The organism is Sulfitobacter profundi (genome assembly GCF_042661425.1).
Classification (GTDB): Bacteria; Pseudomonadota; Alphaproteobacteria; order Rhodobacterales; family Rhodobacteraceae; genus Sulfitobacter; species Sulfitobacter profundi.
The window spans coordinates 2,174,524-2,403,232 of sequence record NZ_JBHSWA010000001.1; the positions used below are offsets into that span (position 1 = coordinate 2,174,524).

The following is a 228,709-nucleotide window of genomic DNA, read 5'->3' on the forward strand; positions in this document are numbered from 1 at the left end:
ACCGGTCTTTTTCCAATCGGCCATGAACTGCTCCAGACCTTTGTCGGTCAGCGGGTGGGAGGCCAGTTTCTTGATCACTTCTGGCGGCGCGGTCATCACGTCGGCACCGATGCGCGCGGCGTCGAGCACGTGATTCACGCTGCGGATGGAGGCCGCGAGGATCTGCGTCTCGAACCCGTAGTTGTCATAGATGGTGCGGATGTCTTGGATCAGGTCCATGCCATCGAGGTTGATGTCGTCCAAACGGCCAATGAAGGGCGAGATGAAGGTCGCGCCAGCTTTAGCAGCAATCAGCGCTTGGTTCGCCGAGAAGCAGAGCGTCACGTTGATCATGTGACCTTCGCCCGACAGAACCTTACAGGCTTTCAGCCCGTCCCATGTCAGCGGCAGCTTGATGGTGATGTTGTCGGCGATCTCGGCCAGTTTGCGGCCTTCGGCGATCATCGCGTCGGCTTCCAGCGCCACCACTTCAGCGGAAACGGGGCCGTCGACGAGGTCACAAATCTCTTTGGTGACCTCAAGGATGTTGCGGCCTGATTTCAGGATCAGGGAGGGGTTGGTTGTCACGCCGTCGACCATGCCAAGGTCATTGAGTTCGGCAATGGCGTCGATCTCGGCTGTATCTACGAAGAATTTCATGGGCTTTCCTTCCGGGTTGGAATGTGATCGCTAACAGGTCTATTGCTTGCCTTGGCTTTACCGCATGATCTGCGATGCTTAAAGCCTCAATTCCCCCTAGCGACGCGGAGCATGCGGCAGACATGGCTGAATTCTACCATCATGGCGAGTTGCTCTCGGTGATGACCACCCAGCCTTTGGGCCGCGCGCTGGACTATCGTGCGCCCGAGGGCGGCTGCCATGCGGGGGCGTTTGTCGAGGTGCCATTGGGCCCGCGCAAGGTGATGGGCGTGGTCTGGGGGCCGGGGGCCGGGGATTACGACATCAACAAGGTGCGCCATGTGATCCGTGTGCTGGACGCCCCGCCGATGCGCGATGAGATGCGCGAGTTTTTGCTGCGGTCCGCCGCCTATACGCTGACCCCACTGCCCGCGATGCTGCGGCTGGCCACCCGTGCGCCGGGTTTGGGCGATCCGCCGTCGATGCGCAAGATTTACCGCGCGGGCGAGGGCCTGCCGACCCGCATGACCGACGCGCGCCAGCGCGTGATGGCGGTGTTGGAGGAATACGGCGATCTGGCCTTCACGCTAAAGGAGTTGTCGGAGATTGCCGGGGTCACCTCTTCGGTGGTCAAAGGTTTGGTCGATCAAGGTGCCGTGCGCGAAGAGGAAAGCCCCCGCGATCTGCCGTTTCGGCGGCTGGATCCATCGTTGCCCGGCAAGGCACTGACCGAGGATCAGGCGACAGCGGCGGCGGTTTTGCGCGAAGGGATCAAGGCAGAGACCTATGGCACGACCCTGCTGCGCGGGGTCACCGGATCGGGCAAGACTGAGGTCTATCTCGAAGCCGTCGCCGCCGCCGTGCAATCCGGGCGGCAGGCGCTGGTCCTCCTGCCGGAAATCGCGCTGACCGAACAGTTTCTCGACCGGGTCGAGGAGCGCTTTGGCGCGAAGCCTGCCGAATGGCATTCCGGTGTCACCATGACCGAACGCCGCCGCATTTGGCGCATGGTGGGGCAGGGCAATGCGCAATTGGTGATCGGTGCGCGGTCAGCGCTGTTCCTGCCGTTCCAGAACCTCGGGCTGATCGTCGTGGATGAAGAGCATGACACGTCTTACAAACAAGAGGATGGGGTGCTTTATAACGCCCGCGACATGGCGGTGCTGCGCGCGTCAATCTGCGGGGCGCAGGTGGTGCTGGCCAGTGCGACGCCCAGTCTTGAGACTTGGGCCAATGCAGAGGCGGGCAAGTATCGGCGGCTGGAACTGACCTCGCGCTTTGGTCCGGCGGTGATGCCGAAGATGGGCGCGATTGACATGCGGCAGGCGGGTTTGCCGGGGGATAAATGGATCTCGGGCGAGATGAAGCGCGAGGTCGATGCGCGGCTGGAGCGCGGCGAACAGGCGATGCTGTTCATCAACCGTCGCGGCTATGCGCCGATTACGCTGTGTCGTGCCTGTGGCGAGCAGATTGGCTGTGATCAATGTGACGCGCGGATGGTGGAGCATCGGTTTCTGAAGCGATTGGTTTGCCATCAGTGTGGTGAGACCAAGCCGATGCCAGAAGCCTGTCCTTCGTGCAAAGTGGAGGGCAAGCTTGCGCCCATCGGGCCGGGGGTTGAACGGCTGGGGGAAGAGGCCACGGCTCTTTGGCCCGAGGCGCGGATCGCGACATTGAGTTCGGACATGTACGGCTCGGCGCGGGCGCTCAAGGCCGAGATTGCGGGGATCGCCGAAGGAACGGCAGACATCATCATCGGGACGCAGTTGGTGGCCAAAGGGCACAACTTTCCCAAGCTGACGTTGGTAGGGGTGATTGATGCGGACTTAGGCCTCACCGGGTCGGACCTGCGCGCGGCGGAGCGGACGTTTCAGCTGATGCGGCAGGTGGCGGGCCGGGCCGGACGGGCCGAAGCGCCGGGGGCGGCGCTTTTGCAGACCTATCAGCCCGAGCATCCGGTGATCCGGGCGATTCTAGCGGGCGAGGAGGAGAAGTTCTGGGCCGCCGAGGCAGGCGAGCGGCGGCAGGCCGGGGTGCCGCCTTACGGCCGTATGGCAGGGATCATCCTCAGCGGCAGCGATGCGGCGGCGGTGTTTGATCTGGGCAACCATCTGGCGCGGCATGACGGGCCGCTCAGGGCGGTGGGGGCGCAGGTTTTGGCCCCGCGCCCGCGCCGATCGCACGGGTGCGCGGGCGGCATCGGGTGCGGTTGTTGGTCAAGGCAGATAAGGGCGTGGCGCTGCAGGAGGCGCTGAGCAAGTGGGTTGGTGCGCTGCGGCTGAAGGGGGATTTGCGGCTGGCCGTGGATATCGATCCTCAAAGTTTTTATTGAGGCTTTAGCCATCGCAGGATGAGAGCCGGCGCCTGCCTGCGGGTTGGCGACCGGACAGTGCCATTGCCACTTAATTGTTCCGGGCCGTGGTGCGCGTTGGCCGCGGAGTAAGGTACCGCCACAGAGCTTTGGGTCGCGACCTACCGAGTTATACGCAACAGCCCGGAAACAAGGCTGTAAGGCCGCCGGGCAGCGCCAGACCGTCCCATGGTCTGGCGCTTTTGCAATCGGAGTGGCGGCTTGCGTATGTGTCACATGCGTTGCAGCCATAAAGTGCCCAGCTGAGAAATTATATGCGCCAGCCCCCGGTCTGGCACTGCCCGGCTCAGCGTTTGCCTTTTCTCTCGCCATTCCCAGAACCCCGGCGTAATAAATCCGCATGACCCGTTTCATCACCCTCGAAGAGGCCAAGGGCCTGCCGTTCTGGCGCCGCCCCGTGGCTCTGCTGTTCCTCATGGCGCTGGCCATGCCCATCGCCTTCAACACATGGTCGGCGCTGCTGAATAACTTCGTCATCGAGGTGGCAGACTTCGACGGGTCCGACATCGGCCTGCTGCACACGGTGCGCGAAATTCCCGGCTTTCTGGCCATCGGGGTCATCGCGATCTTGCTCTTTGTCCGCGAACAGGTGCTGGGGCTGATCTCGCTCGCGCTGCTCGGCGCGGCGACGGCCATCACGGCTTATTTCCCCTCAATGGGCGGTATCCTGACGATCACCATGCTCAGCTCGATCGGGTTCCATTACTACGAGACGGTGAATCAATCGCTGCAACTTCAATGGCTTAAGATCGAAGACGCGCCGCGCATGATCGGCTGGCTTATGGCGGCTGGATCGCTGGCGACGCTGGTGGCCTATCTGGCGATCATGGCGCTGTGGGAAACGCTGAACCTCAGCTACAGCATCGTCTACATGATCGGCGGCGGCGTCACCGTTGCCGTGGCCATCATCGCCATGCTGGCCTATCCACAGTTCGAAGCGCCCACGGTGCAGAACAAAAAGATGATCCTGCGCAAGCGCTACTGGCTCTATTACGCGCTGCAATTCATGTCAGGCGCGCGGCGGCAGATTTTCGTGGTCTTCGCGGGCTTTATGATGGTCGAACGCTTCGGTTTTGAAGTGCATGAGATCACCATGCTCTATCTCATTAACCTCGTGGCCAATATGATCTTTGCTCCGCTGATGGGGCGCGCGGTTGGCCATTTTGGCGAACGCCGGACGCTCACGGTCGAATATGTCGGGCTGATCCTTGTCTTTCTCGCTTACGGCGGTGTCTATTACCTCGGCTGGGGCGTGGTGATCGCGGCGACGCTTTATGTGCTGGATCACATGTTCTTTGCCCTCGCACTGGCGCTAAAGACCTATTTTCAAAATTACGTCAAGCATCGACCCATTCTTGCTGTTTAATCCCATAAACTACCGAAAAATTTATAATTTCTACGAATCCGGATTTTATTTGCAAAATTTTTGGGTTACCCTCATTTTGCTTTAAGAAAGTGAACAGTTTATTGTAGCTAGGGTGATGTTTTTGAAGCTCCATAGCCTTATCAGGACCGATGGTAATTTGGCAGGCGAACGCCTGCCGTACCTTAGTGGTGAGGGCTTGGACGCTTATTCAATGATGTGGAGCGCTGCAAGGCGGGCTCAGTTTACACCGAACACGCGCTCCACTGCACTGAACTGCCTTATCCCAATGCGACTTTGGTCGGTGATATCTGGAGTAAACGTCGAGCGGGAGATGGTCTTTGGTAGCTGCCTTTCACATGAGCAGGTGGAAGACATGTTGTATTACATTGGTCTTAAGCGAAAAGATTTGGCAACGTTGACCATAGCTCGACCAGCGGACCTGAACCGGTTTCTCAGCGCATGCGAGCCTGTCAGTGCAGGAACTGAAAACCTGCGCCGGATCTACATCAATAACTACCTGATGTGGTTGGGATCCTACGGAAATCTTGTGCTCCAAAAACCGGGCAAGCTACTGACAATCTGATGGAGCAGCGGCGGGAGCGTCTCTCCCCGGGCCGAAGCACCACTGGCCGTCGCCAGAATGTCTATGCTCTTGGTTCAATCTCGCAACAGGTGGTTGGCAACTTGCGGAAAACTATTGGATCACGGATGCAACAAGCCACTCCTGATGAAGTGAGTCAGTTTGCCGTCTTCTTCTCTTCTCTGCACCGCAATGATCTCTGGCCTAAGAACAAAGATCGAGCGCTACGGAATGAGTTACTGATTAAGCTTTTATTGCAAACTGGCGGTCGCGTGTCCGAATTGTTAGCTATCAAGGACACTGATTTGGTCACCGGCAAGCAGATGGTTCAGTTCGCGCGCCGCCACAACGATCCGGATGACCCTCGTAAGAACAACCCAACGCTAAAAACCTATGATCGTCAGTTACGTCTCTCCCGTGAGACTTGGGAATTGCTTATGGAGTGGCTTGATGTTCAGGACGAACTGACCGCTCACAATCCGCAGGCATTCCTCTTCGTAAACCTTACGCGAGATCCAAGATATGCCGGGCAGCCCATGTCCCGGATGGCCGTTGATCAGATGATCCGTGAGGTATGCGTGGCAGCCGGTATTAAACCATTTGGGGCCCACCAATTACGCCACCTTTATGTCCGCGAACTAGCTAAATTGGCGCGCGAGCAGGGTTGGACGAACGAGGAGTGGCGCAAGGCGGCAACCTATCTACTAGGCTGGTCACTGACATCTAAGATGCCTGCATTGTACCTTGGCGAAGCTGCAAATCAAGAAGCTGATCTGCAAATGAAACAGCTATGGACCGAGCGTGGCCTTGAAGTGGAGTGAGAGGAAAAAGTATGGATATTAAGCTGAAAAGTACGCTAGCGCCAGTTGGAAGAACTATCCGGCGCGCTGCAAGCGGGGAGCAGTACAACCAGAAAGCGGATGTTTGGGGGCCATTTATTTCCGGCGGCCGTACAATACGGTTTGATTTTCGAGACCTCACTGATTCCTGCGATCCGTTCTTCGTTGACACTATCAAACAAGTGCTCTCAGAACGCATGGAAGAAGTAGCAACAGCGACTGCGGCGAATAACTTGGCCGGAGTGAAAAAGGCAGTCACAATGTTAATCCGTAGCGGTCAGATCTCGGATCCGATTAAGATTCTGACAACAGATCACTTAAATTTTTTGACCATGTCACTTGAGGCGACTTTGAGCAGAAAATTATTCGCGTTCTTTAAGCGGTGTAAAAATCTTTTCACCAAAGATGCTTATGATCATCTACTCGATGGCGGGGTATCTTATCAGGAAATAGATACGCAGGACGTTGTTATGACCCTGGACCCCACCAGAGGTCCATATCTTGATGCTGAAATACTTGCGGTCGATAACGCATTGTTAGCTGCCTTCGAGGCCGACGAAATTGACCGGCATCGATACCTGCTGATCATGACGTTCAGGCTGTATGGTGTTCGCCCGGTGACCTGCTCGGAAATTACGCTAGGAGATATAGATCTATCGGACGCCCACAGCGTCCGGGTGCGTTTCAGAGTGAACAAGCAGACCAATGCTGAAACATCTCACTCACCTTTTCGACCTGCTCCGATGCTTTATGGCTCCCTTCTACGTGAAGAAGTGGCCAGCCTTTCGAAAGATTTTACAATTTCTGGTTGGCAAGAGCTACCACTATTCCCTTATGAGCATGAGACTTGGAATGGCCGTCGCCACCACACTGGAGGGCAGAACTTCAACGGCTTCGCATCAAGTTCTACCGTAGGAGAGCGCTATCAACTAACTATGAGGCAACTCAATATCATCTCCCCGCGAACAGGTGAAAAGATGGTCATCAGTGCGCGTCGTGATAGGCATACGGTGGCTACGCAATTGGCCCTCCAAGGATGCAGCGCGGAAGTTATTGCTGCGTGGATGCTGCATGCAGATACTGCATCGTGTGAGGTCTACGTGGAACTCGCTACAAAGCATTATCAAATCATGGATAGCTTGCTTGATGGAAAATTCACGCATTTCGCTGGCCGTTTCTTTGGCAAATTAATTTCAGCAAACCACCTCGATCAGTTTGAAGACTCCGGAATTATAGTAGATGCAGAAGGAAGCGGAAATGAAGTAGGTGGATGTGCTACAGGCGGGTGTTCCGCCATCGAAACGCTGTCGGCGCCTTACGCGTGCTTCACTTGCCCAAGCTTTCGTTTGTCGCGTTCAGCTGATTTAAACCCTTTGCTGAACTCGCTGCTGATAAAAAGAAAGTCAGCTTCAAACGATGGTCAGACGGAGTATCTGACATCACTTGATCGTCACATCGCCGCCACACATGCGGCTAAGATGGCGTTAGAGGCATATGATGAATAAGGTTGCAGAGTTTCGATCAAGGCAACAAAAAGCGGTCGCGGAGTTTGTCTGTCGAGCCCGTAGTAGCCCTATCTTGGCGGAAGCCCAGGTCAATTTCGATGCTGATAGATGGAATTTGTCAGCAGTAATAAAAAACACTTAATGCGCAATCCCTTTCCCTCTCTTTTAAGGATTATGGGTCTCCAGCAGGCTCTAATTCTCAGCTGCTTCCGGGCGACTTTTGCTTAGTTGCAAAGGCTTTAGTTGTTGATAAAATTGAGGAAAACTGGCCAAAGAAGCTTCATTACAATACGACCCAAATGGTGGTTTCTTCGATCCAAAAGCTTGAAAACGAAATGCGTAACGATGGCGGGTCAAGTATCCTAGACTGCACCGAGAGCCACCTGGACAATGTTATTGATAATTATGGCAAAGGTCGGTCCCCCAAAACACAGGCGTATGAATTGCGTCGAATTATTCGCCGATTAGCAGAGATGCAAATTCTGCATGAACTGGCCTCATGGGACCACCCTCTGACATCTCGGAGGACGCATATAGCAACTCGCATTAACCGGCGCAGAAGTCGCGAAAACCTAACTAGTGATGAGGCATTTGCGATCGCTGAGCTGTTCCATGTTGCGGAGGAACCAGGTGATGTTTTCTACAGCAGCATTCTCGCTTTGATGTGCTGCGCACCATGTCGAATCTCAGAACTTGGTTCCCTGCCAGTTGATATTGAAGTGGTTCAAGGGCCGACTACGGGAGGCGACGATGGTGTGCAGTTCAAGTACGGGCTTCGCTGGTGGCCCGTGAAAGGCGGTAAACCCCAAGTAAAATTTATCCCCAAAGAAATGGTGCCGGTCGCTCAGCAAGCGATCCGACAGATTAAAGAACTAACTAAAGATGCTCGCGAAGTTGCTGCTCAAGCAATTTCTAGCGATCAGATTGTATTACCCGACCACCTAGAGCATGTTCGCGAGAAAGGCATAGTTACCTCAACTGAAGTTGCAAGAATTCTTGGAGTGTCCAAACTCACAAAAGACATGCTTCAGCGGCTCGAAAGCGTAGCCTATGCGACGTACAGTTTTGAAAGCTTGGAACGCTACTGGAGAGAAAGTCTGCCAAACGCCTGGCCAATTGTCTCTAATCTCACAAAGGCCGATTATAGCGAATGTTTAACTACTCACTTCGTGAACCAATTCAACCGTCTGCATACGCGGAAATGCCTCGTTCAAAGCTTTTTGCCTGCCTCCCTTGGACGGCGGTTGACCCCAAACAACAAAGGTGAATTGAACATTTTCGAGCGTAACGGGGTTTACCTTCCAGATGGATCCGTGCCCCAAATCACCACCCATCAAATCAGACATTACTTAAATACCATCGCTCAACGTGCGAACGTGCCGCAGGCTCATATCGCTAGATGGTCGGGACGCAAGTTGGTCATGCAAAACGAGGATTATGATCATACTGATCTTGAAGGGGTGGTTCAGTCGATATTATCGAAGGGGTACAGCGTCAACACCGACATTAATGCCCCGGAAATTGTGGACGACACTCAAGACACCGGTCCCTACCGTGAAGCATTAGTGCGTCAGTCGATCCATTCTACGCCCTTTGGATTCTGTACCAGTAATCTGCGGATGGAACCATGCGATCGAGTTGGAGCATGTAGCACTTGCACCAAGCTCGTTTGCATTGCAGGTCATGAAACCCACGTGCCAGCGATCCGCGCTGACGTCGAACGCCGGAAAATTGCTGTTGAAAACATCCGTGAGCGTGAAGTTGCTGGTCACAGGGTGAACCCAGCAATGAAAGAGGCAATGCTGGCCCAGCTTTCGCACGCAGAAAACCTGCTTGGAGCTGTCGAAGACCCTGCAAACGTGGGGTCATTTATAGCAAATGCTGGCGCTCCCGCTCTCGTTGAATTTAGTCATCAACGGCGTGTTTTTGAAAGCCGTAAACCGTTGGAGGTAATCGGGTGACTAAGCATTTAAGCTCAAGGGATATAGACAACATTTCGAGCGTAATTGAACGAATGCGTGGGAGCATTACGTGGGAGGCGCTCACGGCGAAGCTGAAGGATGAACTCGATATATCGCACTCAAAGTTTAGCTTGATGCGCAATCCCAAGATCAAAGCCGCATACGATAATCGGAAGGCCGAGCTTCGCTCCAGTAAGACGAATAAAGCCATGGCCCAAAAAGCTGCGAAAAGCAAACTTCCGCCTGATCCAGCCACATATATCGCGGACCTTGAAAGGCGCTTGCAACAGCAAACTGAACTTCTCGCTACAGTTTTAGATAACGCGGCTCGCCTTGGAGTTCCGATTGAAAACATGCAGCGGCCACCAAGGCCGGTAAGCTACAGCCCCACCAATAGCAGGTAAGTCATGGCTCAGTCAAAAAAACAGAGATGCCTTGCGGCGGTTACTGATCTGATCCGTGTTGTTGAAGCTTCCGGAAGACAGCTTCCCAATGACGGCACGGCCCTCAAATTAGGCGAAATCCTCGCTGCCTCCGGTGTTAGTCGAACACAACTCCACCGCCATCCTGAAATTAAAGTGGCGCTGATGGAATATGCTACAGCACAAGGTTTCTCTTATTCTCGCCAAGGCCGGGTTGTGGAGGAGGACGACGGTGCGCCCGTGGACAACAGCCAGATGGTATCAATCGCTAGACTCCATGGTGTTCAAAGGCAACTTGCGGCAGCTGAGCGGAAGAATGCGGAATTGAGAGCCGAAAACGCTAGGCTTCGTGCGCAGATGATGCGCGGTGACGAGGTGGCTGAGCTGATCGCATCTGGCGGTAGAATTGTGCCTGGCCTCGCATGAGCGTAAAGTTGGATCCGGTTGCTGATCGGGTGCAAAATAGCTCGATATTTTTCGCGCAATATCTGGCGCGGGAGCGTGCCTTTACAAATATTGGGCCTCAGCGGGCGGCTGCGCTCGTAGAGGCTTTCGGGTCACGCCTTTCGGAGGCTATCTTGGCTCAGGACGATGGCATTATCGAAATCATCGGTGAAGAGCATGCAATCAATGCCGCCGCCGTACTTGAAACTCGCCTGCCAGAAAGTGATTTTCTTACCTGGCTGGAAAGCATCAAGGCAGACATCCCAGCCTATAAAGCAATTCGTTTAGCAAGAGCGTGGGGCCGGGAGGGCGTCGATGCGGTCAAGCGGAACCCCTATTTGCTAATGGCAGTAGCTGACTGGCGGACGGCTGACGAGATCGGCAAAGCCCTTGGTGTCGACGCGAAAGACGCTCGGCGTGAGGTGGGCGCTGTGGAAGCTACGTTGGCGGGGAAAGCTTGTCTTGGTGCCGGTTCAACCTTGATGGCATCCAAAGGAGCTCTTGAGGGCGCTGAGGAGCTTCTGGGGCACAAGGTGAGCTCAGATCTCGTTGCCGCGTCTGTGCGCGCCGGAGCGGCTGTGAGGCTCGCGGGAGAGTTGCAGCCACCGGGTGCTGCATACATGGAGGCTGACTGCGCTCTAAGGCTCGCCAAGCTGGCTCCTGACTCACCCGTTTCTGGGATCAGCGAACCAGCAGCGCTCGATGAATTGATTGCAGACTATAATGAAGCGCAGCCGTTCCTGCTGACCGAAGGACAGGAGGAAGCAGTCCGTATGAGTCATAGACATCGCCTGTTGATCCTTGCTGGTTTTGCTGGGTCCGGCAAGACTACTGTCCTCAGAGCTGTCTGTGAGACTCAGGAGGCGATTGGTAAAGCGCCGTTGATCGTGACACTCTCTGGGCGCGCGGCACAACGTGCAAGTGAGGCCACCGGTCGTCGAGCTATCACTGTTGCGCGCTTCTTGATTGAGCAGGAGAAGTCAGGCTTACCACTCGATCAGGATTGCGTTCTGATCGCTGATGAAGCGTCGATGTTGGGTCTTGTTGAGGTTTGGCGTATCCTGAGACGGCTTGGTGATGCCAGCTTGATCTTGTGCGGTGATCCGGCTCAGCTTCCACCGGTCAGTCCAGGCGTCGTTTTTCACACGCTTGCTATCGATCATGAAGTTTGCCGAGTCGTCTTAGATAGGGTCCATCGCCAAGATGAGCGAACTGGCATCCCTGCGTTGGCCGAAGATTTGCGAAACGGAGTGATTGCCAAAGTCCCAGCATTTAAGCGAGCGCAATCCGGCGTGACATTCACTGGGTGCGAGCAAAAAGATCTTTGTGATGAAATCTTGCGGATCGGTGCTGTCCTGAAAGAGCACGGGACTAGTCGTGATAATGTCCAGATTATCGCGCCAACAAATCGCGAGATCGGTCAGATCAACATCTTCTTTCACCACCGTGCCTTGCGGAAAAACCCGCGTGTATGGCCCGGCACAGGGCATATCGCAGAGGGCGAACCAGTTATCTGGACGCAGAACGACACTCGGCGCGGGCTGACAAACGGGGCGTTAGGCCGCGTTCTCGAGATCGAAGGTCACTGGATCAAGGTTGTTTTAGATGGATGCGTACATGAACTGACAGGAGACGATGGGCAATATCTGCAACTTGCTTACGCAATCAGTGTTCATAAGGCGCAAGGTAGCCAGTGGTCCCGGGTCATTATCCCCGTGTTCCCAAGTCGGATAGTTGATCGGTCTCTGGTCTACACCGCGCTGACGAGGGCACAAGAACAGGTGGTTTTCATCGGATCGTTTGATGCGATTGTGAAGGCGGTGAAGCGTTCACCTGCTGTGGAGGCACGTCAGGTTGGCCTCGGTACGTGGTTAAATCTGGCGCGTGAAACTAGGGATTGAACCCATTTCTCCACAATAGTAGCGGTGCCTCAAGAGTCGGTGTAACTGCTGCCGGTAGCGCGGGCTGAGCGGAGCCTTCGCATAGCGAAGCGAAGCCCGTGCGGGTCGGTTGGCGGAACCGACTTTTGTCAGGGAATGACCGTAACCAAAGGCGGTCTATTAGATGCTTCCGCGCTGCGTGCGCTTTTCTCAAAGGTGTTCGACGCCAACCCATTTGTCGTATGCTCGGGTTAGTTGCGGACCTTATCATGGCACTGAATGTCGTTTGTGGCAGTAAGCTCAGGCAATTGTGAATCCCGGCCATAAGAGAGTGTCCGATCTTCTGTGTAATTGCGATCTGGTCCATGCTTCCTGAGAGGAGCAAGGACGATGACCATATCCAAGGAACTGCTGGACGAACTACTGAAGGGCTGCGAGCGGCCTGAAGACCTGCTTGGCGATGCCGGGCTAATGAAAGAGCTCAAGATCAAACTGATGGAGCGGATGCTCGGTGCTGAGCTGACGGCACATCTGGGCTATGAAGAGGGCAAGGATGCCCCGCCTGATCAGGCCAATCGTCGCAACGGCTCATCTGCCAAGAGGTTGAAGGGGCAAGACGGTGAACTGCCTATCGCTGTGCCGCGGGACCGGGACGGCAGCTTCGAGCCTGAACTGGTGAAGAAGGGACAGACCCGCATTGATGGGATGGATGACAAGATTATCGGGCTTTACGCTGCCGGTCTGACGGTCCGCGACATCCGTGCTCATCTTGAGGACGTCTACGGCCTTCAGGTGTCACCAGATCTGATCAGTCGCGTCACTGACGCCGTGCTGGACGAGGTTCGGGAATGGCAGTCCCGGGCGCTGGACCGGATGTATCCCATCGTCATTTTTGACGCTCTACGGGTCAAGATCCGCGACGCCGATAGCCGCATGGTCAAGAACAAAGCCGTCTACGTGGCCCTTGGTGTCAGCAGGGATGGCGTGCGCGAGGTTCTTGGTCTTTGGATCGCTGACAACGAGGGCGCCAAATTCTGGCTCTCGGTGATGACAGAGCTGAAGAACCGTGGGCTGCAAGACATCCTGATTGCGGTCGTAGACGGTCTCAAGGGCTTTCCTGATGCCATCACCGCAGCCTTTCCGGACACGGTCGTGCAAACGTGCATTGTCCATCTCGTGCGCCACTCGTTGAACTTCTGTGCCTGGAAAGATCGCAAGGAGGTGGCCGCTGATCTGCGGCGGATTTACAGCGCCCCCACAGCCGATCAAGCTGGCTTGGAGTTGGATGCCTTCGAGGAAAAATGGGCCGGGAAATATGCCTCTATCGCACCGGCTTGGCGCAGAGCTTGGCAGGAAGTAATCCCGTTCTTTGCTTTTGATCCCGCCATCCGGAAGATCATCTACACCACCAACGCAATTGAAAGCTTGAACCGTGTAATCCGCAAATCGATCAAGACGCGAGGATCGTTCTCGACCGAGGACGCAGCCACGAAGCTGATCTACTTGGCGATCCGCAACTTTGAGAAAGGCGGCCGGAATGTTCGAGAATGGTTTGCGGCCCGCAATCATTTCGCAATAATGTTCGAGGATCGCTTCAATGCGTGACTGTATCTAAAACCCGCATGGGCCAGGCCAGATACACAAAGTTTATGACACTCCCGGCCATAATCATAGGTACGAAGTTTTAAGGAACTCTCCAAGTCTGCCGGGCCGGGTCTTGCTTAGTTTTCTAAGCATAGTGATAGGATTTTTTCAGCATAGACCTGAGACGCCTGTATCACCGACGTCTTCGTTACCAAGAAGACCCACATCAACAACCCTACTAATGCAGACCCACAGAGTAATGCACCAAGGACGAACTCTGTTGTCCCAACTTCGAGATCATACAGAAAATATGCACTGCCAAGTGTAACCGCAGAGGTCACAAGAATGCCCAGTGGTTTCAGCCCCAATAGATTGCGGGTGAAGCCATACGATATGTTCTCGTTCAACAAGAGACTGGCCTCCGACTGAGGTCGAGTATGCTCAAGCAACCAACGCACTGCAAGCAAGCGGTCTTCTTCTGCGACCTTCGCATCGTTGCTTTCATCGGCAAGGCTTGGCAAGCCTATTTTGCTATGGGTCTCAATGTAAGTTCTGCACTTCGTTTTCATGGTCTTAGGCAACCTATCGTCAGCAAGGGAAAGCAGCGATGCCGTATGCAGACGTCCAATCTTTTTCCCCAGCTTGCGCTCAACATTCCGACCGGACTTTCGCGCCAATCGCGACAACGCGAATAGGATTCCACATGTCACCACAAGGGCCGCGATAGCGCCCAACTGGGTCCAGACTGCCGGAAACCAAACAAACACGAACAGAAGTGCGGGCAATACTGTCAGAAGGGCAGGATTTAGACGCGCATTTCTATCATATCGATCCATACCCAACATCTTATTCATCTGTCCGACCTTTACCTTCACCACTATGCATTTGCACCACCATCCAGATCAGAAGATAAGCCTACGGCTTCCGTTACCAACTGGCGGTACCCAGTTGGGGTTCTGATGATCATGAGAACAGGAAACAGCTGTCCAATCGCAAGTTTGGCCGCTGTACTAAAATCAGTCGTAGACGGGCCAGTGGAGGCGAGATGGTTGTGCCACGTACCCAACGCGTAGAGCGTGTTGCCTGATGATTTCGATAATTGCTCAAGCTGATCACTTAACCCCTCAATACCCAGCACAAATTCCGCTGCTGAGAATTTACTATCGGGGGAGCCGCAATGGTATCGACGACTTGAAAGACGTTACCAATAGCCGAGAAGCGCCCTACCAAGACGCCGCCTGTTTCGGAGCCCGGTTTGCGCTTAATTTCAGCGTCAATCTCAGTCGTAACCCGACGCGCAAGCCGTGTATAAACCGCGTTATTCGCGGACCCCTTCACGACTGTGTAGGGTTCAACACTGTGGCTTTCCCATCTCTGCGAAATTCCGTCAGCATGAAGACGACCAATGTTGAATTGCCCAATTTCATTCACAGATTTTCCGGATAGTACGTTGCCGGTCAGCGTCGCGAGCGGTGCAGTCAACGTAGAAAGGCGTGCGTCTGATGCAATCATTGAGAGGCTCGAGCATCCTTGCCCAATGACGATTTCGTCTGCGCTTTGCCCCATTACTTTAGATCTGAGCGCGTCGTCGCGGCGCATGTGATGATAAAACTCCGTCATCAGGTCGCTGCTGTTGGGGTTGCAGCCCTGACCCGAGACGGAAAAATAACCTATATCACTATCACCCATAAGGCATGCCTCCATCACGCGTGGCGCTTTGCCTTTCGACCAACCTGTAAAACTCAAAGTCTCGCGCAACACTGAAGACGCGGTAGTATTCAGAAGTGCTTTGGACTTTTCAAGCTTCAGCTTTCTGCGCAACTTTTCGGTGCGCAGAACGGTGTTAGCATCAATCCGAAATCCAACCGTCTCCTGAGCGAGTTTGCTGGCGTCGTGCGCGAACTCCCCTGCCTTTGAAGAGTAAAACATCGAATCCAGATCTACGGAGTATGGTAAACAGGAATGCCGCGCATAATTGTGCGGATCCATGATGTCGTTGTCTATCACGGTCATCGGGGCGCGACCCGACCGTGCAAGATGCATCGCAATCTTTGAACCTAAGCTACCACAGCCAAGCATCGACCATGATAACCATGAATCGCTGGGATCTCCATGCGATGTTCTTCGCAAAACATCTGTCGAGATCGAGTCTCTATGACCTGCCAGGCGGACAACAGCATCTGATGTAGGCTTCAGATCATCGACAGATTGAAGCTCGATCACATACGGGCTGATCTCTAAAGGCGAGGTTTGGCCGACGAGATTGAACGGGCGTCGAGCGATCAATATCACTGTAACCGGCAAGGCCGTTTTGATGACATACCCATCAAGCAGTGCGCGCAGCCGCTTCATCCTTGCAGCTAATATTTTGCCGCAGCCATAAAGCTGAGCGCGTTCGTACAACTCTTGGACGCTTCTAACTGTCTCGGGAAGATATTGGTCACTGACAACAGCCGTACCATCTGGATTTTTACCAGGCCAAACACTCAATCCAAGGCTGAACCCTGTCCATTCCTCGTCTTTCTCAGTCCTTGGCCCAAGAGAGGCGAGAGTCTCTTCAACCATCTTGACTTGTTCATCGCCTTTGAAACTGATCCGATAATAGGGGTCAGTTTGACCAAACTGCGCGAGAACCCACGTACGATGCCAAGCCGCACCAGATGTGCGTTTAACCAAGCCTCTAATTTTTGAAGCATCCCCGACGATAAGGTCGTTCAGGTGATCGCGCCGAACGAATTCCCAGCCATGGTCTGGGTCATTCAGCTCCAGCATTGCTGCGCGATCAAGCCAATCCAGCAGTTGCTGGAGAAGGGCAAGAATGCCGCCACCAGATTGAATGAGCTCGCGTGGAGAGCCGAACACAAGACACGGTTCGGGGGGCGCACCACTCGCATTCGGCTGCAAATGTGGGTGGGATCGATCAAAATCATCGCGGAGGCTCGGGCGGGGGGCGTATAATGGGTACGATACAGGAAACGAGAATTTGACCGCTTCGACACGCCGAACGCCAGAAGGGCTTTCACCTCGGAATCGAGAAGGAAGCTCCAACCTAATTTGCAAGGTCACGTCCACAGAACTTTCAACGTCAGCCCTAGACGCAATATCTATTCCTACGACCTGGGGGTGTTTGTCTAGCGAACGAACCGCACGCGCGATGGCAACAGGTAGCGCCAGAAGATCTTCAGTGTTCACCATTGCGAGGGCTCATGCCTCATGCGATCCAGAACCATGAGCATGTGCCTCAACACCAAGCGCAGACGATGAGGAAATTGCGGCAGCCATTTTTAAGGTAACTACCTTAGGGCCATATTTGGTAATTTCCATCTTGAATGGCTTGTCGCCCTTTTCGTCCTGCAAACACCGGAACTCGCCGTTGATAGCCGCAGAGCCTAGGATGTTCTCGTATTCATACTTTGCACGGATACAGGGTGGATCATTTTCATCATCCACAACAGTCTTACTACTTGCTAGAATTATCGCTCCGCCGTTGGCTTGTGAAAGAGCAGACCGTGCATCATTAGAAACGACTGCGTCTTTCCCCTTCTTGGACCAACTGTCGTAAGACAACGACCGCCACGAGCAATGATGCGGCGCGACTAAAACATCATATGCAAGAACCTCTGGAGTGTCTGAATAGTCAGCCCAGATTTTCTCCCAAATAGCGACTTCGGCGTCACCGCCAAACAAGTATTGGGCAGAGTTGTCTTTGTCGCCGGTCGCAAGCGTAAACTGTGTAATGACGCTGGAGTTGTTCTTACTGAGGATCTCTTCTTCATTTTCATCGTCAGTGACCGGGAGCGGGCCAAGTAGAACGACTTTAAAACTGTCATCCACTTCGCCACAAATGACAGAGAATGTCTCTCCTGTTCTAATCAAAATATCGGTCAAATCATCCGTTTTGCCGTTTGCGTCCTCGCTCAAGATCAAGATTCTGCTCCCGTCTACAATGACTTCACCTCGACGAAACATTTCCACGCGGCGGCGAGCTTCTGTTGCCCAGGCTTTCGCATCAGCGCAAAGCTTGTTGGCACTGCTTGCGCGCTTAAAAACAATGGGGGAAGACCACATCTCACGAATGACAATCTTGTCGTCTTCAGCAGACCAATCGTCGATGTTGCCAAGGTGAAAGTAGTTCGCTAGGCCGGAGCAATGATCCATGTCTGGATGTGTTAACATGAACGCATCTATGAAAAGCCGTCCGTCGCTGTCGCGGTCGAGAGTGTCTCGGAGTTGCGCCCCTACATCCGGCGCATCTCCATTTTCGTCATCAGCGGATGTACTGATATTAATATCAATAAGGATGAAGCGACCGCTGTTAGTCTTGATCAGGTTCATATCGCCATTGGCGACCTTAAAATGAAAAGTCTCTACAGTCATTAAAGTAGCTCCTAAGTTCCGATAAAAACCTGAGTTAATTGCCCCTTAGTCGAATCGGACAATTTCGAATGCCACCCTTAGTTTAGTATATTTTTAACTTCTGCTCAACAACATGTAGTGTTGCGCAATATCACAATGGCGCTCCGAAGTTCATAATGTACCCGGGAGGTGCCGGCGCTTTGGGAAGAGTCGTTTGACTTTGCAGATAATCCTTAGTTTCGAGAAGGTCTCACCGTTTTGCGCGCTGAGTATGCGCTTAGCCGTCATTCTCAATTCTCGGGAGAAACCAAGTTAGCAGCCCCGCCAGAGGGAGCACTGAACAAAGTCGATATAGCGTTTCAACGCCATAGTTGTCGGCTAAACCACCAAGAAGTGCCGCAGCAACACCTGCTAATCCGAAGTTCAGTCCATAAAACAGGCCGCCAATGAGGCCAATTCGGTTCGGGAGTAGGTCCATCGCATAAATTAAGATAGAGGCAAACGCACTGGCCATTATAATGTTAATCATGATGGTCAGTGCGCCTGTCCAAAACAAATCAACGTAAGGCAAAATTAGCGTCAGAGGCAAAGGGCCCAAGATTGAAATCCAGATGATACGGTGTCGTCCGATGCGGTCTCCGAGGATCCCGCCGATCAAGACCCCGGCTGCCGCCGCGAAAAGAAAAACGAACAGCATCATTTGCGAAGCAGGGATGGACAAGTCGAACTTCTCGATCAGATAGAAAGTGTAGAAAGATCGAAAACTTTCACCGTAGAGGTTCTTGGTAAACATTAGGCTAGTGAGGACAAAAAGGCCGATCCCGATGGTCCTTCGTGTTGGTTGCGGACGCAGGCTGTCGCGCTGACGATTTGCTCTCATCGTCGCAAAGGTTATACTTATTTGGCTTTGTTTGCCCCCAATCCATGTCAATAGTCCCATTGCAACTAAGGCCGAAACCGCGAACCAAGCAAGGCTCGTCTGCCCCCAAGGAACGATAATTAGGGCGGCGAAAACTGGGCCGAGCGCGCCGCCGGTTTGGCCTCCCACCTGGAAGATGCCCTGCGCGAACCCTTGGCGATTTCCTGCGGCATAGCGGGCGGTCCGCGTTGCTTCAGGGTGGAAGATTGAGGATCCTACTCCAATCAGCGCGACCGACATTAGGATGGTTAAGTAGCTTTGCGCAAATGCGAGGCTAACTAGACCGACTAAAGTAAACATCATACCTGCGACCGGCGAATATGGAGCGGGGCGCCGGTCAGTCGCCATGCCGACCACTGGCTGTAGTAACGCGCCAGCTAGCTGGAAGGTAAGTGTGATCATACCGATCTGAGTGAAATCCAGTCCATATGCGGCCTTCAAGATCGGGTAGACGGCTGGGATCAACGACTGCATTAAATCGTTCAGCAGATGGGTAAGGCCGAGAGCTGCCAGCACAGCCAAATATGTTCCGGAACGATGTGCTGTAGTGGCCATAGAGATATAACTTTCAAATTTTTACTTCAGAAAATCGCGGATTAAAGAGTTCGGCGCAGGATGCCTCGTCCAGCGGTTGCCAGCAAGGTCATAGCGTCGCACTAGTATTCTGCACCTAACATAAGATACCCGATGGAAGCAGGGTGGTGGACACCACGCTACCGTCCCTGAGCGAAGTTGTCAGAAGTCGGCTAGGAGCCCTTACTGACCGCGCCGAGCTTGAAGCTTGTCGAAGTAGCAACATCGCAAGTTGTGCAGAGGACGGCCTAGAGCGGCCATCCAGCTTATGATCGCAATGCTGCGGTGCGGCCCGTAATTGCGGACATTCTATGCAGCCACAAAATCAGATGAAATGAGAATTCACACAATGCGGACAAAGGTTGCATGCGCGACGTTGCCCGTAAGCCCCGCAGGTCGCATCAACGCAGGCGTTGCGTGGGTTGCTGAGCGAAGAGGCCACCTACAATGCGCTGGACGCACAGTTGAAGGAGAACTTGAGCTTAGTGAAGGCCGCCGAAGAGAGGGCAGAGACAGAGACAGAGGAGCAGGAGGTCGAGATGGATCGGGAGATGACGCATGGGTTGTAATGACTGATTGCGTACGCTTACAAATATTTGATTGATAGCTCATCCTCAATGCCCAACTCTGAAAGGGCCAATTTAATGCGATCAAACTTATTCGTACTATCAATATTTCCTTCAACATAATAGCGATCGCTGATCTGCAATGCTTGCCGAAGAACTTTGCTATCATCAGTCAGCTGGATTCGCTCGCCAAGACTTGTTCCGTAAAACGCGTCTGGCTGTAGATCAATAAGCTGTCTAAACACTTCAACGTACAATTTGGCCACTTGGGACAAGACAAGTTTACTTCCAAAGAAGACGGCGTATTCTAGTTTCTTAAATTTTGGTTCTTCCGCGTCAAATATGTTGACCTCTTCCAAAACACCGTCAGAAATCATGTCCACAACTGGCTCGGGCCAAATCTCTAAAAATCTGGTTGAAATAGCCTTTGCGCGCTCCTCAACTTTCGAAACGCCCCAGTTTGCACAGTCCTTTAGATCACGGTTTAGCCATAAGCGGCTAAATCTATACCCTTCTTCACCCCCATCAATGTTCATTTCCCTTTTTGCCTCAAAGCTTTTGTTTCCAAGCTTGCCATTATTACCTGACAGGGTAAGGTTCCCAACGGTGTTGAGGTACTTTTCCGCAAGAGCTGAATACTCTTCAGAGTCTAGTGAACGTTTCCAAATAGCATCAGGGTTTTGAGGAAAAATGTGCTCAATTGTGATATCAGATGAGCTGACGTCTACGTGTTCTTTGTTCTTGTGGTTTTCAATCTTATCAAAAAAGTAAGCTCTGGTTTTTGCCTTTGTGTTATACATATCTTTGTCTTTAAAGGATGATATAACCTCAGCATCGCGAGGAAAGCGTTGGCTTCCTGTCTTCTGCATTATGGCCCGTTCTATTGAGCTCAAGTATTCCTCTGGATTGACACGTTCATAAAGTGTCATAAATATTTTATTTAGAGCATTTGTTGGTAGGCCCATCACAAAACGGCGCCAGACAAATGCTTGTGTTATTTCCAAAACAGCAATGAAAGTAGGTTTGTCAATTATCCCTTCGACAAAATCTTGATACACTTTCATAAGAAACGGGTATGCAACGTTAATCTCTAGCGCATTGATGTGCATCAGGCTGCTCTTAATGTCGTCATCCAACTCCTTTGATGGATTAAGTAGCTTATTGTAGACTTCTGAGAGCGTTCGTAACTCTTCGAGGGCAGATTTGAGGTCCCCTGAATTTGGTTCTGGGAAACGATCCTTAAATTTATCATAAACTGCCGACTTATTCGGGATGACTTTGGTCTTCATCGTCAGATAATCGCGAATGAAGTCCGACACCTTGCTTTCATTTGTTGTTTGGTTTTTTGCATTTGTCTCAATTGGCTCCCAGTACGACCGAAAGAGCTTCTCTTGAGCTACACGCGGCAAGCCCATTAGGATATAGTTTCGGATCAAATCGGCCTGAGAAAGTTCCAGACCCGTAGAGTTCAAGCTTTCAAAAATTCGTTGTGGGTTATCCTTTTGTCTATCCAAAGCAATATCCACGAATATTAGCTTTGCCATTCCACGCAGAATTACATCGAGGTTCTCTGCGGAAATAAGTCCCTGAAAAAGACGAAAATTCTCCACTAGCCTTGAGAAACCGGGGACTTTTGTCGATTCATCGGGATCTAATATTTGCGCGAGAGCAAGCTTGTTGTTGTCAGTTGGCTTTAGTTTTAACTTCTCCGTCTCGCTAGAGAACTCATTGATCAAGTAGGTCTTAAATATTCTTTGAGCGAGCGCGTCATTGCCATCCGCCAAGGCGAAACGATAGATTGCAACATAGAGAAGAGTTAGTGTTGTAAGGCGCTGTTGTCCGTCAATCACGGTAAGTTCTGTTAAGCCTGAAGCAGCATAAACATCATCGTGTACATAAACTATACTCCCAATGAAGTGAGCTCCTTGGTCGTCGTTGCGTCCAACCTCTAAGATGTCCCGAAATAGCTGCTGGCATTGAACTTTTGTCCAGTCATAATTCCTCTGATAGACTGGTATGGCAAAGGTTGTTTCGTTGGAAGCCATGAACTTATCAACACGGGTTTCATTTGCTTTCACTGGTATTCACCTTTGTTGCTTAGCTTGCGATGATTAAATATCTTCAACATACGCACCAGACTATACAGCACAACTAGCAGCGGACAAACGCCAGCGCCACACCTGGCTAGTGTTCTGCACCTGACGCAAGTTTCCCAGTCTGCCTCTGGTGCGCTTGGTCGTTTGAACGAATGTCCAAGCGTCGGCTATGCGCAGAGAGCCGACGTTGCATTTCCTTTTCCTCGGGGGTTGACCTTTGAGGAGGGCGTAGTCGACCCGAAGCCGCGCATAGATGGCTAAGGCGTATTGAGCGAAAGAAAGTTGAATATTACACGTTCTGATGGCGATCGAGGAAGATCCATGTTGTTGTTAGGTAAGTAAGCACAACCTTTAACAAGAAATAAGACAGTCACAGCCTTGCTCCGGCATTCGTGGACTGGGTAATCTTCTTAAGATGAATGAATTGATTGAGGCGCAAATAGATGATTATCCGCAGTGCATTGCAGTGTGAAACCTGTGAGGCTATTTTCACTGTTCGCATTGGCATGGGTCAAGGTATCCGGCAAGAACACACCGTGAACTGTCGTAAATGTCAGGAGCCAATGTCGTTCGGCATGACAGTTAATTATTCAGAGTTGTCGACAAACGTTTTCACCATTGATGGGTGCTCCGTGGTCGAAGTCCCGGCCCACGGGACTGGTCCTGTAGTCAACGTGGATGCCAATTTTGTGGTTCCGGAGGGCATGACCGACCAAGATGTGTCCTTTCACAGGCTCACACAGATGCGGGAAATGATCAAAGCCGCTGAGGGGTTCGGGCCACTACCTACTCAGAAGTTTGATCCATACGCTCCCCGTCGTCCAACTGCGGATCATTTGTCAGAATGGAAGAATCTCAAGAAAGCCGTATCACTCGCGTCCAACGGAAGGACGAAACTTGCAAACAAAAAGGTGGCCGAAGGCACTGCCGAGTATTATGCAGACGATCCACTTTCAGGGCCGACCGATTGGTTCTTCCGGTTTACCTACAAGTTCATGGGGCGAAAGCACGGTGTCCACTTGAAATCGATGATGGACGAATTTCGTTCCATCGCCGCGACACACGATTGCAGCGACCTTCTGAATCACTATGCCGAGTCGATGGTAAAAGATAGATTCACTCTTTACCGTGAGGTCTACACCGATTTCTTCTCCAAACACGCTCAGTTTGCCCAGGTGTCATTCCAGGCTGGTCTGGGCATAGCTCCTTCTGATGACATGGTAGCGACATCAGTTCAGTTTGATCAGGTGAAATCGTTCTACGGTGACGCCTATGAAGTGTTCGCGGGCAGTGTGGACTTCCTTGCTATGCTGAACAACGTCAAACATGGTCGTGCTTTCGACGAGTTCGAAACGCTTACGATGGACAAGTATCAAAAGCTTGATAACTCAAGTAAGTTCAATCCTTTTGGGATGAACGCCGTGTTTATGGCTCTATGTTCAGAGAAGGATAACCAGCTGCGGAACGCATCTCACCATAAAGGGATCAGGATAGACGCAGATGGCAAAACCTTGAGATATCGAGCGGGCAAAGGTGGGACCGGACCCGAACAAGAATTGACCTATGCCAGCTACCTATATCGGTCGGTCACGCTGTTTCTTCAGATATCAGTTCTGGTCGCAGTTGAGTTGACTATATGCTCGGCTAACAAGATCGAACTGCCGCTCGATTGAGTGCAGTACTGATAGCATAAGAATAAAAGTTCCGGTCAGGGAAGAACGTCTGCTTCGGGCTGACTGCCGTCATTTGATGTTTTCGCTCGGGACACTTGTCTCCTGACCGCAGGCCTGCTTTTACACGGCTATGTTATGTTAGGAGCAGAGCACTGGGCGATTTCTGAGGCGTGCTCAAAGGTTGTATCAGGGCATTATAACAGTTCCCGCCAAAGATGGGCTGAAGGACAGTCTGATTGGTAACTAAACTTGAAAGTCTGGAGAGCGGCAATCTTGCCACCTACCATTCTGGAGGTCTCCCGGGAAATACGAAGCCAACCCGAAAGCCGAAGGGCCGACAGAATTTCGTGAGCGTCTCTAATGTTGGGTTCCCCTTACCACTCTCAAGCTCGATGACCTGCTTCCGCGTTAGACCAAAATGGTAAGCGAAGTCTGCTTGGGTCATGCCGATTGCGTTGCGCATCTCTTTGAAAGCAGCCGGGAGCATTAGCTCTCCTTCGCAGGCCCTCCGATGAAGCTCTTTGCGGCGGGCACGTATGACGTCCTTTGAGATCGTTCTCTTAGGCGGCATCTAACTATCTCCAATGTGTCTTCTATGGGTCCACTATAGCGACGTGAGGGCACATGATGTATCTTCATAGCGCCCTTTCGACGTGCGGCAGGACAGCCAAAAAGAAGGATTGCACGTCATCAAATCGACCTTCAGGTTTCGCAGCATCAAAATCAGTTTCCAGCTAAGACGGGCGGACAGTCGTACGGATCAGGACGATCTATGTTTTCGATGAAGCTCGTCACCGAACCATGCCCTGCCCCATGGACACCGGGAAATAGGATCATAAACTCACCACTTGCGACGGTACCTTTGGGTCTGGGGCGGCTCTGCGTCGCGAGATCGACTATCAGAAGAAATTCTCCGGCGCAGATAAATACGAGGTCCCGGATGTTTTCTGGGTTGTTTAAGACATTCCATGTCAGCACGCTATCTCGGCTTCGAGATATTGGCGGACGAGGATGATTGTCGGCAGTCCGCCCGCAATCATCACCTTGATTGCCGGTTGACCTGCAAAAAGCGGAGCGCCGTTCGGGTGTTGGATCCAATCATAGCACCATGGATCTGCGAAGATCGTACGAAGGGCTGCATGGATCCCCATCAGTGCGCCCGCTCGGAGTATCTGGTCCTCAGTTAGCGCCACGCAGTGTCCAGCCCGGATCCTACACCACATTTTATAGGTGACGCTGAGAAGCTCGAAGGACTGCTGCTCTGTGAGCTCCCAGCGAGCAAAAAGATTAGGAATGGCGCGCAGAATTGTCTGTTGTTCATCAGATCTCATATAATTTGCCTCCCTCACCTCAGGTCCTCAAGACCCTCCCAAAGGCCTAGCACCGCCCTCTCTCGACTGGCATGGCCGCCGAAGTTCGTATTCGACCGCCTGCAACCAAGCCAATCAAAGTTCGTTACAGAAATTGGCGTTCACTTCCCCGTGATACTGCAATACCCGCCGACCGGTCCTCCGTCGCCGTCGTTTTCCTCGTCCCTCCAAGTCTCTTGCAATGGCGTGCTAGCGTAAATGTAGAAGGGATCTTCGGTGACGTGACCCCATTCCCTCAAAAGATATGCAAAGAACGGTAGAGTATTTGGCTCTTCTGGCTCCAAAATGTTCGCTAGCCCGCGTCGAGCTCGGCTCGTCAAATGAACCGTCCGGCCGGAGCGGGCGGGGTTTTTCGACGACCCAGGGACGATAAGCCCCTTCTGCAAGGCTATAGCTCCCTGTCGTCTTGACAACCTGCCAAACCAGATAAGGTGAAAAGGTAGAAGGACGCTTGGGCGCGTGCTTTGCCGCGTCAGAAAAATAACTGGTTCGCTCACGAATCACTCCCATTTTGGGAGCATCTTGTGACTGAGCTAAGGGTGTTTGTCGAGAAGTTTTGGAGCAAACAAGTTGGCAGGCGCAGTTCACACAGATGCATATCGGTTGCTACGGCAAGAACTGACCAGATTGCGTATGGCGGCAGGAATGTCGCAAGCCCGACTTGCGGAAGTTCTTGGCAAACCAGCATCTTATGTCGCGAAGTATGAACTTGGCGAGCGGCGGCTTGATGCAGTCGAGCTTTGCGTTATCCTGAGAATAATCAGCGCTGATCCTAGACTATTCTTTGCGAAACTATTTGAAGCATCACCAGATAGACTGTGAGATCATAAAAGCTCTTGTTGCTATCGGACCCCAACGACCGGTCAGTCATCTTTTAAGAGATTTTTCGGGCGCCGATTTCGCAAAGAGCAGCATTAATAAACGCTGATCTTGGGACCAGAATGACCGCTTTCAAGCCTCTGACAAAATGCCGTCGCAGGTGCCCGAACTTACACTTTGCGCCCTGACTGAAGACTGCCGCTAACGGCCCTAAGCTGCCGTTGACATTGCGCATTTTGAGTGTCCGGTTTCGTCATAGGGTCTGGTTGCTGAAACCGAAAGTGAATACTCTTGGTAATCAGATTGAGTGTTGTTTTCGTGAAGGCAAGGTTTGTTGGTCAGGCAACCCGATTTCTCGACCGTGACGATAAAACGCAATTAGGAAGGAAAGAGACTTTGGCTAATATGTTTGACTGGAACGCACTTGATCAAAAGGTATGTGCAACAATCGCAGAATATGAGGAACTTGATAGAACGAAGTCTCTCTCTGTGGTGGCGATTTCAGAAACTATGGAAATCGACATAGATGAAGCCGTCGACGCGATCACCGATGGCGGTAACGATCGAGGTGTTGATGCCCTTTTCATTGATGATCGCGATGGCAAAAATGATATTCATATCTTCCAGACGAAGTGTGTCGGAGATTTCTCTAAGTCAAAGAATAATTTTCCAAGCTCTGAAATTGATAAGTTAGCGTCTTTTCTTGTTGATCTCACTGGACACGACAACGATGCACTTGCTAGCACGAACAGCCTGCTGAAGGCGAAAATCTCGGATGCTTTAGAAGTTTTGAAAGAAGCAAACGCAACGATTACAGTCCACTTTGTTGGCAACACAGCACCTCTTATCGACACTGAATTGAAGAGGGTTCGGACCGCGTTCTCAAGATATAAAGCAATCGAATTCAGAATGCATGATCTGGATGCGCTGTCTGATTTCTTTCTTGAAAAAGAGTCCCGGCTTTAGTGCGGGAAATCACGGCGATCGACACAAATTTTTTCGATCGAACGGATCAGAATTTGCGAGGTGTGGTTTGCTCAGTTGCAGCGTTGGACATTGTAGACGCCATCAAATCGGAAGACGACCCAGAACAGGTTGAGGCAGGCATCTTCGATCAAAATGTTCGCATCTATTTAAAGCGACGAAATCGTATTAACCGAAGGATAATTGAATCTGCATTATCTGACGATAATCACATGTTTTGGTATCAAAACAATGGTATTACTATGACCTGTGATAAAGTGGAAATCGGTCCATCACGGAGGGCGCCCAAAATCAAGCTAACCAACGTTCAGATTGTGAACGGTGGGCAGACTTCAAACTGCCTGTTTGAAGCTGCAAAGGAGGATCGGAGCAAAATCGAAGATGTGATCCTGCTTGTTCGAGTTATTGAAACTTCATCCGAAGAAGTAAAAATGTCCATCGCCGAAACGACAAACAGCCAGACGCCGATAAACGTTCGTGACTTACGTTCCAATGATCGGCAACAGAGGCAACTGGAGGAGGTGTTCGCTGATCTCGGCTACTACTATGAAAGGAAAGCTGGGCAGCACGCTGACAAACCATCTTCCAAACGCGTCGATGCATTGACGGCGGGGCAAGCATACCTTGCCTATGGCATTGGCCTTCCAGAAACAGCCAAAAAGGATCGAGGACGGGTTTTTGGAGACCTTTATGACACTGTTTTTGCTGAAGACCTCACAGCAATTAAACTTCTCACGTCATTTAAGCTGGCTCAGGTCCTTAGCGAAAAAAAGAAAGAGGTTCGAAAGAAGATCAGAGACGGTTTGACGCTTGCAATCGGTGAAATGTCATTGATTGACGGATCGTTTCACACATTGTTTGCAATTAGACAAATCTGCAATCGGGATGAAATTGACATGTGGGACTTTGATCTTGCTGATGCAAAGGTCAGCGAAGCTATTGATGTGGTTTCAAAGCTCTATAATAATGCTCAATTGGCGGACGACAACTTTTCATCAAACCGATACTTTAAGGACGCAAGGACCAAGGATGAGGTCACCAAGGCAGTTGGTTGATTATCCACTCACCAGCCATTCGCGTCTAGTGCCGCAAAAGACAACTTCCCAAAAGCAGACTTTTCGCGCCATTTTCTCGGGAGATGGTCATGTCGAGCGCAAGAGCGTATTCCAAATCCTAAATGGAATTAACTGAATCTGGACTTATGGCGAATTTCCGCCTTTTCTGATTGGTCAGCACACAAAACAAATGCCTTTGCGAGGGTGCCTTTAGAGAAAATAGATCCTATATACTCATATGAGAACAAAGAAGCAGTTGAATGCGTGTATATCCGACCGTCATGAGAAACTATCGGGTAATTAAGTCGACGAGTGTGCTTTCGAACAAATTCAATATTAAAAGAGGCTGTGAAAGAAGATATTTCGTCTTCAACCGCGCTCAGGTCGGCAATATTGCAGGACCATTCATTGCCTATGTCTGGTCGGCTGGAGGGCTCCCAATACTCGTAGATACTCCATATTCTCGGTCCAAATACCGATATACATTGAAGTATTCCCTGCATGCTCGAAATGTTCGCTGGATTTAAGAACGTATTAAATTTGAGTGGAACATCATTGCTTGATAACAAAGCTGCGAAGTTTGTGACTGCCTCAAAATTCCGCCTGTCGCCTCGGACCGAGGCGTGAACGGTCGAATTAGCGCCGTCAATGGGAAGTCCGACCAAGTCAACAAATTTCGATATCCACGACAATGAACGTTCTTTTCTGTGGAACCCGACCGCGTTTGTGTCCAGATGAACGAATGCTCCTCCTGACTTCGCAATACTCGCTAATTGTTCGACAAAACTATAGCTTGATGGATCGCCTCCACCAAATGTGATGTAGTCGACGCCATAGTTCAAAAGCTCTTCCGTCACTTTCACGCAAACTGAAGGTTCGGGTGCTGCTCCACCAAAGGAAATATAGCACCAAGGGCATTTAAGAGAGCAGCGATGCTCAAAATTGAAAACGGCCCTCACTCGCGCGTCTCTTGCGCAATAGGATGCTCACGTTTTTTACTTTCCATCCAGCTATCGAGAGTAATCGAGTTCCCCCAAAGTGTCTCAAAATGTTTGTTGAGCATCTCAAAGTGGCTAATACCCTCAGTTGGCAACATGGACCTAAACTTCATGCAGAAAAACAGGTTTGAAATCCTTCCTCCATCCATCGCCACATGATACGGGTCAAAATATGCGACTTCATGGGACAAGAAGACTGTACAACTCATTCCAGTGCTAGCGAAACGAACTTGAAAGTCTGGATGCGACTCTGCGGTCCTAATGATGTCCTCGAGGGGCAACTTGCTATCCGCTCCCTCATTTCCGTTATTCAATTTGTTTTTGAAGGCTTTTTCGGAAGAATTCGGGTCAAGAAGAATGATTTTAACAGGTATACCTTTTTCAAGACGCTTCTGAACATACTTCCAGTGACGATTGACACCCCGAGACAAGTAGGATGCACCAGAGTTAGCGGCCAACTTAATGATTTGCGCTTCTTCAATTGTGTCCTGAGTGTCAGAATTTCTGCGACTTTTGTCCACCCGGCGTTGCATGTTGTATGTGTCTTCTAGCCCATATGACATTAGCGAATCGGCGATGCGATCTGAGAGGCGAGAGTGCGCCAGTAGAGCTACTCTGTTGCTGGAGGTGCCGACGACACGAACCACTAAATAGATTGCTATCGCGACGGCCATGACGATTAAGTAAGTTTCCCCCTCGACCTTCTCGTAACTCAGAAGGTAGTTCGCTCCGAAGCTAGCTAGCCCGAATAAAATGACATCTAGTAGCAACATGAGCTGAAATAGTGGACGTCTGCGCATTTTTCTTATCCTCTCAGATGTGGATGCGCACTCACTGAATCGTGGCAACTCGTCTACCTCAAATCACGAGATGGTCTCAATCTCAAGTTGCGTTGATATTAAATTTGGCCCTGACCCCAACTGGGACACACTTCCATTTCAGTTCAGCGTCAATAAATTGATATGCGCTCACCCAGTCGTTCGTACGGTACAATCTGATCCATCTCGGTCAGCGGGTTCTACGCAAAGCTGCCGTTGGTGCGGGACGCAGCGAATTTCCGCTCCCCGCCGATTGTGTTGAAAAACTATTTGCCGCAACTGCAAATTTCTAAAATGTGGGAAGCTGTTCTCTAATGAGCCAGTAGTGCCCCGGGGGTGACGCTAAAATTTCCATAGTTTGGAATTTTGTTTTGCCGAATTCGACTTCAGCGCGCTGTAGGGGGGGTCAACACAATCCGCCCATTCTCCCGGGGGTCTTCGCAATCGCGGCGGAAGCTGAGCGGCCGCAGCGAAAGGCAGGAAGGTCCCGCATAGCTGACCCTCGGACTGTCGTACGAGCAGCTGGGGCGCACATTGGCTGACAGGATATCTTATGTCTGGTGCAGAACACTGGCTTGTTTAGGGAGGGGGAAATCGGATCGCTGGGTATGCCCTCCGGTAGAAAGGTTCGTCAGCAAATGTTGCGGTTTTGACTGAATAGCAGCTTAGCAAACGGCAATCTAGTGCATTGCCGTTTTCTGAGTTGACGTTTATGGGAGGCAATAAAGCGGAATAACAAAAGGAAAACGTGAAAAACTACTGCCAAAGTCACGTTTATGATATACATAATCTGAAGATAGCCGATCCCGCAGATATTGCACCCACGGCGGCGGTGGCCTTTACCATCAACCACATCGCGGCGGTATTCCTGCCAGTCGGGCTCGGCCTGCTTTGGCTCGTCTCGCCTGCGGCGGTATTCTTCCTTGCCGCAGGGATGGCGGCAGTGTCGCTGATGCTGTCACTGTTGATCCCGCGCCACCCGGCACCGGGGCATGAGACGATCTTTCAAACTGCTGTGCCGCAGGCCGCCGAATAGGCCGCGAAACCCAGCATGGCTTGACCCGACACGCGCGCGGCCCTAGGCGAAGCACAACCGCACCGCAGCAAAGGACCGCGCAATGCCCACTTTCACCGCCCTCACTACCCTCACGGGCCGCGACCCCGCCTATGCCTTGGGCGAGGCGATGGAGCGGCTGATCCCCGAGCCCACCGGCGTTGGCGTGTTTGAGGTCGAAGACGGCTCGGGCCTGTGGGAAGTCGGCGGTTATTTCGAAGAAGCACCTGACACGGCCGCTCTGGCCGTTCTGGCCGCCGCAATGAGCGCCAAGGATTTCACCATCTCGGAGTTGCCCGAAACCGACTGGGTCGCCCATGTGCGCCGCGAGTTGGCCCCCGTCGAGGCGGGTCGCTTTTTCGTCTACGGCAGCCATGACGCTGACAAGGTGCCCGAAGGCTGCCAGCCGCTGCTGATCGAGGCCGCCATGGCCTTTGGCACCGGGCACCACGGCACGACGCTGGGCTGTCTGCGCGCGCTGGACCGTCTGGCGAGCGAGGGGTTCCACGGCAAAAACGTGGTCGACATCGGCTGCGGCACCGCCGTGCTGGCCATGGCCGCCGCGCGCATCTGGCCCGAGCCGGTATTGGCCAGTGACATCGATGAGGTCGCGGTCGAAGTGGCGCAGGCGAATGTCGATGCCAACAACCTGTCGGGCCGTGTGGCCTGTGTCGAGGCCGCAGGCTTTGATCATCCCCAATTGGCCGAAGCTGCCCCCTTTGATCTGGTCTTTGCCAATATCCTCAAAGGGCCGCTGGTCGCCTTGGCCCCGGATATGGCCGGGGCGCTGCAACCCGCGGGCTATGCGATTCTCTCGGGCCTTCTGAACGAGCAGGCCGATGAGGTGATCGAGATTTATGCACGATCTGGCATCAATCTGGTGCACCGTGAGAGCATTGGTGACTGGACGACACTAACGTTGCAAACTAACGCATAATTCGCGCCTCATTTTCGTTGCATTTGGCCCTTTTGCCGCTTTGTTGCCACAATTTGCCTATATTCAAATTGGCAGCAAACGGTGGGGGCCGGATTGCTACGGAGGCTGTGATGGCTGAAGGACACGCTCAATTCGCGAAACGGATCGAACTTCTGGGGCGCAAGCATCGGAAGATGGAACGGGGATATGTCACCCGCGTCGGGCGCGACGGGTTGATCTCCGTCTTGCCGAAACGTGCCCGTCGGGGTTTCCCGATGATGGGGTTTTTCCTGATCGTTCTGGTATTTTTCGGCTTCAAAGCCTTCACCCTCGCCGCGATTGGCCCGGTGACCTATAACGAACGCCTGTCGCGGCTCGCCAATGGTTCAAACCTAGAGCAGATCGGCGCCAAGATGATGGCCATCGACCCGCTGACCAAGGCAGTGGCCGGGCTGACTGGCCCGATCATGCGGTGATCTTAAGCCACTGACTTTTGACATGAAAAAGCCGCAGCGGATGCCTTCCGCTGCGGCTTTTTCTTTGGGTAGGTATTGATGCGGGCAGGCGCAGGCTTAGCGCACGAAGTGGTTCTGTGCGACGAGGTCAATGTCACCCCGGATCAAGCCGATGTCCTGCAATTCAAGGTCGGTCAGGTCCGACAGCGCCTTGCGGGTGGCGCGGCTGTCTTGCCAATCTTCGACCGCCGCGAAGAACGCGCCGAAAAAGCCAAGGATACGTGTGACGGCCGGGGTGGAGCCGTAAGCGGTGCGGGTGGTGTCGAAAGCTGCCATGGGGCCGTCCTTTGTTTGATCGTCGGTTGTGTCTGCAGGGGCCGAGGAAAGCGCGCCGTGCAAAACGTGATTTTCGGCAATTATGCCTGAAAAGCGCCCCGCGCAATCCCTCAAAAACGACAGTGAGACTTGCGTTTTTTGCATAGGTCGAAATGACGGCTAACCCACTATCTTTACGGGAAAATTCCGGGCATCCGGATGTCGGTTTTGCAGCATGGAAAGGCGCAATCCGACACCGCGGTTCAAAAGCGACAGGATGCTTGTCGTAAAGCGCCCGCCGAGCATCAGGGCTTTGCGATGTTCGCGTTTCGTGCTAGTGCACCAAAAAAGCAACAATTTTAACGAGGGCAGAGATGATACGGGTGATCGGCATAGATCCGGGGCTGCGCAATCTGGGCTGGGGCGTGATCGACGTGTCGGGCAGCCGAATCGCCCATGTGGCCAATGGCATCTGTCATTCCGAAGGCGACGACCTTGGCGCGCGGCTTTTGTCCTTGCACGGGCAGCTGACGCGCGTGCTGACCATGTGGCAGCCACAGGCGGCGGCGGTTGAACAGACTTTCGTGAACAAAGACGGGGCCGGGACCCTGAAGCTGGGTCAGGCGCGGGGCATCGCGATGCTGGTGCCCGCGCAGTTTGGTTTGACGGTGGGCGAATATGCCCCCAACAAGGTCAAGAAAACCGTGGTCGGCGTGGGCCACGCGGATAAGGGACAGGTGGCGCATATGGTGAAGATGCAGATGCCGGGGATCGAGATTGCAGGCCCGGATGCCGCCGATGCGCTGGCCATCGCGATCTGTCACGCGCATCACGGCGGGGCCAGCACCCTTGCGCAGGCGGTGGCGAGGGCGAGCGCATGATCGGCAAACTCTCGGGCCGCATTGACTACCGTGCCGCCGACCATGTGCTGATCGACGTGCGCGGCGTGGGGTACCTCGTCTATGTCTCTGACCGGACCATGGCCGCGCTGCCCGGTGTGGGCGAAGTCGTGGCGCTTTATACCGATCTGGTGGTGCGCGAAGACCTGATGCAACTCTTTGGCTTTCAAACGCTGGTGGAAAAGGAATGGCACCGGTTGCTGACCTCGGTTCAGGGGTCGGGGCAAAGGCGTCGCTGGCAATCCTCGGAACGCTCGGCCCGGATGGCGTGAGCCGCGCAATCGCGCTTGGCGATTGGAACGCGGTAAAGGCCGCCAAGGGCATTGGCCCCAAAATCGCACAGCGCGTGGTGCTTGATCTCAAGGACAAGGCCCCCGGCGTGATGGCGATGACCGGCACCGTGGCCGACGCTCTGGGAGAGGCGCAGGCCGCCGCCGATGAGACCGTGATCGAAGCCGCGACCCCACGCCCCGCGCCGAAAGCCGCCGCGCCCAATGCTTCGGCCCAGTCCGAGGCGCTTTCGGCGCTTGGCAACCTTGGTTACGGCCCCGGTGATGCGGCGGGCGCCGTGGCGCAGGCGGCGGGCGAGATGCCAGAGGCGGACACGCCGACGCTGATCCGCGCGGCGCTCAAGCTGTTGGCGCCCAAGGGGTGACGCCCCCTCTGGCAGAACCCTCCGCCCTGCGCCATAACGAGGCCCTATGACCGACATTGACCCCACCGTGCGGCCCGAGCCGATGCCCGAAGACTTTGACCGCGCTTTGCGGCCACAGATGCTGGCGGAATTTGTCGGCCAAGCCGAGGCGCGCGCGAACCTTGCCGTCTTCATCCAATCCGCCCGCCAGCGCGGCGAGGCGATGGATCACACGTTGTTTCACGGGCCTCCGGGCCTAGGCAAAACCACACTGGCGCAGATCATGGCGCGGGAGTTGGGTGTGGGCTTTCGCATGACCTCTGGCCCGGTACTGGCCAAGGCGGGCGATTTGGCGGCGATCCTGACCAACCTCGAAGCGCGTGACGTGTTGTTTATCGACGAAATCCACCGGCTGAACCCCGCAGTGGAAGAAGTGCTGTATCCCGCGCTGGAGGATTTCGAGCTTGATCTGGTGATCGGCGAAGGGCCAGCCGCGCGGACCGTGCGGATCGAGTTACAGCCCTTCACGCTGGTCGGAGCCACCACCCGCATGGGCCTGCTGACGACGCCTTTGCGCGACCGTTTCGGCATCCCGACCCGGCTGCAATTCTACACCGAAGACGAGCTTTACATCATCGTCGATCGCAACGCTCGCAAACTGGGTGCGCCCGCCGACGAAGGCGGTGCCCGCGAGATCGCGAAACGCGCCCGCGGCACGCCGCGCATCGCGGGCCGCCTGCTGCGCCGGGTGGTGGATTTCGCGGTGGTTGAGGGCGATGGCCGCGTGACCCGCGATTTGGCCGACATGGCTCTGACGCGGCTTGGGGTCGATCATCTGGGCCTTGATGGCGCTGACCGCCGCTACCTCAAACTGATCGCAGAGAATTATCAGGGCGGCCCGGTGGGGATCGAAACCCTCTCCGCCGCGCTGTCGGAAAGCCGCGATGCGCTGGAGGAGGTGATCGAGCCGTTCCTGTTGCAGCAAGGGCTGATCCAGCGTACCCCGCGCGGCAGAATGTTGGCGGCCAAGGCTTGGCACCATCTCGGCATGGTCGCGCCCAAAGGGCAGAGCGACCTTTTCGGCTGACGCCCCCGGAGCGAAGGTAAAACAGATGACAATGACCGCAGAGCAAATCGAGACCCTTTTCACTCGCCGCGATGGGCAGTTCGCCTTTGCCCGCTGGGGCCGCCCCATTGCGCCGGTGGCCTTTGGGATCGAAGAGGCGGCGCTGCCAGTGGTGAAAGGCGCGCTTGAGGCTGTTGCCAAGCTCGCCGGACACGACATGGTCGAGACCGATCCCGAACTGGGCAGCAATCTGATGATGTTCTTCTTCGCCGATTGGGCAGAGCTTTTGGACGTGCCGGGGATGGACGGGCTGGTGCCCGATCTGGCCCAACAGGTCGAACGCTTGCAGGCCGCTGGGGCCAATCAGTACCGTTTCTTCCGCTTTGAAGAAAACGGCGCGATCAAGGCGGCCTTTGTCTTCCTGCGCATGGACGACAGCTTGCGCGAGATGTCGGCGCAAGTCTTGGCGCTGAGCCAAGCGGTGCAGGTCATCCTGCTCTGGTCCGAGGACGCCTTTGCCGAGCAGTCGCCGCTGGCGCTGGCCGATGAGGCGCTGGTGCTGCGCCCCGAAGTGGCCGACGTGATCCGCGCCGCCTATGATCCGGTGATGCCGCCCGCCGCCAATGACGCAAGCCATGCGCTGCGCCTCGCCGCGCGGGTGCCGTCATGAGCCATACCTTTCCGGTCCGCATTTTCTACGAAGACACCGACATGGCGGGCGTGGTCTATTACGCCAACTACCTGCGCTATATCGAACGGGCGCGCTCGGATATCGTCGAACAGATTGGCCTTGATCAACGCGCCATGCGCGATGAAGGGCTGGTCTTTGTCGTAACGCGGGTAGAGGCGGATTATCTGGGTGCCGCACGCTTTGGCGACCGGTTGGAGGTGCAGACGACCCATCAGGCCGAAGGGCCGGTCCGGTGGGTGTTCGACCAAGACGTTTTGCGCGATGGCAAGGTCATCTTTCGCGCCAAAGTCACCGCCGTTTGCATGACCACAGCGGGTAAACCCACCCGTTTGCCAGCGAAACTCCGCCTGTCGGACGGCGATCCTGCGGCGTGATACCATAATTCTGGCAATCTCGGTTGCAGTCCGTTAGCTTTGCTCCAAATTGAGGCCAGAAAAATACGGCCCGAGAGGCAGAATGCCCCAAAGGGGCGGCAGTAAAAGAGCATAGTTAAATGGAAGCAGAGACGCTGGCATTGGCACAGGGGATGGATTTTTCCCTGTGGGGTCTGTTCGCGAAGGCGACGGTCACGGTCAAACTTGTAATGATCATGCTGATCGGGGCCTCTTTCTGGTCTTGGTCGATCATCGTTCAAAAGACCATCCAGTACCGCAAAGCCCGTGCCGAGGCCGCGCAGTTCGATCAGGCGTTCTGGTCGGGCGAGCCGCTCGACGGGCTCTTTGACACCATCGGCGCTGACCCGGATGGACCCTCGGAAAAGATCTTCGCCGCTGGCATGTCGGAATGGCGCCGGTCGCACCGTGAAGATGGCGCGCTGATCCCCGGTGCCACTGCCCGGATCGACCGCTCCATGGACGTGGCCATCGCCAAAGAGGCAGAGCGTCTGCAAAAGGGGCTGCCGGTGCTGGCGACCGTCGGGTCCACCGCCCCCTTCGTCGGCCTGTTCGGGACGGTTTTCGGCATCATGAACTCGTTCATCGAGATTGCGGCCCAGCAGAACACCAACCTCGCCGTCGTCGCCCCCGGTATTGCCGAGGCGCTTTTGGCGACCGGCATCGGTCTCCTCGCCGCGATCCCGGCGGTTGTGTTCTACAACAAGCTGAGCGCCGACAGTGACCGCATCCTTGGCAACTACGAGGCTTTCTCGGACGAATTCGCCACCATCCTCAGCCGCCAGTTGGACAGCTAAGCCATGGGCGCAGGTGTCATGAAAAAACAAGGCGGCAAGGGGCGGCGTCGCGGACGCGCGCAACCGATGGCCGAGATCAACGTCACGCCTTTCGTCGATGTGATGCTGGTGCTCTTGATCATCTTCATGGTCGCGGCTCCGCTGCTGACTGTGGGCGTGCCGGTGGAATTGCCCAAGACCGCCGCCACGGCCCTGCCATCCGAGCAGGAAGAGCCGCTGACCGTTACGCTCACCGCCGAGGGGGCCGTGCAAATCCAAACCACCGACACACCCCGCGACCAACTGATTACCAAGCTGCGGGCGATTGCCTCTGAACGGGCCAGCGACCGGGTGTTTTTGCGCGCGGATGGCAAAGTGTCTTATGCGCAGGTCATGGAAGTCATGGGCGCGCTCAACGCAGGCGGCTTTTCCAACATCGGTCTGGTGACCGACATCGGCGGCCCGGCGTTGGACGGCAGCGACACGTCGGGTGGCTGAGCGGTGCATACCGGGCATTACATATCAGGTGCCGGGCATCTGGGTCTTATCGGCTGGCTGTTGTTTGGAAGCATCTTCACCTCCGAGCCTGACCCCGTTGAGATGACCGAGGTCTCGGTGATCTCGGCCGCCGAATATGACGCGCTGGTCGCGGCCCAGCAGCCGCCCGCGTCGGCCACCGAAGTGGCCCAGCCCGCGCCGCCTGAGGTAAGCGAACAGACCCCCGAGGTGACGGCGGAGCCGGACACGCAGATCGAACAGCCAGAGCCGGTGCAGACCGAAACCCCGCCCGAAGACCTCCCCCGAGGTGACGGAGCTGGAGTTGCCGCCGCAGACCCAAGTGGATGACACGCCGCCCGAAATGAACGAGCCGGTGGGCGATACCGCCGTGCTGGTGCCCGAAATCGCGCCCGAAGCCCGCCCGCGCGAAGCGCCCCGCGTGGCCCCCGAACCGGTAGAGCAGCCTGACCCCGAACTGCGCCCCGATCTGGACGAGCAGCCCGCCGTCGCGCCGGATGCCGAAGCCGAGGCGGAAACCGTCGTGGAAGAGCCGCAAGAGGCCCGCACGCCTGAGGACAGCACAACCGAGATCGTCACCGAAGCCGACAAGGCGCCGGCGGCGTCTGCGCGTCCGCCGGGCCGCCGCCCGACACCGCCGCCGCCTGTCGAGGTGGCCGAGGCACCGGAAGAACCCGCCGAGACGCCAGCGCCCGCCCCGACGCCCGAACCAACGCCCGAGCCTGAGCCAACCCCGGAGCCCGTTGAGGAACCCACGACCTCCAGCTCGACCGAAGATGCCATCGCGGATGCGCTGAGCGAAGTCTTGGGCCAGCCAGAGACAACCGGGCCCGTGCCAAGCGGCCCGCCGCTGTCATCCGGTGAGCGCGAGTCTCTGCGCGTCGCGGTATCGGCCTGCTGGAACATCGGCGCGCTGTCGACCGAAGCGGCGCGTACCACGGTCGTGGTCGGCATGCAGATGAACACCGACGGCACGCCCGTGGCCAGTTCGATCCGCCTGCTGAGTTCCAGCGGTGGCAGCGACACCGCCGCACGTCAGGCCTTTGAAGCCGCGAAACGCGCGGTCATTCGTTGCGGCAGCAGCGGTTACAAACTGCCGCAGGAAAAATACAGCCAATGGCAAGACATCGAGATGACATTCGACCCAATGAGGAGCCGATAACATGCTGACTAGACTTCTGGGACTACTGGCGCTCTGCGCCACGGCGGCCACGTTCACCCTGGCCCCCAATGCGTCGCAGGCCCAACCGCTGCGCATCGTGATCGACGACCCGACGATTGAGCCTTTGCCCTTTGCCGTGCCCAGCTTTCAGCCTGAAAGCGGTGAGGCCGGGCAACTGGCCGTCGATCTGGCGCGCGTCGTCTCAGAAGACCTGACCGGCACGGGCCTTTTCCGCGAAATCCCGGCCAGCGCCTATATCTCGACCGTCAGCGACTTTAACGCGCCGGTGGAATATGCCGACTGGAAAGCGATCAACGCGCAGGCGCTGATCACCGGGGCGGTCAATGTCACCGGCAACAGCGTGAATGTGAAGTTCCGCGTCTACGATGTCTTCTCGGGCGAGGAATTGCTCGACAGCAGTGGGCAGGGCGGTCTGCAATTCAGCGGCACCGTCGATGGCTGGCGCCGCATGGCGCATAAGGTGGCCGATGCGGTTTACAGCCGGATCACCGGCGAGGGCGGCTATTTCGACAGCCGTGTTGTCTTTGTTTCCGAAACCGGGCCGAAGGACGACCGCCAGAAGCGTTTGGCGGTAATGGACTACGACGGGGCCAACCTGAAGTACCTGACCGATTCCGGCTCCATCGTGCTTGCCCCGCGATTCTCTCCCAGCGGTGACCGGGTGCTCTACACCAGCTACGAAAGCGGTTTCCCGCGCATCTATGTGCTGGACATCGGCACCGTCCAACGCCGCGCGCTGCAAAGCGCCGAAGGCTCCATGGCCTTTGCGCCACGCTTCTCGCCCAGTGGTCAAACGGTTGTCTATTCGCTGAGCCAAGGCGGCAATACCGATATCTTCTCGATGGATATCAACAGCGGCCAATCGGTGCGCCTGACCAATACCCCCGCCATTGAGACGGCACCCAGCTTCTCTCCCGATGGCAGCAGAATCGTCTTTGAGAGCGACCGTTCCGGCAGTCCGCAGCTTTACGTCATGCCCGCCACAGGCGGAGAGGCGACGCGGATTTCCTTTGGCGAAGGGCGTTATGGCACGCCCGTTTGGTCGCCGCGCGGGGATTTGGTGGCTTTCACCAAGCAGAACAAGGGCCGTTTCCACATCGGCGTGATGCGGCTTGATGGCTCCGAAGAGCGCCTGCTGACCGCCTCTTTCCTTGATGAAGGTCCGACTTGGGCGCCCAATGGCCGGGTGATCATGTTCGCCCGCGAAACCCAAGGGGCGGGCGGGTCGTCCTCGCTCTATTCGGTCGATATTTCGGGGCGCAACCTCAAGCCGGTGCGCACGCCCGAAGGCGGCTCTGACCCCTCTTGGTCACCGCTGCAGCAGTAACGTTTTCCAGACCTCCCATGCGGGCGCGGGCAATTCCAATGATCTCGCGCCTGTGTTAACACCAGCAACAACAACGCCACCACAGAGAAGGCAGACCCCCATGAAACGCATTTTGACCAGCACGCTTTTGATTTCCGCATTGGCCGTGTCGGCCTGTACAAACCCCGACCGTTTTGGTGCCGATGGCATGGGCGGTGCCGGGGCCAATGCAGGCGCAGGGGTCAACGCCGGCGTGGTGCCGGGCAGCGCGAACGACCCCACCTCCACCGCCTATTTCCAACAGGCTGTCGGCGACCGGGTGCTGTTCCTCGTGGACCAATCCACGCTGACCGACCAAGGCCGTGCCACGCTCGACGGGCAGGTGGCTTGGCTGCAGACCAATACAGATTATCAAGCCGTGATCGAAGGTCACGCGGATGAGCAGGGCACCCGTGAATACAACATCGCGCTTGGCGGTCGTCGTGCCAATGCCGTGCGCGAGTATATGATTTCCCGCGGTGTTGCGGCTTCGCGTCTCAAGACCATCAGCTACGGCAAAGAGCGCCCGATCGAGATCTGCTCGGAAGAGGCCTGCTATGCCAAAAACCGCCGCGCCGTGACCGTTCTGGCCGGTGGCGCACTGACCAGCTAATTGCGGCGACAGTCCAAGCAATGACCAATCCAAGGAGGCCGATGTGCTGAAGCGATATATCTTCGTGGCGGTGATGGGGCTGATGACCGCCCCCGCCGCGCTTATGGCGCAGGACAACGATCAGACGCTGGCGGACATCCGCCAGCAGTTGACCGTGCTCAGTGTCGAGGTGCAAAAGCTGCGCCGCGAACTTTCGACCACGGGCGGCGGCTCGGTTGAGACCGGCGGCAGCTCTGTGCTTGAGCGTGTCGGCACCATGGAAAGCGAATTGCAACGCCTCACCTCCAAGACCGAAGAGATGGAGAACCGGATAAACCGGATCGTTGCCGATGGCACCAACCGGATTGGGGATCTGGAATACCGTCTGGTTGAGCTTGAAGGCGGCGATCTGGGCACGCTTGGAGAGACCTCGACCCTCGGCGGAGGGGAGGCCCCAACCGTGGTCGCACCCGCCCCCGAGGCCGACCGCGAGGTGGTCGAGATGACCCCCGGCAGCGGTGGGGCGGCACCTTCAAACGGCATCATCACCCCCATCAACGAAGCAGAGCTGGCGGTCAGCGAGAAGACCGATTTCGAGCGGGCGCAGGGGGCGCTCGCAAACGGTGACTTTCGCAGCGCCGCCGATCTCTTTGCGACCTTCAGTCAGACCTATCCCGGTGGTCCGCTAGCCGCCGAAGCCGAGATGCGCCGCGGCGAAGCGCTGACCGGTTTGGGCGACAACCGCGAAGCGGCTCGTGCCTATCTCGCGGCCTTCAGCACCGATCCCGAAGGGCCGGTGGCACCGCAGTCGCTGTTTGAGTTGGGTCGCGCGCTTGGCGTGTTGGAGCAAACACAAGAGGCCTGCGTGACCCTCGCGGAGGTTGCCGTGCGTTTCCCGGGCGCCCCGCAGGTGAGCCAAGCCGAAGCGCAGCGCCAGACGCTGGGTTGTTCCTAACCGCTGATGACTGCGCCTGCCGCGACGGCTGATGCAGCGCTGGCCAAGGGGCTGCTGGCGGGGCTGGGCGGTGCGCTGCCCCCCGCCTTGGCGTTGCAGTCTCGGGCGGGGGCGATTCCATGGCTCTGCTATCGTTGCTGTATGGGCTTTCGGCGGCGGCGGGCACACATCTTGAAACCGTGACTGTCGACCATGGTCTGCGCCCCGAAGCCGCCGGAGAGGCCGCCTTCGTCGCGCGACGTGCCAGCGCTCTGGGCCTGTCGCATGAAACACTGCGTTGGCGGGGGTGGGACGGGCAAGGCAACCTGCAAAACGCGGCGCGTGAGGCGCGGTATCGGCTGATGGCCGATTGGGCAGAGCGGCGCGGGCTGCCCTGCGTGGCGCTTGGCCATACGGCAGATGATCAGGCCGAAACGGTGCTGATGCGATTGGCCCGCCGGTCGGGGGTGGACGGCCTGTCGGCCATGGTACCGCGCAGCAACCGGCACGGCATCACATGGCTGCGCCCGCTGCTTTTTGCCCGGCGTGAGGCATTGCGAGGGCATCTGAGGCGCGCGGCCGTTGAGTGGGTCGACGACCCCAGCAACGATGACCCGCGTTTCGCCCGCATTCAAACCCGTCAAAGTCTTGCCGCCCTCGCGCCGCTTGGCATCGACGTAGAGGCCTTGGCCGAGGTGGCGCGCAACATGGCCACCGCCCGGGAGGCGCTGAAAAGCCAGACCGACAGAACGGCAGGCGATATTCTGCGCATGGAGGCGGGCGCACAGGTGATGCAGGCCGAGGGCTTTTTTGCCGCGCCCGAAGAGATCCGCCGCCGCTTGATGATTCATGCGCTTGGGCAGGTCAACGGCGGCACCTACCCCCGCGCCGCGGCCCCGTGGCGGCCCTGATCGCGGGGTTGGCCGAGGGGCAGGCGGCCACGCTGGGGGCTGTCAGGCGCTGCTTCGGCGCGGTGGAATCTGGGTCTTTCGGGAATATAACGCGGTGCGCGACCTGCGGGTGCCTGCGGATCAGCTTTGGGACCGGCGCTGGCGTGCGACGCCCCCAGAGGGGCTGCCGCAGGGCGCTGAATTGCGGGCCTTGGGGGCCGAGGGCCTCGCCCAATGCCCCGATTGGCGCAGCCTCGGGCGGCCCCGTGCTATGCTGCTGTCGACCCCGGCGATCTGGCAGGGCGCGCGCCTGCTTGCAGCGCCCCTTGCCGGACTGGACGAGAAATGGCATGTCCAGCGCGAAAGCGGCGTGGAATGCAACGAAACCGCGCCATTATCGCATTGAACATGAGCGCATCATGTCTATCTTAGTGTGGTGGTTGCCCGAACGGGCGCCCCTTGGGTCGCGGGACTTGCCCGCGGCCATGTGAATTTAGGAGAATTCCCTTGGGAAATGTTCGTAACCTCGCCTTCTGGGTTGTCCTGATGTTGCTGGTACTGGCGCTGTTCAACCTGTTCAGCGGGTCCAGCGGGTCGCTGCAAAACAATGAGGTCAGCTATTCCGAATTCGTCACCTCCGTACAGGATGGTGATGTCCGTAATGTGACATTGGATGGCGAGCAGGTTCGGTTCCGCAAGGCGGATGGCGCCGACTACCTGACGATCAAACCCGGCGATGCCGAGTTGACCCAGCTTTTGATCTCCAACGATATTCCGGTCAAAGCGCGTCCGCAGCAACAGTCTGGTTTCCAGACTTTCCTGATGTCGCTTCTGCCCATCGCGCTGCTGATCGGTGTGTGGATCTACTTCATGAACCGCATGCAGGGCGGCGGCAAAGGCGGGGCGATGGGCTTTGGCAAATCCAAGGCCAAGATGCTGACCGAAAAGCAGGGCCGCGTGACCTTTGACGACGTGGCGGGCATCGATGAGGCCAAGGAAGAGCTTGAGGAAATCGTCGAATTCCTGCGCAACCCGCAGAAATTCTCGCGCCTTGGCGGCAAGATCCCCAAAGGCGCGTTGCTGGTGGGCCCTCCGGGCACCGGTAAGACGCTGCTGGCCCGCGCCATCGCGGGTGAGGCGGGCGTGCCCTTCTTCACTATCTCCGGCTCCGACTTTGTCGAGATGTTCGTCGGTGTCGGTGCATCCCGTGTGCGCGACATGTTCGAACAGGCCAAGAAAAACGCCCCCTGTATCGTCTTCATCGACGAGATTGACGCCGTCGGTCGTCACAGGGGTGCAGGCTATGGCGGCGGCAATGACGAGCGTGAGCAGACCTTGAACCAGCTTCTGGTCGAGATGGACGGTTTTGAGAGCAACGAAGGTGTCATCATCCTCGCCGCGACCAACCGCCGTGACGTGCTTGACCCGGCGCTGCTGCGTCCGGGCCGTTTTGACCGTCAGGTCACGGTGCCCAACCCCGACATCAAAGGTCGCGAAAAGATCCTCTCGGTTCACGCGCGCAAGACCCCGCTGGGGCCGGATGTTGACCTGCGCATTATCGCGCGCGGCACGCCGGGCTTTTCGGGCGCGGACTTGGCGAACCTCGTGAACGAGGCAGCACTTATGGCTGCCCGTGTCGGTCGCCGTTTCGTCACCATGGTCGATTTCGAACAGGCCAAGGACAAGGTGATGATGGGCCCAGAGCGCCGCTCGATGGTGATGACCGCCGAGCAGAAGGAAATGACCGCTTACCACGAAGCTGGTCACGCGCTGGTCGGCATGACGCTGCCCAAATGCGACCCGGTCTACAAAGCCACGATCATCCCGCGCGGCGGCGCGCTTGGCATGGTGATGAGCCTGCCTGAGATCGACCGGCTGAACATGTTCAAGGACGAATGCCACCAGCGTTTGGCCATGGCCATGGCCGGCAAGGCGGCGGAAATCCACAAGTACGGCCCCGATTCCGTGTCCAACGGCCCGGCGGGCGACATCCAGCAGGCCTCTGCGCTGGCGCGCGCGATGGTGCTGCAATGGGGCATGTCCGATAAGGTCGGCAACATCGACTATTCCGAAGCCGCGCAGGGCTATCAGGGCAATACCGCTGGGTTCTCCGTCTCGGCCAACACCAAGGAGTTGGTTGAAAAAGAGGTGCAGCAGTTCATCCAAGACGGCTATGACCACGCGATGAAGATCATCTCAGAGAAAGAGGTGGAGTTCGAGCGTCTGGCCCAAGGTCTGCTGGAATATGAGACCCTCACCGGCGATGAGATCAAACGTGTCATGGATGGTCTGCCGCCAGCCGAAGACTCCGACGACGACAACTCCGACGCGGGCAGCGCACCCAGCGTCACCGCGATCCCCAAGGCGAAGGGCAAGAAAACCCCGCCGAAGGATGGCGGAATGGAGCCTGAACCTTCGGTGTGATCCGGCCTGCGACCCTATGAAAGACCCCGCTTCGGCGGGGTTTTTTCGTTTTGGGCTGACCCTTGGGCAATGGGCGGAAATTCCCCTATCGCTTCACAGCCGCTACCGCGTTAGACAGGGGTGGAATTCCTAACCTGCCGGGGTATTATGCGCCGCATCCTCTCTGCCCTTGCCGTTCTCTTTGCGCTTACCGGCGGTCCGGCTTGGGCCGATCCGCAGACCTACACCGTGGCATTGGGCGGGCGTCAGTTGGGCACGTTGCAGTTCAACGGCCAAAGCCGGAACGCCGCGTTCTTGCTGTCTCTCAACAACGCCCCTTTCGGCATCAAGAACGGCAGCTTCAACGCGGTCACCCAGTCTAACGGGAACACGGCCAGCTATCTGGGTGCGAACCGGGGGAGCGAGACGCGCGATATCGCGATTGACCGGACGGCGGGGCGGGTCACTTCGGTTGAAATTACGCCGTCTTCGGAAATGACGGAAATGTCGGATGCCAAAGCGGTGCCGCCCGGCGTCCTTTTCCCGCCTGAGCTTTTTGCCGCCCTTGCCACTGGCAATAGCTGCCCCTCTCCGCTGGCGCTCTACGATGGCCGCCGCGTGGTCCAAGTCGCGACCCAAGAGGTCCGTGAGGAAGGCCCTGCCGTGCATTGCGATATGTCTTACCGCGTTGTCATGGGGCCGGGCTATTTCTCTCCCTTTTATCTAAAATCCTTCGGGATGGCGCTTGTCTATACCGCGGGCACCCTCACCAAGGCCTCATTGAGCGGTGGCGGATTTAAGGTGCATTTGATCCGACAGTGAGCCTAGGGTTCAGCAGTCACCCAAACCACCCCGAAGGACCGCATGATGCCCGAGCTACGCAAGACAGACCATGTCGCCGAAATCACTTGGCTGGGTATGGTCCCTCAGGATCGCGAAAACATCCGCTCGGTCGCGATGGATCAGGCGCGTGCGACCTATGCAGGCTTCGAGGGGGATTTCCACGCCGGGCTGACCCGTCCGGCCTGCGTCCGCGTGCGCAACCTGCATCCTAAGGGCACGGAAATTCGCAATACCCGCCAGTTGTCTATCCTCTCGGCCGAAGAGATGGCGCAGATTGCCGCCGCCATGGACCTGCCTGAGCTTGACCCGACCCTGCTGGGCGCGTCGATTATCCTCAAAGGCATCCCGGACTTTACGCTCGTCCCGCCCGGATCGCGGCTGCAAAACGCACATGGCGCCACCTTGGTGGTGGATATCGAAAATGGCCCCTGCAATCTGCCCGCGCGTGAGATTGAGGTTGACGCCCCCGGCCATGGCAAGGGCTTCAAACCCGCCGCGCAGGGCAAACGCGGCGTGACCGCTTGGGTCGAGCGGGAAGGGCCGCTGGCCGTGGGCGACAGGTTGACGCTTTTCGTGCCGAACCAGCCCGTCTGGCCGCACCTCGGCTGACCGCGCGCCGTTTCGCGATGCTTGAGTGTCGGAAACACGGCCCCCGTCGGGGTCTTGTCGCGCTATGGCTAAGGAATAAAAATCGCCACCAACGGCAACAGGGGAATCTCATGGCTTTCAAAACCGACATTCAAATCGCCCGCGAAGCGGCGAAACGCCCTATCCAAGAGATCGGCGAAAAGCTGGGCATCTCCAGCGACGACCTGCTGCCCTATGGCCATGACAAGGCAAAGGTAAGCCAGACGTTCATCGATTCCGTCCAAGACCGGCCGAACGGCAAGTTGATCCTCGTCACCGCGATCAACCCCACGCCAGCGGGAGAGGGCAAGACCACCACCACTGTTGGGCTTGGTGATGGATTGAACCGGATCGGCAAGAAGGCAGCGGTCTGCATCCGCGAAGCCTCCCTCGGGCCGAACTTTGGGATGAAGGGCGGGGCGGCAGGCGGCGGCTATGCCCAGATCGTGCCGATGGAAGAGATGAACCTGCATTTCACCGGCGACTTTCATGCCATCACCAGCGCTCATAACCTGCTGGCGGCGATGATCGACAACCACATCTACTGGGGCAACGAGCTTGAGATCGACACCCGCCGCGTCGTTTGGCGGCGCGTGGTCGACATGAACGACCGCGCCCTGCGCCAGATCACCGCATCCTTGGGCGGCGTGCCCAACGGTTTCCCGCGCGAGACGGGGTTCGACATCACCGTCGCCTCCGAGGTCATGGCGATCCTCTGCCTTTCCAAGAACCTCAGCGATCTGCAAGAGCGCCTTGGCGCGATGATCGTGGCCTACCGCCGCGACCGCAGCCCGGTCTATGCCCGCGACCTCAAGGCGGATGGGGCCATGACGGTGCTCTTGAAAGATGCGATGCAGCCCAACCTCGTCCAAACGCTGGAGAACAACCCGGCCTTCGTGCATGGCGGCCCATTTGCCAATATCGCGCACGGCTGCAACTCGGTCATCGCCACGACCACAGCGCTGAAACTGGCGGATTACGTGGTGACAGAGGCGGGCTTTGGTGCCGATCTCGGGGCCGAAAAATTCATGAACATCAAGTGCCGCAAGGCGGGGCTCGCGCCATCGGTGGTCGTGGTTGTGGCCACGGTGCGGGCGATGAAGATGAACGGCGGCGTGGCGAAAGCGGACCTTGGGGCGGAAAATGTAGAGGCGGTGCAAAAAGGCTGCGCCAACCTCGGCCGCCATATCGAGAACGTAAAATCCTTTGGCGTGCCCGTGGTCGTGGCGATCAACCATTTCGTCACCGACACCGACGCCGAAGTCGCCACGGTCAAGGACTATGTCGCGGCCCAAGGGGCGGAGGCGATCCTGTCGCGCCATTGGGAGTTGGGTTCCGAAGGCTCTGCCGATCTTGCCACCCGCGTGGCCGAGATTGCCGATGGTGATCACGCGAACTTTGCCCCGCTCTATGCCGACGAGATGCCGCTTTTCGAAAAGATCGAGACCATCGCCAAACGCATCTACCGCGCCGACGAGGTGCTGGCCGATCAAAAGGTGCGCAATCAGTTAAAAGACTGGGAGGCACAGGGCTATGGCGATCTGCCGGTCTGTATGGCCAAGACCCAGTACAGCTTCTCGACCGATCCCGACCTGCGCGGCGCGCCCACAGGCTTCAGCGTGCCAATCCGCGAGGTGCGGCTTTCGGCGGGGGCGGGGTTCGTCGTCGTGATCTGCGGAGAGATCATGACCATGCCGGGCCTGCCTCGGGTGCCTTCTGCGGAGGCAATTAAGCTCAACGCCGATGGCGATGTGGAGGGATTGTTCTAAGGCGGGTTGCAATGCCCCGCCGTCGCGGTGATGTAGGGCGTGTTCAACGTGCAGCGAGCGAAAGTGAGACGGATATGACAGCGACAATCATCGACGGCAAAGCCTTTGCAGCAACGGTGCGTGACAAGGTGGCGGGCCATGTCGCCCGGCTGACGACGGATCACGGCATCACGCCGGGCCTTGCCGTGGTGCTGGTGGGGGAAGACCCGGCAAGCCAAGTCTACGTCCGCTCCAAGGGCAAAATGACCCGCGAGGTCGGCATGAAATCGGTCGAACACAAGCTGCCCGCGACTGTGGATCAGGACGACCTGCTCAAGCTGATCGACGCGCTGAACAACGACCCCGAGATACACGGCATTCTCGTACAACTTCCGCTTCCGGATCATCTTGATGAAGCCCGCGTGGTCAACGCCGTCTCGCCCGCCAAGGACGTGGACGGTTTCCACATCTCCAACGTCGGGCTGCTGGGCACGGGGCAGAAAAGCATGGTGCCCTGCACCCCGCTTGGCTGCCTGATGATGCTCCGGGACCACCATGGCGATCTGTCGGGGATGAACGCGGTGGTTGTCGGCCGCTCAAACATCGTGGGCAAACCGATGGCGCAGTTGCTCTTGGGGGATAGCTGCACCGTGACCATCGCGCACAGCCGCACCCGCGACTTGCCAGAAGTGGTGCGCCGCGCCGATATCGTCGTCGCCGCCGTTGGCCGCCCCGAGATGGTGCCGGGCGATTGGATCAAAGAGGGCGCCACGGTGATCGACGTGGGCATCAACCGGATTGAGACTGGCGAAAAGACCAAACTGGTCGGCGACGTGGATTTCGACAGTGCCAGCCAACGCGCCGGGGCCATCACACCCGTGCCGGGTGGCGTTGGGCCGATGACCATCGCCTGCCTGTTGGCCAATACGGTCACCGCCTGCTGCCGCGCCAACGGGTTGGAAGAACCTGAAGGGCTGACCGCCTAAGAGGCAGACACAGGCACGATGGTGCCCTGCAGGATGGCGATGAGCTTGGCCGCGCCATCCGTCTCCGCATGCACCTCTGCGGTTACGACACAAAGCCGCCGGCCCGGTTTTACCACCCGGCCCGTGGCAATCAGCCGGTCCCCACGGGCGGGGGCCAGCAGGTTGATCTTGATCTCAGACGTGACAACATCAACCTCCTGCGGCAGCATGCTCAACGCTGCATAACCGGCGGCGGAATCGCCGATGGAAAATGTCAGCCCCGCATGGCCAAAACCCTGCTGCTGCATCGCGCCGGGCAGGACCGGTGCCGTGACCCGGACCAAACCGGGCTGCACGTCGATAATCTCCGCCCCCAAGGTTTGCATCATGGTCTGCTTGGCAAAGCTCTCCCGCACCCGGCGTTCAATCTGGTCCATCATCGCGCCTTTCCGGGCATGGGGATCGCCACTGGTTGCGCGCCTGTCAGCACCGCGCAGGCTTCCGGCCCCATCAAATCACAAAGCACCCGCGACTGGCTGCGCAGCCCGCCGGTATAGGTGCCATATGCAGGCAGGATCAGCCGCTTGCTGTCAAACAGAAAGGCCGGACGCGAGATGCTGCGGCCCCGCGCACGGATCGATGCCTTAGGATGATAATGCCCCGACACCTCGCCCCGGACCTCGCTCGCGGCGATATGCCGAAAGGTCAGCGGGCCGAGCGCTATCTCTCCCAAATGCGTGCCGCCCAAGCCTACGGGGCCGGGATCATGATTGCCCTCAATCCAATCCCACCGCCGTCCGGCTTGCAGGCCCAGTATCCACAACCGCTCTTCCTCTGGCAGCGCTCGCGCCGCGCCAAGGTCGTCGAAACTATCGCCAAGGCAGATCACATGCCGCGCCTGCGTAAAGGACAGATCCGCCGCCAGTCGTTTCAACGTATCGCGGGTCTCATAAGGCGGCAGGGCCGACCCGCCGCGCCGCGCGATCCGCTCAGACTTGCCCAGATGCAGGTCGCTTACGCATAGCAAATCCCGGTCGCGCCACAAAAGCGCGCCAGAGCCAAGCGCGGTCAGCGCCGCGCCGGCGAATGAAAAATCAAGGCTGTTCATCCTTTGTTCATCTGAGATCGCCGCCGATTTGGCAAGGGGATAAACGCGATTGTCAGAAGACCGGAAACGGCAGCGCAGCGGTATTTAAGAAAGGATGAAAGGTAGAAAACGCGCCTCGCAGCCGGGCGTTAACCTGACCGGAGACGCGCCTTCATCCTTTGCGGTCATCGGCTCCGCAGCCTGTACCGCGGGATCAAGATGCGCCGCGTGGGTTAAAGAACTCTTAATATCTTCATCCTTTTTCAAATACCTTGCAGAACCTTTCCGCCTGCGGCACCTCGGTGTTCAACGCCCATCTCGCCAAGGCGGCTGATCCGAGGGCGGCGGAGTGAGCTGCGCGAGGCCGGAGGCTTCCATCAGTCTTTCGGCCTCTTCCGCCAGCATGCGTTCCTGTCCGGCGCCTTCGACAGGCACACGGCCCATTTCCAGAAACAGCGGTGCGGCGAGCGGGCTTACGCGAGTCAGTTTGCGGTGCGTGATGCGCCCGGCGATGCGGCCCAGCATCTCTTCGATCCTGCCAAAATCCACCAGACCGCTCAAGGCTTCCTCACGGGTGATGTCGAGCATCAGATGGTCCGGTTCATAGCGTTGTAATGTGTCGTAGAGGATGTCGCTGGAGAAGGTCGTCTGTCGCCCGGATTTGCGTGCTTGGGGGCTGTTGCGTTCGATCAGCCCGGCGATGGTCGCCGCGGCCCGGAAGGTACGTTTCATCACGGCATTGCCCGCAAGCCAACTGTCGAGACCCTCGTGCAGCACGCTGGGGTCGAGCAGCGGCGCGGGGTCGTCGACGGGGGAGAGGCCCCAGATGAGCGTGGCATAGTCTGTTGCTACAAAGCCCAAGGGGCGCAGGCCAAGGTCTTCCATGCGTTTGGTCAGCAGGAGGCCTAGCGTTTGCTGACCGTTGCGGCCGGCAAAACCGTAGAAGACCGTTTGTTCGGCAAAGTCATGGGGGAAGCTTTCGACCAGCAGCGTGCCGGGTTGTGGTAATTGGCTGACCTCACGTTGCAAGGTCAGCCATTCGGCGGTGTGGCGCGGCAATTCGGGCCAACTGTCTTGCGTGAACATCTGTTGCACGCGGGCCGAAAGCTGGGTGGAGGTGGCGAATTTCGTGCCGCCGAAGGTGGCCACCTTGGGCTTTTTGCGGCGTTGCGGCTGACTTCGACAACGGTTTCGCGCAGGCCTTCGTAGCGCACGATTTGGCCGCCGATCAGAAAGGTGTCGCCTTTGGTGAGCGTTGCGGCAAAGCCTTCTTCGATCTCGCCCAGCGGTTTGCCGCCGCGGTTGCGTTTCATGCGAACCTTCAGCTTATCGGTATCTTGAATCGTGCCGATGTTCATGCGGATGCGTTGGGCGGCGCGCGGGTCACGCAGTTGCCACTGGCCATCGGAGCGTTGCAGCAGACGTTGCCAGCGGTCGTAGGCGCGCAGGGCATAGCCGCCGGTGGCACAGAAATCGAGGCAGGCGTCGAAGTCGGCGCGGGACAGGGCGGCGTAGGCCCCGGCGGAGCGGACCTGCGCGAAGAGGTCGTCAGCGTCAAAGGGCCTGCGCAGGCGGCGATGAGAATATGTTGGCACAGCACATCGCGCGGGCCGGGGCCGCGCGGGTGGCCGTCGAGCGCGCCTTCGAGGACAGCCTCTAGCGCGGCCACGCATTCGACCACTTCAAAGCGGTTGGCAGGCACCAAAAGTGCCTTGGAGGGCGCGTTGTAGCGGTGGTTGGCGCGGCCGATGCGTTGGACCAGCCGCTTTACGTTTTTGGGGGCGCCGATCTGGATGATGAGGTCGACGTCGCCCCAGTCGATGCCAAGATCAAGCGTGCCGGTGCAGACGATGGCGCGCAGATCGCCGCGCACCATGGCGGCTTCGACCTTTTCGCGTTGGGCGCGATCCAAGCTCCCGTGGTGGATCGCGATCGGCAGGGCGTCTTCATTGGCGAGCCAGAGTTTGTGAAAGAAAAGCTCGGCCTGCGCGCGGGTGTTGTGGAAGATCAGCGTGGTCTTGTGTTGGCGCACTTGCTCAAGCACCGCTGGAATTGAATAGGCAGCACCGCCCCCGGCCCAAGGCGGGGCTTCCTCGGTGTGTAGCATCTGGATGTCGGGGGCGGGGCCCGGATCGGCCAGCAGCACTTCGCAAGGGTCCGGGTGGCGGGCCATGAGATGGGCGATGGCCGAAGGGTCTTCGACCGTGGCCGAGAGGCCCACCCGTTTGAGGCCGGGGCAGAGGGCTTGAAGACGGGTCAGTGCCAGCATCAACTGGTCGCCGCGTTTGCTTTCGGCGAGGGCGTGGATTTCATCGATCACCACGCGTTTGAGACCGCGAAAGGTGCGGGCGGCGTCCTCGTAGGAAGTCAGCAGAGCGAGGCTTTCGGGGGTGGTCAGCAGGATATGCGGCGGGTCGGCGCGCTGGCGGCGGCGGCGCGATTGCGGGGTGTCGCCGGTGCGATCCTCGATGCGGATGGGCAGGCGCATCTCGTCCACCGGGCGGGTCAGGTTGCGTTTGATATCCGCAGCCAGCGCTTTGAGGGGGAGATGTAGAGCGTGTGCATCCCCTCGTGCTCTTGCTCGGCCAGATCAACGAGGGTGGGCAGAAAACCGGCCAGCGTTTTACCGCCGCCTGTGGGGGCGATGAGCAGCAGGGCGGGGGCCGCGGCACGGTCCAGCATTTCCTGCTGGTGCGGGTGCAGGGACCAGCCGTTCTGGGCGAACCAATCGGCGAATTTGGGGGTAGGGCGCGCATGAATGCCAATGTAGTATCGGCAGGCCGTGGGGCCAGCGGCCAGGGCTATTTAACGATCACCTCATCGCGGACGAACATATTGGCCCATGCACGGTCCACCAGATCGGGGTTCATCTGATAGGGGATGCCTTCGAAATCGCAAATGGCGATCATCTGGTCGATCAGGAAGTTCGGCTGATAGTTCGCATAGACGTTGTCGATGGTCGGGTATTTCACCTTGAGTAGATGGATCAGCGTCGCTTCATCCAGTGGCATGCCGCGTTTGCGGGCGACCATGGCAAAGATCTTGAGGAAGTTCTCTTGGTCCGGCCCGTCGATTTTGATCTTGAAGAAAATACGCCGTAGGGCCGCTTGATCAAAAATCTCATTCGGGTGGAAGTTGGTTGAGAAAATCACCAGCGTGTCGAAGGGCACCTCGAATTTCTCACCCGATTGCAGGGCGAGGATGTCTTTGCTTTCCTCAAGCGGCACGATCCAGCGGTTGATGATGCTTTGCGGTGGCTCTTGCTGACGGCCAAGGTCATCGACGATAAAGATGCCGCCGGTGGCTTTGAGTTGCAGAGGGGCCTGATAGGTTCGGGCCGTGGGGTTGTAGACCAGATCGAGCATGTCGAGCGTCAGCTCACCGCCGGTGATGACCGTCGGGCGTTCGCAGCAGACATAGCGAGCGTCATAGCGGGTGATGCGGCGCAGGGAGGTCGGGTCTTGGACCTCTGCCTCGGCGGAGGAATGCACGATCGGGTCATAGACGGTGATGACCTGGCCCGCGTATTCAATGGCGCGGGGGACATAGACCTTATCACCAAGCGCGTCGCGGATCCCGTTAGAAATGCTAGATTTTCCGTTTCCCGGCGGGCCGTACATCAGGATCGACCGCCCGGCAGAGACGGCAGGGCCAAGGTGGTCCAGCAGGCTGTCGGGCAGCACCAGATGGCCCATGGCTCCGGTGAGCTGATCGCGGGTGATCTGCAGGTTGCGCACGGATTGGCGTTTGACCTGCTCGCGGTAAACCTCAAGCGGGACGGGCATGGCACCGAAATATTCCGATTGCGCCAGCGCATCCAAGGCGCGCGCTTTGCCAGCGTCGGTCAGTTGATAGCCCATTTCATTGCCGCTGGTGGCGCTGAGCGTGCCTGTCGCCTCTAGCAGGCGCTGTCCGCGGGCTTGGTCGACCATTTCTTGCGTGACTTGGGTCGGCAGGCAGAGCGCTTGGGCCAGATCGCTGACCATTTCGACGTTCTTGCGAAAGATCGTTTTCAGGAGGATGTCGCGCATCATCACGATGGGCAGTTTCATATCCTCCAACCGCTTGGGGGCGGCGGGGCAAGCACTGTGCTGGTCGGGGCGTTCATCAATGGCTTCCTTGGCAAAGCATGCGGCGGTGCGGCTTGTCGGTCAGACTGCAGGATAAATCTTGAATATGGCGTGAATGTGGACGCTTATTCCGCAATAAAAGAAAGTTGCGGCGGGCAGGGCGCGTTCAGACCCCGTAGCGCGCCCCTAGAATGAGATAGAGCCCCAGCGTGGTGCCAAGGGCGAGGCCCATGGGAAATTTCTTGGTTTCCTGCCAGCTTTGCCAATCGGGCGCGAGGCGGCGTAGGGGTGTATTTCACCCCGCGGTGCGTGGCAGCGGCGGCCAGAAGGGTGGCCATGAAAAGCATCATCAGCAGGCGCAGATCACCGATGGCGATAAAGGGCGCGGCAGCGGCGGCGAATTTGGCATCTCCGGCGCCCATGACGCCAGCGGCGTTCAGCACGATGCCAATGACCAAGACGATCACGAGGCTCAGCAAGCGCCAGAGATAGGTTTCAAACGGCAGCAGAAACAGACCCAACACCACGAAGATCGCGATGAGTACCAAGACCGCCTGATTGGTAATGCGCATCTGCTTCATGTCGGTAAAAGCGACATAGAGGCAGATCGGCAGGACGAAGGGCAGAAACCACAGGGCCGCCGTGGCAGAGATCGCCATGGCTCAGCCGTTTTCCAACGCGCGCAAAGACCGGACGGCGGCTTCGAAGTGCTGGGGATGGGTGTCGATCGCTTCGCGCAGCAGGCCCTTGCCGGTCTCCACATCGCCGCGTTTGATCGCCGACAGGGCCATCGTGTGCAAAAGCTGGGCGCGTTCGGACTGCTCCATCGGCATGACGGGCAGGGTGTAATCGCGCTGTGCGGCGCGGGCCATGATGAGGTTGTTCTTGGCGGTGAAAAGCGTGTTGTCCTGACGGATCGCCTCGCCAAAAAGCCTCTCGGCTTCGGGGTAATCACCGCGGGTTAGTTTGGAGTAGCCCCAGTTGTTCATCACGGCGGCAGGGGTCGTGGTCAGGCCAACGGCGATTTCATAGAAACTGTCGGCGCGGCTCCACTGTTCTTTGCTGTCGGCAACCATGGCTTCGAGCCGGTAGCGGGCGAATGTCTCATGGGTGGGGGATGCTGTTGAGGACCGTCTCAGCCCGCGCCCAGTTGCCCGAGCGGATCAGCGCATCGGCCAATTGCACACTGTCTTCGGGCGTGGCGCCCTTCATCTTGGTGACCTTGTCCCATGCGCCCACAGCTTCGGTGGAGCGTTTGGCCCGCACGAGCGATGCGGCAAGCCCGCGCTGGTGGTCGATCCGGTCGGGGCTTTCCTTGACGGAACGCGCAAAGTAACTCACCGCCTCATTGGGGTCGGCCACGGTAAGCATCACGTCGGAGAGGTTGGTTTCATCCACCACATTGACGTCCTTGAAGGCCCGCTCAACGGTGGCGTTCGCATCTTTTTCACCGCAGCCAGCAAGGGCGGTGACGCCTGCCATGCAGACGGCCAGAATGATTGGATGGCGCATTTTGCGTCCTTTTACTGCTCTGCCGGGTCATGGTGTCGGACGGATCAGGTAATCCCCGCTGCCGCGCCGCACCAATTTGTAATTATCTTCATTGACTTCTGTTATAACAGATTTTTCCGTTTTTGCGAGCGCCAAGCGCAGATTGTCCCGGATTGCGTCACTTTCGCCATTATCGAGGGCATAGGCTTTGCGGAAAATCTGCTCGGCCTCGGCGGTCTGGCCGCTTTCCATCAGCACAACGCCAAGGTTGTTCCAGACTTCTGGCTCGGCAGCGTCCTTCTCAACCGCGCGGCGCAGCAGGGTTTCGGCCTGACCCAAACGCCCCAGCCCGAGGTTGGCACTGCCCAAAGCCGAGAGGACTTCCCCCGTCAGCCCGTGATCCAGCGCGGCGCGGTTGAAGGATTTGATGGCCAGTTCATACTGTCCCGCCGCGATAAGCCTGTGGCCCACTTCGATGCCGTCGACAGCTTCTGCGCGCGGGTTCACGCCGGGCGCATAGAGGCTTTCGGGCTTCTGATCCCCGCGCAACGCGGAAAAGCCGCCTGTTGAACAGGCGGCCAGAGCAAGGGCTAAGATCGGCCCGATGAAAACGGCGCGGGCGAGGCTGCGCCGAATTTTCTCCGTCATTAATTCCCCATCTGACCCAATTTCGAGATGCCATGCGCCGAGGGGCCGACCAGAATGATCAACAGCGGCGGTACGGTAAGGCCCATAGTGGCAAGGGTCATCTTGGTTGGCAACTTGTTTGCCGCTTCCTCGGCCCGCATCACACGTTTGTCGCGCATCTCTTCGGCATAGACGCGCAGGGCGTCTGCGATGGAGGTGCCAAAGGCCGCCGATTGGATCAGCACGGTCACGAAGGAGGAGACATCCTGCACGCCGCAACGCTCGCCCATGTCGTGGAGCACCGACACCTTGTCCTTGCCGGCCTTCATCTCATAGGCGACCATCTCGAACTCTTCAGACAGGGCCCGGTAGGAGGCGCGCAGTTCACGGGCGACGCGGACGATACATTGATCTAGCGATTGCCCCGCCTCGACGCAGACCAGCATCATATCCAGCGCGTCGGGAAAACCGCGGGTAATCTCTTCTTTGCGGGAATCGACACGGCGTTTGACCCAGTATTTGGGCAGGTAATACCCAATCGCACCGGGGCCGATGGCCCACATCATGGTCTGCTGCGTGGTCATCCCTTCGCCGCCGCCCAAGACATTGGTGTAGATCAGGCCGCCCACCAGCCCGAGCATCCCAAGGGCAAACTGCGCGAAGTAGTAGAGCCGCACCGCATCGCGCGACCGATAACCCGCCTGACGCAGCATCAATTGTTTGGCGCTGAGTTCGGCCACGTCTTCGGGCTCAAGAAACTTGGCGAACTTTTGCAACTGCGCGTTCTGGTCGGACTGGCGCAGCTTCTCGCGCGCGCTATCGCCCGTGGGGGCCGTGCTGGTGCGTTTGAGCTTGGTCAGCGGGTCTTCGGGCTGGCGCAGCATCAGCACAAGCGTGATCGCCACCAAGGTGACGCCCAAAGTACCGACGATGATGATCAGGCCCATCGGCCCCAAGGCTTGGTTGATCTGATCGTTAAGCTGATTGAGAAATTCCATCATCGGCCTCTCAGACTTTGATATTGGTAAGGATGCGCATCACGAACAGGTTCAGCACAAGGAAGATGCCCACAAGGAAACAGGCAGGAATGAAGTAGGGGTGATCGCGCACTTCGTCGTAGTAATGCGGATCGCCAAGGTTGATCACCACCAGCGCGGCCAGCGGGAAGCCCGAGAGGAACTTGCCCGACCATTTCGCCTCGGCCGTGATCGCTTTGACACGGCGGAACAGACGGAAGCGGGCGCGGATCACCTTGGCCAGACCGGCGAGGATCTCGGCCAAGTTGCCGCCCGATTGCTGTTGAATGGTCACCGCCACGGCCAGAAAGCGCAAATCCTGCATGTCGAGCCGTTCGGCCATATCCTTGAGCGCCTCGCCCAGATCACGGCCATAGGCGGCTTCATCCGCGATCACCCCGAATTCGGAGGCGAGCGGGTCTTGGATTTCCTTCGACACGATCGAGATCGCGTTGGAGAACGGGTGGCCCACCCGCAGGCTGCGGACCATCAGCTCAACCGCATCGGGAAGCTGCTCTTCGATCATCGCCATGCGTTTGCCCGCTTTATGGGACACCCAAAAGAACACCGCGCCGACGCCCATGCCGACGGACATCATGGCCCGCACCGGCACCGATGTATCGGTGCCGATGGTCAGCCCCAGAAAGGCCAAGACGGCCAAACCGGCCATAATCATCAAAAGTTGCTGCGGCGTGAAGGCAATCGCGGCCTTCTGCGCACGTTCTGACAGCAGGGAATAGAGCGGGATCGACTTGGCGTTCATATGCTGCTGCATTTCCTTGCGCAGCTTGTCGAGCACCTCTTCGCGGCGGGCCCCTTTCTCGAGCATTTCCAACCGTCGGTTCACGCGGCTGTTAAGGCTGATGGATTTGCCGAATGCGACAAGGTACAGCCCTTCGACCAGCACCAAGACGCCAATAAAGATCAGACCATAGATGATTGGTTCGGCACTCATTGCATCAATCCTTACTGGGCCGCCACGGGTTCATAGATGGAGGCGGGCAGGTCATAGCCCCACATGCGGAACCGCTCGGAGAAGTGGCTGCGCACGCCGGTGGCGGTGAAATGGCCGATGATCTTGTTCTCGGGCGTCAGGCCCACGCGCTGGAACCGGAAAATCTCTTGCATCGAGATCACCTCGCCTTCCATGCCCGTGATCTCGGTGATCGAGGTCATACGGCGCGAGCCGTCTTGCAAGCGGCTGGCCTGCACGATCAGGTTCACAGCCGAGGAAATCTGGCTGCGCATGGCTTTGAGCGGCATTTCGATCCCGGCCATGGCGATCATGTTTTCCAAACGGCTGACGCCATCGCGGGCCGAGTTGGCGTGGATCGTGGTCATGGAACCGTCGTGGCCGGTGTTCATCGCCTGTAGCATGTCGATCACCTCCTCGCCGCGCGTCTCGCCAACGATGATCCGGTCTGGACGCATCCGAAGGGCGTTTTTCAGACAGTCGCGGGGAGAGACTTCGCCCTTGCCTTCGACGTTGGGCGGGCGGCTTTCCATCCGGCCCACATGGGTCTGCTGGAGTTGGAGTTCGGCGGTGTCTTCGATGGTCAGGATGCGTTCGTCGTTGGCAATGAACGACGACAGCGCGTTGAGCGTGGTGGTTTTACCCGAACCCGTACCGCCCGAAACGATGATGTTCAGGCGTGTCGCCACGGCGGCCTGCAAATAGGCGGCCATCTCTTCCGAGAAGGCCCCGAAATTCACCAGATCGTCGATGCCCAGCTTGTCTTTCTTGAACTTACGAATGGATACCAAGGAGCCGTCTACCGCGACGGGGGGCACCATGGCGTTGAAACGCGAGCCGTCTTTCAGACGCGCATCGACGTAGGGGTTGCTTTCATCCACGCGCCGACCCACTGCCGAGACGATCTTGTCGATGATCCGCAGCAGGTGCTTTTCATCCTTGAACGTCACGTCGGTCAACTGCAGCTTGCCGTCCCGCTCGACGAAAATCTGCTGCGGGCCGTTCACCAGAATATCGTTGACGCTGTCGTCTTTCAGCAGCGTCTCAAGGGGGCCAAGGCCGGTCACCTCGTCATAAAGCTCGGAGTTCAGCGTCATGCGGTCTTCGCGGTTGAGCACGATGCTCTTTTCCGAGAGAACCTCGACGGCGATATCGTTGATCTCCTGCCGCAAATCGGCCTCGGAGGCATGTTCCAGCGCGGCGAGGTTGAGGTTGTCCAACAGGGCGCGGTGCAGTTCGAGCTTGATCTCACTCATCCGCTGCTTGCGCTTGACCTCGCGGTCCTCGGGCGAAGCGGCGGCGGGTTTGACGGCCCGGCGCATCGAAACCGGTCTAACCGCCTCGGCAGGGGCGGGGGTGGGGGCCGCAGGGGCGGGCTCGACCTTTTTGACAGGCTTGGCCTCTCGGACCGGAGCAGCGGCTTTCGGGGTTGCGGAGGCTGGTTTTTTGTATTTGGAGAACATCGGTACGCTCTTTCGCTAGGGGCTTAGGCCGCTTTGGCCTGCTCGCCTTTGAGATCGTGGATGGAGCTTGCCAGCTTGGCGATTTCGCGCCGCAGGGGCTTTTCGGAGCCGAGTTGGCCAGCGGCAGCCCATGGTCATTGGCCTGCGTCACCGCTTTGCCGCCATCGGGCAGCTGTACGTCAATTGAGATGCTGAGCGATTCGGCCATCCGCTTGACCCGGCTCTTGGCGCTGAGATCGGTGAATTTGGGTGCGCGGTTCATTACGTAGCGCAGCTTTTCAAAGGGCAGTTCCTCGGATTGCAGCGCCCGTTTGAAACGCAGGGCGTTCTGGGCCGAGCGCATGTCGAGTTCCAGCATCGCAAAGTAGACATGCGCGCTGGTCAGCACGGTCTCGGACCACTGCACCAGCGTCGAAGGCATGTCGACGATGACATAGTCGAACTGGTTGCGGGCCATATTGAGGATGCGATCAATGTCTTCGTTGGTGACGATATCGAGCGGCAGCATCTCAGCCGGGGCGGTCAGCACATGCAGCTTGTCCTCGAAGGTTTGCAACGCTTGGCCAAAGATTTCCTCGTCCATGGTTTCCGTGTCGGACATCATCTCATAGACGGCTTCGCGCCGTTGCAGATCAAGGAAGGTCGCGACAGAGCCGTATTGCAGGTCGAAATCCAGCAGGCAGACCGAGGGCGGATTTTTCTTGTCCGCATTGGCCAGCTCCCACGCAAGGTTCACGGCAAGGGTCGTGGCCCCGGTGCCACCAGCCAGCCCATGCACCACGATCAGGGCGCCATCCCTTTGCGCGCCGGCCTTCAGTTGCGGGGCGCTGGCCTCGGCTGCGGGGGCAGGGGCCGCGTTCTCTCCGGCGCGGACGCGGGCGATGGCCTGGGCCAACTCGCCTTCGGGCAGCGGATAGGGAACGAATTCATCCGCACCCTGACGCAGCAGCGAATGCAGCGCGGCGGGAGTCATGTCTTCGGCGATCAGAATCACCCGGATGTCGCGGGCCTTGGCCTGCGTGATGATCTCAGTCATCAAAACGAGGTTGTCTTCGTCGGTCTCATCCATGGCGAGGGCGACAAATTCCATCGCCTCAGCCTCGGGCTGGCCAAAGAACGCCAGCGCTTCGGCGAATCCCAGATCGCCCCAGCTTTCGCCCAGAGTGGCCTCCATGTCTTCGATCAAGAGGTCGAAGTTCTGTACATCGCGGCTGATTGTGCAGGCAACGATCGGCGCTGCTTCGGGGTGGGGCATAGTGCTGCTCATGACCTTTTGTCCTTTACATCAACGGTTTGGCCGGAGGGCGGCGATATTCTGTCGCCGCGATCGCTCTGACCTCTGCCTCATGCGCGGCCCTTGAGCCGGGCACATTTATCCTTCTGTGTCGAATATCACCCCCAACTGGGGCGAGATTGGGGCCAAAAAGCCTCTATTGTTGGGTATCTTGAAACGATCTGCCCATTCACGCCCGATTGACCATGGGCGGGCTGGGACGAAAAACCCCCGCGGCCCGAAGGTGCGGGGGGATATTCTCTTGTCGAAAGAGGGGCTTGCCCTACTCTCCGCCACCACCTGCGACGGTGGCACTGGCGCTCAGTTGCGAGGGGGCACGGCGCTGGCCACATACTCGCGGTAGATGATCTGCGCATATTTGCCATCCAGCAGCATCGGGTGGCCGTGCACAAAGCCGCTGACCTCGGTCACGGTGCGGCGATTGCGGCGCTCGCGGCCTTGGGTCACGATCAGAGGCTGCGTTTCACCAAAGGAAACAACGGCTTCCAACCGGCTGGGGTTGATTCCCAAAGTCGAGAGATAGCGCACTACGGCCTGCGCGCGGCGCAGCCCCAAAGCGCGGTTATAGGCCTGCGAGCCGACCAGATCGGTGTGGCCGTAAACGCGGAAGCGATCTCGGGGAACTGGCGAATCCATCCAGCCTGTTGGCGCAGGATCGCCTGCGCATTGGCGTCCAACCGGTCGGAGTTAAAGGCGAAAGTCACGGTAGAGCGGACCTCGCTGGCAAAGCGGTTCGCCAGATCAAAGGTTACACGCTTTTCGCCTGTCATGACCTGACGGTTGTGCAGCGTGGCATTGCCGAACTGACCGGTGTCCACGATCGACCCTGCCTCGCGGTAGAACTGCGTATAGACCGGATCATTGCTGGGGGAGCAGGCGGCGAGCCCGGCGAGGGCCGCGGTGCCAGCGATCAACGTGATATGTCTGCGTGTCATCGGATCAATCCAGTACATAACCGTAGGAGCCGCGGAAGTCCTGTTTGGCGACCTCGCCCGCAGCGCCTCGGCTCGGGGTGCGGGTGCCGTCCGCCGTGCGCCCGTGCAAGAACAGGTCTTTCTCGGACGGTGGTTTGATGCGGTCCGTGGGCAGCACCAGCGCCTCGCCACGGGTTGGCGTGACCAAATGCGCAGTGACGATGATGACCAGTTCCGTCTGGCTGCGCTGATAATCCGCTGACCGGAACAGCGCGCCCAGCACCGGCACATCGCCGATCCACGGCAGTTGCCGCGTGCTGTCGGTGAAGTCGTCGGTCAGAAGGCCCGCGATGGCAAAGCTCTCACCGTCGCGCATCTCGACCGTGGTCGAGGTTTCGCGGCGGGTGAAGGCGGAAATCTCAATGCCGTTGCCCAATGAGATGCTGTTAGTCGCGTCGATGGCCGAAACGGCGGCGTTCATTTCAAGGTTGATGATATCCTTGTCCACGACGCGCGGGATAAAGGCGAGCTCTACGCCGAAGGGTTTGAATTCCACCGAAACGGTATCACTGGTCTGGGCCACGGGGATGGGATATTCGCCCCCGGCGAGGAACTTGGCCTCTTGCCCCGAAAGCGCCACGAGGTTCGGCTCGGCCAGGAACCGCACGACGCCCTTTTCTTCCAGTGCTTCCAACAGGATGCCCACTTGGGTCGAGCCTGCGTTGAAGCCGAAAAGCACCGCGCCCGCGTTCTGGTTCGCCGATGGGATCGACCCGCCGAGCGAGGTCGCGACCCCGCCCGAAGTATTCGTGCCGCCTGTGCCCGCACTGAAGTTGGACCCGCCATTGATGGCCAGCGAAGAGCCGAGCGATTTCGACACGTTGCGCTGCATCTCTGCAAAGCGGACTTTCATCATGACCTGCTGAATCCCGCCGACGCTCATCAGATTGCTGACCCGCTCGGGTGCATAGCGTTCGGCCAGATCGAGCGCGCGTTGCAGCCGCTGGGTCGACGAAACGATGCCCGAGAGCACGATGCCGTCATTGGCGGTGCGCACTTCGATCTTCTCACCCGGTAGGATTTGGCGCAGACGTTCTTTGAATTCAGACACATCCGCTGCGACGCGGACATCGACATTGGTGATCAACTGCCCCCGGCGTCGAGCAGCGTCAGCGTGGTCAGACCCGGAGATTTGCCCAGCACATAGATCGTGCGGTCAGACAAAGATGAGATATCCGCGATGCCGGGGTTGGCAATGCTAAGCTCCGCGAAGGGGATGTCGCTTTCCACCACCACAGCGCGGTTCATCGGAACGTCGAGGCTGGAATTGGTGCCGCGTTTCACGACGCGCAGCGTGTCGGCGCCAGCTGAACTGGGCAGGGTCAATGCCATCGGCATCACGCCCAGTGTCAGCCCCAACAGGGCCGCTTTTAGAAATCTATCGATTTTCATGTGACCTGCCTTTTTGATCACGCCTCGGGATGGGTCTTTTCGCCCTCGTTTGGCAGCACTCTGCGGCAATTCAAATTTTATTGCAAGAATCAAGCTCTTCGCGGGCGCTGTGCATGTGGGCTATTCGCAACATAACAGAGAATGGAAAAGACGCCGCAGGGGGACTGCGGCGTCTTTTTTAGCTTAGCAAGAGGTTGTTATCGGATCAGTTTGTGCAGGGGATCGGCAGTTCGACCACTTCGGCCCCGCGGCGGGTGCGGATCGTGCAAACCTTTTCTTTGGCAACCTCTGCGATGGTTTCCTGCGCTTCGATGCCCAGAAGCGAGCGTTGGTCGACTTCGATAGCCTCGGCCACGGTGTCGTCATTCGTACCGACCAGAGCAAGGGACAGACGGCCGGTTGATTGCGCTTGGGCAAGGGCGGCGACCTGTTGGGGGTTCACGGCCACGGTCACGGTCTTGGCGATTGAGGCTTCGCCCATCACCAGCGCATCTGCGCTTTGGTCGATGGCGATCAGCTGCACGGCCGATTCGATCAGTTTGGTTACATCGCCGTTGCTGGATTGGTTGCCCACGTTCACGCGGCCTGTCCAATAGACATCCACCCGGTCGCCGGGACGCAGGAAGCCCGACACGCCGCTGGAAACGTCGACTTTGAGGGCAAAGGCGCGCATGCCACGTGCCAGACGCGAGGTCAGACCGGAATCTTCGCCCGGCTCGGTCACCTTCACGGCCATGATCGCTTCATCTTTCTCAATGTTGCGCAGCACGATGCGTTGATCTTTGGTGTTTTCCGGAAACAGCACGGTTTCCTCAAAGAATGTGCCCTCGGGGATGGCATTCTCGGGCCATTTGACGGCGCGCACATCTTCGCGGGTGAGGGGCTGACCGTATTTCAGGGGCTTGTCGGCCACCCAAACGGTTTTGGTTGGCACCACTTGCGCCAGCGCAGCTTGGGCCTGCGCATTCGCGGTTTGATACTGTGAAATCCGGTCTTTCGCCAGATAAACGGCCCCGCCGGCAAGCGCTATGCCTACCAAAAGAACCAATCCGAATACGGCTCGCATGTCATCACCTCTTTGCTATGGAAGCGAGTCTCGGCCCGCTTTGATCACCTCGGCAGATTAGCCGCCGAATATGGCGAGATTTGGTCGCCACGGCGGCGATGCGATGACGCTTGCCGTGGTGCGTCTTTGCGGCGCCGTTGTCTTAAGCGGTCAGCTGGACCCGGATGTATTCGACAAGCCCGTCAAGGCTGTCGGAGAATATGCCCAGCACCAAGATTGCTAGGCCCACCAGTCCGGCGGTCAGGACAACCCAATCAACGCTGACAGCGCCGTTTTGGTCACAGAAGAATTTCTTGAATTGGCTGCGCATGCGTATCTCCGCTTGCTGAGCGTTAGGTATGCAAAAGGACCGCCTCCCAGGTTGGGAGGCGGTCCCAATTGTTCGTAGAGCCGGCTAGCTCTGATCCGCTTAGTTGGCCGCTGGTGTGCGATCAGAGGTGGTTTCAAAGGCAGTGATATCTGCAGCGATATTGCCCGACATTGTCTCTACGTTGTCACCGATTGTGTTGAAAGCAACCACGGCCAGGCCAACGATCGCTGCGGTCAGAACGACCCAGTCAACTGTCACGGCACCGTCTTCGTCTTTGCGGAAGTTTTTGATAAAGTTCATCATGTCATGTCCCTCCAAGGATCACTGAGTAAAAGGTCTTAACCTCGCCGTCCGGTTTGCCTCGTTCTCTCATTGAGGCTGTCCGACTTGGTATGACCCTATATAGCCGTCTGATTGGGGCGCGAATTTGGCAGCAACTGCGCCTTTTTCAGACCGTTCGCTTTTTTCTTGCAAAAACTTCCTAACTCTCTGTTTAAATGGAGTTTAATTCTTCTACCTGACCTTCTTGCTCCGCTTTCCCGTCGCCTGAAAGGGCAATTGCGGCGAAATCGCCATGATCCCCGCCTCAAACGCTGGTCCGATTCCACGATTCGTGAGATATTGCCGAACAAAGGCGCGTCAGACGCAAGGTAGAGCAGGCATGTATCGTATATTGGCATTCTCGCTGGCCACGGCCCTTATGGCCCCTGCCGTTGCGGCAGAGGGCCCGAAATCCTTTCCTGAGTTTTCCGCCAAACGGGTCGGCCCGCCCAAGACGGGGGCCAAACGCATCACCGTGCAAATTGACCCGGCCGCACGCGCAGCCGCTGCGGCAAAGGTCGACACAGGCCCCGCAGTGGCCGCCACGCCAAGCGGCGCGATTGCGCCTTTGAGTGCGGGGCAGTTTGATTGGTTCTGGGATAAGGTCTCTCCCGCGGCGGACCGCGGCGGGGCGGGGCGGTTGGCGCCTGCGATGGCGGCGCTTTCAACGGGCAAGGTGCCCGCGCCGCGCCTGCAGCACCTGCAAGATATCGCACGCAGCAATGGGGTGGACATCCTGCGCGCCACGGTCGGCACGAATGTCTCTCCGGCGCTGGTATTGGCGGTGATCAGCGTGGAATCGGCGGGACGTACCGATGCGGTAAGCCGGGCCGGGGCGGCTGGACTGATGCAATTGATGCCCGATACCGCTGCCCGCTTTGGCGTGGGCGACAGTATGGTCGCGGCCGAGAATATCTCAGGCGGGGTCAAATACCTTAATTGGCTGATGGGGGAGTTCGACCGCGATCCGATTCTCGTACTGGCGGGCTATAACGCGGGGAGGGGTCGGTGCGCAAACATGCGGGCGTGCCGCCTTTTGCTGAGACGCGCGACTACGTGCCCAAGGTGCTGGCCGCTTTTCAAGTCGCGCAGGGGCTTTGCCTGACACCGCCGGAACTGATCAGCGATGGCTGCGTCTTTGCCGCGATGAACTGATCGCGAAAGCCGTGCCCCCGGCGGATGCCGCCGAGGGGTGCCGCCGGGGTGGTTGTTAAACGATGGTCGCTTGGGTCGCGGCGCGCAGCTCGTCCTCGGTCACGCCATCGGCGCATTCGACGATCTTCAGACCGCCTTCGACCACGTCGAGCACGCCAAGGTTGGTGATGATCCGGTCGACCACGCCCTTGCCGGTCAGCGGCAGGGTGCATTCCTTCAGCACCTTTGACTCGCCCGCTTTGTTCTGGTGGTCCATCACCACGATGACCCGTTTGACGCCGGCGACAAGGTCCATCGCGCCGCCCATGCCTTTGACCAGTTTGCCGGGGATCATCCAGTTCGCCAGATCGCCGTTCTCGGCCACTTCCATGGCACCGAGGATCGCCGCCGCGATCTTGCCGCCGCGGATCATGCCAAAGGACATGGCGCTGTCGAAATAGGCGGTGCGGCTGAGCTCGGTGATGGTCTGTTTCCCAGCGTTGATAAGGTCGGGGTCTTCTTCGCCCTCAAAAGGGAAAGGGCCCATGCCCAGCATGCCATTTTCCGACTGCAGGGTGATGTCCTTGTCGCCAACGTAGTTCGCCACCAGCGTCGGAATCCCGATGCCGAGGTTCACATACATGCCGTCTTCGAGTTCCTCTGCGGCCCGCGCCGCCATCTGATCTCTATCCCAAGGCATTATGCTTCCTCCCGCTTGCGTGTCGTGACCTTTTCGATGCGCTTTTCGTGATCGCCTTGGATGATGCGATGCACGTAGATGCCCGGCAGGTGGATTTTATCGGGGTCGAGGCTGCCACGCGGGACGATCTCTTCGACCTCGACGATGCAGACCTTACCGCACATGGCGGCAGGCGGGTTAAAGTTGCGCGCGGTCTTGCGGAACATCAGGTTGCCAGTGTCGTCGGCTTTCCAAGCCTTCACGATCGACAGATCGGCAAAGATGCCCTCTTCGAGGATGTAATCCTCACCCCGGAATTGTTTGACCTCTTTGCCCTCGGCGATCTGGGTGCCGACACCGGTCTTGGTGTAAAAGCCCGGGATGCCCGCGCCACCGGCGCGCATGCGCTCGGCCAAGGTGCCTTGGGGGTTGAACTCCAACTCCAACTCACCGGAGAGGTACTGGCGCATGAACTCGGCGTTCTCGCCCACGTAGGAGGAGATCATCTTTTTCACCTGCCGCGATTGCAGCAAAATGCCGATGCCGAAATCATCGACGCCCGCGTTGTTAGACGCAAAGGTGAGGTCTTTGGCCCCGTTTTCCTTGATCGCCTGCAACAGCAATTCCGGAATGCCGCAGAGGCCAAAGCCCCCGCGGCGATCAGCATGCCGTCCGATAGAACGCCTTCCAGCGCTTCGGCGGCGGATCCATAGATTTTGTTCACGGGCGACCTCCCTCTGGTTTCGTTGCGCCATATGTGACCCTGCGTTGTCGCAGTGTCAATTACGTGGTGCTACGCAGGGAGGCCGCCCAGAAGGGTCAGATGATACGCACTTGCGTGCCGACGGGGCACATGCCGAAAAGCTCTTCGATCTTCTCGTTATAGAGACCAATACAACCGTCCGAGGACCGTCGCCCGATCTTGCGCGTGTCATGGGTGCCGTGGATGATATAGGCGGGCCAGCTGAGATACATCGCATGGGTGCCAAGCGGGTTATCGGGGCCGGGCGGCATGTATTTGTAGTGCGGGAAGCGTTCCATCATCGACGCGGTCGGGGTCCAATCCGGGCCCTCTTTCTTGCGCACGATCTCGGTGTAGCCGCGCTTTGTGAGCTCTTCGGTGGCGGGCACGGAAGTAGGGTAAACCTTATAGGTCTGGCCGTCGGCGCTCCAATAATGCAGGGCGCGGCTGATGGTATCGGCCACGATAGCGCCTTTGCCGAGGCTGTCGAAATGGTCTTGCCAGCGCTGCGTGGCAAAGCTCGACGCGTTGCGTGAAACAGGGGCTTCGTTGGAAAATTCGCGGGCCGCTTGGCCGAATTCCTGCGCGCGCAGGATCTGCGGGGTGAGCAACGCGGCACCGCTTGCGGCGATCACGCCACGTCGGCTGAATTTAATGCCTGACATCTATCTGCCTTTCATATTGGTCTTGCCGGCTCCCTGATCGGAAAATCGAAGGGAGATGGCAAATCACATATTCATGATGTTGGATGTAAACGCCGCCCACAGGCGGAACCGCGCCGATCCCCGGCGCGGCCGCTGTGGTCTGGCGGCGTAATTACGCGCTGTCGGCCTTTTTCGCCGCCGGCTTCTTCGCGGCGGGTTTCTTGGCCGGAGCCTTTTTGGCGGGCGCTTTCTTGGCTGCCGCCTTCTTTGCCGCGGGTTTTTTGGCCGCGGCTTTCTTCGCCGGTGCCTTCTTGGTCGCCGCCTTGCGTTTGGCGGGGGACTTGGCGAGCTTCTCTTCGATCAACTCGACCGCGCGTTCCATGGTCAGGTCTGGCGGTTCGATCTCTTTCGGGATCGTCGCGTTGACCTTTTCCCACTTCACGTAAGGCCCGTATTTGCCTTCCATGACATTGACCGCGCCGCCCATATCCGGGTGCTCGCCCATCTCGCGGATCGGTTTTGCGGCCTTGCCACGGCCACCACGGCTGGCAACCTTCTCGGCCAAAAGCTGCACCGCGCGGTTCATGCCGACGGTCCAAACCTCATCGATGCCCTCAAGGTTGGCATTGGTGCCGCCCCGGTCCGAGGTGCTTTCGGCATGTTTGATGTAAGGCCCGTAGCGGCCAATGTTGGCCCAGACCATCACGCCGTCCTCGGGGTGGGGGCCGATCTCCCGCGGGAGGGAGAGCAGCATCACGCCCTGTTCCAAAGTCAAATCCTCGGGCACCCAATCCTTGGGGATCGACTGGCGCGGCGGTTTTTTGTTTTCTTCGGTCACCGGCCCGCGCTGGACGTAAGGCCCGAAACGGCCCTTGAAAACGCGGATTTCGTCGCCCTGATCCTCACCCAAAAGCTTGCCATCAGGCGGAATGGCCGAGGCTTCGGCCTCCGGATCGGGCGGGCCAAAGGGGCGTGTGTAACGGCATTCGGGGTAGTTCGAGCAGCCGATAAAGGCGCCGCCCGAACGGGCCGTGCGCATCGACAGGCGGCCAATTTCGCAATTGGGGCAAAGCCGGGGGTCGCCACCGTCTTCGGTCGGCGGGAAAAGATGGGGCTCGAGCACCTCATTGATCTTTTCCAAGACCTCGGTGATGCGCAACTCGGATGTTTCTGCAATCGCCGCCGAGAAATCACGCCAGAAGCGACGCAGCACTTCCTTATAGGCGGCATCGCCCGCGCTGACCTTATCAAGCTGGTCTTCGAGATCGGCGGTGAAATCATAGCCGATGTAGCGGCGGAAGTAGTTTTCGAGAAATGCGGTGACCAGCCGGCCCTTATCCTCGGGGATCAGACGGTTGCCGTCCTTGCGAACATATTCGCGGTCCTGAATCGTGGTGACGATGCTGGCATAGGTCGAGGGGCGGCCGATGCCGAGCTCTTCCATGCGTTTAACCAGCGTGGCTTCGGTATAGCGCGGCGGCGGCTGGGTGAAATGCTGCTCCGGGGTGACGGCGCGTTTGTCCATCGCGTCGCCTTGGCTGATCTGCGGCAGACGCTTGTCGTCCTCGTCGACCACATCATCACGGCCTTCTTCATAGACCCGCAAGAACCCGTCGAACAGCACGACCTGACCATTGGCGCGCAGGCCAACCTGACCGTCATCGCTGCCGACCTCAACCGTGGTGCGCTCCAGCCGGGCGCTTTCCATCTGGCAGGCCAGCGTGCGTTTCCAAATCAGGTCATAAAGCTTCGCCTGATCGGCATCGAGCTTCAGTGTCTTCGCGTCTTTGGTCATATCCGTGGGGCGGATACATTCGTGCGCTTCCTGAGCGTTTTTCGCTTTGTTTTTATAGATGCGCGGCTCTTTCGGCACGTAATCCGCGCCGAAACGGTCAGCGATCGCATCACGCGCCATGCTCACCGCTTCGGGCGCCATGTCGATGCCGTCGGTCCGCATGTAGGTGATGTGCCCGGCCTCATAGAGGCGCTGCGCGGTCGACATGGTCTGGCGCGCGCCCATGGAGAATTTGCGGCTGGCTTCCTGCTGCAAGGTCGAGGTCATAAATGGTGCCGAGGGGTTGCGGCTGGCCGGTTTCGCCTCGACGTTCATCACTTTCAGCGCGCGGCTGGTGATCGCCTGCACGGCCATCTCGGCCTGCGTGGCGTCGGCCAGATCGAAGCGATCCAGCTTTTTGCCCGCAAGAGAAACGAGGCGCGTTTCGAATTCTTGGCCGCGCGGCGTGGCGAGCAGGGCCTTCACCGACCAGTATTCACGGGCGCGGAAGGCTTCGATCTCCATCTCGCGCTCAACGATCAGGCGCAGGGTGACCGATTGCACACGTCCGGCGGACTTCGCACCGGGCAGTTTGCGCCAAAGCACGGGAGAGAGGTTGAACCCCACCAGATAGTCCAGCGCCCGGCGCGCGAGATAGGCCTCGACCAGCGGCATATCGACCTGACGCGGGTTCTGCATCGCCTCGGTCACGGCCTTTTTAGTGATCTGGTTAAACACGACGCGGCTAACGGGCGTGTCTTTCTTGATCGACTTGCGCTTGGTCAGCGCCTCTTGCAGGTGCCAGCTGATCGCCTCGCCTTCGCGGTCGGGGTCAGTCGCGAGGATCAGTGCGTTGTCTTTGGCCAGCGCGTCGGCGATGGCTTTGACGTGTTTCTTGCTGTCAGAGGCGACTTCCCATTTCATGTCGAAATCGGCGTCGGTGTCGACCGATCCGTCCTTTGGCGGCAAGTCCCGGACGTGGCCGTAAGAGGCGAGAACGGTGTAATCGTCGCCCAGATATTTGTTGATCGTTTTGGCCTTGGCTGGGGATTCGACAACGACGACGGGCATAAATACAGGCACCTTAGATCAAAAATGAGGGCGGCTTTGCGCTGTCTCATGTGGGATGGCGGGGGTGTTTGTCAATGCGGCTGCTGCGGATGAGGGGTTTGGCGCGCAGCGGTTTGGCAGGGCAGATGGGCCGTATTGCCGCTATTAGCGGGCGGCTTTCGGCAGCGCCTTGGTCGGGGGCGTTGCTCGCGGAGGTGCCACGGCGCAACTCTGCTCAGGCCGGGACGAAATGTGCGACGCCGTCAGGCGGAACGGCTTAGCAACCCGCCCGGCTGACGCTGAATTTCCCCCTCCATCTCAAGATCAAGCAGGGCAGGGGCCACGTCACTGCTGGGCACTTGCAGATCGCGGATCAACTGATCCTCTGCGACCGGGGCGGGGCCGAGGCGGGCGAGGATTTGCGCATGGAGCTTTGCGACGGGGCCGCGGTTTGGCGGAGGCGTTTTTGCCCGAAGTGGGGGCGGCGCGGGCTTGCGTCGGGGCGTTTCGGGCCCCGGTGTGGCCAACTCCGGCAAAACCTCCAACACGTCAACGGCGGAGCGGACCAGCACTGCGCCATCGCGGATCAGCATGTTGCAGCCCGCCGCGCGCGCGTCCATCGGGTGGCCGGGCACCGCCAGCACGTCGCGCCCCTGATCCAATGCATCGCGTGCGGTGATCAAACTGCCCGAGCGGGCCGCCGCCTCAACCACCACGGTTGCCCGGCTCAGACCAGAGATGATGCGGTTGCGGCGTGGGAAATGCCGCGCCATCGGTTGCAGCCCCATGGGTTGCTCTGACAGGCGCAGCCCCTGCGCCGCGATCTGTTCCGCCAGTTCTGCATTCTCGCTTGGGTATATAATGTCGACCCCGCCCGCCTGCACGGCGATGGTGCCATGGGCAAGCGCGGCGGAATGGGCAGCGGCGTCGATGCCCCGCGCAAGGCCGGAGACGACGACAAATCCAGCCTCCCCAAGCTCTGCCGCGAGGGTGCGTGCCATGCGAAGCCCAAGCGAGGAGGCATTCCGCGCACCGACCAATGAAATCATAGGCCGGGTGAGAAGGGATGGGTCACCAATCACCCACAAAAAGGGCGGGGCATCGTCGAGATCATTCAATAGGTCGGGGTAGGGCGCCTGTCCCTGAACCAGCAGCCGCGCCCCGGCGGTGCGGGCGGCATTGAGTTCGGCCTGAACAACCCCTTCGGGGCAAATGAGATAGTTCGAAATGCCTGCGGCCTGCGCCACTTCGGGCAAGGCGTTCAGCGCATTGATCGCAGAGCCATGTTCATCCAGCAGACGCCGGTAGGTGGAAATGCCCACCCTGCGTGAGCGCAACAGACGAAGCCGGGCAAACTGTTCATCTTCCTGGGTGGGTGGGAGTGGGGGTGAGTGGAAGAAGGATGTAGGTCCTTGTCAGTCATCCCGAAGCTCCGTCCGTTGCAGAATCAGGTATAGGATTTAGTGCTTAACAACCTATGAATTTTCTCCAACCCATTCGATTCAACTCAGACGTGTCGTCAGGTCGCGGCCCCGCCCACGGTCAGCCCGCCGATCATCAGGGTCGGCTGGCCCACGCCCACCGGCACCCATTGGCCCTGCTTGCCGCAGTTGCCCATTCCGGGGTCCAGCGTCGGGTCATTGCCAATGGCGCGGATCTGCTGCAGCGCCGTGGCCCCGTCGCCGATCAGCGTGGCCCCTTTGACCGGCGCGCCGATCTTGCCGTTTTGCACGCGGTAGGCCTCGGTGCAGGAAAATACGAACTTGCCGTTGGTGATATCGACCTGACCGCCGCCAAATCCGATGGCATAAATCCCATCTTTGAGGTCGGCCACGATGTCCTCCGGTGCCGCATCGCCGCCTAGCATATAGGTGTTGGTCATGCGCGGCATCGGGATATGGGCATAGGATTGCCGCCGTCCGTTCCCGGTTGAGGCTCCGCCCATCAGCCGCCCGTTCTGACGGTCCTGCATATAGCCCACCAGCACGCCATCCTCGATCAACACATTGCGCGCCGAGGGGTGCCCTCGTCATCGACCGAGATCGAGCCGCGCCGGTCGGGGATCGTGCCATCGTCCAGCACGGTCACGCCCTTTGCCGCGATCTGTTGGCCCATCAGCCCGGCAAAGGCGCTGGAGCCCTTGCGGTTAAAATCGCCCTCAAGCCCGTGTCCGATGGCTTCGTGCAGCAGGATGCCGGGCCAGCCGGGGCCAAGCACCACGTCCATCACGCCCGCCGGAGCAGGGACGGCCTCTAGGTTCACGCAGGCGATGCGCAGGGCTTCGCGGACCTTGGCCTGCCAGTCGTCGGGCGCGAGCATGCCATCAAGCCCAATCCGCCCGCCGCCGCCGACACCGCCACTTTCGCGGCGACCGTCTTGCTCCACGATGACCGAGACATTGACCCGTGTCATCGGGCGCACGTCGCGCACTGAATGCCCCTCAGGGCGGAGGATCTCGACCTCCTGAATGCTGGCCGCGATTGTCGCACTCACCTGCACCACGCGGGAATCGAGGCCGCGGGCATAGGCGTCGATCTCGCGCAGGGTATCGACTTTGACCGGAAAGGCATGGCCCGCGATCGGGTCTTCGTCCGTATAAAACCGCTTGTTGCTGGCCTGCGGGGCATCGGCCCACGTGCCGCCGCCATCGCCCACCGCCAGCCGCGCCGTCTCCGCCGCGCGGCGCAGGGACGCCTCGCTGAGTTCGGTGGAATGGGCGTAGCCTGCCACCTCACCGCGCACGGCGCGCAGGCCAAAGCCCTCGGCGGCATCGTAGCTGGCGGTTTTGAGGCGTCCGTCGTCGAACACCAGCGCCTCTGAGCGGCGGCGTTCGAGGAACAATTCCCCGTCATCGGCACCGGCCACGGCCTCGCGCAGCACGCTCAGAGCGGTTTCTCGGTCCAGATCGGCCTCGAAGGGGGTGAATTGCGCGCGGCTCATTGGGGGTATCCTTGCTTGCTGTCACAAAACTGTCTCGCGCGGCTCTATGACGCAAGCATGTGACTTTATCTTGTAGGCAGAATATGATTGTAAGCATCCAGGATTACAACGGCACCGGGTCGCAGCAGCGGTTTGGGGTGCCTTATCGGCTTCTTAATGGTCACAAGATCAGGACGACATATGAAACATCTACTCCCCCTTTCCGGTCTTTTGACCAGCCTTGCCGCCCTGCCTGCATTGGCACAGGACAGCCTGCGCATTGACGGGCTTGATGTCATCGGCAGACCTGTTGACGGCGAGACAGGCTTTCAACCCGCTGTGACGCGGGTGGCGCAGGATATTCACGATCTGGATTACCTGATTCTCGTGATCATCACGCTGATCACCATTTTCGTGACCGGTCTGATCATCTGGGTCATGATCCGTTACAACAAAAAGCGGAACCCGAACCCCTCGTCCTTCACGCACCACACCCCGATCGAGATCGCTTGGACGATCCTGCCGATTCTGGTCCTTGTGCTGATCGGTGCCTATTCGCTGCCGATCCTGTTCCGCCAGCAGGAAATCCCCGAAGCTGACATCACCATCAAGGCCATCGGCAACCAGTGGTACTGGACCTATGAATATGTCGACGAAGAGATTGCCTTTGACAGCTACATGATCGGTGCTCCGGCCACGCTGGGTGACGGCGACGAAGATGTGACCCCCTTCGTGTTGAACGACGCGATGGTCGCCAAGCTCGAAGACGAAGGCTATGCCCGCGAAGACTTCCTGCTGGCCACCGACACATCGGTGGTGATCCCCGTGGGCAAGACCATCGTCGTGCAGGTCACGGCAAGCGACGTGATCCACTCTTGGACCATTCCCGCTTTCGGCGTGAAACAGGACGGCGTGCCGGGCCGTTTGGCGGAACTGTGGTTCACCGCCGAACAGGAAGGCGTCTACTTCGGTCAGTGTTCCGAGCTTTGCGGTCAGGCCCACGCCTATATGCCGATCACCGTCAAAGTCGTCTCGGAAGAGGCCTATGCGGAATGGCTTGGCAACGCCAAGGCGGAATATGCTGGCATCGAGCAGCCGCTGACCGTCGCCTCTAAGTAAGCCAGTGCCACGGGGCAGGGCGCAGGCCCGTGCCCCGTGTTTACCCTTGGAAGGTTCGGGATGACTGACATCACCAATACGCCAACACGTGAATACGACGCGCAGCTGGGGGATTACTTCGCCCTGCTGAAACCGCGCGTCATGTCGCTTGTCGTCTTCACGGCCTTCGTGGGGCTGTTGGCCGCACCGGTCTCGGTCAATCCCGTCATCGGCTTTTGCGCGATCTTGTTCATTGCCATCGGCGGCGGCGCCTCGGGCGCGCTCAACATGTGGTGGGATGCCGATATCGACGCGGTGATGCGCCGCACGCGCGGGCGTCCGATCCCGTCGGGCCGGGTCCAACCCGGAGAGGCGCTGACCCTCGGTGTGGCGCTGTCGGGTCTGTCGGTGATGATGCTGGGTCTGGCGACCAACCTTCTGGCGGGGGATGCTGCTCTTTACCATCCTGTTCTACGCCGTGTTCTACACCATGTGGCTCAAGCGCTTGACGCCGCAGAACATTGTCATCGGCGGTGCCGCCGGGGCCTTCCCGCCGGTGATCGGCTGGGTCGCCGCCACGGGCAGCTTCTCGGTCGAGGCATGGTTGATGTTCGCACTGATCTTCATGTGGACCCCGCCGCATTTCTGGGCGCTGGCGCTCTTCATGCGCTCTGACTACGACGATGCCAAAGTGCCCATGCTGACCGTGACCCACGGCCGTCCGGCGACGCGGCTGCACATCTTCGTCTACACGGTTCTGCTGGCCGCGTTGGCCATTGGCACAGCCTTCACCGCCATCGGTGGCATCTTCTACTTCGCCGTGGCGCTGATCTTGAACGCCGCCTTCCTGCTGGGCGCTTACCGCATCTGGAAGCGGGACGAGGTTATGGCTGAGGGGGACGATTATGCCGAAGAGCGCAAGTTCTTCCGCCTGTCGCTGGCCTATCTCTTTTTGCACTTCGGGGCGATTCTGGGCGAAGCGGCCCTGCGCACCTTTGGATTGGGGGCTGGTAATGGGCATCCGACCAGAACACGAGCTTCACGAACGCCGCCGGGGCCGCAACATCGGCGTGGGCCTGATGCTGGGTGCCTTCGTGGTGCTGATCATGGCGCTGACCTACGTCAAGATCACGCAAACGGATTTTGAACTGCCGGCCAATCAGCGTGAGGTGACCCAGTAATGGCGCTTTCCGGTCCTCAAAAAACAGTAATGCAAACCGTGAGTGTCGTGGTGCTGATGGGCGGTTTGGCTTGGGCATCTGTCCCTTTCTACGATTGGTTCTGCCGCGTGACAGGCTTCGGCGGGACGCCGGGGCAGGTATCGGAAGGCAGCGCGGATGTGCTCGACCAGACCGTCAAGGTCCGCTTTGACGGCTCGCTCAACGATGGCATGCCGTGGGAGTTCAAACCCGTGGTGCGTGAAATGGAAGTGCGGATCGGCGAGACCGGACTGGCCTTCTACGAAGCCTATAACCCCACCGACCACGCCGTCGCGGGGCAGGCCAGCTACAACGTGACCCCCTATACCGCCGGGCCGTTTTTCGAAAAGATCGACTGCTTTTGCTTTACCGAACAGGTGCTGGCACCGGGCGAGCGCGTGCAGATGCCGGTAAGCTTCTTCGTCGATCCGGAAATGGTCGAAGACCGCGATGGGAAGTTTGTACATACCATCACTCTGTCCTATACATTCTACGAAATTGACCTGCCCGAGGGCTATGCCGCCCTCGATCAGGACAGCGCCACAACAACGAATTAACGACCTGATTAAACAAAGGTGAGGGACCCGCAACCATGGCCCATGCAAAAAACCACGACTACCATATTCTCCCCCTCGACCTGGCCGCTTTTGGGGTCGGTAGGCGGATTTGCCATGCTGGCGGGCGCCGTCCTGTGGATGCACGGAATGACGCCCTTCGTCTTCTTGGGCGGGCTGGTCGCCACACTTTACGTCATGTTCGCATGGTGGTCCGAAGTGGTCTCTGAAAGCGAAGTGGGCGATCACACCGGTGTGGTGCGGATCGGCCTGCGCTATGGCTTCATCCTGTTCATCATGTCCGAAGTCATGTTCTTCGTCGCGTGGTTCTGGTCCTTCTTCAAACAGGCCCTTTACCCGATGTATGAGTATGTCGGCTCAGAGTACGTCCAGCCCGAAATCCACGCGGTTGACGCCTTTCACCTGCCGCTGATCAACACGCTGGTGCTGCTGCTGTCGGGCTGTGCCGTGACATGGGCCCACCACGCGCTGGCGCATGAGAACAACCGCAAGGACCTGATCTCGGGCCTGACCATCGCCGTGATCCTCGGCGTGCTCTTCACCGCGTTGCAGGCTTACGAATACTACGAACTGCTGGTCCATGACGATTGGACCTTCGGCGGCGATATGTATTTCTCCAGCTTCTTCATGGCGACCGGCTTCCACGGCTTCCACGTTGTGATCGGCACGATCTTCCTCTTCGTCTGCCTGCTGCGCGCCATGCGCGGCCACTTCACCCCCGAACGCCACGTCGGCTTCGAGGCGGCGGCGTGGTACTGGCACTTCGTTGACGTGGTCTGGCTGTTCCTCTTCTTTGCCGTCTACATGTGGGGCCAGCCCTAAACATAAGGCGGGGTTGCATCCGCGCCCCACACCCGTAAAACCCAAACGCGCGAAGCCCTCTTCGCGCGTTTGTCGTTTCAGCCAGAGAGATCGAATGCGGCGCAGCCTGTTCTTCATCATCGTCGGCCTTGGCGGGGCAGCCATCCTCGTCGCACTCGGGGTCTGGCAGGTGCAGCGGCTGGCATGGAAAGAGGCGATCATCGCCGATATCAACGCCCGGATCACCGCCGCTCCGGTGGCCTTGCCCCGCGATCCTGACCCACAAGCCGACGCCTATCTGCCCGTCACGGTCAGCGGAGAGATCGGGGCCGAGGCGCTGCATGTGCTGGTCAGCCAGAAGCAGAAAGGCGCAGGCTACCGTGTCATCGCGCCCATGACCTTGGAGGATAGCCGCCGCATCCTCGTCGACCTCGGCTTTACCGCCACAGCGAACAAAGACGCCATCGCCCCCGCGGGCAGCGCCACCCTGACCGGCAACTTGCAATGGCCCCAAGAGGTCGACAGTTTCACGCCCGAAGCCGACACCGAAAGCAACATCTGGTTCGCCCGGGATGTGGAGGTCATGGCTGACACGCTCAACACCGAGCCGCTCCTCGTCGTGGTCCGCGACGGCAGCGGGCCGGACCCCAAGATCACGCCGCTGCCCGTGGATACCGCCCGTATCCCCAACGATCACTTGCAATATGCGATCACCTGGTTTTCCCTCGCCGCCATCTGGCTGGCGATGACCGTTCTTTTCCTGCGCCGCCGCCGCGCCCTGCAACGCCGAAAGTCGACTGACCCTATGCGCTATATCTCTACCCGTGGCACCGCCCCTGTCCTGTCCTTCGAAGAGGCGATGCTGACCGGCCTTGCCCGTGACGGCGGGCTCTATGTGCCCGAAACCATCCCGACGCTTACGCCTGAGCAAATCAACGCCATGCAGGGCCAAAGCTACGAAGAGGTCGCCTTTACGGTTATGCGCCCCTTCATCGGCGACACGTTTACCGATGACGAATTTCGCGCGATCATCGCCCGCGCCTACAAAGGTTTCGGCCACACCGCCCGCGCACCCATGGTGCAACTGGCCCCGAACCACTTCCTGCTAGAACTCTTCCACGGGCCGACATTGGCGTTCAAAGACTTCGCCATGCAGTTGATCGGGCAGATGTTTCAGGCCGCTCTGGGTCGCAAGGGCGAGCGGGTGACCATCGTCGGCGCGACCTCCGGCGACACCGGCTCGGCTGCGATCGAAGCCTTTAAGGGGCTCGATAACGTCGACGTCTTCATCCTCTACCCGCACGGCCGGGTGTCTGACGTGCAGCGCCGCCAGATGACCACGCCAGCGGAGTCCAACGTCCACGCGCTGGCCATCGATGGCGATTTCGACGACTGCCAAGCGCGCCTGAAAGACATGTTCAACGATTTCGACTTCCGCGATTCCGTGCGGTTGGCAGGGGTGAACTCGATCAACTGGGGCAGGGTGCTGGCGCAGGTGGTTTACTACTTCACAGCCGCTACCAGCCTCGGCGCACCGGGCCGCGAAATCAGCTTCACCGTGCCCACCGGCAACTTCGGTGACATCTTTGCTGGCTACATCGCCAAACGCATGGGCCTGCCCATTGCCGATCTGGTCGTCGCCACCAACCAAAACGACATCCTGCACCGCTGTCTCTCAGGCCAAGGCTACCACAAAGGCGGCGTAACCCCCTCGATCAGCCCCTCGATGGACATCCAAGTCTCGTCCAATTTCGAACGCGCCCTTTTTGATGCATACGACCGCGACGCCGGGGCCGTGGCGCAACTGATGGACGAATTGGGGCAGGGCGGTTTCGATGTCTCCCAAGGCGCCATGCAGGCGCTGCAAGACACCTACCGCTCGGGCCGCGCCTCGGAAGAAGAAACCAGTGCCACCATCACCGACCGCCGCCGCACCACGGGTGAGCTTCTCTGCCCACATTCCGCCGTTGGCGTGAAAGTCGCAGATGAGCTGCGCGATCCGGCCACCCCGATGGTCACGCTGGCCACCGCGCATCCGGCCAAATTCCCCGACGCGGTGGAAGCCGCCACCGGCATTCGCCCGCCCCTGCCGCCGCGCATGGCGGACCTTTTCGACCGGGAAGAACGTTTCACCCGGCTGCCCAATGACCTCGACGCGCTGAAAGCGCATATCAAAGGAAACCTCCCCGCGTGAGCCTCCAACAGACCACATTGCCCAACGGCTTCCGGATCGTCACCGAACATATGGAGGGGCTCGCCTCCTCCGCCATCGGCGTCTGGGTGAACGCAGGCGCACGGCACGAAACGCCTCAACAAAACGGCATCGCGCATTTCCTTGAGCACATGGCCTTCAAGGGCACCGCCACCCGTTCGTCGCTGCAAATCGCCGAAGCGATCGAAGACGTGGGCGGCTATATCAACGCCTATACCTCGCGCGAAGTCACCGCCTATTACGCCCGCGTGCTGGAAAACGACGTGGCGCTCGGCCTCGACGTGATCGCCGACATCCTGCGCAACCCGGTGCTGGACCCTTCTGAGGTTGAAGTCGAACGCGGCGTGATCCTGCAAGAGATCGGCCAAGCCCTCGACACGCCCGACGATGTGATCTTCGACTGGCTCCAAGAGCAGGCCTATCCAGATCAACCCATCGGCCGCACCATCCTCGGCCCGTCCGAACGTGTCTCGGCCTTCTCGCGCGACGATCTGCAACGCTTCATCGCGGACCACTACGGCCCCGAGCAGATGATCCTCTCGGCTGCCGGTGCCGTGGACCACGACAAGATCGTAAAACTGGCCGAAAGCCTCTTTGGCGACATGCCCTCGAAAAAGCTCTACCAGATCGACAGCGCCCGTTTCGGCGGGGGCGAGTTCCGGCAGGTCAAGCAGCTTGAGCAGGCCCATTTCGCCCTCGGCTTTGAAAGCCCCGGCTACCGCTCGGATGACATCTACATCGCCCAAATCTACGCCTCTGCCTTGGGCGGCGGCATGTCTTCGCGCCTGTTTCAAGAGATCCGCGAAAACCGCGGCCTCTGCTACACGATCTTTGCCCAAGCAGGCGCCTATGCCGACACCGGGATGACCACGATTTACGCCGGCACCAGCGCCGAGCAATTGCCCGAACTGGCAAACATCACCATTGACGAGATGAAGCGCGCGGCCTCTGACATGTCCCCCGCCGAAGTCGCCCGCGCCCGCGCCCAGATGAAAGCCGGGCTGCTGATGGGGCTGGAAAGCCCCTCGAACCGCGCCGAACGTCTGGCCCGCCTCATCCAAATCTGGGACCGCGTTCCGCCCCTCGAAGAGACCGTGGCCCAGATCGACGCCGTCACCACCGGCGATGTGCGCGATTTCGCCGAGCGCATGGCGACCCAAGCTCCGGCGGCGTTGGCCCTCTACGGCCCGGTCGACAGCGCACCAACGCTCGACGAGCTTCACAGCAGACGCGCCGCCTGATGCTGCTGGGGCGACGCAAACTGCGGATCGAAACGGAACGGCTGACCCTGCGTCCGCCGATCCATGCCGATTTCCGCGCCTGGTCCGCCCTGCGCCGCGCCAGCAACGACTACCTGCGCCCGTGGGAGCCGACATGGGCCGAGGATCACCTCACCCGCAAGGCTTTCACCAACCGCGTCTACTGGGCGCAGCGCTCGGTGTCTTCGGGCAACGCCATGCCACTCTTCCTGATCCGCCGCAGCGATCAAAACCTCGTCGGCGCCATCACGCTCGACAACATCCGCCGCGGCCCCGCGCAATCCGGCACGCTCGGCTATTGGACGGGCGAACCCTTCGCCCGCCAAGGCTACATGCGCGAGGCGATAGAGGCGACGGTGCATCAGGCCTTCACCCGGCTTGACTTGTCTCGCATCGAAGCCGCCTGCCTGCCGGAAAACCAAGCCTCCCGCGGGTTGCTAGAGAAGGCTGGCTTCAAATATGAGGGCGTCGCGCAAAGCTATTTGCAAATCGATGGCCGCTGGCGGACCCATGTGCTCTATGCCTCCCTCCGTAAAGATCGGCGCGGCCGCACGGATGTCGGCTAGGTCTCCGGGCGCTGTCCGAAACGTCCCCCTGGTCCCGCAGGGTTCACACAGGGGGAACACTCCCCCATCCCCATCAAGCATCCGCACCGACTGTTCATACGCTTTGCCCTTGCATCCTCCTGCGCTGCGCAGGATCTAAGGACCATGACACTGAACCCCGCCGACACAGCCTTCACCGATACCCTGCGCGCACAACTGCCCGACGACGTGCTGCGCAAGCCCGAACAGCGCTACCTCGAAGAACCCCGAGGCCGCTACGCCGGGCAGGGCGGTGTGCTGGCCCTGCCGCGCAGCACCGAAGAGGTCGCCACCCTGATCCGCGCGGCCCATGCCGCCCGCGTGCCGGTGGTGCCCTATGGCGGCGGTACCGGCCTTGTCGGCGGGCAGATCAGCAGCGATGGCCCTGCACCGCTGATCCTCTCTCTTGAGCGCATGAACCGCATCCGTGCCGTGCTGCCCGAAGAGAACGTACTGGTCGCCGAAGCGGGCGTCATCCTCGCCGATGTCCAAGCCGCCGCCGAAGAGGCAAACCGCCTCTTCCCCTGTCCCTCGCCGCCGAAGGGACGGCGCGCATCGGCGGCACACTCTCGACCAACGCAGGCGGCACCGGCGTGCTGCGCTACGGCAATGCCCGCGACCTTTGCCTCGGTCTCGAAGCCGTCCTGCCCGACGGCCAGATTTGGCACGGCCTCACGCGCCTACGCAAAAACAACACCGGCTACGATCTGCGCAACCTGTTGATCGGCGCCGAAGGCACGCTCGGCGTGATCACCGCCGCCGCCCTCAAACTCTACGCGCGCCCGGCCCGCAGTGGCACCGCGTTGATGGTCGTCGAAAGCCCAGCGGCGGCGCTGACGCTTCTCTCCCTCGCGCGGGACCACTTGGGCGAAATGATCAGCGCTTTCGAACTGATGCACCGCAGAGGTTTCGATTTCCTTTACGAAACCCTGCCCAACATCCGCCAACCCTTCGCCGAAACCCCGCAATGGAGCGTCTTGATCGACATCGGCACCCCCGGAGAGATCGATACCCACGCCGCGCTAGAGACACTCTTCGCCGCCGCCCTCGACGCAGGTCTCGTCTCGGACGGTCTCATCGCCCAAAACGCCCAGCAGGCCCAAGATTTCTGGACGATCCGCGAAACCATCCCAGAGGCCAACCGCCTGATCGGCTCGGTCTCCAGCCACGACATCTCGGTGCCCCTCGGCGCAATCCCCGAATTCATCACCCGCGCCACCAAAGCACTGAACGCCCTCGGCGATTTCCGCATCAACTGCTTCGGCCATGTCGGAGACGGCAACCTGCATTACAACGTCTTCCCCGCAAAGGGCAAAACCCGCGCCGATTACGAAGATCAACGCGATGATGTGAAAGGTCTGGTCCACGATCTCGTCCATGAACTCGGCGGGTCATTCAGCGCGGAACATGGCGTGGGCCGCGTCAAGGTCGATGACCTCGAACGCTACGGCGACCCCGCCAAGCTCGCCGCCATGCGGGCGATCAAAACGGCCCTCGACCCCAAGGGCATCATGAACCCCGGTGCCGTCCTACGCGGTTAAAGCCCGTCGAAAGCGCAAAGCGCATGGACCTCTTTGCCAAGCGCTTCCAAACGCTTGCGCCCGCCCAATTCGGGCAGATCAATGATAAAGGCGCAAGAGACGATCTCACCCCCAAACGCTCAATCAGTTTGATCCCGGCCTCCGCCGTACCACCCGTGGCCAGCAGATCGTCCACAACCAAAACCTTCTCGCCCGGCTTGATCGCATCGTCATGCAGCTCAACAATGGCCTCGCCATATTCAAGCTTATATTCTTGACTGATCACCGTGCCGGGCAGCTTGCCCTTCTTGCGGATCGGCACAAAACCCACGCTCAATTGATGCGCAATCGCCCCGCCAAGGATGAAACCGCGCGCTTCCAACCCGACCACCTTGTCGATGTTGATCCCCGCATAGGGATGCAGCATCTGGTCGATCGCCATGCGAAACCCGCGCGGATCGGCAAAAAGCGTTGTCACGTCACGAAACATGATTCCCTCATGGGGGAAATCTACGATCGTGCGAATATAATCCTGAACCTGTTTCATGCCGCCCTTCCGCGTGTTTGACCGGACCCGTCTTAGCGCAACGCGCCGCCCGGGCGAACCCCCATCTGCGCCCGCCGCACAACATCCAGAAAGGGGCGCCAACCCCCTCCCTTCATCCTTTCTTAAATACCGTCCGCACTCAGCCAAGCAGGGCCGCTGCCCGCGGTCAAAGCATCCGCCCCGCCACCGCATCCAGCTTGGCCAGCAACTCCGGATCGCGCGCATCCGGCTGGGTCAGGATCGCAAACTCCAGCGCCCGGTCACAGCCATGCGGGCAGGGCGCGCGCTCGGCACCCAAAAGCGCGGGCAGCCGCGAAACCATGGCGCGGCCCTTGTCAGCATTACCCATCAGCGTGGCGATGATCTGCGTCACATCCACCTCGCCATGGTCGGGGTGCCAACTGTCGTAATCAGTGATCATCGCCACGCTCGCATAGCAAAGCTCGGCCTCGCGGGCGAGCTTTGCCTCGGGCATATTGGTCATGCCGATCACATCCGCGCCCCAGCTTTCGCGGTACATTTTCGATTCCGCCAATGTCGAGAACTGCGGCCCCTCCATTGCCAGATAGGTGCCGCCACGGTGCACGTTAATGCCCGCGTCCCGCGCGGCGGTCTCGCAGGCGTCGCTTAACCGCGGGCAGGTGGGATGGGCGACAGAGACATGGGCCACGCAGCCGGGGCCGAAAAAGCTTTTCTCGCGGGCCATGGTGCGGTCGATGAACTGATCGACGACCACGAAATCCCCCGGTGCCATCTCCTCGCGGAACGACCCGCAGGCGGAAACGCTGATCACATCCGTACAGCCCAATCGCTTGAGCGCGTCGATATTCGCGCGGTAGGGGACAGAGGTCGGCGTATGCACATGCCCCCGGCCATGGCGCGGCAGAAAGACCATGGCGACCCCGTTCAGCGTTCCGGTCAGCACCTGATCCGACGGCGCGCCCCAAGGAGTCTCAACCGTGACCCAATCGGCATCCTGAAGCCCGTCGATGTCGTAAATGCCGGAGCCGCCGATCACGGCGATTTTCGTATCTGTCATGGAGGGAGCCTGTGCCTTGGATGGTTGCCGGTAAGGCCCAAAGAACCTCATAGAATGCCACGGGGATCAAGTGTTTTTGCCACGAGACGCGACACGTCTGCGTCAGGGGGGCGGTCCTGCGCCGCTTACTCGGTCCTCCAAAGTGTTTCTGCATTGCAGCAAACTCTGCCCGAGGGGAGGCAATACGCTTTTCTTCGCGGCGAAATTCCTCTAGATGCAGCCAAAAGCGCCCCGCATCCGCGGTCAGGGCGCTATATCCGTTTTCCGAAAGTCAAAGGACGCCCCCATGCGCGCCACGCTGCACAATTTTGCCAAGAACCTTGATGTGACCGATCTGCGTTGGATGCCGGATGACGGTTTCTCCATCGGGCGGCTGCGCATCGAATTGCTGTCGGGGCTGACCGTGGCGCTGGCCTTGGTGCCCGAAGCGGTGGCTTTTGCTTTTGTTGCCGGGGTACACCCTCTGGTCGGACTTTATGCTGCCTTCCTCGTTGGTCTCATCACCGCGCTGATCGGTGGTCGGCCGGGTATGATCTCGGGCGCCACAGGCGCGCTGGCGGTGGTCATGGTGGCCTTGGTGGCGCAGCATGGGGTTGAATACCTCTTTGCCACCGTGGTGCTGATGGGGCTTTTGCAGATCTTCGCAGGGGTCATGCAGTGGGGCAAGTTCATCCGGCTGGTGCCGCATCCGGTGATGCTGGGCTTCGTCAACGGTCTGGCGATCGTGATTTTCCTTGCCCAGATGAGCCAGTTCAAAGTGCCCGGCACCATGGTCGATACCGGCCACGGCATGGGCGGTGGCGAATGGCTTTCGGGCCAGCCGCTCTACCTGATGCTGGCGCTGGTGGCGGCAACCATGGCGATCATCTGGATCACCCCGCGCATCACCAAACTGATCCCCGCGCCGCTTGCGGGCATCGGGGTGATTGCCGCTCTGGTGATCGGTTTCGGCCTCGACGTGCCGCGGGTGGGCGATCTGGCTTCGATCCAAGGCGGCCTGCCGAGCCTGCATATCCCCATGGTGCCGCTCACTTGGGAAACCTTTGAGATCATCTTGCCCTATGCCGTGATCCTCGCCGCCATTGGCCTGATCGAAAGCTTGCTGACACTGAACCTTGTGGGTGATCTTACCGGCAAGCGCGGCGGCGCCAGCCAAGAGTGCATCGCCCAAGGTGTGGCCAACACGGTCACCGGTTTCTTCGGTGGCATGGGCGGCTGCGCGATGATCGGTCAGTCGATGATCAACGTGAAATCCGGTGGTCGCACCCGTGTTGCCGGGATCGCGGCGGCAGTGTTCTTGCTGCTTTTCATCCTCGTCGGTTCCTCGGTGATTGAACTTATCCCGCTTGCCGCCCTCGTTGGCGTGATGTTCATGGTGGTGATCGGCACCTTCGCTTGGAACTCGCTCACCATCCTGCGGAAAGTGCCGCTGATCGATGCCTTCGTCATCATTCTGGTGACGGTGGTGACCGTGATGGAAGACCTCGCCGTGGCGGTGGTCGTCGGCGTGATCGTCTCGGCGCTGGCCTATGCGTGGAACAACGCGCGCCGTATCCATGCGACCACGCGGGGGTCGGTGACCGAAGAGGGCGCCAAGGTCTATGAGATCCACGGCCCGCTGTTCTTCGGCTCGTCCGATGGCTTTGCCGAGCTGTTCGACGTGGAGAACGACCCCGAGGTGGTGATCGTCGATTTCGCCGACAGCCGGGTGGTGGATCAATCCGCGCTACAGGCGATCGAGGCGATAGCCGCGAAATACGAGGCGGCGGGCAAGCGTCTGCAGTTGCGTCACCTGAGCCGCGATTGTCACCGGTTGCTGACCAAGGCGGGGCATCTGATGGTCGATAGCGATGACGACCCTGATTATGAACTGGCGGTTGATTACGACGTGCGCACCGGGGTTCTGGGCGGGCACTGAATAGAAAACCCGGCATCATGAGGTGCCGGGTTTTTCTAGCCTTACACGCTAGTCCAAATTCACTTGGATAAGATTGCCACCCCGGCCCGTGATCAAGCCACAAGTGCCGGTCCATCGCCTGCTCGCCCGTCACGCCAAAGCCATGCCGTCAATCATGGCGCATCTTTGGTGCGACCGGGTAGGCGATTTGGTGAGGCTTCGGCGGACTCCGCGAACGCACATCATGGCTGAGCCATAAAGGGCCAAAGGCGACGTTAGATCGCCCACCCGCGGGCAAGCGATGACGCTCGCATTGTTGGGCTGACCAGCGGCGACTGACGCCACCGGCCCCTCAGCCTTCAATCATCCGGCCGCTTCAGTTCGAACACATCCCGCACCACCGTGTAATCACGGTAGCCCAATCGCGACAGCGGCTGGAACCGGGTCACATCGAACCGCCCGTCCACCACACAATCATCGCGCATATGCACGCCCACGACCTCACCGAAAACCGCGAAGTTCGCCTCTCCCGGCAGTTGCACGATCTGCGTCAGCTTGCATTCGAGGCTGGCTGGCGCATTTGCAACCCGCGCACAGGCGATCTGCTCACATTCGGCCTTGTCGATCCCGGCGCGGGCGAATTCGTCCTCGCCATGGGGCAGGGTGGCCGAGGTCACGTTCATCACGTCGCGCGCTGCGTATTCCACCACATTCACGCAGAACACCCCGGTCTCGCGGATATTGGCCACGGAATCCTTGGTGCCATCCACATCATCCTTGGCGCTGGTCGAGGCAAACATCACCTGCGGTGGCACATAGGCCACGGCGTTGAAGAAAGAATAGGGTGCGAGGTTGTCGCGGCCCTGACCGTCACGGCTGGAGATCCAGCCGATGGGGCGGGGGCTGACGATGGCGTTGAACGGATTATGCGGCAGACCATGGCCGTCTTCGGGACGATAGAACATGAACACTCCTTGATGGTTTGCACCCATGGCTAGCCTCATGCTACGTCCAGCGCCACCCGCAATTGCTCCTGAAAGCCTCCGGCCTTGCATCAGACGCCCTACAAGATGACCCCGGAGGTGCCCGCCGACCATTGGGAGGTCGAAGCGCTCTATGACACCTGTTTTGCGCCGGGGCGCGAAGCGCTGTCGTCTTACCGGCTACGCGACGGCGTGCCGCCTGTGGCGGGGCTGAGCCATGTGGCGCGCGACAGTGCAGGCATTCTGGCGGGCGCGATCCGCTATTGGCCCGTGCGCATCGGCGCGGCGAACGCACTGTTGCTTGGCCCGGTGGCTGTGCACCCGACAAGGCAAGGCGAAGGGCTGGGCGCGGGGCTGATCGAAACCTCACTAGAGCAAGCGGCCCCGCTGGGGTGGGAACGTGTGATGCTGGTGGGCGACGCGCCTTATTACAACCGCTTCGGCTTTACCCTGCTGCAAGACGTAGAGATGCCCCCGCCCACGAACCCCGCGCGCATCTTGGGCCGCGCCTTGGCCGAGGGGGCTTGGGCCGGGGTCACCGGCAAGGTTCGCCGCTGGCACGATTGATTTTACCCCAGACCCGACCCACATTGAGCCTAAGCTCAAAGAGGGACGCCCATGCAGATCGAAAGCAACCTGCCCAGCACTATTGATGTCGACGCCCGGCTGGATGAAATCGCCCGCCGCTATAAACAGGCGGGCGGCGTGGGCATTCATGTGCTGAACCTCATCGGCGGCAGCGCGGATGGGTTGATCGACCGATTGCCGGGTGCAGTGCGCCGCAATCTCGAAGGGGCGACGATGAAGGCGCTCGGCCATGCCATGCAGGCCGCCCATTCCAGCCGCAGCTATGTGAAGGACCAGCAGGGCTGGCTGAACCAAGCGGTCTCAACCGCCATGGGGGCCGCTGGCGGGGCCGGGGGCTGCCCACTGCATTGGCCGAACTGCCCGTGACCACAACGCTGCTTTTGCGTGTCATCCAAGGCGTGGCGGCAGAACATGGGTTTGATCCGGCGGCTGAGAATGTGCAGTTCGACTGCGTCCATGTCTTCACCGCTGCAGGGCCGTTGGCCGATGACGATAGTGCCGATCTGGGGTTTCTGACGGTCCGCATGGCGCTGACGGGCCGCGCGATGAACGCGGTGATCGCCCGCGTGGCCCCACGGCTGGCATTGGTGATGGGGCAAAAGCTAGCCGCGCAGGCGGTGCCGGTGCTGGGCGCTGTGGCCGGGGCGGCGACAAACTATGCCTATACCAGCTATTACCAAGACATGGCCCATGTGCATTTCGGCCTGCGCAGACTGGCGATAGAGGCGGATATCCCGCAAGAGGATCTGGTTGCCCGACTGCGACAGAAAATGGGTCGGACGCCGCCCAAGATCTGATCAGCGCCCGATACTGCCCGGCGCTACGGTGGTGGCCTTGATGATGGCGTAGCACCCCATCCCCTCGCGCAGATCAAGATCGCGCACTGCCCGCGCCGTGACGCGGGCAAGCAGGCGGTCACCGCCCGCGTCCAGCGCAATGGCAGCGCCCGGCCCGTCACCGGGGTGCACGGCATCCACCCGCACGGGCAGAATGTTAACCGAAGACAGCCCCTCGGGCCGCTGGCGCGACAAGATCACATCCTGCGCCAAGACCCGCAGCCGCACCCGCGTGCCTATCGGCGCTTGCACCCCCGGCAATTCCAGCTGCCCCGCTCGCACGGCGAGGGTCGAAAGCCCGTCTTCTGCATGGGCGATGACGTCAGCCTCCAGCACCGCACCCGCTTCGCGCACGCCCAGCAGGGGCACGGCGGCGGGGTCGGCCATGACATCAAACAGCGCGCCCTGCGCCTTTAGCCGCCCGTTTTGCAACAAGACCAGCCGATCGGCGAGCCGGGCAATCTCATCCACCGCGTGGCTGACGTAGAGGATCGGCAGGCCCAATCCCCCGTCGCGCAGGCGTTCGAGATAGGGCAAAATCTCTTGCTTGCGCGGGCCATCAAGGCTCGCCAACGGTTCGTCCATCAGCAGCAGGCGCGGATGGCAAAGCAGGGCGCGACCAAGGGCAACACGCTGCTTTTCTCCGCCCGACAGGGTCGCCGGGGCACGGACGAGCAAGGGTTCAAGCCCCAAAAGCGCCACGACATCCTCAAAGCCCGCACCTTGGCTGCCACGCGGGGCATAGCGCGCGCCGAAGGTCAGGTTCTTGCGCACATCAAGATGCGGAAAAAGCCGCGCATCCTGAAAGACATAGCCCAGCCTGCGGCGATGTGGCGGCACCCAGATGCCGCGCTGCGTATCCAAGAGCACCTCACCCTCCAACACCACGCGGCCGACATCAGGGCGCAGCAATCCGGCAAGCGCGTTGATCACGGTCGTCTTGCCCGCACCCGAGCGGCCAAAAAGCGCGGTGATGCCCCCTTCGGTGGTGAAAGACAGGTCTAGATCGAAGCCGTCGAACCGATGGCGCAGCGTGACCTCCAGCATCAGCGCGCCCCGGCGATGCGTCTGGCGACCCGCCGGGCCAAAGCTTCGGAAAGCAGCACGGCGGCCAGCGCCACCAGCCCGGCCAGCGCCGCCATGGTCAGCGCGCGGCTCTCACCGCCCGGCACCTGCAATGCCGTCCAAATCGCGCTCGGCAGGGTTTGGGTCTGGCCGGGGATATTGGCAACGAAGGTGATCGTGGCACCGAATTCGCCCATCGCCTTGGCAAAGCCCATCACCGCCCCGGCAAGGATGCCGGGAAAGATCAGTGGAAGGGTGACGCGGCAGAACACGCTGATGCGCGGCGCGCCAAGCGTGGCGGCGGCGGCCTCGATCCGTGGGTCAACGGCTTCGATCGCCAGCCGCATGGCGCGGACCATCAGCGGAAAGCTCATGATCAGAGCAGCCAGCACTGCGCCGGTCCAATGGAAGGCAAGGCCGATGCCGAAACTCTCCAACAGACGACCCATGGGGGCGTTGCGGCCAAAGCTCAACAGCAGCAGATAGCCCGTCACCACTGGCGGCAGAACCAGTGGCAGATGGACCAACGCGCTCAACACGCCCTTGCCGCGAAACTCCTTCCGGGCGAGGATCCACGCAACCCAAAGCGCCAGCGGCAGAGAGCAGAGCATCGCCACAGTCGCCACCCGCAGCGACAACAAGAGCGCGGCCCAAGCGGCAGCGTCAAGATCCATGATCGGCCCGAAGGAAACCATGATCCTCAAGGATCGTCTGCGCCTTTTGCGTGATCAGGAAATCGACCAGCGCGGTGCCTTCCGGCGTCAGGGCAGCGGCGGGATAGGTGATGGGGGCATGGGTATCGGCAGGCACCTCATAGACGATCTGCACGTCCTCCTCGGCATGGGCGTCACTGGCATAGACCACGCCAAAAGGCGTATCACCGCGCGCGACCAAAGCCAGTGCGGCGCGGACATTGTCGGTCTCGGCCAATTGGCTTTGCAGGCTCTCCCATAGACCCTCATGGGTCAGCCATTCGCGGGCATAGCTGCCTGCGGGCACCGCATCGCGTTGGCCCATGGCGAGCCGCCCCATGCGGCCCAGCCGGGCGGGCAGGTCGGCAGGCTGGGACAGCGCGGCGGTGCCACGGGGGCGATCAGCACCAAGTGGTTGCGGGCGACGATCTGGGCCTTCTCGGTGGCGCTAACCCCTTGATCTGACATCCAATCCATCCAATCGGTGTTCGCGAGAAGGACGACATCGGCAGGCGCTCCGGCAGCGACCTGCCGCGCCATCGTGCCCGACCCGCCGTAGGCCAAGGCCAATGGCGCGGGGAACGCTTCTGCGATCTCCTCCAGCGCGCCGCGTAGGCTGGCGGCGGCGAAGACGGTCAGCGGTGCCTCGGCCCGAAGGGGAGGGCAAGGCCGCAGAGCAGGGTCAGAAGGGCGCAAAATCTTATCATTTTGGTAGTATCTTTGATGCATTGAAGGGGGCAAGTGCATATGGCCAGACAAGGATTGCCGCGCTAGGGTGAAGGCGAAAACAACCAGCCAGAGGGCGCGGCTGCGACGGATGACGACACAGGCACCGATATCGCTGAACGGCGGACAAAAGGACGATCTGCGCATTCAATTTTCAGCACTTTGCTGGCGTCGTAAACGTGGCAAGTTGCAGATCTTGCTGATTACCTCGCGCGGCAGCAAGCGTTGGATCATTCCCAAGGGCTGGCCGATGGACGGTAAAACCCCCGCCGCTTCGGCTCTGGTCGAGGCATGGGAGGAAGGCGGCGTCGTGGGGCAGGTGCGCGGGCAATGTCTGGGCGTTTATAGCTATGCCAAAACCGGGGAGGATGGGGCAGTGCCCTGTTTGGCGATGCTTTACCCGGTGAAGGTCAAGACATTGGCGAAACAGTTCCCCGAGAAGGGACAGCGCAAGCGGCTGTGGTGCTCGCGCCGGAAAGCTGCGCGGCTGGTGGATGCGCCCGATCTGGCGCGGTTGATCCGCGATTTCGATCCGCGCAGCGGCGGTCTGGCGGGCTGATTGCGCGACAATGGCACGTGCGGGCCGATCCCGCCTGTCTTGACCTCGTTCCTGCGGCAGCCCATTTAGAGCAGAGAGTTCAAGGACCGGGTGAATGATCCGTTATGCGTTGAAATGCGAGGCCGGACATGGCTTCGACAGTTGGTTCCAATCGGCGGCAGCCTTTGACAGCCTCGCCCGCGGCGGCCATCTGAGCTGTGCCGTCTGTGGGTCGGCCGAGGTGCGTAAATCGCTGATGGCCCCGCGGGTCACCTCGGGCGAGTGCGCCCCCGAAGCGGTCGAGAAACCGCAGCCCGCCGAGAAACCCGCGCCGGTCCTGTCCAATCCGGCGAGCGATGTGGAAAAAGCGCTGACCGCGCTGCGCAACAAGGTCGAGGCGACCTCGGACTATGTCGGCAAGAATTTCGTTCGGGAAGCGCGCGACATGCACGCGGGGCGCACGCCCGAACGCGCGATCTATGGCGAAGCGCGGCTGGATCAGGCCCGCGCCTTGATCGAAGAAGGCGTCCCGCTGATGCCCCTGCCGTTCAAACCCAAACGCCAACTTTCCTGAAGGCGCATTCTCGCAAAGGCGCATTCTGGTAAAGGCCGATTCTGATAAAGGACCCTCCATGACCATTATGATCACAGGCGCGAGCCGCGGCATCGGCGCGACGCTGGCCGCACAGTATAAAGATGCAGGCGAAGAGGTGATCGGCACCGCCCGCGGCGCGGGGCGGAGGCCGTGTTGGATGTGATCGACCCGACAAGCCACGCCGCTTTTGCCGCAAGCCTCGCGGACCGTCCGCTGGACTTGCTGATCTGCAATGCAGGCGTCTATCTGGATAAGGGCGATGATCTGGATGCGGGCTTCGGGCCTGATCTCTGGGCGCAGAGTTTCGCGACCAATGTGACCGGGGTTTTTCTGACGGTGCAATCGCTCCTGCCGAACCTGCGTGCGGCAAAGAGCGCGAAAATTGCGATTATCGCCTCGCAGATGGGGTCGCAGACGCGGGCACCGGGGGCAGCTATATCTACCGCGCCTCCAAGGCGGCGGCGATCAATCTGGGGCGCAATTTGGCGGTGGACCTGAAGCCAGAGGGCATCGCGGTGGGGATTTACCACCCCGGCTGGGTGCGCACTGATATGGGTGGTGATCAGGGCGAAATCAGCGTGGCGGAGTCTGCCCAAGGTCTTGCCCAGCGGATCGCTGCGCTTGATCTGGCGCGGACGGGCGCGTTTGAGACATGGGATGGCCGGGCGCATCCGTTCTAGGGCACTCGACATAACGTCATGTTAAATAGGCTTGCCCTTGCCGTGCCGTGGGCTTAGACCGCGCTGGACTGTTGCGCGGGGGACAATATGCCTGTTCTGGTTATGAAATTCGGTGGGACTTCGGTCGCCACTTTGGACCGTATCCGCCGCGCGGCAAAGCGCGTCGGCGTTGAGGTGGCCAAAGGCTATGACGTGATCGTCATCGTTTCGGCCATGTCGGGCGAGACGAACAAGCTGGTGGGCTTTGTCAACGAGACTTCGCCGCTTTATGACGCGCGCGAATATGATGCGATCGTGTCGAGTGGCGAGAATGTCACCGCCGGGCTGATGGCGCTGACCTTGCAGGAAATGGACGTGCCCGCGCGGTCTTGGCAGGGTTGGCAGGTGCCGGTGCGTACCACCGATGCCCATTCCGCCGCGCGGATTGAGGAAATTCCAACAGACAACATCACCGCCAAATTCGGCGAAGGCATGAAGGTTGCCGTGGTCGCAGGCTTTCAGGGCATCAGCCCGCAGGGCCGGATCACCACGCTGGGCCGGGGTGGGTCTGACACGACCGCCGTGGCCTTTGCCGCTGCTTTTGATGCTGAGCGCTGCGATATCTATACCGACGTGGACGGCGTTTACACGACCGACCCGCGGGTCGAATCCAAGGCACGCAAACTTGACAAGATTTCCTTTGAAGAGATGCTGGAACTGGCCTCTCTCGGGGCGAAGGTTTTGCAAACCCGGTCGGTCGAGCTGGCGATGCGCTACAAGGTTAAACTGCGCGTGCTGAGCAGTTTCGAAGAACAATCTGACGATGCCGGGACGCTCGTCTGCGATGAGGAGGAAATCATGGAAAGCAATGTGGTGGCCGGGGTCGCGTTTTCCCGTGATGAGGCAAAGATGACCTTGGTGTCCGTGGCGGACCGCCCCGGCATCGCGGCGACGATCTTTACCGCGCTCAGCGAAGGTGGCGTGAACGTCGACATGATCGTCCAAAACATCGCCGAAGAAGGCCGCACCGATATGACGTGGTCTTGCCCCGTCGATCAGGTGATCCGCGCCGAAAAGGCCATGGAGAAAGCCCATGAAGAGGGCATCATCAACTATCAAGAGTTGATCGCCGACAAGGGTGTGGCCAAGGTTTCCGTGGTGGGCATCGGCATGCGCAGCCACACCGGCGTGGCCGCTAAGATGTTCAAAGTCCTCTCGGATGAGGGGATCAACATCAAGGTTATCACCACCTCTGAGATCAAGATCAGCGTGTTGATTGACCGCAAGTATATGGAGCTGGCCGTGCAGGCGCTTCATGATGCTTTCGAGCTTGATAAAGCCGCTTAAGCATCTGCGATCAAATGGGTTTTACGCGATGTCGCGCCTCGCGTAAAACTGCAGCATCCCGCCGATATGCTGGCAGAGGATGCAGGGTATGTCGCGAATAGCATTTCTATCCTTGCGCGAGTGCGCTAAACCCTGCTCCAGAGGGACAGGGACCAGATCATATGGCCGAACGGGTTGAAACAGAAAGCCGCAAGCTGCTGGGGCGGCTGCGTGATGCGATGGCCAGTGATGTGGCGGGGCAAGCGCGGCTCGATAAGATCACCCAGTTGATCGCCAACTCCATGGGCTGCGAAGTCTGCTCGATCTATCTGTTTCGCGACGAAGACACGCTTGAGCTTTGTGCCACCGAAGGTCTGAACGAGGCGGCGGTGCATGAAACCCGTATGAAACTGGGTGAAGGTCTGGTGGGGCGCGTGGCTAAGCGCCGCACGGTGATCAATACGCCCGATGCGCCGCAGGCTGCCGGTTTCCGTTTCATGCCAGAGACGGGGGAGGAGATTTATTCTTCGTTCCTTGGCGTGCCGATTCAACGCCTGGGCGAGACGCTGGGCGTCTTGGTGGTGCAGTCGAAACAGGCACGCGAATTCTCGGCAGATGAGGTCTACGCGCTTGAGGTCGTGGCCATGGTGCTGGCCGAAATGGCCGAGCTTGGTGCCTTTGTCGGCGAGGGCGCGGCGATGTCGGCGCGCCACAGCCAGCCGGTTCTGCTGCGCGGCACCGTGGGGCAAGAGGGCGTGGCCGAGGGCCATGTCTGGCTGCATGAGCCGCGGGTGGTGGTATCCAACCCCATCGCCGATGACCCGGAGCGCGAGACGGAGCGTTTGACCGAAGCGGTCGAGCAATTGCGCGTCAGCGTTGACCAATTGTTAAGCCTTACCGCCGACAAAGAGCAGCAACAGGTGCTTGAAGCCTACCGCATGTTCGCCAATTCCAAAGGCTGGATGCGGCGCATGGTGGAGGATATTCAAAGCGGGCTGAGCGCCGAGGCTGCGGTCGAGAAAGAACAATCCATGGCCCGCGCCCGTCTGGGGCAGGTCAATGACGCTTATCTGCGGGAGCGACTTTCGGATCTGGATGATCTGTCGAACCGTTTGCTGCGTCATCTGACGGGGCAGGGAAGTGATACCGGGGCCGAGATGCCCGTCGATCCGATCCTTGTGGCGCGCAACATCGGCCCGGCGGAATTGCTGGACTATGGGCGGACGCTGCGCGGCATCGTGTTGGAGGGCGGCTCTGTCGGGTCACACGCGGCTATTGTGGCGCGGGCGCTGGCGATTCCGCTGATCGTTCACGCGAGCCGCATCACCAATGATGCGCTGAATGGCGATCACATCATGGTTGATGGGGAACAGGGCGTGGTGCATTTGCGGCCCGACGATACCGTGGCCACGGCCTTTCGTGACAAGATCGCGATGCAGGCGGCGGCGCAGGAGCGCTATGCCTCGATCCGCGATAAACCGGCTGAGACGAAATGCGGGCGGATCATCAGCCTGCAGATGAACGCGGGGTTGATGGCCGATCTGCCCTCGCTCGAAGGGTCGGGGGCCGAGGGCGTGGGGCTGTTCCGCACCGAATTGCAGTTTCTGGTGCGCAACCAGATGCCCCGCCGGACCGAGCTTGCGGCGCTTTACGCGCGCGTGCTTGATGCCGCGCATGGCCGCCGGGTGGTGTTTCGCACGCTCGACATCGGCTCGGACAAGGTGCTGCCCTATATGAAGCCTCATGATGAGCCGAACCCGGCTTTGGGCTGGCGCGCGATCCGGGTGGGCCTGGACAAACCCGGTGTCATGCGCATGCAGTTGCAAGCCCTGATCCGCGCCGCTGCGGGCCGCCCGCTGGCGGTGATGTTTCCCTTTATCGCCCAGTTCGAGGAATTCCGCGCCGCCCGCGCCGAGGTCGACAAGGCAATGGAGCGCGAGCGTATCTTGGGCCATGTGTTGCCCGAAAAGCTGGAAGTCGGCGCCATGCTTGAGACGCCCAGCCTCGCCTTTGCGCCAAAGAAGTTCTTTGAAGAGGTTGAGTTCCTGTCGATCGGGGGCAACGATCTGAAACAGTTCTTTTTCGCCGCTGACCGTGAGAACGAGCGGGTGCGGCGGCGGTATGACACGCTGAACGTCTCTTTCCTGACCTTCCTTGAGGGCATTGTGGAGCGCTGTGCGCAAACCGATACGGCACTGTCTTTCTGCGGTGAGGATGCGGGCCGCCCGGTCGAGGCGTTGTGTTTCGCGGCTATCGGGCTCAAGACCCTGTCGATGCGCCCGGCCTCAATCGGGCCGGTCAAAAGCCTGCTGCGGCGCTGCAACCTTGATGACGTGCGCGAGGTTATCCACGCGGCGCGCGAGCGGGGTGAGATGTCGGTAAGAGGCGCGGTGATGGACTACGTGCGTCAGCAGCACCAGCATTGAGGCCCGCAGCTATTTGCCGTGATAGTCGCGAAACCAGGCGACGAAACGCGCGATGCCTTCGTGAATATCGGTTTGCGGGCGATAGCCGGTAAGCCGGTGTAGCAGCGTTGCATCGGCCCATGTGGCGGGGGCGTCGCCCATCTGCATGCCCATATAGTTGCGCACCGCCCGCTTGCCGAGCGCGGCTTCGATCGCTTCGACGAAATCAAGCAAGCGGACCTTTTCGGAATTGCTGATATTCACCACCCGGTAGGGCGCTGCAGGAGAGAGCGAATCCCATTCCGGCGGCGGCGCTGCGCTGCCCGGTTGGGGCGGAACGCAGTCCATCAGCAGACGGATGCCGCGCACCAGATCATCGACACAGGTGAAATCGCGGTACATCTCTCCGTGATTGTAGATATCGATCGGGCGCCCGTCGAGGATCGCATCGACGAATTTGCTCAAGGCTAGGTCGGGGCGCCCCCAAGGCCCGTAAACGGTGAAAAAGCGAAACATCGTCGTCGGCAGGTTCCACAGATGGGCATAGGCATGGGCCATCCCCTCATTCGCCTTTTTCGTGGCGGCGTAGATCGACAGGGGCCGGTCGGTGGCCCCGGTTTCGCCAAAGGGCATATCGGTATTGGCCCCGTAGATCGAAGAGGATGAGGCCATGAGCAGATGTTTGACCTCCAGCCGTCGCGCGGCTTCCATTACGTTAAAAGTGCCGGTGATATTGGCTTCGAGAAAGGCGCGGGGGTGGTCGATGCTGTGGCGCACGCCCGCTTGCGCCGCGAGGTGGACGATCATGTCTGGCTGAAAGTCATCGGCCAGCGCATCGAAGGTCTCGCGGTCTTCCAGCAGCGCCTCTTTGGTCGTGAAATGCTCATGCTGAAGCAGCATCGCGTGGCGGCGTTGTTTCAAGGCGACGTCGTAGTAATCGGTCATCCCGTCATAGCCCTGCACCCGCGCGCCCTCGGCCAGCAGCAGGCGGGCAAGGTGAAAGCCGATGAAGCCGCCCGTGCCGGTGACCAGTATCCTCTGCGTGCTGTCCATTCTGGCATCCTCGCGCATGCGGCATGCCGCGCCCATTGAGCCTGCGGCTTGAGTTGCCTTTTCCATGTCCTGATCAAGGTTGGGATGTGAATGCTGAAAATTTGGTTAAATTTGGCATAGAAACGGCAAAGCACTTGCTGGCGGGGCGTCAATCAAGCCCCGGCAAGGCAAAACGGTTCGCGGGCTGCGCGATCAGAGGGCGAAGGGATGCGCGAGGATTTACATCAATGCCCGCGCTGAAACGTGATCTGACCGTCCATAATGGCGGTGATCGCATCTACGTCGGTAATCGTCTCGGCGGGCCATCGGGTCAGATCATGGCTCAGAACGGCAATGTCGGCGTCCATGCCTTCTTTCAGCCGTCCGCGTGTATCTTCGGCAAACTCCGCCCAAGCGTTGTCGAGGGTATAGCTTGCGAGGGTATCTTGGAGGGTCTGGGTCTGATCCGGCCAATCGCCGCCGAGGTCCAGCGGCGCGGTGGCCGCCTTGAGCGTGGACATCACATCGACTGGGATGACCGGCCAATCGGTTGAGAAGATCACCCGGGCCCCGGTGTCACGAATGGTTTGCCACGCATAGGCCCCTTCGATCTGCTCGGGGCGGATATAGTCCCCGACGCCAGAGGGCGGAAAGACATGGCCCCGGGGCGCGTGGCCGGGCTGGAGGGAGGCGACGATGCCCAGATCGGCGAGCCGGGGAATGTCATCGGGGTGGATCACTTCGATATGCTCGATCCGGTGGCGGCTGTCGCGTTTTCCATTCGCCTTTTGGGCGGCCTCATAGGCGTCGATCGTTCGGCGCACGGCGGCGTCTCCGATGGCATGAACGGCGATCTGAAACCCCAGACGATCCGCTTCGACACAGGCGGCGACGAAATGCTCTTGGGTGAAAACCTCATCGCCGCAATTGCCATTTCTGCCCATCTCCCCGGATAGGGCTGCAGCATCAGTGCGGTCCCGCTTTCGATCACCCCGTCGATGAACATTTTGACGTGACTACAGCGGACCTTATCCCCTTCAAAGTCATCGCGCAGGGCAGGGGCTTCGCGGGTCAGACGCGCGACAGTGTCCGTGCCTTTGAGGTGAAAGGGCACATGGCAGCGGCAGAGCAGGCGGCCCTCGGCCTCCAACTCAGACAGAAGCTCAAGCTGATAGCGGTTGCCATCCATCAGATGCAGACCGGTGATGCCCTGCGCGGCGCAATGGGCCAGCCCGCGTGCGATAACGTCCTTGTCCATCGCGCGCTGCGCAGGTGTGGCGGGCGGCTCGGGGTCGCGTCCGGCGGTAAGGCCCAACATATCGCGGCCGCCATAGCGGGTGAGCGATAGGATCGGGCTATAGGCGCCGGGCTCAAGCAACCCCCATTGGCGAGCCCATCTTCCCCCATCACGATTTCAGAGCCTGCGTCGACCTTGCCGCCTTGCAAGAGCCCTGCCGCCTTCAGCGCGGCGGTGTTGGCCCAGACCGTGTGATGGTCGGGGGCGAACATGGCGAGCGGGCGGTCGGGCAGGATGGCATCAAGGTCATGCCGGGTGAGGGTCTTGCCGGTGCCCAAAATGCCGTAGTCTGCCATGACGCAGAACAGCATTTTATCGTCTGGGTTTGCCTCGGCATAGGGCAGGATCGCGCGGCGCATCTCCTCCAGCCCGGTGAGGCCATAGAGGTTGAGATATTCCAGTTCGACGGACCCGCCAAAGAGATGCACATGGCTGTCGATAAAGCCCGGCAGCACCGTGCCGCCCTGCGCATCGATCACCTTGGTGTCTGGGCCGATCAGCACCGTGATCTGAGCATCCGATCCGACCGCCGAGATCTTATTACCGGTGATGGCCAAAGCGCTGGCTTGGGGCTGATCCGGGTCAAAAGTGATCAGCGCCCCGTTGTGGATGACAATATCTGCCGGCATGGTCTTAGGGTCCTTATTGCGATGCGCGCCCCGACCGATGGCCGGGACGCAATGTGTTTATCGAACAAAGCGCGCGTTATTTCTGAAGGTCGGTCCAGATCGCGGTGTAGAGCTTTTGCGCCTCGGGCGGGCAGACCTTGGCGACATAGGCGGCGCTTTTCAGGTCTTCGGGCACGACCACTTCGGGGGCGGACTTCATGTCTTCTGGCATGAACGCATCGGAGCCTTTGATGCCGTTGGCATAGCGGGCGAACTCGGACAGCATCGCGGCGTTCTCCGGGTCCATGATGAAGTTGAGGAAGGTCTTGGCTTCTTCGACGTTCTGGGCGTCCGCCAAAATCGCAGCATTGTCCATCCAGACCGGATAGCCCTCTTGCGGGTAGCCGAAGGCGATGTCGGGGTTTTGGTTGCGGGCTCGGAAGGATGCGCCGTTCCAGTTCACCCCGGCGGCGAGGTCACCTTTGGCGTATTTCTCGATATTGCCGTAGTCCATCGACAACCAATTCGGCTTGGCCTCGCGCAGGATGTCGCGGACTTTTTTCAGCATTTCCTTGTCGGCTGTGCATTGCTCACCGCCCGCAAAGTGGATCGCCATGCCCATCACGTCATTCATCTCGGGCACCACATTGATCTTGCCCTTCAGCTCTTCTGGCGGGTCAAAGATCACGGCGGCGGTATTGATGTCGCCATCATAGACCGCGGTGTTCACCGTCACCCCGACGGTCCCCCACTGCCATGGCACGGTGTAATTGCGGCCCGGATCGAATTCCACATCGACCCACTGCGGGTCCATGTTCTTGAAGTTCTCCATCTCGTTGGGCTTGCTTTCCATCAGCAGCCCTTCGCCCACGAAAATCGGGACATAGGTGCCCGAGGGCACGACGATGTCAAAGCCATGACCGCCTGCTTTGATCTTGGCCAGCGCCGTATCGTTGCTGTCATAGTCCGTGATGGTGACCTTGATGCCGGTCTCTTTCTCGAACTTTTCGATCATGTCGGGGCTGGTGTAGTTGCCCCAGTTGTAGATGTTCAACTCGCCTTCGGCCATGGCAGGCCCCGCGAGGATGAGCGTGAGTGCCGTCAGTGTCTTTTTCATGTCTTGCTCCCGTTGGTTAATTATTTTTTGACTTTGCTGAGCAGGGTATAGGCGATCACCATCGTCACCGAGATCATCAACAGAACAGTTGAAATCGCATTGATCTCAGGTGTCACCACCCGCCGTAGTTGGCCCAGCATATAGGTCGGCAGGGTGTCCTGCCCGGCGGATTTCACAAATTCGGTAATGACCACGTCATCAAGGCTGATGACAAAGGCCAGCATCGCCCCGGCGAGGATGCCCGGCCAAAGCTGGGGCAGGGTCACATGGCGGAAAACCTGAACCGGCGTGCCATAGAGATCCGCCCCCGCCTGTTCGAGGGTCAGGTCCATGCCCTGCAGCCGCGCTCTGATCGGCAGATAGGCGAAGGGAATGCAGAATGCGGAATGCGCGATGATCAGATACATCAGCCCAGTATAGCCCGTCACGACCTTGATCGAGGCAAAGAAGATCAGCAGCGCCACTGCCGTGACAATCTCGGGCACCATGAGCGGTTGGTGGATCAGCGCAAAGACCGTGGTCTGCCCCCGAAACTTGCCTGTGCGGGTGGTGCCGAGGGCTGCAAGCACCGCGACACTGGTTGAGATGGCCGCGGCAGAGACCGCGATGATAAGGCTGCGCACCGTGGCCTCTTGGACCATTTCGTTGTCCCAAGCCGAGACGTACCAGCGCCACGAAAATCCCTCCCAGATCGCGATGGAGGTGCCTGCGTTGAAGGAATAGACCACCAGCAGGATGATCGGCATGTAGAGCATGAAAAAACATGCCATCGCGATGCTGGAAAAGCCCGTAAGCTTGCGAATGTCGAACCCGCGATTAGCCATGCTGCACCTCCTCATTTCCTGCGGCGCGGACATAGGCCAGCAGTGCCACCATCACGATAGCCAGCAGGGTGATCGACAGCGCCGCGCCCAAGGGCCAGTTGCGGCCCTGTCCGAATTGCAATTCGATCAGATTGCCGATCATTAATTGATTGCCACCGCCCATGACGCGCGGCGTGACATAAGCCCCAAGCGAGGGCACCAGCACAAGGATCGACCCCGCGATCACCCCCGGTTTCACCAGCGGCAAGATCACCCGGCGCAGCACGTGAAAGCGGGTGGCGTAAAGGTCATAGCCTGCTTCGACGAGCCGGAAATCCAACCGCTCAAGCGAGGCATAGATCGGCAGAACCATCAGCGGCAGATAGACATAGACCATGCCCAAAATGATCGAAAACTCGGTGAAAAGCATCTGGATCGGCTCATCAATGATACCAAGCGCGATGAGGATTGAGTTCACGGTGCCCTCGTTGCGGATCAATTCCAGAATGGCGAAGGTGCGGATCAGCAGGTTCGTCCAAAAGGGGATGATGATCAGCAACATCCAGAATTCGCGCTGCTTTTTCGGCCGTGTGGCGATGAAGTAAGCTGTGGGGAAACCAAAGAACAAACAGGCGAGCGTTGTCAGGATCGACAATTTGAGCGACCGCCAGAAGATGCTGAGATGGGCATCCGACCAGCCCAATGTGTCGTCGAAAATATCGCGCTGCATCAGCACGCCAAACCACGCATCGGTCGAGAAATCCCAGACTACCCCGCCATAGTCGCCGGGGGTGAGGAAGGAATAGAACAACGTGATCAGCAGCGGCCCGCTGGCGGCAAAGATCAGGATGATCAGCGCGGGCGTCAGCAGCAGCCAGCGGTTTCGGGCGGCGCGTTTTGCAACGGTGTTTGAAAGCTCTGCCATGGGTCAGTCCCTCAGAACCTGAGCGGCACCGGCGGGGAAGGACACCCCAACCCGATCGCCCGTCACATAGGAATGCGTGACCGTGGGGCCATTTTGCTGGCGCAGTACAAATTCGCTGCCATCGTCGAGGCCGACGTGAAAATGCGTATCGGTCCCGAAATAGACCACCTCGCGCAGGCTCCCGGCCAAGAGGCCATCGGCTTCGGAGGTCAATTCCGCATGTTCCGGTCGCAGGGCCAGCGTGACCCGGCCCGTGGCGGCTTCATTCGCATGGGCCTGCACAAGCTTGCCTGAAGGCAGACGCAACTGAGCGCTCTCCCCCTCGCGGCCAATGATTTCAGCCGGTAAGAAGTTGGTATCGCCGATGAAATCCGCCACGAACCGGTCTGCAGGACGGTCGTAAATCTCGCGTGGGCGTCCGACCTGACGCACCGCGCCGTTGGACATGACCGCGATGCGATCCGACATGGTCAGCGCCTCTTCTTGGTCGTGGGTCACGAAGATAAAGGTGATGCCGGTTTCGGTCTGAAGCCGTTTTAGCTCCAGTTGCATTTTCTTGCGCAGTTTGAAGTCCAAGGCGCTCAGCGGTTCGTCCAGCAGCAGGATCTTGGGCCGTGGCGCCAGAGCGCGGGCGAGGGCGACGCGCTGCTGTTGCCCGCCGGAGATCTGGCTGGTCTGCCGATCCGCCATCTGGGTCATCTGCACCAGTTCCATCATTTCTTCGACGGTCGAGTTGATCGCAGATTTGGGCGTGCCGAGCATTTGCAAGCCAAAGCCGATGTTTTCGGCCACGGTCATATGAGGAAACAGGGCGTAGTTTTGAAAGACGGTATTGATGGGGCGTTTGTAGGGGGCAGCGCGAGCAGGCTTTCGCCGAACATGTCCAGCCTGCCGGATGTGGGATGCTCAAACCCCGCGATCAGTCGCAGCAAGGTCGTCTTGCCACAGCCCGAAGGACCCAGCAGCGTGAAGAATTCGTTGTCCTGAATTTCGAGGTCGATACTCGCGAGCGCTTCGACCGGCGGGTTGCCGGGATACACTTTGCGCAGCGCCTGTGCGGTGATTGCCTTGGTCATCTTTCCCCCTGATCGCCCAATTCGGTTCCTAGTTTTGAGCAAAGCTTGCCCTGCATGATTGCGCCAATAGTAATTGGTGAATATACCCCTTGTGGGGTAGTGTTCTTGAGATTTTGATCAGATTTTGGAGTATCTTTGGGCGATAGGCTGACAAATTTGGCGATTGAGCAATTGCGCGATGCGCTTCGGGCCGTCGGCAGCCCGGCTTTTTTCGAGGCCTATAAGACCTTTTTCAGCACCCGCATCGCCTTCGGCACCTTCTTGATGTTGCGCTTTGATGCGGACCAACCGCCCTTACTGCTGGATCACTGGATCGAGCCGGGCAAATTGATCGGGCGGCCTCTCGAAGACTATATGGAGAGCAGCTATGCCTTTGACCCCTTCTATCTGTATCGCAGCCTGCCGAAGGAGGGCGGGCTGTTTCGTTTGGCCGACATCGCGCCGGACCGTTTCTTTTCCAGCGAATATTATCTGCAATATTACCGGGGCACCGGGCTTTGTGACGAGGTTGGACTGCTCATCCCACTACAGGATGGCGGCGTTGCGCATCTGTCGCTGAGCAGGCGGGATGGGCAGGGGCCTTTTCGGCGCAGTGAGCTTCGCAGCATGGAAAGCTATGCGCCCTTGTTGCTGGAGCTTCTGGCGCAGCATTGCATTGCCGTGGCCCCGGCCCCCGTCGACCAGCCCGGAACGGCCCGCCCCCGCTGTCCGATGCCATCAGAAGCCATGCTGCGGATCGCCTGAGCATCGGTCTAACCCTGCGGGAGGCGCAGATCGCGGGGTTGGTGCTGCAGGGCCATTCGAATGCCTCCGCTGCGAAACTGCTCGATATCGCGACGGAAACCTGCAAGGTCCATCGTCGGAACCTTTACCGCAAGCTCGTCATCTCAACACAGCGCGAACTCTTCGGCGTGTTCAAGCATCTGTTGTAGTTGGTCTTCGACCCGATGGCTCTGGGCGGGGCATTCGAAATGCGTGGGTTGAGCGGCGATGGTGGTACTTTGACATATCAGAATTCAAAGCGCGGATGCGCAACCAGTGACCCCGCAGGGCGGGCGTTCCACGTCTGCTAGGCCGATTGTCCAACCCTCACCTGTCCGCCAACGCCCCGAGCGGGGGTAGGGCGAGACACGCGAGGGCTGGGTTGATAGCTCAGACCCTGCCTTCCATCACTGTTGCGGAGGCGCGGGCATGGCTGCACGCAGGGCGTCTTCATCGACCCCCAAAGCCTCTGCGACCTTGGCCAGATCGGCGCCACGCCCGCCTGCGTCTTCCATGGCCTGTCGCAGGGTTTCGGCATCCACGTTGAGGGTCTCGGCAACCGCGTCAAAGTCTGGGCCTCCGCCCGGCCCGCCGGGACCACCGCCAGCATTCGCAGACCCGATGCCGTTTGCAGCATTGGTCGCGAAGTTGTCCTGCGCGACCACGCCTGCCAGACAGGCAGGCAGGTTCGGAAAGGTGTTGCCCGCGTGATAGTGATACTCGGCCTCTCCGTCCGTTTCGGTCAGGCCGACATGGCCGCCGCAGTCATCCAGATCATCGGGAAGGGAACCGTCGTGGTTCAGCGGGCCAAACATCGCGAACCCGTCAAAGCCATAGCCAAACTGTGCCGTCTGATCCTGAGCGACGTTCACACATTCCGCATCGACGCCTTCGGAATCATAGATCGCGTTCACATCCGTAGCGGTCGCATGCCAGTGGTACCAGCCGCCCGGGTCGACATGGCCGCCGCAGGTATCAAGCGCGGGCATATGCCCGGTTTCCAGCACCGAAGGGGCGTCGGCGAAGATCGGGACGCCGTCCAACCCGATGCCGACCTTTGCAACAGTGCCAAGGCTGGTCGGCTCATCCGCCATCACCGGGTTCGTCGGAATGAGGACCGTCATCTCGACATCGGGATCGACCGAACCTTGGATGCACTCATGCGCCTCGGTCGGCCCTTCGATGCGAATGTCGAAAGAATAGACCTCTCCGTCTGCGTTGAAGAAGGTGTAGCCCTGCGCGTCCAGCATCCGCAGGAAATCGCCGTCAATCCGGTAGAGCCCCGCTTCATCGCCGTCCCAGTGCCAAATGCCGCCCTTGTCCTCCAAGGTCGCCGGACAGAACGGACCGATCTCAAGGTCGTCGGGCAGATATTTCACCACATAGCGCGCGCATTGTGCAGTCTCTCCGGTCTCGAGCGTGCAATCCACGATCTCGGCGGGGCTGACCAGCGCGGCATCCGCCACCGAATGCGCGTCGGGGTGCGCAAACGCAGCTGCCGGTGTGAAAACTGCGCAGATTGCGCAGGAACGTAGAAATCTCATCGCTGGGTCTCCTGACTCGTTACTTGTGAGTGTTGTCGGACGCCAAGCCGGGCACCTTGCCGCCGAGGCGGTCTCGGAGGCGGCGATTGAGCGTGGCGTGCGCGGCGGCATCCTCCGCGCCCAGAGTCTCAGCGATCAGCGTGTCGATATCGCGCCAAGCGGCATGGACATCTGCCAGCAACGCGCGCCCGCGCGGTGTCAGTTCCACGATATTGCTGCGCACTTCGGTCGGATCGACTTTGCGGGTGATGATGTCTGCCGCGATCAGCCGCCCGGTCATGGTGCTCATGCTGGCGGGGGTGATGGCGAACTCACGGGCGAGGGTGATTTGCGAAACGGCGCCCATTCGGGCAAGTGCGTCGATCACGCGGGCCTGACGGGGCGATATGCCGATTTCGGAAAGCCGGTGGCGCAGCTTTTCCTCCACCAGAGTGGCTGCATGAAGCAGATAGTGTAATTTGACGGGGTCGAACTGCATACTAACAGTTAGTAGGCTAATTAACGGCGAAAGGCAAGATCGGGCATGGCCGAGCCGAAGATAGGAGCAGCTGACGTGAATGCCGCGCATGGGGAGTTTGGCCCACGGGTCGAGGGGAACCGACATTTTTCATCGGAACGGCAATATTTTTGCGACGGAATATTCTTCGTCCGCCGTTTGAGAAGAAGCACATGTATCGCAGGGACCTTTCCAACACCCAATTTCGCACCGCTCGCCACTGTTTAAATCGCTCAGCCACGCCTTCGTTCGAGGCCGGGTTGTTCTGACATGGGGGGCGGTTTGGCAAGGCCATGAAACTTTCCCCCACAGCGCCTTTCAGGAGCCTGAAGACTTTGAAAAGATTAATCTACGCCGTCGTCTCCATCGTCATCATTGCAGGCGCATATGGCATCGCATTCGGCGTGCCCGATGAGGTTGCGCAGCTTTGGGGCGGCAGTGTCACCCAGACGGATGATGCGCCTCAGAACGCGCGGCCCGGGCGGCGCGGCGGGCAAGGACGGGCGACAACCGTTGTGCTGACGCCGCTGGAGGCGCGCGCATATACGCTCGTCCTGCGCACGGTGGGCAGCGCGGTGTCCCTTCGCCAGACGGAAGTGACCGCAACCGATGCGGGCGAGGTGGTCGAAACCGCGCTTGCCGCCAATACGATGGTGGAAAAGGGCGATGTCTTGCTGAAACTGGACGACCGCACCGAACGGCTGGCGCTAGAAATCGCCGAGGCCAACCGCGATCAGGCGCAGGACACCGTTACCCGCTATGAGGGGCTGCGCAGCAACGGCAGTTCCGTGGTCACCGACGTAAGCCTTTCCGAAGCGCGGGTCGCCTTGCGCTTGGCCGAAGCCAATGTGGGGCTGGCCCAAGTGGCGTTGGATGACCGCACGATCAAAGCGCCGATCTCTGGCCGTTTGGGGCTGAGCGATATTAGTCTGGGCGATCGCTTGTCGAGCGGGGAGGCCATCGTGACCATCGACGACACCACCCGCCTGCTTGCCACATTCGAAGTGCCAGAACGCTCCATCGGTCTTTTGGCCGAGGGCAAACCGGTTCTCGTCTCCACGCCCACCTATGCGGGGCGCATTTTCGAGGGGACGATCACCGCTTTTGACAGCCGTCTCGACAGCGTGACCCGCAGTGCGACGGTAGAGGCCGAGATCGAGAACCCCGAGGGGCTGCTGCTTGCCGGTATGACCTTTGCCATCCGCATGACCGAAGAGACCGACCCGCTGCCCGTCGTGCCCGCAACCGCCATCACATGGGACCGCAGCGGCGCGGGCATCTGGGTCGCCGATGAGGGCAGCACCGCCCGCGTTCCTGTCACCATCCGCTACCGCGAGGGCGACCGGGTCTGGGTCGAGACCGAAGCCCCCTGGGCGCGCAGATCGTGGCCGAGGGCGCGGCGAAGCTGCGCGAAGGCGCGCAGGTTACCGCGGCTGGCGCGCGCGGGGGACCAGACGCATGAGTTTCGAGAAAAGAGCGCACAAGGCCGGTCTTGCGGATATTTTCGTGGCGCGGCCCATCTTCGGGATCGTGCTGAACCTGCTGATCATCATCGCCGGACTGGCGGCCTATACCAGTGTCGACATCCGCGAGATGCCGGATGTGGACCAGCCCGTGCTTTCTGTCAGAACCGACTACGAAGGTGCGGTGCCAAGCACGGTAGACACCGAAGTGACACAAATCCTCGAAGACGCGCTCAGCGCGCTTGATGGCATGTCCTATATCGAATCCACGTCAAGCATGGGGTCGAGCCGCATCACCATCGATCTCTCGGACGGCACCGACGTCAACGTTGCTGCCAATGAGGCGCGCGAGATCGTATCGGGCGCCTTGCGGTCCTTGCCCGACGATATCGAAGACCCCAGCGTCAGCAAAAGCGACAGCAATGCGGATGCGATCATTCGCCTTGCGCTGCTTGGCGATGCCAGCCTCGACACGCTGACCCAACTGGCGGAAGGGGCTGTCTATGAACGGCTTTCCCTGATCGATGGCATTGCCGAGGTGACCCTGCGCGGTGACCGTGCCAATGAGTTCCGCGTGGCGGTGAGCATGCCGTCTTTGCTGAGCCGGGGGTTGACCATCTTTGATGTCTCCACAGCACTCGCGCAGCTGCGCGACGACACCGCACTGGGCTCGCTTTCCAGCGAAACGCAGACCCTCTCGCTCAGGGTGGGCAGCAAGGATGTCACCGTCGAGACCATCAACCAATTGCCGATCAATGACACGACCCAAGTCGCGGATATCGCCTTTGTGCAACTGGCGCCCGAAGACGCGAACGTCTATACCCGCGTGAATGGTGAGACGGCCATCGGCCTTGATATCACCCGGCAATCGGTTGGCAACACGCTGGAAATTTCGCGCGATGTGGGCACCGCAGTCGAGGAATTGCAGGCGCAACTTCCCGAAAGCGTGCAACTGTTGGTCACCTCGAACGACGGTATCTTCATCGAAGGGTCGATCAACGAGGTCGTCAAATCCATCCTCATGGCGACCGGCATCGTGGTGGTCGTGATCTTTCTGTTCCTGCGCTCCCCACGGGCCACGCTGATCCCCGCGGTTACGATCCCCGTGGCTTTGATCGGGACGCTTGCCGCGATCTGGCTTACGGGGTTTTCGGTCAACACGATCAGCCTTCTGGCGCTGGTATTGGCGACGGGGATGGTTGTCGATGATGCCATCGTCGTGGTCGAGAATATCGTGCGCAAGCGCAAGTCCGGCATGGGGGCTTTCGCCGCCGCGGCTTCGGGCGCGAACGAGGTATTCTTCGCCGTGATCTCCACCACCGCCACGCTTGCCGCCGTTTTCATTCCGATTTCCTTCCTGCCGGGGCAGGCGGGGGCGTCTTTTCTGAATTCGGCTTCGTGCTGGCCTTTGCCGTTACCCTGTCGTCGATCACGGCGCTCACCCTTGCGCCCGTCCTGTCGGCTCTCTTGGACCCGGGCAAAACCTTGGGCGACGCAGAAGCCGCCACGCCGGGCGCATTGGCGCGCGGCTTTGACCGGATGATGGATTTCGCCATCCGCACGCCGCTGCTGGTTCTGTCGATCGCCATAGGCTTTGCCATGATCGCAATGGGGGCCGCGTTGACCCTGCCGTCCACCGTCACGCCAGAGGAAGACCGTGGCTTCTTTCTCGTACAGGCGCGCGGGGCATCGGACACGACGATCGATTACCTCGATACGCAGGTCGCGCTGGTCGAAGACATCCTCGCCCCGTATCGAGAGAGCGGGCAGATCGAGACCGTGCAAAGCATTATTGGCGTCGGCGGCGGCACCAGTGCGTTCATCGTCGTCCGCCTGCCGGATTGGGCCGAGCGCGACTTTACCCAGCAGGAGTTGATCGCGCAGATCAGTGGTCAGTTGTCCGCGGTCCCCGGCGTGCAGGTGAGCGCACGGTCGACCAACAGCCTTAACATTCGTGGCGCGGGTGGCGGGCTGAGTTTCGCGGTGACCGGCACCAATCTGGCTGAAATGACCGAAGCCGCCGACAGGCTCACGGCGGCGATGGCCCAGGATGCGACCTTTCTGAACCCGCAACTGTCCAACAACAGCGTGACCGCGCAATTGGAAGTCACGGTAGACGACAGCGCCGCTGGCGATGTGGGGCTCAACAGTTCCGATGTCTCCTCCCTCGTGCGCGCCATGGTTCAGGGCGATGTGGCAGTCAGCGTCTTTTCGGATGATGTCGAAGTGGATGTGAACGTCGTCCCCGGTGGCCCGCCGATTGACGATCCGTCTGACATCGCCTCCATGTCCATCCGCCTCGACAGTGGCGCCTATGTACCGCTGTCCGCGGTTGCCTCGCTCGAGACGGTGGTAAGCGACGCGCAGATCGAGCGTTTGGGCGGAGCGCTGTCCGTCGCAATGCAGGCGAACCTTGGCGAAGGTGTCGATCTGTCCACCGCGATGGACCGGGTGCTGACACTTTCCGAAGAGGTTTTGCCCGATGGGATGGGCATCACCTTCACCGGAGAGGCCGCGACACTCGACGGCTCCCAAAGCGGTATCTACATGGTTTTCGGCGTCGCGCTGATCGTGGTGCTTCTGGTGCTGGCCGCCCAGTTCGAGAGCTTTGCCAGTGCGGTGGTGATCATGATGACAGTGCCCTTCGGGATGGCTGCCGCATTGCTGGCGATATCGATGACGGGCGGATCGCTGAACTACTACAGCCAGATCGGCCTTGTGATGCTGATCGGGGTCATGGCCAAGAACGGTATTCTGATCGTCGAATTTGCCAATCAGCTGCGCGAAGCAGGCGAAGACATCGACAGCGCCATCCGAAGCGCGCTGCGCCTGCGCATCCGGCCCGTGATGATGACGATGGTGTCGACTGTTTTCGGAGGCCTGCCGCTGATCGTGACCTCTGGCGCGGGCGCGGAGGCCCGGATCGCCGTGGGCTGGGTGATCGTCGGCGGTTTGGGCTTTGCCACCGTGTTCACCTTGTTTCTCACGCCGATTTTCTACCGCTGGATCACGGTCTGGGGTGCAACCCCGGAGGGTCTGCGCATAGATTGAAAGCCGAGGTGGAGGCGACCGCAAGCGTGTAGCGCGACGGCCTTTGCGTATCGGATGCTCTCCCCTGCGCAAAGGCTGGGAGCGGCTACAAGGTCCACGGCTCTTGCATAGCTGACGGCGAAAAACTGCCCCACGCCAGCGACGGGAATCTCTCTGGCAGACGTTAAATATGACGTAAGCAAAGAGGAGAGACCCAATGCAAAACCGGATGAAAAAATGCGCGACTGTCGTGCTATTGGCAGCCACCACAGTGGCTTTCGTGCCGATGACGGCAATGGCCGACAGAGCGGAGGCTCAACACAGCCGTGTTGATCGCGGCGCCAAGGTGAAGGTGGTGAAACAGCAGCGCCATCGGCATGCGGTTGGCCAGCGTCTCCGCAAGCAGGATGTCGTCGTCGTCAAGAACTGGCGCGCCCGCGGCCTTCGCGCCCGGGCCGGAATGAAGTCTATGTCGTCGATGGCAATGATATTTACCTTGCGGCCGCAGCGACGTTGTTGGTCAAGGCCCTCGTAAACTGAGATGCGCCCTCCGGGCAGGGGTTGATCCGCGATTGAGGGCCGGTGTTAGGCTGGAACGCGGGTCAAACCTTTCCCGGCGCGGCGGCCTGCAAGAACCGCCGGAAGGATGGCACCAGAACGGTTGCTCAGGTCCCGCCCACCGTCGACGGACCTGAGCTTTGCCGCGCTTGATGCATGCAAACGGATGGGTTAGCGTTTTTCGAGAGGCACCAACACGCCGGTTTCTAGGGGGCATGGGATCGTGAAAGCACTGAGCCGAATCTCGACAAGGTCCACGCCCATCGAAGTGCTACGCGACGATATTCTGCAAATCTGCGGTGCGTTCGAGGTGGAACCCGCGCGCCGCGATGGGCCGTCTCATGGTCGGGCACGCAAGCGGGGGATGGGTGGCTTTGACGCCGCACTGGTCTCGCTCGACGCTCAGGAAGCAGCCCGGACCCAGACCTGCATTCGGCGCGATCCGGGCGAATATTTCTTTATGCTGGTACAGGATGTCGGCGAATGCGTGGTGCATCAAAGCGGCGCATCCACCCTCTTGCGGCCCGGTGACATGTTCATCGTCGACGCGACGCGCCCATCGAAATTTGTTTATGACGGGCAGTTGGCGCATCAAATTTCAGTGCATCTTCCGCGGGATGAGATGATCGGCAGGTTCGGCGCTATCTGTGATGGCGGTGTGGCGATTGACCGCAATGATCCGCTGTGGCTGGCGCTGCGGGCAGTGCTCTACAAGATGTTGCACTGCCCGCCCGAGGCAGGGTTACAGTTAAGCGAGGCGTTCTATGGGCTGATGGGGGCCTATTTCCACGAGCGGCGCAGCCAGACCTTGGATGCACGCGGGCAGGTCATGGAGCGCGCTCTGCAACTCATGACCCGCCACTACCGCGACCCTCAGTTCGGGCCGAGCGCTTTGGCGCTGCATTTGGGCGTATCGCTGCGCAGCCTGCAACGCTATTTCGAACCCTTGGGCGAAACGCCGGGTCAACGTCTGCTGCACCTGCGTTTGACCCAAGCGCACGCCGAACTCTCTCGCCGCGGGGGCAAAGAGGTCTCTGTCACCGACTGCGCCTATGGCTGCGGCTTTAACGATCTGTCGCATTTCTACCGTGCGTTCCGGCAGCGTTACGGCATGACCCCCGGTGCCGTTGTCGCAGAAGTCCGCAACGGTGGCGCGATCGTCCAATAGCGCTGTCGCGTTATCCCAAGATGCCCATCCGATCCGCGCCTAACCTCTTACCCGAGGAGGCGTTTCGGCACGGTGCCGGAACGGGATGACGGAGGACATCATGAAAGACACCATCGATAGCATCGGCCTGATCGCGGGCGGTACGCGGGTTGAAACGGGCGCGCGTTTCCCCGTGGCCAATCCCGGCACGGGCGGCCAAGCAGGCACGGCGCCGGATGCCGGTCAGGCAGAATTGGACCGGGCGGTTGCTGCGGCGAAGGCGGCTTTCCCAAGCTGGTCCGGCACTTCTGACGAAGAGCGCGCCGCCGCCTGCAATGCCGTGGCTGACACGCTCGAGGCGCATGCTGAGGAATTGGCGCAGTTGATTACTGCAGAACAGGGTAAACCCTTGGGTGGCATCGGTTCGCAATGGGAGTTGGGCGGCGCGGTCGCTTGGGCGCGCTATACCGCGAGCCTGTCGCTGCCGATGGAAGTGCTGCAAGACACACCCGAAGGCCGGGTCGAGATGTACCGCAAGCCGCTGGGCGTGGTGGGGTCGATCACCCCTTGGAACTTCCCCGTGCTGATCGCGGTCTGGCACATTTTGCCCGCGCTGCGCAGTGGCAATACGGTGGTCAGCAAACCGTCCCCGATGACACCGCTCGCGTCACTGCGCATGATTGAGTTGATGAACGAAATACTGCCAGCAGGCGTGGTTAATTCAGTGAGCGCCGCCGATGGTGCATTTAACATGGGCGCGGCCATGTCCGCGCATGAGGATATCGCCAAGATCGTCTTCACCGGCTCTTGCGGCACCGGCCAGAAGGTCATGCAATCCAGCGCCGAGACGATGAAGCGTCTGACCCTTGAGATGGGCGGCAATGACGCGGGCATCGTCCTGCCCGATGCCGATCCACAGGCGATTGCCGAAGGGCTTTTCTGGGGGCGTTCATCAACAACGGTCAGACCTGCGCCGCGATGAAGCGGCTCTATGTTCACGACGATATCCACGACGCAGTCTGCGACGCGTTGGTCGCCTATGCACGTAACATCAAAGTGGGCGAAGGCACGCAGGAGGACAGCGTTCTTGGTCCCGTACAGAACCGGATGCAATTCGACAAACTCTCGCGTTTGGTGGCGCAGGCCAAAGAGCGCGGGCAGGTGCTGCTTGGCGGAGAGCCGGGCGAGGGGCTGTTCTATCCGCCGACGATCATAGCCGGGATGAGCGCCGACGATCCGCTGGTCTACGAAGAGCAATTCGGCCCCGCGCTGCCGATCATTCGCTATAGTGATCTGGACGATGCGCTGGCGCAGGCCAATGCGCTGGACGTGGGCCTTGGTGGGTCTGTCTGGTCGTCAGACAAGGCGGCGGCCAAGGAGGTGGCGAAACGGATGGAATGCGGCTCGGTCTGGATCAACAGCCATGGCATGATCCAACCCAACGCGCCCTTCGGGGGCGTCAAGAAGTCAGGCTTCGGCGTCGAGTTCGGCGAAGAAGGGCTGAAAGAATACACCGACATTCAGGTAATTTTCGCCTGACGCTGGGAGGCGAGAGCGATCATTCGGTGTCTGCCATGGCGGACACCATAAAGACAAAAATGAAGGGAGACAGCATGTTACGTAAAATTCTACTTGGCGGGGCCGCGGCCTTTGCCCTGACCAGCGGGGCGTCATTCGCGCACCCGCTTGATGGTTTTTCCGGTGAGGAATACCAAAAGATCAATGAAATCCTGCGCGCAGGCGATCTGGCCGGGGATGACACGCTCTATCCGCTGATCGAGTTGATCGAGCCGCCCAAGGCTGATGTGCTGGCATGGAGCGAGGGCGACACGCTCGACCGCCGCGCGATGGTGCATATGTCCAACGCCGACAACAGCGGTTTTGTTGAAACCATCGTAAACCTGACCACTGGAGAGATCGAAAGCAGCGCCCCCACCGAAGGCCAGCCGATGATCCTTTTCAACGAGTTCGCCAATGCTATGACCGCCGCACTAGAGCATCCCGACATGATCGCGGGGCTGGAGAAACGCGGGCTGACGCCGGATCAGGTGTTCTGCCTGCCGCTCACTGCGGGCAACTTCTTCTCTGACGAAGACGACGGCACGCGCTTGATGAAAGTGCCTTGCTATGTTTCGCCCGAAGGGTCGAATTTCTATGCCAAGCCGATTGAGAACATCTATGCTGTGGTCGATCTGCAAAGTGGCAAGGCGCTGCGTGTGATCGACGAAGGCAACGTAGCGATCCCCGAGGACGGCTGGGGCTACACCGGCGAGGAGATTGAGGCCCGGACCCCACAACGCGCCGCGACCAATCCCGCCGTGCTGACCCAAGAGGGCGGGCCGAACTTCACCTATGCCAATGGCGCGCTGGAATGGGATATGTGGCGCATGCGCCTGCGGGTCGACAAACGCCCCGGTCCGGTGCTGTCGAACATCGACGTGAAGGATGGCGAGGAGTGGCGCACGCTGCTCTATCAAGCGCATCTGTCCGAAGTTTTTGTGCCCTATATGGACCCAAGCGCTGGGCTCTATTGGCGGACCTATATGGACAGTGGGGAGTACGGCTTTGGCCTGTTCCTGACCCCGCTGGTGGCCGGGATCGACTGCCCCTCTTACGCGACCTTCCTGCCAGCAATGATCGCGGGTGACGATGGCCAGCCGCTGGAGATCCCCGACGCGGTCTGCATCTTTGAGCGCAACATCGGTGATCCGGCTTGGCGACACTTTGAGGTTTTTGCCCAAGGCCCCGACCAATACACCCCCGCCGAAGGTCGGCCCGAGACGGAACTGGTCGTGCGTACGGCGTCAGAGGTTGGCAATTACGACTATCTGATCGACTACCGTTTCAAGCAGAACGGCCAGATGGAGATCAAGATCGGTGCCACGGGTCTCGATGGTGTGAAGGGTGCCGATGCGACGTCGATGGATGATCCTTCGGCAGCGCGAGAAACGGAGTATGGCACGCTGATCGCGCCCAATCTGGTAGCGGCGAACCATGACCACTACTTTAACTTCCGGCTCGACTTCGACATCGACCAACCCAGCAACCGCTTCATGACGATGGACATCGTCCCCGCCGAAGTGGCCGAAGACAGCCCGCGCAGGTCATTGTGGAAGGTCGAGCATAACATGCCCAAATCCGAGGCCGAAGCGACCTATCAAGTGTCGTCCTTCAAGCCGCGCTACTTCATGCTGCAAAACCCCGACCGCAAAGGGCCGTTGGGCCATAAGCCGGGCTATATGATCCACCACGGCAGCGTGGCTTACGGGCCTTTCGACTTTGAGAACGACCCCCCGATGATCCGCAACGCCTATATCGAGAATTCGGTTTGGAACACGGTGCATGATCCTGAGGAACGATATGCGGGCGGTAAGTTTGCTTTGCAAAGCGACGGCTCAGACACGCTGGCGCAATGGGTCAAAGAAGACGCGCCATTACAGGATCAGGACATCGTGACGTGGTTCACGGCAGGCTTCCACCATGTGCCCCGCACCGAGGATTGGCCTGTGATGTCGACCGAATGGAAGACCGTGCATATCATGCCGCATAACTTCTTCCCGATGAACCCGGCGATCACGATCCGCGATCCTGAATAAGGACGCTTGAGAAAAGAGGAGGCGAGAGGCACAAGGTCGCTCGCCTTTCTCAGCCGCAAGGTGAAGTTATTCCCTGCGCAGAAACAGCTCTACTAGAGCGCTGGCATCCAAGTCATGGCCAATACGGCGGGCAGCGCCGAAGAGCCGCCGCTAGACCCTACCGCGCAAAACCCAACGTGGTATATCAACCTACCCTCGCATCGGGCACGGGGGTCAGCAGGGTCAGTCGATCTGGGTTCATTTCGGCGATCACGATGGTGCCATCGTCCTGCACAGCCAATCCGTGACCATAGGTTGAAAAAGTACGGCAGCGGCCAATCAGCTCACCATTCGGGGCATATGCCGACAGGCGCGGGGTTTGGTCAGTGACCAGCAAGACGCCTTGGGATGTCAACGCCAGCGCCATTGGTTTGTGCAGGCCTTTGATCTGACCCAGCCAGATGCCTTCGGGGTCAAATAACTGAACGCGGTTGTTTTCGCGGTCCACCACGCAGAGCCTGCCTTGGCTGTCGAACAACAGGCAGTGCGGGGTCGAAAACGCGCCCGCTTCGGTCCCGGGATGTCCAAAGGTTTTGAGGTGGCGCAGCGCCGGGTCAAAGATATGAACGGCGCTGTTGCCATATCCGTCAGCGACATAATAGCGTCCGTCCGGACCTTGGGTGCAATCGCAGGGATGATTGAAGGGCCGCCCCAAGCCGGGATGCTCTGCGCAGTCCATACGGGCGGTTTCTTGTAAGGTGTCATCAAGCAGCACGACCTTGTGGCCATCCATGTCCGTGGCGGCGACTTGGCTGGCGGAGGTCGCGCGCAGGCCATGGCCGCAAACGAACTGCGGCAGATTAGCGGTTTCGCCCAACATTGTGCCGTCCAGCCCGAGCATGACCAATTCAGGCGCTTGCCGTCTGAGGACCACGATTCTGTCGCCTATGACCGCGACATCGGAAATACCCGATAGCATGGGATCGCTGACATGGGTCACACGGTAGCGCTGGGCGCCCAAGGCCACATAGGCAGAGGGGCGCTTGGCCGTTTCGCTCACAGCGCGCCCTGCAATGTTTCGGCCATATTGATCAACATCGCATCCCGTCCCGCAGACGCGGTCAGCATCAGCCCCGCGCCGGGGTGGCTGGTGATCGGCATGCTGACCGAACAGCCGTCTATTACATTCGCAAAGCTGGTGTTGCGCAGCGCCAGCAGATTGATGCGGTCATAGGTGGCATCCTCGCGCAGATCATCCAGCTTTGGCGGCATGATGGCCACGCTCGGCAGGGCGACCGGCGTGTCGCCAAACAGATGCGCCGCCCGTGCGATCAATGCTTCCCGCGCGGCTATCGTGCGGGCAAACTCGATCCCGGTGACACCATCCGCCCGCGCCATACGTGATGCCACACGCGGATCAAGCTCTGCGCGGGCGTCGTCGAAATGCGCCCCGTGATGGGCGCGGGATTCCACTGCCGAGAACTGCCAGACGGGCAGGGCGCGGTAGTCATCGAAGAAGTCGAGCGTTTGTCGACGTAGGCTCACGCCAGATGCCTGAAGCGCTTCGAGGGCGGCTTCGAAGGCTTGGGCAACCTCGGGGTCCAATTCGTCCATGCCGAAATTTTCCGGCACGATGACGTCACGCGGCGTGGCAGACGCGGCGAGCGGTTGGTCGCGTAGCACGTTCAAAACCGGGCGCAGCAGGCCGACTTCTCGGGTCAGCACGCCGACACTATCAAGCGAATGGGAAAGCGGCACCGCCCCCGCGCGGGAGATCGTCTGTGCCGTGGCCTTGAACCCGAAGAGCCCGCAAAAGGCCGCCGGGATACGCGCAGAGCCGCCAGTGTCTGTCCCAAGCGCGATGTCTGCCACGCCGCGCGCCACGGCAGAGGCACCGCCCGAGGTCGAGCCGCCCGCGATACAGCCTTCTCTCAAGGGGGTGAGGGGGTGCCGTAATGTGGGTTCAGGCCGAGGCCGGAATAGGCAAATTCGGTCATATTGGCGTGGCCGATCAGCCCGGCGCCTGCGCTGCGCAGCCGCGCGACCGCCGCGGCATCCTTGGTGGCGGGCGACGTGCCTTTGCGGACCAGCGACCCCGCGTGGGTGACTTGGCCCCGCACGTCGAACAGGTCTTTGACCGCTACGTTCAGCCCCGACAGTGGCCCTTCGCCTTCGACCGGATCATCGAAGGTCCGGGTGAAATCGGGCGCGGGAGCGCGGGCGCGGGCCGCGTCGAGGAGGGATTGAGGGGTGTGTGTCATCAAATCAGCCTTTAAATCGTTTGTTCCACAAGCCACGTCGCGATGCCGGGGAATGCCGTCAGCAGGATCACGGCCAGCACCAAGATCATGAAATAGGGGATGATCATGCGGGTAATCTCAAAGATCGATTTACCAGTCAGGCTCTGGATCACAAACAGATTGAACCCCAGCGGCGGCGTGATCTGCGCCATTTCGACGACGATGATCAGATAGATCCCAAACCACACCGGATCGATCCCCACGGCAGCCACGGCGGGCATCACAACCGAAGTCGTCAGCACAACGATGGAGATCCCGTCGAGGAAACAACCAAGGAGCACGAAGAACACGGTCAGCACGGCGATCAAACCCGCAGCGCTCAGCCCGCTGGCGGAAATGAGTTCGGCCAGTTGCCCGGGCAAGCCAGAGAAGCTCATCGCGGAGGTGAGAAAGGCCGCGCCAAGCAGGATCAGCCCGATCATCGCAGAGGTGCGGGTGGCCCCCAGAAGCGAGGCGACGAAGGTCTCGGCGTTCAGCGACCGGCCAAAAGCCGCGATGATCAGCGCCCCGGCCACACCGATGGCGGCGGCCTCGGTTGCGGTGGCCACACCGGCATAGATCGAGCCGATGACCCCGATGATCAAGCCCACCACCGGCAGCAACATGCGCAGGCGGCGCAGGCGCTCACCCAAGGGCATGCGGGGTTCGGGGTCTGGCACGCCATCGGGGTTCATCTTTGCCCAGATCGCGATATAGCCCGAAAACAGCGCCATGAGCATCAGCCCCGGCACCACGCCCGCTATGAACAAGCGGTTCACGGACACTTGGGCCGCGACGCCATAGACGATCATCACGATCGACGGCGGGATCAACAGGCCAAGCGTGCCCGATCCAGCCAAGGAACCGATGGCAAGCCGGTCGGCATAGCCGCGCGATTTCAGCTCTGGCAGAGAAATGCGGCCAACGGTGGCGGTGGTGGCAGCCGAAGACCCCGACACCGCCGCAAAGATACCGCAGCCCACGACGTTGACATGCGCCAAGCCGCCGGGCAGCCGCCCGACCCATGGGGCCAGACCAGAAAACAGGTCTTCGGCCAGACGTGTGCGGTAAAGAATTTCGCCCATCCAGATGAACAGTGGCAGCGCCGTCAAAGTCCAGCTGGCGGAATGGGCCCACATGGTGGTGCCGAGGATCGCATCGACCGGCGTAGAGGTGAACATCAAGAAGATCACGACGCCCGAGGCCATCAGCGCCACGCCAACCCAGATGCCCAAGCCCAAAAGCACAAGCAAGGTCACGACCAGAACGGCCGATTGCAGAAAAATATCCATGATTATTCGCCCCGACCTTGTTCGTTTGTATCGTCGCTCTCGACTGGCAGCCCGAGGATCAGGCGCAGGGTGCGCTCGGCAAAGGCCAGTGCAAACAGCACCGACCCCAGCACCATCGCGGATTGCGGCCACCACAGCGGGACGGCCACCACGCCTTGGCTGACTTCATTGTAGGTCCAGCTTTCGTGGACATAGCCAAAGATCGCCCAAGCGACCCAGCCCATCATCACGGCGGCAAAGGCCGCCGCCAGAATATCGGCGATATGACCCAGACGTTTCGGCATCAACTGCCGCAACGATGTGACGCGAATATGATCGCCCCGTATCAGCGTGGCCGGCAGGGCGAGGAAGATCGACGCACTCAGCCCCCATGCCGCGAAATCATCGGCTGACGGGATTTGGCTTCCCATCAGGCGCAGGCCAATCTGCGACAGGATCAAGACCGCGATCCCCAGCAAGGACAGCGCGGCCAAGGCTCCGCAAAAGTTGAAGAGATGGCGGGTCAGCATCATGGCGGCGGGCTCCGAATAAGGGGGCGGGGAGGGGCGAATACCCCGGTCTAGTAGAAAAGGCCCGGGCAAACGACTGCCCGGGCCTGCTGAGATCAGTTCATCGCGTCGACGATTTTCTGACCTTCTTCGCCAGCCTGTTCCAGCCATTCCGCGCGCATTGTCGCGGCGATGGTTTCAAAGTCGCTGGCCAGCCCTTCGGGGGTCGGCAGGACGTTCATGCCATTGTCGGCCATCGTGTTGGTTGCTTCGCCAGTGGCTTCCTCGGCCATTTCAAAGCCACGGGTTTCCGCCAGTTCAGCCGCTTCTTGCAGCGCGGTTTTGACCTCGTCAGACAGGCCGTCGTAGGCGCCTTTGTTCACGATCACCATGTTCTTGGGCAGGAAGGCCTGAACGTCATAGTAATGCGACACGAAGTCCCATGCTTGGCTGTCGACACCTGTCGAGGGCGAGGTGATCATGCCGTTGATGACCCCGGTCGAGAAGGCTTGGCTGATCTCGGAAGTGGCGATGGTGGCGGGAACGGCGCCCAAAAGCTCGGCCAGACGCGCGGTCGAGGGGTTGTAGGCGCGGAACTTGACGCCCTCGAAGGAGGCGGCATCGGTCACTTCCCGGTTCATGTAAACGCCCTGCGGCGGCCAGGGGGCGGCAAACAAAAGCACCAGACCATCTTCGGCCAGCTTTTCTTCGTAGATCGGGCGGGAAGCTTCCCAAAGAGCGCGGGCCTCGTCAAATGTCGTCGCCAAAAGCGGCACGGCATCGGCAGAGTAAACCGCGTCTTCGTTGCCAAGCGCTGAGATCAGAACTTCGCCGATGGGAACGATGCCGCGCTGCACGCCGCGCTTCAGTTCGGGGCGCTTGAGCAGGACCGAGTTCGACACAACGTCGATTTCCAGCGCGCCATCCGACAGGCGGGCCACGTCATCAGCGAAGGCGCGGATGTTCTGGGTCAGATAGTTGCCGTCGGGCGCATCGGCCGACATTTTCCACGTTTCGGCATGGGCAAGACCGGCTGTCAGGGCCGCGATCGCGGTTCCGATGAGAAGGTGTTTCATGTGTGGTATCTCCTGTTGGGGTGGTTTGTTGTTCTTGCCCTGCCGTATTGGCAGGTCAGGGTGGTTCACTCAGTCTTCCAATGCGGGCAGGTCTTGCGCGTCCAGCGACCACATCAGGCGGAAGGTTTCGGCCTCGCGCACCGCGCCGCCCAGCTTTTCGGTCAGTTGGCGCAGGGTCGCTTCGGCGATCGGCTCTGACGTCACATCCACCGCGATGCAAGGCGCCAGAACGCGCCCTTCGGTGTTTTCAGACGGCAGCGGGGTCGAAAGGGTTTCGTCGGGGATCATGTGATGCACGCGCAGCACACCCTCTTCGGCCATCAATTTACCAAGCACGTCGGCGACGGCGTCGCTCTCCATGGCATCTGGCACCAGTTCGATCAGCACCAGCGCGCCGCCCCAGCCAAAGCCGCCCTCTTGCGCGACCTGCATCACCCGACGGCGGGTGTTGGACATGCGCCCGAAGTTGGTGATCGACCATTGGGTCTGTTTGGTAAAGGCTTTGCGGTAGGCTTCAGAGGTGAAATCGGCAAGGTTGCTGGCGCGGTAGAGCGCGAGGTAGCGCCGTGCCGAGCCCGATACCGCCCGATAGCGCCGCGCGCCGGTGAAGCCCGGAATGCGAACGCGCTCTTCCATATGTTCCCGGTCATACCACTGGTTAAAGTCAGCCTCATGATCGGGGTCGATATCGCTCCAGACGAAAAGCTGTGCCTGATCGGTTGTACGGATATTGCTCATTCTGCATCCTGATCCTTGGACAAAGCTTTCCCGTCACGTGGCGGGGCACGGCCCGTCTCCGTCGAGGTGCGGTCAAGCTCTGTCGATTGTTGTTGGGGCACACTTGCCGAGATGGGGTCCAACGACAAACGGGATTATTCAGGGGGGTGATAGGGTTTTCCGATCAGGCCAATTCAGGCCGTGTCAGGTCTGCCGCTGATGACGCTCCGCACAGGCCCGCGCAAGATCGGCAATTGCCTTGTAGGTGGCTACGTCGGAACTGCGCCGCCAGATGCAATAGAGGGGAGCGGCGGCAGTTGCGCATCGACATCAAGCTCATAGATTCCCGGCCCGGCCAAATCGCAGGCCAGCGGCAGGGTCGCGATGCCCAGCCCGCGCTGCGTCAACCGAGCAATCGCAGCCATCGAGGTGATGCAATGCACGATCGAAGGCCGCAGGCCGCGATCGCTGAAAAGCGCAAGAACATTGGCGTGCGGGCGTGAATTGCGGGTGAAGGTGATCAGCGGGCTGGTAACGACATCGGCGAGGGACAGTTTCTCGTCGCGCATCCCCTCGGGGCCGAACCATCCCATGGCCAGCGGCGGCAAGTCCGCGCAAACGCAGGTTTGGTCGTGGCGGTCATCTGTCGTCAGCAACATATCCAGCGCGCCGCGTTCAAAGGCCGCGGCGATGTTCGGCGTGGGCTCGACCGTCAGTTCAAGCTCCAGCCGGGGATAGCAGCGCGCCACTTCTTCGATCAGGTCACAAAGCCAAGTATGAACGACCGAAGACACCAACCCCAAACGCACCCGCCCCGCGGCAGTGGTGGGATCGGAGAGCGTGTTGCGCAAATTGCGCTCTGTCGCGAGCATCTCTTGCGCCTTATCGAGGATCATCGCCCCGGCCACCGTGATCCGGGTGGCGTGGAATTCACGGTCAAACAGGTCCACCTGAAGGTCCGTCTCAAGTGAGGAAATCCGACTGGACACCGTCGCTTGGCTGACATTCAACTGCTCGGCTGCCGCCCGGAAGCTTCCCAAGTTGGCGACCGTGACGAAGGTTTCTAAAAAGCGCGTGTTCACCAAGAACCTCTCTTTCTCTGTTTCGGTCGCGAAGAACGAGGGTAGGTTAAGCTGGCGGTAAAGTCACCTGTTCTCAATGGGCTTTTGGCCCGGGAAAGCGGCAGCGGAGCGCCTGTAGCGAGCGCTGCGTTCGAACGGTCCGGCATGGTTGGCAGCGCAGCTACATTGTGTTTCGTCTGGATGGCCCCACTGAAGCCCATTAAGTTCGTCCGGGGAAAGGGGCACTTCGGACACTATCTGATTTGCCCAACGGAGCCGGGGTTGGCCCGCGCTGGTTGGCCCTCTCTAACCGCAGGTGGATGACACGACTATGGGGAAAGAAGTCCAGACCGTCGCGGTCAAGCCGGACAAGGCGGTTGCAAGATTTACCTTGCGGTAGAAATCCGTGGTCGGACCAAAAGACCATTTCCCCACTGTCAGCAATAGAAGCAGTTGCAACACAATCGCGGCAAGCCAGGCTATCAGCAGCGCCCAGCGAAAAAGTGACAAGCCGAGCCAGGCGACCTCCGGCCAGCCAAGGGCGCAGCCGAGGCCGTGCAGCCCGTAGATCGCGCTGAAACTGGCCAGCCAGACCAGCAACGGCAGGAGAATGCGCAGCAACTCTCTCACGCGATCATCCCCGGCAGATGCGCCGCAAGCAGGATCAGCACCGTGATCGCTGCCAGATAGTCGGACCAGAGCGCCACAATGGCGAAACCCGCCCGACGCTGAGGCGACGTGAAACCACGCCGGACCTGCAGGATCAGAAAGCCCTGCATCAGCCCGACGAGCAGTGCATGGGCCAGCCCATAGGCGCCGAGGATCAGGAGCGTTGCGGCATAGGCATGGCCGTCCGGGGGCGGCAGGCGCAGCAGCAGGGCCCCGAACACCACCGCCGTGGCAACCGTCGCCAGCAACGCCGGAGCAAGGGCGACCATAGGGGCGGTGCCCGCGCGGTTGCGGCGGGCGCTCAGGTGCTGGGCCAAGGCGGCGGCGAGCGCTGCACCGATGCCGAAGGCAAGCTCGACCCAAGAGGGGGCGAGCCATTGGGCTGGGGGCCAGCCGGGCGCGACGGTCCAGAGGAAGGCATAGCCGAAAAGGAGGGAGCCGAAGAAGGTCGCATTGGCCACCAGCAGAAAAGTCGAGCCCCACCAGCCCGGCGATTTGTCGCCCTCACTTGCCAGCGGCAAGACCGCGCCGCGTCCAACCTTTTGCGGACCTTGATCGCCGCGCGCGCTCAATTGCCAGACCCAGACCAGCGCCAAGGCCGCCACGCCGGCGAGTGCCAGCGGGGTGAGCCAAAGAGCTTGAGCAGGATCGACAGGAAGAACCCGCCCGTCACCGCCGCCATCAGGATCGGCAGCCGTGTGTTGCCGGGATAGATGACCAGCGCTTCGGGGCGACCGCTGGCGGCATCGACCATCAAGGTCTCGCGCCGGGCCACCTCGGGCGCGCCGAGGTAACCTTCGCCCTTGGCCAACCGGTTGGCCAGATCTGGCGTGTCGTAAAGCGGGGCACGCGCGCCCACCATCGGCAGGCTGGCGAAGTTATAGGAGGCGGGTGGCGACATGCCGGCCCATTCCAAGGTACCGGCCCGCCACGGGTTGCGCGGGCCGCGCACCGCGACGAAGCTGTGGATGATGATGTCGACCAGCACCATCGCAAGGCCGATCGCCATGACGAAACTGCTGACCGAAGAGATGAAGTTAATGACCCCCAGCCAGTCTCGGCGTCATAGGTCTCGATCCGGCGGCGCTGGCCCAGCAGGCCGACCCAATGCATCGCCAGAAAGGTGCCGTGAAAGCCTAGGAAGATCAGCGCGAACGCCAGTTCGCCAAGCCGGAACAGCCGCTTGCGTCCGCTCACCAGCGGCAGCCAGTAGTAGATCCCCGCCAGCATCGGAAAGACGAAACCGCCGAACAGCACATAGTGCAGGTGCGCGGTGATAAAGGCCGTGTCATGGGCCTGCCAGTCAAAAGGCACCACGGCCACCATCACGCCGGTCAGCCCGCCGATGATGAAGGTGACAAAGAACCCGAGGATGTGCAGCATCGGCATGTGCAACTCGGGCCGCCCCTTCCACATGGTGCCGATCCAGGCAAAGACCTGCACCCCCGTCGGCACCGCCACCAGCGTCGAGGCCGCCGAGAAGAACGCCAGTCCCATATGCGGAATGCCGGTGGTGAACATATGGTGCACCCAAAGCCCGAAGCTGAGGAACGCCAGCGCCAAAGCGCTCGCGACGATCCAGCCGTAGCCCAGCAGCGTCGTGCGCGCCATCACGGGGATCACGGTCGAGATCACCCCGGCGGCGGGCAAGAAAATGATATAGACCTCCGGGTGGCCGAACAGCCAGAACAGGTGCTGCCAAAGCAGGCTGTCGCCGCCCAGATCGGCTTGGAAGAACGGCAGGCCGAAGGCGCGCTCAACCTCAAGCAGCACCGAGCCGAGGATCAGCGGCGGAAATCCGGTAAGGATCATCAGCGAAGTGACCAGCGCGTACCAAGCAAATATCGGCATCTTGTCGAGCGACATGCCGGGCGCGCGGTATTTCAGGATCGAGACTGTGAATTCGACGGCGGCGCAGATCGCGGAAATCTCGACGAAAGTGATGCCGATCAGCCAGAAATCGGTGTTGATGCCGGGCGAATGCAGCGGACCGGTCAGCGGCGGATACATGAACCAGCCGCCATCGGGCGCGATGCCGAAGAACAGCGCCACCAGCAGCATCGCGCCGCCGAAGGCATAGCACCAGTAGCCGTAAGCGGTGAGCCGCGGGAAGGCGAGGTCGCGGGTGCCCAGCATCTTGGGCAGCAGATAGATCGCCAGCCCCTCGAAGGCGGGAATGGCGAAGAGGAACATCATGATCGTGCCATGCATGGTGAAGAACTGTGCAAAGGCACCGGCGTCCACGAAGGCGGAATCGGGCGTCGCGAGTTGCGCGCGGATGAGCATCGCTAACACACCACCGACGAGGAAGAAGAAGAAGGCAGTGACAAGAAACATCCGCCCGAGGTCGGAATGGTTTACGCTGCTGGTCCAGCCCTTCCAGCCCGGCTCTGAGGCCCAGATCGTATCCAGCTTGCGGTGACGGCGCAGCGCGTTCATGGCGTCTCCTTCGCGGTAAAGGCGGCCCAGCCCGCCGGGTCATGGGCCTCGACCGAGAAGGTATGGCGGCTGTAGCCCTCGCCGTTGTACTCGGCGGTCAGGCCCCGGTAGGTGCCGGGGGCATCGGCCTCGATCCGCAGCACGTTGACATGACCGGGAATGGCGTCCAGCTTTCCAGCCAGACGCGGCACCCAAAAGCTGTGCACCACATCCCGGCTGGTGATCGCCACATCGACGGGCCGCCCGGCGGGGATGTGCAGCAGGTTCTCGGTGACATGGCCGGGGCGGTCGTCATAGGAAAAGCGCCAGGCCCATTGCCGGGCCTCGGCCTCGACCCGCACCACATCCGCCGCGGCGCGGGGCATCAGCCGCTCGCCGGTGACCAGACCATAGGCCAGCAGGGCCGCGAGGACCGCGATGGAGAAACATAGGCCCAAACCGATGATCCAGACCTTTTCATCCCGCGTGGCATTCTCCGCCTGCCGGGGTGTCCTGAAAGCGCCGATCACCAGCGCCGCCAACAGCGCGAGGATCAGCCCCGCGCCGATGAACATCACCCACCAGAGCGTCGCGATGGCGCGCGCCGCCGGACCCGCCGGATCGACCACCGACAGATCGCCGCTGCAACCAATCAGCACACCGCACGTTGTCCCTGCAATCACCCCCGAAGGAGCCTGCCCCGATGAGCGAGCAAAGCAATGAGACGGGCGAGGACCGGTTGATCGACCCGATCGCCTCTCAGCCCGGCTATGAAGAGACCGAGACCCGCATCGCGCTTGAGGGCCACCCGATCCACGCCATGAGCGTGGCCTTTCCCATCGCGCTGTCCTTCTGCTTGCTGGGGGCCGATCTGCTCTATTGGTGGACCGGCGATGTCTTTTGGGCGCGGGCGGCCCTCTGGGCGGCGGGGACGGCGTTCTTCTTTGGCGTGCTGGCGGGATTTTCCGGCGCTGCTGAACTCTTGCTGGTGAGCGGCATCCGCTCCCGCGCTGCCGCTTGGACCCATGCGATCATCGCCGTGACCTTGCTGTCGGTCTTGGGCGCGAATTGGGGCCACCGGCTCTATGGTTATGAGGCGGCGGTGCTGCCTTACGGCATCCTCCTGTCGGGGCTGGGCGCGGTGATGGTGGGGTTCACGGGTTGGCATGGGGGCAAATTGGTCTTTGATTATCGTTTGGGCACGTCGAAGGGCAATTGACCGCCCCGCGGTTCAAGCAGCCAGCCGGGCAGGGGAAGTCCCAGAGGTCGGGCTTGCCTAAAACCAGCATGAGGATCGCGATGACGGGGAGGCCGACGGCAGTGATCGGCAGATAGGATCGGGGCAGGCGGTGTTTCTCTGGCTTCTCGGCCACCTGCACCACCAGATGCCCAATCCAAGCATGGGCGGCGGCAAGCGCCGTGACAAACAGCAGCTTGGCATAGAGCCAGGGGACGAATGCCTCGCGAAAGAAGATCAGCCATGTGCCTGCCACCACCGCCACGACGGCAGCGGGGGTGACGAGGATGGCATAGGTCGTATGAGTGGCGCGGCGGATGCGACTGTATTCTGCCGCCGTGCCAGCGGGATCATGGCGCGACAGCATCAGGGGCAGGGCAAGCAGCCCGGCACACCACAGGATAAGCGCGGCGATATGCACGCCTTTGAAGAGCGTGATGAGAACCGGGAACCAGCCGCTCACGCGCTGCCCGCCCGCAGGGTCGCCCATCCGCGCCGTGCCACGGCCCCGGCGACGACCGCATAGGGCAGTCCCGCGGGCACCCACATCAGGATGCCGCCAAGCTGCTGGTCGGCCAGCGGCGAGAAGCCCCAGTCCATGGGGGCAACGGCATGGGCGGCATAAAGCGCTTCGGGCGCGAAGGTCAGGATCGCCCCCAAAAGACCCATCTGCGCAAAACCGGCGATGAGCAGGGTCAGCGCTTCGACAGGTGTGCGGCCGGGGGCAAACACTGCGCGCCAGAACCATAAGGCAGCGCCGAGCAGGCTAATCTGCATCAGCCAGTACACCCCGACATGCGAGAGCGCGAGGTCATAGGCCACCGGCAGATGCCAGCCCCAAAGCACCACGGTCGAGACCGCGAAGGCCGCCATCGCACCACCCGCCCGCCGCGAGGGCCATGCGCGGGCCAGCAGCGGCGCAGCCACGGCGACGAGCAGCACGTGATGCACCACCCGCGCCGAAAACAGAGCCGAGGAAAGCGCACAGAGGGGCGAGACGAAGGCCAGCACCAGAACGCCCACGGCAGCCAATCCGTGGCAGCTGCGCGCGCGCAGGACAACGAAGAAGAGCAGGGACAGAGCGGCGAGAAGGAGCGGATCGAAGTTCCAGCGAAACCAAAAATCCTCCGGCCCCGGTGCCGGTCCACAATAGGTTCGGATCCAAGCATCGCTGAGCAAGGTCTATTTTCCCTTCGGTCGTTCCTTAAGAGGAACGCTGCGCGCGGGCACATCGTTCCAAACGAATTGAGGCGCGGTTGGGTTTCCCCTCAGCCCGATCAATTTTCCTTGACCCCCGGTAAAAGCGATCCAGCTTCTACCACTGGGCGCATTACGCCCCGAGGCTACACGCATCACTTGGAGGGGTCACTTGTCTTTTCCGACGCGCCGCAAAATTCTGAAATCCTTGCTGTTCGGCGGCACCGCCATCGCCGCCCCTTCGGCTGTCTTCGGCGCGATCTATGGCCGGGGCGAGGGGATGCCTTGGGAGCCCCTGAAGGGCCAGCCGCCGTATTACGGCACCAATGAGGATCGGTTCTTTACCCCCGATGAACGCGAGGCCGTCGCCGCGATCTGCGCGCGGCTGATCCCGTCGGATGGGGACGGGCCGGGGGCGGTTGAGGCTGATGTGATCACCTTCCTCGACCGGCAAATGGCGGGGTTCTATGGCCGTGGGCAGCATTGGTACATGAAGGGCCCCTTCCGCGAAGGCACGGCAACCCAAGGCTATCAAAGCGAGCACCCCCGGCAGAGCTTTACCGTCACGCGCTTGCTGAACTCGACGGCTATTGCCGCGCACAGCAGGACGCCGGTTTTGCCGCGCTGAGCGCGGCGCAACAGGACGAGATCCTCAAAGGTATGGACGACGAGGAAATCACCTTCGACCCGGTCTCGGCCAAGGCGTTCTTTGACCTGATCCTGAAAAACACCATCGAAGGCTATTTCGCCGATCCGATCTACGGCGGCAACCGGGACATGGTGGCGTGGCACTACGTCGGCTTCCCCGGCACCCGCTATGATTACCGCGATTTCGTGGGCCACAACGGCGCGCGCATTGATCTGCCGCCGGTCAGCCTAATGGGCCGTCCCGGCTGGAACAGCTCTGAATAAGACACGAGGTGACACGATGACGAAGCAGCTTCCAAAGGTCGACGTGGTTCTGGTCGGTTTCGGCTGGACCGGGGCGATCTACGCCGAGAAGCTGACCGCCGCCGGGATGGAGGTGCTGGCGCTGGAACGCGGCCCGTGGCGCGACACGCCCAAGGATTTCGCCACCACCTTCGCGCAGGACGAACTGCGCTATTACTGGCGCCACGGCATGTTCCAGGAAGCCTCGCAGTCCACCGTCACTTTCCGCAACAACGGCGCACAGACGGCGCTGCCGATGCGGCACTGGGGGTCCTTCCTGCCGGGCAACGGAGTGGGCGGCTCGGGCGTGCATTGGAACGGCCAGACCTACCGGTTCCTGCCGTCGGATTTTGTCGCGAAAAGCCATAACGAGGAACGCTATGGCCCGCTGCCGGAGGGGATGACGGTGCAGGACTACGGCGTCACCTATGACGAGTTGGAGCCGCATTTCGACTATTTCGAGAAGATCTGCGGTATCTGCGGCACAGCGGGCAACCTGCGGGGCGACATCCGTAAGGGCGGCAACCCTTTCGAGGGGCCGCGCAGCGATGACTACCCCAATCCGCCGATGCAGATGACCTTTTCGCAGGACCGGTTCGAGGCTTCGGCGCGGGATATGGGGTTGAACCCTTTCCCCGTGCCCTCGGCCAATATGTCGCGCGCCTATGTCAATCCGCTGGGGATGCAGCTGGCGCCCTGCACCTATTGTGGCTTTTGCGAGAAACACGGCTGCGGCAACTATTCCAAATCCTCGCCGCAGACCACGATTATCCCGGTCTTGATGAAGCGGGAGAATTTCACCCTACGCACGGATTCCGAAGTGCTCTCGGTCGAGAAATCCCCCGATGGCACCCGCGCCACGGGGGTCACCTACATCGATACCAGTGGCGAGGAATTCTTCCAACCCGCCGAGGTCGTGGTGCTCTGTGCTTACCCGCTGGAGAACACCCGGCTGATGCTCTTGTCCGACATCGGCACGCCATATGATCCGCAGACCGGTGGAGGCGTGGTGGGCAAGAACTACTGCTATCAGGTGATGTCCGGCGCGACGGTCTTTTACGATGAGGAATATACCAACGGCTTTGTCGGCGCGGGCGCGCTCGGCATGGCGGTGGATGAATACAACGGCGACAATTTCGACCATTCCGGGCTGGGCTTTATCGGGGGCGGCTATATCGCCTGCTATACCACCAACGCCCGGCCCATCGAAAGCCATCCGGTGCCTGAGGGCGTGCCGGGCTGGGGCAGTGAATGGAAACAGTCGGTCCGGGCCAATTTCCTCAAGACCACCAACGTGGGCGTGCACGGCGCCTCGATGGCGCATCGCAGCAATTACCTCGATCTTGATCCCACCTATACCGACCGACATGGCAGGCCGCTCTTGCGCATGACCTATGATTTCACGCTGAACGACCGCCGGCTGACTGCCCATCTCACCCCGGTGGCCGAAGAGATTGCCCGAGGCATGGGCGGCCGTGAAGTCAACGTGGCCGAGCGCAAGGGATCCTACGACTCGATGCCCTATCAAACCACTCATAACACCGGCGGCACGATCATGGGGACCGACCCGCAGACCAGCGTCTGCAACCGCTATTGCCAGAGTTGGGACCTGCACAACCTCTTCGTCGCCGGGGCAGGGCTGTTTCCCCAAAACGCGGGCTACAACCCGACCGGCACCGTGGCGGCGCTGGCCTATTGGTCGGTCGCAGCGATCATCGATCAATATATGGCCGACCCCGGCCCGCTGGTGCAGGCATGAAGCGGCTGGCCCTGATCACCGCCCTCTGCGGCGCGAGCCTTGTCCCGGCGCAGGCGCAGGAGCTTGCCTCCTCCGAAGTGGAGCGGGGCCGCTACCTGACGCAGGCGGGCGACTGCAAAGCCTGCCACACGGATATCGACAACGACGGCATTCCCTTTGCCGGGGGCAGGGCGCTGAAGACGCCCTTCGGCACGATCTATTCCGCCAACCTCACCCCGGATGACGAGACCGGGCTGGGCCGCTGGTCGCGCGAGGATTTCTACAATGCGTTGAACGAGGGGATCGACGACGAGGGTCGGCACCTCTACCCCGCGATGCCCTATCCCTATTTCACCCTGATGACCCGGCAGCAGACCGATGCGATCTTTGCCTATCTGCAATCGCTCGAACCGGTGCATGTGGAGGAAGAGGAAAACGATCTGCCGTTTCCGCTTAACATCCGCATGTCGGTGAGCGGCTGGAAGCTGTTGTTCTTCGAGGACGAGGAATTTGTGACCGACCCGGACCGCTCCGAGGCATGGAACCGTGGCCGTTTCCTCGTCGATGGGCCGCTGCACTGTGGCGGCTGTCACACCGGCAAGAACATCCTCGGTGCCAGCAAAGATGATGAATACCTGCGCGGCGGTACGCTGGAGAATTGGTTCGCCCCGAACATCCGCGGCGGTGAGAATGGCGGCATTGCGCATTGGAGCGAGGACGACATCTTCGAGTTCCTGAAATACGGACGCGCCAAACACACCGCCCCGATGCAGCGCATGGGGGAGGTTGTTTCGATCTCGACCCAGTTTCTGGAAGAGAAAGACCTGCGGTCCGTCGCCACCTATCTCAAAACCCTCGACGACACGGCGCGCGCGTCGGAAGAGGCCCCCGAGACGGCGCGAATGGAGGCCGGGGAAGGGCTTTACTTCGACAATTGCGCCGCCTGCCACGTGGCCGATGCCTCGGGCGTGCCCTATTTCTTCGCCCCGCTCAGCACGTCGAACAAACTACACGCCAAGGATCCTTCGACAGCGATCCGTGTCATCCTCGGCGGCGCCCGCGCCCAGCCGACCGAAACGATCCCCAGCATGCTGGCCATGCCACCCTTCGCGTGGAAACTCACCGACGCGCAGATCGCCGACTTGCTGACCTACCTGCGCAATACCGGGGACCGTCAGAGCGGCGCGGTCTCTGCTGAGGCCGTGGCCGAGATGCGCGAATATCTAGCTGAGGAATATTGAGGGTGACCCGATGAGAAATGCCGAGCCGTCGCTTGTCGCGACATTGAGCCTTGCGCTGTGCTTCTCGCGCGCGGCGATGGCGGAACCGCTCTATCTTGGCGAAGTGGAATACAATACCGATGACCGCGCTGTCATGGTTGCGATCGTAGAGCATTGTGCTGGCCTGCAGGCAGAGGTTGAGGCAGCAAAAATCGCCGGGCTTTCAAGAGATGATGAGGAGGGCAATAAGGAAGCTGGTACAGGACAGCCAAAGCCTTTCGCCAGCTCCCCCGGCATTGCAGTAGACCGCCTTGCTTCAGGTAACGGGACGGGCGAACTGCCGGACCTCTCTCACGTAGCTGCGAGGGACTGTGTCGCGGCCGGCATCACATATTAGGGGAAAGACGCCATTTTTTTTGGGGGGCTCGCCTGCAGACGTTAAGGGCCGCTTTCGGCTAACTCAGCGTCCCCAAAGGGGCAAAAACAACCGGGTATACATAAAAATAAAATGGAGGCGAGTACCGGAATCGAACCGGTGTACACGGATTTGCAATCCGCTGCGTAACCACTCCGCCAACTCGCCGACCGGTGGTTGGCGCACTGCTAACGGATCACGAGGAAGGCCGCAAGACCCATATGCGTGTGAAAATGCGGTCAGGGCGTTGCCGCTGGCCCGGCAATGTGGCACATCACTCTTCAGACACCCTGAACGAATGAGTTTAGCTGATGAGTGATTTCGCCGCCCGCCGCGTAACCATGGTAGATACGCAGGTCCGCCCTTCGGATGTGACCAAGTTTCCAATCATCGACGCGATGTTGACCGTGCAGCGCGAAGACTTCGTGCCAGCCGCGCAGCGCGAGGCCGCCTATCTGGGTGAGAACCTCGATCTCGGTCAGGACCGGGTGCTGCTTGATCCGCGAACATTGGCCAAGATGCTCGATCACCTCGACATCACGAACGACGAACTGGTGCTCGATATCGGCTGCGCCATGGGCTACTCCAGCGCCGTGATCGCCCATATGGCCGAGGCCGTCGTCGCCGTCGAAGAAGATGAGGCGATGGCCGCCGAGGCGCAGGAGGCGCTTGCGCAGGCCGGAGCGGACAATGTGATCGTGCATGTCGCCCCGCTGACCGAAGGCGCGCCGCAGCATGGTCCCTATGACGTTGTGATCATTCAAGGGGCGGTGGGCGACGTGCCCGAAGCCTTGTTGGAGCAGGTGAAAGAGGGCGGGCGTATTGCTTGTCTCTTTATGGATCGGGGTCTGGGCGAAGTACGCGTGGGCTATAAACGCGGTGGTCAGGTGTCCTGGCGGCCCGAATTTAACGCCGGTGCGCCGGTGCTGCGTGGCTTTGAACGTCAGGCAGAATTCCAGCTGTAAGCGGGATGATGGCGCGCTGATCCGGATCGCGCGCCGCATCGCTTTCAGGGTAGGGGCACCCGTCCCGATCGGCCCATGGGCCGGTCTAAAAGGTCTAAAAAAGCCATTCAGGGGCATTGAGCCATGAGCGCGAATAGTTTCACGAAAACACTTAAACGTTTTGCCATCGCAGTGCCGGTGAGCCTTGTTTTGGCGAGCGGCGCTGCCCTGCCGCGGCTGGCCTCGGCGGAAACATTGGCCGACGCGCTGGTGGGGGCCTATGAGCATTCAGGTCTGCTTAACCAGAACCGCGCGCTGCTGCGCGCCGCCGATGAGGATGTGGCCACGGCGAAGTCGGCGCTGAAACCTGTGCTACAGTGGGCGGCGGGGCTTACACAAAGCTTCGGCACCGCGCGCAGCTCTTCGCTGCTGCCGGCCCAGTCGACGGAAAGCCTCCAGGCGTCGATCAGCCTGATTGGTGAGCTGTTGCTCTATGATTTCGGCGCAAGTGCCTATCGGATCGAAGGCGCGAAAGAGACCGTGCTGGCCACCCGTCAGGCCTTGGTGAACCTAGAGCAGCAGGTGCTTTTGCGCGCGGTAGCGGCCTATATGGGCGTGATCGAAGCCTCGGAAACGGTTGAGCTGCGCAACAACAACTTGCGGCTGCTGACCCAAGAACTGCGCGCCGCGCGGGATCGTTTCGACGTGGGCGAGGTTACCCGCACCGATGTGGCCTTGGCCGAAGCGCAGCTTGCCGATGCCCGCAGCGGGCTGGCCGGGGCCGAAGGCACCCTGCTGCGCGCGGTCGAGGAATATCGCAACGCGGTGGGCCATGCGCCCGGCAACCTCAGCCAACCGCCGAGCCTGCCGAATATCGGGGGTGATCTCGCTTCGGCCAAGGCCTTGGCCGTGCGCACCCATCCGTCGATCATCGCCGCACAGCATCAGGTGGCGGCTGCCGATCTTGGCGTCGAAGCCAATGAGGCGGCCATGGCCCCTCGGATCACGTTGAACGGTCAATATGGCCTGAACGAGACCTTCGACAGTGAGGCCTATACCCGCAGCGGCAGCGTCGGGGTGCAGGTTGGGCAGACCATCTATCAGGGCGGGGCGTTGTCCTCGGCCGTGCGCAGTTCGATGGCGCAGCGTGACGCACAGCGCGCGAACCTGCATGTCGTCCGCCATGATGTAGAGCAGGAAGTGGGCAACGCCTATGCCACGCTGGCCTCGGCGCGCGCGCAGTTGGAGGCCTCTGACAGGCAGATTCGTGCGGCGCGTATCGCTTTCCGCGGCATCCGCGAAGAAGCCACCCTCGGCGCGCGCACCACATTGGATGTGCTGGATGCCGAACAATCGCTACTGGATGCGGAATCGACCCGCGTGTCGGCCCGCGCCAACCTTTATGTGGCGGCCTATTCCGTGCTGGCGGCCACGGGGCGTCTGACCGCGCAGGACCTGAAGCTGCCGGTGCAGATCTATGACGCGGGGGCCTATTACAACCTTGTTAAGGACGCCCCTGCTAAATACTCCAAAGAGGGCCAAGCGCTGGATCGCGTGCTGCGCGCGTTGCAAAAAGACTGACATTCCGCACGGTCGTTTGGCATTTTGCACCGCCCCATTGTGAGAATCCTCCCGCGCGGTTAAGCTATCCGCGAGGCAAGAGTGGTAGAGAAATATGTCCGAACCCGTCACAAACGCGGAGGTGGAAGACGTGCTGTCGTCGATTCGCCGATTGGTGTCTGAAGACAAACGTCCCCTGCAAACGTCCAACCCTACGCCGGTGCCCAGCCCCGTTGAGGCGCCCGGTCCTGTAACTGACGCCGAGGCTCAGGCTGCTGCCCCCCAGCAGCAGGACGAGGGGGCAGAGTTCAAAAGCATGCGCTCGACGGCGGCGGATAGGATTACGTCGGAGGACTTCACCCCGCATCTGTCGCTGCGTGCCACCACTGCCAGCCCAGCACGCCCTGATTCCGATGATGAGACCAGCGAGCTGCCCAAGACCACGCCGCAGCCGCTGAGCCTTACCCAAGCCATGCAGACCGAAGAGGATGACAGTGCCGACGAGACAGAGCGTCCCTTCGTTTCCGCCCGCCATCCTGCCACCCCCCAGCCGACAAAACGCTAAGCGCGTCGAGCGACCGTTTGGTGCTGACCCCGGCGCTCAGGGTGGCCACCTCGGATGGCAAAGACCGCCCGCAGCCCGCCGCCGTTGACCCCGCCAAGGTCTCGCCTTTGGACTATGACATGCTGCATGACGATCCCAGTGATCTGCATGCCGAAGACTACGGCACCCCCGCTTCTGAACCCGTGTCAGACGCCGCGGCGGAGGTTGAGGCCAAGGCGCGGACCGTCTCCGAGGCGGTGGCCAAGGCCACGGGCGCCAGCCGCAGCGACAAGCTGGCCGCGTTGGAGACAGCCATCGGCAAGATTTCTGACGATTGGGACCCCGACGCCCCCGGCGACAACGACTATTCCGGTACAGAGCCCCCGGCGATGGAGTGGAAAGACGATGCGGAGCTAGAGGCGCCAGAGGCACCGATCGCCGACACGGCAACGGTAGAGGCCGAAAAACCGGCCCCGCGCCGCCCGCAGCCCTCGACACCGCAGGTCGAAGAACAGGTGCGCCGTTTTGCCGACAGCGGCCCGCGTGTCGCCGATCCGGCGGCGACCGCACCGGAATTCGGCTATACCGTCTCTGCGCAAGATGAAGCCGTGGCGGGCGATGACCAGTTCCTTGACGAAGAGGCGCTGCGCGATCTGGTGACAGAGATCGTCCGCGCCGAGTTGCAAGGCGCTTTGGGCGAACGGATCACCCGCAATGTGCGCAAACTGGTGCGCCGCGAGATCCACCGCGCCCTCACGGCACAAGACCTCGAATAGGCCAAGGGGCGGCACCTGCTGGCCATCCCCTGACAAGATGACGCTGCGCGACCCGCCGCGCGCGGCCTTGCGCGATATGCGCCGCCGTTTACATTAAGGCCAACAGGGCGGAAGGATCACCGATGGAATTGACGGTTAACGGCACGGTCCACGAAGTGGACGTGGAAGACGACATGCCGCTCCTGTGGGTCTTGCGCGACGAGTTGGGAATCACCGGGCCGAAATACGGCTGCGGCATCGCGCAATGCGGTGCTTGCACCGTGCACGTCAACGGGCTGGCCGTGCGGTCTTGCCAATTGCGGGCGGCGGATGTGAACGGCAATGTCACCACCATCGAAGGCTTGGGCACGCCGGAAGCGCTGCATGTGGTGCAGGCGGCATGGGTAGAGCATCAGGTCGCGCAATGTGGCTACTGCCAATCCGGACAGATCATGCAAGCAGCCTCGTTTCTTGAGTTGAACCCCGAGCCGACGGACGATCAGATCGACGCCGCGATGAGCGGCAACCTCTGCCGCTGCGGCACCTATCCGCGCATCCGCGCTGCGGTCCACAGCGCCGCCGCGCGTTTGCGGGGGCCTGAATATGTCGCGCCTGCGCACCATCACCCGCCGTAGTTTTATCGTCGGCTCTGCGGCCATTGCCGGGGGTGTCACCTTTGGCACCTATCTTTATAAACGTGACCTGAAGAACCCGCTGCTTGAGGGGCTTGCCCCGGCGCGGCGGCGATCACACCCTACGTCAAAATCGACGCAAGCGGTGTCACCTTGATCACCCCGCGCGCCGATGTGGGGCAGGGGGCATATTCTATCCAAGCTCATATGATTGCTGAGGAATTGGACGTCGATCTTAATGCGGTTCAGATCACGCCCGGCCCTCCTTCGCCGGTCTATTACAACGGCGTGGTGGGGGTTGAGGCGATGCCGATTGCCGCGACCTCAGAGACGCTGCTCGCGCGGACCGGGCGCGGGGCGTCGGATGTGGCGGGGAAACTGCTGGGCCTGCAACTGACCGGCGGCAGCTCTACCGTGCCGGATATGTATGACCGCTTGCGCATGGCCGGGGCTGTGGCACGTGAAACGCTCTTGGCCGCCGCCGTAGCGCAGACAGGTCTAGAGCGGAGCCAGCTTAAGACCGAAGCGGGCGCCGTGGTGCTGCCCGATGGGATGCGCTTGGCCTATCAGGACCTTGCCGCCGCAGCAGCTGAGATTGATCCGGTGACCGAGGTCGCGCTGCGCGATCCCGGCGACTGGCGGCATTTGGGCAAGGCGCAAATGCGCACCGATATCGTGCCGAAATCCACCGGCACCCAGACCTATGGCATCGACATGGCGATGGAAGGGATGCTCCATGCTACGACCCGCACCAACCCGGCGCAGGGCGGAAAGATCATGGGGTTTGATGCGGGCCACGCCGAAAAGATGCGCGGTGTGAAGGCGGTGTTGCCGATCACCGGCGGCGTCGCGGTGGTTGCAGACAATACATGGCGGGCCTTTCAAGCCGCGCAGGCGGTGGAATGCGATTGGGGGCCGTCGCCCTATACCGGCGATACGGCAGAGCAGTTCAAAGCGGTCGCGGCCTCCTTTACCGAAGACCGCCAAGACAGCCGGTTCCGCGATGACGGCGACGTGCCCGCCGCCCTTGCCGACGGCGATGTGCTGGAGGCCGAGTACCGCATTCCCTACCTCGCCCACGCCCCGCTAGAGCCGATGAGCGTCGTGGTGAAGCTTGAGAAGAGCCGCGTCGACATTTGGACCGGCACGCAGATTCCGCGTTTCATGCAGGCCAATGTCGCCGCGCTGACTGGCATCGACGCCGAGAACGTGCATATCCATGTGCTGATGTCAGGCGGCAGTTTCGGGCGGCGGTTGGAGGATGACTATACCCTGCGCGCCATCGAAGTGGCGATGCAAATGCCCGGCACGCCGATCAAGATGGTCTGGTCGCGCGAAGAGGATTTCACCCATGACTTCCCCCGCCCGCTGGCTATGGCTCGGGCGCGTGGCAAGGTCTCGGATGGGCAGATCGCGGCCTATGATCTGGCCATCGCCGCGCCATCTACCGCAGAGTCGCAGATGGCGCGGTTGAACCAGCCGGTTTTTGGCCCCGACATCGCCATCGTGGCGGGCGCGTGGGATCAGCCCTTCGCGATCCCCGATTACCGCGTCACCGGCCACCGGGTGCCGGCGATGGTGCCGGTCAGTTCGTGGCGGTCGGTCGGGGCGTCGGGCAATGGGTTTCTGCACGAAAGCTTCATGGATGAGATGTGCCATGCCGCAGGCGTCGATCCGTTGGAGGAACGGTTGCGGCTTTGCACCCATGCGCCCTCCCGCGGGGTGTTGGAGGCCGTGGGCGAGATGTCGGATTGGGGCGCGGACCTTGGGCCGGGGCGGGGCCGGGGGCTGGCGTTTTGCCTGTCCTTCGGCGTGCCGGTGGCCGAGGTGGTTGAGGTCAGCCAGACCGATGCGGGTCTCAAGATCGACCGCGTTTTCGTGGCCGCGGAAGTGGGCCGCGTGTTGGACCCGGTGAACTTTGAGGCGCAGCTTTCCGGGGCGGTGATTTGGGGCTTGGGCCATGCGATGAACTGCGAGCTTACCTATCGCGACGGGGTGCCGCAGCAGGACAACTATCACCTCTACGAAGGGCTGCGGCTGTACCAGACGCCCAAGATCGAGGTGCGCGGGCTAGAGAATGGCGGCAAACTGCGCGGCATCGGTGAGCCGGGTGTGCCACCTGCCGCGCCTGCGCTGGCCAATGCGATCTTTGCCGCCACGGGTCAGCGTATTCGTGAACTCCCCTCTCCAAATCCGTGGATTTCGCATGAAGTACCTCCTGACCTGTGCCGCGCTGATGCTGGCCGCCCCCGCAGTAGCGCAGGATGCGCCAGACCGGGCGGAGGGGCTGGCCGCGTGGGACCGGATTTTTACCGTTACCGCGTATCCGCGCTGCACCAACTGCCATGTGGGCGAAGAGGGGCAGCCGATGTGGCAGGCATTGGGCTATGGGCCAGAGGCGGTGCATGGCATGAACGTGCGCGCGGGCGAGAGCCGGATCGGGGCCGAGAGCATTCCTTGCGACGCCTGCCACGTCACCTCTGCTGCCGCCAATACCGTGCCCCACGCCCCGCCGCATATCGACGATGCATGGCGGCTGCCTCCGGTGGAATTGGCGTGGCTCGGCAAGACCTCGGCAGAGGTCTGCACCCAGTTGCGCGACCCTGAAACCAACGACGGGCATGACATCGCCTCACTGGTCCATCACCTGCAAAACTCGGCTTTCGTGAACTGGGGTTTCGCCCCCGGTGCGGGGCGGTCGGTGCCCAAAGGGTCGCTTGATGCGCTGGTGCATGATGTGATGGTCTGGGGCGCTGCGGGCACGCCCTGCGAAGGGGATTGAGGGTTAATCGCTCATCGCGCGGGCCAGTCTGCGAATGCGCAGTGCGCGGTTCAACTCGCCGCCAAAGATCAGCACCAGTGCGGCGAGATACATGAAATACAGCGCCGCGATGATCCCCGCCATGCCCGCGTAATAGCTGGCATAGGTGCCAAAGCTGCGCAGGTAGGACGAAAAGAGCATTGCCAGCAGGGTCCATGCAACGGCGGTGGCCACCACCCCGGGCCAGATGTTGTTAAACTTGGTGCGCCGGGCGGGCAGGATCACATGGGCGGCAAAAAGCGCGACCAACAGGATCGTGGCCGAGGCCGGAAAGCGGACAAGGCCGACAGTCACCGACCCCGGATCAAACCCCGGCATCAGCATATGCAGCCAAGACCCGGCACGCGGGGCCAGCACCAAAAGGTATCCCACGATCACAAGGATCAGGCTTGCCAGCAGCACCATGGCCACCTGCACCGCATAGATCGTGAAGACCGAGCGCGTCTCGCGCAGCCCATAGGCGCGGTTCAGGCCGATGCGGACCCCATCGACCCCGCCCACAGCAAACCAGACGGTCAGCAAGATACCCACGCTCAGCAAATCGCCGCGCGGCACCGTCATGACCTTTTCCACCTCTGACACGATGGGTTCGATCAGGGCAGGGGGGACAATGGCGATCAGGAAATGGATTAAGTCATCGGCCATCGACCGATCGCCGACAAAGGCGGTGAGCGAACTGGTAAAGATCAGGAACGGAAAAATCGCCAGCAACGCGCGAAAGGCCACGTTTCCGGCCATACCAAAGGCGTCATCGCTCCACAGGCGCAGCACCGCTTCGTGCAGAACTGCGCGCGCGACCCGCAGCCCGGTGCCGTGAAACAGGTCCTCGGGGTTCTCGCTAAGAACACCGTGGGTCAACACGACTTCGCGCTTTTGGTCCTGAGCCGATCTGGCGTCCATGCCAATGCCTCGTTTTCATCCCATGAGGCTAAGCTAGTGCCCGATGGCCCGGGCTGCCACCTTGATGACGGGCCACTGGCAAGAGCAGGCTCATGCGATTGATCTTGCCAAAGGGTGATCGCTCCACTTGACGCTCGCAGAGCGATAAAATAGGAGGAGGCCGTAGCGCGGGCGTTGTGTAATGGTAAGACCTCAGCCTTCCAAGCTGATGATGCGGGTTCGATTCCCGCCGCCCGCTCCACTCTTTCCCCAGACCTGTTTTGACCGCCGCCACCGCGCGGGATAGTTGCGCCTGCTGCGCTCATCAGGGGCGGCAGATTGTCCTTATGACGGCGGTCCTGCTTGACCCTGCCCAGCCCCCGCGCCATGACCAATGTGGAAAGACAAAGGAAAGCCCATGGCCCGCACCCCAGCCCCCGCACAGTCCGCCAAAGATGAACGCGAAAAGTCGCGGCGGATCGGCGCTCTGGCGGCGTTGATCCCTTTCATGGCCCCTTACCGCGTGCTCATGGCCGCCGCCGGGGCAGCGCTGGTGCTGACCGCGATGATCTCACTGACGCTGCCCTTGGCCGTGCGCCGGGTGATCGACAATTTCGGCACCGGGGAGAGCGAATTGCTCGACCTTTATTTCGTTGCCGCCTTGCTGATCGCGGCGCTGCTCGCCGTGGGTACCGGGCTGCGCTATGCGCTGGTGACGCGCTTGGGCGAGCGGGTGGTGGCCGATATCCGTCGTGCGGTATTTGACCGTGTGGTGGGCATGAGCCCTTCGTTTTATGAGCGCATCATGACCGGCGAAGTGCTGAGCCGGATCACGACCGACACCACGCTGATCTTGTCGGTGATCGGCTCTTCGGTCTCAATCGCACTGCGGAACCTGTTGATCTTTGTCGGGGGCTTGGGGCTGATGCTGCTGACCTCGGCCAAGCTCACTGGGCTGGTGCTGCTGATCGTGCCTGCGGTGGTGATCCCGATCCTGACGCTGGGCCGCCGCCTGCGGGTGCTGAGCCGAGAGAACCAAGACTGGATCGCGGCGAGTTCGGGCAATGCCTCTGAAACGCTGGGCGCGGTGCAAACGGTGCAGGCTTTCACCCATGAGGCCGCAAGCCGGGGCCAATTCGCGCAGATGACCGAAGCCTCTTTCGATGCCGCGCAGCGCCGGATCAAGACCCGCGCCGCGATGACGATGATCGTGATTTTTCTGGTCTTCGCGGGCGTGGTGGGCGTGCTGTGGATCGGCGCGCGGGATGTGCGCGCCGATGTGATGAGCGCGGGCGCGCTGGTGCAATTCGTGATCTATGCGGTCATGGTCGCGGGCGCGGTCGCCGCCCTGTCCGAGATCTGGGGCGAGTTGCAGCGCGCAGCGGGTGCCACGGAGCGGCTGGTTGATCTGCTCCAGACCGAGGACACGGTGCAAGACCCGGCGCCCGAGGGGCAGACCACCCTGCCGCAGCCCGTGGCGGGCAAAATCGCCTTTGAGAACGTGCAATTCACCTATCCCGCCCGGCCCGATGTGGCGGCGTTGGATGGCATCGATCTCGAGATCAATCCGGGTGAGACGGTGGCCTTTGTCGGCCCCTCGGGCGCGGGGAAGACGACAATCATTCAGATGATCTTGCGCTTTTATGACCCGCAGTCGGGGCGGATCACGCTGGATGGTGTGGACCTGCGCGATGTGGCGCGGGATCACTTCCGCCGTGCTATTGCGCTGGTGCCGCAAGACCCGGTGATCTTTGCCGCAACGGCGGCCGAGAATATCCGCTTTGGACGGCCCGATGCCAGTGACGCAGAGGTTGAGGAGGCCGCCCGCGCCGCGGCGGCGCATGATTTCATCACGGCATTGCCCGAGGGCTATGACAGCTATCTGGGCGAGCGTGGCGTGATGCTGTCTGGCGGACAGAAACAGCGCATCGCCATCGCCCGCGCCATCCTGCGCGACGCGCCGGTTCTGTTGCTGGATGAGGCGACCTCTGCGCTGGATTCGGAAAGCGAAGGGCTTGTGCAGGCTGCTGTGGACCGTCTGAGTGCCGACCGCACCACGTTGATCGTGGCGCACCGTCTGGCCACTGTGAAAAAGGCAGACCGCATCGTGGTGATGGAGGCGGGGCGCATCGCCGCCATCGGCACCCATGACGAACTGGTGGCCAGCGACGGGCTATATGCGCGTCTGGCGCGGCTGCAATTCACCGATGGGGCCGTCGCCGCAGCCTAAGGCAAGCTTGAACCACGCAACCCCGGCGTTACGTCACCCTAGTGTGACGTTGCGTTTGTTGCCGCCGATTGCTTGCGAAACGGCGCGTTTCACCGCAATCTGGCGCGAGGAGAATAAGCCGGAACACCGGCATAGGGGAGGAGACACCATGACATTCGCCGGGATCGAAGACCGCAATGCCATCGCGGCGGAAATGCCGTGGGAAGACCGCGACGTGGCCAAGACGCTCTACGGAATGCTGAGCAATACGACCGCGAAATTCCCCAACCACAACGCCGTCAGCTATCAGATATTCTCAGGCCCCAAAGACAAGGCCGAAACGCTGAGCTGGAAAGAGTTGCATGGCCGTGTGACGCAGGCCGCGAACCTGTTCCGCAGCCTGGGCGTGGGCGAGAAAGACGTGGTGGCCTATGTGCTGCCGAACTGTAACGAGACGACGATTACCCTGCTGGGCGGTGCCGTGGCCGGGATCGTCAGCCCGATCAACCCGCTGCTGGATGCCGAACAAATCGGCGCGATCCTGCGCGAGGTCGGCGCATCGGTCGTCGTTACCCTGCGGCCTTTCCCCAAAACGGATGTGGCCCAAAAGACCGCCGAGGCGGTGCGCCTTGCGCCCAAGGTGCATACGGTGCTCGAAGTTGATCTGGTCCGCTATTTGACCCCACCGAAAAGCTGGATCGTCCCGCTGGTGCGGCCCAAGGGGATGGTGAACAATCAGGCGAAATACCTCAACTTCAACGCCGAAATCGCCAAACAGAACACTTCGCTCAACTTTGAGGATGTGCAAGAAGACCGCGTTGCCTGCTATTTCCACACCGGCGGCACCACCGGCATGCCCAAAGTCGCGCAGCACAAGTATTCCGGGCTGATCTACAACGGTTGGCTGGGCCATCGCCTGCTGTTCAGCGAGCAGGACAATATCATGTGTCCGCTGCCGCTGTTCCACGTCTTTGCCTGCCACGTCATCCTGATGGCCGCCGTGTCTTCGGGCGCGCATGTGGTCTTTCCGACGCCGCAGGGCTATCGCGGGGACGGGGTCTTTGACAACTTCTGGAAGCTGGTCGAGCGGTGGAAGATCACCTTTATCATCACCGTGCCCACGGCGATTTCGGCCAAGATGCAGCGCCCGATCGATGCGGATGTCAGCACCGTAAAGACCGCCTTCTCCGGCTCGGCCCCGCTGCCGCTGGAACTCTTCCGCCGCTTTGAAAAGGCCACAGGCGTCACGCTGGTCGAAGGCTACGGCCTGACCGAGGCCACCTGCCTTGTGTCCTGTAACCCGACGGATGGCCCCAAAAAGGTCGGCTCCATCGGCATCGCATTCCCCTATTCGGATGTGCGCATCATCAAGGGCACGGCAGACGGGCCGATTGACGCGGAAACGGATGAGATCGGCGAGATCTGCGTGTCGAACCCCGGTGTCTTTGCGGGCCATACCTATGTCGAAGAAGACAAGAACAAAGACCTCTTCTACCACGGCAAATACCTGCGCACTGGCGATCTGGGCCGGATTGACGCAGATGGCTACATCTGGATCACGGGCCGCGCCAAAGACCTGATCATCCGCGGCGGTCACAACATCGACCCCGCCGAGATCGAAGAGGCGCTGCTGGGCCATGAGGCCGTCGCTTTTGCCGGTGCCATCGGCCAGCCCGACCCCCATGCAGGCGAGGTGCCCTGCGCCTTTGTCGAACTGGTGGAGGGCGCCAAGGTCACCGAAGAGGAACTGCTCGCCTTTGCGCGCGAGCATGTCGCCGAACGTGCTGCCCAGCCAAAGCACCTCAAGATCATGGATGAGTTGCCCAAGACCGCCGTGGGCAAGATCTTTAAGCCCGACCTGCGCAAGGATGCGATCACGCGGGTCTATAATGGCAGCCTTGAGAAGGCGGGCTGTGCTGCGCGGGTGACCGACGTGATAGACGACAAAAAGCGCGGGTTGGTGGCTCAGGTCACCATGCATGACGCCACGCATGACGACGTGTCGAAAGTGCTCAGCGTCTATACGCGTCCTTGGGAACCTGTGAGCTAAACGACTCAGACGGGTAGGGCGGCCTAGATCGCCACCATTCCCCAAATTCCCCGATTGCAGCCCCGCTGCGTTGCGCCGATGCACATTTCCTGTGTATCGGCGCAAAAATTTTAGGCTGTTTACTTGTAGTTAGCCCCCGGCCTTTCGCGACAGGCATAGCGCCTATGCAAATTCTGCGGGTTCAAAATAGGGTCAGAGCGTACTACTTCTGCATTGCAGCATTGATAATGCACTTGCAGCATTCTGAAAGGAGTTGCGCTTATGACGATGGCAATCTCACGTGGCACCACCCTGAGCTCCGCGCTCGATGGGCTTCATCACACCTTTGACGGCATGCGCCGTCGTGTGGCCCAGATCAAGGCCCGGCGCGCAGCTTACAACCGAACTTTCACAGAACTTAACGTACTGAGTGATCGCGAACTGTCGGACATCGGCATCGCGCGGTACGACATCCGGCGTGTTGCGTCGGAAGAACTTTCGAAGGAACAGACCTATGAAGTATGACAACACCCTATCCGCCCCTCACGGTTTCTCCCTGCGTGACGCGACCGCTCCGGTATTCGGTGCGCTTGGCACCGCTGCTGGCAAAGTCGGCACCCTGCTGGCGCGTGGCGTCACCCAAATGCAGATTTCGCGTATGCAATCCGTCCTCAACAGCATGAGCGACGCACAGCTTGAGCGCGCGGGCATCGACCGCAACCAGATCCCGCAGCACGCCCAAGCGCTGGTGACAGAAGAATACGACGGTCTGTAAGCCGCAGCGCTTATGACCTTCAGCAATCAATGTCGCGCCCTGCGCGCTGCATTGTCAGGTGCCGGACCCCGCTCCTCCTTCCCGGGTTGATCTGACACCGCATATTAACGGTCCTCCTCCTCCCGGACCCGTTATACCGACCGGCAAGCTTACCTCCTCCCAAGCTTGCCGGTCCATGCTTTCTACCCCAATATCAAGGCGCTGCGCTGTCGAGCCAGAGGGTCACCGGCCCGTCATTGACCAGCGCCACCGACATGTCGGCGCCGAACCGTCCCATCTGAACTGGAATGTCCAGAGCGGCGAGGCTGCGGGCGAAATGCGCGTAAAGCGCCTCGGCCATGTCCGGCTTTGCCGCGCCGGAAAAGCCGGGGCGATTACCGCGCGAGGTATCGGCGGCGAGGGTGAATTGGCTCACCACCAAGGCCGCGCCGCCGGTTTGCGCAAGGCTCAGGTTCATCTTGCCACCCTCATCCTTGAAAAGCCGGAGTTTAGAGATTTTCAGGGCGAGTTTCTCGGCGGTTTCTTCGGTGTCTTCGGGCATGGCACAAACAAGGATCAGCAGGCCGGGGCCGATCTCTCCGATGATGTCACCCTCGACCGTGACCGACGCCTCGGTCACCCGTTGCAGCAATGCGCGCATGTCAGTCTTTCCAATCGATAATCTCTGAGGGGGCCGCCCGTTCGGTGCGAAAGCCATTGGCCGGATGCTTGGCATCGGCATAGCCGAATGAGATCGCGCAGAGCACCAGCCGATCCTCGGGCAGATCAAGCACCTCACGCACCAAAGGCGCATAGGCGGCGATGGCGGCCTGCGGGATGCTGGCCACGCCAAGCGCCGTCGCGGCGAGGGTGAAGGCCGTGACGAAGCCGCCGCAGTCCATCGCACCATAGGGGCCAAGCTCGCTCGGGGCGGTCACGATGGCCACATGCGGCGCGTCAAAAAGCGCGTAGTTGCGCAGCATCTGTGCCTTGCGCGCGTCGCGGTCGGATTTCGCGATGCCCACCGCGTCGTAGAGTTGGAAGCCACAGGTGCGGCGACGCTCGGCATAGGCGCCCGAATAGCCTGTAGGCCACGGCAGGTCCGGCTCCACCGGGGTATTCGCGCTTGCGGCCTCAAGCAGTGCGGCGCGAAAGGCGTCGGTGCCCGCGCCGCGCGTTACGGTCACCTGCCATGGCTGCGCATTGCACCATGAGGGCACGTGACGCGCGGCGCTGACGATCTGGGTGATGGTCTCCTCGGGCAGTGGGTCAGAGAGAAAGGCGCGACAGGAGTAGCGGGCCTGCAAGAGGTCGGTGAATTGGTCGTAGGTCTGGGTCATTGCTGGGCCATGAAATAGCCGACGATGGCGGCGGCGATCAGCCCCAGCACCACGGCGAAAGTGATTTTGATCGCGGAATAGGGCCGTTCGCCCTGCACCTTGCCGGAGTGGCCATTCACCACAAAGCGATAGGTCTTGCCGCGGTATTTATACGCGGCCAGCCAGACCGGCAGCAGGATATGTTTGAAGGTCACATCGCTGATCTGCGTGTTGATGTCATGCACCCGCTGGCGGTCCCCGCCGATGTCGAATTTCACGTCCCGTTCAATCACCCGGTCCATATGGGCGCGGGCCTGAACAAAGCCTTCCTCCAGCGTGACGCCGTAAGCCTCGGCCCGGAAACCGGCGAGGTATTCCGGCGCATAGGGCTCCAGCGCCGAGAGGTCCCAAGGGTGCAGCGCATCGGTGTGTTTCTTGGGCAAAGAACGCGAGGCAAGCACCAACACATCGTCAAAGAACCGCGCAACCCGGCCCGACGCCGCCCGCCAGCGGATTTTCGGCACCTGTTGCTGCACCCGTTTTCCATCGCGCATAACGGTGCGCGTGACGTAATAGACCGTGCCCCGCTCCCCGCGATAGCTGGAGGCGGTCTGCGCGTCATAGGTCCAGAACGGCACGTAAATGCCCTGCATCCGGCGGCCCTTGCGGGCATATTGCTGCAGGCCATTGGGCGCGAACCAAAGACCGCCGAGCCAGTCTTTCATGGCATCGCGGGCGCTTTCTTCGGGCAGGGCAAAGGGCAGCACGGCGCGGGGTTTGATATGGCGGTTGGTGCCGGTGTCGATCACCACGGGCGTGGCGCAGAAGGGGCATTCGGCGGCGTGTTTGCCGGGCTCGAATTCCACCTGCGCCGCGCAATTGGGGCAGGTGGTGACGCGGGTCTCTTCCATTTCGGCAGCGGGCAGGGCGGATTGCAAGCCTGCGCGGAAATCTTGCTCGGCGATGGCATGGGCGTGGCGGCCCGTGCCGTCGATAGGCTCCACATTGCCGCAGTGATCGCAGATCAGCAGCGACTGCGCCGGATCAAAGCGCATGTCAGAGCCGCAGGTGTCACAGGGGAAACGGTGCTCTTCTAGCGGGGCGGCGGGGGGCAGATCGGTGGCGGACATAAGGGGTGCTTTGCAAGGTCAATCGCGGCGGTGCGGATGGGGGGCCGCAGCCCTAGAGGGGGCCACGGGGGGCAGGCCGTCTGCGCGCAAAGGTGTTATCCCTCGCGCCAGCGGATCAGGCCGGGGGTGGCGGCGGTGGCATCACGGTAAAGAGCTGCGCCAGCTCGGCCACATCCTCGGCCCGCTGCCAACCATCTTGGCCCGGCGTCCAGACCAGAGCATCGCGCCCGAGGCTGCCTTCGGTCACTTTGCGGCCCATCGCGGCCTTGGAAAAGGGCCCGGAGGTCGCGCCATCTTTGGCGATATGCCAGACCTTTTCGACCGGCGGCGGGGGCGGCGGCACGGGGGCCGCAGCGGTGGGGACAGGGCGCGCGCCCCAAGGGCCGGCCTGTGCGCTGGCGGCCTGCGCCATGCTCATGCCCAGACCCGCACCGAGGCCGGTTTGCATCGCCGCCCCGCCCGCGCCATCGCGGCCAAGCGCCTCAGCCGCTTGGAACTGCATGTATTCGTTAAGGTTTCCGACCACGCCCATGGAGGTGCGTTTGTCCATCACCGCCTCTACCGCGGGCGGGAGGGAAATGTTCTCGATGTAGAGCTCGGGCATCGCCAGCCCGTATTCGGCAATCTGCGCGGCAATATCCTTGCCGACCAATTGGCCCAGTTCGCGCGTGTTGGCGGCCATGTCGAGCACCGGGATACCAGAGGAGGCCAGCGTGCGGGAAAAGGCCTGCACGATGATGTTGCGGATTTGGTAAGAGATTTCATCCATGGTGAATTCACCATCGGTGCCGACAATCTCGGTCAGGAACTTCGCTGGGTCGCTCACGCGGACGGAGTAGGTGCCATAGGCGCGCAGGCGCACGGGGCCGAACTCAGGATCGCGGGCGATGATCGGGTTCTTGGTGCCCCATTTCAGATCATTGAACCGGGTGGTGTTGACGAAATAGATCTCGGACTTGAACGGGCTTTTGAAGCCATGGTCCCAATGCTGAAGCGAGGTCATGATCGGCATGTTGTTGGTCTCAAGCATATAGAGACCGGGGGTGAAGACATCCGCCAACTGCCCCTCATGCACAAAGACCGCCGCTTGCCCCTCGCGCACCGTCAGCTTGGCGCCGTATTTGATCTCATGGCCCTCACGCTCGAACCGCCAAACCATGGTGTCGCGGGTGTCGTCGGTCCAGTGAATGACGTCGATGAACTGGCCGGAGAGGAAATCGAAAATGCCCATGGGGATGGTCCTTATTCTTTCGTCGTAAAGCTGCGTTACACCGGCCCGTCCGTCAACTCGCGTGCGATGATCCGGGTGATCGGGTTGACCTGCTCTGCCGTCATGCCGGGGCGCAGACGCTTGTCATAGAGCATCTTGAGCAGGAGTTCGTCGTGTTTGGTCAGCAAGGCGAATTCGTCGTCATCGTTAAAGATCGACGGGCGCGCGGCGGGGCTGTCATTGGCCAGACCCAAGCCTTGGGCCAGTTCTTCGTGGATGCACGACAGCCGCAGCAACCCGGGGTTTTCCGAGCGGATCACCGCCACGGCGGCGGTATAGACATTCGGGTTGTCGCCCGCGGCATAGGCGGCCACGGCGCAATAGGTGTCGCGGCGCATGTTGCGCATCGCACGGAGCGACGATGGGCTAACGCCCGCGACCTTTTCCGCAGCATGGGTCAAAGCATCGACCCGGTCATCTTCAGAAGCCACAACCACTATGAAATTAGGCGTACCTGTCGTTGAGATCGGATGCCCCGTAACCCGGGCAAGGCGTCGCGCGAAAGCCTTGATGTTGGTGGTGTCAGAGCGGCGTTGCGACGGGGGATGCTATCACCAAAGATGATCTGCATGTGCACAGGCCCTTCCCAGCGGCGCAGGGGCTGGCCCCACCGTGGCCGGAAAAATTGCCGTCATATTCGTTATAAAGGGCGATCTGCTCAAAGTTGCGGACCAGCATTTCGCTGGTAAAGGGCGTGTCATCACCGCCGCCGTCTTGGCGCAGCAAATCCTGGCTCAACTGCGCCTTCTCGACCTGATGCAAATAGCTGCGCAGCATGGCGCTTTTTTGCGAAGTGGGTTTGGCCACCACAGCCGGAGAGGGGGCTTTGCCGCAGGGCGGGCCTGCGGCTTGGCGACCTGTTGCAAGACGGGCGCGGGTTCGGCGCAGGCCAGCAATAGCATGCTCAGCGCCAGCGCCCCCGGCGCGCAGTTTTCTGCGCAGACGTTCTTGCATTACCTGTTCCCTCACGTCGGTCTTAGCTTGGCACCGCGTTGCCTGTGGTGTCGCCCAAGCCCGTTTCGCGGGCCTTGGCGGCGGCCAGTGTGTCGCGCAGACGGCCTTCCATTTCCTGCAACTCCTTCTCGGCATTGGCGCGTTTTGCCTTGCCTTCATCGGCGATTTGCAGGGATTCTTCGATGGTGCCGATCAGGTCTTCGTTGGCCTGTTTCACCGCTTCGATGTCGAAGACGCCGCGCTCCATTTCCTGACGGATCACCTTGTTGCTGTCACGCAGGTTCTTGGCGTTGGAGGTGAGCAATTCGTTGGTCAGGTCATTCGCCTCGCGCACCGCATTGGCCGCGTCACCGCTGCGCTGGATGGTGACGGCTTGGGCCAGTTGCGTTTCCCACAGCGGTACGGTGTTCACCAAGGTCGAGTTGATCTTGGTCACGAGGCTTTTGTCGTTCTCCTGCACCAGACGGATCGAAGGCAGGGATTGCATGGTGACCTGACGTGTCAGTTTCAGATCATGCACCCGACGCTCCAGATCATCGCGGGCGGCACGCAGATCACGGAGTTCCTGCGCCCGCATCACCTGATCGTCTTCGTTCGCCTTATCCAGCGCGGTCTGTTTGGCGGGGATGGTCTTGTGATCCAACTCTTCGATCTTGGCCTCACCGGCCGAGATATAAAGCGCCAGTTCGTCGTAGAATTGCAGCGTCTTTTCATAAAGCAGGTCGAGCGATTTGATGTCTTTCAGCAGCGTATGCTCATGCGCCAGCAGGTTGTCGGTGATCCGGTCGATCTGGCCTTGTACCTCTTCGAAACGCGCGGTGAATTTGGCGAATGGGGTGGCGCGGCCCAGCAGTTTTTCCCACCAGCTTTGTTTGCGCCGCACGTCCAACTCAGAGACCGAGAAGCCGCGGATCGCGCTGACCATGGTGCGCAGGCTATCGCCCGCGGGGCCGACATCCTTGTTGCGCACATCGGCCAGCATGGATTGGCTGATTTCTTGCAACTCGGCCTGCGCGGCAGAGCCGAAACTGACGATGGACTGCGTATCGGTCACGTCGATCTCGGCCATACGCTTTTGGATTTCCGCGCTCTGTGCTGCATCGGCTTTGGCCAATGGCACGATGGCATTGGCATCCGCCGGTTCGGGCAAAACGGTTGCGTTCACTTCTTCCACCAACCCTTGCGATTGGGCAGCTTTTTCACGGAGGGCATCGGTCATCACTGATCTTCCTTGGTATTTGCAGGGGCGGCCTGTTCCAGTCGGACCCCCTCGCGGGAGAGGCGTTCACGCAGCACGTCGATTTCCACGTTCAGATCGCTGCGGTCGTCCAGCAGGGACTTCGCTGTGCGGGCGGCAAAGTTCTGATCCAGATCGTCGAGCAAAGCGAGGTAGTCGTCGCGGGCTTGCGCGTCTTGGTTGCGGGCATAGAGGTCGGCGAATTTCACCGTCGCATCATGCGCGCCGCGCAGATAGACGACAAGGTATTTGCGGGCGGCGGTCAGGTCGCGGGGGTCTTCTTCGACGGTGCGGATCAAATGGCGGGCGGTTTCTTGGAACTCGGCCAGCCGTGCTTCGGCGCGCCGGTCGCCTGCACGCAAGATCGCTTGGCTCATGCCCGAGAGCAGCTTTTCGGCCTCATCTACCACGCGGGCGACGCGGTCTTGCTGGAAGGTGTCGATCCCCTCCATGCCTTTGTTCTGCAAGGGATCAATGCCAAATGCCGCAAGGTGCAGGGCCGAGGCCGCGAGGCCGTAGAGCAGGGCTGCGATAAGGCTCGGGTCATTGCTGTATGCAGCAAGGGCTGCGCCAGCGCCCGCCAATACTGCAGCCAGAATTTTGCGCGGCAGGACCGGGCGGCGGGCAACTTTGCGTTCGTGGTATTCCGCCTCGGCCAGCAGTCCGTCGCGCAGTAGCCAGACGCCCGAAGCCAACAAAAACGCCCCGCCAAGGCCAAGGACCAGCGTGCCCGCGCCACCGATAAGCGAGGTTCCAGCCAGCAGGACCGGGGGCAAGAACATCAGGTTCACCCGCCCGCCCACAGGATCGACCCGCAGGCGGCGGGTCTTGCGCGGTGTGCTGCCGGGGGTGGCGTCCGTGTCGGGGCTATATTTGCCGCCAAAGCGCTGCGCCATGGATCAAAGCCCCCGAGAAAACCGCTGGTCAGCCCAAGCAGCAAAACCAGCAACGCCCCAAAGGCGATTTTTTGAAAGGTCGTTGGCGCCATCATGTTTCCCCTCTCGCCGCCCCAGATCGGGCGCAGCGCCGTGCCGGCACTGTCAGCCGCGCGCCCCAAGAGCGAGGCCGCGCCGAGGATGATAACCACGAGCGCGGCCAAGGCCACCAAAAACATCACTATTCGCAACATATTGCCCTTTTCTGCCAGCGGTTTCGCGCTGATCTTGCCCTGCCGTTCTCTATTCAACGCACGCAGGTCGGCAGCGTTCCGGAAACGCGCAGGGCAACTTGGGGCAGCGCCGGTCAGCGGCGGGGTTTTGGCCCCGGCCACCGGGCTTTGGCCCCGGTTTGCCGTCCGGCTTCGCACTGGGGCGCCCTGCGGGACGCGCCCCCGGTTTGCCGCTGGGTTTACCACTGGATTTACCACTGGGCCTGCCTTGGGCTGCCTTGCCACGCGGTGCATTCTTCGCCTTGCCGCCACCACGGCGGGGCGGCGGTTCGTCATCTTCGCCGGGTTGTACGGGCAGACCGGGCTGGCCCGCGCCCCCGAAGCCGCCGGGTTTGCGGCGTGGCGGGCGGCGTAGACCCGTGGGCTTTTTCACAGCGGTGCCGCTGGGGTCTTCCAACTCAAGGCCCAGTTGATCGCGCACGACCTTGCGACGCAGTTCTTCCACCTCGCCGATCTTCAGCTCGCCCAATTGGAACGGGCCGTAAGAGATGCGGATCAGTCGGTTCACAGTCAGGCCCACGGCCTCCATCGCGCGGCGATCTCGCGATTGCGGCCTTCGCGCAGGCCGATGGTCAACCAAGCATTCGCACCTTGTTGGCGGTCCAATGTCACGTCCATCGGCTGGAAATTTTCGCCCTCCACGGTGATGCCGCGGCGCAGAGGCTCCAGCATTTCATCCGTGGGGCGGCCATTCACCCGCGCGCGGTAGCGGCGCAGCCAGCCGGTGCTGGGCAGTTCCAGTTTGCGTTTCACGCCGCCATCGTTGGTCAGCAGCAAAAGCCCTTCGGAATTGAGGTCAAGCCGGCCTACGGTCATCACGCGGGGCATGTCCTCGGGCAGGGCATCAAAGATCGTTTCGCGGCCCTTCTCGTCAGAGTTTGTCGTCACCAGCCCGGTGGGCTTGTGATAAAGCCAGATGCGCGGCGGCTCGGGCGCGCCGACGGGGGTGTTGTCGACGGTGATCTTATCCTCAGGTGTGACGTTCAGCGCGGGCGAGGTGATCTGCTCTCCGTTCACGCGCACGCGGCCCGCTTCGATCATGCGCTCGGCCTCGCGGCGCGAGGCAATACCGGCGCGCGACAGCACCTTGGCGATGCGGTCGCCCTTGGATGTGCTGGCGTCAGCATCGGTGTCGGTGTTTTGCGGGCCGGAGCCGGAGGGGGCGTTTTTGCGTTCATACACTGCGCTTACCCTGTTTCACGGGCTTGCGAAAGGGTGGCGTTTGCGGCCATGTGACGGAATGGAGTTTCGCTCATATATGGGTCAGGCGCTGGCCGAGGCCCGCGCCGCTGCCGCGCGTGGCGAGGTGCCGGTGGGGGCGGTTGTCGTCTCACCCGAAGGGCAGATCGTCGCGACGGCAGGCAACGAAACCCGCGCGCGCAACGATCCCACCGCCCATGCCGAGATGCTGGCCCTGCGTGCGGCCTGTGCGGCTGTTGGCTCAGAACGGCTGATCGGTCACGCGCTCTACGTCACGTTGGAGCCCTGCGCGATGTGCGCCGGGGCCATTGCTGCCGCGCGGCTGGAGCGCTTGTTTTATGGTGCGGCAGACCCCAAATCAGGCGGCGTGGCGCAGGGCGCGCGGGTGTTCTCGCATCCCCAGTGCCATCACGCACCGCAGGTCTTTGACGGCATCGCCGCGCGGGACTCAGAGCAGCTTTTAACTGCATTTTTCCAAGCCAAAAGAGGGGGTAACCCATGGCAGGCAATAGGGATTTGGCGCAATTCGTGCGGGATGCGCTCAGCGCAGGCAAAAGCCGCGTTGAGATCGCCGCAGTGTTGGGCCAAGCGGGCTGGTCAGCGCAAGAGGTCAGCGACGCATTGGAAGGCTGGGCGGATGTGCCCTTTGCCCCGCCGGTGCCACGCCCGCGCCCCGTGGTCACGGCGCGGGATTTTTTCGTCTATGCGCTGATGTTCGGGGCGCTGCTTTTTGGCGCGGGGTATCTGGTGGGGCTGCTGCATGCTTTGATCGACCACTTCATCTCCTCAGAGGGCGGCGGGGCGACCTATCGCATCCGCTGGGCAATGGCGGTGCTGATCGTGACGCTGCCGCTGTACCTGTGGCTGGCCACCCGCGAAAACAGGCGGTTGGCCGCTGATCCGGCGCTGGCGCGCTCGGCCATTCGCAGTTGGATGACCTACGTGACCCTGCTTTTCGCCGCTGCGGTCCTGTTGGGCGATCTGGTAGCGGTGATCTATGCCTTCCTCAGTGGCGACCTGACAGTGCAATTCGCGTTGAAGGCGCTGGTGGTGGCGGAATCGCCGGGGGCATCTTTGGCTATTACCGCCGCGATGGGCGGCAGGGGGCGACCGGGTGAACCGGCTGTTCTTTGGCGGTGCCGTGGCTGTGGTCTTGGCCGCGCTCCTTGCCGGTTTCGCCGTGGTCGGCGGGCCGGGTCATGCGCGCGCCGAAAGCCGTGACCAGACCCGTCTGGCAGACCTGCGGCACCTCGCCGATGCGCTTATTTGCGAGACTGCAGAGCAGGCGGCGTTCTCTCGCGCCTGTCGCAGCACAGAGCAGAGCCTCCACGATCCGCTGACCGGCGCCGCCTATGAGGTGGCGCGAGGGGCTGAGAGCCTCGCTGTCTGCGCGACTTTTGAGGTGCCTCAAGAGAAAACGGTCGCCTCTGGGCGGGAGCGGCTGCATTTCGACGGGGCGGTGGGGTGCCTGCGCTATCGGCGCGTCCCATCTTCGCGGCAATGGGTGGTGCAGGCGCCCTGAGCGGGAGAGGGGTGCGATTGACGGCCTGCCGCTGCCCGGCGGCTTAGGTCGGTTAAAGCGGCGCTAAGCTCGCCTTACCCGGCTCCACAACGCAAAAGGCCACGCGTAAACCGCGTGGCCTTTTGAAACCGTTCAAAGCAGGCGATCTTACTTGATCTTGCCTTCTTTGTATTCGACGTGCTTGCGCGCAACGGGGTCGTACTTTTTGATGACCATCTTCTCGGTCATGGTGCGTGCGTTCTTCTTGGTCACGTAGAAATGGCCTGTGCCCGCGGACGAGTTCAGGCGGATCTTGATCGTGGTTGGCTTCGCCATGTGTCTTCTCCTGCTGCACGGCCGCGCAGGCGTGCGTGAATTCTGAATTTCGGGTTCTAGTCAGACCCGCGCCCGAGTCAACCGCTATTTGCCCGTCCGGTGCCGAAAGACGCCGGTTTCGTCGAAAAACCTGCCTTTCGGACCTGAAAGGGCAGGAATATGCGCGGAAGGCCTATAAGCCGGATTTTGTACCTGTCCGAAAACAGGCGATGACCATTCCTCTGACTGCACCGTTGCCGATGCAGCTATAGCTGCCAACCCGGACCTGCTGGGGCAGAAGAGCCCCGCCTTTGACCCGAAGATCAACGGCGCGCGGTCCCTATTTGGCATTGCTCCCGGTGGGGCTTGCCGTGCCAGAGCTGTTGCCAGCCCCGCGGTGGGCTCTTACCCCACCGTTTCACCCTTACCCCTTGGGGGTTCCGGCAAGCCGGACCAAGGGGCGGTTTCATTTCTGTGGCGCTTTCCGTCGGGTTGCCCCGCCCGGGCGTTACCCGGCACCGTTTCTTCTTGGAGTCCGGACTTTCCTCTACGTCGCTTTTGCCCCGCAAAAGCGACGCCACGGATGTCACACATGCGTGTGACGGCAGTGGTCGTCGGTCATGCGACGCGAGACGACGCAGCGGCCATCCAGCCTTCCGCGCATCCCCGCCCTAGACGCCGCCGCGTGGCGCGTCAATGGGGGCGGGCAGGGCGGCAAGGTCTGCGGGGGTGAGAGGGCCGCGCCCGTGGGGCCTGAAACGCATCCGCACGGTCTCTAGCAGCGTGGCATCGTCACAGGGCGCGGTGAAGCCTGCGGCTTGCGCGGCGGCGCGGAAGGTATCGGCTGTGGCGGTCTTTGGCGCAACGCCATCGCCCGCAGGCAAGGCCAGCCCCCGCCGCGCCAGCCGTGCCCAATCGAATCGGGGGCCGGGGTCGACCTTTCGGCCCGGTGCCATGCAGGAGTGGCCGATTATCCCGCCGGGCGGGATGCCGTGACGTTCCATGATGCCGGGCAGGAGGGTTTCGAGCGCGCGCATCTGCGGTTCTGAGAAGGGGTGATCGCCGCGGTTGTCCAACTCGATCCCGATGGAGCGGGAGTTGATGTCGTCCAGACCGGCCCATTCGCCGACGCCCGCGTGCCAAGCGCGCTGGTCTTCTTTAACCAATTGCAGGATGCGCCCGTTGCCACAGATCAGATAATGCGCAGAGACAGCCGCAGAGGGGTCGCAGAGCCGATCCAGCGCCGCTTGGGCGCTGGTCATGGCCGTGTGGTGCAGGACGATAAGCCGGGGCCGCAGCCCGCCGCGTCGCGGGCCGCAATTGGGCGAAGGATGCGCCGTCACGTCAGGCGCGACAGGCATCTATCAGCCCTGTGCAGCCCGGCGGAAGGGGTGGGATCCCAGTCGCAGGCAAAGCCATCGCCATCGGGGTCCATGCCCTCGCGGTCCTTTTCGGGACCACCGGCCTCAAGGAAAGCAATCTGCGCTTGGTCAGCGTGGCTGTACTGCGCGCAGGCACGTTCAAACTTGCGGGCCTTGTTAAAGCCGATACGGCTATAGACCTGCTGACCGACCGATTGGTTGGATTGCAGCGCATAGGCGACAATGTTCGGGCCGACGTTCCGACGCTCGGGCAGTGCTTCGGGCTGAACCACCTGATATTGGGCGCGGTTGGCGGCCACGCGGGCCGCGTCGTCTTGAATGCTGCGCTGGCCCGACACGGCGTCAAAGTTGTTCTCGTTCGAGATGCCAACGGCGTTGACCGCGGCGGGGGCGGGTTCGACGGGCTGGCGTTCACCGGGGAAACGCCCGAGTTGGTCGTGGCGTCATTGCCCAGACCGTTGCTTGCCCCGCCTGGACGGGTCGCCGCCAGAACGCGGGCAGTTTCCGCCGCCGTCGCTTCGGGGGAGCCGTCATCTAACGGCTGGGCGGTCACGTCAGAGGTGAAGCTGCCGTCGCCCGCCAGCGCCGCATCGCGTGCGCGCTGCTCGGCTTCGAAATTGCTGTCGCCAAAGCCGACGCCGCGCCCGCTGTTGATGTTCCCGGAATCGGGGATAGCCGGTTGGCAGGCTGCCAAAAGACCGCCTGCTGTCATCGCTAGAAGTGTCCGTGTGATCATCTGACCCGCTCTCGCCTCTTATTCACCGCCCTGCGGCTTACCACCATTTCTCGGGCTTGGCCACAAAACCGGCCGCCTTCTCCAGCGCATAGGCGGAGGACAGCAACTCGGCCTCTTCCCACGGGCGCCCGATCAGTTGCAGACCCAACGGCAAGCCTGTGGCGCTTTGCCCCGTCGGCAGCGCGACACCGGGCAGACCGGCAAGGTTCACCGTTACGGTGAACACGTCGTTGAGATACATCGCCACCGGATCGGCATCCTTCATCTCGCCCAGACCAAAGGCGGCCGAAGGCGTGGCTGGGGTCAGGATGCTGTCGATGCCTTGGGCAAAGACGTCTTCGAAGTCTTTCTTGATCAGGGTGCGGACCTTGCGGGCGCGGTTGTAATAGGCGTCGTAGAAGCCTGCGGAGAGCACATAGGTGCCAACCATGACGCGGCGCTGCACCTCGTGGCCGAAGCCCTCGGCGCGGGTTTTCTCGTACATCTCGGTGATGCCGTCGCCGTGGTCGAGCTTGGCGCGGTGGCCAAAGCGCACCCCGTCATAGCGCGCGAGGTTCGAGGAGGCTTCGGCAGGCGCGATGACATAATAAGCGGGCAGGGCGTATTTCGTGTGCGGCAGCGAAATGTCGACGATCTCGGCGCCTGCGTCCTTCATCATGGCGATGCCGTCTTGCCAGAGCTTGTCGATCTCTTCGGGCATGCCATCCATGCGGTATTCGCGCGGGATGCCGATTTTCTTGCCACGGATGTCGCCAGTGAGGGCCGCCTCAAAGTCCGGCACGGCCAAATCGGCGCTGGTGCTGTCCTTGGCGTCATGGCCGCACATGGCTTCCAGCATGATCGCGGCGTCGCGCACGGTTTTGGTCATCGGCCCGGCTTGGTCGAGGCTTGAGGCGAAGGCGACGATGCCCCAACGCGAGCAGCGGCCATAGGTCGGCTTGATGCCCACGGTGCCGGTAAAGGCCGCAGGCTGGCGGATCGAGCCGCCGGTGTCGGTGCCGGTCGCGGCGAGGCACAGATCAGCCGCCACGGCGGCGGCAGAGCCACCCGAGGAGCCGCCCGGTGTCAGGTCCGCCGTGTCACCCGCGCGGCGCCACGGATTCACCGCGTTGCCATAGACGGAAGTCTCGTTCGACGAGCCCATGGCGAATTCGTCCATGTTGAGCTTGCCTAGCATGACCGCGCCGCTGTCTTTCAGCTTTTGGCTGACGGTGCTTTCATATTCGGGCAGGAACCCTTCGAGGATGCGGCTGCCCGCTTGGCTTGGCACGCCTTTGGTGCAGAAAAGATCCTTGATGCCGATGGGCAGGCCGCACATGGCAGGCGCGTCGCCCTGTTTGATGCGCGCGTCAGCCTCGGCGGCCTGTTCCATCGCGATCTCGGGGGTGCGGTGCACAAAGGCGTTAAGAGCGCCTGCGCCGTCGATGGCCTTGAGGCAGGCTTCGGTCAGGTCTTTCGAGGTGGTCTCACCCTTGCGCAGGGCATCGCGGGCTTCGGCAAGGCTCAGTTTGTTCAGATCGGTCATTATTCCACCACCTTCGGCACGGCAAAGAACCCTTCACGGGCATCGGGGGCATTGGCCAGCACGCGGTCCTGCTGGTCGCCATCGGTGACCACATCCTCGCGCCGCTTCAGGCGTTGCGGGGTCACGGAGGTCATCGGCTCGACGCCGTCGACATCCACCTCGGACAGCTGCTCGATAAAGCCGAGGATGTTGTTGAACTCTTCCGCCAGCGCCGGAAGCGCCTCGGGTTCAACCTTGATCCGGGCCAGTTTCGCCACCCGTGCGGCGGTGTTTTCGTCGATCGACATGAACATCTCCATCTCTTTGTGGGTCCTCTACCGTTTGGGGGCGGGCCTCGCAAGGGTTTGAGAGGGGCGAAGCGGAGCCGCGCAGCGCCAGACCGGGGGATGGCGCCTGCTTCGAAGCAGTTGGGCAATTTATGTTTGCTGGGGTATTGCGCGATGGCGGGATGGCGTCCGGCTTGCAGAAGCGCCAGCCCGTTGGGCCGGTCTGGCGCTGCCCGGCGGGCATGCGCCCTTGATTCCGGGCTGGTGGCATGCGGAGGCGTTTACTTGATTCCGCGCTTCGGAGGGTCAAATCTGACGTAAAACCCACATTACTCAGGAGACCCTCATGAACATCATCTGGCTCGGCCACGGCTCATTCCGCATCGAGATCGAAGATCAAGTGCTGCTGATCGACCCTTGGCTCAAAGACAACCCGATGCTGGACGAACAGCATTATGCCGAAGCGATCAAAGGCGCGACTCAAATCCTCGTCACCCACGGCCATTTCGACCACACGGCTGACATCGCCGACATCGCCAGCCGGACCAATGCACCGGTGGCGGGGATGGTCGAACTGATGGGCTGGCTGGAAAGCAAAGGCGTCGCACAAACCACGGGCTTTAACAAAGGCGGCACGATCCGCACGGGCGAAGTGGCGATCACCATGGTTCCGGCCTCGCATTCCTCATCCGTGGAAGGCGACAACGGGCCGATCTACACCGGGATGGAGACGGGGTTCATGATCTCGGGCGAGGGGCATACGATCTATCATTCCGGCGACACAGCGATCATGGCGGATATGGATTGGATGGGCGACTATCACAAACCCGACATTGGCATTCTATCCGCGGGCGGGCATTTCACGATGGACATGGCGCAGGCCGCCTATGCCGCGAAACGCTATTTTAATTTCAAGACGGTTATCCCCTGCCACTACCGCACCTTCGACGCGCTGGAGCAATCGGCGCAGGCGTTGACCGATGGCCTGCCCGGCGTCGATGTGGTGGAGCCGCAGGTGATGCAGCCGATCACCGTCTGACCAACTGCCCCGACCGCCTTGCGCGCCAAGGCGGAACGGGGGATACCTGAATGAACCACCGGGGAAATGCTATGTTTGCCAAAACGACTGCCGTGATCTTGTTGCTGACGCTGGGGGCCTGCGCCCCGCTGGACCGGGCCGAGCCTACCGGCAGTGTCGGCTTTACCGGCGTGGGTGGTGACCGGCCAGTCATCTTCCCGGCGCATCTTTTGGTGTACCAGCCGCAATAGACGTAAGGCGGCTGAGATGCCCAAAGAAGGTCACTTCATCAACCGCAGCAATTGGCTGCGCGCTGCCGTTTTGGGGGCCAACGACGGTATCGTCTCTTCTGCCAGCCTGCTGGTGGGGGTGAGCGCGGCAGGTATGGCGCAGGGCAATGTCTTGCTGACCGGGCTTGCGGGGCTCACCGCCGGGGCGCTGTCAATGGCGGCAGGGGAGTATGTCTCGGTCTCGGCACAGGCGGATGTTGAGAAGGCCGATTTGGAGCGCGAGCGCGTGGCCCTGATCGAAGACCCGGATTACGAGCTGAGCGAACTTGCCGAAGGGCTGGAGAACCGGGGCGTGGAAAGTGACCTCGCGTTGGAAGTCGCAGCACAGATGACCGACCATGACGCCTTGGGCGCCCACGCGCGCGAAGAGTTGGGCATGTTCGGCCTTGCCGGTCAGGCCGATCCGCTGCAGGCGGCGGGCGCCTCGGCGCTGGCCTTTGCCTTGGGCGGCGGGCTGCCCTTGTTGGCGGCTGTTCTGGCCCCTGCGGGGGCGCGTGGCCTGACGATCGCTTTGGTTGCGTTGCTGGCGCTGGTGCTGCTTGGCGCGGGCGGGGCACAATTGGGCGGTGCGCCGAAACGGCCCGCCATCAGGCGTGTCGTTTTCTGGGGTGGTTTGGCCATGGCCGTGACCGCGGGGGTCGGCCATCTTTTCGGAGCGATTGGCTGACCGCTTTGACTTTAAATGCCGCCAAAGAAAAAGGCCGACCCCTTTCAGGGCCGGCCTTTCGCATCAGATGGTCCAGCGATTACTCGCGGTTGCCGAAGAGCGACAGCAACATCATGAACATGTTGATGAAGTCCAGATAGAGGCTCAGCGCGCCCATGATCGCGGCCTTGCCCAGCCACTCAGTGTCGCCGTGATGCGCGTGGGCCAGATACTCGGTCTTGATCTTCTGGGTGTCATAGGCGGTCAGACCCGCAAAGATCAGAACACCGATGGCCGAAATCGCGAACATCAGCGCCGAAGAGGCGAGGAAGATATTAACGATCGACGCGACGACCAGACCGATCACGCCCATGATCAAGAAGCTGCCCCAGCCGGAGATGTCCTTCTTGGTGGTGTAGCCCCAGAGCGACAGACCGGCGAAGGCGATCGATGTGATCAAAAAGACCTGCGCGATGGAATAGCCGGTGAAGACCAGAAAGATCGAGCTGATCGAGATGCCCATGACGGCAGCGAAGGCGTAGAACACGACCTGCGCCGTGGCCGCCGACATTTTGTTGATCATCGCGCTAAAGCCAAAGACAAAAGCGAGCGGCGCGAACATTACGACCCATTTCAGCGGCGAGGCATAGAGCGCATAGCCCAACTGCGTCAGGTACTTATCTTGGCTAAGCTGCGCCGCGGCGGCGGAGGGGTCGGAGGTAACCGACAGCCCAGAGATGGCCCAAGCCGCGGCGAAGGTGATGAGCATGCCGATCGACATGGTGCCATACACCTTGTTCATATGAGCGCGCAGACCCTCGTCGATCGCGGCGACGCGCGACCCGGCAGCAGAGCGAATTGAATTGACGTCAGCCATTTAGTGACTCCCATTGGCAAAGTTGCGTGTCGAAACCCGGCCGACACGTTCTTGGCTTTGAATATCGGGCCTGAAGGGGCGAATTTCAAGTGTCTTGCAGCCTGATATCACGGCAATAATCGCGGGTTTCGCCCCGGATTTGTCAGGGGCGCGCGCTGAGGGTCGGTAAGACCTCTGTTTCGGGCGGGCGGGTCGCCCAAGGTGCGGTGATCGGCGGAAAAGCACCGATGCTTCGGCGGCGCGGCGGGGCGCGGGTAACGGTGACGTGAACCACCCGAGAGCCAGAAAAACGGCATTTGAACTATTCCGGGGGAACCGATTGATATTCTTCGCGTTCATCCAATGGTTGCCGAGCGGAAAACCACTACAGCCAAGGAAACTTGGAGATTCAACGCCCGCCGGTCAAAGAGAGAGAGGGGCAGTGCACCGCCTGAGGTTGCGGTCGAAACGGAACGGATTTTTACCATCACGTGAAATTTCTTTGCCGAATTCAACGCAACCGCTATGATAGGAGGTAGGACTTTCACGCAACCCCTGCGGTATTGCGTGAAGCAACGGCACACTTCGTCCTTGTTTGGAACAGAGATTGGCACGGTCGCATGTGCCCTATAAGGATTAAAGAATATGGTGCATGTGGTAGATGTACATGTGGGTAAACGTATCAGGCAGCGGCGCTGGCTGACGGGGATGACCCAACAGAAACTGGCGGAACTCGTCGGAATCAAATTCCAACAGATACAAAAATACGAAACCGGCGCCAACCGCGTCAGCGCTTCGCGGCTTTGGGATATCGCGGATGCGCTTGGCGTGCCTGTGTCTTTCTTCTTTGAAGGATTGAAAGACGAAGAGGTCGCAGATGGCCCAGCGGTGGACGGGCTGCCAGCCGATCTGATGGCCGACAAAGAGGCGATGGAGCTGGTCCGTTCTTACTATGCCATCCCCGAGAACCAGCGCCGCCGGTTGTTCGAACTGGCCCGCGTGCTGAGCGATGTGGCCTGATCCCATCCGGGTCGTCTTTCTTGGCCTAGCTTTTGAAGGGCCAACATTCTAGGGCCCGACTTTCTAAAGCATTGGCAGGCTTGCGCAAACCCGCGCAAACTGTCAGGTCTTCGTCATGATGAACGCCACTGATTTTGATCCTGATATTCGCCGCGTCGCCCATCTGATGGCGGATGCGGCGCGTCAGGTGATCCTGCCCTATTTCCGCAGCCTTGATTTGCAGGCCGACAACAAGCTCGGTACCGGTTTTGACCCCGTGACCGAGGCGGATCGCGCCGCCGAACGGGCGATGCGCGATATCTTGGCGGCGGAACGGCCCGCCGATGGCATCTTGGGCGAGGAATATGGCGCGCAGCCCGGCACGTCGGGGCTGACATGGGTGCTTGACCCGATTGACGGCACACGCGGGTTTCTCAGCGGCACGCCGACTTGGGGCGTGCTGATCGCGGTCAGCGATGCGTCGGGGCCATTCTACGGCATCATTGACCAGCCCTATATCGGCGAGCGGTTCGAGGGCGCACCGGATGGCGCGCTGATGACCGGGCCGCATGGAAGCCGCCCCCTGCAGGCCCGCGCGGCGCGGGACCTGCGACAGGCCATCGTTTTCACCACATTCCCCGAGGTCGGCAGCCCCGATGAGGCCAGTGCCTTTCGGGCCGTGGCCTCGCAGGCGCTGCTGACCCGCTATGGCATGGATTGCTACGCCTATGCTTTGGTCGCGGCCGGGCAGGTCGATCTGGTGATCGAGGCAGGATTGAACGCCTATGACATTCAAGCGCCAATCGCAGTGATCCAAGCGGCAGGGGGATCGTCACCGATTGGCAGGGCAACCCGGTGCATGAGGGGGCAGGGCGCTTGCGGCGGCCAACCGCGAAATCCACGCGCAGGCGCTTGCGGTCCTTTCCGCATATTGATCCAATTGTCGAAACCCGCGGATTGACCGGCCCCGGCGGGATGCGATAAATGCCGTAAAGGCCGGTTCTCTCGCCCGTTTTCCATCGGCCACACACACTTTGCATGAGACGGGCATAGCGAAAAGTGTGACCTATGGCAGAGACCCTCATCCGCGGCGCGGATTACCTTATCACGATGGACGATACCCGGCGCGAGCTTGCCGGTGCAGACCTGTTGCTGCGCGACGGGGTGATTGCCGAGATCGGGCAGGGCCTTCGGACGGAGGGCGAGATTGTCGAGGCGAAGGGTTGCATCGTCACGCCGGGACTCGTGAACACGCATCACCACCTTTACCAGAGCATGACCCGCGCCGTGCCGGGCGCACAGGATGCGCTGCTCTTTGGCTGGTTGCAGCGGCTCTATCCGATCTGGGCGCGTATGGGGCCGGAGCATATGTCCGTCTCGGCCCAGATTGGGTTGGCGGAACTGGCGCTGTCGGGCTGTAGCCTGAGTTCGGACCACCTTTATCTCTACCCAAACGGCGTGCGGCTGGAGGATACGATCCACGCCGCCGCCGAACTGGGCCTGCGGTTTCACCCCACGCGCGGCTCGATGAGCATCGGTGAAAGCGATGGTGGCCTGCCACCCGATGCGCTGGTGGAGCGGGAAGCGGCGATCTTGGAAGATTGCATCCGCGTGGTCGACGCCTTCCATGATCCTGCCGAAGGGTCGATGTGTCGTGTCGGATTGGCACCTTGTTCACCTTTCTCGGTCAGTCGCGAGTTGATGCGCGACACGGCGCTTCTGGCGCGGGACAAAGGCGTGATGCTGCACACCCATCTGGCCGAGAATGCCGAGGATGTGGCCTATTCGCTGGAGAAATTCGGCTGCCGCCCCGGAGAATATGCCGAAAGCCTTGGTTGGCTGGGCGATGACGTCTGGCATGCCCATTGTGTGCAGTTGGACGCGTCTGAGATTGACCTCTTTGCCCGGACCCGCACCGGGGTCGCGCATTGCCCCTGTTCCAATTGCCGCCTTGGGTCAGGCATCGCGCCGGTACGGGCGATGCTGGATGCAGGCGTGCCGCTGGGGCTGGGGGTCGATGGATCGGCCAGCAACGACAGCGGCAATCTGGCAGCCGAGGCGCGGCAGGCGATGTTGTTGCAGCGCGTGGCGCGCGGCGCTGATGCGATGAGCCCCCGCGCCGCCTTGGAACTGGCCACACGCGGCGGGGCGGATGTGCTGGGGCGCCCTGATTGCGGGCGGCTGATGGTCGGCAAACGCGCCGATGTGGCAATTTGGGACGTTTCCGGCGTGCATAGTGCGGGCAGTTGGGATCCGGCTGCGCTGCTTCTTGCCGGTCCGACGGCGGTGCGCGACCTTTTCGTTGAAGGCCGTCAGGTGGTGCGCGATGGTCACGTCACCACGATTGACTTGGCCGCACAGGTGGCGCGGCAAAACGAATTGGCGAAAGGCTTGGCTGAATGAGGCCATTTTTTCTATCGATCCTGATGCTGGCAGGCATGCCGGCATTGGCCGACCCCATGGGGTTGGAGCGCGTAAATGCGTTGCGGGATGTGCAGGGGCTCAAACCCCTCGTCTATGATGGCCGTTTGGCGCAGGCGGCCCAAACCCATGCCAGCGATATGGCAGAGCATGACTATTTCAGCCACAAAGGCCGCGATGGCACGGATGTGGGCCGTCGTGCCGCGATGGCGGGCTATCAATGGTGTTTTGTGGCCGAGAATATCGCCAAGGGCCAGCAGTCATTGGATGAGGTCATGACCGGCTGGACCAACTCGCCGGGGCATTACCGCAATATGGTCGACAGCCGTGCCGAAGAGATGGGGCTGGTGCAGGCCGATAGTGAAGTTTGGGTGATGGTGCTGGGCGCGCCCTGCTGAGGCGACCCACTCACGGTTGGCGCGTTACGCCGTGCCACCCCGACGCGCACCCGCAACCCAAACATCTGCAATCGCGCGGTCATCGCCCATCATGATGGTGGCGAAAAGGCTTTCCCAGATATCCTTGGCCGCCGCGTGACGCTGCGCGATGGCGGGGGTGGAGTTGAGCGATAGCACGGTAATATCCGCTTCCATCCCTTCGGCCAGACTGCCGACGTGATCCTGCAGATGCAGACTGCGGGCCGAGCCTGCGGTGGCGAGCCAGATCAGCTGCGCCGCGTGCAGCGGGGTGCCGCGCAACTGGCCGACCTCATAGGCTGCGGCCATCGTTCGCAGCATCGAGAAGGAAGAGCCGCCCCCGGTATCCGTTGCCAGCGCCAGCGGAATGCCCCGCGCGGCAAGCCCGGTCATGTCAAACAGCCCCGAACCGATAAACGTATTGGAGGTGGGGCAATGCACCAGCGCCCCGCCTGTCTCTGCCAGCCGGTCAATCTCACGCGGCTCTAGGTGGATCGCATGGCCGTAGAGCCCGCGTTCGCCCAGCAGCCCATGGGCCTCATAGGTATCAAGGTAATCGCGCGCCTCTGGGAACAGCCCGCGCACCCATTCGATCTCATCCGTCTGCTCGCTGAGGTGGGTCTGCATCGGGCAGGTCGGATGCTCTGCCCAAAGCGCGCCTAGGGCCGAGAGTTGTTCGGGCGTTGAGGTCGGAGAGAAACGCGGCGTGATCGCATAGCTCGCGCGGCCCTTGCCGTGCCAACGCTCGATCAGCGCTTTGCTGTCATCATAGGCCGATTGCACCGTGTCGCGCAGCCCCTCGGGGGCGTTGCGGTCCATGCAGGTCTTGCCCGCTACGATCCGTTGGCCGCGATCCTCTGCCGCCTGAAACAGCGCGTCGGCGCTGTGGGGGTGGATCGTGCAGTAAGACGCAACAGTGGTGGTCCCATGGGCCAGCGTCAGGTCCAAATAGCGCGCGGCGATGTCGCCCGCATAGGCCGGATCCGAGAGGCGCATCTCTTCGGGGAAGGTGTAGGTATTCAGCCAGTCGATCAGCCGCTTACCCCATGACGCGATGATCGCGGTCTGCGGATAATGCACGTGGGCATCGACAAAGCCCGGACAAATTAACGCATCGCCATAGCGCGTCACCTCGGCCTGCGGATGGTCGGCACGCAGGCGTTCGCCATTGCCCACGGCGACAATGCGACTGTCTTCGATCAAGACACCGCCTTCGGTGTCGATCTTCACGGCATCCTCCCACGCGCTTTGCATCGGGTTGCCGGAATAGCTGAGCGTTGCGCCCAAAAGGAGTCGTTGATTTGTCATGCCAGTGGTTTAGGTGAGGGCGAGACGGGGAACAATACCGAAGCGTCGCGGGCGGCATTGTGCCCGTGCGGGCGCTTGCATATTGTCGGCCCAAAGCGCAGCACAGGCACGGAGAACGCGGATGGCAGAGCAGATCGAAGAGCTGGATCCGGCGGTAGCCTCTGAGGAGAATGCCGAAGCCTATATGCTGGACCGCAAGGCCGTTGCCGCGATCCTTGAGACCGTAGAGGCCAACGATCAAGCCCATCTGACCCAGTTGATGGAACCGCTGCACGCGGCGGATATCGCTGACCTTTTGGAACAGATCGACGAGGATGACCGCGCAGCGCTGATCCGGCTCTATGGGCAGGAATTCGACGGTGAGATTCTGTCGGAACTCGACGAGTCGATCCGCGAAGAAGTCATCTCCATCCTGACGCCGCAGGTTCTGACACAAGCGGTGCGTGAACTGGACAGCGATGATGTCGTCGACCTGATCGAAGATCTGGAAGACGCGCAGCAGGAAACCATCCTCGACGCGCTGGAGGAAACCGACCGGGTCGCCGTTGAACAGGCGCTGAACTGGCCAGAATACTCCGCCGGTCGTCTGATGCAGCGCGAGGTTGTGATGGCGCCCGAGCATTGGACGGTGGGCCAGACCATCGACCATCTGCGCGCCACCAAGGAAGAAGACCTGCCAGACCAGTTCTATCACATCGTCATGGTCGACCCGCGTCTGCACCCGGTGGGCAATGTGACGCTGGGCAAGCTGATGCGCTCGCGCCGCGAGACGCGGCTGGCGGATATCCTGGAGGAAACCTTCCAGATCATCCCCGCGATGCGCGATGAGGGCGATGTGGCCTATGCGTTTAACCAGTACCACCTGATCTCGGCCCCGGTGGTTGATGAAGAGGGGCGGTTGATCGGCGTCATCACCATCGACGACGCCATGGCGGTGCTCGACGAAGAACACGAAGAAGACATCCTGCGACTGGCGGGTGTGGGCGAGGGCTCACTTTCCGACCGTGTGGCGGAAACGACCAAACAGCGTCTGCCATGGCTTGCGGTGAACCTTGTAACGGCGATTGCCGCGTCGATGGTGATTTCGCAGTTCGAGGCCGCGATTGCGCAGATCGTGGCGCTGGCGGTGCTGATGCCGATCGTCGCCTCCATGGGCGGCAACGCGGGCACGCAGAGCCTGACCGTCGCGGTGCGTGCGATTGCGACGAAAGACCTTACCGGCTCGAACGTCTGGCGGGTGATCCGGCGGGAGGTTCTGGTGGGGCTGGTGAACGGTCTGATCTTTGCGGTGATCATGGGGATTGTCGGGGTGATCTGGTTCGGCTCTCCGGCGCTTGGTTATGTGATCGCGACCGCGATGGTGATCAACCTTGTGGTGGCAGGGCTGGCTGGCACCGGTATTCCGATCTTGCTGGAGCGGTTCGGGATTGACCCGGCGCTCGCCTCGGGGGCCTTTGTCACCACGGTGACGGATGTTGTCGGCTTCTTTGCCTTCCTCGGTCTCGCGGCGCTGGTGCTTTTGTGAGCGAGGCTGCAGCGCGTAAGGCCGCGGCGCGCAAGGCCGCCTTTGCCCGCCGCAAGCCGTTGTTTGAACAGGCGAATGCCGCGCAGGCTGGGTATCTGTCTGAAGTTTTGGCAGGCTATCGCGGCGTGCCGCTTTCGGGCTTCATGCCCATTCGCACCGAAATCGACCCCCGCCCGGCCATGGCCGAGGCCTGCGCCCACGGCCCGGTCGGCGTGCCGGTGATCATGTGGCCCGACCACCCGCTGTCCTTTTCGCGCTGGACACCCGAGACGCCGATGGTCGCGGGCACTTTCGGCGCGATGATCCCCGAACATAACGATTTTTTCGAACCCGAGATCGTGATCGTTCCGCTGCTGGCCTTTAACCGCGCAGGCGCGCGGCTGGGCTATGGCGGCGGATTTTATGATCGGACACTGGCGATGCTGCGCGCGCGCCGGGCCACCATGGCAATCGGTTTCGCCTTTGCCGGGCAGGAGAGCGACGACGTTCCGTTGGAAGACACCGATGAGCCGCTGGATCTGATCGTGACAGAGGCCGGGGTGATTGAGGTGGCGTGACGTTAACCCGCCCACGTGGAATAAGGCCCCGCGCGGAGTAAGGCCCCAAATGGAACGAGGCCCCACGCGGAATAATGCCCCAAGCGGAATAAGGGTTGCCGCCAAGCCGCGCGCGTCCTAGTCCATAAGTTATGAAGATTTTGTTTCTTGGCGATGTGATGGGCCGGGCCGGACGGCGGGCGATCACCGAAAATCTGGCGCGGCTGCGGCGCGACTGGAAGCTCGATTTCATTGTGGTCAATGGCGAGAATGCGACCGGCGGCATGGGGCTTTCGGGCGCACATGCCAAGACGTTGCTAGAGGCCGGGGCCGATTGCCTGACCCTTGGCGATCATGCTTTTGACCAGAAAGACATGCTCAGCTTTATAGAGCAGGAGCCGCGCGTGATCCGCCCGCTGAACTTTTCTAAGAATGCACCGGGCAAGGGGGCCAAGCTGTTCACAGCGCAAAACGGCAAGAAGGTCTTGGTGACCCAAGCGCTCGGCCAAGTCTTTATGAAACGCCCCTTTGATGATCCCTTTTCGGCGCTGGAGCCGGTGCTGAAAACGCACCCTCTGGGCGGCATGGCGCAGGCGATCATCGTCGATATGCACTGCGAAGCCACGAGCGAGAAGATGGCCATGGGCCATTGGTGCGATGGGCGCGCGAGCCTTGTTGTCGGCACCCATACCCATGTGCCCACGGCCGATGCGATGATCCTGCCGGGAGGCACGGCCTACCTCAGCGATGCGGGGATGTGCGGTGATTATCATTCGGTGATCGGCATGGATAAGGCCGAGCCGCTGCGCCGTTTCATCACCGGCATGCCGCGCGAACGTTTCACCCCGGCCAATGGCGAGGCGACACTCTCAGGCGTTTATATCGAAACCGATGACCGCACGGGCCGGGCCACGCGGATCGTGCCGGTGCGCGAGGGCGGTGCCTTGCAGGCCAGCGCACCTTAAGTTCAGCACGGCGCGGCGACGCGTCGCGCTTGCACCGAAGGCCGCAATCGGCGTAACTGGACAACGGCCTTTTGCCCGAATGACAGGTTCTTGATGGAATTTTTCAGCTTCTCTCCGATGGAGACGGCGGTGCTCACCCTCGTGGTCGTCGGCATGATGTTCGTGCTTTTCCTGCGCGAAGCTTTCCCCACCGAAGTGGTCGCCATCGCCGGTGCCGCGCTTTTGCTGGCCATCGGCGTCTTGCCCTATGACGATGCGCTGGCGGTGCTGTCGAACCCCGCGCCTTGGACCATTGCAGCCATGTTCATCATCATGGGGGCCTTGGTGCGGACCGGGGCGTTGGATGTGCTAACCCGGCTGGCCGAACGCTCGGCCAAGACCCACCCCAAGACGGCGGTGGCGGGGGTGATCCTGTCGGTCATGGCGGCGAGTGCGATCATGAACAACACGCCCGTCGTCGTGGTGATGATCCCGGTGGTGGTGCAACTCACCCGTACGCTCAATACCAAAGCCTCTAAGTTGCTGATTCCGCTCAGCTATGCCGCGATTATGGGCGGTTCACTCACGCTGATCGGCACCTCGACCAACCTGTTGGTCGATGGTGTGGCGCGGTCGCAGGGGATGGCGCCGTTTGGGATCTTCGAGATCCTTCCCGTGGGTCTTGTCGTCTGCACATGGGGTTTGATTTACATGCTGTTTTTCGCCGACAAACTGCTGCCCGCGCGCGACAGCATGGCGAATATGCTCTCGGACCGCTCCAAGATGAAGTTCTTTACCGAGGCGGTGATCCCCCTGAAAGCAACTTGATTGGCCGCGAAGTGCTGGACGTGCAGCTGTTCAAACGCGAGGGCGTGCGGTTGATCGACGTGGTGCGAGGCGACGATTCATTGCGCCGCAACCTCAAAGGCGTTGAGCTTCAGGTCGGGGACCGCGTGGTGCTGCGGACCCAGATGACCGAGCTGTTGAGCCTGCAAAACAACAAAGAACTGCGCCGGGTTGACCAGCTTTCGGCGGTGGAGACCACGACCGTCGAAGTGCTGATCACCCCCGGTTGCCGGATGGTGGGGCGTAGTTTGGGCTCCATGCGGCTGCGGCGGCGCTATGGCGTCTATCCGCTGGCGGTGCATCGGCGGAACCAGAATATCGGCCAACAGCTTGACCAACTGATCGTCAAAGTGGGGGACACGCTGCTGCTGGAAGGCGCTGCAGAGGATATTCAGCGTCTGGCCAGCGAGATGAACCTCGTTGACGTGACCCAACCCTCGGCCCGTGCGTTTCGGCGGGGCCATGCGCCGATCGCCATCGCGGCGCTGGTGGGCATCGTCACACTGGCGGCCTTCAACGTCGCGCCGATCTTGGCTTTGGCCGTGATCGCCGTGGCCGTGGTGCTGGTGACCGGCTGTATCGACGCAGAGGAGGCATTCTCTTTCGTCGAAGGGCGCTTGTTGGCGCTGATCTTTGCCATGCTGGCCGTGGGCGCTGCCCTGCAGAACTCAGGGGCAATTGCGCTGATCGTCGACAATATCGCGCCGGGATTGGCACAGTTGCCGCCGTTTTTCATCATCTGGGCGGTGTTCCTGCTGACCACGACCCTTACCGAGATCGTCAGCAACAATGCTGTGGCAGTCATCATGACGCCGATCGCCATCAGCCTCAGCGCCGCCCTTGGCATGGACCCGCGCCCGCTGGTTGTGGCGGTGATGATCGCGGCCTCCTGCGCCTTTGCCACGCCCATCGGCTATCAGACCAACACGCTGGTTTACGGGCCGGGGGTATAAATTCACCGATTTCATGCGCATCGGGATCCCGCTGAACCTGAGCATGTCGCTGTTGGTAAGCGCGGTGATCCCGCTGTTTTGGTAACTCAGGCGCTGCGCTGCTTTTCGGTCTGGGCGACGATCGCTTCAAATCCCGCCTGCGCCTCAAGGAAGTTGCGTGTCAGCGGCGCGGTGAGTTCGGATTGGTCCGAGAAATAGGCCCCAACCCGGCAGATATGCGCCGCGAATTCGGGGTGCACGCCTGCATCGTCATAGCGCCGGATGCGGTCTTTGCTCAGCCAGCCACGTTTCTTGGCTTCCTTGCTGATCAGTTTAAGCCGCTGCACGGCATGGAAGGTCAGGTAAACCGAAAGGTAGTCAAGGTAGTCGGGCAGGGGGATGCCGCAGGTGGGATCGAAGGCGTCGATCACCACGTCGACCATGTCCTGCGGGGCGACGGGCCACGCCTCATCCCCGATCAGCCAAGCGATGTCTTCGGCGCCATGGCGCAGCCCGGCATATTCAAAATCGAACCAACGCAATTTGTCATCCCGGCCAATCGCGGCATTGCCCGACCGGCAGTCCCACTTCACGAATTGCCGCGCCGGGGCGTTGATACGTTCATAGGCGGCGGTGCGGTCGAACTGGTCTGAAATGCCGCCCCCGAGGTCCTTTAGAAAGTCCACCGCATCAACGAAGTTCAGCACCCAATCGCGGTTGTTGCCCAGATGCGGCATGATGGCGTTCAACTCGGTCTGGCGCGCGGCGCCATGGATGCGAAAAATGGCCGATACGGCCTCTCCCGCAAGATCAAGCTGTACCGCTGGCGCGACCTGCGCGACCTCAACATTGAGGCGGCGTTTGCCGACATCGGATTGGAACATGATCTCACCCACCACACCCAGACATTCGGGCAGGTCGCTGCAATGGCGGCCAAGTTCGGTCAGCACATGGGCTTCTAAATGGGTGCGGCGAAAGTTCGGGCGCAGGGTTGCGATGACGGTGCGATCGGTCAGGTGCAGCCGGAAACTTGACCGGTTCTCACCACCGGGGGCCGATACCCGTGCCACGTCTTGGCCAAAATGCTTGCGCGCCGCTGCGACGATCTGCGCCTGAGCGCTTTGTTCCTTGGGTCGTGCCATGGGGCCTCCGCTGGTGTTTCCGTCTGTCTAGGCGTTTTGACGGTCGAGGGTACGGCGGGTTTTGGGCAAAACAAAGGCAATTTCAGCCTATCCGGCCGGAGTGATTCGCCGCCATTCGGTATGTTTGGCCTATACCAAAGGACAATGCGTCTGCGCGGCGCGTTACTGTTTCGCGATTATGTCGACATCTGGCCTCATTCATCGAAAAAATGGAAAGAATTTGCCGAAAGAGAATTGCGCCTGTTAGTTTCGCAAGTCTGTGGGGGACGTGGCGCTGCAAAGCGGTCGCGACTGCAAAAGTATATGAGGGATTGGTGTCATGGGTTACAGATTCTCTAAAGGTTGGAACAGTAAAGACGATAGCTGGTCCACCGATGGTGCGGCGGGCAGCGGTTGCGACGCCAGCGGAACGAAGTCCTATCACAACGGCGGGGTAGAGGGATCCTCCTTCGCGAAATGGTATGACGAAAACCTGGCCGGGAAGTTCGACGGGAGCGATGACGGCAAGGGTTCTGGTTCTGGCGGCACCAAGGGTTCTGGTTCGGGTGGCACCAAGGGTTCCGGCTCTGGTGGTACCAAAGGCACCGGCTCTGGCGGCACGAAGGGCGCCGGTTCTGGCGGCACCAAGGGTTCTGGTTCGGGTGGCACCAAGGGCACCGGCTCTGGCGGTACGAAGGGCTCCGGCACTGGCGGCACGAAGGGTTCCGGTTCTGGCGGCACGAAGGGTTCCGGCACTGGCGGTACGAAGGGCTCCGGCACTGGCGGTACGAAGGGCTCCGGCTCTGGCGGCACGAAGGGTTCCGGCACTGGCGGCACGAAGGGTTCCGGCACTGGCGGCACGAAGGGCACCGGCTCTGGCGGTACGAAGGGTTCCGGCTCTGGCGGCACGAAGGGCTCCGGTTCTGGCGGTACGAAGGGCTCCGGCTCGGGTGGTACGAAGGGCTCCGGCTCTGGCGGCACGAAGGGTTCCGGCTCGGGTGGCACGAAGGGCTCCGGTTCTGGCGGTACGAAGGGCTCCGGCTCTGGCGGCACGAAGGGTTCCGGTTCTGGTGGCACGAAAGGTTCTGGTTCGGGCGGTACGAAGGGCTCCGGCTCTGGCGGTACGAAGGGTTCCGGTTCTGGCGGTACGAAGGGCTCCGGTTCTGGTGGTACGAAGGGTTCCGGCTCTGGCGGCACCAAGGGCTCCGGCACTTGCGGAACGAAGGGCTCCGGCTCTGGCGGTACGCAAGGTAGTGATACCGGTGGCGACGATAAAACCGTTCTGAAATTCCTGATGGGGGAGAATGGAGAGACCACAGTCGCCGTCACTGAGATGCCTAATGGCGAGTTGCACTTCAACCTATCACCCACAGACCCTGAAGCTGAGTCCCACGCAGATATCAACGGACTTTTCTTCAATGTGACTGACGGGAGTGCGATCGAAGAACTGAACTTCTTCCCTGATGTGAACGCCGAGGGGTATCACCTCACGGACGTGAAGGCTGTTGATGACGGAGTTGACGGTTTCACCGACGGTCCCCAAGCGGGGGCAATTTTGATGTCGGTCTGCAGTTCGGCACGACCGCTGATAGTTCGGAAGGGGAGGTCAGCAGTACCAACTTTACCCTGTGGACCTTTCCCGGCTCACTGTCGTTCGAGGATATCGATCTGAGCGGGATGCGCCTCGTCGTCGACTCGGACGAGACTGGCGGGGAAGTTCTTGAGGTGACGGGTATGGTCGATCCCGACATGGCCGACCCCGACGCCGCCGACACATCCGACGGCGCGACCGCTCTTTTGGACGCGCTCAGCCTTGCCTCCATGCCTTCGGAGGAAGACGAAGAGCCCGACCTCTGTGAGGACGACGCTTTCGACATGGCCTGATGGCCCGTCCCTTAAACAAGAAAGGCGCGTCCCTCGGGGCGCGCCTATTGTTTGTGCGGCCCCCACTCTCAGCGCTTGCGAAACCAAAGCACAAAGGGCAGGGCCACCAGATACATGGTAATCCCATAGACCGCCGAGGGCAGGGCGTAGGCGCTGAACCCCGAGGCTTGGCCCGATATCAAAGCGGCGAGGGTGATGCCCAGCGTGGCGTTCTGAATGCCGACCTCAATCGAAATCGTCTTGCGCGTCCGCCACGCCAGCCCCGCGGCCCCGGCGATGCCCAGCCCCAGCAGCATTAAAACGACGTTAAAGCTGATGAGCGCAGGCCCGAGGCTGGCGAGGTTCTCAGCAAAAAGGCTCCAGTTCCCGGCCAAAGCGGCCAGCACGATCAGCACAAAAAGCAGCGCGGCGAGGGCCGAGAGACCCGGCTCGATCCGCAGGGCCAAGGCAGGCGCGCCGTGGCGCAGCAGCAGCCCAAGCGCGACGGGCAGGGTGGTGATCAGAAACATCGCCATGGCAAGTGTTGCGACCGACACATCCGGGGTCGCATCGCCCATGAAATGCCGCACGGCGATGGCGGTGAAGATCGGCACGGTCAGAATGCTCAGGAGCGAGACGACCGCCGTCAAAGTCACCGACAGCGCCACATCGCCCCGCGCGAATTTGCTGACCATGTTCGAGGTCACCCCGCCGGGGCAGAAGGACAGGATCATCAGCCCCACCGCCAGCTCTCCGCTGAGGCCAAAGGCCGTGGCGACGGCCCAAGCGGCGGCGGGCACCAGCACCACTTGGCACAGCGCGCCCAACCCGAAAGCGCGCGGGTATTTTGCAACGCGGGTGAAGTCTTGGACCGTAAGGCCGACCCCCAGCGACAGCATGATGATCGCCAAAGACAGCGGCAGTACGACGTTGATTAGAATATCCATTTGTCCCCCTAAAGCTGAAATCAGCCTAGGGGCGACAAATGCGATCTGGCAAGCCTGACGCGCGCCGGGGGCGCGACGTCAAAGTGGCCAAAAGACGAGGATCGCGGGGATCGACACCGCGACGACGATGATCTCTAGCGGCAGCCCCATGCGCCAATAGTCGCCAAAGGAATAGCCGCCGGGGCCAAGGATCAGGGTGTTGTTCTTATGTCCAATCGGCGTGAGGAACGCCGAAGAGGCCGCCACCGCCACCGCCATCAGGAAGGGGTCGGGCGACACCCCGAGCGTCTGCGCCATCTGGATGCCCACCGGGGCGGCGACGATTGTCGTCGCCGTGTTGTTCAGCACATCCGACAGCGACATGGTCACCACCATGAGCACCGTCAGCACGACCCATGCGGGCAGCCCCTCGGTCAGCCCCACCAGCGCGCCCGCGATCAACTCGGTCCCGCCCGAGGTTTCCAGCGCCGCGCCCAGCGGGATCATGGAGCCCAAAAGCACGATCACCGGCCATTCGATATGAGTATAGAGCTCCGACAGCGGCACGATCTTGGCCAGCACATAGCCCACGACCACCAGCCCAAGCGCAATGGGCAGATAGATCAACCCAAAGGAGGCCGCCGCCACCGCACCTGCGAACATGCCGATGGCAAGCCACGTCTTGCTGTCTTGGGTCACGGCAAGGCCACGGTCGGCCAAGGGCAGTACGCCCAGCCAGTCGGTGACATGGGCCACCGTGTCACGCGGCACCAGCAGCAAGAGGATGTCACCGGGTTTCAGCTCGGTTGTGCGCAGCTGCGAGGTGATCTTGCGGCCTTGCCGAGACAGACCCAGAAGCACCGTGCGCTGGCGCCACGAAAGGCCCACCGCCTGCGCCGTGCGACCATTGAGGCGGGACCCTTCGGTCACCACGACCTCGACAATCTCGACCCCGTCGCCATCGGCCAGCAGCAGGTCTTCGCGGTCACTGTCCGCCAGCGCGAGGTTCAGGGTGCTGCGAAATTCGTCCAGCGCGTCGGGCGTGGCTTCCAGCACGATCGCGTCTCCGGCCTGCAGCACCACATTGCGCGCGGTGCCATAGCGCCTCTTGCCGTCCCGCATCAGCCCAAGGATCGCCACATCGGCCTTATGTGCTTCTTCCTGTAGCTCTGCCAGACGCTTGCCGATCTGCTTATTGCCCTCGGGCACGGTCAACTCGGCGATATATTCCGCGATATCATCAGCTTCGATCATCGCGTCTTCGCGGGCGGGGATCAAACGCCAGCCGATCAAGGCCACGAAGATCAGCCCGGCAATGGCGGCCAAACCGCCCACCGGGGCAAAGTCGAACATCTTGAAAGGCGCCCCCAGCGATTCCTGCCGGATCGACGCGATGATAATATTGGGCGGCGTGCCAATCAGCGTGGCCATGCCGCCAAGGATGGTGGCAAAACTCAGCGGCATCAGGCTTAGCCCCGGCGCGCGGCCCGCTTTGCGCGCGGTCTGAATGTCGACCGGCATCAAAAGCGCCAAGGCCGCCACGTTGTTCATAAAGGCCGAGAGCACCCCGCCGACGGCCCCCATGATCGAGATATGCGCGCCCAAGCTGCGCGAACTGTCCACCAGCGTGCGGGTGATCAACATCACCGCGCCCGAACGCACCAGCCCGGCGGAAACCACCAGCACCAGCGCCACGATCAGCGTCGCCGGATGGCCAAAGCCGTCAAAGGCGTTTTCCGTGGGCACCACCCCCAGCACCACCCCGGCCATCAGTGCGCCAAATGCCACGATGTCATAGCGAAAGCGGCCCCACAGCAGCAGGCCAAAGACCGCGCCAAAGAGGGTAAAGAGAATGATCTGATCTGTGGTCATATATCCGGTCTAACGTGGTTGCCCCAAAGGAGGAAAGCTAAGCACAGGCCGGGTGGCTTGTTCCAGCGGTGATGCTGGCATATAGAGTGGCGCAAACGCATTGCCAGAACGAGGTATTCATGGCCGGTCACTCCAAATGGGCAAACATCCAGCATCGCAAGGGCCGTCAGGACAAGCTGCGCGCCAAGGTGTTTTCCAAACTTTCCAAGGAAATCACCATCGCGGCCAAGATGGGCGACCCCGACCCGGAAAAGAACCCGCGTCTGCGCATGGCAGTGAAAGAGGCCAAAGGCCAGTCCATGCCCAAGGACAACATCGAACGCGCCATCAAGAAGGCCGTGGGCGGTGAGGGCGAGGATTACGAAGAAATCCGCTATGAGGGCTATGGCCCGAACGGCGTGGCGGTGATCGTGGAAGCGATGACCGACAACCGGAACCGCACCGCTTCGACCGTGCGCTCGACCTTCACCAAGAACGGCGGCAATCTGGGCGAGACAGGCTCGGTCGGTTTTATGTTCGAGCGCAAGGGCGAGGTGATCTATCCCGCGTCCGTGGGCGACACGGACACCGTGATGATGGCGGCGATTGAGGCCGGAGCCGAAGATGTCGAAAGCTCCGAAGACGGTCACGTCATCTATTGCGCCGACACCGATCTCAATGATGTGTCGACAGCGCTCGAGGCGGAACTGGGCGAGTCGGAATCGACTAAACTGATCTGGCGTCCGACCACCACCACCGAGATGGACCTTGAGGCCATGGAAAAGCTAATGAAGCTGGTCGATGCGCTTGAGGAAGACGACGACGTGCAGCGCGTCACTACCAACTTTGAGGCTTCCGACGAGGTTATGGCGCAGCTTTAACGCGCCTCTTGCACCAGCGCCTCGCGCGCCGCGGCCCGAATGGCGGCGGTGAGCGGGGCAAGCGCGGGGGCCATGATCCGCGCGACCTGCCAATAGAGCGGCACATCCAGCGGCAGAGCCTCGTCGAGTGAGACGAGGCGGCCCATCTCCATATCCTCAGCCACCAGAGGGGCAGGGTTCATGCCCCAGCCCAAGCCTTCGCGCGCCGCCGCCACGAAGCCGTGACTTGAGGGCAGGTGGTGGCTGGGCGGGGTCAATCGCTGCCCGGTTTTTTGCATCAGCCAGCGCCCCTGCAGTTGATCCTTGCGGTTAAAGGTCAGCATCGGCGCTTGGCCCAGTGTCTCGGTGGTGACGCCTTGGGCGAACCATTTCTTCATATAGGCGGGGCTGGCTGTGGGGTGATAACGCAGCGCGCCCAAGGGCCGCAGATCACAGCCCGGTGCGGCGCGGGCTTGTCCGGTCACAGCCGCGCTGACCTCTCCACGCCGCAGCCAATCGGCGGAGGTGTCTTGATCGTCGATCACCAGATCAAACAGCATCTCCGGTATCTGCGCCAAGGCCGGGATGAGCCATGTCGCCAGTACATCCGCAGGCACCGCCAGCCGCAGCCGGGGCGGGGACGTGTTGCCGCTGACGCCCAATGCCTGCGCTTCGAGCAGGGCCACGTCTTCGGCATGTTTCGCCAGCCGCTGGCCCGTCGGCGTGCCGGTACAGGGTTGGCCGCGCAAGACCAGCGTGGTGCCGACTCGATCCTCAAGCGCCTTCACCCGCTGCGAGATGGCGGAGGGGTGACCCCGAGCGCCGCCGCCGCCGCGTCAAAGCTGCCAAGTCGCAGGATGCTCGCCAAAGCGGTCAGTTGGGCGCTGTCTAGCTGCATAAGTTTTTCTAATCCAAGCGAAGACTATTGAATTTGAGTAATCTGTACCGCCGCGGTAGGCAAAAGCAACCCAAGACAGGACGCCCCAATGCTGACCTCATTCCTCCCCGGCTTCGCTCTCAGCCTCACTCTCATCATGGCCATCGGCGCGCAGAACGCCTTTGTCCTGCGCCAAGGGCTGCGGCGTGAGCATGTGCTGGTGGTGGTGTTGGTCTGCGCCACTTCGGATGCGATCTTGATCACTGCCGGTGTGGCCGGTTTTGGCGCGCTGGCCGAAGCGGCACCGTGGTTCGGGCCACTGATGCGCTACGGCGGCGCGGCCTTCCTGCTGTGGTACGGTTGGCGCAACGCCGTGTCGGCATGGCGCGGCGGTGAGGGGTTGGAGGCCGAAGGGCAGGCCACCCGCAGCTTGGGCAAGGCGGTCCTAACCCTGCTGGCCCTGACCTGGCTGAACCCGCATGTTTATCTCGACACATTGGTGCTGCTTGGTTCAATCTCGGCGCAGTATCCCGACCGCCTGAGCTTTGGGATCGGCGCAGCGTTGGCGAGTTTCGTGTTCTTCTTTGCCCTCGGCTATGGCGCGCGGCTGCTTGCGCCGCTTTTCGCCAAGCCGCGCAGTTGGCAGATTTTGGACGCCGTCATCGCCGTGACCATGTGGGGGATTGCGATCAAATTGCTTGCGATGTGAATAAAAGTGCCGCGCCCATCTTGCCCTTGGCAGCACTTTGGGAAAGGGTCGCGACATGACACAAAACCCCGCGACCACCCCCGACATCCCCGTTCCCGCCAATCGCCCGCTTGTCGGGGTCTTTTGGATGCTGGTGACCGGGGCATGTTTCATCGGCGTGACCGCGCTGGTCAAATACATGGGGCCGCGCCTGCCCTCGGCAGAGGCCGCATTCCTGCGCTACGCCATGGGGCTGGTCTTTGTTCTGCCGATCCTGCGGTCGCTTTTGTCGACCTCCGTTAGCAAGCGCCAGTGGGGGCTTTTCGGTCTGCGCGGGTTCTTTCATGCGGGCGGGGTGATCTTGTGGTTCTACGCCATGACCCGCCTGCCGATTGCCGAGGTCACGGCGATGAACTACCTCGCGCCGATCTATGTCACTGTCGGCGCTGCGATTTTTCTGGGCGAAAAGCTCGCGGCACGGCGCATCGTGGCGGTCTGTCTGGGGCTGGCGGGCGCGGCGATCATCCTGCGACCGGGTTTCCGCGAAGTTTCGACCGGGCATCTGGCGATGCTGCTGGCGGCGGTGGTGTTTGCGGGGTCTTACCTCTTGGCCAAGGTGCTGGCGGATGAAGCGCGGCCTGTGATGATCGTCACCATGCTGTCGATCTTCGTGACCATCGGCCTTGCGCCCTTCGCCTTCACCGTTTGGATCACGCCCACCGCGCAGGAGTTGCTGATCCTCGCCGGCGTCGCCTTTTTCGCCACGGCGGGGCATTTCACCATGACGCTGGCATTCGCCGCCGCCCCCGTGACGGTGACGCAGCCGGTGACATTCCTGCAACTGGTCTGGGCCACGATCCTTGGTGTGGTGGTCTTTGCCGAACCGGTGGACATCTGGGTGGTGCTGGGCGGAGCCGTGATTTTGGGCTCGGTCACCTTTATCACATGGCGCGAAGCAATGCTGAAACGGCAAGTCACGCCGCCCTCCCACGCCACGAAATTCTGACGTACCACCCCGCCGGGCGGTACTTGATTGACGAGTCAATAAAGATTCCCCTATCCTGAGGCGGTCAACACTGCCCCAAGGACCCGAATCCAATGCCCAAAGTCGGAATGGAACCCATTCGCCGCTCTGCGCTGGTCAAAGCCACCATCGCCGAGATTGGCGAAGCTCAGTCGCTGGATGTGACGGTGAGTCAGATCGCCAAGCGGGCAGGCATGTCGAGCGCGTTGGCGCATCACTATTTCGGCGGCAAGAATCAGATCTTCCTTGCCGCGATGCGTCATATCCTGTCGGAATATGCCGCCGGGGTGCGCGAACGGCTGGCCACGGCCCGCACGCCGCATGACCGGGCGGCGGCGATCATTGTCGCCAGTTTCGACGACACCGGCTTTCATCCTGGCACGATTAGCGCGTGGATGACGCTTTACGCCCATGCCCGCACCAATCCCGAAACGCGGCGGCTGCTGACGGCTTACCAAAGCCGCCTGCGCTCGAACCTCACCCATGCGCTGCGCCCGATCAGCCCCCAACCCGAAGGCGACGCCGACACATTAGCGGCGCTGATTGATGGGCTCTATCTGCGCGCCGCGCTGTCGGACGATGTCAGCGCTGCCGAAGCCATGACCCGCGCGCTCTATACCCTCGACCTGCTGCTGAAAGCGGGCCGCTGAACACGGCGGAGAAGGGCGGCATTGCCGCGATCCGCCTCCTCGAACACTCCGCCCCTCAGGCAAGAAAGTATCTTTGATGTCCTATGATCCCCAGCCCACAGCCAGCCATTTCATCGACGGCGCCTATGTCGAAGACACGGAGGGCACGCCGATCCCGGTGATCTATCCCGCCACGGGCGAGACGATCGCCACGCTCTATGCCGCCACGCCTGCGATCGTTGAACAAGCCATCACCTCGGCCCGCAAGGCGCAGGCCGCATGGGCCGCGATGACAGGCACCGAGCGGGGCCGCATCCTGCGCCGCGCCGCCGACATGATCCGCGAGCGCAACCACGACCTGTCGGTGCTGGAGACCTATGACACCGGCAAACCCTATCAGGAAACCTCTGTCGCCGATGCCACCAGCGGGGCCGACGCGCTGGAGTATTTCGGCGGTCTGGCGGGCAGCCTGACGGGCGAGCATATCCAACTGGGCGAAGACTGGGTCTATACCCGCCGCGAGGCGCTTGGCCTGTGCGTGGGCATCGGCGCGTGGAACTACCCCACGCAGATCGCCTGCTGGAAAGCCGCGCCGGCGCTGGCCTGCGGTAATGCGATGATCTTCAAACCGTCCGAGACAACGCCGCTCTGTGCGCTGAAAGTGGCTGAGATACTCGTTGAGGCCGGGCTGCCTGCGGGCCTGTTCAACGTGGTGCAGGGCATGGGCGAGGTGGGGCAATCGCTGGTCACCGACAGCCGCGTCGACAAGGTGTCGCTGACCGGATCCGTCCCAACGGGCCGCAAGGTCTATGCCGCCGCCGCCGAGGGCATCAAACATGTCACGATGGAGTTGGGCGGCAAATCCCCCATGATCGTCTTTGAAGATGCCGATATCGACAATGCCGTGAGCGGCGCGATCTTGGGCAACTTCTATAGCTCCGGCCAGATTTGTTCGAACGGCACGCGGGTCTTTGTGCATCGCGACATCAAGGAGGCGTTTCTTGCGCGGCTGTCTGAGCGGTTGGAAAACGCCGTGATCGGTGACCCGATGGACCCCGACACCAGCTTTGGCCCCATGGTAAGCGACCGCCAGATGCAGATCGCGCTGGACTATGTGGCGAAGGGTGAGGCCGAGGGCGCGCGGCTGGTCTATGGCGGCAAACGGATTGAGCGCGACGGTTTCTACATGCAGCCGACCGTCTTTGCCGATGTTAAAGACGACATGGTCATCGCCCGCGAAGAGATTTTCGGCCCCGTCATGGCCGTGCTCGATTTTGAGGATGAGGCCGAGGTCATGGCCCGTGCCAATGCCACGGAATTCGGCCTCGCCGCTGGTGTCTTTACCCAAAACCTGACCCGCGCACATCGCGTGGCCGCCGGGTTCGAGGCGGGGACCTGCTACATCAATACCTATAATGACGCGCCGGTCGAAGCGCCCTTTGGGGGCATGAAGAACTCCGGCGTGGGCCGCGAAAACTCTAAGGCCGCGATCAACCATTATAGCCAGTTGAAGTCGGTCTACGTCCGCATGGGCGATGTCGAAGCGCCGTTCTAAGCAACGGAAAATTAGGCCGCAGCGCATAAAGCCGACACCGTCGGGCGCTGCCCCGCACCCGTGCGGATTTGCGGAAGGTAAGTGGAATGGAAGCTGAATTTGTAATCGTCGGGGCGGGGTCTGCGGGCTGCGCCATGGCCTACCGTCTGGCCGAGGCGGGGCGGAAGGTGATCGTCATTGAACATGGCGGCAGCGACGCGGGGCCGTTTATTCAGATGCCCGCGGCACTCAACTATCCGATGAACATGCCGCGCTATGACTGGGGCTATAAATCCGAACCCGAGCCGCATCTGAACGGGCGCGAGTTGGTCTGCCCGCGCGGCAAGGTGATCGGCGGGTCATCCTCGATCAATGGAATGGTCTATGTGCGCGGCCATGCCAAGGATTTCGACCATTGGGAAGAAAGCGGCGCGCAGGGCTGGGGCTATGCCGACGTGCTGCCCTATTACAAACGCATGGAGACCTGGCACGAAAACGGCCATGGCGGCGATGCGGCGTGGCGCGGCACAGACGGCCCGCTGCACGTCAGCCGCGGCCCGCGCGAGAACCCGCTGTTTGACGCTTTCGTACAGGCGGGCTCGCAGGCCGGTTACCAGATGACCGAAGATTACAACGGCGAGAAGCAAGAGGGCTTTGGCCCGATGGAGCAGACGGTCTGGAACGGGCGGCGCTGGTCGGCGGCCAATGCCTACCTGCGGCCTGCACAGAAAACCGGGAATGTGACGCTGATCCGCGCGCTGGCGCAGCGCGTGGTGATCGAAGAGGGCCGCGCCGTGGGGGTCGAGGTCAAGCGCGGCAACCGCACAGAGGTCATCCGTGCGCAGCGCGAGGTGGTGCTGGCCGCGTCATCGATCAACTCGCCGAAACTGCTGATGCTGTCGGGGATCGGTCCGGCGGGTCATCTGGCGCAGCACGGCATCAATGTTGTCGCAGACCGTCCCGGCGTGGGGCAGAACCTACAAGACCATTTGGAGCTCTACATCCAGATGGCCTCCAGCCAGCCGATCACCCTTTATAAGCATTGGAACTTGCTGTCGAAGGCTGTCATCGGCGCGCAGTGGCTCTTTACCAAGACCGGTATGGGCGCCTCTAATCAGTTCGAATCCGCGGCCTTCATCCGCTCGAAGCCCGGCGTGGAATACCCTGATATTCAATACCATTTCCTGCCCATCGCCGTGCGTTACGACGGGCAGGCAGCAGCGGAGGGGCACGGGTTTCAAGCCCATACAGGGCCAATGCGCTCTAAGTCGCGGGGCGACATCACCCTGCGGTCAGCCGACCCGGCAGATGCGCCGAAAATCCGCTTTAACTACATGTCGCATCCCGACGATTGGGAGGAGTTCCGCACCTGCATCCGCCTCACACGTGAGATTTTCGCGCAGGAGGCTTTCAAGCCTTTCGTCAAACATGAGATCCAACCCGGCGACGCGCTGCAATCGGATGCGGAGCTTGACAGTTTCATCGCCGAACATGCGGAAAGCGCCTATCATCCCTGTGGCACCTGCCGCATGGGCGCGGCCGACGATCCGAACGCCGTGGTCGACCCGCAGGCGCGGGTGATTGGGGTTGAAGGGCTGCGGGTGGCCGACAGTTCGATCTTTCCGCGCATCACCAATGGCAACCTTAACGCGCCCTCGATCATGGTGGGGGAAAAGGTCTCGGACCTGCTTTTGGGCCGCGATCCACTGCCTCGGGCGAATGACGAACCTTGGCTGCATCCCAATTGGCAGGTGGCGCAGCGCTGATCATTAACCTGTCTTAATCTCCTCCCTTGAAGCTGACGGGGCAGGGCGTCATACCTGCCCCATGTTAAAGATTTGTTCACTTTTCGCCCTCAGTCTCACGCTGAGTTTCGCAGCAGTATCGGCTGGGGCGCAGACCGTGTCGGGTGTGGTGCGCGTGATCGATGGGGATACCTTCGATCTTGGCGGCACGCGCATCCGCTTGCACGGAATCGACGCGCTTGAGGCAAGCCAGACCTGCGAAACCGATGGCGGGCAGGCTTGGGCCTGCGGTGATTGGACAACGAGAGAGGTGCGCGACAGATACCAAGGGGCCGAAGCGCGCTGTGAAGCGCTGGACCGTGACCGATATGATCGCATCGTCGCCCGCTGCCATGTCGGCGGTGTCGACGTAGGGCAGGCGCTTGTGCAAGAGGGGCTGGCCTTTGCCTATCGCAAATATTCGATGGACTATGATTTGGAGGAAAAGGCAGCCTTTGTCGCTGGGCGTGGCATTCATGGGTTCAAGACCGTCTCTCCGGCCCGCTACCGCGTGACCCGCCGCAGCGGTTCAGAACCGGCCCGGCCTGAGGGGAGCTGCCAGATCAAGGGCAATATCAGCGCCAAAGGGACCAAGATTTACCATATGCCGGGGCAGAATTTCTATAGCCGCACCCGCATTAGTACCCGTAAGGGAGAGCGTTGGTTCTGTTCCGAAGCAGAAGCCCGCGGTGCTGGCTGGCGGCGGGCGCGGCGCTGATCACTCCACCCGGTAGGGCAGGGTATCGCGCAGATGCGGGTCGACGACCAACTGCCGTTCCAGCGGCGGGACGGAGCGTTGGTGGCAATCTCGGCGCTCACAAATGCGGCACGAAATGCCAATTGGTTCAAAGGCATCGCTGCGGGTGACATCCAGCCCATCGGCATAGACGAGTGCCGCCGCATGGCGCACCTCGCACCCCAGTGAGATCGCATAACGCCGCACCGGCGCGCCAAACCGCCCCGCCGGCTTCGAGATGTCCCGCGCCAGACTGATATAGCGCACCCCGTCCGGCGTTTCGGCCAATTGACGCAAGAACCTTCCCGGCGTTTCAAACGCGCGGTGGACATTCCAAAGCGGACAGGCCCCGCCAAAACGCGCGAATTGCAACCGGGTGGCAGAATGGCGCTTGGTGATCGTGCCCGCCTGATCGACCCGCACAAAGAAAAAGGGCACCCCCTTTGCGCCGGGCCGCTGGAGCGTCGAAAGCCTGTGCGCCACCTGCTCAATCGAGGCGCCGAAATGCCCAGCCAGCACCTCCAGATCATGGCGGCAGTCCTGCGCCTTTTGCAGGAATCGCCCATAAGGCAGTAGCGCCGCCCCAGCAAAGTAATTGGCCAACCCGATCTTGGCGATATCCCGGGCGGCGGCGCTGTGGAACCGGGCAAGATCAAGCGTTGCCTCCAGCAGCGCGTCCTGCTGGGTCAGCGCCACTTGGAGCAACATTTGAAAGGTCTGCGTCTCAGGGGCTGCACGGGCCGACAGATGCAGCGTTTTGCGCGCGGGATCATAGGCGCGCAGGCGGTCGTCATCCTCAAAGATCACGGTCACGCCAGCGCGTTCAAGCGCGGTTGCCGCGGTCGCCCGCGTATCGTTACCGCTGCCCGCGCGGGTGGCGAAATGCTCTGCCGCGCGATCGACGGCATCAATGTAATTGTCGCAATAGTGAAAGAAATCCCGCACCTCCTCCCAAGGGGAGGGCATCGCCCGAGCGTCCTCGCGGCCCAAGGCTTCGTCCAGTGAGGCCAGTCGTTCATGCACCTGCCGGTAGCTTTGGTGCAGGGCGAGAAACGCATGGGCCAGACCCGGCGCGTTGGAGGCGGTGAGGCGCAGATCGGCCACCGGGGGTGTCTTTCCGGCGAAGATCGGATCGGCCAGCGCCTCGCGCAGATCGCTCACCAATCGCTCTCCATCTCCGCTGGAAAGCTCGGTCACGTCGAGCCTGAACTCCGACGCCAGTGCCAGTACCACATTGGTACTGACGGGCCGGTTGTTGTTTTCCATTTGGTTGAGATAGGGCAAGGAGACGCCAAGCCGGGCGGCGAAGTCTTTCTGCGTCAGCCCCGCACGGGTGCGGGTCTCTCGCAGTTTTACACCGGCATAGAGTTTCTGGATCGCCATCCGCGCACCTTTGCAAATTTGCATTTCGCGGCAGCGTAGCTTTGCAAACCCCCGCTCGCAAGCCCGAGGCGGGGGTACTGCTAGGTTAAAGCCCCAGGGCTTTCTCGCGCCGGATCACCACCCAGATGGAGGCGACCGAGGCGATGGCGGTCAGCAGCATCAACCACAATAGCGGATAGGCCCCGGTCTCTGGTGTGAGCAGGGCCCCGGCCAGCGCGCTCAGCGCCGCGCCACCGACGATCATAATCGCCCCGCCAAGCCCAGAGGCCGTCCCCGCCAGATGCGGGCGCACCGACAGCATCCCGGCCGTGGCGTTGGGAATGCACAGGCCATTGCCCAGCCCCACCAGCGTCATCAGCCCGAAAAAGCTGAGCGGGGAGCCGTATCCCGCAAGGAATATCAGCAGCGACACCGTGCCGCCCACAGCATTTGAGATGCAGCCCCAGAGCACCAGCGTATTGACGCCGAAACGGGTCGCGGTGCGCGCGGTGATGAAGTTGCCGATGAAATAACCGATCGCGGGCGCGCCGAAATAAAGGCCCAGCACCGCAGGCTCCATCCCGAAAACCACGGTGCCCACGAAAGGCGCGCCGCCAAGATAGGCAAAGAAAGCGCCCGAGCAGAAGCCCGTCGCAAGCGCATAGCCCCAAAACCGTGGCGAGCGGAGCAGTTCGGGGTATTCGCCGAACTGCTGGCCCAGCGATTTGCCACTGGCGCGGGCGGTTTCGCCCAAATCCGCCCAAGCCACCCAGAACACCAGCCCGCCGAGGATCAGCATCGCCCAAAAGGAGGCCTGCCAGCCAAACCCCTGCTCCAACAAGCCGCCCAAGGCCGGGCTGATCATCGGCACCAGCGCCATGCCCATGGTGACATAGCCGATCATGGAGGCCGATTCGTCTTGGGTATAAAGGTCGCGGATCACCGCACGGCTCAGCACCATGCCCGTGGCGATGACGGCCTGCGCCATACGAAAGACGAGGAACACGGCGATGTTCGGAGCGAGCAAGCAACCAACCGTGGCCAGGGAAAAGATGCCCAGCCCCCAAAGCATCACGCGCCGCCGCCCGAGGTTGTCGGATATCGGCCCAATGAAGATTTGCAGTATGCCACTGAAGAACAGGTAAAGCGGCACCGAAAGCTGAATCACCGCGTAATCCGTGCCAAAATGCTCTGCCATCTTCGGCAGGCTGGGCAGAAAGATGTTCATCACCATGGCCGAAAGCCCGGCCAGCAGGATCAGCGTTGAAATATGGGGCGGGGTCGTCCGGTCTAGATACCGGACTTTGGGGATATCGCTCATGCAAATGCAAGTAGTCGCGGGCATGGGAAATGTCCATGTTAACTAGATCGTTTTGCAACTTTTCATTTTGCTTGGGCGCGCCTGTATTGATTTTGCAAATTTGCAAAATTGCTCTTTGGTCAGTTGCGCTCCTCCGATAGACTGGCCGAAATCACAATAGGGGTGCGTCATGAAAGACATTCTCGAACAACTGGAGCGGCGCCGCGAAGATGCGCGTTTGGGCGGCGGACAGGCGCGGATCGATGCGCAGCACGGTCGCGGCAAGCTCACCGCACGGGAGCGTGTCGATCTGCTGCTCGACGAAGGCTCGTTCGAAGAATTCGACATGTTCGTCACCCACCGCTGCACCGATTTTGGCATGCAGGATCAAAAGCCCGCAGGCGATGGCGTGGTCACCGGTTGGGGCACGATCAACGGCCGCCTCGTCTATGTCTTCAGTCAGGATTTCACCGTCTTCGGCGGCTCCCTTTCGGAAACCCACGCTCAGAAAATCTGCAAGATCATGGACATGGCGGTGCAGAACGGCGCGCCCGTGATCGGCATTAACGATTCCGGCGGCGCACGTATCCAAGAAGGCGTGGCAAGCCTCGCGGGCTATGCCGAGGTTTTCCAGCGCAACATCGAAGCCTCCGGCGTGATCCCGCAGATCAGCGTCATCATGGGCCCCTGCGCGGGCGGCGCGGTCTATTCGCCCGCGATGACCGACTTCATCTTCATGGTCAAAGACAGTTCTTACATGTTCGTCACCGGCCCCGATGTGGTGAAAACCGTCACCAACGAAGTCGTCACCGCCGAGGAATTGGGCGGCGCCTCGACCCACACGCGCAAATCCTCTGTCGCCGATGCGGCGTTCGAAAATGACGTAGAGGCGCTGGCCGAAGTACGCCGCCTCGTCGATCTGCTGCCCGCCAACAACCGCGAGAAACCCCCGGTCCGCCCCTTCTTCGACGATCCCAACCGGATCGAACCCTCGCTCGACACGCTGGTGCCGTCGAATGCCAACACCCCCTATGACATGAAGGAACTGATCCTCAAACTGGCGGATGAGGGCGACTTTTACGAAATCCAAGAGGAATTCGCCAAGAACATCATCACCGGTTTCATCCGTCTCGAAGGCCGTACCGTCGGCGTGGTCGCCAACCAGCCGATGGTGCTGGCGGGCTGCCTCGACATTGATAGCTCGCGCAAAGCGGCCCGTTTCGTGCGGTTCTGCGATGCTTTCGAAATCCCGATTCTGACCCTCGTGGACGTGCCCGGCTTCCTGCCCGGCACCGGTCAGGAATTCGGCGGCGTCATCAAACACGGCGCGAAACTGCTCTTCGCCTATGGCGAGGCGACCGTGCCGATGGTCACCGTCATCACGCGCAAAGCCTATGGCGGCGCCTATGACGTGATGGCTTCCAAACACCTGCGTTCGGATTTCAACTACGCATGGCCCACCGCCGAAGTCGCCGTAATGGGGGCCAAAGGCGCTACAGAGATCATCCACCGCAAGGATCTGAAGGATCCCGAAAAGATCGCCAAACACACGAAGGATTACGAAGACCGTTTCGCCAACCCCTTCGTCGCCGCCGAACGCGGTTTCATCGACGAGGTGATCCAGCCCCGCAGCACCCGCAAACGGGTCGCCCGTGCCTTCGCGTCATTGCGCAACAAAAAAGTGCAGACCCCGTGGAAGAAACACGACAACATCCCGCTCTGAGCACCATCATGCAGCTTCATCCTTTCTTAAATACCGATCCCACCGAGGCCGCGCGCGGAACCCTCGGCGGGCTGGGTGGTTTTCCTTGCAAAGGAGGGCCGGATCATGCCGAATTCATCAATCAAGGACGAAGAGACCTACAAGTCCCTGCGCGAGGATGGGGCGAGCAAGGAGAAAGCCGCCCGCATCGCCAATGCGCAGGCCAACGACAGCCAGCATCCCGGCAAGAAGGGGGCAAACAGCCACCCTACGAGGATTGGACCAAGGACGACCTCTACGACCGGGCGCAGGAACTCGGGATCGAGGGGCGTTCGGATATGGACAAGGACGCGCTGATCGACGCTTTGCGCAATCACTAGGCGCTCTGCTGCGCCGAGCTTGCCTGCCAGCTTTGCTGGCGGGGGGCTCGCGTCTCCGGCACGGGCGATTGACGTTCCCTCGGGGCAAGTTATTGACTTGCAAGAGGTTCTTGTCGAGGAATTGGGCGGTGAGACTTGGCTTCGCTTTCGGTTCATTGCGCCGCAGATCGCCAAAGGGCCGGAGGCCATCGCCTATGACCTCGCCGCTCCAGACATGGAGCATCTCTGCGCGGTGGTCGCCCTCCCTTACATGACCGAACATGCGCTTGCGGGGCAGGTGATCGTCGTCTCCCTTGCTGACCGCCCGGTGGAATTCGGCGCGGCCGACCCCGAAGCGACCCAATATTTCGAAGCTTTCCGTGCCCAAGATGACGCTTGCATCTGGGAGGGTTTGTGATGCGCAGGCAAGATCTTGCAAGAATCCGCCGATCCTCCAATTGGAATGATGCTTTGGAGTCACAACGCGACCGATTGCGCTTGCAACCATATCCATTGCTATGTGAATCGCATATGATGCGGTCAAGGAATACCCACGTATCCCTTACCTCAGAACCCGGGCTTGGCCGGCATGTTGTCGCGTCAGGTTCATTTAACATCAATAGGAGATATACATGTCCAAGAGCATCAAGTTGCTGGCAGCTATCGGTTTCGTCGCAGCTGTTTCGGCCTGCGCACAGCAAGAAGAAGAGTTCGTCGTGGTTGAGCCCGAGCCCATCTCGGTCGAGCCCGTCTACACCGGCAAGTACAAATAATGCCGTTGCAGGGCAGGCGTTTGCGCCTGCCCTGATCCCAGCCACCCCTGCAACCGGGAGGGGTGTCTGATGCCCGCCTATATGCTAAAACACCGCGGGTTCCCCGGGCGACTGCCCGGCACCGATTTCCAATTCACAATTCGCCGTCCGAACCCCAAGGGGGTCACGCCCATCACCCGGCGTGAGCGTCGCCCTGACCGCCGCGCGCCTGACCGCCGCGCCGATGCCGCCTTTGTCAAAGCCCTGTGGGAAGCCTTTGGCGAGCATCCTTTCGAGCGTGGCAATCTGGATGCGGGCCGTCTGTCGTGGCTCTTTGGCCGCGAGGTGCTGCCGGCTACCGATCCCTTTGATCCCGCCGATTACGAAGCTTTGCTCGTGCTCGACGTGGCCGCAGCCCGTGCCGCCTTCCCTGAAGCTTTCGAGGGTTGATCGGCATGATGTCGCCCCGCCTCTACGCAGATCAGCACAGCCTTGCCGAAGTCCGGCCGCCTCAAAGGGCGTGCTTGGCGCTGGCGCAGGCTTGGGGCAGGTTTTGCGTGGCTGGCGGCGCGTCTTTTGCTCTTCGTGCCGTCGGACATGAAGACCATACCCCTTCCCCTAACGGGCAGCCGCTGCGCAACCGCGCCGCGCTGCCCGACTTTTCGGCGGGGTGGTTTTCGCGCCACAGGGCAACGGGCCGGAAAATTGACCGGGAACTTGTCAAACGGCAGGGCGTTGGTCGGACAGTAGATAGCAGTGAAGGAACAGGCACATGTCAATTCGTAACATCATTCTCGCGCTTGGCGCGACAGCCGGTCTTGCCGCATGTGGCAACACCATCGGCGAACAGGGTTTGGGCGGCGCAGCCGTGGGCGCAGGTGCGGCAGCCGTCACAGGTGGGTCGCTGGCGCAGGGCGCAGCCATCGGCGCCGCAGCCAACGTCGGTTATTGCCAGCTTAACCCCGGCAAATGTAACTGATCTCGCCCCATTAACCGCTCTGCCTGCCATTGGCGCGGGCAGGGCGGTTTCCCCTCCATCTTTATCTCTACAGGCACCCGCGCAGCTATGGCTGACGCGGCATTTTGCGTGGCCTGTTACCGTCAAAGGAACTGCTGATGTTTGACAAGATCCTCATTGCCAACCGGGGCGAAATCGCCTGCCGCGTGATCAAGACCGCTAAGAAGATGGGTCTGACCACCGTGGCGATCTATTCCGATGCGGATGCGCAGGCGCTGCATGTGGAAATGGCGGATGAGGCCATTCACATCGGCCCGCCCCCGCGAACCAGTCCTATATCGTCATCGACAAGGTGATGGAGGCCGTGAAACAATCCGGCGCGCAGGCGGTCCATCCGGGCTATGGTTTTCTCAGCGAAAACAGCAAGTTTGCCGAGGCGCTTGACGCTGTTGGCGTGGCTTTCGTCGGCCCGCCCGTTGGCGCCATTGAAAAGATGGGCGATAAGATCACCTCCAAAAAGATCGCTCAGGAGGCGGGTGTCTCGACCGTGCCGGGCTATATGGGGCTGATCGAAGACGCCGAGGAGGCCGTGAAAATCTCCAACGAAATCGGCTACCCGGTGATGCTCAAAGCCTCGGCTGGCGGCGGCGGCAAGGGCATGCGGATCGCTTGGAATGATGAAGAGGCCCGCGAGGGTTTCCAGTCGTCCAAGAACGAGGCGGCAAACTCCTTTGGGGATGATCGGATTTTCATCGAGAAATTCGTCACCCAGCCCCGCCACATTGAAATTCAGGTGCTCTGCGACGCGCATGGCAATGGTATCTATCTGGGCGAGCGGGAGTGTTCGATCCAGCGCCGCAACCAAAAGGTCGTCGAAGAGGCACCGAGCCCCTTCCTTGATGAAGAGACCCGCAAAGCCATGGGCGAGCAGGCCGTCGCACTGGCGCAGGCCGTGGGCTACACCAGCGCGGGCACGGTGGAATTCATCGTCGATGGCGACAAGAATTTCTACTTCCTTGAGATGAACACCCGCCTTCAGGTGGAACACCCGGTCACCGAACTGATCACCGGTGTTGATCTGGTCGAGCAGATGATCCGCGTCGCTAATGGCGAGAAACTGTTGATCACCCAAGACGATGTGACTTTGACCGGTTGGGCCATCGAAAACCGGCTCTACGCCGAAGACCCTTACCGTAGTTTCCTGCCGTCCATCGGTCGTCTGACCCGCTACCGCCCGCCGCAGGAAGTGGCCGCCGGGCCGCTGCTGGAGCAAGGCACATGGCAGGGCGATGCACCGAGCGGCGAGATGGCCGTGCGCAACGATACCGGCGTCTTTGAGGGCGGCGAAATCTCGATGTATTACGACCCGATGATCGCCAAGCTTTGCACATGGGCCCCGACCCGCGAAGAGGCGATTGAGAAGATGCGCGTGGCGCTCGACAGTTTCGAGGTTGAGGGCATCGGGCATAACCTGCCGTTTCTCTCTGCCGTGATGGATCACCCGAAATTCGTCTCGGGCGAGATGACCACCGCCTTCATCGCCGAGGAATATCCCGAAGGTTTCGAGGGTGTGACCCTGCCTGAGGGCGAGCTGCGCCGCATCGCTGCGGCCTGCGCTGCGATGCACCGCGTAGGCGAAATTCGCCGCGCGCGTGTCTCGGGCCGGATGGACAACCACGAGCGCAAGGTCGGCAGCGATTGGAACGTAAAGCTGCAGGGCGAGAGTTTCGACGTGGTCACCAAGGCCGATCCCGAAGGGGCGACGGTGGCCTTTGGCGACGGCGGCGAAATGCGCGTCAGCGGCGATTGGACACCGGGCGACCAACTGGCCGAAATGACCGTCGATGGCGCGCCTCTGGTGCTGAAGGTTGGCAAAATCTCTGGCGGCTTCCGTATCCGCACCCGCGGAGCGGATCTGAAAGTCCATGTCCGCACCCCGCGTCAGGCGGAACTGGCGGCCCTCATGCCCGAGAAACTGCCGCCCGACACCTCCAAGATGCTGCTCTGCCCGATGCCGGGTCTGGTGGTGAAACTCGACGTGGAAGTGGGCGATGAGGTCCAAGAGGGCCAAGCGCTCTGCACCATCGAGGCGATGAAAATGGAGAACATCCTGCGCGCCGAGAAGAAGGGCGTGGTGAGCAAGGTCAACGCTGGCGCGGGCGACAGCCTTGCGGTGGACGATGTCATCATGGAGTTCGAATAGGGTGCGATGCGCTGGCGATCAGGGCGGGCAGGGCGCGGGGCATCAACGGATGACGTCGCGCTCCTTTGCCTCTCTGATTTCACGCTGGCGCAGCGGCATCTTGTCGATGCTGCGGGTGATCTCGCGCACGTCCCATGGAAAGGGTTTGCGCAGCTCGATTTGGCCTTCCTTGTCGACCAGCACCAGCATGAAGCCCCGCGGGCGCATCCGCAGCCTCAGAGCACTGCGCGCGGCAGGGTCGGTATCGGTCAGCACGATGACATCACGCAACCGCAACTCTTCCTCGCGGTCGCGGAGGTATTCCATCTGCGCGACATATGCCGGATCGTTCTCGGAATTGGCAAAGACCAGAACGGGCCGCTTTTTCCATTGGAAGGCGCTGAGATCGGCCATATCGGCGGGCAGGAACAGCGGATCCTCCATCGGGGTATCGGCCCCTTGGGCAATCGCTGTGCTGGCGATCAATCCTGCAAAAACTAGTGAGATCAAACGTTTCATCAAGGCTCCTGTCCCTTCAGATATAGGGGGCCTGTACCATTTTGCGAAGGGCAAAGCGCCGCAGGGGGCATTTATCCCCGTGAGGGCGCGCCCCGTGACAATTCAGCCGCCGGTGATGCGCAGGCTTATGCCTGCCGCCCGGCGTTAAGGGAGAAGGACAAGCATATGACATCCGACCAAAAGGACGCCAAGACACGCTGGCAGGAACTGGCCACGGGCGAATTGCGCGGACGCAGCCTTGATGATCTGACGTGGAAGACGTTGGAGGGGATCGACGTACAACCGCTCTATACCGCCGACGACGTGAACGGGCTGGAGCATCTCGGCAGCATTCCCGGCGAAGCGCCATTTACGCGCGGCGTAAAGGCAACGATGTATGCGGGCCGTCCTTGGACGATCCGGCAATATGCGGGTTTTTCGACGGCTGAGGAATCCAACGCCTTTTACCGCCGCGCGCTGGCCGCCGGGCAGCAGGGTGTTTCGGTGGCCTTTGATCTGGCAACGCACCGGGGCTATGACAGCGATCACCCGCGCGTTGAGGGCGATGTCGGCAAGGCCGGTGTGGCCATCGATTCGGTTGAGGATATGAAAATCCTCTTCGACGGCATTCCGCTGGATCAGGTCTCGGTCTCCATGACGATGAACGGCGCAGTGATCCCGATCCTCGCCAATTTCATCGTCGCGGGCGAAGAGCAGGGCCATGACCGTGCCAAGCTCTCGGGGACGATCCAGAATGACATCCTCAAGGAATTCATGGTGCGCAACACCTATGTCTATCCGCCGGAACCGTCGATGCGGATCATCGGGGACATCATCGAATATACCTCGGATCATATGCCGAAGTTCAACTCGATCTCGATCTCGGGCTACCACATGCAAGAGGCGGGCGCGAACCTCGTGCAGGAACTGGCCTTCACCATCGCGGACGGGCGCGAATATGTGCGCACGGCGATTGCGGCGGGCATGGATGTGGACCGTTTTGCACCGCGCCTGAGCTTCTTCTTCGCCATCGGCATGAACTTCTTCATGGAGGCCGCCAAACTGCGCGCCGCGCGTCTACTTTGGTCGCGGGTGATGGAGGAATTCGAGCCGAAAAACCCCAAGTCGTCGATGTTGCGAACTCATTGCCAAACCTCCGGCGTGAGCCTGGCCGAGCAGGACCCCTACAACAACGTCGTGCGCACGGCTTACGAGGCGCTTTCGGCGGTGCTGGGCGGCACCCAGTCGCTGCACACCAACTCACTGGACGAGGCCATTGGCCTGCCCACGGAACACTCCGCCCGTATCGCCCGCAACACCCAGCTGATCTTGCAGGAAGAGACTGGCATCACCAATGTCGTCGACCCGCTGGCAGGCAGCTACTACGTCGAGAAACTGACCGCCGATCTGGCCGAGGCCGCGTGGAAGCTGATCGAAGAAGTCGAGGAGATGGGCGGCATGACCAAGGCCGTGGCCTCTGGCATGCCGAAGCTCAGGATCGAGGAAGCCGCGGCGCAGCGTCAGGCGGGCATCGACCGCGGCACCGAGGTGATCGTCGGCGTGAACAAATACCGCCGCGACAAGGAAGAGCCGATCGACATCTTGGATGTCGACAACGTCAAGGTCCGCGCTGGTCAGGTGGCGCGGCTGGAGCGTATCCGGGCCGAGCGGGACGAGGACGCCTGCACCGCCGCCTTGGCGGAACTGACACGGCGGTCCGCCGAGGGCGGCAACCTGCTCGACGCGGCGGTCGAAGCCGCCCGCGCGCGCGCCACAGTGGGAGAGATCAGCATGGCGATGGAGAAAGAATTCGGGCGGCATCGGGCCGAGGTCAAAACCCTCTCAGGCGTCTATGGCGCGGCCTATGAGGGCGACGCGGGCTTTGCCGATATTCAAAAATCGGTCGATGAGTTCGCCGAGGCCGAGGGCCGCCGCCCGCGCATGCTGGTGGTCAAAATGGGCCAAGACGGGCACGATCGCGGGGCCAAGGTGATCGCCACCGCCTTCGCCGATATCGGCTTTGACGTGGATGTCGGCCCGCTTTTCCAGACCCCTGCCGAAGCGGCGCAGGATGCGGTGGACAACGACGTTCATGTTGTCGGCATCTCTAGCCAAGCGGCGGGGCACAAGACATTGGCACCGCAGCTTATTCAGGCGCTTAAAGATGCGGGGGCCGAGGATATTCTGGTGATCTGTGGCGGGGTCATTCCGCAGCAGGATTACAAGTTTTGGAGGACGCGGGCGTCAAGGCGATCTTTGGCCCGGGGACGAATATCCCGACGGCTGCGCAGGATATCCTCAAGCTGATCCGCGAGACCCGGAAGTGATGCAGGCTGAAACGGGCGCGGTCCAAACGGGCCGCGCGATCCGCCTCGCAGAGCGGCGCGATGCCGCTGCCGTGGCGGGCCTATGGAACGGCATGATCCGCGACAGCCTCTCGACCTTTACCACCGACGAAAAGACGCCAGAGGATATCACCGCACTGATCGCCACCCGCGCCGACGCGTTTTGGGTGGCCGAAGACTCAGGGCAAGTCATGGGTTTTGTCACCTACGGCAGCTTTCGCGGCGGTCCGGGCTACGGCGCGACGGTCGAACATAGCATCGTGCTGGCGGACGCGGCACAGGGGCAGGGACTGGGCCGCGGCCTGATGACGCGGGCGGTCGAGGCGGCAGCGGCGCAGGGCCATCACGTCATGGTTGCCGCGATCAGCAGCGCCAATCCGGGTGCTGTGACTTTCCATGAAAAACTGGGCTTTGCGCAGGTGGGCCGGATGCCCGAAGTCGGGCGCAAACACGGGCAATGGCTTGATCTGATCTTGATGCAAAAAACCCTGTCAGCATCCTGACTTCCCCGGTGCCAGCGGTTAAGCTGGGGGCCGAATACCAAAGGGTCAGCCCATGTCGATCTGGACGCGCATCTCCGAAGCTTTGTCAGCCCTCACCGCGGGCGAGGGGCTGTCGGCTGTCTTTGACCGTCTGCGCAGCCCGCCTGAACGCTCGGTCGCCTTTACCATCGCAGTCATCGCCTTGGGCGCGAAGATGGCCAAGGCCGATGGGCTGGTGACCCGCGACGAGGTGACGGCCTTTCGCGAGGTCTTCCAAATTGCCGAAGGGGATCAGGACGGAGCGGCGCGGGTCTTTAACCTTGCGCGGCAGGATGTCACCGGGTTTGAGGAATACGCCAAACGCATCGCCAGCATGTTCAACGACCAGCCCGAGATGCTGCATGATCTGATGGAGGGGTTGTTTCACATAGCCATGGCCGATGGCGTCTATCACCCGAACGAAAACGCCTTTCTCGAAGATGTGGCTGCGATCTTTGGCATGGGAGAGGAGGCTTTTGCCTCGCTCAAAGCGCGGTTCGTGCCCGACAGCTCGCCCCTGCCGCGCACGGTTCTGGGCATCGGCCCCCATGCCACGCTCGAAGAAGCCCGCAAGGCGTGGCGGCGGCTGGTACGCGAAAACCATCCTGATGCCTTGGTGGCGCGCGGCTTGCCACAGGAGGCCATCAAGATGGCCGAGAAACGCATGATCGACATCAACCGCGCGTGGGAAACGATCTCGGGCAAACACGCTTGATGCGCATCGCGACCTACAATGTTGAGTGGTTCGCGAGCCTTTTTGACGATGACAATCAGCTCTACGACGACGGTGAATGGTCTTCGCGCTATCAGGTGACCCGTGCGCAGCAGACGGCTGCTTTGGGGCTGGTTTTCGGCGCGCTGGATGCCGATGCGGTGATGGTGATTGAGGCGCCGAACCACGGGCGGCGGCAGTCCACCGTGGCAGCGTTAAAGCATTTCGCCGCGCGGTTTTCCCTCCGCGCGCGGGAGGCCGTCATGGGGTTTTCCAACGATACAGAGCAAGAGATTGCACTGCTTTATGACCCCGATAAGCTCACCGCCCGCCACACGCCGCAGTCGGCAGCAGGTGCTCCGCGCTTTGACCAGACGTTGCGGATTGATCTTGACGTAGACGCGACTGAGGATGCCGTGGTCTTCTCCAAACCGCCGCTTGAGTTGGAGGTGACCACGAAGACCGGCTTTGCCTTTCAGGTGATCGGCGCGCATCTCAAATCCAAAGCGCCCCATGGGGCCAAGTCGGAGGCCGATGTGCTGCGCATCGCCATCGCCAATAGGCGCAAGCAATTGGCTCAGGCGATCTGGCTCAGGCGGCGGATTGATGCGCATTTGGCGGCAGATCGGCCCGTGATGGTGATGGGTGATTTGAACGACGGGCCGGGGCTGGATGAGTTCGAGAGCCTGTTTGGGCGGTCTTCGGTCGAGATTGTGCTGGGGGAGGGGGCGGCAGCGCTCTTTGACCCGCATGCCAAACAGGCGCTTAGCCGACGGTTAGGGGCCGCGCCTACCAGCGCGCGGTTTTGGATCGCACCAGAGGAACGTTACCTTCAGGCGCTGTTGGATTACATCATGGTCAGCCCGCAAATCTGTGCCCGCGATGCCCGCTGGCGGATTTGGCACCCGATGGATGACCCCGCTTGCTGGCAAAATGTGGCCCTGCGCGATGCGCTTCTTGCGGCGTCGGATCACTTTCCGGTCACGCTGGATGTCGACCTTTAGGCGGGCTTGTGCCCGTGCATCGGCAGAAGACTAGAAATCCCGAACGCGCCGCCTACATCAATTGCATGACACGTTTCATGCCCCTTATCGCCCTTTGCACGATGCTGCCGCTTGCGGCCCACGCACAAGAGGACACCGAAGAACGCGGCCTCGGCTTGATGGAGCGCGGCGCGCAGATGTTCATGGACGGGATCATGGATGAAATGGGCCCGGTCATGGAGGGTTTCGAAGGCTTTAGCGAAGCCATGCGCCCCGCCCTGCGCGATTTTGCGCGCGAGATGGGGCCGAAGCTGACGGAACTGCTGGATGAGGTCGAGGACTGGAGCGCATACCAAGCGCCCGAGATGCAGCCCAACGGCGATATCATCATTCGCCGCAAGCCGGATCATCCGATGGTGCCACCAGACACGCCGACAGAGCCTGCCCCCAGATCGACCTGTAACCCGGGCTATTTCGGAGGGCGCTTGCCGGTGCGCACATGGACTTCGGCGTCAAGCGATTTGGCGAGCGAGTTCAGTCGGGCCTCTGCGACCTCACCGAAGAGCGGCACCATGTCGGGGGTGAGCCACAGTTCCAACTGCTTTTTCTTGGGGAACCAGCGCAATTCGCCGCGCTGTTCGCCCTTGTCCATCCAGAGCATCGCACCAAAGCGCATGGCCTTGCCAAGGATCTCGGCCTCCAGACGGGTCTTTTCGTCGACCATCTCATAAAGGTCTTCGAACCGGGTGTTTTCGCGTTTGTTGGAATAACGGTGCAGCAGCGCCAGCCCCAGATAAATCCGCTCCGCGTGTTTGAGCCCGCCAAGGTTGGCGCGGGTGGCGTTGTCAAAACAGGTCTCGGCCCGGTAGTCGGGATGCGCGCGCCAGCTGACATCATGCAGGAGGCAGGCCGCTTTGACCAACCGCCTGCGCGCATGCGGGGCAGAGCGGTAGAGCGGCAGGATGAAGTTATAGAGCACCTTACCAAAGCCGGGCATCCGCGCGTCTTTGGCTTCGGCGAAATAGCAGGCCTCGATCAGCGGATCACGGTCGCGCAGGCGTTGCGGCATCTGCTCATAGAGCATGCCTTCGCGGATGCCGTAGCTGGAAATGGCGATGTCTTTGGGGCGGAAGGTTTTGACCAGACGGCTTAGCACCTCGGCGGCGTAGGGCACCAATGACATCCGGCTCGACGACACGCCGCAGGCGCTGCGCAACTCTTCCAAATCAGAGGTTTGGATGAACTTCACCGTCTCCCGGACCGAGGTCACGGTCATGCGGTATTCATGCAGAACATGCAGCGGATAGCCCCGGCGGTACATGTCGATCCGCGCGATAGCGCGCCATGAGCCGCCCACAAGGAACAGCCGGTCGCGCTGGTTGCCCATCTTTTCCTGAAGGCCGGTGATGACCTCTTTGATATGGGCGTGCCGCCCCTTGGCACCGCCCTTGAGATCGCGCAATTTCAGCGGCCCGAGTTGCGAGGTCACCCGCCGCCCGACACGCCCACCGGAGATTTCTGCCAGTTCCATCGACGAGCCGCCGATGTCGCAGACAAGGCCGTATGCGCCAGGCCAGCCCAGCAGCACCCCTTGGGCCGAAAGCCGGGCCTCTTCCTCGCCGTCGATCACCCAGATGCGCAGGCCGGTTTCGCGCAGCACATCGGCGCAGAACTCGCGCCCATCGCTGGCATCGCGCACCGCTGCGGTGGCAACGACCGTGAGTTCCGACAGGCCCATGCCATCGGCAAGCTTGCTGAACCGCCGCAGCGCCGAGAGGGCACGGGCGCGGCCTTCGGGCGACAAGTGGCCCGTCTCAGACATGCCAGCACCAAGGGCACACATAATCTTTTCGTTATAGAAATAGGCCGGAGAGCGGGCCGCGCCGTCGAACACCACAAGGCGGACAGAGTTCGAGCCCACATCCACCACGCCCACCCGCGCCAGCGCGCGCGCACCCGGTTCCTGAAACAACGGTTTCGCGAAAAGGCCCAGTTCCGCCACGCCGGTCTCAGGGACGGGGGCGGCTCGGGAAGGGTCGGTCTGGTCTGCCATCAATGCTCCTGCGGGCCATCCGTTTGAAGGGATAATTGGCGCAGGGGCGCGGTGAGGTCAATTGCTAACGGACCTCTCCATAGGTCAATCCTCGGTATGGGTCAGCTTGGGCACATCCGACGCCCCCGCGCTGCCGCGCCCCGAGAGCGAGGGGTTTTCCATAAAGAAGCGGTGGCAGTTAAACGCGAACGTCCCCTCCGGCACGGCGGGCCGGGTGAATTTGCCATCCGGCCCCATGACCCAGCTTTGCGCCACGTCAGCCAGATTGGCGGCCATGATCTGGCTGGTGATCTGTGCCTTGACGGTCGGGTTCTCGATCTCAACCAAAGTCTCGACCCGGCGGTTGAGGTTGCGGCCCATCCAGTCAGCGGAAGACATGAAAACCCGCGCTTTTTTATGCGGCAGCCCGTGGCCGTTGCCGACACAGACAATGCGGCTGTGTTCCAGAAAACGGCCAATGATGGATTTGACGCGAATGTTGTCCGACAGCCCCTTAACGCCGGGGCGCAGCCCGCAGATGCCGCGAATGACAAGGCTGATCTCCACCCCCGCTTGGCTGGCATCATAAAGCGCGTCGATCACCTCGGCGTCGATCAGGGCGTTCATCTTGGCCCAGATTACGGCGGGGCGTCCGGCGCGGGCATGGTCAGCCTCGGTGGCGATCATCTCAAGCAGGCGCGGCTTGAGCGTGGTGGGGGAAATGGCGAGGTTTTCCAACTGCTCTGGCGGGGCATAGCCTGAGAGGAAGTTGAAGACTTTCGTGGCATCGCGCCCAAGGCTCGAGTCGCAGGTGAAAAGCGACAGATCCGTATAGATCCGCGCGGTGATCGGGTGGTAGTTGCCGGTGCCGTAGTGGGTATAGGTCACCAGTTGATCGCCTTCGCGGCGTACCACGGTCGAGATCTTGGCGTGGGTCTTGAGGTCGAGAAAGCCATAGACCACATGCGCGCCCGCGCGTTCCAAGCGGCGTGACTGGCGGATATTGGCGGCCTCATCAAAGCGGGCTTTCAGTTCAACCAAGGCGGTGACGGATTTACCATCCTCGGCAGCCTCGCAGAGCGCGCTGACAATCGGGCTGTCGCGCGAGGTGCGGTAGAGCGTCTGTTTGATCGCCACCACGTCGGGATCCCGCGCCGCTTGGGCAAGGAAGCGCACCACCATATCAAAGGTCTCATAGGGGTGGTGCAGCAGCATGTCCTTTTGCCGGATCGCGGCGAACATATCGCCATCGTGGTCGCTGACGCGCTCGGGCACGCGCGGGGTGAACTGCGGCCACAGAAGGTCGGGCCGGGCGTCGGTCACCAGTTTCGACAGATCGGCGATGCCGAGCATGCCTTCGATTTCGATCACGTCTTGGGGCCGCACGCAAAGTTCGCGCATGACGACGGATTTCAGCTTTTCCGGGGCGCCCGCGGAATGGGTCAGCCGCACGACTTCACCGCGGCGGCGGCGTTTCAGGGCGACTTCGAACTCGCGCACGAGGTCTTCGGCCTCGTCTTCGACCTCAAGATCGCTATCGCGCAGCACGCGGAATTCGAAATGCGCCTTGAGTTTGTAGCCCGGAAAGAGGTTGGGGATGTTGATGATCAGCAGGTCTTCGAGCGGCAGGTAGCGCAGGCAGCCGTCGGGCGCGGGCAGGGGTACGAAGCGGTCGATCTGGCCGGGGATCGGCAGCAGCGCTTGCAGGGGGCGTTTGTCGCGGCTGCGTTCCAGTTGCAGCGCCAGCGCATAGCCGGTGTTGGGGATGAAGGGGAAGGGATGTGCCGGATCAATCGCCAGCGGCGACAGCACGGCGAAGACTTGGTTAAGAAAGACCCCTTCGAGATGTTTGTGGTCCGCCTCGGTCAGGTCGGCGGCGCGTTCCAGCATGATGTTCTGCGCGTCCATCTCGGTCATGAGGTCAACCAGCACACGCTGTTGGGACATCATCAGGTTGCGGGCGTCTTCGTTGATCAGCACCAATTGCTCACCGGGGCTCAGCCCATCGGCGGCGGCGGTGGTATTGCCCGCTTGGGCCAGTTCGCGCAGCCCCGCGACCCGCACGGTATAGAACTCATCCAGATTGGTGGCTGAAATCGACAGAAAGCGCAGCCGTTCCAGCAGCGGCACGCGCGGGTTCTCTGCCTCTTCCAGCACCCGCCAGTTGAAGTCGAGCCAGCTTAGCTCACGGTTAAAGAAACGGCCCGGCCCGGCGGTATCAAGCTCGGGCAGATCGGTGGCGGGCGGAAAGGGCGCTTGCAGGAAATCAGCTTGGGTCATGCGGGCCTCATGACATTGGAATGTAACGGGTTTGCGAAGGCTTGCGTTAATTATTCCAGTATCACGCGCGGGGCGGGGCGATGTCCAGCACCTGCGCGGCCAGTGCGCGGGTCAACGGGCGCTTCTGCGCAAGGCTGGCGGCATCCAGCCGGTCGACCAGCGCGATGGCAGCGGCAAAGGAACGATCCATCCGGGTCATCAGGTAGTTGATCAGTTCCGGTTTCGGCGTCAACTGCCGGTCGGCCAGCAGCTTGACCAGCAGGGCCGAGAGCAGCGCGTCATCGGGTGCTTCCATTTCGACCATCGTGGCGCCGCGCATCCGGCTGACCAGATCGGGCAGCGTCAGCCCCCAATGGGCCACCGGCCCCGTGCCGGTGAGCAAAAGCGCCTGCCCCTCGGCCAGCACGAGGTTGTGCAAGTGAAAGAGCGCCGTTTGCGCCGCCGCGTCCCCGGCGATCAGATGGACATCTTCGACGGCGAGGGGGCCGCGGGCGAGGGCGGGAATGTCGGCCTCCAGCAGGTCGGCGGCACTGATGATGCGGGCGCCCGACAGGTCCGCCCAAACATGCGTCAGATGCGTCTTGCCCGACCCTTGCGGCCCGGTCAGCGCCAGCTTGCCGCCCGCCCAACCGCGCCAGCCGTCGATCATCGCCATCGCCATGGCGTTGGAGGGGCGACAAAAAAGCATCGCGGCCCAGAGCCGTCCGGCTGGGCAGGTTCAACCCGAGTTGATGGGCCATGTCAGCGAATGTCCTCGTCGACCGTCGTTTCAGGTTCGCGGCCCATGTAGAGCACGCTTTCACGGTACCGCGCCGTGGCGAAGCGCGCGATGACGCCGATGGCGGCGGCCACGGGCACCGCGACCAGCAGGCCGACGAAGCCGAAAAGCGTGCCGAAGACCGACAGCGCCAGCAGCAGCCAGACAGGGTGCAGCCCGACTGAGTTGCCGACGAGTTTTGGTGTCAGCAGATTGCCCTCGACGATCTGGCCCAGCACAAAGATGCCCGCCACCAGCCCGATCGACACCCAATCGCCCCAGAATTGGAACAGCGCCAGCCCGATCGCCAGCGCCCCACCGATCAATGCGCCAAGGTAAGGGATGAAAGTGACCAAACCGGCCACGAAACCGACGACGAGGCCGAACTGTAGCCCCACCAGCATCAGCGCCACGGCGTAATAGGTGCCAAGGATCAGGCAGACCGTGCCCATGCCACGCACGAAAGAGGCGAGCGTCGCGTCGATCTCCCGCGCCAATTGCCGGATCGTCGGCGCATGGTCGCGCGGCAGCAGCCGGTCAATGGCGGCAACCATGCGGTCCCAGTCGAGCAGCAGGTAGACGGCGACCACGGGCACGATGACGAACAAGAGCAGGATGTTGATCAGCGAGGCAAAGGAGGCCAGTGCGGTTTGGAACAGCTCACCACCGCGTTCTTGGATCGTCGTGCCCAAGGTGGTCAGCGAGGTGCGCAGCGTCGAATCGTCGTCCAACAGCGAGGGGAAACGGTCGGTGATGAAATCGGTGAAATTGCGAGTGACCTTGGGCGCGGTCTCGATCAGGTTGACGGTTTGGTTCACTAGCGTCGGGATGACCAAAAGCGCCATCAGCACGAAGATCAAAAGAGCCGCCACGGTGATCAGCGCGGTGGCCATCACACGGCTCAGCCCCAGACGCTCCAGCCGGTCGGCCACCGGATCAAGGAAATAGGCAATCGCCCCGCCCAGCAGGAAGGGCAGCAGCACGTCGCCCATGAACCACAACGCTACCATGAACACCGCCGCAGCGATGCCCCAGTATTTCAGTTGGTCTCGGATTGGCAGGGCCATGATGCTCTCCGGCAGGGAATGTTCTCACATCGCCCATGTGGCGTTTCGTTTCAAGTCTTGGCTGCTTAACTTGGGGAGATCGGGCGACCATCGCAGCAGCACGCTGTCCGTTGTGCACAGGCCGCTTGAGAGATGGGCGCGGTGCGCCGCGGGCGGCCAAGCTCTCGCGCTGCCGTGCGATGTGATTGTCTCGCCTCCTGACATGCACTAGTCAGGGGGCAATTCGCTCAATGAGGAAACACCATGCGTCTGTCCCAATATTTTCTGCCCGTGCTGAAGGAAAACCCTGCCGAGGCGCAGATCGTCAGCCACCGGTTGATGCTGCGGGCGGGGATGATCAAGCAATCCAGCGCGGGGATCTATTCTTGGCTGCCGTTGGGCTACAAGGTGCTGCGCAAGGTCGAAGAGATCGTGCACCAAGAGCAGCAGCGCGTGGGCCATATCCCGATGCTGATGCCGACGCTGCAATCGGCGGATCTGTGGAAGGAATCGGGCCGCTATGACGCCTACGGCCCCGAGATGCTGCGCATCCGCGACCGCCAAGACCGCGACATGCTCTATGGTCCCACCAATGAGGAGATGATCACCGACATCTTCCGCAGCCATGTCGGCTCTTACAAAGACCTGCCGCTGACGCTCTATCACATTCAATGGAAGTTCCGCGACGAGATCCGCCCGCGTTTCGGCGTGATGCGGGGCCGCGAGTTCCTGATGAAAGATGGCTATAACTTCGACCTCACCAAAGAGGACGCGCTGCACGCTTACAACCGCCATCTGGTCAGCTATCTGCGCACCTATGAGCGGATGGGCTTGCAAGCGATCCCGATGCGCGCCGACTCTGGCCCCATCGGCGGCGATGACACGCATGAATTCCTCGTGCTGGCCGAAACGGGCGAGTCGGAGGTCTTCTATGACAGCGAGATCACCGATCTGACTTTCGGAAACCGCGAGATTGACCCCAGCGATAACGACGCCTGCCGCGCTGTGCTGGATGAGTTCACCTCGCGCTACGCCCGCACCGATGAGACCCACGACCCCGAGCTTTTCGCCAAAGTGCCCGAAGACCGCCAGAGCACCGCGCGCGGCATTGAAGTGGGGCAGATTTTCTACTTCGGCACGAAATACTCAGACGCGATGAACGCCAAGGTCCAAGGCCCGGACGGCAAGCAAGTGCCGGTGCATATGGGCAGCCACGGCATCGGCGTCAGCCGCCTGTTGGGCGCGATCATTGAGGCCAGCCACGACGACAAAGGCATCATCTGGCCTGAGGGCGTGACGCCCTTCCACGCGGGGATTGTGAACCTCAAGCAAGGCGACGAAGAAGCCGATGCAGCCTGCGACGCGCTTTATAAGAGCCTCAAAGCGCTGGGTCTCGATCCGCTTTACGACGACCGCAAGGGCGGGGCGGGTATGAAATTTGCGACGATGGATCTGATCGGTCTGCCGTGGCGCATCACCGTTGGGCCACGCGGGCTGAAGAATGGTGTGGTTGAGTTGACCAGCCGCCGTACGGGTGAAAGCGAAGAGCTGCCGCCAGAGCAGGCGGTCGAAAAGCTGGCGAAAATCTACGCCGGTATTGCCTGAGGTCGCCGATGATCCTGCGGGCGCTGACATTGGCCGGTGGGATCATAGGGGCAGGAATTGCGGCGCAAGGCCCGGGGTTTTCCCGGGCCTATGTGTTTGAGCTAGAAGCCGCAGAACGGACGCTCTCCGGCGTTGTGGCGCATTTCGACGCTGCCGCCCTCGCCGCCGGGACTGACCGAGAGGCCGCACTGACGCGGCTGCGTGGGTCGGCTCTGCTGGAACGTCGTCGTATTGAACTGATCGAAAACATCGAACGTCACGCGGCGCTTGAGGCGCAATTGCCGCGATTGCAAACGGCGGGTCCGTTCCTGCGCAGCTATTACCTGCTGCGCGCGCCTGATGCAGGAGCGTTGCGCGCAACCGCGCAGATGTTTTCGCCCACCGCGCCGCGCAGCCGTGCCGAATTGATCTTTGCCGCCATAGGCTTCATCGTCGGGACAGCCTTCGCGCGACTGCTTCTCTGGCTGCCCACATGGCCCGGGCGCTACCGTCGCCGCCGGGCATTGCGTTCTTGACCCTTCTGAGGCAAAGCCTCACGTTGCGCGCACCTCAGACCGGAGCCCTCCCCGATGGCCAGTAAGCCCACCCGAACCGCCCCATTCGCGGCCTTTGAATGGATGATCGCTTGGCGCTATTTGCGCGCCCGCCGCGCCGAGGGCGGGGTGAGCGTGATGACGTGGATCAGCCTGATCGGCATCACGCTTGCGGTCTTTGCGCTGATCGCCACACTGTCGGTTCGCTCAGGGTTTCGCGCCGAATTTGTCGACACGATCCTTGGCGCCAACGCCCATGTCACGGTCTACACGATGGGCGAGGTTCAAGAGACTGGCCAGATCGACCGCACCATCGCCAACTATACTGAGATGGCCGCCGAGGTTGCAAAAGTGCCCGGCGTGACCCGCGTGGCCCCCATGGTGCGCCAGCAGGTCATGGCGAACCGGCGGCAGTCCAACGCAGGCGTTGAGGTCTTTGGCATCGCGTCTGATGATCTGATGACCATCCCCGGCATCCAGCCTTCCGAGCGCTCTTTCGGTGACATCGGTCGGTTTGAAGAGGGCATCGCCATCGGCAGCGGCGTGGCGCAGTCTTTGGGCGTGCAGGTGGGCGATACGATCAAGCTAATCTCGCCCAATGGGGTGAAAACCGCCTTTGGCACCAGCCCGCGGGTGAACGGTTATGAAGTGGTCTATATCTTCTCAGCCGGTCGCTATGATATTGATAAGACACGTGTCTATCTGCCGATCGCCGAGGCGCAGAGCTTTTTCAACCGCGAGGGCGTCGCGGATGAGTTGGAGGTTATGGTCGAAGACCCCGAGAGCGTTGACGCCATGGCGCGGGCATTGATGCAGGCGGCGGGGGATCGGGCGCAGGTCTGGACATGGCGCGATGCGTCCGGCTCGTTCCTTTCGGCGCTGGATATCGAGGACCGGGTGATGTTCGTGATCCTCTCGGTGTTGGTGTTGATCGCCGCGATGAACATCGTCTCGGGGCTGATCATGCTGGTCAAGAACAAGGGCCGCGACATTGGCATTCTGCGCACCATGGGGCTGTCTGAGGGCTCGGTGCTGCGGGTGTTCTTTATCTGCGGCGCGTTCACGGGGATCATCGGCACCGCCGCGGGCGTGGTGCTGGGCGTGCTCTTTGCGATCTACGTCGACCAGATTTTCGCCTTCGTGAACTACCTCAGCGGCGGCAATGCTTGGGATGCGTCGATCCGCGGCATCTATTTCCTGCCCGCGAAACTGCAACTGGGCGATGTGCTCTCCGCCGTGGGGCTGTCGCTTGGCCTTAGCTTTGTCGTGACGATTTTCCCCGCCCGCCGTGCGGCGCGGATGAACCCTGTGGAGGCCCTGCGCTATGAATGATCCCGTCCTGCGCCTGAGCGGCATTTCAAAGGCCTACAACCCCGGCAAGCCCAACGAGGTGCAGGTGCTACGCGGCATAGACCTGACGGTCGCCCCCGGTGAAGTCGTGGCACTGGTCGCCCCTTCGGGTGCGGGCAAGTCGACGCTGCTGCACATCGCGGGGCTGCTGGACGCGGCTGACAGCGGCACGGTTGAGATCGCGGGCGATGACCTCACGGGGCAGAGCGACCGCAAGCGCACCGGGGTGCGCCGGGCGGATGTGGGATTTATCTATCAATTCCACCACCTACTGCCCGAATTCACCGCGCTGGAAAACATCGTGCTGCCGCAGCTTGCCAATGGCGTGGCCCGCAAGCCGGCCGAGGCGCGGGCGCGTGATCTACTGGCACAGGTGGGCATTGCCGAGCGCGCGGATCACCGCCCCGCCGCTATGTCTGGCGGTGAGCAGCAGCGGGTGGCCTTCTGTCGGGCGCTGGCCAACGAGCCGCGTCTGTTGCTGGCGGATGAGCCGACGGGTAACCTCGACCCCTCGACCTCGGATCAGGTGTTTGCAGCACTGATGGCGCTGGTGCGCGGCACCGGGCTTTCGGCGGTGATTGCCACGCATAACCTCGAACTGGCTGCGCGGATGGACCGTCAGATCCGTCTTGAGGCTGGGCAATTGGTGCCGGTCTGAGCCGGGCCTGATCTAGCCGCAGATATTGTCCAGCTCGACCCCGTCCCAAGGCAGACGCACATCATGGGCGCGACTTTGGGGCAGGGGGGCGACGGGCATGGCTTCGGACAACATGTCGTGCAACCGCTTTGTGCGCGGCGCTTGCGGGTCCAGCGCACGACAGCAGACAAATTCCTCAACGATAGAACCCTGCTGCTCGTAGCCGAAATCGAGGAAGCGCGGCTGCGTGTCGACCTCGAAAAGATAGGGATCGGGGCTGGTGAACTGCTCTGAGGCCGCGCGCAGTGGTGAGTAACCGGTGAGCTTACGGTTCTGCCATTGCCAGACATGGGTGATCTCATGCGCGAGCAGCATCGCGGCGATCAGGCCGATGCGGTCAGGGTGATCGGGCAGGTAGTCGTCGAGGTACCAATCCTTGTCGAAAAGCAGGTTGTTCCACAGGGCCACGGCGGCGGGTTTGGAGGTCACGGTGTCACCTTCCTGCGGCGGCAGGATGCGCTCGCGGCAGGTGGTGCGCGGGCGCGGCTTGCGGGTGAAGGTAACGGCGCGGGTCGGGGCCCCGTCGTGCAAGCGCACGCGGTCGTAGTCGACGGAACTGCCGTGGATGGTGGAGAGATAGGCGCGCTCGTTCTCCGTCAGCGGACGACCGCAGGCGGTGAGGAGTAGGAGAAGGAGGAGGGCGCGGATCATGGGGGGAGTTAGGACCGGTGGGGGCGGCGGATCAAGGGGAAAGATTTGGGCTGGGTGCGAAACGGTAGGGCCGCGCCCGACCTCAGCCCGGAGGGCGGCGCAAGCCGTGGGGGCACGCATGTGCGCCCTCCCCGGGGAGGGCGCCACTATTTCGGCTTAAATTTATGGACGAACTGTATGCTGTCCCGGAGATAGTCCAAATCCGATGGATCACTCTGTTTGTGTATCATTCTATGGCAAGTTGGGCAGAGCACATAGAAATCGTCCGGAATTTTGTAGCGCCTACTTTCGCCCTCCGCCAACCAATTGACGGGAGACGTATGGTGCACGTCGAGGGGCGTTTTTTCGGGCGGACCGGAATATTTCATGTGGACTTCGGGGTCGAAACCACAACCTTCGCAAACCGCATTGCGCCTCTGAAGCACGGCCTTTCGCACTCCCGCCGCTCTCTCGATTCTTTTTGATAGGCTATACTTTCTCACTTCTTCGATGGAAGTGCTGTCCGCGTCGTCACGAAGTACATCTGTAGGTGTAGTTCCTCCGCGATCGATTAGCGCTTCATAGGCAGCAAGCATCTGCTCGAAATCGCTATCGAACATGTCCTCGTCGATAACTTCGGGACTATAGCGCCGGCCAAATGAATGCCCGGCAGCGTAGCCGCTAGGTAATGATTCATCGGAGCCCAAATCGATTGGTGAAATGTCAAAATTATTCGCGAAATCAGAAACTCGTTCGCGGATATCTAAGGCACGTCGTTCGAGAACTTTGCGACCGCGTGTTTCACCAAACTCTTGATAGACGGCTGTCGTACCCTGATTCAGCGAGAGATAAATATCACGCGTTTGCGCATTTATGAGATAAACGACGTAAAACCCATTGGTAGCGCTTTTCGTAATGAGCGGATCAAAAAATCCTAGCCAGGGTACCCCGGCCCATTTTCCAGCGCCGACGCTCGCCTTTACGGTTAAGTCGTAGGGTAGAAAAATAAGCCGTTTCTTAGCTTCTAAGGCCAAGTCGTGCCGGACAAAATTTCCAAATTCACTTCCTGCAAATGGCTTTGCGCGCTCGTATGCGTATCCCTCGGCAGTCGAAGCGAGCATCTCATAGAGCCTACTCAAACATCCAACTCCTCCACAAACTGCGCATTCTGCTGAATATACTCAAACCGCATCTCCGGCTTCTTCCCCATCAGCCGCTCCACCAAATCCCCGGTCTCGCCCGGCACGTCCTCATCCACGGTTACGCGGATCAGCTTGCGGGTGGCGGGGTCCATGGTGGTCTCTTTCAGGTCCTTCGCGTCCATCTCGCCCAGACCTTTAAACCGGCTCACATCAATCTTGCCTTTGCCGCCCAAGCCCTTCTCCAGCCACATGTTTTTCTCAGCTTCATCCAAGCAATAGACCCGCTTGGCCCCTTGGGTCAGACGGAACAGCGGCGGGCAGGCCAGGTACAAATGCCCTGAATCAATCAGCGGGCGCATCTGGGTGAAGAAAAACGTCATCAACAATGACGCGATATGCGCGCCATCGACGTCGGCGTCGGTCATGATGATGATCTTGTCATAGCGCAGATCGTCGAGGTTGAATTTCGTGCCCATGCCAACGCCAAGCGCCTCGCAAAGGTCGTTGATCTCGGCGTTGGTTGTGAGCTTGCTTGAGGCCGCGCCCAGCACGTTCAGGATCTTACCCTTGAGCGGCAGCAGCGCCTGCGTATTGCGGTTGCGCGCGCCCTTGCCAGAGCCACCCGCCGAGTCGCCCTCGACGATGAACAACTCGGTGCCTTCGCGGGTCTTGCTGGTGCAATCGGTGAGCTTGCCGGGCAGGCGCAACTTCTTGGTGGCGGATTTACGGGCGGTTTCCTTCTCTTGCTTGCGGCGCATCCGTTCCTCGGCGCGCAGGACGAGGAAATCGAGGATGGCACCGGCGGATTTCGTGTCCGCCGCCAGCCAGTTATCAAAGTGGTCGCGCACGGCGTTCTCAACCAGACGCGCGGCTTCGGTTGTGGCCAGACGGTCCTTGGTCTGGCCCACGAATTCCGGCTCGCGGATAAAGCAAGATACCAGCGCGCAGCCTCCGGTGATCAGGTCGTCGCGGGTGATGTCCTTGGCCTTGCGGTTGTTCGCCAATTCGCCATAAGCGCGGATGCCTTTGAGGATCGCAGCCCAGAAGCCGCCTTCGTGAGTGCCGCCCTCGGGCGTGGGCACGGTGTTACAGTAGGACTGGATGAAGCCGTCACGCGCGGGCGTCCAGTTGATCGCCCATTCGACCTTGCCCGGCACGCCAAAGCGTTCTTGGAACTCGACCGTTCCGGCAAAGGGGTTTTCGGCATAGGTGGTTGATTTGCCAAGTGTTTCGCGCAGGTAATCAGCCAGACCGCCGGGGAAGTGAAAAGTCGCCTCCATCGGCGTGTCGCCGTCTTCAATCTCAGATTTCCAGCGGATTTCGACGCCGGAGAACAGATAGGCTTTGGACCGGACCATCTTGAGCAGGCGGGCGGGTTTGAAACGGTGGGCGCCGAAAATCTGCTCATCCGCGTGGAAAGTCACCGTGGTGCCGCGCCGGTTGGGCGCCGCGCCGATCTTCTCCACCGGGCCTTGCGGGATCCCGCGGGAGAAGCGTTGTTCGAACAGTTCGCGGTTCCGCGCGACCTGCACCACCATCGAATCCGACAGCGCGTTGACTACGGATGCACCAACCCCGTGCAGACCGCCCGAGGTCTGATAGGCTTTGCCCGAGAACTTGCCGCCCGCGTGCAGCGTGCAGAGGATTACTTCAAGCGCGGATTTGTCGGGAAACTTCGGGTGCGGGTCGATCGGGATGCCGCGGCCGTTGTCGCGAATGGTGACCGAATAATCGGCGTTCAGCTCCACCTCGATCCGGTTGGCATGGCCCGCCACCGCTTCGTCCATCGAGTTGTCGAGCACTTCGGCCACAAGGTGGTGCAGAGCGCGTTCATCTGTGCCGCCGATATACATGCCGGGGCGCTTGCGGACAGGCTCCAGCCCCTCCAGCACTTCGATGGAGGAGGCATCGTATTCGGTGGGTTCCTGGCCGGAAAGAAGATCGGTCATGCGGGCCTGCTCTTTGTTTGTGGGTGGGGGCCATTTTGACAGCCCCGCGCGCCGGGGGCAATCGCGGGTTTGTCTTGTTGGGTGGATTTAACCGGGTCAGCTGGCTTTGGCGCGCAGCCAATCAGCAAGGGTCTCTTCGTCGATGCGGCCTTGGGCCACTTCGCGGATCAGGTCGCCTGCCTCGACGGTGTCGTGGTCAAGTTGCACCCCATTGAGATCAAGACAGATATCGAGAACGAGATGCGCGGTTCGCTTGTTCGCGTCGTTGAAGACATGCCCCGTGGCAACCGCCACGCAATAAGCCGCAGCGAGGTCAAAGACATCTTCGAACATGCCGTAGACCAGTCGGTTGTCGACCCGTGCCAGCGCTCCTTCGAGTGATTTGTCCAAGGTCATGCCGGCTAGCTCGCCGGGGTTTAACGCAGAATCGTGGATCCTGACGACGAGGTCAGGTGAAAGCAGCACATAGGTCATTTATCTTTGAGATAGTCCAGAACCGGCTGGTTGATGTGCTTTCTGCGGGCAATGCTCTCCATCACCTCATCCAGCGTGGCCACGCGCGGCTCCTCCTGCAGGGTCGCCTCGGCGGGTACGAAATACCCCACACAGCGTGAGTTCTTCATCACCGCCACGGGTCTGCCGCCAGAGCGTTCCAACACCTTATGCGGTTCGCGCATTTCGGTCATGGTGGCGATGTGGTTGGTATGGATGCGGGTCATGGCGTGGCTCCTGAATACACATCTCAATATACATTTTGTTGCGCATTTTACAAGGGCCGCGTCCTGCACCAATCAAGGATCGCCTTTGCCACAACTGATGGCTTTTGGTGGTGCAACCAGTGGTCCGCGCCTTCTATCTCAATACGGGTAAGGTCTGGCGCGAAGGTTTCCAGCCCCGCGGTGGCTTCGGGCAAAAGGGCGGTATCCTCGGCCCCCAGATCAGCAGATGCGGGCAGTTCACGCGCAAACGTTCAACCGGGAATTCTGGCAGGTCGCGCAGGGGCTTGCCGGGCGCCGCAACCTGCAGGGGGAGGCGCGATACCAGTTGATCATCGCCCTCAGCCGCCCCGGACGCCCCCATTCCGCGCGGTAATCCTCAAGCCGCTCTGCCGTCAGCCAACTCAGGTCCATATGCGCCGAAAAGAGCTTTAGCAGCCCGGCGAAGTCATCTTTGGCCAGCCTCACCGCGCTGCCTTCGGCGCGCAGCGCGTTGATATATTGCGAGGCGCTCGACTGCGCACCGCCTGCGGCCATGGCACGCTGAAAAGGCACGGGATGCACGCCGTTGAGAATGATCAGCCGGGCCACCAACTCGGGTCGGAACATCGCCAATGCGTAGCCCACCGAAGCGCCCCAATCATGCGCCAAAACCGTCACCGGCCTGTCCCCGATCAACGCGGCCATATCGGCCATGAGATGGGCCATGGCATAGGGCTCAATCCCTTCGGGCGCGCTGCTTTGGCCATAGCCGCGCTGGTCGGGGGCGATGCAGTGAAAGTGCTGGCAAAGCAGCGGGGCCAGATCGCGCCATGCGCCGCCATATTCGGGAAAGCCATGGAGCATGAGCAGCGGCGAAAGGCTTTCATCGCCCCAATGGCGTAAGAAAATCTCCTGACCGTTCACGCGGCGGGTTTCGGTCCGTGTTGGTTCCATCACGAGCCCTCCTGCCATCAGCTTTGCCGCTCAGGGCCGCAGACGCAAGGAATTCATGGCAAAATCAGGGCAACAAAGCCCCGCAACCCTATGACAGAGCGTAAAAACCGGACTTTCCCTTTGCAGCGGCCCGGCGTAAGGCTGGCCCATGACCAAAGTAATGACCAACCGCAATCACGTCCGGGCGATCCTGACGCTTGGCCTGCCGCTGATCGGCGGACATCTGGCACAGATGGCCATCGGAGTGACCGATACGGTCATGCTGGGCTGGTATTCGGTCGAGGCGCTGGCAGCGGTTGTTCTGGGCAGTACCTATTTCTTCGTGCTGTTCATCTTTGGCTCGGGCTTTGCCATGGCGGTGATGCCGCTGGTGGCCGCCTATGACGCCGAGGGTGACGAGATTGGCCTGCGCCGCGCCACGCGCATGGGGCTGTGGCTGTCGGTGGGTTTTGCGATGATCGCGCTGCCCGCGATGATATGGTCGCCTGCGGTGCTGGACCTGCTGGGACAGGGGCCCAACCTTGCCGATACGGCGGGCGATTACCTCAAAGTCGCAGGCTGGGGCATCGTGCCTGCGTTGCTGGTGATGGTGCTGAAATCCTACCTTGCTGCCTTGGAGCGGACTCAGGTCGTGCTATGGATCACCCTGCTGGCTGCCGTGATCAATGCGATGGCGAACTACGCGCTGATCTTTGGTAACTGGGGCGCGCCGGAGCTTGGCGTGATGGGCGCGGCGGTGGCCTCGGTCACGACGCAATGCGTCTCGCTTATCGGGGTGGTGATCTATGTGCTGATCGCCCTGCCGCAACACAGTCTGTTCGTGCGGCTCTGGCGGGTCGATACCCAGATGCTGGTGCGGGTCTTTACGTTGGGGCTACCGATTGGCCTGACCACGCTGAGCGAAGTTGGCCTGTTTGCGGCCTCTTCGTTGATGATGGGCTGGCTCGGAACGATCCCGCTGGCGGCGCATGGGATTGCGATCCAGCTCGCCTCTCTGACCTTCATGGTGCATCTGGGGCTGAGCAACGTCGCCACGATCCGTGCGGGCAATGCCTATGGCCGCCGCGACGTGCCGCATATGAAGCGCGGCGCGGTGATTGTCACGGTCCTGTCGCTGGTCTTTGCCCTGATCACCATGGTCGGTTTTGTGGGCTGGCCCGAGCCGCTGATCTCGGTTTTCATGCAAGAGGACGAGCCTGCGCGGGTCGAAATCCTTGCCATTGGCACCGGCCTTCTGGTCATGGCCGCGCTGTTTCAACTGGTCGACGGGGCGCAGGTGGTGGCGCTTGGCCTGCTGCGCGGGGTGCAGGATACCAAGATCCCGATGGTGATGGCCGCGATCAGCTATTGGGTGGTCGGCATGCCCTGCTCCTATTTCCTTGGCTTCACGCTGGGGTTCGGAGCGATGGGCATTTGGGCCGGTCTGGTGGCCGGGCTGGGCGTTGCGGGGCTGCTGCTCAACGCGCGGTTCTGGGGCGTCACGGTCAAGTCACTGGCCGGGTAACCCTCAGCTCCGATCCATCCGATCCGCTTTTTTGCGCACGAGCGTGCTGCGCAGATCATGCATTGCCAACAACAAGTCATCCGTCACCGCATCCAACTCGGCATCCGTGGCGCGCGATTGTGCCCATTGCGTGGTGAGGTTCAGGTGATCCACCGCGCGGCGGATGTCGTCAATCTCCCGTGCGGCAAGGGTTTCGCGGCGCGCCTTTGTCCAGCGGGCGATCTCGGACTTATCGGCTTCGGTCAGATGGTGCTGCCCATGGGGCTTTACCTCACCGTTGCGGATGTTGACGACGGCGATCTGCTCCATCTCGATCCGGCGCTGGCGGTTTGCGGCATCCAGCCGAAACACCGCCGCGCCATTCTCGCGGACCCTGAAGTAATAGTCGGGAAGATCGCCTGCCATGGTTCGCCTTTACGTCAGCCCGGCACAGAAGGTTTGGATGCGGGTGCATGCCTCTTTCAACGCCTCGTCAGACGTAGCGTAGCTGACGCGGAAATTCGGCGAAAGACCGAAGGCCGCGCCAAAGACGACCGCCACGCCGGTTTCCTCAAGCAGCGCGGTGGCAAAGGTCTCATCATCCGAGATCTTGGTGCCCGCCGCCGAGGTCTTACCGATCAGCCCCGCGATGGAAGGGTAGACGTAGAACGCCCCCTCGGGCGTCGGGCAGGTGATGCCCTCAATGGCAGAGAGCATCTCGACCACCAGATTGCGGCGGCGCACGAACATCTCGTTGTTCTCAGCGATGTAATCCTGCGTGCCGTTCAGTGCCTCAACCGCGGCCCACTGGCTGACCGAGCAGGGGTTCGACGTGCTTTGCGACTGGATTTTGCGCATTGCGCCGATCAGCTTTTCCGGGCCTGCGGCATAGCCGATGCGCCAGCCGGTCATAGCGTAGGCTTTCGAGACGCCGTTGACCGTCAGCGTGCGGTCGTAAAGCGCGGGTTCCACCTCGGCCGGGGTGCAGAACGCGAAACCGTCATAGGCGAGGTGCTCGTACATATCGTCGGTCATCACCCAGACATGCGAGTGGCGCATCAGCACATCGGTCAGCGCCTTCAACTCGTCGCGGCTATAGCCCGCCCCGGTAGGGTTCGAGGGCGAGTTGAAGATGAACCATTTGGTTTTGGGCGTGATTGCCTCTTCCAGCGCTTCCGGCGTCAGCTTGAAGTTATTCTCAAGCGTGGCGGGCGCGATCACCGGTGTGCCGCCTGCGAGCAGCACCATATCGGGATAGCTGACCCAATAGGGCGCGGGGATCACGACTTCTTCGCCGGGGTTCATCGTTGCCATCAGCGCGTTATAAAGGATCTGTTTGCCGCCCGTCCCGACGCTGATCTGCGCGGGGGTATAGTCCAGCCCGTTGTCGCGTTTGAACTTGGCGCAGATCGCCTGTTTCAACTCGGGGATGCCATCCACGGGGGTGTATTTCGTCTTGCCTGCGTTGATCGCGGCGACGGCGGCGTCCTTGATATTCTGCGGCGTGTCAAAGTCCGGCTCGCCCGCGCCAAGTGCGATAATATCGCGCCCCGCGGCCTTGAGTTCTGCCGCCTTGGTGGTGACGGCGATTGTGGGCGACGGTTTGACCCGATCAAGGGTCGCGGACAGCAGTTCCATTTCAGCCTCGGGTTGCTTATGAATATCCCCACGTTCATAGGGGGCGGCCCCGCACCCGGCAAGGGTGTCTGGCAGGAGATAAAGCATGACCGACGAGATTGACTGGTACGGCCCCGAGGCCGCCACCTTTGGCGACCGGGTCGCGGCGGCCCGCGAACAGACCGGCATGACACAGGCGATGCTGGCCAAACGGCTGGGCGTGCGTCTGTCCACCCTGCGCGGCTGGGAGGACGATCTGTCTGAGCCGCGCGCCAACCGGCTTTCGATGCTGGCGGGGCTTTTGAATGTCTCGATGATGTGGTTGATCAATGGCGAAGGCGAGGGGGTCGATGCCCCCGAAGCGGGCGAAACCGCGCGCCGCGTCGATCTGGAAGAAGTGTTGGCCGACATGCGCGCCCTGCGCACCGACCTGCTGAAAAAGGCCGAGACTGTCGGCAAAATGGAAAAGCGCATTCGGCGCCTTATGACGGAGCCCGCAGATGCCTGAGGTCCATGAACACCGGTTGAAACGCCTGCAAATGCGCTCCATGCGCCGGGGCATCAAAGAGATGGACCTGATCCTATCGGCCTATGCCGAGGCGCGGCTGCCGCAGATGGATGACGCGGGGCTCACGCTCTATGACCAGATGCTCAATGAGAATGACCACGACCTTTATCTTTGGGTCAGCGGACAGGCCGACGCCCCCGCCGAATATGCGGCATTGGTCACAGATATCCGCGGGCAATTGGCCGAGGCGCGCGGCTGATTCAAAAAACCCGAAAGGGTTTAACGAATTATTCTGATTTTTCAGCGAGTTTCCGGTTCGAACAAGGTGAACCGGAGATTTCGCATGAGCATTCAAGACCCCGCTGCGCAGCCGATGGCCATAAAGGGTTTTATGGCAGGCTATCTTGAGTCCCTGTCCTTGGTCGAGCGGTTGCACCGCTTGCTGCTGGACGTGATCAAGGACGAATTCGAACGTGTCGGCGTGTTAGAGATCAACGCCGTGCAGGCGCTGCTTTTGTTCAATATCGGCGATAACGAGGTGACCGCGGGCGAGCTGAAAAGCCGCGGCTACTATCAGGGCAGCAACGTCAGCTATAACCTTAAGAAGCTGGTCGAAATGGGCTATATGCACCACCAGCGCTGCGAGATTGACCGCCGGTCCGTCCGCGTTCGGCTGACCGAAAAGGGGCGTTATATCCGCGATGTGGTGGCCGAGCTTTTCTCGCGCCATGCCGATGGGATGGAAAACAAGGGCGTGCTGGGCGATGCAGGGATCGAAGATATCACCCGCTCTCTCAAACGGATGGAGCGGTATTGGACGGATCAGATTCGCTATATCTACTGATCACGGGCAGGGGGGTGAGGTGGGAGTAGACCCTCCCCTCCACTTCCCGCAAGAGCTTCTGGGTCATGGCGCGGGCGTAGTCCTCAAACCCCTCAGCGGTCTCAACGAATGCGCCGGGGCCGAGCATGACTTCGGCCCGGTAGTATGACGCCAGCGCGCCGATCTCGGCCTGCCGACTGTCGCCAAGCGCCGGGTCTTCCGCGCCGATCACCAAACCGTTGATGGTCAGCTCCTGTGGCTCGAGGGGCTGGGCTTGCAACCTGTCGCGTATATCCCGGGGCCGCGGCCCGAAGTTCGAGATGCCGTCGCCCGAGATATCCAGCGTGTGTTTCTGGCAGGCGGCGCGCGTCGCCAACTGGCCCGCGCCAAACTGCATCGCATCCCCCAATGCCGTGCCGGGAGAAGCCTCACGCCGCTCGGTGCTGCGCAAAAGTGCGATGGCCCCATCAAGCGCCGCCGCGTCGCTCAACGGGGTCCAAGGCAAGATCACCGTCTGATCACTGGACCCGCTCCATTCATAGATCATCAGGTCGACGCCATGCTCCGGCAGCGCCAGCAGGGCGTCCCGCACACGCGGATCGTTCAGCGCGTCGGCCAAACCACCGATCTGTAACCGATACTCTCGCGCATCGACCGAACCAGAGACATCCAGCCCCAAGGCAAGCGCCTGCCGACAAGCGGCCTCGGCCGATTGGATGGCATTGATCGTGAGAAAAGGGCGAGGGCCGCGCGGATCATCCCAGCGATCCGCTCAGCCGCGGCGGCACCCCCTTGGGGGCGACCGAAGAGGGCACATCACGCACCGGACGCCGCGCGAGACGACAAAGGGCCGCCCGCGCTTCGCCTATGGGCGCGAGCATCAGCGCCAGCAGGACATTGATGCAGAGCCTTACCAATGACCGGTGTTTTCCATGCTGGCCCAAGGTTCCTGCGCGGGCAGGGCGTCACCCTCTTGCAGCAATTCGACCGAGATATTGTCGGGCGAGCGGACAAAGGCCATCCGCCCGTCCCGCGGCGGGCGGTTGATGGTCACGCCGTTGTCTTGCAGGTGCTGGCAGGTCTCATAGATATTCTCGACCGTATAGGCGAGGTGACCAAAATGGCGGCTGTCACTGGGCAGCGCGTCATCGCCGTCCCAGTTATAGGTCAGCTCCACATCCGCATGGCCATCGTCCATGCCCGGCGGGCAGAGGAAAACCAGCGTGAAACGGCCCCCTCGTTGTCGATCCGGCGCCGTTCCACAAGGCCCAGAAGTTTGTAAAATGCGATAGAGGCGTCCAGATCCTTCACGCGCACCATTGTATGCAAGTATTTGATGGGCATCGGTTTTCCTTCAGTTGGGCCGCTTGGGGAGGGATGAAACACCCTGTTCGGGCCGAAAATTCGTCGTCAAAAAGTCGTCACAAAACGGGAAGCGGCAAAATATGCCCGCCGCGCTTTGATAGAGAGTTTAGGCGCGAAACCACCGGTGTCAAAGGCGGCAACGGCATTGTCAGGCGATTGCCCCCGCAAAGCCGCCTTGAGGCGCGCGGCGCGGAAGGGTATGCAAAGACAAATGCCACGGATAACGTGAGGGGGCTGCGTGAAACAGTACCATGATGCGCTGCGCGAAGTGCTGGAGCAGGGGGTGACCTCGACCGACCGCACGGGAACGGGGACGATCTCTCATTTCGGGATGCAACAGCGCTACCGGATGGCCGATGGCTTCCCGCTGGTGACGACGAAGAAGCTGCATCTGAAATCCATCCTGCATGAGCTTTTGTGGTTCCTCTCGGGCGACACGAACATCGGCTACCTCAAGGAAAATGGCGTCCGCATCTGGGACGAATGGGCCGATGAGAACGGTGACCTCGGCCCGGTTTATGGCCATCAATGGCGGCGTTTTCCGATGGTGGGTGAGCCGATGCCGCAGCCCGATGGGACGGTGCTGCATCAGGCCGGTCAAGTCGATCAAATCGCCAAGCTGGTCGAGGCGATCCGCAAGACCCCGACAGCCGCCGGCTGATCGTTTCGGCGTGGAACCCCGGCGAGGTAGATCAGATGGCGCTGCCGCCCTGCCATACGCTATGGCAGGTACGCATCGCGGGCGGCAAGCTGCATTTGCAGCTTTATCAGCGCTCGGCGGATATGTTCCTTGGCGTGCCGTTCAACATCGCCTCCTACGCGCTGCTGCTGGAGATGTTGGCCCATGTCACTGGCTACGCACCGGGCGATTTCGTGCATTCGATGGGCGACGCGCATATCTATTCCAACCATCTGGAACAGGTGCAGACCCAACTTGCGCGCACCCCAAGCCGCTGCCAAAGCTGCGGATCAACCGCGAGGTGAGCTCGATCTTTGATTTCCGCTATGAGGATTTCACCTTCGAAGGCTATGACCCCGACCCAGCTATCAAAGCGCCGGTGGCCGTCTGATGCTGAGCCTGATCGTCGCCCGCGCCCGCAATGGTGCCATTGGCAAAGACGGGGATATCCCTTGGTCGCTGCCCGAAGACCTGAAATTCTTTCGGCGCGAAACCACCGGCGGTGCCATCATCATGGGGCGCCGCACATGGGAAAGCCTGCCGTTCAAGCCTTTGAAGAACCGTCTGAATTGCGTGGTCTCCAGTACTGATATTGAGGGCGTCCATTCGGCGCGCGACCCGCAGGCGGCCTTGGGCCATTGCGCGGCTGAGGGGTATCGCCGGGTCTACGGCATTGGCGGCGAAGGTATCTACCGCGCACTTCTGCCCTTGGCGGATCGGCTCTTGGTGACCGAAGTCGACGTGGAAATCGACGCGGCAGACGCATTTTTCCCCGAGTTTGACCCCGAAGAATGGATTGAGCTTGGCAATCTTTGCCTGCGCGCGACGGGCCCCCGCGCCATCGCACGTGAATGGCTGCGCCGCCGCTGACAGCCATTGACATAGGCCGCGCGCCGCGCATCACTGCGGCCTATGTTTGATCTGTCCGCACCGCCTGAGGGGTTTGTCGAAAACCCATTCCCCCATTACGACCGCCTGCTGCGCGAGACCCCGGTGCTGCGCCAGCCCGATGGCTCTGTGCTGATCTGCCGCCACGCGGACCTGAACGCGATTTACCGCGACACCACGCTTTATATCTCGGACAAAAAGCTGGCCTTCGCGCCGAAATTCGGCCCTGGCAGCCCTCTGTTTGAGCATCACACCACAAGCCTCGTGTTCAATGACCCACCGTTGCACACCCGCGTGCGGCGGATCATGACGTCGGCCCTGACGCCCAAGGCGCTGGCACGGATGGAGCCGGGGCTGATCGACACGGTTGACCGTCTGCTGGAAGGGCTGGGCCCCACGCCGGACCTGATTGAGGACTATGCCAGTTGCATTCCGGTGCAGATCATCGGCAACCTGCTGGACGTCCCGATGGAAGAACGCGGCCCCCTTCGGGACTGGTCACTGGCAATTCTCGGCGCGCTGGAGCCTACCTTGAGCGAAGCGGAGTTGGAGGCGGGCCATACTGCGGTGCGCGCGTTCAAAGCCTATCTGCAAGACCTCATCGCCCGGCGCCGGGCTGATCCGGGGATCCTGAAACCGACGTGCTGACGCGGCTCATTGCCGGAGATGACGGCGGGCAGTTGACCGAGATCGAGTTGATTCAAAACTGCATTTTTATTCTCAACGCAGGCCATGAGACGACCACCAACCTGATCGGCAGTGCCCTCGCGCTGCTCCATGACCACCCGGATCAAAAGGCGCGATTGCTGGCGGAACCCGCGTTGATCGGCCCCTGTATCGAAGAGGTGCTGCGCTTCCGCTCGCCCAACCAGTTCGGCAACCGCGAGACCACGGCCCCCGTCACGATCGGCGGGGTGGAGATTGCCGCAGGGACCAACCTGCATCTTTGCATCGGAGCGGCCAACCGCGACCCGGAAGTCTTTGAGGATCCGACGAAATTCGATATCGGGCGCAAACCCAATCGGCATCTGGCCTTTGCCGGCGGTCCGCATGTCTGCGTAGGGCTGACCTTGGCACGGATGGAGGGGAAAATCGCCCTCCAACGCTTTCTGAACCGTTACCCGGACTATGAAATCAGCGCGGCGCGTCAGGGCGGTGGGCGTATCCGTTTTCACGGCTATGCGACGCTTCCGGCGCGGTTGAGTTAAAGACGCGCTGCCATAAAAGACTGGACTTGATGTATGCGCCCCGGCAATCTTCGTTCATATTGTATATAATTACGAGGATTATCATGCGTCTAACGACAGCTATTGCAGCGGCGATAGGGCTGCTTTCTGCGGGCTTGGCCGGTCAGGTCTCGGCCGAGCCAAAGCTCTATGCCTATCCTAGCAGCGCGAATTATTGCCCGGCTGGATTGCAGCCGGTGACGCTTGGCGGCGCGATTGGCTGCGGGACACCGAACCAGCCCATGACCTATGCAGAGGTCAAAGCGCATCCGGTTGTCCACCGCCATCGCCACCCGCACCGCGCAGTGACACTGCGCCGTTCAGCCCGCGTGCCTTGCCCGGTCGGGGCAAAGGGCTGTTCGTATCAGTGAACTCTCAAGCAACGCCCGGCGCGGGACGCCGGGTGTTCTTTTGCGATATCGTGGCTAGAGCAGGGCGAGATCGGTGGCCATCTGCCGACCGTCGCGGCCTTCGGTCAGCTCGTAGCTGACCTTTTGATCATCCGCCAAGCCGGTCAGGCCAGAGCGTTCGACCGCTGAAATATGAACAAATACATCGTTACCGCCGCTCTCGGGGGCGATGAACCCGTAGCCTTTGGTGGTGTTAAACCATTTCACGGTGCCAGTTGGCATAATCTCCGCGCCTCCTTTGTCTTTGCGTCTCTGCGTCGAGCAGAATGGCGAAAGCGATTGAATTGCGACCCGCCATAATAGAAAGATCGCGCGGACTTGGAAAAAATCAAGCGATCAGGTGCGAAACCCGCAATTGGGGGCGCGATCGCGTGGCTGAGGGAGACGAATGTGCTAATTTATGGGCTGAAAAACTGTGACAGCTGTCGCAAGGCGAAAAAGGCGCTGCCAGAGGCGCAGTTGGTCGATGTTCGGGAGGCGGGCGTGCCAAGGGCGGTTTTGACGCAGGCCCATGAGCAATTTGGTGCGGCCTTGCTCAACACCCGCTCCACCACCTGGCGGGGGCTGGATGAAGAGACGCGCAAGCAGGCCCCGCTCGCCCTGATAGAAGCTCATCCAGCGCTAATGAAACGCCCTCTGATCGCGGTGGGTGACAAGCTATTTCTCGGCTGGAACAAAGAGATAGAAGCCGACGTTCACGCGATGCTTTAACTTCGGCCTGCAATTAGCCGGTCCAGTGACAATGGGCCGGCACCTTTGATGACGAGTACCAAAAGCAAGAACACCCAGAGCGCCCGCTGGTCAAGAATATGGGCATCAGGAAAGCGGTCGAACCACGCGCCAAGCGCGCTGCCATGGCCGTAAAGATCGGTGAGGGATTGCACCACGACAAAGCCCACCATCGCCAGTGCCGCCAGTCGGGTCAGCAGGCCAATAACGATGAGCAGCGGCAAGATAAATTCCGCCACCGTTCCGGCGACGACGACGAGCCAATGGAACACCCCAAGCGCGTCACTGTCATAGCCCACGGCCGCAAACACGCGGGGGAAGATTTGCGCATAGGCTCCGGTGGATGGGGTAAAGATGCCCAAGGGGCCGGGCCCGAGTTTGGTCAGCCCGGCATTCAGGAAATAGACCAGCAACACTGCGGCAAAGAGGAACCGGGCGAGGGTCGGAAGCAGCCAGTCGGCCCGCTCCAGACGGTCGGCGGCGTTGCGGTATAGGGTCGGAAGCTGGGTCATTTACTGCCCTCCAAGGAAATTGCGCTGAAGACACCGTGGCTCAGGGCGAGGGTCAAGGCGGCGGCAAGGTCAAACGCGGGCTGGGCGCCCGCCGTGGCGTCATGGGCCGCCCCGAAGGGCAAGCCGTCGGCAAGGTGGGATAGCCATAGCGCCGCGCCGGGCGGCAGCAGATGCGGCGCGGGATCATAGGCGGGGCGGGTGATCACCACGTCCTGCGCTGCGCTGTGGGGCTTGGGCGCGTCCTCGGTGAAATTATAGCGCCAGATGTCGAAAAGCGGCCAGTCTGACCGCAAGAGGCGGGTTGCGGGCGCGAGGGTGAACCTTGCCCCCATCAATGCATCGGGGCCAAGCGTTTCGAAGACCTTCGGATCAAGCGGAGCCGCGTCAGCCGCGTGATAGGAGGCACGCAGCGCGAGGTCGAGCCGTGCCGCATCGGCGAGGTAGCCAATCTTGGCCAAAGGGGCGAAAGCCGCGATAAAGGCGGGGAAATCCCTGCCGTAATGCATCATCATCGGAGATGTCGGCGGATGCGCCCGGACGTAGAGGGGGCCAGTTCGGCAAAGTTGCGGGCGCCGATCAGCTTGCGCACAAGGGGAAAGGCCACTTCGAGCGCGGCGATCAGGGAATGCGTGACGTTGTTGCGATAGACGCCATAGCGCGCGCCCGCCGGTTGCCCCCGGCCATCGCGCAGCCCATCGGGTGCAGACCGTGACGGATCAAGCAGGGCCGCGCGAAAGCTGTGTTGGTCGGTCACACCAGCACCTCAGCGGCGCGGGTGGCTTCGGCCCGTAGGACGGACCAGTCGGGCACGTCATTGTCCCACTCGACCAGCACCGGCTTTGGCCCGGTTTGGGCCAGCGTGTAGCTTAACAGGTCCCAAACAGGATCGACGACCGGTTTGCCATGGCTGTCGATCAAAAGCGGCGCGCCGTGATCGTCGGTGTCGTCATCATGGCCGCCCACATGAACCTCGCCCACATGGTCTGTCGGGAAGGCGTCGATGTAACCCTGTGGCGACAGCCCGAGATTGGTGGCCGAAATGAAGACATTGTTGACATCCAGCAAGAGACCGCAAGAGGTGCGCGCTATAATCTCTGCCAAAAAGTCCGTTTCAGACAAGTCGGATTCCGCGAATGCAAGGTAGCTGGAGGGGTTTTCCAGCAGCATTTGCCGACCCAAGACATCTTGGACTTGGTTGATATGTGACGCCACACGGGTCAGCGTTTCCTCGGTGTAGGGCAGCGGAAGGAGATCGTTGAGATACTCCATCCCATGGGTCGACCACGCCAAATGTTCGGAGAAGGACGCGGGCTGCGTTCGGTCACAGAGGGTTTTGAGCCGTGCCAGATGGGCCGCGTCCAGCGGCCCTTCGCCACCGATCGACAGGCCGACACCATGGACCGACAGGGCGAAACGGTCTTGCAAGGCGCGTAGTTGCGCATGGGGGCGGCCACCGTCGCCCATGTAGTTTTCGGCATGCACCTCGATCCAGCGGACCGGGCCAGGATCGGCCATCAAGCCATCGAAATGTCGAGATTTAAATCCGACGCCGGGGGCATTGGGCAGTGTTGTGACAGGGGGTATCGTCGCGCATAACGGCCTCCGGCATGTTGCGGGGCGGGGTTCCGGGCGGGGATGCCGCCCGGAACGCTATAGATTAAGCGGGCAGGTCGCGGTCGAGCGCTTCCAAAGAGCCGGTCCGCTCGGTCCCGTCTGCCATCTCGGGCAGGTCGATCTCGGCGCAGGTGCCTTCGTCAACGAGGGTCCATGCGTTGCCTTGGTAATCGGTCACAGAGGTGCCCGCGCAGGTGGTGCCGGGGCCCGCTGCGCAGTCGTTCTCACCGGCCAGCGAAACGCCAAAGCATTTCTCTTGCGAAGCGGCGGTAGCGGTGGTGGCGTGGCTGCTCAGCGCGGCGGCGACGGCCCCTGCGATGGCGGCGGTTTTGAGTGTGGTGGACATTGTCGTTTCCTTCCTGATGGT

190 protein-coding genes, 2 tRNA genes, 1 other RNA gene and 43 pseudogenes (1 of these 236 cut by a window edge) are annotated in these 228,709 nt (G+C 60.9%); 128 read left to right on the top strand and 108 right to left on the bottom strand.

Annotated features, from left to right (window positions below; genetic code table 11):
- Positions 1-639, bottom strand: the 5' portion of a protein-coding gene (fsa, locus tag ACFQAU_RS11380; RefSeq protein ID WP_067623130.1) for a fructose-6-phosphate aldolase. 15 nt of this gene lie to the left of the window's left edge; only the first 639 of its 654 coding nucleotides appear in the window; its start codon is at positions 637-639; its stop codon lies off the left edge, out of view.
- Positions 640-761: 122 nt separating this feature from the next.
- Between fsa and ACFQAU_RS11385 the strand changes: the two are divergent.
- From ACFQAU_RS11385 to ACFQAU_RS11425, 9 genes and pseudogenes are all read left to right on the top strand, one after another.
- Positions 762-2,950: pseudogene (locus ACFQAU_RS11385) on the top strand (primosomal protein N').
- A gap of 379 nt (positions 2,951-3,329) precedes the next feature.
- Positions 3,330-4,319, top strand: a pseudogene (locus ACFQAU_RS11390) (MFS transporter); the annotation flags it as partial.
- A 151-nt stretch (positions 4,320-4,470) separates the two neighbouring features.
- A complete protein-coding gene (locus ACFQAU_RS11395; RefSeq protein ID WP_386282296.1) occupies positions 4,471-4,938 on the top strand; it encodes a hypothetical protein in 468 nt (155 codons plus the stop codon).
- The gene (locus tag ACFQAU_RS11400; RefSeq protein WP_386282299.1) at positions 4,938-5,756 is read left to right on the top strand and encodes a tyrosine-type recombinase/integrase; all 819 of its coding nucleotides are present in this window, start codon (positions 4,938-4,940) and stop codon (positions 5,754-5,756) included. The genes ACFQAU_RS11395 and ACFQAU_RS11400 overlap by 1 nt, the downstream gene beginning before the upstream one ends.
- Before the next feature lie 11 nt (positions 5,757-5,767).
- Complete coding sequence (locus ACFQAU_RS11405) at positions 5,768-7,279, top strand: site-specific integrase (RefSeq protein ID WP_132444335.1); 1,512 nt, start codon at positions 5,768-5,770, stop codon at positions 7,277-7,279.
- Between the two features lie 299 nt (positions 7,280-7,578).
- Positions 7,579-9,240 (top strand): hypothetical protein, encoded by a 1,662-nt coding sequence (locus ACFQAU_RS11410; protein WP_386282303.1) that lies wholly within the window; start codon positions 7,579-7,581, stop codon positions 9,238-9,240.
- 407 nt (positions 9,241-9,647) lie between these two features.
- The gene (locus tag ACFQAU_RS11415; protein ID WP_132444337.1) at positions 9,648-10,088 is read left to right on the top strand and encodes a hypothetical protein; all 441 of its coding nucleotides are present in this window, start codon (positions 9,648-9,650) and stop codon (positions 10,086-10,088) included.
- Positions 10,085-12,007, top strand: a complete 1,923-nt coding sequence (locus ACFQAU_RS11420; protein WP_132444338.1) for an AAA family ATPase — start codon at positions 10,085-10,087, stop codon at positions 12,005-12,007. Before ACFQAU_RS11415 ends, ACFQAU_RS11420 begins: the two co-directional genes overlap by 4 nt.
- 369 nt (positions 12,008-12,376) lie before the next feature.
- On the top strand, positions 12,377-13,591 hold the full coding sequence (locus ACFQAU_RS11425) for an IS256 family transposase (protein WP_132444339.1): 1,215 nt from the start codon (positions 12,377-12,379) through the stop codon (positions 13,589-13,591).
- Between the two features lie 116 nt (positions 13,592-13,707).
- On the opposite strand, the gene ACFQAU_RS11430 is transcribed toward ACFQAU_RS11425, so the two are convergent.
- The 4 genes from ACFQAU_RS11430 to ACFQAU_RS11445 form a co-directional block, all read right to left on the bottom strand.
- Positions 13,708-14,424 carry a hypothetical protein gene (locus ACFQAU_RS11430; RefSeq protein ID WP_132444340.1) on the bottom strand — a complete coding sequence of 239 codons (717 nt, stop codon included), beginning with the start codon at positions 14,422-14,424 and terminating at the stop codon, positions 13,708-13,710.
- A gap of 262 nt (positions 14,425-14,686) precedes the next feature.
- Positions 14,687-16,765: a hypothetical protein gene (locus tag ACFQAU_RS11435; RefSeq protein ID WP_386282309.1), complete on the bottom strand. Its 2,079-nt coding sequence runs from the start codon at positions 16,763-16,765 to the stop codon at positions 14,687-14,689.
- Between the two features lie 9 nt (positions 16,766-16,774).
- Complete coding sequence (locus ACFQAU_RS11440) at positions 16,775-17,947, bottom strand: ComEC/Rec2 family competence protein (RefSeq protein ID WP_132444342.1); 1,173 nt, start codon at positions 17,945-17,947, stop codon at positions 16,775-16,777.
- A 256-nt stretch (positions 17,948-18,203) separates the two neighbouring features.
- Positions 18,204-19,400, bottom strand: a complete 1,197-nt coding sequence (locus tag ACFQAU_RS11445) for an MFS transporter (RefSeq protein ID WP_132444343.1) — start codon at positions 19,398-19,400, stop codon at positions 18,204-18,206.
- Positions 19,401-19,831: 431 nt separating this feature from the next.
- On the opposite strand from ACFQAU_RS11445, the gene ACFQAU_RS11450 reads away from it, so the two are divergent.
- Positions 19,832-19,987: a hypothetical protein gene (locus ACFQAU_RS11450; RefSeq protein ID WP_386282314.1), complete on the top strand. Its 156-nt coding sequence runs from the start codon at positions 19,832-19,834 to the stop codon at positions 19,985-19,987.
- Positions 19,988-20,004: 17 nt separating this feature from the next.
- Here ACFQAU_RS11450 and ACFQAU_RS11455 read toward each other — a convergent pair whose 3' ends face one another.
- Positions 20,005-22,062 (bottom strand): DUF262 domain-containing protein, encoded by a 2,058-nt coding sequence (locus tag ACFQAU_RS11455; RefSeq protein WP_132444344.1) that lies wholly within the window; start codon positions 22,060-22,062, stop codon positions 20,005-20,007.
- A gap of 461 nt (positions 22,063-22,523) precedes the next feature.
- Here ACFQAU_RS11455 and ACFQAU_RS11460 point away from each other — a divergent pair, with 461 nt between their 5' ends.
- The gene (locus ACFQAU_RS11460; protein WP_132444345.1) at positions 22,524-23,753 is read left to right on the top strand and encodes a hypothetical protein; all 1,230 of its coding nucleotides are present in this window, start codon (positions 22,524-22,526) and stop codon (positions 23,751-23,753) included.
- Positions 23,754-24,033: 280 nt separating this feature from the next.
- Here the strand turns inward: ACFQAU_RS11460 and ACFQAU_RS11465 are convergent, their stop codons facing one another.
- Together ACFQAU_RS11465 and ACFQAU_RS11470 are read right to left on the bottom strand one after the other, a co-directional pair.
- Positions 24,034-24,324 carry a helix-turn-helix domain-containing protein gene (locus ACFQAU_RS11465; RefSeq protein ID WP_132444346.1) on the bottom strand — a complete coding sequence of 97 codons (291 nt, stop codon included), beginning with the start codon at positions 24,322-24,324 and terminating at the stop codon, positions 24,034-24,036.
- Positions 24,325-24,724: 400 nt separating this feature from the next.
- Positions 24,725-25,084 (bottom strand): hypothetical protein, encoded by a 360-nt coding sequence (locus tag ACFQAU_RS11470; protein WP_132444347.1) that lies wholly within the window; start codon positions 25,082-25,084, stop codon positions 24,725-24,727.
- Between the two features lie 642 nt (positions 25,085-25,726).
- On the opposite strand from ACFQAU_RS11470, the gene ACFQAU_RS11475 reads away from it, so the two are divergent.
- From ACFQAU_RS11475 to ACFQAU_RS11485, 3 genes are all read left to right on the top strand, one after another.
- Entirely contained in the window at positions 25,727-25,945 is a 219-nt protein-coding gene (locus tag ACFQAU_RS11475; protein WP_276321495.1) for a helix-turn-helix domain-containing protein, read from the top strand.
- 300 nt (positions 25,946-26,245) lie between these two features.
- Complete coding sequence (locus tag ACFQAU_RS11480; RefSeq protein WP_386282321.1) at positions 26,246-26,908, top strand: hypothetical protein; 663 nt, start codon at positions 26,246-26,248, stop codon at positions 26,906-26,908.
- The gene (locus ACFQAU_RS11485; protein WP_386282324.1) at positions 26,908-27,981 is read left to right on the top strand and encodes an AIPR family protein; all 1,074 of its coding nucleotides are present in this window, start codon (positions 26,908-26,910) and stop codon (positions 27,979-27,981) included. The genes ACFQAU_RS11480 and ACFQAU_RS11485 overlap by 1 nt, the downstream gene beginning before the upstream one ends.
- Positions 27,982-28,109: 128 nt before the next feature.
- On the opposite strand, the gene ACFQAU_RS11490 is transcribed toward ACFQAU_RS11485, so the two are convergent.
- Both ACFQAU_RS11490 and ACFQAU_RS11495 read right to left on the bottom strand, forming a co-directional pair.
- Positions 28,110-28,940, bottom strand: a complete 831-nt coding sequence (locus ACFQAU_RS11490) for a radical SAM protein (RefSeq protein WP_132444349.1) — start codon at positions 28,938-28,940, stop codon at positions 28,110-28,112.
- Positions 28,937-29,779 (bottom strand): hypothetical protein, encoded by an 843-nt coding sequence (locus ACFQAU_RS11495; RefSeq protein WP_132444350.1) that lies wholly within the window; start codon positions 29,777-29,779, stop codon positions 28,937-28,939. Before ACFQAU_RS11495 ends, ACFQAU_RS11490 begins: the two co-directional genes overlap by 4 nt.
- Before the next feature lie 811 nt (positions 29,780-30,590).
- Between ACFQAU_RS11495 and ACFQAU_RS11500 the strand changes: the two are divergent.
- The 3 genes and pseudogenes from ACFQAU_RS11500 to ACFQAU_RS11510 all read left to right on the top strand — a co-directional run.
- Positions 30,591-30,833: pseudogene (locus tag ACFQAU_RS11500) on the top strand (MFS transporter); the annotation flags it as partial.
- 82 nt (positions 30,834-30,915) lie between these two features.
- Positions 30,916-31,788 (top strand): 50S ribosomal protein L11 methyltransferase, encoded by an 873-nt coding sequence (locus ACFQAU_RS11505; RefSeq protein WP_132444351.1) that lies wholly within the window; start codon positions 30,916-30,918, stop codon positions 31,786-31,788.
- Between the two features lie 110 nt (positions 31,789-31,898).
- Positions 31,899-32,243, top strand: a complete 345-nt coding sequence (locus ACFQAU_RS11510; protein ID WP_067942535.1) for a hypothetical protein — start codon at positions 31,899-31,901, stop codon at positions 32,241-32,243.
- 96 nt (positions 32,244-32,339) lie between these two features.
- On the opposite strand, the gene ACFQAU_RS11515 is transcribed toward ACFQAU_RS11510, so the two are convergent.
- Positions 32,340-32,558, bottom strand: a complete 219-nt coding sequence (locus tag ACFQAU_RS11515) for a DUF1127 domain-containing protein (protein ID WP_120352269.1) — start codon at positions 32,556-32,558, stop codon at positions 32,340-32,342.
- A 353-nt stretch (positions 32,559-32,911) separates the two neighbouring features.
- Between ACFQAU_RS11515 and ruvC the strand changes: the two genes are divergently transcribed.
- From ruvC to folD, 19 genes and pseudogenes are all read left to right on the top strand, one after another.
- Positions 32,912-33,418, top strand: coding sequence for a crossover junction endodeoxyribonuclease RuvC (gene ruvC, locus ACFQAU_RS11520; protein WP_067916382.1), 507 nt, complete (start codon positions 32,912-32,914; stop codon positions 33,416-33,418).
- A pseudogene (gene ruvA / locus ACFQAU_RS11525) lies at positions 33,415-34,091 on the top strand (Holliday junction branch migration protein RuvA). Before ruvC ends, ruvA begins: the two are co-directional and overlap by 4 nt.
- 46 nt (positions 34,092-34,137) lie before the next feature.
- Positions 34,138-35,157 carry a Holliday junction branch migration DNA helicase RuvB gene (ruvB, locus tag ACFQAU_RS11530; protein ID WP_132444352.1) on the top strand — a complete coding sequence of 340 codons (1,020 nt, stop codon included), beginning with the start codon at positions 34,138-34,140 and terminating at the stop codon, positions 35,155-35,157.
- 31 nt (positions 35,158-35,188) lie between these two features.
- Entirely contained in the window at positions 35,189-35,806 is a 618-nt protein-coding gene (locus tag ACFQAU_RS11535; protein WP_132444432.1) for a hypothetical protein, read from the top strand.
- A complete protein-coding gene (locus ACFQAU_RS11540) occupies positions 35,803-36,201 on the top strand; it encodes a YbgC/FadM family acyl-CoA thioesterase (protein WP_067626446.1) in 399 nt (132 codons plus the stop codon). Before ACFQAU_RS11535 ends, ACFQAU_RS11540 begins: the two co-directional genes overlap by 4 nt.
- A 119-nt stretch (positions 36,202-36,320) precedes the next feature.
- Positions 36,321-37,016 carry a protein TolQ gene (gene tolQ / locus ACFQAU_RS11545; RefSeq protein WP_120351653.1) on the top strand — a complete coding sequence of 232 codons (696 nt, stop codon included), beginning with the start codon at positions 36,321-36,323 and terminating at the stop codon, positions 37,014-37,016.
- Positions 37,017-37,019: 3 nt separating this feature from the next.
- A complete protein-coding gene (tolR, locus tag ACFQAU_RS11550) occupies positions 37,020-37,493 on the top strand; it encodes a protein TolR (protein WP_067626442.1) in 474 nt (157 codons plus the stop codon).
- A gap of 60 nt (positions 37,494-37,553) precedes the next feature.
- Complete coding sequence (locus ACFQAU_RS11555; RefSeq protein WP_386282339.1) at positions 37,554-37,841, top strand: hypothetical protein; 288 nt, start codon at positions 37,554-37,556, stop codon at positions 37,839-37,841.
- Entirely contained in the window at positions 37,816-38,673 is an 858-nt protein-coding gene (locus tag ACFQAU_RS11560) for an energy transducer TonB (RefSeq protein ID WP_386282346.1), read from the top strand. The genes ACFQAU_RS11555 and ACFQAU_RS11560 overlap by 26 nt, the downstream gene beginning before the upstream one ends.
- Position 38,674: 1 nt before the next feature.
- Positions 38,675-40,021 carry a Tol-Pal system beta propeller repeat protein TolB gene (gene tolB / locus ACFQAU_RS11565; RefSeq protein ID WP_067624240.1) on the top strand — a complete coding sequence of 449 codons (1,347 nt, stop codon included), beginning with the start codon at positions 38,675-38,677 and terminating at the stop codon, positions 40,019-40,021.
- A 100-nt stretch (positions 40,022-40,121) separates the two neighbouring features.
- Complete coding sequence (pal, locus tag ACFQAU_RS11570) at positions 40,122-40,652, top strand: peptidoglycan-associated lipoprotein Pal (RefSeq protein ID WP_067624244.1); 531 nt, start codon at positions 40,122-40,124, stop codon at positions 40,650-40,652.
- A 73-nt stretch (positions 40,653-40,725) separates the two neighbouring features.
- Positions 40,726-41,586: a tol-pal system protein YbgF gene (gene ybgF, locus ACFQAU_RS11575; protein WP_132444433.1), complete on the top strand. Its 861-nt coding sequence runs from the start codon at positions 40,726-40,728 to the stop codon at positions 41,584-41,586.
- Between the two features lie 119 nt (positions 41,587-41,705).
- Positions 41,706-42,476 (top strand): tRNA lysidine(34) synthetase TilS, encoded by a 771-nt coding sequence (gene tilS / locus ACFQAU_RS11580; protein ID WP_386282358.1) that lies wholly within the window; start codon positions 41,706-41,708, stop codon positions 42,474-42,476.
- A 94-nt stretch (positions 42,477-42,570) separates the two neighbouring features.
- Positions 42,571-42,861, top strand: a complete 291-nt coding sequence (locus ACFQAU_RS11585) for a hypothetical protein (RefSeq protein WP_386282361.1) — start codon at positions 42,571-42,573, stop codon at positions 42,859-42,861.
- Positions 42,862-42,962: 101 nt separating this feature from the next.
- Positions 42,963-44,879: an ATP-dependent zinc metalloprotease FtsH gene (gene ftsH / locus ACFQAU_RS11590; protein WP_067942389.1), complete on the top strand. Its 1,917-nt coding sequence runs from the start codon at positions 42,963-42,965 to the stop codon at positions 44,877-44,879.
- Positions 44,880-45,026: 147 nt separating this feature from the next.
- Positions 45,027-45,680, top strand: coding sequence for a heavy-metal-associated domain-containing protein (locus ACFQAU_RS11595; RefSeq protein ID WP_132444355.1), 654 nt, complete (start codon positions 45,027-45,029; stop codon positions 45,678-45,680).
- 45 nt (positions 45,681-45,725) lie between these two features.
- Positions 45,726-46,310, top strand: a complete 585-nt coding sequence (locus tag ACFQAU_RS11600; RefSeq protein ID WP_132444356.1) for an MOSC domain-containing protein — start codon at positions 45,726-45,728, stop codon at positions 46,308-46,310.
- 110 nt (positions 46,311-46,420) lie between these two features.
- Positions 46,421-48,097, top strand: coding sequence for a formate--tetrahydrofolate ligase (locus ACFQAU_RS11605; RefSeq protein ID WP_120351647.1), 1,677 nt, complete (start codon positions 46,421-46,423; stop codon positions 48,095-48,097).
- Between the two features lie 74 nt (positions 48,098-48,171).
- Positions 48,172-49,062: a bifunctional methylenetetrahydrofolate dehydrogenase/methenyltetrahydrofolate cyclohydrolase FolD gene (folD, locus tag ACFQAU_RS11610; RefSeq protein ID WP_120351646.1), complete on the top strand. Its 891-nt coding sequence runs from the start codon at positions 48,172-48,174 to the stop codon at positions 49,060-49,062.
- Here the strand turns inward: folD and ACFQAU_RS11615 are convergent.
- From ACFQAU_RS11615 to ACFQAU_RS11690, 16 genes and pseudogenes are all read right to left on the bottom strand, one after another.
- Entirely contained in the window at positions 49,059-49,481 is a 423-nt protein-coding gene (locus ACFQAU_RS11615; RefSeq protein ID WP_132444357.1) for a PaaI family thioesterase, read from the bottom strand. The genes folD and ACFQAU_RS11615 overlap by 4 nt on opposite strands.
- Positions 49,478-50,149, bottom strand: coding sequence for a ligase-associated DNA damage response endonuclease PdeM (gene pdeM, locus ACFQAU_RS11620; protein WP_132444358.1), 672 nt, complete (start codon positions 50,147-50,149; stop codon positions 49,478-49,480). Before pdeM ends, ACFQAU_RS11615 begins: the two co-directional genes overlap by 4 nt.
- Before the next feature lie 285 nt (positions 50,150-50,434).
- Positions 50,435-52,888 (bottom strand): annotated as a pseudogene (locus ACFQAU_RS11625) (ligase-associated DNA damage response DEXH box helicase).
- 41 nt (positions 52,889-52,929) lie between these two features.
- Positions 52,930-54,236, bottom strand: a pseudogene (locus ACFQAU_RS11630) (ATPase).
- Positions 54,237-54,364: 128 nt separating this feature from the next.
- A pseudogene (locus ACFQAU_RS11635) lies at positions 54,365-54,857 on the bottom strand (prepilin peptidase).
- A gap of 3 nt (positions 54,858-54,860) precedes the next feature.
- Positions 54,861-55,710 (bottom strand): annotated as a pseudogene (locus ACFQAU_RS11640) (tetratricopeptide repeat protein).
- Between the two features lie 27 nt (positions 55,711-55,737).
- Positions 55,738-56,337 carry a tetratricopeptide repeat protein gene (locus ACFQAU_RS11645; RefSeq protein WP_205570867.1) on the bottom strand — a complete coding sequence of 200 codons (600 nt, stop codon included), beginning with the start codon at positions 56,335-56,337 and terminating at the stop codon, positions 55,738-55,740.
- Positions 56,337-57,314 carry a type II secretion system F family protein gene (locus ACFQAU_RS11650; RefSeq protein WP_165935553.1) on the bottom strand — a complete coding sequence of 326 codons (978 nt, stop codon included), beginning with the start codon at positions 57,312-57,314 and terminating at the stop codon, positions 56,337-56,339. The genes ACFQAU_RS11645 and ACFQAU_RS11650 overlap by 1 nt, the downstream gene beginning before the upstream one ends.
- A gap of 10 nt (positions 57,315-57,324) precedes the next feature.
- A complete protein-coding gene (locus ACFQAU_RS11655; protein ID WP_067621969.1) occupies positions 57,325-58,287 on the bottom strand; it encodes a type II secretion system F family protein in 963 nt (320 codons plus the stop codon).
- Between the two features lie 11 nt (positions 58,288-58,298).
- A complete protein-coding gene (locus ACFQAU_RS11660; protein ID WP_120351641.1) occupies positions 58,299-59,768 on the bottom strand; it encodes a CpaF family protein in 1,470 nt (489 codons plus the stop codon).
- 23 nt (positions 59,769-59,791) lie between these two features.
- A pseudogene (locus ACFQAU_RS11665) lies at positions 59,792-61,035 on the bottom strand (AAA family ATPase).
- Between the two features lie 327 nt (positions 61,036-61,362).
- Positions 61,363-61,997: pseudogene (locus ACFQAU_RS11670) on the bottom strand (OmpA family protein).
- Positions 61,998-62,001: 4 nt separating this feature from the next.
- Positions 62,002-63,428: pseudogene (locus tag ACFQAU_RS11675) on the bottom strand (type II and III secretion system protein family protein).
- Between the two features lie 205 nt (positions 63,429-63,633).
- The gene (gene cpaB / locus ACFQAU_RS11680) at positions 63,634-64,494 is read right to left on the bottom strand and encodes a Flp pilus assembly protein CpaB (RefSeq protein WP_067621983.1); all 861 of its coding nucleotides are present in this window, start codon (positions 64,492-64,494) and stop codon (positions 63,634-63,636) included.
- 142 nt (positions 64,495-64,636) lie between these two features.
- A complete protein-coding gene (locus tag ACFQAU_RS11685) occupies positions 64,637-64,804 on the bottom strand; it encodes a hypothetical protein (RefSeq protein ID WP_162931870.1) in 168 nt (55 codons plus the stop codon).
- A gap of 99 nt (positions 64,805-64,903) precedes the next feature.
- Positions 64,904-65,107 carry a Flp family type IVb pilin gene (locus tag ACFQAU_RS11690; protein WP_120351637.1) on the bottom strand — a complete coding sequence of 68 codons (204 nt, stop codon included), beginning with the start codon at positions 65,105-65,107 and terminating at the stop codon, positions 64,904-64,906.
- A 358-nt stretch (positions 65,108-65,465) separates the two neighbouring features.
- Between ACFQAU_RS11690 and ACFQAU_RS11695 the strand changes: the two are divergent.
- A pseudogene (locus ACFQAU_RS11695) lies at positions 65,466-66,280 on the top strand (lytic transglycosylase domain-containing protein).
- A 55-nt stretch (positions 66,281-66,335) separates the two neighbouring features.
- Here the strand turns inward: ACFQAU_RS11695 and ACFQAU_RS11700 are convergent.
- From ACFQAU_RS11700 to tldD, 6 genes and pseudogenes are all read right to left on the bottom strand, one after another.
- Positions 66,336-66,959, bottom strand: coding sequence for a CoA transferase subunit B (locus tag ACFQAU_RS11700; RefSeq protein WP_067621991.1), 624 nt, complete (start codon positions 66,957-66,959; stop codon positions 66,336-66,338).
- A pseudogene (locus tag ACFQAU_RS11705) lies at positions 66,959-67,662 on the bottom strand (CoA transferase subunit A). The gene ACFQAU_RS11700 and the pseudogene ACFQAU_RS11705 overlap by 1 nt, the downstream one beginning before the upstream one ends.
- A gap of 95 nt (positions 67,663-67,757) precedes the next feature.
- Positions 67,758-68,345: a L,D-transpeptidase gene (locus tag ACFQAU_RS11710; protein WP_067935999.1), complete on the bottom strand. Its 588-nt coding sequence runs from the start codon at positions 68,343-68,345 to the stop codon at positions 67,758-67,760.
- A gap of 151 nt (positions 68,346-68,496) precedes the next feature.
- Positions 68,497-71,169 carry a type I DNA topoisomerase gene (topA, locus tag ACFQAU_RS11715; protein ID WP_132444366.1) on the bottom strand — a complete coding sequence of 891 codons (2,673 nt, stop codon included), beginning with the start codon at positions 71,167-71,169 and terminating at the stop codon, positions 68,497-68,499.
- A 242-nt stretch (positions 71,170-71,411) separates the two neighbouring features.
- Positions 71,412-72,485 carry a DNA-processing protein DprA gene (gene dprA, locus ACFQAU_RS11720; RefSeq protein WP_386282385.1) on the bottom strand — a complete coding sequence of 358 codons (1,074 nt, stop codon included), beginning with the start codon at positions 72,483-72,485 and terminating at the stop codon, positions 71,412-71,414.
- A gap of 182 nt (positions 72,486-72,667) precedes the next feature.
- Positions 72,668-74,088 (bottom strand): annotated as a pseudogene (gene tldD / locus ACFQAU_RS11725) (metalloprotease TldD).
- 180 nt (positions 74,089-74,268) lie between these two features.
- Between tldD and coxB the strand changes: the two are divergent.
- The 10 genes and pseudogenes from coxB to ACFQAU_RS11775 all read left to right on the top strand — a co-directional run bounded on the left by coxB (position 74,269) and on the right by ACFQAU_RS11775 (position 83,336).
- Positions 74,269-75,186, top strand: a complete 918-nt coding sequence (gene coxB / locus ACFQAU_RS11730; RefSeq protein WP_120351633.1) for a cytochrome c oxidase subunit II — start codon at positions 74,269-74,271, stop codon at positions 75,184-75,186.
- A 60-nt stretch (positions 75,187-75,246) separates the two neighbouring features.
- Positions 75,247-76,171, top strand: a pseudogene (gene cyoE / locus ACFQAU_RS11735) (heme o synthase); the annotation flags it as partial.
- A gap of 7 nt (positions 76,172-76,178) precedes the next feature.
- Entirely contained in the window at positions 76,179-76,346 is a 168-nt protein-coding gene (locus ACFQAU_RS11740) for a cytochrome C oxidase assembly protein (RefSeq protein WP_120351631.1), read from the top strand.
- Entirely contained in the window at positions 76,346-76,921 is a 576-nt protein-coding gene (locus ACFQAU_RS11745; RefSeq protein ID WP_132444369.1) for a cytochrome c oxidase assembly protein, read from the top strand. Before ACFQAU_RS11740 ends, ACFQAU_RS11745 begins: the two co-directional genes overlap by 1 nt.
- A 35-nt stretch (positions 76,922-76,956) precedes the next feature.
- Positions 76,957-77,761: pseudogene (locus ACFQAU_RS11750) on the top strand (cytochrome c oxidase subunit 3).
- A gap of 94 nt (positions 77,762-77,855) precedes the next feature.
- A pseudogene (locus tag ACFQAU_RS11755) lies at positions 77,856-78,461 on the top strand (SURF1 family protein); the annotation flags it as partial.
- Positions 78,462-78,545: 84 nt separating this feature from the next.
- A complete protein-coding gene (thrC, locus tag ACFQAU_RS11760) occupies positions 78,546-79,934 on the top strand; it encodes a threonine synthase (RefSeq protein WP_132444371.1) in 1,389 nt (462 codons plus the stop codon).
- A complete protein-coding gene (locus ACFQAU_RS11765; RefSeq protein WP_120351626.1) occupies positions 79,931-81,193 on the top strand; it encodes a M16 family metallopeptidase in 1,263 nt (420 codons plus the stop codon). Before thrC ends, ACFQAU_RS11765 begins: the two co-directional genes overlap by 4 nt.
- Complete coding sequence (locus ACFQAU_RS11770) at positions 81,193-81,777, top strand: GNAT family N-acetyltransferase (RefSeq protein ID WP_067621886.1); 585 nt, start codon at positions 81,193-81,195, stop codon at positions 81,775-81,777. The genes ACFQAU_RS11765 and ACFQAU_RS11770 overlap by 1 nt, the downstream gene beginning before the upstream one ends.
- A gap of 144 nt (positions 81,778-81,921) precedes the next feature.
- Positions 81,922-83,336, top strand: a pseudogene (locus ACFQAU_RS11775) (FAD-binding oxidoreductase).
- Here ACFQAU_RS11775 and ACFQAU_RS11780 read toward each other — a convergent pair.
- Positions 83,333-83,862 (bottom strand): annotated as a pseudogene (locus ACFQAU_RS11780) (adenine phosphoribosyltransferase). The pseudogenes ACFQAU_RS11775 and ACFQAU_RS11780 sit on opposite strands and share 4 nt — an antisense overlap.
- 166 nt (positions 83,863-84,028) lie before the next feature.
- Complete coding sequence (locus ACFQAU_RS11785; RefSeq protein WP_120351624.1) at positions 84,029-84,901, bottom strand: S-methyl-5'-thioadenosine phosphorylase; 873 nt, start codon at positions 84,899-84,901, stop codon at positions 84,029-84,031.
- Positions 84,902-85,187: 286 nt separating this feature from the next.
- On the opposite strand from ACFQAU_RS11785, the gene ACFQAU_RS11790 reads away from it, so the two are divergent.
- Positions 85,188-86,819, top strand: coding sequence for a SulP family inorganic anion transporter (locus ACFQAU_RS11790; RefSeq protein WP_132444373.1), 1,632 nt, complete (start codon positions 85,188-85,190; stop codon positions 86,817-86,819).
- A 338-nt stretch (positions 86,820-87,157) separates the two neighbouring features.
- On the opposite strand, the gene ACFQAU_RS11795 is transcribed toward ACFQAU_RS11790, so the two are convergent.
- Positions 87,158-87,763 (bottom strand): flavin reductase family protein, encoded by a 606-nt coding sequence (locus ACFQAU_RS11795; RefSeq protein ID WP_132444374.1) that lies wholly within the window; start codon positions 87,761-87,763, stop codon positions 87,158-87,160.
- Positions 87,764-87,868: 105 nt separating this feature from the next.
- On the opposite strand from ACFQAU_RS11795, the gene ACFQAU_RS11800 reads away from it, so the two are divergent.
- Both ACFQAU_RS11800 and ACFQAU_RS11805 read left to right on the top strand, forming a co-directional pair.
- A complete protein-coding gene (locus ACFQAU_RS11800) occupies positions 87,869-88,348 on the top strand; it encodes a GNAT family N-acetyltransferase (RefSeq protein ID WP_132444434.1) in 480 nt (159 codons plus the stop codon).
- 51 nt (positions 88,349-88,399) lie between these two features.
- Positions 88,400-89,166, top strand: a pseudogene (locus ACFQAU_RS11805) (EcsC family protein).
- On the opposite strand, the gene modC reads toward ACFQAU_RS11805, so the two are convergent.
- The 3 genes and pseudogenes from modC to modA all read right to left on the bottom strand — a co-directional run bounded on the left by modC (position 89,167) and on the right by modA (position 91,835).
- A complete protein-coding gene (gene modC, locus ACFQAU_RS11810) occupies positions 89,167-90,252 on the bottom strand; it encodes a molybdenum ABC transporter ATP-binding protein (protein ID WP_386282399.1) in 1,086 nt (361 codons plus the stop codon).
- Positions 90,252-90,944: a molybdate ABC transporter permease subunit gene (gene modB, locus ACFQAU_RS11815; RefSeq protein ID WP_132444377.1), complete on the bottom strand. Its 693-nt coding sequence runs from the start codon at positions 90,942-90,944 to the stop codon at positions 90,252-90,254. Before modB ends, modC begins: the two co-directional genes overlap by 1 nt.
- Positions 90,934-91,835: pseudogene (modA, locus tag ACFQAU_RS11820) on the bottom strand (molybdate ABC transporter substrate-binding protein). The gene modB and the pseudogene modA overlap by 11 nt, the downstream one beginning before the upstream one ends.
- Here modA and ACFQAU_RS11825 point away from each other — a divergent pair.
- From ACFQAU_RS11825 to ptsP, 5 genes and pseudogenes are all read left to right on the top strand, one after another.
- Positions 91,780-92,247, top strand: coding sequence for an NUDIX hydrolase (locus tag ACFQAU_RS11825; RefSeq protein WP_120351618.1), 468 nt, complete (start codon positions 91,780-91,782; stop codon positions 92,245-92,247). The pseudogene modA and the gene ACFQAU_RS11825 sit on opposite strands and share 56 nt — an antisense overlap.
- 94 nt (positions 92,248-92,341) lie before the next feature.
- Positions 92,342-92,800, top strand: a complete 459-nt coding sequence (locus tag ACFQAU_RS11830) for a DUF1178 family protein (RefSeq protein WP_120351617.1) — start codon at positions 92,342-92,344, stop codon at positions 92,798-92,800.
- Positions 92,801-92,858: 58 nt separating this feature from the next.
- Positions 92,859-93,501: pseudogene (locus ACFQAU_RS11835) on the top strand (SDR family NAD(P)-dependent oxidoreductase).
- Between the two features lie 87 nt (positions 93,502-93,588).
- Entirely contained in the window at positions 93,589-94,827 is a 1,239-nt protein-coding gene (locus ACFQAU_RS11840; RefSeq protein WP_132444380.1) for an aspartate kinase, read from the top strand.
- 161 nt (positions 94,828-94,988) lie between these two features.
- Positions 94,989-97,232: a phosphoenolpyruvate--protein phosphotransferase gene (ptsP, locus tag ACFQAU_RS11845; RefSeq protein WP_132444381.1), complete on the top strand. Its 2,244-nt coding sequence runs from the start codon at positions 94,989-94,991 to the stop codon at positions 97,230-97,232.
- Between the two features lie 9 nt (positions 97,233-97,241).
- On the opposite strand, the gene ACFQAU_RS11850 is transcribed toward ptsP, so the two are convergent.
- The 8 genes and pseudogenes from ACFQAU_RS11850 to ACFQAU_RS11885 all read right to left on the bottom strand — a co-directional run bounded on the left by ACFQAU_RS11850 (position 97,242) and on the right by ACFQAU_RS11885 (position 104,069).
- The gene (locus tag ACFQAU_RS11850) at positions 97,242-98,264 is read right to left on the bottom strand and encodes an NAD-dependent epimerase/dehydratase family protein (protein ID WP_132444382.1); all 1,023 of its coding nucleotides are present in this window, start codon (positions 98,262-98,264) and stop codon (positions 97,242-97,244) included.
- 224 nt (positions 98,265-98,488) lie between these two features.
- Positions 98,489-99,187 (bottom strand): amidohydrolase, encoded by a 699-nt coding sequence (locus ACFQAU_RS11855; protein ID WP_386282408.1) that lies wholly within the window; start codon positions 99,185-99,187, stop codon positions 98,489-98,491.
- A 38-nt stretch (positions 99,188-99,225) separates the two neighbouring features.
- Positions 99,226-99,501 (bottom strand): annotated as a pseudogene (locus tag ACFQAU_RS11860) (amidohydrolase family protein); the annotation flags it as partial.
- Positions 99,432-100,169, bottom strand: a complete 738-nt coding sequence (locus tag ACFQAU_RS11865) for an amidohydrolase family protein (protein ID WP_386282411.1) — start codon at positions 100,167-100,169, stop codon at positions 99,432-99,434. The pseudogene ACFQAU_RS11860 and the gene ACFQAU_RS11865, both read right to left, overlap by 70 nt.
- A gap of 76 nt (positions 100,170-100,245) precedes the next feature.
- A complete protein-coding gene (locus ACFQAU_RS11870; RefSeq protein WP_132444384.1) occupies positions 100,246-101,265 on the bottom strand; it encodes an ABC transporter substrate-binding protein in 1,020 nt (339 codons plus the stop codon).
- 20 nt (positions 101,266-101,285) lie between these two features.
- Positions 101,286-102,089 (bottom strand): ABC transporter permease, encoded by an 804-nt coding sequence (locus ACFQAU_RS11875; RefSeq protein WP_132444385.1) that lies wholly within the window; start codon positions 102,087-102,089, stop codon positions 101,286-101,288.
- Positions 102,082-102,993 carry an ABC transporter permease gene (locus tag ACFQAU_RS11880; RefSeq protein ID WP_067626922.1) on the bottom strand — a complete coding sequence of 304 codons (912 nt, stop codon included), beginning with the start codon at positions 102,991-102,993 and terminating at the stop codon, positions 102,082-102,084. Before ACFQAU_RS11880 ends, ACFQAU_RS11875 begins: the two co-directional genes overlap by 8 nt.
- Before the next feature lie 3 nt (positions 102,994-102,996).
- Positions 102,997-104,069: pseudogene (locus ACFQAU_RS11885) on the bottom strand (ABC transporter ATP-binding protein).
- Between the two features lie 135 nt (positions 104,070-104,204).
- Between ACFQAU_RS11885 and ACFQAU_RS11890 the strand changes: the two are divergent.
- Together ACFQAU_RS11890 and ACFQAU_RS11895 are read left to right on the top strand one after the other, a co-directional pair.
- On the top strand, positions 104,205-104,813 hold the full coding sequence (locus ACFQAU_RS11890) for a LuxR family transcriptional regulator (protein ID WP_386282418.1): 609 nt from the start codon (positions 104,205-104,207) through the stop codon (positions 104,811-104,813).
- Positions 104,814-104,854: 41 nt separating this feature from the next.
- Positions 104,855-105,001 carry a LuxR C-terminal-related transcriptional regulator gene (locus tag ACFQAU_RS11895; RefSeq protein ID WP_386283895.1) on the top strand — a complete coding sequence of 49 codons (147 nt, stop codon included), beginning with the start codon at positions 104,855-104,857 and terminating at the stop codon, positions 104,999-105,001.
- Between the two features lie 237 nt (positions 105,002-105,238).
- On the opposite strand, the gene ACFQAU_RS11900 is transcribed toward ACFQAU_RS11895, so the two are convergent.
- Both ACFQAU_RS11900 and ACFQAU_RS11905 read right to left on the bottom strand, forming a co-directional pair.
- Positions 105,239-106,375, bottom strand: a complete 1,137-nt coding sequence (locus ACFQAU_RS11900; protein ID WP_165935554.1) for a YHYH protein — start codon at positions 106,373-106,375, stop codon at positions 105,239-105,241.
- 19 nt (positions 106,376-106,394) lie between these two features.
- Positions 106,395-106,853, bottom strand: coding sequence for a MarR family winged helix-turn-helix transcriptional regulator (locus tag ACFQAU_RS11905; protein WP_165935555.1), 459 nt, complete (start codon positions 106,851-106,853; stop codon positions 106,395-106,397).
- Between the two features lie 311 nt (positions 106,854-107,164).
- Between ACFQAU_RS11905 and ACFQAU_RS11910 the strand changes: the two are divergent.
- The 6 genes and pseudogenes from ACFQAU_RS11910 to ACFQAU_RS11935 form a co-directional block, all read left to right on the top strand.
- Positions 107,165-108,169: pseudogene (locus tag ACFQAU_RS11910) on the top strand (efflux RND transporter periplasmic adaptor subunit); the annotation flags it as partial.
- A gap of 160 nt (positions 108,170-108,329) precedes the next feature.
- Positions 108,330-111,385: pseudogene (locus ACFQAU_RS11915) on the top strand (efflux RND transporter permease subunit).
- 196 nt (positions 111,386-111,581) lie between these two features.
- The gene (locus tag ACFQAU_RS11920) at positions 111,582-111,899 is read left to right on the top strand and encodes a hypothetical protein (RefSeq protein ID WP_386282423.1); all 318 of its coding nucleotides are present in this window, start codon (positions 111,582-111,584) and stop codon (positions 111,897-111,899) included.
- A gap of 246 nt (positions 111,900-112,145) precedes the next feature.
- A complete protein-coding gene (locus ACFQAU_RS11925) occupies positions 112,146-113,090 on the top strand; it encodes a helix-turn-helix domain-containing protein (protein WP_132444392.1) in 945 nt (314 codons plus the stop codon).
- 100 nt (positions 113,091-113,190) lie between these two features.
- A pseudogene (locus ACFQAU_RS11930) lies at positions 113,191-114,608 on the top strand (aldehyde dehydrogenase family protein).
- A gap of 74 nt (positions 114,609-114,682) precedes the next feature.
- On the top strand, positions 114,683-116,665 hold the full coding sequence (locus tag ACFQAU_RS11935; RefSeq protein ID WP_165935556.1) for a copper amine oxidase: 1,983 nt from the start codon (positions 114,683-114,685) through the stop codon (positions 116,663-116,665).
- 184 nt (positions 116,666-116,849) lie between these two features.
- Here the strand turns inward: ACFQAU_RS11935 and ACFQAU_RS11940 are convergent, their stop codons facing one another.
- The 10 genes and pseudogenes from ACFQAU_RS11940 to ACFQAU_RS11985 form a co-directional block, all read right to left on the bottom strand.
- A complete protein-coding gene (locus ACFQAU_RS11940) occupies positions 116,850-117,704 on the bottom strand; it encodes an NHL repeat-containing protein (RefSeq protein WP_132444394.1) in 855 nt (284 codons plus the stop codon).
- A pseudogene (locus ACFQAU_RS11945) lies at positions 117,701-118,905 on the bottom strand (amidase family protein). Before ACFQAU_RS11945 ends, ACFQAU_RS11940 begins: the two are co-directional and overlap by 4 nt.
- A gap of 11 nt (positions 118,906-118,916) precedes the next feature.
- Positions 118,917-120,215 (bottom strand): TRAP transporter large permease, encoded by a 1,299-nt coding sequence (locus ACFQAU_RS11950; RefSeq protein WP_120351600.1) that lies wholly within the window; start codon positions 120,213-120,215, stop codon positions 118,917-118,919.
- 2 nt (positions 120,216-120,217) lie between these two features.
- Positions 120,218-120,727 carry a TRAP transporter small permease gene (locus tag ACFQAU_RS11955; protein ID WP_132444396.1) on the bottom strand — a complete coding sequence of 170 codons (510 nt, stop codon included), beginning with the start codon at positions 120,725-120,727 and terminating at the stop codon, positions 120,218-120,220.
- 92 nt (positions 120,728-120,819) lie between these two features.
- Complete coding sequence (locus ACFQAU_RS11960) at positions 120,820-121,779, bottom strand: TRAP transporter substrate-binding protein (RefSeq protein ID WP_132444397.1); 960 nt, start codon at positions 121,777-121,779, stop codon at positions 120,820-120,822.
- 69 nt (positions 121,780-121,848) lie between these two features.
- Positions 121,849-122,517 (bottom strand): DUF4286 family protein, encoded by a 669-nt coding sequence (locus ACFQAU_RS11965; RefSeq protein ID WP_067627080.1) that lies wholly within the window; start codon positions 122,515-122,517, stop codon positions 121,849-121,851.
- Positions 122,518-122,765: 248 nt separating this feature from the next.
- Positions 122,766-123,578 carry a LysR family transcriptional regulator gene (locus ACFQAU_RS11970; protein WP_386282434.1) on the bottom strand — a complete coding sequence of 271 codons (813 nt, stop codon included), beginning with the start codon at positions 123,576-123,578 and terminating at the stop codon, positions 122,766-122,768.
- 285 nt (positions 123,579-123,863) lie between these two features.
- Complete coding sequence (locus tag ACFQAU_RS11975; RefSeq protein WP_067941179.1) at positions 123,864-124,187, bottom strand: hypothetical protein; 324 nt, start codon at positions 124,185-124,187, stop codon at positions 123,864-123,866.
- Positions 124,184-126,665: pseudogene (gene ctaD, locus ACFQAU_RS11980) on the bottom strand (cytochrome c oxidase subunit I). Before ctaD ends, ACFQAU_RS11975 begins: the two are co-directional and overlap by 4 nt.
- Entirely contained in the window at positions 126,662-127,303 is a 642-nt protein-coding gene (locus ACFQAU_RS11985; protein WP_240791576.1) for a cytochrome c oxidase subunit II, read from the bottom strand. Before ACFQAU_RS11985 ends, ctaD begins: the two are co-directional and overlap by 4 nt.
- A 44-nt stretch (positions 127,304-127,347) precedes the next feature.
- Between ACFQAU_RS11985 and ACFQAU_RS11990 the strand changes: the two genes are divergently transcribed.
- A complete protein-coding gene (locus ACFQAU_RS11990) occupies positions 127,348-127,863 on the top strand; it encodes a DUF2231 domain-containing protein (RefSeq protein WP_132444399.1) in 516 nt (171 codons plus the stop codon).
- Here ACFQAU_RS11990 and ACFQAU_RS11995 read toward each other — a convergent pair.
- Positions 127,799-128,344, bottom strand: a complete 546-nt coding sequence (locus tag ACFQAU_RS11995) for a CopD family protein (RefSeq protein WP_386282441.1) — start codon at positions 128,342-128,344, stop codon at positions 127,799-127,801. The two genes, ACFQAU_RS11990 and ACFQAU_RS11995, sit on opposite strands and share 65 nt — an antisense overlap.
- Positions 128,341-129,060 (bottom strand): cytochrome c oxidase assembly protein, encoded by a 720-nt coding sequence (locus ACFQAU_RS12000; RefSeq protein WP_240791578.1) that lies wholly within the window; start codon positions 129,058-129,060, stop codon positions 128,341-128,343. The genes ACFQAU_RS11995 and ACFQAU_RS12000 overlap by 4 nt, the downstream gene beginning before the upstream one ends.
- 298 nt (positions 129,061-129,358) lie before the next feature.
- Here ACFQAU_RS12000 and ACFQAU_RS12005 point away from each other — a divergent pair.
- The 5 genes and pseudogenes from ACFQAU_RS12005 to ACFQAU_RS12025 all read left to right on the top strand — a co-directional run.
- Positions 129,359-129,553 (top strand): annotated as a pseudogene (locus ACFQAU_RS12005) (gluconate 2-dehydrogenase subunit 3 family protein); the annotation flags it as partial.
- A gap of 8 nt (positions 129,554-129,561) precedes the next feature.
- Positions 129,562-129,990 (top strand): gluconate 2-dehydrogenase subunit 3 family protein, encoded by a 429-nt coding sequence (locus ACFQAU_RS12010; protein WP_386282445.1) that lies wholly within the window; start codon positions 129,562-129,564, stop codon positions 129,988-129,990.
- Between the two features lie 16 nt (positions 129,991-130,006).
- Positions 130,007-131,767 carry a GMC family oxidoreductase gene (locus tag ACFQAU_RS12015; protein WP_132444402.1) on the top strand — a complete coding sequence of 587 codons (1,761 nt, stop codon included), beginning with the start codon at positions 130,007-130,009 and terminating at the stop codon, positions 131,765-131,767.
- Positions 131,764-132,987, top strand: coding sequence for a c-type cytochrome (locus tag ACFQAU_RS12020; protein WP_132444403.1), 1,224 nt, complete (start codon positions 131,764-131,766; stop codon positions 132,985-132,987). The genes ACFQAU_RS12015 and ACFQAU_RS12020 overlap by 4 nt, the downstream gene beginning before the upstream one ends.
- Before the next feature lie 10 nt (positions 132,988-132,997).
- Positions 132,998-133,363 carry a hypothetical protein gene (locus ACFQAU_RS12025; RefSeq protein WP_132444404.1) on the top strand — a complete coding sequence of 122 codons (366 nt, stop codon included), beginning with the start codon at positions 132,998-133,000 and terminating at the stop codon, positions 133,361-133,363.
- Positions 133,364-133,475: 112 nt separating this feature from the next.
- Here ACFQAU_RS12025 and ACFQAU_RS12030 read toward each other — a convergent pair.
- Positions 133,476-133,549, bottom strand: a tRNA-Cys gene (locus ACFQAU_RS12030).
- Between the two features lie 143 nt (positions 133,550-133,692).
- On the opposite strand from ACFQAU_RS12030, the gene ACFQAU_RS12035 reads away from it, so the two are divergent.
- The 7 genes and pseudogenes from ACFQAU_RS12035 to ACFQAU_RS12065 all read left to right on the top strand — a co-directional run bounded on the left by ACFQAU_RS12035 (position 133,693) and on the right by ACFQAU_RS12065 (position 140,598).
- Positions 133,693-134,346: a protein-L-isoaspartate O-methyltransferase family protein gene (locus ACFQAU_RS12035; protein WP_067935417.1), complete on the top strand. Its 654-nt coding sequence runs from the start codon at positions 133,693-133,695 to the stop codon at positions 134,344-134,346.
- Between the two features lie 123 nt (positions 134,347-134,469).
- Positions 134,470-135,906, top strand: coding sequence for a TolC family outer membrane protein (locus tag ACFQAU_RS12040; RefSeq protein ID WP_132444405.1), 1,437 nt, complete (start codon positions 134,470-134,472; stop codon positions 135,904-135,906).
- 94 nt (positions 135,907-136,000) lie between these two features.
- Positions 136,001-136,450, top strand: coding sequence for a hypothetical protein (locus tag ACFQAU_RS12045; protein ID WP_386282453.1), 450 nt, complete (start codon positions 136,001-136,003; stop codon positions 136,448-136,450).
- A 20-nt stretch (positions 136,451-136,470) separates the two neighbouring features.
- Entirely contained in the window at positions 136,471-137,205 is a 735-nt protein-coding gene (locus ACFQAU_RS12050; protein ID WP_386282456.1) for a hypothetical protein, read from the top strand.
- A 122-nt stretch (positions 137,206-137,327) separates the two neighbouring features.
- A complete protein-coding gene (locus ACFQAU_RS12055) occupies positions 137,328-137,819 on the top strand; it encodes a (2Fe-2S)-binding protein (protein ID WP_386282460.1) in 492 nt (163 codons plus the stop codon).
- Positions 137,788-140,026: pseudogene (locus tag ACFQAU_RS12060) on the top strand (xanthine dehydrogenase family protein molybdopterin-binding subunit). Before ACFQAU_RS12055 ends, ACFQAU_RS12060 begins: the two are co-directional and overlap by 32 nt.
- Positions 140,023-140,598 (top strand): hypothetical protein, encoded by a 576-nt coding sequence (locus ACFQAU_RS12065; protein WP_132444409.1) that lies wholly within the window; start codon positions 140,023-140,025, stop codon positions 140,596-140,598. The pseudogene ACFQAU_RS12060 and the gene ACFQAU_RS12065 overlap by 4 nt, the downstream one beginning before the upstream one ends.
- Before the next feature lie 3 nt (positions 140,599-140,601).
- On the opposite strand, the gene ACFQAU_RS12070 is transcribed toward ACFQAU_RS12065, so the two are convergent.
- Entirely contained in the window at positions 140,602-141,537 is a 936-nt protein-coding gene (locus tag ACFQAU_RS12070; protein ID WP_120351583.1) for a YihY/virulence factor BrkB family protein, read from the bottom strand.
- A 167-nt stretch (positions 141,538-141,704) separates the two neighbouring features.
- Here ACFQAU_RS12070 and ACFQAU_RS12075 point away from each other — a divergent pair.
- From ACFQAU_RS12075 to ACFQAU_RS12095, 5 genes are all read left to right on the top strand, one after another.
- Positions 141,705-141,778 (top strand) — tRNA-Gly (locus tag ACFQAU_RS12075).
- Positions 141,779-141,934: 156 nt separating this feature from the next.
- Complete coding sequence (locus ACFQAU_RS12080; RefSeq protein ID WP_132444410.1) at positions 141,935-143,746, top strand: ABC transporter transmembrane domain-containing protein; 1,812 nt, start codon at positions 141,935-141,937, stop codon at positions 143,744-143,746.
- A 148-nt stretch (positions 143,747-143,894) separates the two neighbouring features.
- The gene (locus ACFQAU_RS12085; RefSeq protein ID WP_120351581.1) at positions 143,895-145,775 is read left to right on the top strand and encodes an acyl-CoA synthetase; all 1,881 of its coding nucleotides are present in this window, start codon (positions 143,895-143,897) and stop codon (positions 145,773-145,775) included.
- A 261-nt stretch (positions 145,776-146,036) separates the two neighbouring features.
- A complete protein-coding gene (locus ACFQAU_RS12090; RefSeq protein WP_240791579.1) occupies positions 146,037-146,279 on the top strand; it encodes a DUF1127 domain-containing protein in 243 nt (80 codons plus the stop codon).
- Complete coding sequence (locus tag ACFQAU_RS12095) at positions 146,269-146,529, top strand: hypothetical protein (RefSeq protein WP_120351580.1); 261 nt, start codon at positions 146,269-146,271, stop codon at positions 146,527-146,529. The genes ACFQAU_RS12090 and ACFQAU_RS12095 overlap by 11 nt, the downstream gene beginning before the upstream one ends.
- Positions 146,530-146,722: 193 nt before the next feature.
- Here the strand turns inward: ACFQAU_RS12095 and dtd are convergent, their stop codons facing one another.
- The 9 genes and pseudogenes from dtd to ACFQAU_RS12140 form a co-directional block, all read right to left on the bottom strand.
- Entirely contained in the window at positions 146,723-147,169 is a 447-nt protein-coding gene (gene dtd / locus ACFQAU_RS12100) for a D-aminoacyl-tRNA deacylase (protein ID WP_132444411.1), read from the bottom strand.
- Between the two features lies 1 nt (position 147,170).
- Entirely contained in the window at positions 147,171-147,848 is a 678-nt protein-coding gene (locus ACFQAU_RS12105; RefSeq protein WP_067935444.1) for a nitroreductase, read from the bottom strand.
- Positions 147,845-148,957, bottom strand: coding sequence for a TFIIB-type zinc finger domain-containing protein (locus ACFQAU_RS12110; protein ID WP_132444412.1), 1,113 nt, complete (start codon positions 148,955-148,957; stop codon positions 147,845-147,847). The genes ACFQAU_RS12105 and ACFQAU_RS12110 overlap by 4 nt, the downstream gene beginning before the upstream one ends.
- Positions 148,958-149,072: 115 nt before the next feature.
- On the bottom strand, positions 149,073-150,188 hold the full coding sequence (locus ACFQAU_RS12115; protein WP_132444413.1) for an SPFH domain-containing protein: 1,116 nt from the start codon (positions 150,186-150,188) through the stop codon (positions 149,073-149,075).
- 35 nt (positions 150,189-150,223) lie between these two features.
- Complete coding sequence (locus tag ACFQAU_RS12120) at positions 150,224-150,739, bottom strand: DUF2927 domain-containing protein (protein WP_386283898.1); 516 nt, start codon at positions 150,737-150,739, stop codon at positions 150,224-150,226.
- Between the two features lie 10 nt (positions 150,740-150,749).
- Positions 150,750-151,181 (bottom strand): hypothetical protein, encoded by a 432-nt coding sequence (locus tag ACFQAU_RS12125; protein WP_386282476.1) that lies wholly within the window; start codon positions 151,179-151,181, stop codon positions 150,750-150,752.
- A 22-nt stretch (positions 151,182-151,203) separates the two neighbouring features.
- The gene (locus tag ACFQAU_RS12130; RefSeq protein WP_120351575.1) at positions 151,204-152,400 is read right to left on the bottom strand and encodes a toxic anion resistance protein; all 1,197 of its coding nucleotides are present in this window, start codon (positions 152,398-152,400) and stop codon (positions 151,204-151,206) included.
- A complete protein-coding gene (locus tag ACFQAU_RS12135; protein WP_132444414.1) occupies positions 152,400-153,314 on the bottom strand; it encodes a 5-bromo-4-chloroindolyl phosphate hydrolysis family protein in 915 nt (304 codons plus the stop codon). The genes ACFQAU_RS12130 and ACFQAU_RS12135 overlap by 1 nt, the downstream gene beginning before the upstream one ends.
- A 282-nt stretch (positions 153,315-153,596) precedes the next feature.
- Positions 153,597-154,768, bottom strand: a pseudogene (locus ACFQAU_RS12140) (pseudouridine synthase).
- Positions 154,769-154,826: 58 nt separating this feature from the next.
- On the opposite strand from ACFQAU_RS12140, the pseudogene ACFQAU_RS12145 reads away from it, so the two are divergent.
- From ACFQAU_RS12145 to ACFQAU_RS12155, 3 genes and pseudogenes are all read left to right on the top strand, one after another.
- A pseudogene (locus tag ACFQAU_RS12145) lies at positions 154,827-155,279 on the top strand (nucleoside deaminase); the annotation flags it as partial.
- A gap of 5 nt (positions 155,280-155,284) precedes the next feature.
- The gene (locus ACFQAU_RS12150) at positions 155,285-156,007 is read left to right on the top strand and encodes a DUF5671 domain-containing protein (protein ID WP_386282487.1); all 723 of its coding nucleotides are present in this window, start codon (positions 155,285-155,287) and stop codon (positions 156,005-156,007) included.
- Complete coding sequence (locus ACFQAU_RS12155) at positions 155,940-156,308, top strand: hypothetical protein (protein WP_386282490.1); 369 nt, start codon at positions 155,940-155,942, stop codon at positions 156,306-156,308. The genes ACFQAU_RS12150 and ACFQAU_RS12155 overlap by 68 nt, the downstream gene beginning before the upstream one ends.
- 147 nt (positions 156,309-156,455) lie before the next feature.
- Here ACFQAU_RS12155 and rpmG read toward each other — a convergent pair whose 3' ends face one another.
- The 6 genes from rpmG to gatC all read right to left on the bottom strand — a co-directional run bounded on the left by rpmG (position 156,456) and on the right by gatC (position 160,532).
- Positions 156,456-156,623 carry a 50S ribosomal protein L33 gene (gene rpmG / locus ACFQAU_RS12160; RefSeq protein ID WP_007119221.1) on the bottom strand — a complete coding sequence of 56 codons (168 nt, stop codon included), beginning with the start codon at positions 156,621-156,623 and terminating at the stop codon, positions 156,456-156,458.
- A gap of 159 nt (positions 156,624-156,782) precedes the next feature.
- Positions 156,783-157,262: RNase P RNA component class A (gene rnpB / locus ACFQAU_RS12165), an RNA gene on the bottom strand.
- An 11-nt stretch (positions 157,263-157,273) separates the two neighbouring features.
- A complete protein-coding gene (locus tag ACFQAU_RS12170; protein ID WP_132444417.1) occupies positions 157,274-157,963 on the bottom strand; it encodes an N-acetylmuramoyl-L-alanine amidase in 690 nt (229 codons plus the stop codon).
- Positions 157,942-158,322: a hypothetical protein gene (locus tag ACFQAU_RS12175; RefSeq protein WP_386282495.1), complete on the bottom strand. Its 381-nt coding sequence runs from the start codon at positions 158,320-158,322 to the stop codon at positions 157,942-157,944. The genes ACFQAU_RS12170 and ACFQAU_RS12175 overlap by 22 nt, the downstream gene beginning before the upstream one ends.
- Before the next feature lie 435 nt (positions 158,323-158,757).
- Positions 158,758-160,245, bottom strand: coding sequence for an Asp-tRNA(Asn)/Glu-tRNA(Gln) amidotransferase subunit GatA (gene gatA / locus ACFQAU_RS12180; protein ID WP_120351567.1), 1,488 nt, complete (start codon positions 160,243-160,245; stop codon positions 158,758-158,760).
- Positions 160,245-160,532: an Asp-tRNA(Asn)/Glu-tRNA(Gln) amidotransferase subunit GatC gene (gene gatC / locus ACFQAU_RS12185; protein WP_067627510.1), complete on the bottom strand. Its 288-nt coding sequence runs from the start codon at positions 160,530-160,532 to the stop codon at positions 160,245-160,247. The genes gatA and gatC overlap by 1 nt, the downstream gene beginning before the upstream one ends.
- Positions 160,533-160,857: 325 nt before the next feature.
- On the opposite strand from gatC, the gene ACFQAU_RS12190 reads away from it, so the two are divergent.
- The 3 genes from ACFQAU_RS12190 to ACFQAU_RS12200 all read left to right on the top strand — a co-directional run bounded on the left by ACFQAU_RS12190 (position 160,858) and on the right by ACFQAU_RS12200 (position 162,486).
- On the top strand, positions 160,858-161,550 hold the full coding sequence (locus ACFQAU_RS12190) for a metal-dependent hydrolase (RefSeq protein WP_132444419.1): 693 nt from the start codon (positions 160,858-160,860) through the stop codon (positions 161,548-161,550).
- A gap of 71 nt (positions 161,551-161,621) precedes the next feature.
- Positions 161,622-161,780, top strand: coding sequence for a hypothetical protein (locus ACFQAU_RS12195; RefSeq protein WP_165935557.1), 159 nt, complete (start codon positions 161,622-161,624; stop codon positions 161,778-161,780).
- 16 nt (positions 161,781-161,796) lie between these two features.
- Positions 161,797-162,486: a VIT1/CCC1 transporter family protein gene (locus ACFQAU_RS12200; protein WP_067942101.1), complete on the top strand. Its 690-nt coding sequence runs from the start codon at positions 161,797-161,799 to the stop codon at positions 162,484-162,486.
- 79 nt (positions 162,487-162,565) lie between these two features.
- Here the strand turns inward: ACFQAU_RS12200 and ACFQAU_RS12205 are convergent, their stop codons facing one another.
- A complete protein-coding gene (locus ACFQAU_RS12205; RefSeq protein WP_132444420.1) occupies positions 162,566-163,342 on the bottom strand; it encodes a Bax inhibitor-1/YccA family protein in 777 nt (258 codons plus the stop codon).
- 624 nt (positions 163,343-163,966) lie between these two features.
- Between ACFQAU_RS12205 and ACFQAU_RS12210 the strand changes: the two genes are divergently transcribed.
- From ACFQAU_RS12210 to ACFQAU_RS12225, 4 genes and pseudogenes are all read left to right on the top strand, one after another.
- A complete protein-coding gene (locus ACFQAU_RS12210) occupies positions 163,967-164,341 on the top strand; it encodes a helix-turn-helix domain-containing protein (protein WP_120351565.1) in 375 nt (124 codons plus the stop codon).
- 115 nt (positions 164,342-164,456) lie between these two features.
- Positions 164,457-165,255 (top strand): annotated as a pseudogene (gene hisN / locus ACFQAU_RS12215) (histidinol-phosphatase).
- Positions 165,256-165,388: 133 nt separating this feature from the next.
- Positions 165,389-166,723 carry an 8-oxoguanine deaminase gene (locus tag ACFQAU_RS12220; protein WP_132444421.1) on the top strand — a complete coding sequence of 445 codons (1,335 nt, stop codon included), beginning with the start codon at positions 165,389-165,391 and terminating at the stop codon, positions 166,721-166,723.
- Complete coding sequence (locus ACFQAU_RS12225; protein ID WP_120351562.1) at positions 166,720-167,139, top strand: CAP domain-containing protein; 420 nt, start codon at positions 166,720-166,722, stop codon at positions 167,137-167,139. The genes ACFQAU_RS12220 and ACFQAU_RS12225 overlap by 4 nt, the downstream gene beginning before the upstream one ends.
- A gap of 24 nt (positions 167,140-167,163) precedes the next feature.
- On the opposite strand, the gene guaD is transcribed toward ACFQAU_RS12225, so the two are convergent.
- A complete protein-coding gene (gene guaD, locus ACFQAU_RS12230; RefSeq protein WP_132444422.1) occupies positions 167,164-168,465 on the bottom strand; it encodes a guanine deaminase in 1,302 nt (433 codons plus the stop codon).
- Between the two features lie 121 nt (positions 168,466-168,586).
- On the opposite strand from guaD, the gene mgtE reads away from it, so the two are divergent.
- The 4 genes and pseudogenes from mgtE to ACFQAU_RS12250 all read left to right on the top strand — a co-directional run bounded on the left by mgtE (position 168,587) and on the right by ACFQAU_RS12250 (position 173,354).
- Positions 168,587-169,990: a magnesium transporter gene (mgtE, locus tag ACFQAU_RS12235; protein WP_120351560.1), complete on the top strand. Its 1,404-nt coding sequence runs from the start codon at positions 168,587-168,589 to the stop codon at positions 169,988-169,990.
- Positions 169,987-170,547 (top strand): 5-formyltetrahydrofolate cyclo-ligase, encoded by a 561-nt coding sequence (locus ACFQAU_RS12240; RefSeq protein ID WP_120351559.1) that lies wholly within the window; start codon positions 169,987-169,989, stop codon positions 170,545-170,547. The genes mgtE and ACFQAU_RS12240 overlap by 4 nt, the downstream gene beginning before the upstream one ends.
- Positions 170,548-170,678: 131 nt before the next feature.
- Positions 170,679-171,491: a TIGR00282 family metallophosphoesterase gene (locus ACFQAU_RS12245; protein WP_120351558.1), complete on the top strand. Its 813-nt coding sequence runs from the start codon at positions 170,679-170,681 to the stop codon at positions 171,489-171,491.
- Between the two features lie 93 nt (positions 171,492-171,584).
- Positions 171,585-173,354 (top strand): annotated as a pseudogene (locus tag ACFQAU_RS12250) (SLC13 family permease).
- A 1-nt stretch (position 173,355) separates the two neighbouring features.
- On the opposite strand, the gene ACFQAU_RS12255 reads toward ACFQAU_RS12250, so the two are convergent.
- Positions 173,356-174,390, bottom strand: a complete 1,035-nt coding sequence (locus ACFQAU_RS12255) for a hypothetical protein (RefSeq protein ID WP_132444423.1) — start codon at positions 174,388-174,390, stop codon at positions 173,356-173,358.
- Positions 174,391-174,709: 319 nt separating this feature from the next.
- On the opposite strand from ACFQAU_RS12255, the gene ACFQAU_RS12260 reads away from it, so the two are divergent.
- Complete coding sequence (locus tag ACFQAU_RS12260) at positions 174,710-176,041, top strand: hypothetical protein (protein WP_386282526.1); 1,332 nt, start codon at positions 174,710-174,712, stop codon at positions 176,039-176,041.
- A 5-nt stretch (positions 176,042-176,046) separates the two neighbouring features.
- Entirely contained in the window at positions 176,047-176,253 is a 207-nt protein-coding gene (locus tag ACFQAU_RS12265; RefSeq protein WP_386282530.1) for a hypothetical protein, read from the top strand.
- A gap of 68 nt (positions 176,254-176,321) precedes the next feature.
- On the opposite strand, the gene ACFQAU_RS12270 is transcribed toward ACFQAU_RS12265, so the two are convergent.
- Positions 176,322-177,179 (bottom strand): bile acid:sodium symporter family protein, encoded by an 858-nt coding sequence (locus tag ACFQAU_RS12270; protein WP_132445226.1) that lies wholly within the window; start codon positions 177,177-177,179, stop codon positions 176,322-176,324.
- 78 nt (positions 177,180-177,257) lie between these two features.
- Positions 177,258-179,030, bottom strand: coding sequence for an SLC13 family permease (locus ACFQAU_RS12275; RefSeq protein ID WP_120351553.1), 1,773 nt, complete (start codon positions 179,028-179,030; stop codon positions 177,258-177,260).
- A gap of 119 nt (positions 179,031-179,149) precedes the next feature.
- On the opposite strand from ACFQAU_RS12275, the gene ACFQAU_RS12280 reads away from it, so the two are divergent.
- Entirely contained in the window at positions 179,150-179,890 is a 741-nt protein-coding gene (locus ACFQAU_RS12280; protein ID WP_132445224.1) for a YebC/PmpR family DNA-binding transcriptional regulator, read from the top strand.
- On the opposite strand, the pseudogene ACFQAU_RS12285 reads toward ACFQAU_RS12280, so the two are convergent.
- Positions 179,887-180,767, bottom strand: a pseudogene (locus ACFQAU_RS12285) (LysR family transcriptional regulator ArgP). The gene ACFQAU_RS12280 and the pseudogene ACFQAU_RS12285 sit on opposite strands and share 4 nt — an antisense overlap.
- Before the next feature lie 88 nt (positions 180,768-180,855).
- Here ACFQAU_RS12285 and ACFQAU_RS12290 point away from each other — a divergent pair.
- The 6 genes from ACFQAU_RS12290 to ACFQAU_RS12315 all read left to right on the top strand — a co-directional run bounded on the left by ACFQAU_RS12290 (position 180,856) and on the right by ACFQAU_RS12315 (position 187,123).
- The gene (locus ACFQAU_RS12290; RefSeq protein WP_067936692.1) at positions 180,856-181,455 is read left to right on the top strand and encodes a LysE/ArgO family amino acid transporter; all 600 of its coding nucleotides are present in this window, start codon (positions 180,856-180,858) and stop codon (positions 181,453-181,455) included.
- 55 nt (positions 181,456-181,510) lie between these two features.
- Complete coding sequence (locus tag ACFQAU_RS12295) at positions 181,511-182,440, top strand: DMT family transporter (RefSeq protein WP_132445220.1); 930 nt, start codon at positions 181,511-181,513, stop codon at positions 182,438-182,440.
- Positions 182,441-182,532: 92 nt separating this feature from the next.
- Positions 182,533-183,108 (top strand): choline-binding transcriptional repressor BetI, encoded by a 576-nt coding sequence (gene betI / locus ACFQAU_RS12300; protein ID WP_120351550.1) that lies wholly within the window; start codon positions 182,533-182,535, stop codon positions 183,106-183,108.
- A 76-nt stretch (positions 183,109-183,184) separates the two neighbouring features.
- The gene (gene betB, locus ACFQAU_RS12305; RefSeq protein ID WP_120351549.1) at positions 183,185-184,642 is read left to right on the top strand and encodes a betaine-aldehyde dehydrogenase; all 1,458 of its coding nucleotides are present in this window, start codon (positions 183,185-183,187) and stop codon (positions 184,640-184,642) included.
- Positions 184,643-184,728: 86 nt separating this feature from the next.
- Positions 184,729-186,387 (top strand): choline dehydrogenase, encoded by a 1,659-nt coding sequence (gene betA / locus ACFQAU_RS12310; RefSeq protein ID WP_132445218.1) that lies wholly within the window; start codon positions 184,729-184,731, stop codon positions 186,385-186,387.
- A gap of 61 nt (positions 186,388-186,448) precedes the next feature.
- Positions 186,449-187,123, top strand: coding sequence for a thermonuclease family protein (locus ACFQAU_RS12315; protein WP_132445216.1), 675 nt, complete (start codon positions 186,449-186,451; stop codon positions 187,121-187,123).
- Here ACFQAU_RS12315 and ACFQAU_RS12320 read toward each other — a convergent pair whose 3' ends face one another.
- Together ACFQAU_RS12320 and ACFQAU_RS12325 are read right to left on the bottom strand one after the other, a co-directional pair.
- Positions 187,124-188,524, bottom strand: a complete 1,401-nt coding sequence (locus ACFQAU_RS12320) for a helix-turn-helix domain-containing protein (protein ID WP_132445214.1) — start codon at positions 188,522-188,524, stop codon at positions 187,124-187,126.
- An 85-nt stretch (positions 188,525-188,609) separates the two neighbouring features.
- Complete coding sequence (locus ACFQAU_RS12325) at positions 188,610-189,824, bottom strand: multidrug effflux MFS transporter (RefSeq protein ID WP_132445252.1); 1,215 nt, start codon at positions 189,822-189,824, stop codon at positions 188,610-188,612.
- A 169-nt stretch (positions 189,825-189,993) separates the two neighbouring features.
- Between ACFQAU_RS12325 and ACFQAU_RS12330 the strand changes: the two genes are divergently transcribed.
- The 7 genes and pseudogenes from ACFQAU_RS12330 (at position 189,994) to ACFQAU_RS12360 (ending at position 195,777) form a co-directional block, all read left to right on the top strand.
- A complete protein-coding gene (locus ACFQAU_RS12330; protein WP_120351544.1) occupies positions 189,994-191,526 on the top strand; it encodes an acyl-CoA carboxylase subunit beta in 1,533 nt (510 codons plus the stop codon).
- A 105-nt stretch (positions 191,527-191,631) separates the two neighbouring features.
- Positions 191,632-191,885, top strand: a pseudogene (locus ACFQAU_RS12335) (DUF7218 family protein).
- Between the two features lie 19 nt (positions 191,886-191,904).
- Positions 191,905-192,282 (top strand): DUF6497 family protein, encoded by a 378-nt coding sequence (locus ACFQAU_RS12340; RefSeq protein ID WP_386282544.1) that lies wholly within the window; start codon positions 191,905-191,907, stop codon positions 192,280-192,282.
- Positions 192,283-192,496: 214 nt separating this feature from the next.
- On the top strand, positions 192,497-192,637 hold the full coding sequence (locus tag ACFQAU_RS12345; protein ID WP_162931863.1) for a hypothetical protein: 141 nt from the start codon (positions 192,497-192,499) through the stop codon (positions 192,635-192,637).
- Between the two features lie 81 nt (positions 192,638-192,718).
- The gene (locus ACFQAU_RS12350; RefSeq protein WP_067941107.1) at positions 192,719-193,066 is read left to right on the top strand and encodes a hypothetical protein; all 348 of its coding nucleotides are present in this window, start codon (positions 192,719-192,721) and stop codon (positions 193,064-193,066) included.
- Positions 193,067-193,388: 322 nt separating this feature from the next.
- A complete protein-coding gene (locus ACFQAU_RS12355) occupies positions 193,389-193,595 on the top strand; it encodes a hypothetical protein (RefSeq protein WP_067630227.1) in 207 nt (68 codons plus the stop codon).
- Positions 193,596-193,732: 137 nt separating this feature from the next.
- Positions 193,733-195,777: pseudogene (locus ACFQAU_RS12360) on the top strand (acetyl-CoA carboxylase biotin carboxylase subunit).
- 42 nt (positions 195,778-195,819) lie between these two features.
- On the opposite strand, the gene ACFQAU_RS12365 reads toward ACFQAU_RS12360, so the two are convergent.
- On the bottom strand, positions 195,820-196,275 hold the full coding sequence (locus tag ACFQAU_RS12365) for a DUF4174 domain-containing protein (RefSeq protein WP_120351541.1): 456 nt from the start codon (positions 196,273-196,275) through the stop codon (positions 195,820-195,822).
- Between the two features lie 165 nt (positions 196,276-196,440).
- Here ACFQAU_RS12365 and scpA point away from each other — a divergent pair.
- From scpA to ACFQAU_RS12385, 4 genes and pseudogenes are all read left to right on the top strand, one after another.
- Positions 196,441-198,581, top strand: a pseudogene (scpA, locus tag ACFQAU_RS12370) (methylmalonyl-CoA mutase).
- The gene (locus tag ACFQAU_RS12375) at positions 198,581-199,102 is read left to right on the top strand and encodes a GNAT family N-acetyltransferase (protein ID WP_132445210.1); all 522 of its coding nucleotides are present in this window, start codon (positions 198,581-198,583) and stop codon (positions 199,100-199,102) included. Before scpA ends, ACFQAU_RS12375 begins: the two are co-directional and overlap by 1 nt.
- Positions 199,103-199,154: 52 nt before the next feature.
- On the top strand, positions 199,155-199,835 hold the full coding sequence (locus tag ACFQAU_RS12380; protein ID WP_120351538.1) for a molecular chaperone DjiA: 681 nt from the start codon (positions 199,155-199,157) through the stop codon (positions 199,833-199,835).
- On the top strand, positions 199,835-200,836 hold the full coding sequence (locus ACFQAU_RS12385) for an endonuclease/exonuclease/phosphatase family protein (protein WP_132445208.1): 1,002 nt from the start codon (positions 199,835-199,837) through the stop codon (positions 200,834-200,836). Before ACFQAU_RS12380 ends, ACFQAU_RS12385 begins: the two co-directional genes overlap by 1 nt.
- On the opposite strand, the gene ACFQAU_RS12390 is transcribed toward ACFQAU_RS12385, so the two are convergent.
- From ACFQAU_RS12390 to ACFQAU_RS12410, 5 genes and pseudogenes are all read right to left on the bottom strand, one after another.
- Positions 200,833-201,225 (bottom strand): hypothetical protein, encoded by a 393-nt coding sequence (locus ACFQAU_RS12390; protein WP_386282553.1) that lies wholly within the window; start codon positions 201,223-201,225, stop codon positions 200,833-200,835. The two genes, ACFQAU_RS12385 and ACFQAU_RS12390, sit on opposite strands and share 4 nt — an antisense overlap.
- A 59-nt stretch (positions 201,226-201,284) precedes the next feature.
- A complete protein-coding gene (locus tag ACFQAU_RS12395; RefSeq protein ID WP_132445206.1) occupies positions 201,285-202,868 on the bottom strand; it encodes a Ppx/GppA family phosphatase in 1,584 nt (527 codons plus the stop codon).
- An 84-nt stretch (positions 202,869-202,952) separates the two neighbouring features.
- Positions 202,953-205,127: an RNA degradosome polyphosphate kinase gene (locus ACFQAU_RS12400; protein ID WP_067626891.1), complete on the bottom strand. Its 2,175-nt coding sequence runs from the start codon at positions 205,125-205,127 to the stop codon at positions 202,953-202,955.
- A gap of 61 nt (positions 205,128-205,188) precedes the next feature.
- Positions 205,189-205,867: pseudogene (locus tag ACFQAU_RS12405) on the bottom strand (HdaA/DnaA family protein).
- Position 205,868: 1 nt separating this feature from the next.
- Positions 205,869-206,951 (bottom strand): AI-2E family transporter, encoded by a 1,083-nt coding sequence (locus ACFQAU_RS12410; RefSeq protein WP_067625350.1) that lies wholly within the window; start codon positions 206,949-206,951, stop codon positions 205,869-205,871.
- Between the two features lie 243 nt (positions 206,952-207,194).
- Between ACFQAU_RS12410 and proS the strand changes: the two genes are divergently transcribed.
- Genes proS through ACFQAU_RS12430 form a run of 4 tightly spaced genes read left to right on the top strand, consistent with a single transcriptional unit; the run spans position 207,195 to position 211,076 of the window.
- Positions 207,195-208,535: a proline--tRNA ligase gene (gene proS / locus ACFQAU_RS12415; protein WP_132445202.1), complete on the top strand. Its 1,341-nt coding sequence runs from the start codon at positions 207,195-207,197 to the stop codon at positions 208,533-208,535.
- An 8-nt stretch (positions 208,536-208,543) separates the two neighbouring features.
- Positions 208,544-209,050, top strand: a complete 507-nt coding sequence (locus tag ACFQAU_RS12420; protein WP_132445200.1) for a DUF2937 family protein — start codon at positions 208,544-208,546, stop codon at positions 209,048-209,050.
- A gap of 54 nt (positions 209,051-209,104) precedes the next feature.
- Positions 209,105-210,400: a lipoprotein-releasing ABC transporter permease subunit gene (locus ACFQAU_RS12425; protein ID WP_240791616.1), complete on the top strand. Its 1,296-nt coding sequence runs from the start codon at positions 209,105-209,107 to the stop codon at positions 210,398-210,400.
- Positions 210,393-211,076, top strand: a complete 684-nt coding sequence (locus ACFQAU_RS12430) for an ABC transporter ATP-binding protein (protein ID WP_132445198.1) — start codon at positions 210,393-210,395, stop codon at positions 211,074-211,076. Before ACFQAU_RS12425 ends, ACFQAU_RS12430 begins: the two co-directional genes overlap by 8 nt.
- 12 nt (positions 211,077-211,088) lie before the next feature.
- On the opposite strand, the gene ACFQAU_RS12435 is transcribed toward ACFQAU_RS12430, so the two are convergent.
- From ACFQAU_RS12435 to ACFQAU_RS12460, 6 genes are all read right to left on the bottom strand, one after another.
- Positions 211,089-211,766, bottom strand: a complete 678-nt coding sequence (locus tag ACFQAU_RS12435) for a hypothetical protein (protein WP_132445196.1) — start codon at positions 211,764-211,766, stop codon at positions 211,089-211,091.
- A gap of 146 nt (positions 211,767-211,912) precedes the next feature.
- Positions 211,913-212,866, bottom strand: coding sequence for an MrcB family domain-containing protein (locus tag ACFQAU_RS12440; RefSeq protein WP_386282564.1), 954 nt, complete (start codon positions 212,864-212,866; stop codon positions 211,913-211,915).
- A gap of 14 nt (positions 212,867-212,880) precedes the next feature.
- Complete coding sequence (gene parE, locus ACFQAU_RS12445; RefSeq protein WP_132445192.1) at positions 212,881-214,836, bottom strand: DNA topoisomerase IV subunit B; 1,956 nt, start codon at positions 214,834-214,836, stop codon at positions 212,881-212,883.
- A 96-nt stretch (positions 214,837-214,932) separates the two neighbouring features.
- Positions 214,933-215,310, bottom strand: a complete 378-nt coding sequence (locus tag ACFQAU_RS12450; RefSeq protein WP_132445190.1) for a type II toxin-antitoxin system death-on-curing family toxin — start codon at positions 215,308-215,310, stop codon at positions 214,933-214,935.
- On the bottom strand, positions 215,307-215,555 hold the full coding sequence (locus ACFQAU_RS12455) for a hypothetical protein (RefSeq protein WP_132445188.1): 249 nt from the start codon (positions 215,553-215,555) through the stop codon (positions 215,307-215,309). The genes ACFQAU_RS12450 and ACFQAU_RS12455 overlap by 4 nt, the downstream gene beginning before the upstream one ends.
- A gap of 237 nt (positions 215,556-215,792) precedes the next feature.
- Positions 215,793-216,488, bottom strand: coding sequence for an alpha/beta fold hydrolase (locus ACFQAU_RS12460; protein WP_386282594.1), 696 nt, complete (start codon positions 216,486-216,488; stop codon positions 215,793-215,795).
- Between the two features lie 148 nt (positions 216,489-216,636).
- Between ACFQAU_RS12460 and ACFQAU_RS12465 the strand changes: the two genes are divergently transcribed.
- Positions 216,637-217,992, top strand: a complete 1,356-nt coding sequence (locus ACFQAU_RS12465; RefSeq protein WP_132445184.1) for an MATE family efflux transporter — start codon at positions 216,637-216,639, stop codon at positions 217,990-217,992.
- Positions 217,993-217,995: 3 nt separating this feature from the next.
- Here ACFQAU_RS12465 and ACFQAU_RS12470 read toward each other — a convergent pair whose 3' ends face one another.
- The gene (locus tag ACFQAU_RS12470) at positions 217,996-218,397 is read right to left on the bottom strand and encodes a hypothetical protein (protein ID WP_132445182.1); all 402 of its coding nucleotides are present in this window, start codon (positions 218,395-218,397) and stop codon (positions 217,996-217,998) included.
- 9 nt (positions 218,398-218,406) lie between these two features.
- On the bottom strand, positions 218,407-219,609 hold the full coding sequence (locus ACFQAU_RS12475; RefSeq protein ID WP_132445180.1) for a pyridoxal phosphate-dependent aminotransferase: 1,203 nt from the start codon (positions 219,607-219,609) through the stop codon (positions 218,407-218,409).
- 85 nt (positions 219,610-219,694) lie between these two features.
- Between ACFQAU_RS12475 and ACFQAU_RS12480 the strand changes: the two genes are divergently transcribed.
- From ACFQAU_RS12480 to ACFQAU_RS12490, 3 genes are all read left to right on the top strand, one after another.
- The gene (locus tag ACFQAU_RS12480; protein ID WP_120351523.1) at positions 219,695-220,096 is read left to right on the top strand and encodes a helix-turn-helix domain-containing protein; all 402 of its coding nucleotides are present in this window, start codon (positions 219,695-219,697) and stop codon (positions 220,094-220,096) included.
- Complete coding sequence (locus ACFQAU_RS12485; RefSeq protein ID WP_120351522.1) at positions 220,089-220,355, top strand: succinate dehydrogenase assembly factor 2; 267 nt, start codon at positions 220,089-220,091, stop codon at positions 220,353-220,355. Before ACFQAU_RS12480 ends, ACFQAU_RS12485 begins: the two co-directional genes overlap by 8 nt.
- A gap of 84 nt (positions 220,356-220,439) precedes the next feature.
- Positions 220,440-220,940, top strand: a complete 501-nt coding sequence (locus ACFQAU_RS12490) for a MarR family winged helix-turn-helix transcriptional regulator (protein WP_067942516.1) — start codon at positions 220,440-220,442, stop codon at positions 220,938-220,940.
- On the opposite strand, the gene ACFQAU_RS12495 is transcribed toward ACFQAU_RS12490, so the two are convergent.
- Both ACFQAU_RS12495 and ACFQAU_RS12500 read right to left on the bottom strand, forming a co-directional pair.
- Positions 220,891-221,598, bottom strand: a complete 708-nt coding sequence (locus ACFQAU_RS12495) for a DUF1194 domain-containing protein (RefSeq protein ID WP_386282604.1) — start codon at positions 221,596-221,598, stop codon at positions 220,891-220,893. The genes ACFQAU_RS12490 and ACFQAU_RS12495 overlap by 50 nt on opposite strands.
- A gap of 231 nt (positions 221,599-221,829) precedes the next feature.
- Positions 221,830-222,263: pseudogene (locus ACFQAU_RS12500) on the bottom strand (VOC family protein).
- 259 nt (positions 222,264-222,522) lie between these two features.
- Between ACFQAU_RS12500 and ACFQAU_RS12505 the strand changes: the two are divergent.
- The 4 genes and pseudogenes from ACFQAU_RS12505 to ACFQAU_RS12520 all read left to right on the top strand — a co-directional run bounded on the left by ACFQAU_RS12505 (position 222,523) and on the right by ACFQAU_RS12520 (position 225,448).
- A pseudogene (locus tag ACFQAU_RS12505) lies at positions 222,523-223,354 on the top strand (thymidylate synthase).
- Entirely contained in the window at positions 223,354-223,833 is a 480-nt protein-coding gene (locus ACFQAU_RS12510) for a dihydrofolate reductase (RefSeq protein WP_132445176.1), read from the top strand. The pseudogene ACFQAU_RS12505 and the gene ACFQAU_RS12510 overlap by 1 nt, the downstream one beginning before the upstream one ends.
- A 42-nt stretch (positions 223,834-223,875) precedes the next feature.
- Positions 223,876-225,059, top strand: a pseudogene (locus ACFQAU_RS12515) (cytochrome P450).
- An 83-nt stretch (positions 225,060-225,142) separates the two neighbouring features.
- The gene (locus ACFQAU_RS12520; protein WP_165935581.1) at positions 225,143-225,448 is read left to right on the top strand and encodes a hypothetical protein; all 306 of its coding nucleotides are present in this window, start codon (positions 225,143-225,145) and stop codon (positions 225,446-225,448) included.
- 54 nt (positions 225,449-225,502) lie between these two features.
- Here the strand turns inward: ACFQAU_RS12520 and ACFQAU_RS12525 are convergent, their stop codons facing one another.
- A complete protein-coding gene (locus tag ACFQAU_RS12525) occupies positions 225,503-225,709 on the bottom strand; it encodes a cold-shock protein (RefSeq protein WP_067262111.1) in 207 nt (68 codons plus the stop codon).
- Between the two features lie 168 nt (positions 225,710-225,877).
- Here ACFQAU_RS12525 and ACFQAU_RS12530 point away from each other — a divergent pair, with 168 nt between their 5' ends.
- On the top strand, positions 225,878-226,198 hold the full coding sequence (locus ACFQAU_RS12530; RefSeq protein WP_120352252.1) for an ArsC/Spx/MgsR family protein: 321 nt from the start codon (positions 225,878-225,880) through the stop codon (positions 226,196-226,198).
- Here the strand turns inward: ACFQAU_RS12530 and ACFQAU_RS12535 are convergent.
- The 5 genes from ACFQAU_RS12535 to ACFQAU_RS12555 all read right to left on the bottom strand — a co-directional run bounded on the left by ACFQAU_RS12535 (position 226,195) and on the right by ACFQAU_RS12555 (position 228,688).
- Positions 226,195-226,728 carry a DoxX family protein gene (locus tag ACFQAU_RS12535; protein ID WP_132445174.1) on the bottom strand — a complete coding sequence of 178 codons (534 nt, stop codon included), beginning with the start codon at positions 226,726-226,728 and terminating at the stop codon, positions 226,195-226,197. The genes ACFQAU_RS12530 and ACFQAU_RS12535 overlap by 4 nt on opposite strands.
- Entirely contained in the window at positions 226,725-227,240 is a 516-nt protein-coding gene (locus tag ACFQAU_RS12540) for a hypothetical protein (RefSeq protein WP_386282611.1), read from the bottom strand. The genes ACFQAU_RS12535 and ACFQAU_RS12540 overlap by 4 nt, the downstream gene beginning before the upstream one ends.
- On the bottom strand, positions 227,237-227,482 hold the full coding sequence (locus ACFQAU_RS12545) for an HvfC/BufC N-terminal domain-containing protein (RefSeq protein ID WP_386282614.1): 246 nt from the start codon (positions 227,480-227,482) through the stop codon (positions 227,237-227,239). The genes ACFQAU_RS12540 and ACFQAU_RS12545 overlap by 4 nt, the downstream gene beginning before the upstream one ends.
- Positions 227,479-228,312 carry an MNIO family bufferin maturase gene (bufB, locus tag ACFQAU_RS12550; protein WP_465320628.1) on the bottom strand — a complete coding sequence of 278 codons (834 nt, stop codon included), beginning with the start codon at positions 228,310-228,312 and terminating at the stop codon, positions 227,479-227,481. Before bufB ends, ACFQAU_RS12545 begins: the two co-directional genes overlap by 4 nt.
- 73 nt (positions 228,313-228,385) lie before the next feature.
- Positions 228,386-228,688, bottom strand: a complete 303-nt coding sequence (locus tag ACFQAU_RS12555; RefSeq protein ID WP_067622878.1) for a BufA1 family periplasmic bufferin-type metallophore — start codon at positions 228,686-228,688, stop codon at positions 228,386-228,388.
- Between the last annotated feature and the right edge of the window lie 21 nt (positions 228,689-228,709).

Excerpts from the sequence above, each read along its gene's own strand:
- ACFQAU_RS12455 (WP_132445188.1), bottom strand. The coding sequence starts at position 215,555 with ATGACCCGCATCCATACCAACCACATCGCCACCATGACCGAAATGCGC.
- ACFQAU_RS11830 (WP_120351617.1), top strand. The coding sequence starts at position 92,342 with ATGATCCGTTATGCGTTGAAATGCGAGGCCGGACATGGCTTCGACAGT.
- ACFQAU_RS12170 (WP_132444417.1), bottom strand. The coding sequence starts at position 157,963 with ATGCCTGTCGCGCCTGACGTGACGGCGCATCCTTCGCCCAATTGCGGC.
- tolR (WP_067626442.1), top strand. The coding sequence starts at position 37,020 with ATGGGCGCAGGTGTCATGAAAAAACAAGGCGGCAAGGGGCGGCGTCGC.
- ACFQAU_RS12190 (WP_132444419.1), top strand. The coding sequence starts at position 160,858 with ATGAACATCATCTGGCTCGGCCACGGCTCATTCCGCATCGAGATCGAA.
- ACFQAU_RS11395 (WP_386282296.1), top strand. The coding sequence starts at position 4,471 with ATGTTTTTGAAGCTCCATAGCCTTATCAGGACCGATGGTAATTTGGCA.
- ACFQAU_RS11440 (WP_132444342.1), bottom strand. The coding sequence starts at position 17,947 with ATGACTGTAGAGACTTTTCATTTTAAGGTCGCCAATGGCGATATGAAC.
- tolB (WP_067624240.1), top strand. The coding sequence starts at position 38,675 with ATGCTGACTAGACTTCTGGGACTACTGGCGCTCTGCGCCACGGCGGCC.
- ruvC (WP_067916382.1), top strand. The coding sequence starts at position 32,912 with ATGATACGGGTGATCGGCATAGATCCGGGGCTGCGCAATCTGGGCTGG.
- ACFQAU_RS11430 (WP_132444340.1), bottom strand. The coding sequence starts at position 14,424 with ATGAATAAGATGTTGGGTATGGATCGATATGATAGAAATGCGCGTCTA.
- ACFQAU_RS11950 (WP_120351600.1), bottom strand. The coding sequence starts at position 120,215 with ATGGATATTTTTCTGCAATCGGCCGTTCTGGTCGTGACCTTGCTTGTG.
- ACFQAU_RS11920 (WP_386282423.1), top strand. The coding sequence starts at position 111,582 with ATGCAAAACCGGATGAAAAAATGCGCGACTGTCGTGCTATTGGCAGCC.
- ACFQAU_RS11650 (WP_165935553.1), bottom strand. The coding sequence starts at position 57,314 with ATGGAATTTCTCAATCAGCTTAACGATCAGATCAACCAAGCCTTGGGG.
- ACFQAU_RS11880 (WP_067626922.1), bottom strand. The coding sequence starts at position 102,993 with ATGGCAGAGCTTTCAAACACCGTTGCAAAACGCGCCGCCCGAAACCGC.
- ACFQAU_RS11710 (WP_067935999.1), bottom strand. The coding sequence starts at position 68,345 with ATGTCAGGCATTAAATTCAGCCGACGTGGCGTGATCGCCGCAAGCGGT.
- ACFQAU_RS12540 (WP_386282611.1), bottom strand. The coding sequence starts at position 227,240 with ATGATGATGCATTACGGCAGGGATTTCCCCGCCTTTATCGCGGCTTTC.
- ACFQAU_RS11435 (WP_386282309.1), bottom strand. The coding sequence starts at position 16,765 with ATGGTGAACACTGAAGATCTTCTGGCGCTACCTGTTGCCATCGCGCGT.
- ACFQAU_RS12385 (WP_132445208.1), top strand. The coding sequence starts at position 199,835 with ATGCGCATCGCGACCTACAATGTTGAGTGGTTCGCGAGCCTTTTTGAC.
- ACFQAU_RS11400 (WP_386282299.1), top strand. The coding sequence starts at position 4,938 with ATGGAGCAGCGGCGGGAGCGTCTCTCCCCGGGCCGAAGCACCACTGGC.
- ACFQAU_RS12115 (WP_132444413.1), bottom strand. The coding sequence starts at position 150,188 with ATGGGCATTTTCGATTTCCTCTCCGGCCAGTTCATCGACGTCATTCAC.
- ACFQAU_RS11540 (WP_067626446.1), top strand. The coding sequence starts at position 35,803 with ATGAGCCATACCTTTCCGGTCCGCATTTTCTACGAAGACACCGACATG.
- ACFQAU_RS11685 (WP_162931870.1), bottom strand. The coding sequence starts at position 64,804 with ATGCGCAGCCAATTCAAGAAATTCTTCTGTGACCAAAACGGCGCTGTC.
- folD (WP_120351646.1), top strand. The coding sequence starts at position 48,172 with ATGACAGCGACAATCATCGACGGCAAAGCCTTTGCAGCAACGGTGCGT.
- ACFQAU_RS12210 (WP_120351565.1), top strand. The coding sequence starts at position 163,967 with ATGGTGCATGTGGTAGATGTACATGTGGGTAAACGTATCAGGCAGCGG.
- betA (WP_132445218.1), top strand. The coding sequence starts at position 184,729 with ATGGAAGCTGAATTTGTAATCGTCGGGGCGGGGTCTGCGGGCTGCGCC.
- gatA (WP_120351567.1), bottom strand. The coding sequence starts at position 160,245 with ATGACCGATCTGAACAAACTGAGCCTTGCCGAAGCCCGCGATGCCCTG.
- ACFQAU_RS12470 (WP_132445182.1), bottom strand. The coding sequence starts at position 218,397 with ATGGCAGGCGATCTTCCCGACTATTACTTCAGGGTCCGCGAGAATGGC.
- cpaB (WP_067621983.1), bottom strand. The coding sequence starts at position 64,494 with ATGCGAGCCGTATTCGGATTGGTTCTTTTGGTAGGCATAGCGCTTGCC.
- ACFQAU_RS11405 (WP_132444335.1), top strand. The coding sequence starts at position 5,768 with ATGGATATTAAGCTGAAAAGTACGCTAGCGCCAGTTGGAAGAACTATC.
- ACFQAU_RS11875 (WP_132444385.1), bottom strand. The coding sequence starts at position 102,089 with ATGGCTAATCGCGGGTTCGACATTCGCAAGCTTACGGGCTTTTCCAGC.
- ACFQAU_RS12275 (WP_120351553.1), bottom strand. The coding sequence starts at position 179,030 with ATGACCACAGATCAGATCATTCTCTTTACCCTCTTTGGCGCGGTCTTT.
- ACFQAU_RS12375 (WP_132445210.1), top strand. The coding sequence starts at position 198,581 with ATGCAGGCTGAAACGGGCGCGGTCCAAACGGGCCGCGCGATCCGCCTC.
- ACFQAU_RS12125 (WP_386282476.1), bottom strand. The coding sequence starts at position 151,181 with ATGCAAGAACGTCTGCGCAGAAAACTGCGCGCCGGGGGCGCTGGCGCT.
- ACFQAU_RS11595 (WP_132444355.1), top strand. The coding sequence starts at position 45,027 with ATGCGCCGCATCCTCTCTGCCCTTGCCGTTCTCTTTGCGCTTACCGGC.
- ACFQAU_RS11700 (WP_067621991.1), bottom strand. The coding sequence starts at position 66,959 with ATGCCTTGGGATAGAGATCAGATGGCGGCGCGGGCCGCAGAGGAACTC.
- ACFQAU_RS12325 (WP_132445252.1), bottom strand. The coding sequence starts at position 189,824 with ATGAGCGATATCCCCAAAGTCCGGTATCTAGACCGGACGACCCCGCCC.
- ACFQAU_RS12555 (WP_067622878.1), bottom strand. The coding sequence starts at position 228,688 with ATGTCCACCACACTCAAAACCGCCGCCATCGCAGGGGCCGTCGCCGCC.
- ACFQAU_RS12435 (WP_132445196.1), bottom strand. The coding sequence starts at position 211,766 with ATGATCCGCGCCCTCCTCCTTCTCCTACTCCTCACCGCCTGCGGTCGT.
- thrC (WP_132444371.1), top strand. The coding sequence starts at position 78,546 with ATGCGCTATATCTCTACCCGTGGCACCGCCCCTGTCCTGTCCTTCGAA.
- ACFQAU_RS12035 (WP_067935417.1), top strand. The coding sequence starts at position 133,693 with ATGAGTGATTTCGCCGCCCGCCGCGTAACCATGGTAGATACGCAGGTC.
- ACFQAU_RS11900 (WP_165935554.1), bottom strand. The coding sequence starts at position 106,375 with ATGAGATTTCTACGTTCCTGCGCAATCTGCGCAGTTTTCACACCGGCA.
- ACFQAU_RS12490 (WP_067942516.1), top strand. The coding sequence starts at position 220,440 with ATGAGCATTCAAGACCCCGCTGCGCAGCCGATGGCCATAAAGGGTTTT.
- ACFQAU_RS12055 (WP_386282460.1), top strand. The coding sequence starts at position 137,328 with ATGGAATTGACGGTTAACGGCACGGTCCACGAAGTGGACGTGGAAGAC.
- ACFQAU_RS11905 (WP_165935555.1), bottom strand. The coding sequence starts at position 106,853 with ATGCAGTTCGACCCCGTCAAATTACACTATCTGCTTCATGCAGCCACT.
- ACFQAU_RS11495 (WP_132444350.1), bottom strand. The coding sequence starts at position 29,779 with ATGCGCAGACGTCCACTATTTCAGCTCATGTTGCTACTAGATGTCATT.
- coxB (WP_120351633.1), top strand. The coding sequence starts at position 74,269 with ATGAAACATCTACTCCCCCTTTCCGGTCTTTTGACCAGCCTTGCCGCC.
- pdeM (WP_132444358.1), bottom strand. The coding sequence starts at position 50,149 with ATGAACAGCCTTGATTTTTCATTCGCCGGCGCGGCGCTGACCGCGCTT.
- ACFQAU_RS12130 (WP_120351575.1), bottom strand. The coding sequence starts at position 152,400 with ATGACCGATGCCCTCCGTGAAAAAGCTGCCCAATCGCAAGGGTTGGTG.
- ACFQAU_RS12065 (WP_132444409.1), top strand. The coding sequence starts at position 140,023 with ATGAAGTACCTCCTGACCTGTGCCGCGCTGATGCTGGCCGCCCCCGCA.
- ACFQAU_RS11420 (WP_132444338.1), top strand. The coding sequence starts at position 10,085 with ATGAGCGTAAAGTTGGATCCGGTTGCTGATCGGGTGCAAAATAGCTCG.
- ACFQAU_RS12025 (WP_132444404.1), top strand. The coding sequence starts at position 132,998 with ATGAGAAATGCCGAGCCGTCGCTTGTCGCGACATTGAGCCTTGCGCTG.
- ACFQAU_RS11470 (WP_132444347.1), bottom strand. The coding sequence starts at position 25,084 with ATGAGATCTGATGAACAACAGACAATTCTGCGCGCCATTCCTAATCTT.
- ACFQAU_RS12460 (WP_386282594.1), bottom strand. The coding sequence starts at position 216,488 with ATGGAACCAACACGGACCGAAACCCGCCGCGTGAACGGTCAGGAGATT.
- ACFQAU_RS11955 (WP_132444396.1), bottom strand. The coding sequence starts at position 120,727 with ATGATGCTGACCCGCCATCTCTTCAACTTTTGCGGAGCCTTGGCCGCG.
- topA (WP_132444366.1), bottom strand. The coding sequence starts at position 71,169 with ATGCCCGTCGTCGTTGTCGAATCCCCAGCCAAGGCCAAAACGATCAAC.
- ACFQAU_RS12315 (WP_132445216.1), top strand. The coding sequence starts at position 186,449 with ATGTTAAAGATTTGTTCACTTTTCGCCCTCAGTCTCACGCTGAGTTTC.
- ACFQAU_RS11465 (WP_132444346.1), bottom strand. The coding sequence starts at position 24,324 with ATGCCGCCTAAGAGAACGATCTCAAAGGACGTCATACGTGCCCGCCGC.
- ACFQAU_RS12510 (WP_132445176.1), top strand. The coding sequence starts at position 223,354 with ATGCTGAGCCTGATCGTCGCCCGCGCCCGCAATGGTGCCATTGGCAAA.
- ACFQAU_RS12345 (WP_162931863.1), top strand. The coding sequence starts at position 192,497 with ATGTCCAAGAGCATCAAGTTGCTGGCAGCTATCGGTTTCGTCGCAGCT.
- ACFQAU_RS11935 (WP_165935556.1), top strand. The coding sequence starts at position 114,683 with ATGTTACGTAAAATTCTACTTGGCGGGGCCGCGGCCTTTGCCCTGACC.
- ACFQAU_RS12045 (WP_386282453.1), top strand. The coding sequence starts at position 136,001 with ATGTCCGAACCCGTCACAAACGCGGAGGTGGAAGACGTGCTGTCGTCG.
- ACFQAU_RS12255 (WP_132444423.1), bottom strand. The coding sequence starts at position 174,390 with ATGGCACGACCCAAGGAACAAAGCGCTCAGGCGCAGATCGTCGCAGCG.
- ACFQAU_RS12520 (WP_165935581.1), top strand. The coding sequence starts at position 225,143 with ATGCGTCTAACGACAGCTATTGCAGCGGCGATAGGGCTGCTTTCTGCG.
- guaD (WP_132444422.1), bottom strand. The coding sequence starts at position 168,465 with ATGACAAATCAACGACTCCTTTTGGGCGCAACGCTCAGCTATTCCGGC.
- modC (WP_386282399.1), bottom strand. The coding sequence starts at position 90,252 with ATGCTGGAGGTCACGCTGCGCCATCGGTTCGACGGCTTCGATCTAGAC.
- parE (WP_132445192.1), bottom strand. The coding sequence starts at position 214,836 with ATGACCGATCTTCTTTCCGGCCAGGAACCCACCGAATACGATGCCTCC.
- ACFQAU_RS12330 (WP_120351544.1), top strand. The coding sequence starts at position 189,994 with ATGAAAGACATTCTCGAACAACTGGAGCGGCGCCGCGAAGATGCGCGT.
- ACFQAU_RS12425 (WP_240791616.1), top strand. The coding sequence starts at position 209,105 with ATGGCCAGTAAGCCCACCCGAACCGCCCCATTCGCGGCCTTTGAATGG.
- ACFQAU_RS12380 (WP_120351538.1), top strand. The coding sequence starts at position 199,155 with ATGTCGATCTGGACGCGCATCTCCGAAGCTTTGTCAGCCCTCACCGCG.
- ptsP (WP_132444381.1), top strand. The coding sequence starts at position 94,989 with ATGGCCGAACGGGTTGAAACAGAAAGCCGCAAGCTGCTGGGGCGGCTG.
- ACFQAU_RS12150 (WP_386282487.1), top strand. The coding sequence starts at position 155,285 with ATGGCAGGCAATAGGGATTTGGCGCAATTCGTGCGGGATGCGCTCAGC.
- ACFQAU_RS12200 (WP_067942101.1), top strand. The coding sequence starts at position 161,797 with ATGCCCAAAGAAGGTCACTTCATCAACCGCAGCAATTGGCTGCGCGCT.
- ACFQAU_RS12015 (WP_132444402.1), top strand. The coding sequence starts at position 130,007 with ATGACGAAGCAGCTTCCAAAGGTCGACGTGGTTCTGGTCGGTTTCGGC.
- ruvB (WP_132444352.1), top strand. The coding sequence starts at position 34,138 with ATGACCGACATTGACCCCACCGTGCGGCCCGAGCCGATGCCCGAAGAC.
- ACFQAU_RS12095 (WP_120351580.1), top strand. The coding sequence starts at position 146,269 with ATGAAGTATGACAACACCCTATCCGCCCCTCACGGTTTCTCCCTGCGT.
- ACFQAU_RS12320 (WP_132445214.1), bottom strand. The coding sequence starts at position 188,524 with ATGGCGATCCAGAAACTCTATGCCGGTGTAAAACTGCGAGAGACCCGC.
- ACFQAU_RS12365 (WP_120351541.1), bottom strand. The coding sequence starts at position 196,275 with ATGAAACGTTTGATCTCACTAGTTTTTGCAGGATTGATCGCCAGCACA.
- ACFQAU_RS12110 (WP_132444412.1), bottom strand. The coding sequence starts at position 148,957 with ATGTCCGCCACCGATCTGCCCCCCGCCGCCCCGCTAGAAGAGCACCGT.
- mgtE (WP_120351560.1), top strand. The coding sequence starts at position 168,587 with ATGGCAGAGCAGATCGAAGAGCTGGATCCGGCGGTAGCCTCTGAGGAG.
- ACFQAU_RS12430 (WP_132445198.1), top strand. The coding sequence starts at position 210,393 with ATGAATGATCCCGTCCTGCGCCTGAGCGGCATTTCAAAGGCCTACAAC.
- ACFQAU_RS12135 (WP_132444414.1), bottom strand. The coding sequence starts at position 153,314 with ATGGCGCAGCGCTTTGGCGGCAAATATAGCCCCGACACGGACGCCACC.
- ACFQAU_RS12440 (WP_386282564.1), bottom strand. The coding sequence starts at position 212,866 with ATGCTCGCTTCGACTGCCGAGGGATACGCATACGAGCGCGCAAAGCCA.
- ACFQAU_RS12265 (WP_386282530.1), top strand. The coding sequence starts at position 176,047 with ATGCGCCTCGTCGTCGACTCGGACGAGACTGGCGGGGAAGTTCTTGAG.
- ACFQAU_RS11990 (WP_132444399.1), top strand. The coding sequence starts at position 127,348 with ATGAGCGAGCAAAGCAATGAGACGGGCGAGGACCGGTTGATCGACCCG.
- ACFQAU_RS12290 (WP_067936692.1), top strand. The coding sequence starts at position 180,856 with ATGCTGACCTCATTCCTCCCCGGCTTCGCTCTCAGCCTCACTCTCATC.
- ACFQAU_RS11825 (WP_120351618.1), top strand. The coding sequence starts at position 91,780 with ATGACGACACAGGCACCGATATCGCTGAACGGCGGACAAAAGGACGAT.
- ACFQAU_RS12390 (WP_386282553.1), bottom strand. The coding sequence starts at position 201,225 with ATGATCCGGCTTGCGGCGAATGATGATATCGCCGTTGGGCTGCATCTC.
- ACFQAU_RS12355 (WP_067630227.1), top strand. The coding sequence starts at position 193,389 with ATGTCAATTCGTAACATCATTCTCGCGCTTGGCGCGACAGCCGGTCTT.
- ybgF (WP_132444433.1), top strand. The coding sequence starts at position 40,726 with ATGGGGCTGATGACCGCCCCCGCCGCGCTTATGGCGCAGGACAACGAT.
- ACFQAU_RS12535 (WP_132445174.1), bottom strand. The coding sequence starts at position 226,728 with ATGACCCAGCTTCCGACCCTATACCGCAACGCCGCCGACCGTCTGGAG.
- tolQ (WP_120351653.1), top strand. The coding sequence starts at position 36,321 with ATGGAAGCAGAGACGCTGGCATTGGCACAGGGGATGGATTTTTCCCTG.
- ACFQAU_RS11655 (WP_067621969.1), bottom strand. The coding sequence starts at position 58,287 with ATGAGTGCCGAACCAATCATCTATGGTCTGATCTTTATTGGCGTCTTG.
- ACFQAU_RS12195 (WP_165935557.1), top strand. The coding sequence starts at position 161,622 with ATGTTTGCCAAAACGACTGCCGTGATCTTGTTGCTGACGCTGGGGGCC.
- ACFQAU_RS12205 (WP_132444420.1), bottom strand. The coding sequence starts at position 163,342 with ATGGCTGACGTCAATTCAATTCGCTCTGCTGCCGGGTCGCGCGTCGCC.
- ACFQAU_RS11505 (WP_132444351.1), top strand. The coding sequence starts at position 30,916 with ATGCCCACTTTCACCGCCCTCACTACCCTCACGGGCCGCGACCCCGCC.
- ACFQAU_RS11600 (WP_132444356.1), top strand. The coding sequence starts at position 45,726 with ATGCCCGAGCTACGCAAGACAGACCATGTCGCCGAAATCACTTGGCTG.
- rpmG (WP_007119221.1), bottom strand. The coding sequence starts at position 156,623 with ATGGCGAAGCCAACCACGATCAAGATCCGCCTGAACTCGTCCGCGGGC.
- ACFQAU_RS11410 (WP_386282303.1), top strand. The coding sequence starts at position 7,579 with ATGGTGGTTTCTTCGATCCAAAAGCTTGAAAACGAAATGCGTAACGAT.
- ACFQAU_RS12400 (WP_067626891.1), bottom strand. The coding sequence starts at position 205,127 with ATGACCCAAGCTGATTTCCTGCAAGCGCCCTTTCCGCCCGCCACCGAT.
- ACFQAU_RS11855 (WP_386282408.1), bottom strand. The coding sequence starts at position 99,187 with ATGGGCAGAAATGGCAATTGCGGCGATGAGGTTTTCACCCAAGAGCAT.
- ACFQAU_RS12280 (WP_132445224.1), top strand. The coding sequence starts at position 179,150 with ATGGCCGGTCACTCCAAATGGGCAAACATCCAGCATCGCAAGGGCCGT.
- ACFQAU_RS12245 (WP_120351558.1), top strand. The coding sequence starts at position 170,679 with ATGAAGATTTTGTTTCTTGGCGATGTGATGGGCCGGGCCGGACGGCGG.
- ACFQAU_RS11460 (WP_132444345.1), top strand. The coding sequence starts at position 22,524 with ATGATTATCCGCAGTGCATTGCAGTGTGAAACCTGTGAGGCTATTTTC.
- ACFQAU_RS11615 (WP_132444357.1), bottom strand. The coding sequence starts at position 49,481 with ATGATGGACCAGATTGAACGCCGGGTGCGGGAGAGCTTTGCCAAGCAG.
- ACFQAU_RS12220 (WP_132444421.1), top strand. The coding sequence starts at position 165,389 with ATGGCAGAGACCCTCATCCGCGGCGCGGATTACCTTATCACGATGGAC.
- ACFQAU_RS11645 (WP_205570867.1), bottom strand. The coding sequence starts at position 56,337 with ATGACGGAGAAAATTCGGCGCAGCCTCGCCCGCGCCGTTTTCATCGGG.
- ACFQAU_RS12090 (WP_240791579.1), top strand. The coding sequence starts at position 146,037 with ATGACGATGGCAATCTCACGTGGCACCACCCTGAGCTCCGCGCTCGAT.
- ACFQAU_RS12450 (WP_132445190.1), bottom strand. The coding sequence starts at position 215,310 with ATGACCTATGTGCTGCTTTCACCTGACCTCGTCGTCAGGATCCACGAT.
- betB (WP_120351549.1), top strand. The coding sequence starts at position 183,185 with ATGTCCTATGATCCCCAGCCCACAGCCAGCCATTTCATCGACGGCGCC.
- ACFQAU_RS12420 (WP_132445200.1), top strand. The coding sequence starts at position 208,544 with ATGATCCTGCGGGCGCTGACATTGGCCGGTGGGATCATAGGGGCAGGA.
- ACFQAU_RS12295 (WP_132445220.1), top strand. The coding sequence starts at position 181,511 with ATGACACAAAACCCCGCGACCACCCCCGACATCCCCGTTCCCGCCAAT.
- ACFQAU_RS12020 (WP_132444403.1), top strand. The coding sequence starts at position 131,764 with ATGAAGCGGCTGGCCCTGATCACCGCCCTCTGCGGCGCGAGCCTTGTC.
- tilS (WP_386282358.1), top strand. The coding sequence starts at position 41,706 with ATGGCTCTGCTATCGTTGCTGTATGGGCTTTCGGCGGCGGCGGGCACA.
- ACFQAU_RS12080 (WP_132444410.1), top strand. The coding sequence starts at position 141,935 with ATGGCCCGCACCCCAGCCCCCGCACAGTCCGCCAAAGATGAACGCGAA.
- ACFQAU_RS11800 (WP_132444434.1), top strand. The coding sequence starts at position 87,869 with ATGACCCCGGAGGTGCCCGCCGACCATTGGGAGGTCGAAGCGCTCTAT.
- ACFQAU_RS11445 (WP_132444343.1), bottom strand. The coding sequence starts at position 19,400 with ATGGCCACTACAGCACATCGTTCCGGAACATATTTGGCTGTGCTGGCA.
- ACFQAU_RS11660 (WP_120351641.1), bottom strand. The coding sequence starts at position 59,768 with ATGTTCTCCAAATACAAAAAACCAGCCTCCGCAACCCCGAAAGCCGCT.
- ACFQAU_RS12105 (WP_067935444.1), bottom strand. The coding sequence starts at position 147,848 with ATGACCCAGACCTACGACCAATTCACCGACCTCTTGCAGGCCCGCTAC.
- ACFQAU_RS12395 (WP_132445206.1), bottom strand. The coding sequence starts at position 202,868 with ATGGCAGACCAGACCGACCCTTCCCGAGCCGCCCCCGTCCCTGAGACC.
- ACFQAU_RS11840 (WP_132444380.1), top strand. The coding sequence starts at position 93,589 with ATGCCTGTTCTGGTTATGAAATTCGGTGGGACTTCGGTCGCCACTTTG.
- ACFQAU_RS11425 (WP_132444339.1), top strand. The coding sequence starts at position 12,377 with ATGACCATATCCAAGGAACTGCTGGACGAACTACTGAAGGGCTGCGAG.
- ACFQAU_RS11515 (WP_120352269.1), bottom strand. The coding sequence starts at position 32,558 with ATGGCAGCTTTCGACACCACCCGCACCGCTTACGGCTCCACCCCGGCC.
- ACFQAU_RS12270 (WP_132445226.1), bottom strand. The coding sequence starts at position 177,179 with ATGGATATTCTAATCAACGTCGTACTGCCGCTGTCTTTGGCGATCATC.
- ACFQAU_RS11415 (WP_132444337.1), top strand. The coding sequence starts at position 9,648 with ATGGCTCAGTCAAAAAAACAGAGATGCCTTGCGGCGGTTACTGATCTG.
- ACFQAU_RS11510 (WP_067942535.1), top strand. The coding sequence starts at position 31,899 with ATGGCTGAAGGACACGCTCAATTCGCGAAACGGATCGAACTTCTGGGG.
- modB (WP_132444377.1), bottom strand. The coding sequence starts at position 90,944 with ATGGATCTTGACGCTGCCGCTTGGGCCGCGCTCTTGTTGTCGCTGCGG.
- ACFQAU_RS12225 (WP_120351562.1), top strand. The coding sequence starts at position 166,720 with ATGAGGCCATTTTTTCTATCGATCCTGATGCTGGCAGGCATGCCGGCA.
- ACFQAU_RS12475 (WP_132445180.1), bottom strand. The coding sequence starts at position 219,609 with ATGGAACTGCTGTCCGCGACCCTTGATCGGGTCAAACCGTCGCCCACA.
- ACFQAU_RS11965 (WP_067627080.1), bottom strand. The coding sequence starts at position 122,517 with ATGAGCAATATCCGTACAACCGATCAGGCACAGCTTTTCGTCTGGAGC.
- ACFQAU_RS11865 (WP_386282411.1), bottom strand. The coding sequence starts at position 100,169 with ATGCCGGCAGATATTGTCATCCACAACGGGGCGCTGATCACTTTTGAC.
- ACFQAU_RS11870 (WP_132444384.1), bottom strand. The coding sequence starts at position 101,265 with ATGAAAAAGACACTGACGGCACTCACGCTCATCCTCGCGGGGCCTGCC.
- gatC (WP_067627510.1), bottom strand. The coding sequence starts at position 160,532 with ATGTCGATCGACGAAAACACCGCCGCACGGGTGGCGAAACTGGCCCGG.
- ACFQAU_RS11535 (WP_132444432.1), top strand. The coding sequence starts at position 35,189 with ATGACCGCAGAGCAAATCGAGACCCTTTTCACTCGCCGCGATGGGCAG.
- dtd (WP_132444411.1), bottom strand. The coding sequence starts at position 147,169 with ATGCGCGCATTGCTGCAACGGGTGACCGAGGCGTCGGTCACGGTCGAG.
- ACFQAU_RS12410 (WP_067625350.1), bottom strand. The coding sequence starts at position 206,951 with ATGGCCCTGCCAATCCGAGACCAACTGAAATACTGGGGCATCGCTGCG.
- ACFQAU_RS11605 (WP_120351647.1), top strand. The coding sequence starts at position 46,421 with ATGGCTTTCAAAACCGACATTCAAATCGCCCGCGAAGCGGCGAAACGC.
- ACFQAU_RS12260 (WP_386282526.1), top strand. The coding sequence starts at position 174,710 with ATGGGTTACAGATTCTCTAAAGGTTGGAACAGTAAAGACGATAGCTGG.
- betI (WP_120351550.1), top strand. The coding sequence starts at position 182,533 with ATGCCCAAAGTCGGAATGGAACCCATTCGCCGCTCTGCGCTGGTCAAA.
- ACFQAU_RS12465 (WP_132445184.1), top strand. The coding sequence starts at position 216,637 with ATGACCAAAGTAATGACCAACCGCAATCACGTCCGGGCGATCCTGACG.
- ACFQAU_RS11770 (WP_067621886.1), top strand. The coding sequence starts at position 81,193 with ATGCTGCTGGGGCGACGCAAACTGCGGATCGAAACGGAACGGCTGACC.
- pal (WP_067624244.1), top strand. The coding sequence starts at position 40,122 with ATGAAACGCATTTTGACCAGCACGCTTTTGATTTCCGCATTGGCCGTG.
- ACFQAU_RS12085 (WP_120351581.1), top strand. The coding sequence starts at position 143,895 with ATGACATTCGCCGGGATCGAAGACCGCAATGCCATCGCGGCGGAAATG.
- ACFQAU_RS12350 (WP_067941107.1), top strand. The coding sequence starts at position 192,719 with ATGCTAAAACACCGCGGGTTCCCCGGGCGACTGCCCGGCACCGATTTC.
- ACFQAU_RS11740 (WP_120351631.1), top strand. The coding sequence starts at position 76,179 with ATGGGCATCCGACCAGAACACGAGCTTCACGAACGCCGCCGGGGCCGC.
- ACFQAU_RS12525 (WP_067262111.1), bottom strand. The coding sequence starts at position 225,709 with ATGCCAACTGGCACCGTGAAATGGTTTAACACCACCAAAGGCTACGGG.
- ACFQAU_RS11690 (WP_120351637.1), bottom strand. The coding sequence starts at position 65,107 with ATGATGAACTTTATCAAAAACTTCCGCAAAGACGAAGACGGTGCCGTG.
- ACFQAU_RS12485 (WP_120351522.1), top strand. The coding sequence starts at position 220,089 with ATGCCTGAGGTCCATGAACACCGGTTGAAACGCCTGCAAATGCGCTCC.
- proS (WP_132445202.1), top strand. The coding sequence starts at position 207,195 with ATGCGTCTGTCCCAATATTTTCTGCCCGTGCTGAAGGAAAACCCTGCC.
- ACFQAU_RS12070 (WP_120351583.1), bottom strand. The coding sequence starts at position 141,537 with ATGGACGCCAGATCGGCTCAGGACCAAAAGCGCGAAGTCGTGTTGACC.
- ACFQAU_RS11795 (WP_132444374.1), bottom strand. The coding sequence starts at position 87,763 with ATGTTCTATCGTCCCGAAGACGGCCATGGTCTGCCGCATAATCCGTTC.
- ACFQAU_RS11960 (WP_132444397.1), bottom strand. The coding sequence starts at position 121,779 with ATGAAACACCTTCTCATCGGAACCGCGATCGCGGCCCTGACAGCCGGT.
- ACFQAU_RS11745 (WP_132444369.1), top strand. The coding sequence starts at position 76,346 with ATGGCGCTTTCCGGTCCTCAAAAAACAGTAATGCAAACCGTGAGTGTC.
- ACFQAU_RS11785 (WP_120351624.1), bottom strand. The coding sequence starts at position 84,901 with ATGACAGATACGAAAATCGCCGTGATCGGCGGCTCCGGCATTTACGAC.
- ACFQAU_RS11790 (WP_132444373.1), top strand. The coding sequence starts at position 85,188 with ATGCGCGCCACGCTGCACAATTTTGCCAAGAACCTTGATGTGACCGAT.
- ACFQAU_RS11850 (WP_132444382.1), bottom strand. The coding sequence starts at position 98,264 with ATGGACAGCACGCAGAGGATACTGGTCACCGGCACGGGCGGCTTCATC.
- ACFQAU_RS12480 (WP_120351523.1), top strand. The coding sequence starts at position 219,695 with ATGACCGACGAGATTGACTGGTACGGCCCCGAGGCCGCCACCTTTGGC.
- ACFQAU_RS12040 (WP_132444405.1), top strand. The coding sequence starts at position 134,470 with ATGAGCGCGAATAGTTTCACGAAAACACTTAAACGTTTTGCCATCGCA.